The 230,686-nt window shown below is 70.2% G+C and carries 197 protein-coding genes, 4 tRNA genes, 1 pseudogene and 1 riboswitch (1 of these 203 cut by a window edge); of the genes and pseudogenes, 137 read left to right on the top strand and 65 right to left on the bottom strand.

The genetic code is table 11. The features are described from left to right. Together flhA and SANBI_RS15230 are read left to right on the top strand one after the other, a co-directional pair. Positions 1-300: the 3' portion of a flagellar biosynthesis protein FlhA gene (gene flhA / locus SANBI_RS15235; RefSeq protein ID WP_319156505.1), read on the top strand. Its footprint begins 1,761 nt before the window's first position; 300 of the gene's 2,061 nt are visible here — the last part of the coding sequence; its start codon lies beyond the left edge, outside the window; its stop codon occupies positions 298-300. After that, entirely contained in the window at positions 278-1,750 is a 1,473-nt protein-coding gene (locus SANBI_RS15230; RefSeq protein WP_319156503.1) for a hypothetical protein, read from the top strand. Before flhA ends, SANBI_RS15230 begins: the two co-directional genes overlap by 23 nt. An 82-nt stretch (positions 1,751-1,832) precedes the next feature. Here the strand turns inward: SANBI_RS15230 and SANBI_RS15225 are convergent, their stop codons facing one another. From SANBI_RS15225 to csrA, 3 genes are all read right to left on the bottom strand, one after another. Then, complete coding sequence (locus SANBI_RS15225) at positions 1,833-2,474, bottom strand: nucleotidyl transferase AbiEii/AbiGii toxin family protein (RefSeq protein WP_319156501.1); 642 nt, start codon at positions 2,472-2,474, stop codon at positions 1,833-1,835. Positions 2,475-2,478: 4 nt separating this feature from the next. Beyond that, positions 2,479-2,838, bottom strand: a complete 360-nt coding sequence (locus SANBI_RS15220) for a hypothetical protein (protein WP_319156499.1) — start codon at positions 2,836-2,838, stop codon at positions 2,479-2,481. Positions 2,839-2,936: 98 nt separating this feature from the next. Continuing rightward, complete coding sequence (gene csrA / locus SANBI_RS15215) at positions 2,937-3,245, bottom strand: carbon storage regulator CsrA (protein ID WP_319156497.1); 309 nt, start codon at positions 3,243-3,245, stop codon at positions 2,937-2,939. A 183-nt stretch (positions 3,246-3,428) separates the two neighbouring features. Between csrA and SANBI_RS15210 the strand changes: the two genes are divergently transcribed. The 17 genes from SANBI_RS15210 to SANBI_RS15130 all read left to right on the top strand — a co-directional run bounded on the left by SANBI_RS15210 (position 3,429) and on the right by SANBI_RS15130 (position 27,831). After that, positions 3,429-5,984 carry a chemotaxis protein CheA gene (locus SANBI_RS15210; protein WP_319156495.1) on the top strand — a complete coding sequence of 852 codons (2,556 nt, stop codon included), beginning with the start codon at positions 3,429-3,431 and terminating at the stop codon, positions 5,982-5,984. Then, a complete protein-coding gene (locus SANBI_RS15205; protein WP_012868063.1) occupies positions 5,984-6,403 on the top strand; it encodes a chemotaxis protein CheW in 420 nt (139 codons plus the stop codon). Before SANBI_RS15210 ends, SANBI_RS15205 begins: the two co-directional genes overlap by 1 nt. A gap of 235 nt (positions 6,404-6,638) precedes the next feature. Continuing rightward, positions 6,639-8,372, top strand: a complete 1,734-nt coding sequence (locus SANBI_RS15200; RefSeq protein ID WP_319156490.1) for a methyl-accepting chemotaxis protein — start codon at positions 6,639-6,641, stop codon at positions 8,370-8,372. Positions 8,373-8,614: 242 nt separating this feature from the next. Beyond that, positions 8,615-10,237, top strand: coding sequence for a methyl-accepting chemotaxis protein (locus tag SANBI_RS15195; protein WP_319156487.1), 1,623 nt, complete (start codon positions 8,615-8,617; stop codon positions 10,235-10,237). Positions 10,238-10,456: 219 nt separating this feature from the next. Further along, positions 10,457-12,079: a methyl-accepting chemotaxis protein gene (locus tag SANBI_RS15190; RefSeq protein ID WP_319156485.1), complete on the top strand. Its 1,623-nt coding sequence runs from the start codon at positions 10,457-10,459 to the stop codon at positions 12,077-12,079. A gap of 165 nt (positions 12,080-12,244) precedes the next feature. Then, on the top strand, positions 12,245-13,468 hold the full coding sequence (locus tag SANBI_RS15185) for a methyl-accepting chemotaxis protein (protein WP_319156483.1): 1,224 nt from the start codon (positions 12,245-12,247) through the stop codon (positions 13,466-13,468). Between the two features lie 5 nt (positions 13,469-13,473). Continuing rightward, on the top strand, positions 13,474-14,604 hold the full coding sequence (chvE, locus tag SANBI_RS15180; protein WP_319156481.1) for a multiple monosaccharide ABC transporter substrate-binding protein: 1,131 nt from the start codon (positions 13,474-13,476) through the stop codon (positions 14,602-14,604). Beyond that, entirely contained in the window at positions 14,601-16,331 is a 1,731-nt protein-coding gene (locus tag SANBI_RS15175; RefSeq protein ID WP_319156479.1) for a methyl-accepting chemotaxis protein, read from the top strand. The genes chvE and SANBI_RS15175 overlap by 4 nt, the downstream gene beginning before the upstream one ends. A 29-nt stretch (positions 16,332-16,360) precedes the next feature. Next, positions 16,361-17,467, top strand: coding sequence for a protein-glutamate methylesterase/protein-glutamine glutaminase (locus SANBI_RS15170; RefSeq protein ID WP_319156477.1), 1,107 nt, complete (start codon positions 16,361-16,363; stop codon positions 17,465-17,467). Then, the gene (locus SANBI_RS15165) at positions 17,468-18,286 is read left to right on the top strand and encodes a CheR family methyltransferase (protein WP_056128343.1); all 819 of its coding nucleotides are present in this window, start codon (positions 17,468-17,470) and stop codon (positions 18,284-18,286) included. Next, a complete protein-coding gene (locus tag SANBI_RS15160; protein ID WP_056128347.1) occupies positions 18,283-18,666 on the top strand; it encodes a response regulator in 384 nt (127 codons plus the stop codon). The genes SANBI_RS15165 and SANBI_RS15160 overlap by 4 nt, the downstream gene beginning before the upstream one ends. Beyond that, a complete protein-coding gene (locus tag SANBI_RS15155) occupies positions 18,663-19,136 on the top strand; it encodes a chemotaxis protein CheX (RefSeq protein ID WP_319156473.1) in 474 nt (157 codons plus the stop codon). The genes SANBI_RS15160 and SANBI_RS15155 overlap by 4 nt, the downstream gene beginning before the upstream one ends. 38 nt (positions 19,137-19,174) lie before the next feature. After that, positions 19,175-19,534, top strand: coding sequence for a response regulator (locus SANBI_RS15150; protein ID WP_319156471.1), 360 nt, complete (start codon positions 19,175-19,177; stop codon positions 19,532-19,534). After that, complete coding sequence (locus SANBI_RS15145; protein WP_319156469.1) at positions 19,531-20,016, top strand: hypothetical protein; 486 nt, start codon at positions 19,531-19,533, stop codon at positions 20,014-20,016. The genes SANBI_RS15150 and SANBI_RS15145 overlap by 4 nt, the downstream gene beginning before the upstream one ends. Before the next feature lie 304 nt (positions 20,017-20,320). Beyond that, on the top strand, positions 20,321-22,189 hold the full coding sequence (locus SANBI_RS15140; RefSeq protein ID WP_319156467.1) for a glycosyltransferase family protein: 1,869 nt from the start codon (positions 20,321-20,323) through the stop codon (positions 22,187-22,189). Positions 22,190-22,198: 9 nt separating this feature from the next. Further along, on the top strand, positions 22,199-23,437 hold the full coding sequence (gene wecC / locus SANBI_RS15135) for a UDP-N-acetyl-D-mannosamine dehydrogenase (RefSeq protein ID WP_319156466.1): 1,239 nt from the start codon (positions 22,199-22,201) through the stop codon (positions 23,435-23,437). Further along, positions 23,434-27,831 carry a glycosyltransferase family protein gene (locus SANBI_RS15130; RefSeq protein ID WP_319156464.1) on the top strand — a complete coding sequence of 1,466 codons (4,398 nt, stop codon included), beginning with the start codon at positions 23,434-23,436 and terminating at the stop codon, positions 27,829-27,831. The genes wecC and SANBI_RS15130 overlap by 4 nt, the downstream gene beginning before the upstream one ends. Before the next feature lie 250 nt (positions 27,832-28,081). Here SANBI_RS15130 and SANBI_RS15125 read toward each other — a convergent pair whose 3' ends face one another. The 5 genes from SANBI_RS15125 to SANBI_RS15105 form a co-directional block, all read right to left on the bottom strand. Then, positions 28,082-31,267 carry a DUF6270 domain-containing protein gene (locus tag SANBI_RS15125; protein ID WP_319156462.1) on the bottom strand — a complete coding sequence of 1,062 codons (3,186 nt, stop codon included), beginning with the start codon at positions 31,265-31,267 and terminating at the stop codon, positions 28,082-28,084. Then, the gene (locus tag SANBI_RS15120; RefSeq protein ID WP_319156460.1) at positions 31,264-32,223 is read right to left on the bottom strand and encodes an ABC transporter ATP-binding protein; all 960 of its coding nucleotides are present in this window, start codon (positions 32,221-32,223) and stop codon (positions 31,264-31,266) included. Before SANBI_RS15120 ends, SANBI_RS15125 begins: the two co-directional genes overlap by 4 nt. Further along, on the bottom strand, positions 32,207-33,079 hold the full coding sequence (locus SANBI_RS15115) for an ABC transporter permease (protein ID WP_319156458.1): 873 nt from the start codon (positions 33,077-33,079) through the stop codon (positions 32,207-32,209). Before SANBI_RS15115 ends, SANBI_RS15120 begins: the two co-directional genes overlap by 17 nt. Positions 33,080-33,290: 211 nt before the next feature. After that, entirely contained in the window at positions 33,291-35,177 is a 1,887-nt protein-coding gene (locus tag SANBI_RS15110) for a glycosyltransferase family 4 protein (RefSeq protein ID WP_319156456.1), read from the bottom strand. Beyond that, complete coding sequence (locus SANBI_RS15105) at positions 35,174-36,409, bottom strand: glycosyltransferase family 4 protein (RefSeq protein WP_319156454.1); 1,236 nt, start codon at positions 36,407-36,409, stop codon at positions 35,174-35,176. The genes SANBI_RS15110 and SANBI_RS15105 overlap by 4 nt, the downstream gene beginning before the upstream one ends. 152 nt (positions 36,410-36,561) lie before the next feature. Here SANBI_RS15105 and SANBI_RS15100 point away from each other — a divergent pair, with 152 nt between their 5' ends. Beyond that, positions 36,562-37,689 carry an LCP family protein gene (locus SANBI_RS15100; RefSeq protein ID WP_319156452.1) on the top strand — a complete coding sequence of 376 codons (1,128 nt, stop codon included), beginning with the start codon at positions 36,562-36,564 and terminating at the stop codon, positions 37,687-37,689. A gap of 69 nt (positions 37,690-37,758) precedes the next feature. Here SANBI_RS15100 and wecB read toward each other — a convergent pair whose 3' ends face one another. Beyond that, a complete protein-coding gene (gene wecB / locus SANBI_RS15095) occupies positions 37,759-38,904 on the bottom strand; it encodes a non-hydrolyzing UDP-N-acetylglucosamine 2-epimerase (protein ID WP_319156450.1) in 1,146 nt (381 codons plus the stop codon). 187 nt (positions 38,905-39,091) lie between these two features. On the opposite strand from wecB, the gene SANBI_RS15090 reads away from it, so the two are divergent. After that, positions 39,092-39,778: a hypothetical protein gene (locus SANBI_RS15090; RefSeq protein ID WP_319156447.1), complete on the top strand. Its 687-nt coding sequence runs from the start codon at positions 39,092-39,094 to the stop codon at positions 39,776-39,778. Between the two features lie 45 nt (positions 39,779-39,823). On the opposite strand, the gene SANBI_RS15085 is transcribed toward SANBI_RS15090, so the two are convergent. Continuing rightward, a complete protein-coding gene (locus SANBI_RS15085; protein WP_056128398.1) occupies positions 39,824-40,135 on the bottom strand; it encodes a DUF2530 domain-containing protein in 312 nt (103 codons plus the stop codon). An 86-nt stretch (positions 40,136-40,221) separates the two neighbouring features. Here SANBI_RS15085 and SANBI_RS15080 point away from each other — a divergent pair, with 86 nt between their 5' ends. From SANBI_RS15080 to SANBI_RS15065, 4 genes are all read left to right on the top strand, one after another. Then, positions 40,222-41,706 carry an NCS2 family permease gene (locus tag SANBI_RS15080; RefSeq protein ID WP_319156444.1) on the top strand — a complete coding sequence of 495 codons (1,485 nt, stop codon included), beginning with the start codon at positions 40,222-40,224 and terminating at the stop codon, positions 41,704-41,706. 173 nt (positions 41,707-41,879) lie between these two features. After that, complete coding sequence (gene manA / locus SANBI_RS15075) at positions 41,880-43,109, top strand: mannose-6-phosphate isomerase, class I (RefSeq protein WP_319156443.1); 1,230 nt, start codon at positions 41,880-41,882, stop codon at positions 43,107-43,109. Between the two features lie 124 nt (positions 43,110-43,233). After that, positions 43,234-43,671: a MarR family winged helix-turn-helix transcriptional regulator gene (locus SANBI_RS15070; protein ID WP_056128409.1), complete on the top strand. Its 438-nt coding sequence runs from the start codon at positions 43,234-43,236 to the stop codon at positions 43,669-43,671. Beyond that, a complete protein-coding gene (locus tag SANBI_RS15065) occupies positions 43,668-45,029 on the top strand; it encodes an MFS transporter (RefSeq protein WP_056128412.1) in 1,362 nt (453 codons plus the stop codon). Before SANBI_RS15070 ends, SANBI_RS15065 begins: the two co-directional genes overlap by 4 nt. Positions 45,030-45,054: 25 nt before the next feature. Here SANBI_RS15065 and serC read toward each other — a convergent pair whose 3' ends face one another. Further along, on the bottom strand, positions 45,055-46,170 hold the full coding sequence (gene serC, locus SANBI_RS15060) for a phosphoserine transaminase (RefSeq protein ID WP_056130567.1): 1,116 nt from the start codon (positions 46,168-46,170) through the stop codon (positions 45,055-45,057). Between the two features lie 200 nt (positions 46,171-46,370). Between serC and SANBI_RS15055 the strand changes: the two genes are divergently transcribed. The 3 genes from SANBI_RS15055 (at position 46,371) to SANBI_RS15045 (ending at position 49,297) form a co-directional block, all read left to right on the top strand. After that, complete coding sequence (locus tag SANBI_RS15055; protein WP_056128415.1) at positions 46,371-47,075, top strand: metal-dependent transcriptional regulator; 705 nt, start codon at positions 46,371-46,373, stop codon at positions 47,073-47,075. Between the two features lie 124 nt (positions 47,076-47,199). Further along, positions 47,200-47,366: riboswitch (cyclic di-AMP (ydaO/yuaA leader) on the top strand. Then, the gene (locus tag SANBI_RS15050; protein WP_319156439.1) at positions 47,367-48,197 is read left to right on the top strand and encodes a C40 family peptidase; all 831 of its coding nucleotides are present in this window, start codon (positions 47,367-47,369) and stop codon (positions 48,195-48,197) included. A 182-nt stretch (positions 48,198-48,379) separates the two neighbouring features. Continuing rightward, a complete protein-coding gene (locus SANBI_RS15045) occupies positions 48,380-49,297 on the top strand; it encodes a universal stress protein (RefSeq protein ID WP_056128420.1) in 918 nt (305 codons plus the stop codon). A gap of 77 nt (positions 49,298-49,374) precedes the next feature. Here the strand turns inward: SANBI_RS15045 and SANBI_RS15040 are convergent, their stop codons facing one another. The 7 genes from SANBI_RS15040 to SANBI_RS15010 all read right to left on the bottom strand — a co-directional run bounded on the left by SANBI_RS15040 (position 49,375) and on the right by SANBI_RS15010 (position 55,451). After that, positions 49,375-50,208, bottom strand: coding sequence for an ABC transporter permease (locus tag SANBI_RS15040; RefSeq protein ID WP_056128423.1), 834 nt, complete (start codon positions 50,206-50,208; stop codon positions 49,375-49,377). After that, positions 50,205-51,212, bottom strand: a complete 1,008-nt coding sequence (locus SANBI_RS15035) for an ATP-binding cassette domain-containing protein (protein WP_156382648.1) — start codon at positions 51,210-51,212, stop codon at positions 50,205-50,207. The genes SANBI_RS15040 and SANBI_RS15035 overlap by 4 nt, the downstream gene beginning before the upstream one ends. A gap of 68 nt (positions 51,213-51,280) precedes the next feature. Next, positions 51,281-52,495, bottom strand: coding sequence for an ornithine--oxo-acid transaminase (rocD, locus tag SANBI_RS15030; RefSeq protein ID WP_319156434.1), 1,215 nt, complete (start codon positions 52,493-52,495; stop codon positions 51,281-51,283). A 12-nt stretch (positions 52,496-52,507) separates the two neighbouring features. Further along, a complete protein-coding gene (ddaH, locus tag SANBI_RS15025) occupies positions 52,508-53,338 on the bottom strand; it encodes a dimethylargininase (RefSeq protein WP_319156432.1) in 831 nt (276 codons plus the stop codon). A gap of 175 nt (positions 53,339-53,513) precedes the next feature. Further along, positions 53,514-54,047: an SRPBCC family protein gene (locus tag SANBI_RS15020; RefSeq protein WP_319156430.1), complete on the bottom strand. Its 534-nt coding sequence runs from the start codon at positions 54,045-54,047 to the stop codon at positions 53,514-53,516. Then, positions 54,044-54,877 carry a hypothetical protein gene (locus SANBI_RS15015; protein WP_319156428.1) on the bottom strand — a complete coding sequence of 278 codons (834 nt, stop codon included), beginning with the start codon at positions 54,875-54,877 and terminating at the stop codon, positions 54,044-54,046. Before SANBI_RS15015 ends, SANBI_RS15020 begins: the two co-directional genes overlap by 4 nt. A gap of 94 nt (positions 54,878-54,971) precedes the next feature. Continuing rightward, complete coding sequence (locus SANBI_RS15010; protein ID WP_056128448.1) at positions 54,972-55,451, bottom strand: OsmC family protein; 480 nt, start codon at positions 55,449-55,451, stop codon at positions 54,972-54,974. A 296-nt stretch (positions 55,452-55,747) separates the two neighbouring features. Between SANBI_RS15010 and SANBI_RS15005 the strand changes: the two genes are divergently transcribed. Both SANBI_RS15005 and SANBI_RS15000 read left to right on the top strand, forming a co-directional pair. Further along, positions 55,748-57,157: an MFS transporter gene (locus tag SANBI_RS15005; protein ID WP_319156426.1), complete on the top strand. Its 1,410-nt coding sequence runs from the start codon at positions 55,748-55,750 to the stop codon at positions 57,155-57,157. A gap of 226 nt (positions 57,158-57,383) precedes the next feature. Beyond that, positions 57,384-57,740 (top strand): zinc ribbon domain-containing protein YjdM, encoded by a 357-nt coding sequence (locus tag SANBI_RS15000; RefSeq protein WP_319156424.1) that lies wholly within the window; start codon positions 57,384-57,386, stop codon positions 57,738-57,740. Positions 57,741-57,793: 53 nt separating this feature from the next. Here the strand turns inward: SANBI_RS15000 and SANBI_RS14995 are convergent. Further along, positions 57,794-57,869: transfer RNA gene (locus tag SANBI_RS14995), tRNA-Arg, on the bottom strand. Positions 57,870-58,451: 582 nt separating this feature from the next. Here SANBI_RS14995 and SANBI_RS14990 point away from each other — a divergent pair. After that, positions 58,452-62,693, top strand: coding sequence for a hypothetical protein (locus SANBI_RS14990; protein WP_319156422.1), 4,242 nt, complete (start codon positions 58,452-58,454; stop codon positions 62,691-62,693). Next, on the top strand, positions 62,690-62,932 hold the full coding sequence (locus SANBI_RS14985) for a hypothetical protein (protein WP_319156420.1): 243 nt from the start codon (positions 62,690-62,692) through the stop codon (positions 62,930-62,932). The genes SANBI_RS14990 and SANBI_RS14985 overlap by 4 nt, the downstream gene beginning before the upstream one ends. Before the next feature lie 204 nt (positions 62,933-63,136). Here the strand turns inward: SANBI_RS14985 and mscL are convergent, their stop codons facing one another. Beyond that, complete coding sequence (gene mscL / locus SANBI_RS14980; RefSeq protein ID WP_319156419.1) at positions 63,137-63,613, bottom strand: large conductance mechanosensitive channel protein MscL; 477 nt, start codon at positions 63,611-63,613, stop codon at positions 63,137-63,139. Positions 63,614-63,650: 37 nt separating this feature from the next. Continuing rightward, positions 63,651-64,505: an SAF domain-containing protein gene (locus tag SANBI_RS14975; protein WP_319156417.1), complete on the bottom strand. Its 855-nt coding sequence runs from the start codon at positions 64,503-64,505 to the stop codon at positions 63,651-63,653. Between the two features lie 105 nt (positions 64,506-64,610). On the opposite strand from SANBI_RS14975, the gene SANBI_RS14970 reads away from it, so the two are divergent. After that, positions 64,611-64,853: a hypothetical protein gene (locus SANBI_RS14970; RefSeq protein WP_319161381.1), complete on the top strand. Its 243-nt coding sequence runs from the start codon at positions 64,611-64,613 to the stop codon at positions 64,851-64,853. A 62-nt stretch (positions 64,854-64,915) separates the two neighbouring features. On the opposite strand, the pseudogene SANBI_RS14965 reads toward SANBI_RS14970, so the two are convergent. Then, a pseudogene (locus SANBI_RS14965) lies at positions 64,916-65,164 on the bottom strand (FmdB family zinc ribbon protein); the annotation flags it as partial. A gap of 102 nt (positions 65,165-65,266) precedes the next feature. On the opposite strand from SANBI_RS14965, the gene SANBI_RS14960 reads away from it, so the two are divergent. Beyond that, positions 65,267-67,867 carry a penicillin acylase family protein gene (locus SANBI_RS14960; protein WP_319156415.1) on the top strand — a complete coding sequence of 867 codons (2,601 nt, stop codon included), beginning with the start codon at positions 65,267-65,269 and terminating at the stop codon, positions 67,865-67,867. Here the strand turns inward: SANBI_RS14960 and SANBI_RS14955 are convergent. After that, entirely contained in the window at positions 67,851-68,492 is a 642-nt protein-coding gene (locus tag SANBI_RS14955) for a 5-formyltetrahydrofolate cyclo-ligase (RefSeq protein WP_319156413.1), read from the bottom strand. The two genes, SANBI_RS14960 and SANBI_RS14955, sit on opposite strands and share 17 nt — an antisense overlap. 151 nt (positions 68,493-68,643) lie before the next feature. Here SANBI_RS14955 and SANBI_RS14950 point away from each other — a divergent pair, with 151 nt between their 5' ends. The 4 genes from SANBI_RS14950 (at position 68,644) to SANBI_RS14935 (ending at position 72,038) form a co-directional block, all read left to right on the top strand. After that, positions 68,644-69,894 (top strand): molybdopterin molybdotransferase MoeA, encoded by a 1,251-nt coding sequence (locus SANBI_RS14950; protein WP_056130571.1) that lies wholly within the window; start codon positions 68,644-68,646, stop codon positions 69,892-69,894. 2 nt (positions 69,895-69,896) lie between these two features. Next, complete coding sequence (locus tag SANBI_RS14945; protein ID WP_082543748.1) at positions 69,897-70,577, top strand: GNAT family N-acetyltransferase; 681 nt, start codon at positions 69,897-69,899, stop codon at positions 70,575-70,577. Positions 70,578-70,675: 98 nt separating this feature from the next. Then, positions 70,676-71,884 (top strand): hypothetical protein, encoded by a 1,209-nt coding sequence (locus tag SANBI_RS14940; RefSeq protein WP_319156410.1) that lies wholly within the window; start codon positions 70,676-70,678, stop codon positions 71,882-71,884. 81 nt (positions 71,885-71,965) lie between these two features. Beyond that, positions 71,966-72,038: transfer RNA gene (locus tag SANBI_RS14935), tRNA-Ala, on the top strand. A 127-nt stretch (positions 72,039-72,165) separates the two neighbouring features. On the opposite strand, the gene SANBI_RS14930 is transcribed toward SANBI_RS14935, so the two are convergent. The 4 genes from SANBI_RS14930 to SANBI_RS14915 all read right to left on the bottom strand — a co-directional run bounded on the left by SANBI_RS14930 (position 72,166) and on the right by SANBI_RS14915 (position 77,338). Then, a complete protein-coding gene (locus SANBI_RS14930; RefSeq protein ID WP_319156408.1) occupies positions 72,166-73,137 on the bottom strand; it encodes an ABC transporter substrate-binding protein in 972 nt (323 codons plus the stop codon). A gap of 121 nt (positions 73,138-73,258) precedes the next feature. Further along, positions 73,259-75,385, bottom strand: a complete 2,127-nt coding sequence (locus SANBI_RS14925) for an iron ABC transporter permease (protein WP_319156406.1) — start codon at positions 75,383-75,385, stop codon at positions 73,259-73,261. Continuing rightward, on the bottom strand, positions 75,382-76,383 hold the full coding sequence (locus tag SANBI_RS14920) for an iron-siderophore ABC transporter substrate-binding protein (protein ID WP_319156404.1): 1,002 nt from the start codon (positions 76,381-76,383) through the stop codon (positions 75,382-75,384). Before SANBI_RS14920 ends, SANBI_RS14925 begins: the two co-directional genes overlap by 4 nt. A gap of 106 nt (positions 76,384-76,489) precedes the next feature. Continuing rightward, entirely contained in the window at positions 76,490-77,338 is an 849-nt protein-coding gene (locus SANBI_RS14915; RefSeq protein WP_179913547.1) for an ABC transporter ATP-binding protein, read from the bottom strand. Positions 77,339-77,544: 206 nt separating this feature from the next. On the opposite strand from SANBI_RS14915, the gene SANBI_RS14910 reads away from it, so the two are divergent. After that, the gene (locus SANBI_RS14910; protein WP_319156401.1) at positions 77,545-79,788 is read left to right on the top strand and encodes a glucoamylase family protein; all 2,244 of its coding nucleotides are present in this window, start codon (positions 77,545-77,547) and stop codon (positions 79,786-79,788) included. Between the two features lie 134 nt (positions 79,789-79,922). Here SANBI_RS14910 and SANBI_RS14905 read toward each other — a convergent pair whose 3' ends face one another. Then, a complete protein-coding gene (locus SANBI_RS14905) occupies positions 79,923-80,339 on the bottom strand; it encodes an SMI1/KNR4 family protein (RefSeq protein WP_319156399.1) in 417 nt (138 codons plus the stop codon). Positions 80,340-80,428: 89 nt separating this feature from the next. Continuing rightward, positions 80,429-81,493: a LacI family DNA-binding transcriptional regulator gene (locus tag SANBI_RS14900; RefSeq protein ID WP_319156397.1), complete on the bottom strand. Its 1,065-nt coding sequence runs from the start codon at positions 81,491-81,493 to the stop codon at positions 80,429-80,431. A 334-nt stretch (positions 81,494-81,827) separates the two neighbouring features. Here SANBI_RS14900 and SANBI_RS14895 point away from each other — a divergent pair, with 334 nt between their 5' ends. Beyond that, positions 81,828-82,922, top strand: a complete 1,095-nt coding sequence (locus SANBI_RS14895) for a fatty acid desaturase family protein (RefSeq protein ID WP_228087448.1) — start codon at positions 81,828-81,830, stop codon at positions 82,920-82,922. A gap of 161 nt (positions 82,923-83,083) precedes the next feature. On the opposite strand, the gene SANBI_RS14890 is transcribed toward SANBI_RS14895, so the two are convergent. From SANBI_RS14890 to SANBI_RS14880, 3 genes are all read right to left on the bottom strand, one after another. Next, on the bottom strand, positions 83,084-84,481 hold the full coding sequence (locus SANBI_RS14890) for an MFS transporter (protein WP_319156393.1): 1,398 nt from the start codon (positions 84,479-84,481) through the stop codon (positions 83,084-83,086). Beyond that, positions 84,481-84,978 (bottom strand): MarR family winged helix-turn-helix transcriptional regulator, encoded by a 498-nt coding sequence (locus SANBI_RS14885; RefSeq protein WP_319156391.1) that lies wholly within the window; start codon positions 84,976-84,978, stop codon positions 84,481-84,483. The genes SANBI_RS14890 and SANBI_RS14885 overlap by 1 nt, the downstream gene beginning before the upstream one ends. Positions 84,979-85,142: 164 nt before the next feature. After that, positions 85,143-86,843: a dolichyl-phosphate-mannose--protein mannosyltransferase gene (locus SANBI_RS14880; RefSeq protein ID WP_408669712.1), complete on the bottom strand. Its 1,701-nt coding sequence runs from the start codon at positions 86,841-86,843 to the stop codon at positions 85,143-85,145. Between the two features lie 28 nt (positions 86,844-86,871). Between SANBI_RS14880 and rsmI the strand changes: the two genes are divergently transcribed. Further along, positions 86,872-87,705 (top strand): 16S rRNA (cytidine(1402)-2'-O)-methyltransferase, encoded by an 834-nt coding sequence (rsmI, locus tag SANBI_RS14875; RefSeq protein WP_319156387.1) that lies wholly within the window; start codon positions 86,872-86,874, stop codon positions 87,703-87,705. Between the two features lie 12 nt (positions 87,706-87,717). Here the strand turns inward: rsmI and SANBI_RS14870 are convergent, their stop codons facing one another. Beyond that, complete coding sequence (locus SANBI_RS14870; RefSeq protein ID WP_319156385.1) at positions 87,718-88,332, bottom strand: isochorismatase family protein; 615 nt, start codon at positions 88,330-88,332, stop codon at positions 87,718-87,720. A gap of 346 nt (positions 88,333-88,678) precedes the next feature. Here SANBI_RS14870 and SANBI_RS14865 point away from each other — a divergent pair, with 346 nt between their 5' ends. The 9 genes from SANBI_RS14865 to SANBI_RS14825 all read left to right on the top strand — a co-directional run bounded on the left by SANBI_RS14865 (position 88,679) and on the right by SANBI_RS14825 (position 101,609). Continuing rightward, complete coding sequence (locus SANBI_RS14865; protein WP_056128504.1) at positions 88,679-89,872, top strand: aminotransferase class I/II-fold pyridoxal phosphate-dependent enzyme; 1,194 nt, start codon at positions 88,679-88,681, stop codon at positions 89,870-89,872. Next, positions 89,869-91,098: a PQQ-dependent sugar dehydrogenase gene (locus SANBI_RS14860; RefSeq protein ID WP_319156381.1), complete on the top strand. Its 1,230-nt coding sequence runs from the start codon at positions 89,869-89,871 to the stop codon at positions 91,096-91,098. Before SANBI_RS14865 ends, SANBI_RS14860 begins: the two co-directional genes overlap by 4 nt. 139 nt (positions 91,099-91,237) lie before the next feature. Beyond that, positions 91,238-93,586: a DEAD/DEAH box helicase gene (locus SANBI_RS14855; protein WP_319156379.1), complete on the top strand. Its 2,349-nt coding sequence runs from the start codon at positions 91,238-91,240 to the stop codon at positions 93,584-93,586. Positions 93,587-93,596: 10 nt separating this feature from the next. After that, the gene (gene metG, locus SANBI_RS14850) at positions 93,597-95,237 is read left to right on the top strand and encodes a methionine--tRNA ligase (RefSeq protein WP_319156377.1); all 1,641 of its coding nucleotides are present in this window, start codon (positions 93,597-93,599) and stop codon (positions 95,235-95,237) included. Between the two features lie 4 nt (positions 95,238-95,241). Continuing rightward, a complete protein-coding gene (locus tag SANBI_RS14845) occupies positions 95,242-96,153 on the top strand; it encodes a TatD family hydrolase (protein WP_319156375.1) in 912 nt (303 codons plus the stop codon). Between the two features lie 170 nt (positions 96,154-96,323). Further along, the gene (locus SANBI_RS14840) at positions 96,324-97,577 is read left to right on the top strand and encodes an aggregation-promoting factor C-terminal-like domain-containing protein (protein WP_319156373.1); all 1,254 of its coding nucleotides are present in this window, start codon (positions 96,324-96,326) and stop codon (positions 97,575-97,577) included. Positions 97,578-98,080: 503 nt separating this feature from the next. After that, positions 98,081-99,589 carry a transglycosylase family protein gene (locus SANBI_RS14835; protein WP_319156371.1) on the top strand — a complete coding sequence of 503 codons (1,509 nt, stop codon included), beginning with the start codon at positions 98,081-98,083 and terminating at the stop codon, positions 99,587-99,589. A gap of 47 nt (positions 99,590-99,636) precedes the next feature. Next, positions 99,637-100,665 carry a 16S rRNA (adenine(1518)-N(6)/adenine(1519)-N(6))-dimethyltransferase RsmA gene (gene rsmA / locus SANBI_RS14830; RefSeq protein WP_319156369.1) on the top strand — a complete coding sequence of 343 codons (1,029 nt, stop codon included), beginning with the start codon at positions 99,637-99,639 and terminating at the stop codon, positions 100,663-100,665. Continuing rightward, entirely contained in the window at positions 100,662-101,609 is a 948-nt protein-coding gene (locus SANBI_RS14825) for a 4-(cytidine 5'-diphospho)-2-C-methyl-D-erythritol kinase (protein ID WP_319156368.1), read from the top strand. Before rsmA ends, SANBI_RS14825 begins: the two co-directional genes overlap by 4 nt. Here the strand turns inward: SANBI_RS14825 and SANBI_RS14820 are convergent. The 8 genes from SANBI_RS14820 to SANBI_RS14785 form a co-directional block, all read right to left on the bottom strand. Continuing rightward, positions 101,562-102,965 carry an MATE family efflux transporter gene (locus tag SANBI_RS14820; RefSeq protein ID WP_319156366.1) on the bottom strand — a complete coding sequence of 468 codons (1,404 nt, stop codon included), beginning with the start codon at positions 102,963-102,965 and terminating at the stop codon, positions 101,562-101,564. The genes SANBI_RS14825 and SANBI_RS14820 overlap by 48 nt on opposite strands. 250 nt (positions 102,966-103,215) lie before the next feature. Next, a complete protein-coding gene (locus SANBI_RS14815; protein WP_319156364.1) occupies positions 103,216-103,692 on the bottom strand; it encodes an SRPBCC family protein in 477 nt (158 codons plus the stop codon). Positions 103,693-103,807: 115 nt separating this feature from the next. Further along, entirely contained in the window at positions 103,808-105,592 is a 1,785-nt protein-coding gene (locus SANBI_RS14810; protein WP_319156362.1) for an ABC-F family ATP-binding cassette domain-containing protein, read from the bottom strand. A 37-nt stretch (positions 105,593-105,629) separates the two neighbouring features. Continuing rightward, positions 105,630-106,316, bottom strand: coding sequence for a DedA family protein (locus SANBI_RS14805; RefSeq protein WP_319156360.1), 687 nt, complete (start codon positions 106,314-106,316; stop codon positions 105,630-105,632). Positions 106,317-106,341: 25 nt separating this feature from the next. Continuing rightward, the gene (locus SANBI_RS14800) at positions 106,342-106,854 is read right to left on the bottom strand and encodes a MarR family winged helix-turn-helix transcriptional regulator (protein ID WP_056128548.1); all 513 of its coding nucleotides are present in this window, start codon (positions 106,852-106,854) and stop codon (positions 106,342-106,344) included. Between the two features lie 47 nt (positions 106,855-106,901). Further along, positions 106,902-108,110, bottom strand: a complete 1,209-nt coding sequence (locus tag SANBI_RS14795) for an ABC transporter permease (RefSeq protein WP_319156357.1) — start codon at positions 108,108-108,110, stop codon at positions 106,902-106,904. Continuing rightward, complete coding sequence (locus tag SANBI_RS14790; protein WP_319156355.1) at positions 108,107-109,084, bottom strand: ABC transporter ATP-binding protein; 978 nt, start codon at positions 109,082-109,084, stop codon at positions 108,107-108,109. The genes SANBI_RS14795 and SANBI_RS14790 overlap by 4 nt, the downstream gene beginning before the upstream one ends. 325 nt (positions 109,085-109,409) lie before the next feature. Beyond that, a complete protein-coding gene (locus SANBI_RS14785) occupies positions 109,410-110,117 on the bottom strand; it encodes a TetR/AcrR family transcriptional regulator (RefSeq protein ID WP_408669711.1) in 708 nt (235 codons plus the stop codon). Between the two features lie 161 nt (positions 110,118-110,278). Here SANBI_RS14785 and SANBI_RS14780 point away from each other — a divergent pair. The 6 genes from SANBI_RS14780 (at position 110,279) to pth (ending at position 115,455) form a co-directional block, all read left to right on the top strand. Further along, positions 110,279-110,350: transfer RNA gene (locus SANBI_RS14780), tRNA-Gln, on the top strand. A gap of 59 nt (positions 110,351-110,409) precedes the next feature. Continuing rightward, the gene (glmU, locus tag SANBI_RS14775; protein ID WP_056128557.1) at positions 110,410-112,062 is read left to right on the top strand and encodes a bifunctional UDP-N-acetylglucosamine diphosphorylase/glucosamine-1-phosphate N-acetyltransferase GlmU; all 1,653 of its coding nucleotides are present in this window, start codon (positions 110,410-110,412) and stop codon (positions 112,060-112,062) included. Further along, positions 112,062-113,045: a ribose-phosphate diphosphokinase gene (locus SANBI_RS14770; protein ID WP_056128560.1), complete on the top strand. Its 984-nt coding sequence runs from the start codon at positions 112,062-112,064 to the stop codon at positions 113,043-113,045. Before glmU ends, SANBI_RS14770 begins: the two co-directional genes overlap by 1 nt. A gap of 116 nt (positions 113,046-113,161) precedes the next feature. Next, a complete protein-coding gene (locus SANBI_RS14765; protein ID WP_319156351.1) occupies positions 113,162-113,800 on the top strand; it encodes an SIMPL domain-containing protein in 639 nt (212 codons plus the stop codon). 238 nt (positions 113,801-114,038) lie between these two features. Further along, positions 114,039-114,659 carry a 50S ribosomal protein L25/general stress protein Ctc gene (locus SANBI_RS14760; protein WP_319156349.1) on the top strand — a complete coding sequence of 207 codons (621 nt, stop codon included), beginning with the start codon at positions 114,039-114,041 and terminating at the stop codon, positions 114,657-114,659. A 196-nt stretch (positions 114,660-114,855) separates the two neighbouring features. Next, the gene (gene pth, locus SANBI_RS14755; protein WP_319161328.1) at positions 114,856-115,455 is read left to right on the top strand and encodes an aminoacyl-tRNA hydrolase; all 600 of its coding nucleotides are present in this window, start codon (positions 114,856-114,858) and stop codon (positions 115,453-115,455) included. A gap of 172 nt (positions 115,456-115,627) precedes the next feature. Here pth and cycA read toward each other — a convergent pair whose 3' ends face one another. The 3 genes from cycA to murQ are packed head-to-tail and all read right to left on the bottom strand — an operon-like array spanning position 115,628 to position 119,115. Further along, positions 115,628-117,085, bottom strand: coding sequence for a D-serine/D-alanine/glycine transporter (gene cycA, locus SANBI_RS14750; RefSeq protein ID WP_319156347.1), 1,458 nt, complete (start codon positions 117,083-117,085; stop codon positions 115,628-115,630). A gap of 58 nt (positions 117,086-117,143) precedes the next feature. Continuing rightward, a complete protein-coding gene (locus SANBI_RS14745; RefSeq protein WP_319156345.1) occupies positions 117,144-118,178 on the bottom strand; it encodes an N-acetylglucosamine kinase in 1,035 nt (344 codons plus the stop codon). 4 nt (positions 118,179-118,182) lie between these two features. Beyond that, on the bottom strand, positions 118,183-119,115 hold the full coding sequence (gene murQ / locus SANBI_RS14740; protein WP_319156343.1) for an N-acetylmuramic acid 6-phosphate etherase: 933 nt from the start codon (positions 119,113-119,115) through the stop codon (positions 118,183-118,185). 183 nt (positions 119,116-119,298) lie between these two features. On the opposite strand from murQ, the gene SANBI_RS14735 reads away from it, so the two are divergent. The 4 genes from SANBI_RS14735 to SANBI_RS14720 are packed head-to-tail and all read left to right on the top strand — an operon-like array spanning position 119,299 to position 126,371. Then, on the top strand, positions 119,299-121,206 hold the full coding sequence (locus SANBI_RS14735) for a glycoside hydrolase family 3 protein (protein WP_319156341.1): 1,908 nt from the start codon (positions 119,299-119,301) through the stop codon (positions 121,204-121,206). After that, positions 121,203-122,501, top strand: a complete 1,299-nt coding sequence (locus SANBI_RS14730) for an exo-beta-N-acetylmuramidase NamZ family protein (protein ID WP_319156339.1) — start codon at positions 121,203-121,205, stop codon at positions 122,499-122,501. Before SANBI_RS14735 ends, SANBI_RS14730 begins: the two co-directional genes overlap by 4 nt. Positions 122,502-122,520: 19 nt before the next feature. Beyond that, complete coding sequence (locus SANBI_RS14725; protein ID WP_319156337.1) at positions 122,521-123,441, top strand: MurR/RpiR family transcriptional regulator; 921 nt, start codon at positions 122,521-122,523, stop codon at positions 123,439-123,441. Positions 123,442-123,473: 32 nt separating this feature from the next. Beyond that, positions 123,474-126,371: an FAD-binding and (Fe-S)-binding domain-containing protein gene (locus SANBI_RS14720; RefSeq protein ID WP_319156335.1), complete on the top strand. Its 2,898-nt coding sequence runs from the start codon at positions 123,474-123,476 to the stop codon at positions 126,369-126,371. A gap of 136 nt (positions 126,372-126,507) precedes the next feature. On the opposite strand, the gene SANBI_RS14715 is transcribed toward SANBI_RS14720, so the two are convergent. Together SANBI_RS14715 and SANBI_RS14710 are read right to left on the bottom strand one after the other, a co-directional pair. Further along, positions 126,508-128,337 (bottom strand): glycoside hydrolase family 2 protein, encoded by a 1,830-nt coding sequence (locus SANBI_RS14715; RefSeq protein WP_319156333.1) that lies wholly within the window; start codon positions 128,335-128,337, stop codon positions 126,508-126,510. Between the two features lie 165 nt (positions 128,338-128,502). Next, on the bottom strand, positions 128,503-129,513 hold the full coding sequence (locus tag SANBI_RS14710) for a LacI family DNA-binding transcriptional regulator (protein WP_319156331.1): 1,011 nt from the start codon (positions 129,511-129,513) through the stop codon (positions 128,503-128,505). Between the two features lie 359 nt (positions 129,514-129,872). On the opposite strand from SANBI_RS14710, the gene SANBI_RS14705 reads away from it, so the two are divergent. From SANBI_RS14705 to SANBI_RS14690, 4 genes are read left to right on the top strand one after another with little or no spacing between them, the layout of a single operon-like run. Further along, a complete protein-coding gene (locus tag SANBI_RS14705; protein WP_319156329.1) occupies positions 129,873-131,186 on the top strand; it encodes an extracellular solute-binding protein in 1,314 nt (437 codons plus the stop codon). A 3-nt stretch (positions 131,187-131,189) separates the two neighbouring features. Beyond that, complete coding sequence (locus tag SANBI_RS14700; RefSeq protein WP_319156327.1) at positions 131,190-132,152, top strand: carbohydrate ABC transporter permease; 963 nt, start codon at positions 131,190-131,192, stop codon at positions 132,150-132,152. Beyond that, positions 132,149-132,997 (top strand): carbohydrate ABC transporter permease, encoded by an 849-nt coding sequence (locus tag SANBI_RS14695; RefSeq protein ID WP_319156325.1) that lies wholly within the window; start codon positions 132,149-132,151, stop codon positions 132,995-132,997. Before SANBI_RS14700 ends, SANBI_RS14695 begins: the two co-directional genes overlap by 4 nt. Further along, positions 132,994-134,058: a glycoside hydrolase family 43 protein gene (locus tag SANBI_RS14690; protein ID WP_319156323.1), complete on the top strand. Its 1,065-nt coding sequence runs from the start codon at positions 132,994-132,996 to the stop codon at positions 134,056-134,058. The genes SANBI_RS14695 and SANBI_RS14690 overlap by 4 nt, the downstream gene beginning before the upstream one ends. On the opposite strand, the gene SANBI_RS14685 is transcribed toward SANBI_RS14690, so the two are convergent. Then, the gene (locus SANBI_RS14685) at positions 134,032-135,468 is read right to left on the bottom strand and encodes an MFS transporter (protein ID WP_319156322.1); all 1,437 of its coding nucleotides are present in this window, start codon (positions 135,466-135,468) and stop codon (positions 134,032-134,034) included. The genes SANBI_RS14690 and SANBI_RS14685 overlap by 27 nt on opposite strands. Before the next feature lie 95 nt (positions 135,469-135,563). Then, on the bottom strand, positions 135,564-136,280 hold the full coding sequence (locus SANBI_RS14680) for a GntR family transcriptional regulator (protein ID WP_319156320.1): 717 nt from the start codon (positions 136,278-136,280) through the stop codon (positions 135,564-135,566). Positions 136,281-136,569: 289 nt separating this feature from the next. On the opposite strand from SANBI_RS14680, the gene recQ reads away from it, so the two are divergent. The 6 genes from recQ (at position 136,570) to mgtE (ending at position 148,613) form a co-directional block, all read left to right on the top strand. Next, positions 136,570-138,420, top strand: a complete 1,851-nt coding sequence (recQ, locus tag SANBI_RS14675) for a DNA helicase RecQ (RefSeq protein WP_319161325.1) — start codon at positions 136,570-136,572, stop codon at positions 138,418-138,420. Positions 138,421-138,517: 97 nt separating this feature from the next. Then, positions 138,518-139,255 (top strand): sensor domain-containing protein, encoded by a 738-nt coding sequence (locus tag SANBI_RS14670; RefSeq protein WP_319156318.1) that lies wholly within the window; start codon positions 138,518-138,520, stop codon positions 139,253-139,255. A 101-nt stretch (positions 139,256-139,356) separates the two neighbouring features. Continuing rightward, positions 139,357-143,211: a DEAD/DEAH box helicase gene (locus SANBI_RS14665; protein WP_319156316.1), complete on the top strand. Its 3,855-nt coding sequence runs from the start codon at positions 139,357-139,359 to the stop codon at positions 143,209-143,211. Between the two features lie 246 nt (positions 143,212-143,457). Next, positions 143,458-144,816 carry an amino acid permease gene (locus SANBI_RS14660; RefSeq protein WP_218928330.1) on the top strand — a complete coding sequence of 453 codons (1,359 nt, stop codon included), beginning with the start codon at positions 143,458-143,460 and terminating at the stop codon, positions 144,814-144,816. Positions 144,817-144,913: 97 nt separating this feature from the next. Further along, complete coding sequence (locus SANBI_RS14655; RefSeq protein ID WP_319156314.1) at positions 144,914-146,731, top strand: carbohydrate-binding domain-containing protein; 1,818 nt, start codon at positions 144,914-144,916, stop codon at positions 146,729-146,731. A gap of 508 nt (positions 146,732-147,239) precedes the next feature. Then, positions 147,240-148,613, top strand: a complete 1,374-nt coding sequence (gene mgtE / locus SANBI_RS14650; protein ID WP_179912140.1) for a magnesium transporter — start codon at positions 147,240-147,242, stop codon at positions 148,611-148,613. A 142-nt stretch (positions 148,614-148,755) separates the two neighbouring features. Here mgtE and SANBI_RS14645 read toward each other — a convergent pair whose 3' ends face one another. Together SANBI_RS14645 and SANBI_RS14640 are read right to left on the bottom strand one after the other, a co-directional pair. Further along, complete coding sequence (locus SANBI_RS14645; RefSeq protein ID WP_056128613.1) at positions 148,756-149,676, bottom strand: AEC family transporter; 921 nt, start codon at positions 149,674-149,676, stop codon at positions 148,756-148,758. Positions 149,677-149,724: 48 nt separating this feature from the next. Then, positions 149,725-149,961, bottom strand: coding sequence for a hypothetical protein (locus SANBI_RS14640; protein ID WP_056128616.1), 237 nt, complete (start codon positions 149,959-149,961; stop codon positions 149,725-149,727). A gap of 90 nt (positions 149,962-150,051) precedes the next feature. Here SANBI_RS14640 and SANBI_RS14635 point away from each other — a divergent pair, with 90 nt between their 5' ends. Next, complete coding sequence (locus tag SANBI_RS14635) at positions 150,052-151,110, top strand: threonine aldolase family protein (RefSeq protein ID WP_319156310.1); 1,059 nt, start codon at positions 150,052-150,054, stop codon at positions 151,108-151,110. Positions 151,111-151,122: 12 nt separating this feature from the next. Here SANBI_RS14635 and SANBI_RS14630 read toward each other — a convergent pair whose 3' ends face one another. Together SANBI_RS14630 and SANBI_RS14625 are read right to left on the bottom strand one after the other, a co-directional pair. Further along, positions 151,123-153,888 carry a cation-translocating P-type ATPase gene (locus tag SANBI_RS14630; RefSeq protein WP_319156308.1) on the bottom strand — a complete coding sequence of 922 codons (2,766 nt, stop codon included), beginning with the start codon at positions 153,886-153,888 and terminating at the stop codon, positions 151,123-151,125. Positions 153,889-154,115: 227 nt separating this feature from the next. After that, a complete protein-coding gene (locus SANBI_RS14625) occupies positions 154,116-156,740 on the bottom strand; it encodes a phosphoenolpyruvate carboxylase (RefSeq protein ID WP_319161322.1) in 2,625 nt (874 codons plus the stop codon). Between the two features lie 261 nt (positions 156,741-157,001). Here SANBI_RS14625 and SANBI_RS14620 point away from each other — a divergent pair, with 261 nt between their 5' ends. Next, entirely contained in the window at positions 157,002-157,865 is an 864-nt protein-coding gene (locus SANBI_RS14620; RefSeq protein ID WP_319156306.1) for an MYG1 family protein, read from the top strand. Between the two features lie 195 nt (positions 157,866-158,060). Here the strand turns inward: SANBI_RS14620 and SANBI_RS14615 are convergent, their stop codons facing one another. From SANBI_RS14615 to SANBI_RS14595, 5 genes are all read right to left on the bottom strand, one after another. Further along, positions 158,061-159,263 carry a TerC family protein gene (locus tag SANBI_RS14615; RefSeq protein WP_319156304.1) on the bottom strand — a complete coding sequence of 401 codons (1,203 nt, stop codon included), beginning with the start codon at positions 159,261-159,263 and terminating at the stop codon, positions 158,061-158,063. Between the two features lie 197 nt (positions 159,264-159,460). Next, complete coding sequence (locus tag SANBI_RS14610) at positions 159,461-160,651, bottom strand: hypothetical protein (protein WP_319156302.1); 1,191 nt, start codon at positions 160,649-160,651, stop codon at positions 159,461-159,463. Further along, positions 160,638-161,204, bottom strand: a complete 567-nt coding sequence (locus tag SANBI_RS14605; RefSeq protein WP_319156300.1) for an RNA polymerase sigma factor — start codon at positions 161,202-161,204, stop codon at positions 160,638-160,640. The genes SANBI_RS14610 and SANBI_RS14605 overlap by 14 nt, the downstream gene beginning before the upstream one ends. A gap of 62 nt (positions 161,205-161,266) precedes the next feature. After that, a complete protein-coding gene (locus tag SANBI_RS14600; protein ID WP_319156298.1) occupies positions 161,267-162,022 on the bottom strand; it encodes a uracil-DNA glycosylase in 756 nt (251 codons plus the stop codon). Further along, on the bottom strand, positions 162,019-163,209 hold the full coding sequence (locus tag SANBI_RS14595) for an adenosine deaminase (RefSeq protein ID WP_319156296.1): 1,191 nt from the start codon (positions 163,207-163,209) through the stop codon (positions 162,019-162,021). The genes SANBI_RS14600 and SANBI_RS14595 overlap by 4 nt, the downstream gene beginning before the upstream one ends. Before the next feature lie 154 nt (positions 163,210-163,363). Here SANBI_RS14595 and SANBI_RS14590 point away from each other — a divergent pair, with 154 nt between their 5' ends. Next, positions 163,364-163,870, top strand: coding sequence for a flavodoxin domain-containing protein (locus SANBI_RS14590; protein WP_319156294.1), 507 nt, complete (start codon positions 163,364-163,366; stop codon positions 163,868-163,870). 15 nt (positions 163,871-163,885) lie between these two features. Here SANBI_RS14590 and SANBI_RS14585 read toward each other — a convergent pair whose 3' ends face one another. From SANBI_RS14585 to SANBI_RS14570, 4 genes are all read right to left on the bottom strand, one after another. Beyond that, a complete protein-coding gene (locus SANBI_RS14585; RefSeq protein WP_319161320.1) occupies positions 163,886-164,497 on the bottom strand; it encodes a response regulator transcription factor in 612 nt (203 codons plus the stop codon). Between the two features lie 74 nt (positions 164,498-164,571). Further along, positions 164,572-165,879, bottom strand: coding sequence for a sensor histidine kinase (locus SANBI_RS14580; RefSeq protein ID WP_319156291.1), 1,308 nt, complete (start codon positions 165,877-165,879; stop codon positions 164,572-164,574). Then, positions 165,866-166,762, bottom strand: coding sequence for an ABC transporter permease (locus tag SANBI_RS14575; protein ID WP_319156289.1), 897 nt, complete (start codon positions 166,760-166,762; stop codon positions 165,866-165,868). Before SANBI_RS14575 ends, SANBI_RS14580 begins: the two co-directional genes overlap by 14 nt. Beyond that, entirely contained in the window at positions 166,759-167,715 is a 957-nt protein-coding gene (locus SANBI_RS14570) for an ABC transporter ATP-binding protein (RefSeq protein WP_319156287.1), read from the bottom strand. Before SANBI_RS14570 ends, SANBI_RS14575 begins: the two co-directional genes overlap by 4 nt. A gap of 265 nt (positions 167,716-167,980) precedes the next feature. Here SANBI_RS14570 and SANBI_RS14565 point away from each other — a divergent pair. From SANBI_RS14565 to SANBI_RS14340, 46 genes are all read left to right on the top strand, one after another. Next, positions 167,981-168,053, top strand: a tRNA-Trp gene (locus tag SANBI_RS14565). 108 nt (positions 168,054-168,161) lie between these two features. Next, complete coding sequence (gene secE / locus SANBI_RS14560) at positions 168,162-168,440, top strand: preprotein translocase subunit SecE (protein WP_179912129.1); 279 nt, start codon at positions 168,162-168,164, stop codon at positions 168,438-168,440. Between the two features lie 133 nt (positions 168,441-168,573). Next, complete coding sequence (gene nusG / locus SANBI_RS14555; RefSeq protein WP_319156284.1) at positions 168,574-169,410, top strand: transcription termination/antitermination protein NusG; 837 nt, start codon at positions 168,574-168,576, stop codon at positions 169,408-169,410. Between the two features lie 72 nt (positions 169,411-169,482). Then, positions 169,483-169,914: a 50S ribosomal protein L11 gene (gene rplK / locus SANBI_RS14550; protein WP_056128648.1), complete on the top strand. Its 432-nt coding sequence runs from the start codon at positions 169,483-169,485 to the stop codon at positions 169,912-169,914. Between the two features lie 104 nt (positions 169,915-170,018). Then, positions 170,019-170,735, top strand: coding sequence for a 50S ribosomal protein L1 (rplA, locus tag SANBI_RS14545; RefSeq protein ID WP_319156282.1), 717 nt, complete (start codon positions 170,019-170,021; stop codon positions 170,733-170,735). A 471-nt stretch (positions 170,736-171,206) separates the two neighbouring features. Next, positions 171,207-171,737 carry a 50S ribosomal protein L10 gene (gene rplJ / locus SANBI_RS14540; protein WP_012867955.1) on the top strand — a complete coding sequence of 177 codons (531 nt, stop codon included), beginning with the start codon at positions 171,207-171,209 and terminating at the stop codon, positions 171,735-171,737. Between the two features lie 81 nt (positions 171,738-171,818). After that, on the top strand, positions 171,819-172,202 hold the full coding sequence (gene rplL / locus SANBI_RS14535) for a 50S ribosomal protein L7/L12 (protein ID WP_056128654.1): 384 nt from the start codon (positions 171,819-171,821) through the stop codon (positions 172,200-172,202). A gap of 554 nt (positions 172,203-172,756) precedes the next feature. Next, positions 172,757-176,269 (top strand): DNA-directed RNA polymerase subunit beta, encoded by a 3,513-nt coding sequence (rpoB, locus tag SANBI_RS14530; RefSeq protein ID WP_319156279.1) that lies wholly within the window; start codon positions 172,757-172,759, stop codon positions 176,267-176,269. A 137-nt stretch (positions 176,270-176,406) separates the two neighbouring features. Beyond that, a complete protein-coding gene (locus SANBI_RS14525) occupies positions 176,407-180,288 on the top strand; it encodes a DNA-directed RNA polymerase subunit beta' (RefSeq protein ID WP_056128657.1) in 3,882 nt (1,293 codons plus the stop codon). Positions 180,289-180,906: 618 nt separating this feature from the next. After that, a complete protein-coding gene (rpsL, locus tag SANBI_RS14520) occupies positions 180,907-181,281 on the top strand; it encodes a 30S ribosomal protein S12 (RefSeq protein WP_012867951.1) in 375 nt (124 codons plus the stop codon). 1 nt (position 181,282) lies between these two features. After that, positions 181,283-181,753 (top strand): 30S ribosomal protein S7, encoded by a 471-nt coding sequence (gene rpsG, locus SANBI_RS14515; RefSeq protein ID WP_012867950.1) that lies wholly within the window; start codon positions 181,283-181,285, stop codon positions 181,751-181,753. 114 nt (positions 181,754-181,867) lie between these two features. Next, entirely contained in the window at positions 181,868-183,970 is a 2,103-nt protein-coding gene (gene fusA / locus SANBI_RS14510) for an elongation factor G (RefSeq protein ID WP_319156275.1), read from the top strand. Between the two features lie 131 nt (positions 183,971-184,101). Beyond that, complete coding sequence (tuf, locus tag SANBI_RS14505; protein WP_056128674.1) at positions 184,102-185,292, top strand: elongation factor Tu; 1,191 nt, start codon at positions 184,102-184,104, stop codon at positions 185,290-185,292. A gap of 591 nt (positions 185,293-185,883) precedes the next feature. Then, entirely contained in the window at positions 185,884-186,192 is a 309-nt protein-coding gene (rpsJ, locus tag SANBI_RS14500) for a 30S ribosomal protein S10 (RefSeq protein WP_012867945.1), read from the top strand. Between the two features lie 20 nt (positions 186,193-186,212). Then, positions 186,213-186,872 carry a 50S ribosomal protein L3 gene (gene rplC / locus SANBI_RS14495; protein WP_056128676.1) on the top strand — a complete coding sequence of 220 codons (660 nt, stop codon included), beginning with the start codon at positions 186,213-186,215 and terminating at the stop codon, positions 186,870-186,872. Positions 186,873-186,876: 4 nt separating this feature from the next. Beyond that, on the top strand, positions 186,877-187,581 hold the full coding sequence (gene rplD, locus SANBI_RS14490; RefSeq protein ID WP_056130617.1) for a 50S ribosomal protein L4: 705 nt from the start codon (positions 186,877-186,879) through the stop codon (positions 187,579-187,581). Continuing rightward, a complete protein-coding gene (gene rplW, locus SANBI_RS14485; protein ID WP_056128680.1) occupies positions 187,578-187,883 on the top strand; it encodes a 50S ribosomal protein L23 in 306 nt (101 codons plus the stop codon). The genes rplD and rplW overlap by 4 nt, the downstream gene beginning before the upstream one ends. A gap of 32 nt (positions 187,884-187,915) precedes the next feature. Continuing rightward, positions 187,916-188,755 (top strand): 50S ribosomal protein L2, encoded by an 840-nt coding sequence (gene rplB, locus SANBI_RS14480; protein WP_319156264.1) that lies wholly within the window; start codon positions 187,916-187,918, stop codon positions 188,753-188,755. 15 nt (positions 188,756-188,770) lie between these two features. Beyond that, positions 188,771-189,052, top strand: a complete 282-nt coding sequence (rpsS, locus tag SANBI_RS14475) for a 30S ribosomal protein S19 (protein ID WP_012867940.1) — start codon at positions 188,771-188,773, stop codon at positions 189,050-189,052. A 61-nt stretch (positions 189,053-189,113) separates the two neighbouring features. Then, entirely contained in the window at positions 189,114-189,485 is a 372-nt protein-coding gene (rplV, locus tag SANBI_RS14470; protein WP_319156260.1) for a 50S ribosomal protein L22, read from the top strand. Then, a complete protein-coding gene (gene rpsC / locus SANBI_RS14465) occupies positions 189,485-190,315 on the top strand; it encodes a 30S ribosomal protein S3 (protein ID WP_319156258.1) in 831 nt (276 codons plus the stop codon). Before rplV ends, rpsC begins: the two co-directional genes overlap by 1 nt. Positions 190,316-190,317: 2 nt before the next feature. After that, positions 190,318-190,737, top strand: coding sequence for a 50S ribosomal protein L16 (rplP, locus tag SANBI_RS14460; RefSeq protein ID WP_319156256.1), 420 nt, complete (start codon positions 190,318-190,320; stop codon positions 190,735-190,737). Beyond that, positions 190,737-190,976 (top strand): 50S ribosomal protein L29, encoded by a 240-nt coding sequence (gene rpmC, locus SANBI_RS14455; protein ID WP_056128695.1) that lies wholly within the window; start codon positions 190,737-190,739, stop codon positions 190,974-190,976. The genes rplP and rpmC overlap by 1 nt, the downstream gene beginning before the upstream one ends. Positions 190,977-190,983: 7 nt before the next feature. After that, positions 190,984-191,286, top strand: a complete 303-nt coding sequence (rpsQ, locus tag SANBI_RS14450; RefSeq protein WP_056128698.1) for a 30S ribosomal protein S17 — start codon at positions 190,984-190,986, stop codon at positions 191,284-191,286. A gap of 161 nt (positions 191,287-191,447) precedes the next feature. Next, a complete protein-coding gene (gene rplN, locus SANBI_RS14445; RefSeq protein ID WP_319156252.1) occupies positions 191,448-191,816 on the top strand; it encodes a 50S ribosomal protein L14 in 369 nt (122 codons plus the stop codon). Positions 191,817-191,818: 2 nt separating this feature from the next. Further along, the gene (gene rplX / locus SANBI_RS14440) at positions 191,819-192,169 is read left to right on the top strand and encodes a 50S ribosomal protein L24 (RefSeq protein WP_012867933.1); all 351 of its coding nucleotides are present in this window, start codon (positions 191,819-191,821) and stop codon (positions 192,167-192,169) included. Next, positions 192,169-192,738: a 50S ribosomal protein L5 gene (gene rplE / locus SANBI_RS14435; protein ID WP_012867932.1), complete on the top strand. Its 570-nt coding sequence runs from the start codon at positions 192,169-192,171 to the stop codon at positions 192,736-192,738. The genes rplX and rplE overlap by 1 nt, the downstream gene beginning before the upstream one ends. A gap of 1 nt (position 192,739) precedes the next feature. Continuing rightward, positions 192,740-192,925: a type Z 30S ribosomal protein S14 gene (locus SANBI_RS14430; RefSeq protein WP_012867931.1), complete on the top strand. Its 186-nt coding sequence runs from the start codon at positions 192,740-192,742 to the stop codon at positions 192,923-192,925. 75 nt (positions 192,926-193,000) lie between these two features. Continuing rightward, positions 193,001-193,399 carry a 30S ribosomal protein S8 gene (gene rpsH / locus SANBI_RS14425; protein ID WP_012867930.1) on the top strand — a complete coding sequence of 133 codons (399 nt, stop codon included), beginning with the start codon at positions 193,001-193,003 and terminating at the stop codon, positions 193,397-193,399. A gap of 24 nt (positions 193,400-193,423) precedes the next feature. Next, positions 193,424-193,963, top strand: coding sequence for a 50S ribosomal protein L6 (rplF, locus tag SANBI_RS14420; RefSeq protein ID WP_056128700.1), 540 nt, complete (start codon positions 193,424-193,426; stop codon positions 193,961-193,963). Between the two features lie 2 nt (positions 193,964-193,965). Continuing rightward, the gene (gene rplR / locus SANBI_RS14415) at positions 193,966-194,337 is read left to right on the top strand and encodes a 50S ribosomal protein L18 (RefSeq protein ID WP_056128702.1); all 372 of its coding nucleotides are present in this window, start codon (positions 193,966-193,968) and stop codon (positions 194,335-194,337) included. Positions 194,338-194,377: 40 nt separating this feature from the next. Then, on the top strand, positions 194,378-195,049 hold the full coding sequence (gene rpsE / locus SANBI_RS14410; protein WP_056128705.1) for a 30S ribosomal protein S5: 672 nt from the start codon (positions 194,378-194,380) through the stop codon (positions 195,047-195,049). After that, positions 195,049-195,231 carry a 50S ribosomal protein L30 gene (gene rpmD / locus SANBI_RS14405; protein ID WP_012867926.1) on the top strand — a complete coding sequence of 61 codons (183 nt, stop codon included), beginning with the start codon at positions 195,049-195,051 and terminating at the stop codon, positions 195,229-195,231. The genes rpsE and rpmD overlap by 1 nt, the downstream gene beginning before the upstream one ends. 2 nt (positions 195,232-195,233) lie before the next feature. Continuing rightward, on the top strand, positions 195,234-195,863 hold the full coding sequence (gene rplO, locus SANBI_RS14400; protein WP_179912126.1) for a 50S ribosomal protein L15: 630 nt from the start codon (positions 195,234-195,236) through the stop codon (positions 195,861-195,863). Between the two features lie 221 nt (positions 195,864-196,084). Further along, complete coding sequence (gene secY / locus SANBI_RS14395) at positions 196,085-197,374, top strand: preprotein translocase subunit SecY (RefSeq protein ID WP_056128707.1); 1,290 nt, start codon at positions 196,085-196,087, stop codon at positions 197,372-197,374. After that, positions 197,371-197,955 carry an adenylate kinase gene (locus SANBI_RS14390; RefSeq protein ID WP_319156242.1) on the top strand — a complete coding sequence of 195 codons (585 nt, stop codon included), beginning with the start codon at positions 197,371-197,373 and terminating at the stop codon, positions 197,953-197,955. Before secY ends, SANBI_RS14390 begins: the two co-directional genes overlap by 4 nt. Positions 197,956-197,971: 16 nt before the next feature. Further along, positions 197,972-198,811, top strand: a complete 840-nt coding sequence (gene map, locus SANBI_RS14385) for a type I methionyl aminopeptidase (protein ID WP_319156240.1) — start codon at positions 197,972-197,974, stop codon at positions 198,809-198,811. Positions 198,812-198,942: 131 nt separating this feature from the next. Next, on the top strand, positions 198,943-201,897 hold the full coding sequence (locus SANBI_RS14380) for a LuxR C-terminal-related transcriptional regulator (protein ID WP_319156238.1): 2,955 nt from the start codon (positions 198,943-198,945) through the stop codon (positions 201,895-201,897). Positions 201,898-202,092: 195 nt separating this feature from the next. Beyond that, the gene (gene infA / locus SANBI_RS14375) at positions 202,093-202,314 is read left to right on the top strand and encodes a translation initiation factor IF-1 (RefSeq protein ID WP_012867920.1); all 222 of its coding nucleotides are present in this window, start codon (positions 202,093-202,095) and stop codon (positions 202,312-202,314) included. Positions 202,315-202,374: 60 nt separating this feature from the next. After that, on the top strand, positions 202,375-202,488 hold the full coding sequence (gene rpmJ, locus SANBI_RS14370; RefSeq protein ID WP_009740505.1) for a 50S ribosomal protein L36: 114 nt from the start codon (positions 202,375-202,377) through the stop codon (positions 202,486-202,488). 214 nt (positions 202,489-202,702) lie between these two features. After that, positions 202,703-203,077, top strand: coding sequence for a 30S ribosomal protein S13 (gene rpsM, locus SANBI_RS14365; protein ID WP_056128718.1), 375 nt, complete (start codon positions 202,703-202,705; stop codon positions 203,075-203,077). A 94-nt stretch (positions 203,078-203,171) separates the two neighbouring features. Continuing rightward, positions 203,172-203,579, top strand: a complete 408-nt coding sequence (gene rpsK / locus SANBI_RS14360) for a 30S ribosomal protein S11 (RefSeq protein WP_056128719.1) — start codon at positions 203,172-203,174, stop codon at positions 203,577-203,579. Between the two features lie 162 nt (positions 203,580-203,741). Continuing rightward, a complete protein-coding gene (locus tag SANBI_RS14355; RefSeq protein ID WP_056128722.1) occupies positions 203,742-204,746 on the top strand; it encodes a DNA-directed RNA polymerase subunit alpha in 1,005 nt (334 codons plus the stop codon). 58 nt (positions 204,747-204,804) lie between these two features. After that, the gene (gene rplQ / locus SANBI_RS14350) at positions 204,805-205,350 is read left to right on the top strand and encodes a 50S ribosomal protein L17 (protein WP_056128725.1); all 546 of its coding nucleotides are present in this window, start codon (positions 204,805-204,807) and stop codon (positions 205,348-205,350) included. Positions 205,351-205,505: 155 nt separating this feature from the next. Continuing rightward, positions 205,506-207,611 (top strand): DUF6541 family protein, encoded by a 2,106-nt coding sequence (locus SANBI_RS14345; protein ID WP_319156204.1) that lies wholly within the window; start codon positions 205,506-205,508, stop codon positions 207,609-207,611. Next, positions 207,604-208,368, top strand: a complete 765-nt coding sequence (locus SANBI_RS14340; protein ID WP_319156202.1) for an alpha/beta fold hydrolase — start codon at positions 207,604-207,606, stop codon at positions 208,366-208,368. Before SANBI_RS14345 ends, SANBI_RS14340 begins: the two co-directional genes overlap by 8 nt. Positions 208,369-208,551: 183 nt before the next feature. On the opposite strand, the gene SANBI_RS14335 is transcribed toward SANBI_RS14340, so the two are convergent. After that, the gene (locus SANBI_RS14335) at positions 208,552-209,322 is read right to left on the bottom strand and encodes an ROK family protein (RefSeq protein WP_319156200.1); all 771 of its coding nucleotides are present in this window, start codon (positions 209,320-209,322) and stop codon (positions 208,552-208,554) included. A gap of 198 nt (positions 209,323-209,520) precedes the next feature. Between SANBI_RS14335 and truA the strand changes: the two genes are divergently transcribed. Beyond that, positions 209,521-210,384, top strand: a complete 864-nt coding sequence (truA, locus tag SANBI_RS14330) for a tRNA pseudouridine(38-40) synthase TruA (protein WP_319156198.1) — start codon at positions 209,521-209,523, stop codon at positions 210,382-210,384. A 158-nt stretch (positions 210,385-210,542) separates the two neighbouring features. Here truA and SANBI_RS14325 read toward each other — a convergent pair whose 3' ends face one another. Continuing rightward, a complete protein-coding gene (locus SANBI_RS14325; protein ID WP_319156196.1) occupies positions 210,543-210,944 on the bottom strand; it encodes a DUF5709 domain-containing protein in 402 nt (133 codons plus the stop codon). Positions 210,945-211,090: 146 nt separating this feature from the next. Between SANBI_RS14325 and SANBI_RS14320 the strand changes: the two genes are divergently transcribed. From SANBI_RS14320 to SANBI_RS14290, 7 genes are all read left to right on the top strand, one after another. After that, positions 211,091-212,779, top strand: a complete 1,689-nt coding sequence (locus tag SANBI_RS14320; RefSeq protein WP_319156194.1) for an ABC-F family ATP-binding cassette domain-containing protein — start codon at positions 211,091-211,093, stop codon at positions 212,777-212,779. A gap of 31 nt (positions 212,780-212,810) precedes the next feature. After that, positions 212,811-213,740: an oxygen-dependent tRNA uridine(34) hydroxylase TrhO gene (gene trhO / locus SANBI_RS14315; RefSeq protein ID WP_319156192.1), complete on the top strand. Its 930-nt coding sequence runs from the start codon at positions 212,811-212,813 to the stop codon at positions 213,738-213,740. A gap of 405 nt (positions 213,741-214,145) precedes the next feature. Then, complete coding sequence (rplM, locus tag SANBI_RS14310) at positions 214,146-214,589, top strand: 50S ribosomal protein L13 (RefSeq protein WP_012867907.1); 444 nt, start codon at positions 214,146-214,148, stop codon at positions 214,587-214,589. Between the two features lie 45 nt (positions 214,590-214,634). Next, positions 214,635-215,123, top strand: coding sequence for a 30S ribosomal protein S9 (gene rpsI, locus SANBI_RS14305; RefSeq protein WP_012867906.1), 489 nt, complete (start codon positions 214,635-214,637; stop codon positions 215,121-215,123). 119 nt (positions 215,124-215,242) lie between these two features. Then, a complete protein-coding gene (glmM, locus tag SANBI_RS14300; protein WP_319156187.1) occupies positions 215,243-216,589 on the top strand; it encodes a phosphoglucosamine mutase in 1,347 nt (448 codons plus the stop codon). 53 nt (positions 216,590-216,642) lie between these two features. Beyond that, positions 216,643-217,278, top strand: coding sequence for a peptide deformylase (locus SANBI_RS14295; RefSeq protein WP_179912120.1), 636 nt, complete (start codon positions 216,643-216,645; stop codon positions 217,276-217,278). Between the two features lie 206 nt (positions 217,279-217,484). Continuing rightward, entirely contained in the window at positions 217,485-218,240 is a 756-nt protein-coding gene (locus SANBI_RS14290; protein ID WP_319156185.1) for a DedA family protein, read from the top strand. 23 nt (positions 218,241-218,263) lie between these two features. On the opposite strand, the gene coaA is transcribed toward SANBI_RS14290, so the two are convergent. Then, entirely contained in the window at positions 218,264-219,214 is a 951-nt protein-coding gene (gene coaA / locus SANBI_RS14285) for a type I pantothenate kinase (protein WP_319156182.1), read from the bottom strand. Positions 219,215-219,267: 53 nt separating this feature from the next. Between coaA and glmS the strand changes: the two genes are divergently transcribed. Together glmS and SANBI_RS14275 are read left to right on the top strand one after the other, a co-directional pair. After that, positions 219,268-221,133: a glutamine--fructose-6-phosphate transaminase (isomerizing) gene (glmS, locus tag SANBI_RS14280; protein ID WP_319156180.1), complete on the top strand. Its 1,866-nt coding sequence runs from the start codon at positions 219,268-219,270 to the stop codon at positions 221,131-221,133. A 103-nt stretch (positions 221,134-221,236) separates the two neighbouring features. Then, a complete protein-coding gene (locus tag SANBI_RS14275) occupies positions 221,237-221,587 on the top strand; it encodes a holo-ACP synthase (RefSeq protein WP_319156178.1) in 351 nt (116 codons plus the stop codon). 358 nt (positions 221,588-221,945) lie between these two features. Here the strand turns inward: SANBI_RS14275 and SANBI_RS14270 are convergent, their stop codons facing one another. Next, positions 221,946-222,932, bottom strand: a complete 987-nt coding sequence (locus tag SANBI_RS14270) for an LLM class F420-dependent oxidoreductase (RefSeq protein ID WP_319156176.1) — start codon at positions 222,930-222,932, stop codon at positions 221,946-221,948. Between the two features lie 84 nt (positions 222,933-223,016). Here SANBI_RS14270 and SANBI_RS14265 point away from each other — a divergent pair, with 84 nt between their 5' ends. The 8 genes from SANBI_RS14265 (at position 223,017) to tsaD (ending at position 230,596) form a co-directional block, all read left to right on the top strand. Beyond that, positions 223,017-224,678: a bifunctional ADP-dependent NAD(P)H-hydrate dehydratase/NAD(P)H-hydrate epimerase gene (locus tag SANBI_RS14265; RefSeq protein WP_319156174.1), complete on the top strand. Its 1,662-nt coding sequence runs from the start codon at positions 223,017-223,019 to the stop codon at positions 224,676-224,678. 47 nt (positions 224,679-224,725) lie between these two features. Beyond that, positions 224,726-225,337, top strand: coding sequence for a nucleoside/nucleotide kinase family protein (locus tag SANBI_RS14260; RefSeq protein ID WP_319156172.1), 612 nt, complete (start codon positions 224,726-224,728; stop codon positions 225,335-225,337). 46 nt (positions 225,338-225,383) lie between these two features. Then, complete coding sequence (gene alr / locus SANBI_RS14255; protein ID WP_319156170.1) at positions 225,384-226,604, top strand: alanine racemase; 1,221 nt, start codon at positions 225,384-225,386, stop codon at positions 226,602-226,604. 19 nt (positions 226,605-226,623) lie between these two features. After that, positions 226,624-227,214: a tRNA (adenosine(37)-N6)-threonylcarbamoyltransferase complex ATPase subunit type 1 TsaE gene (gene tsaE / locus SANBI_RS14250; RefSeq protein WP_319156168.1), complete on the top strand. Its 591-nt coding sequence runs from the start codon at positions 226,624-226,626 to the stop codon at positions 227,212-227,214. A 4-nt stretch (positions 227,215-227,218) separates the two neighbouring features. Further along, complete coding sequence (tsaB, locus tag SANBI_RS14245) at positions 227,219-227,926, top strand: tRNA (adenosine(37)-N6)-threonylcarbamoyltransferase complex dimerization subunit type 1 TsaB (protein WP_319156166.1); 708 nt, start codon at positions 227,219-227,221, stop codon at positions 227,924-227,926. Next, a complete protein-coding gene (locus SANBI_RS14240) occupies positions 227,926-228,564 on the top strand; it encodes a GNAT family N-acetyltransferase (protein WP_319156164.1) in 639 nt (212 codons plus the stop codon). Before tsaB ends, SANBI_RS14240 begins: the two co-directional genes overlap by 1 nt. After that, complete coding sequence (locus tag SANBI_RS14235) at positions 228,561-229,454, top strand: sulfurtransferase (RefSeq protein WP_319156162.1); 894 nt, start codon at positions 228,561-228,563, stop codon at positions 229,452-229,454. The genes SANBI_RS14240 and SANBI_RS14235 overlap by 4 nt, the downstream gene beginning before the upstream one ends. 98 nt (positions 229,455-229,552) lie before the next feature. After that, the gene (gene tsaD / locus SANBI_RS14230; protein ID WP_319156158.1) at positions 229,553-230,596 is read left to right on the top strand and encodes a tRNA (adenosine(37)-N6)-threonylcarbamoyltransferase complex transferase subunit TsaD; all 1,044 of its coding nucleotides are present in this window, start codon (positions 229,553-229,555) and stop codon (positions 230,594-230,596) included. The last annotated feature ends 90 nt before the right edge of the window (positions 230,597-230,686 follow it).

The raw sequence follows: 230,686 nt of genomic DNA, 5'->3' as shown, positions 1-230,686 counted from the left end.
GTGCTCGAGCAGGCCCTCCTCGAGGGGCTGCGACCGGGGGAGCAGGGCACGCAGATCCTGCTCGACCCGAACCGGCTCGAGGCCATGCTGCGGTCCTTCGCGGCAGGCCGCGCCGCGGCCGAGAGCCAGGGCGTCGACGTCGTGCTCGTCTGCGCGCCGGCCCTGCGGCCCGCGCTGCGCTCGCTCGTGGCCACCCACCACGGCGAGGCCCCCGTGATGTCATACTCCGAGGTCACCGGATCCGGTGTGAAGATCGAGGCTGTGGGGGTTGTCCGCGATGTCGAAGCGATTGCTGCTTGAGGGCACCGACCTCGAGGCGCTCATCGTCCGGGTCCACGGAGAGATCGGTCCGACCGCCAAGGTCGTCAAGGCCGAGCGCGTGCGGACCGGCGGCGTCGCCGGGTTCTTCGCCAAAGAGCGCTTCGAGCTGACCGTCGAGGTCCCCGACGAGGTCGCCTACGTCCCGGGGCCGCTCGTCACCCCCGGCAGCCGCGGGCCCGTCGGCTCCGCAGGCGGTGGGTCTGCGGGTGGCGGGTCTGTGGGCACAGTGCCCGGGTCCGCAGCCCGGTGGAGCGGCGGAGACGACGCAGCACGCCGCGCAGAGGTCGATGCGGGCACGGCCGAGGTGCAGCCCGTCGGGATCGACGCGCTGCTGGCCGCCGCCGACGCCGCCGACAGGCACGGCGCGCCGCGCGGGGACAGCCCTGACGACGAGATCGCCCCCGTCTCGACCGAGCAGGACACCTTCGCCTCGATCCTCGACTCGGTACGCCAGCTCGCCTCCGAGACCCGCCAGGCCGACGAGGCAGCGGCCGCTGCGGCCTCCGCCTCCGCCGGACCTGCCACGGGGCTCGGCGCCGCCGCAGCAGCCTCGGGTGGCACGGCAGCCGCCGGGGCTGCCGCCTTCGGGGCCGCAGCGACGGGTGCTCCGGTCTCGGCCGGGCCGACGACCCCGCTCGCCACCCCACCGCTCGGCCAGACCTCGGCCCGGCGCAGCAACCCCTGGGCTCGCAAGACCACCCCGTCGGCCCCGACCCCGGTCGTGCTCGACAAAGAGGTGCGACCCGCCGAGTTCGTCGTCGTGCGCACCACGGGTGCGAGCATCCCCGAGCTGCTCCAGGTCGGCGTCCCGCGACGGCTGCTCTCCGAGCTGCCGGCAGGGCAGGGGACGTACCCCCTGTCGCAGGTCCTCTCGAGGGTCCCGCGCGCGCCGGCCGTCGTCCGCGAGCCCGCCTCGGTCGTCGTGGTCGCCGGGCAGGGCGAGCAGGTGGTCGAGGCCGCGCGGCTCATCGCCCGACGCATCGGCGTGCCCGACTCCGGCATCGCCCTCGCCGGGAGGCTCGACCCGCAGACCGGCTACGGGCCGTGGGTCATCACCGGCATGTCAGCGCGCAGGCTCCGCGCGGCGACCGTCGAGTCCGAGGCGCCGCTCGTGGTCGCCCTCGGCGTCGGGGCCGACGCCTCCGACTGGACCATCGCGTCGTCGCTCGTCGCGTCCTTCGACCCGGACCAGGTGTGGGCCGTGGTCGAGGCCGACCGCAGCCTCGCCGACGCCCGCCGCTGGATGACGGCCGTGGGCCAGCACCGACCCTTCGACGCGCTCGCGGCCCGCAACGTCTCGTCGACCTCGCAGCCCGCGGCGATCCTCGAGCTCGGCGTGCCGGTCGGTCTGCTCGACGGCTTCGCGGCCTCGGCCCTCGTCTGGGCAGCCCTGCTCGACGAGCACCTCGACGACCCCGCCTGGGACTGAGCGACGGTACTTCCTGACGTCGCTCAGTGAGTCGCCCGGGGTCCGGGCGGCGCGGTCTACCCGGTCCGAGGACCGATCGCGGTCAGCTGAGAGACCAGGCCCAGTCCTCGAACCGTCCCACGAGGAGAGAACGTCGTGCATCGTCCACCCCGTAGCCGGCGTAGCGTGCCGCGGAGTGGCGACCCGCCTCTCGGAATCGGGCGGCCAGGACCTGACGGTCCATCGGCTCGACCTCTCGCCCGTCGCCGAGTGCCAGGATCTCGTCGCGGGTGAACCGACCGGACTCGTGCACGAGGTCGATATCGATGAAGTCCCGGCACTCACCGCGCGAGTACAGGGCGGTCATCTTGTTGGCGACAGCATCTTTGACGTCCAGCACAGGACCGATCTCCAGCTGTGCTGGCGGGAACTCCCGATAGTCGAGCCCGAGCTGGATGCTGCTGCTCTCGCCCTCGGCGGCGTCGCTCACGATCAGATCGAGAAATGTGGGGCCCCGACGGACCACGGCGACCTCTAGTCCGGAGCGGCGGTACGCGTCCTGCACGGCGTCAACCGCACGAGAGAAGTCGTCTGTGCCGGGCAGGTTCGTGAAGAGGTCCACGTCCTCGGAGAGCCGGTCACCCATGCCGTTGGCCGAGACCGCGTAGCCGCCAGCCAGGACGAACCCGAACTGCTGCGTCGCCGCTAGGCCGATACGCGCCAGACGCTCGTGGAAGGGACGCACCGGGCTAGACGCTCAGGGCCCGCAGGCCCAGGGTGCGCAGGCGCGGGAAGTGCGCGGTCCAGGTCTCGCGGCACCTGTGAGGCAGCACGAGGTCTGGCCACAGCCTCTCGAGAGTGGCTCGGTCCAGGAGGCGTCGGTGGTCGTCGGCCGAACCGGCGCGGACGACCGCTGAGTACAACGCGATCAGGTCGCCGGCGTCCGCGAGGTCATAGGTGGGGTCCTGGCTTGTGTCGATGTGCGGCCCCACGCGGACGATGCCGGACGTCGGTCCGTGCAGCTCGGAGAGATCGTCCGGGGTGTCATAGGGGACGTGGTCGGCGAACCTGTATCCGCGGGGCACCGCGCCCTTGTCGTCGGCGATCATGAGACCTCTTCTCCTGGCTGTCAGTCCAGCCTAGCGAAGGTCCGCCGGGGACGGTTCTTCCTGGCGCGAGGCTGTGCAGCAAGGAGGGGGCGCGCCGGTCAGGCGGGGGAGGGGCCCTCGTCCGGGGTCGTCTCGGGGGTGCTGGCGTCGGGTGCCTGCGTCGACTGCCCCGACTGCGTGGCCTGGGTGATCAGGGCGATGAGCGCGGCCTGGGCGTCGTCGTCGGCCGCGACAGCGGCGAGGTTGCTGGCCTGGACGGCCTCGACGACCTCGGCGCGGTTGACGCGCATCGAGCGGGGGGCGTCGATCCCGATCCGCACGCCGTCTCCGCGGGTGTCGATGATCGTGATGACGATGTCGTCGCCGATGAGGAGCTTCTCTCCGACTCGTCGACTCAGCACCAGCATGCGACGACCCTACCCCAGCGTCTTCGGCGCGGCGCGACGGTCCTGCGGGACACGCCAGGGCCGCACGAGCACGGAGTCACCCGGTGCCTCATGTGACAAAACCTCATACCCGGTGGGCTGCGACCGATCTGCAGGGAGTGACGGGTAGGTCTACCCGTCCGTGAGTCGGAGGGAGTGCGATCAGTGGACGACATTGACGACATCGTTCGGGAGTTCCTGATCGAGAGCTACGAGAACCTGGACCAGCTGGACCAGGACCTGGTCGCGCTGGAGAGCGCCCCGGGGTCGCGTGAGCTGCTCTCGAGCGTCTTCCGCACGATCCACACCATCAAGGGGACCAGCGGGTTCCTCGCCTTCGGCGACCTCGAGAGGGTCGCGCACGTCGGGGAGAGCCTCCTCGTCGAGCTGCGTGACGGGCGTCGGCTCATGGACCAGCACACGACAGACGTGCTGCTGCGCATGGTCGACACCATCCGTGACCTGCTCGGTCGGATCGAGTCGACGGGTGGCGAGGCCGGCATCGAGGTCGACGGCGTGATCGCCGTGATCCAGCGCGCCCTCGACGGCGAGGACGAGGCAGCGGCCGAGGTCGCACCCGAGCCCGCCGCAGAGGCAGCACCGGCAGCCCTCGCTCCCGCAGAGCCCGCCGCGGCCGAGCCCACGCTCGCGCAGATCGGTCAGCCGACGGCAGAGGACCTCGCCGCAGCAGCCGCTGCTGAGGCGGCACCTCTCGCCGCAGCCGCTGCAGCCGCCGCCGCTCAGGACGCGACCGACGCCGTGCGCGCCGCGACCGACGCCGACCAGGGCGACCGCGCCGTCGCCGCCGCGATGTCGGCCGCTGCCGTCACAGCCGCTGTCGTCGCCGCGACCCCGGCTGCACCTGCCGCGCAGGCACCTGCCCCGGCACCCGCACCGGCCCCGCAGCCCGCCGCCCCGGCACCGGCCCCCGCGCTCGCGAAGGCCACCCCGGCCCGCGCCGGTGCACCCGAGCCGACAGAGTCTGTCGCCTCGCGCGGCACGAGCGAGTCGTCGATCCGCGTGGACGTCGACCTCCTCGACGACCTCATGCGTCAGGTCGGCGAGCTCGTGCTCGTCCGCAACCAGATCGCCCAGCTCGCCGGCTTCGACTCCGACGCCGAGCTCACGCGCTCCTCGCAGCGCCTGAGCCTCATCGCCTCCGAGCTGCAGGAAGGGGTCATGAAGACCCGCATGCAGCCGATCGACCACATCTGGTCGAAGATGCCGCGCATCGTCCGGGACCTCGCGGCGGCCTGCGCCCGCGAGGTGCGCCTCGAGATGGTCGGTGGGGACACCGAGCTCGACCGTTCCCTCCTCGAGTCCGTCAAGGACCCGCTCACCCACCTGGTGCGCAACGCCGTCGACCACGGCATCGAGTCGCCCGCCACGCGCACCGCCTCGGGCAAGCCCTCGACGGGTGTCCTCACCCTGCGGGCCTACCACGCAGGTGGTCAGGTCATGGTCGAGGTGCGCGACGACGGTGCGGGCATCGACCCGCAGAAGGTCGCCGCCAAGGCGATCGAGCGGGGCCTCAAGACGGCCGAGCAGCTCGACGCGATGGCGACGAGCGACATCCTCAACCTCGTGTTCCTGCCCGGGTTCTCCACTGCTGCAGCCGTGACCAACGTGTCCGGCCGTGGCGTCGGCATGGACGTGGTGCGCTCGAACATCGAGTCGATCGGCGGCGCCGTCGAGGTCGAGAGCGAGGTGGGTCGTGGCACCACCTGGCGCCTGCGCATCCCGCTGACCCTCGCGATCATGCCCGCGCTCACCGTGCGCTCGGGCTCCGAGATCTACGCGATCCCGCAGGTCAACCTGCAGGAGCTCGTGGCCCTCGACACCCAGAAGACGCAGGAGGCCATCGAGCACATCGGCTCGGCCGAGGTGTACAGGCTCCGCGGCGCGCTGCTCCCGCTCGTGCGGCTCAGCGACGTCATGGGCCAGACCCGCGGCGACGGCGACTCTGCCGTCATCGCGGTGCTCCAGGCCGACAACCAGCGCTTCGGCCTCGTGGTCGACCGTGTCCTCAACAACGAGGAGATCGTCGTCAAGCCGCTCGCGGCCCAGCTCAAGACGATCGGCATCTACGCGGGCGCCACCCTCATGGGTGACGGCCAGGTCGCGCTCATCCTCGACGTCCAGGCGATCGCCCGCCGGTCGCTGTCGGGGGAGATCGCCGACCTCGACCACCGTGCCGCGGTCGAGAAGAGCGTCTCGGCCGGCGAGGTCACCGAGCTGCTCGTCGTCGGGATCGGCTCGGGGCGTCGTGTCGCCGTGCCGCTCGCGATGGTCACGCGCCTCGAGCTCGTCGCGCAGGACCGCATCGAGCTGGTGGGTGGCCACGAGGTCATCCAGTACCGCGACGCGATCGTCCCGGTCTCGCGCCTCGCCCGGACCCTCGGGTCCTTCGAGGAGCCGACCGAGGAGATCCCCCTGGTGGTCTTCACCCGCGGCGAGCGGACCGTCGCGATGGTCGTCTCCGAGATCGTCGAGATCGTCTCGGACGCCGGCGCGGAGCGCAGCACGGTCGACGACATCGGCCTGCTCGGCTCGATCGTCCTGTCCGGACGCGTCACCGAGCTGCTCGACGTGCCGACGGCGCTGCTCCAGGCAGACCCCCGCTTCTACGACGGTGACCAGATGCTCGGCACCGACGGCATGGACCACGCCGCGGCCTCAGGCCTCGGCTCTGCGTACGACTCCGAGATGGTGAGCGCCTGATGTCCACCCAGTACGTGACGTTCCGCATCGGCGAGGCGCTCTACGGCGTCGAGGTCATGCGGATCTCCGAGACGCTCGGGCACCACGCCCGCACCCCGGTCCCGCTCGCACCTGTCGGCATCGCCGGCCTGGTGAACCTGCGCGGCCAGGTCGTCATGACGGTCGACCTGCGTCCCCGCCTGGGCCTCGAGGCGCTCGCGGCGGACGCCGAGTCGATGATGGTCGTCGTCGAGGTGGCCGACGACTCGATCAGCCTGCTGGTCGACGAGGTGGGCGAGGTGCTCACCCTCGACGAGGAGCAGTTCGAGTCCCCGCCCGAGACCCTCGGCGCGCAGAGCCGTGAGCTCATCACCGGCGCCTTCAAGCTCGACCAGGGTCTGCTGCTGACGCTCGACGTCGACGCGGCGCTCGCCGCCTGACCCCACGGCGGGGTCGACGGCAGCGACCCCGCCGCAGGGCAGGACGGCACGACCTAACAGCACCTGCAGGACCGCAGCACAGCACGACCGCAGCACCGCAGCACCCAGCAGTACCCAGCACCACCGCAGCACAGCACCAGACGACGGGCCGACGACGACCGCTCTCGGCCCCTCGTGCCGACGAGTCTCTCCTGTGGAGAGCGGCCGGCATCCCCTGTCGACCGGAAGAGGCACCATGAGCGTCACGTCTGCACCCCGTCAGTCCCTGGACCGTCCGCGCACCGACGCACCGTCGGGTGCGGCCCGCGGGCACGGACCCACCACCCCGGCCTACGACGCCCCGGCGTCCGCCGGACGCGGGCCTGTCGCACAGCCGGCACCGACCGGGCAGGGCCGCCGCCGGGTAGGCCTCATGCAGCGCATCGGCGCGATCATCGCCGTCTTCGTGCTGGTCGTCGTGGTCGTCGCCTCGGTCGCCGTGACCACCACACGGGCGATCTCGGACGACGCGAGCACCCTCGCCACGGTCCAGAACGACATCGTCATCCCGCTCAACAAGGTGCACCAGGGACAGCTCAAGGCGCGTCTGATCGTCGCGCAGATCGCGGCGGCCTCGGACGACGACATCGTCGACGAGTGGCTGACCAAGCAGGCTGACAACGACGCGGAGACCGACGCCGCGATCGAGCAGTTCCGGACGGCGATGGCGGGGATCGAGTCCTCGGCCCTCTCCGGGATCGACACCTTCCTCGAGTGGCGCCAGGTGCGCGACGACCAGATCGTCCCGGCGGCGCGCCTCACCGACCCGACGGCCTACGAGACCGCCCTGACCGAGGTGTCGCAGCCGCTCATCGACGAGTACCTCGTGGACCTCGACGCCGGGGCCGAGGAGGCCGTCGTCTTCAGCGCCGATCTCGCCGACCAGGCCCGCGCCACGGGCAGCCGCGGCCTGCTGGTCATCATCGTCGTGAGCGTCCTCGGCATGGCCCTCGGCCTGGCCGCCGGCATGACCATCGCCCGCTCGATCACCCGCTCGACCGTCAAGGTCCAGCACTCCCTCGAGTCGCTCGCCGCGGGCGACCTCACGGACGAGCCGCAGGTGACCTCGCGTGACGAGATCGGTGCGATGGCCAGCGCGCTGGTCACCGCGCAGCGCAGCCTGCGCGACGTCCTCGGCGGCGTCGCCGAGTCGGCCCGCAGCGTCTCTGACGCGGCCCAGGACATGCGTGCCGGAGCCGCCCAGGTGACGACGGGTGCCGAGGAGTCGAGCGCGCAGATCGGTGTGGTGGCCGCGGCCGCCGAGCAGGTCTCGCGCAACGTCCAGACCGTCGCCGCCGGTGCGGAGGAGATGGGTGCCTCGATCCGCGAGATCGCGACGAACGCCAACGAGGCCGCGCAGGTCGCGCACTCGGCGACGACGGTCGCCGCCACGACCAACGAGACCGTCGCCAAGCTCGGCACGTCGAGCCAGGAGATCGGTGCCGTGGTCAAGGTGATCACGAGCATCGCGGAGCAGACGAACCTGCTCGCCCTCAACGCGACCATCGAGGCCGCCCGTGCCGGTGAGGCCGGCAAGGGATTCGCCGTGGTCGCCTCGGAGGTCAAGGACCTGGCGCAGGAGACCGCCAAGGCGACCGAGGACATCGCCCGCAGGGTCGAGGCCATCCAGGTCGACACCCGCTCCGCGGTCGAGGCGATCGCGGAGATCTCCTCGATCATCGCGAGCATCAACGACTACCAGCTGACCATCGCCTCGGCCGTCGAGGAGCAGACCGCGACGACCAACGAGATGTCCCGCTCGGTCACCGAGGCCGCCACGGGCTCGGGGGAGATCGCTGCGAACGCCGCGGGGGTCGCGCAGACCGCCGAGGTGTCGAACATCGCGATCGCCGACCTCGGTGGCCGGGTCGACGACCTCGCCGGGATCGCGTCGGACCTGCACGCGAAGGTCTCGACCTTCCGCTACTGAGCCCGCACCGCGCACAGCGCTCCGCACCCCGCGCACCCCGCACCGCGTAGACCCCCGTCCTCCTCGAGGGCGGGGGTCTGCGCGTCCCCCCCGTGACGGCACAGTCCTCCGGTGTGGCGGAGCGCACCCGGGTGAGGAGCCGACCTGTCTGCTCATGGCGGTCGGGCGGGTGCCGATGGGAGTGCTGCCCGACGTCGAGCGCGCCGCGCGCTCCCGTCCCCCCCCCCTGACCTAGGAGCACCATGTCTTCGAGCACGCCCGGCACCACGTCCAGCCAGGTCGGCGCGCCGCGCCGACGTCGCCTCGGCGACCTCCCCGTGGCCGTGCGGATCGGGATCGGCTTCGGCATCGTCATCCTGCTCACGGCGATGATCACCGTGGTGGGCGCCCAGCGGCTCGTGACCCTCGACGCCCAGACGCAGCAGCTCGACCGCGAGGCCATCGCACCGCAGTCGGACCTCAACAACATCCAGCGCTGGTTCCAGGCGAGCCGCGCCCGCGTGCTCGAGTACGGCATGAGCACCCCTGAGGGCCAGAAGACGGTCCTGGAAGAGATGGAGAAGTTCGACACCGACGCCCTCGCGAGCATGGACGCCTACGAGCCCTACGTCCTCGACGACGGCGCCTTCGCGACCCTGACCGACGCGTACAGCCGGTACCAGGCGGCCGTCGAGGCCATCGCACCGATCACCGAGGACGGGGCGATCGCCTACCACGACGCCTACGTCGAGCAGGTGCGTCCGATCACCGCCGAGGTCACGGGCGCCCTGCAGGAGATCATCGACGCCGTCGGCGAGAGCGCCGCGCAGTCGGTCGAGGAGTCCACAGCCACAGCCCGCACGGCGATCGTCTCGATGATCGTCGCGGGTGTCGTCGCCGCGCTCCTCGCCGTGGTCGTCGCCGTGACCCTCGTGCGCTCGATCGTCGGCAACCTGCGCAAGGTGCAGGAGACCATCGTCGCCCTCGGAGACGGGGACCTCACCAAGGACACCGGTGTCGACTCTGGTGACGAGCTCGGTCAGATGGCCGCCTCCCTCTCCACGGCGCAGGCGAACCTGCGCGAGCTCGTCTCGGGTGTCGTCGCCACGGCCGGGACCGTCGCCGCAGCCGCCGAGGAGATGTCGGCCTCGACCACGCAGGTCGCCGCAGGCTCGGAGGAGACCAGCGTCCAGGCCGGAGTGGTGGCCGCGGCAGCCGAGCAGGTCTCGCGCAACGTGCAGACCGTCGCCGCGGGCGCCGAGCAGATGGGCGCGTCCATCCGCGAGATCTCGCAGAACGCCAACGAGGCCGCCCGTGCGTCGAACGAGGCCGTCGAGCAGTCGGAGCGCACCCGCATCACCGTCGTCGACCTCGGCACGTCGAGCCAGGAGATCGGCGCCGTGGTCAAGGTCATCACGAGCATCGCGGAGCAGACGAACCTGCTCGCGCTCAACGCGACCATCGAGGCCGCGCGTGCCGGCGAGGCCGGCAAGGGCTTCGCCGTCGTCGCCTCGGAGGTCAAGGACCTCGCAGCCGAGTCGGCCCGGGCCGCCGAGGACATCGCGCGCCGCATCGACGTGAACCGCAGCCAGACCGAGTCGGCTGTCGCGGCGATCTCGGGGATCGGCGAGATCATCGCGACGATCAACGACTACCAGCTGACGATCGCCTCGGCCGTCGAGGAGCAGACCGCGACGACCACCGAGATGTCCAGGTCGGTCACCGAGGCTGCCACAGGGTCGGGTGAGATCGCGCAGAACATCGTCGGCGTGGCCTCGGCCGCCGTGGCGTCCTCCGACGTCGTCGCCCAGATGGGCACGGCCGTCCAGGAGCTCGCGATGATGTCCGCTGACCTGCGCGAACGCGTCGCCAGCTTCGTCTACTGACCCGCGCGAGACGGCGCAGCGGCCCGGGGGGACCGCCGCGCCGTCGGCGTCTGCGGGTGGGGCAGGGGAGGGCCGCGCGGCCTCCGGCGGGTCCCGCCTTCTGTGAAGCCTCAACTACCAGCCCGCCCGGACGATAGGACGTCCAGCTGGCCGTCGCGCGTCTGGGACGTCCCGCAGGGGGAGCACGTCTGGTACCACCCGCCTGCCTCAGGAGCGCTCATGCCCACCGTGAAGAACCGCCCGCGCTACGACCTCCGCGCCAAGATCCTCTCCGTCGGAGCCGTCGGCATGCTGGTCGCCGTCCTGGTCGCCGCCGCGGGCTGGAGCGGCCTGAGCTCCTCGCAGTCGAGCAGCAGCCAGATCGTCGCGCTCGACACGCTGCGCCTCCAGGTCGCGCAGATCTCGCGCTACAACTCCGACGTCTCCGGGTGGCAGGTCGCCTACGCCTGGGACGCCAGCACGATCGGCCCGCAGGCGGCCGTCGCGCCGGACTCCGCCAACCGCGCCGGCTTCGTCACCTCGATCGGCGAGCTCCACACCCTGCTCGACGGGCTCGACGTCGAGACCATGACCGACGCCGAGAAGGCGCTCTTCGCCGAGATCACCTCCAGCTGGGACGCCTTCGAGGCCGTCGACGCGCAGGTCGTCGGGCTCTACGAAGACGGCACCGAGGCCTCCAAGGTCGAGGCCGACGGCCTCGTGGTCGGAGCCGGCTACGAGCAGTACTACGCGATCACGAGCCAGACCGCCGAGCTCGGCGAGTCGCTCACGGACCGCGCCGACACGCTCCAGCAGGACATGACCTCGGCCCGCACCCGCAACGGTGCTGTCGTCGTGGCCGCGGTGCTCCTCGGCCTGGCCGCGGTGGTCACGCTGAGCCTCGTGCTCGGCCGTCGCGTCAAGCGCTCGGCCGCCGAGGTCAACGGCGCCCTCGAGGCCCTCGCCGTCGGTGACCTCACCCGCACCCCGCAGGTCGCGAGCACCGACGAGATCGGCGACATGGCGGCCTCCCTCGCCGAGGCGCAGCGCTCGATCGCGCGGCTGCTCGCCGGGGTCGTCGGCTCGAGCGACGTCCTCGCGACGGCAGCCCAGCAGCTCGCGTCGTCGAGCTCGCAGGTCGCCGCCGGCTCGGAGGAGACGAGCGCGCAGGCCGGCGTCGTCGCCGCCGCGGCCGAGCAGGTCTCGCGCAACGTCCAGACCGTCGCCGCTGGCGCCGAGGAGATGGGTGCCTCGATCCGCGAGATCGCCACGAACGCCAACGAGGCCGCCCGGGTCGCCGGGCAGGCCGTCGACTTCTCGACGGCGACAGCCGCGGCGATCGGCGAGCTCGGTGAGAGCTCGAAGGAGATCGGGTCGGTGGTCAAGGTGATCACGAGCATCGCGGAGCAGACGAACCTGCTGGCGCTCAACGCGACGATCGAGGCTGCGCGTGCTGGTGAGGCGGGCAAGGGCTTCGCGGTCGTGGCCTCTGAGGTCAAGGACCTCGCCGCCGAGTCGGGTCGGGCTGCTGAGGACATCGCGCGCAGGATCACCCAGGTGCAGGCGCAGACGACGTCTGCTGTCGCGGCGATCGGTGAGATCTCGGCGATCATCGCGAGCATCAACGACTACCAGCTGACCATCGCCTCGGCTGTCGAGGAGCAGACCGCGACGACCAACGAGATGTCTCGGTCTGTCACCGAGGCGGCCACAGGCGCGGGCGAGATCGCCGCGAACATCACCGGCGTGGCCTCGGCCGCGGCCGAGTCGACGATCACCGTCGGGCAGATGTCCGAGACCGTCGACGAGCTGGCCCGGACCTCGGCCGAGCTGAGGACCCAGGTCGGCTCCTTCACCGTCTGAGCCCAGCCCGGCCGCGGCCTGCACCACCCCGTCGACCCCGTCGCCAGCGGCGCGGAGCCGCGGCCCGGGACGTCTCACACATGGCACCAGCGTGCCGATAGGGAGGATGCCTTCCGGGCGGCGCAGTCCTGCGTCGCCCCGCACTACAGCAGGAGATGACCGAAGATGCAGTGGTTCTGGAACCGTCCCGTCGGCGTGAAGTTCGCAGCACCCCTGGTGCTGATGGGCGCGGTCTTCATGGTGGTGGGCGGTCTCGGGGCACTCGCGCTGCGCAGCGCCGCGTCGAGCCTGCGCGCGGTGTCGGCCGAGGCCGACCCCGTCGCGGCGGCCGAGCTCGCGACAGCCGCCGAGCAGGAGGCCACGCAGACGCTCGCCGTCCTCGCCGTCGCCTTCGTCGTCGGCGCGATCCTCTGCACGGTCCTCACCGTCGCGGTCAACAGCCGTGTCCGCCGCAGCATCGAGATGCTGCGCGGCTCGATCGACGAGCTCGCCGCCGGCGACCTCACCCACCCGGCCGTCCACGTCGACTCCGACGAGGTCGGCTCGATCGTCGACGCCTTCGAGATCGCCCGGGGCGAGCTCCGCGGCACCCTCACCCAGGTCGCCGCAGCCGCAGGCTCGGTGTCGAGCAAGGCCGACGACCTCGCCGCGGCCAACACCCAGGTCGCCGGGGGCGTCAGCCAGACCAGCACCCAGGCAGGGGTGGCCGCGACGGCCGCCGAGCAGGTCTCCCTCAACGTGCAGACCGTCGCCGCGGGCGCGGAGCAGATGGGTGCCTCGATCCGCGAGATCGCGACCAACGCCAACGAGGCCGCGAAGGTCGCGAGCCAGGCCGTGACCTTCTCCAACACGACCGCCGCGACGGTCGGTGCACTCGGTGAGAGCTCGAAGGAGATCGGGTCGGTGGTCAAGGTGATCACGAGCATCGCGGAGCAGACGAACCTGCTGGCGCTCAACGCGACGATCGAGGCTGCGCGTGCTGGTGAGGCCGGCAAGGGCTTCGCCGTGGTGGCCTCTGAGGTCAAGGACCTGGCTGCGGAGTCGGGTCGGGCTGCTGAGGACATCGCGCGCCGGATCACGCAGGTGCAGGCGCAGACGACGTCTGCTGTCGCGGCGATCGGTGAGATCTCGGCGATCATCGCGAGCATCAACGACTACCAGCTGACGATCGCCTCGGCTGTCGAAGAGCAGACCGCGACCACCAACGAGATGTCCCGCTCCGTCACCGACGCCGCAGCCGGGGCCTCCGAGATCTCCGCGACGATCACCGACGTCGCCGAGTCCGCGCACACCTCCACGGGTGTGCTCACAGCTGTCGGCAGCACGGTCTCCGAGCTCGCCGATCTCTCCGGGGACCTCCGGTCCCAGGTGTCCCACTTCACGATCTGAGGCCGATGATGTCCTTCTCCCGCCCACCCTGGTCGCCGCGCCGCGTCGCGCCGGCCCTCGCGCTGCTCGTCGCGGCCCCGCTCGCCCTGACAGGCTGCGCGTCCGAGGCTGCTGGTGCCGACGCGTCCCTCGTGGGCGTGGCGATGCCGACGACCACGTCGTTGCGGTGGATCGAGGATGGGGACAACCTCCAGGCCCAGCTCGAGGCGCTCGGCTACCAGGTCGACCTGCGCTACGCCGAGAACGACGTGGCGACGCAGGTCGACCAGCTCGACTCGATGATCGACGCCGGCGCCGACCTGCTCGTGGTCGGCTCGATCGACGGGACCGCCCTCAAGGCCCAGCTCGCCCGGGCCGCCGACGCGGGCATCCCGGTGATCGCCTACGACCGGCTCATCCGTGAGTCGCCGGACGTCGACTACTACGCGACCTTCGACAACTTCCGGGTCGGCACCCAGCAGGCGACGTCGCTGCTCCAGGGCCTGGGTGTCCTCGACGACGCCGGGGAGCCGACAGGTGCTGCCGGGCCCTTCGCCATCGAGGTCTTCGCGGGGTCGTCGGACGACAACAACGCGACCGTGTTCTACGAGGGTGCCTTCAGCGTCCTCCAGCCGTACCTCGACTCCGGGGTGCTCGAGGTGCCCTCGGGCGAGACCGACTTCGCGAGCATCGCGATCGAGGCCTGGGACGCCAAGGTCGGCGGCGAGCGCATGACCCGCCTGCTCGACTCGGTGTACGCCGGGACCGACCTGCAGATCGACGGGGTGCTCTCGCCCTACGACGGCATCTCGATCGCGATCATCGACGTGCTCAAGGGTGCCGGCTACGGCACCCCGGCCCGTCCGCTCCCCGTGGTCGTCGGCCAGGACGCCGAGGCCCCCTCGATCAAGTCCGTGATCGCCGGCGAGCAGTTCTCCAGCATCTACAAGGACACCCGCCAGCTCGCCGAGGTGACCGTCGCCATGGGTGACGCGCTCCTCAAGGGCGAGTCGCCCGAGGTCAACGACGTCACCTCCTACGACAACGGCGTGACTGTCGTCCCCACCTACCTGCTCGCCCCCGTCGTGGTGACCGCCACGAACTACGAGTCGCTGCTCGTCGGCGGCGGCTACTACACCGAGGAGGAGCTGCGATGACGACGACGTCAGTGCGGCCCGTACGCCCGACAGGTCGCAGCGCTGCGCCCTCAGCCCGCCCTGCCGCACGCAGCCCGTACAGCCCGGTGGCACCGGTCGAGACCGGGGCCACGCCTCCCACCAGGGCGCCGCGCTCCTCGCGGGCCCGGTGGTTCTGGGACCGTCCCGTCGCGGCCAAGATCGGCACGTCCCTCGTCGTCATGGGTGTCGTCTTCGCCTCGGTCGGCGGGGTGGCCGCACTGGCCCTCGACCGCGCCGCGGGCCACCTGGACCAGGTGAACACCCTCACCGGCAAGCTCCAGGGCGACCTCGGCGACCTCCGCGCCGCGCAGGCCACCAGCCAGCTGCTCGTGCGCCGCGCCGCCGCCGCTCCCGACGAGGCTCTGCGCACCCAGATCCTCACCTCCTCGGACTGGAACGACTCGGCCGTCGACAGGCTGATCGCCGAGGTCGAGACCTTCGAGCAGTCCGGCACCCAGCAGTGGCAGGACTTCGTGACCCGCTGGGACGAGTGGACCACCTACCGTGACTCGGTCGTGCTGCCCCTCGCGCAGGCCGGCGACGTCGACGGCGTCGAGCAGGCCCTCGCGGCCGACGTCGCCGCCGACCCTGACCGTGCCGGGCGTGCGCTGCTCCTCGCGCAGGGGCAGATCGACTTCCAGGTGGCCGAGGTGCTCCACGACGCCCAGGCCGACGTGTCCAGGACGATCCTCGTCCTGGGTGTCGCGTTCGTCGTCGGCGCCGGACTCTCGGTGACCCTCGCGGTGCTCGTGGTGCGCCGCATCACCTCCGGGATCCGTTCTGTCCAGGCCGCGCTCGAGTCCCTCGCCACGGGTGACCTCACCCACGAGGTCGAGGTCCTCAGCCGCGACGAGCTCGGTCAGATGTCCGAGTCCTACGACCTCGCGGTCTCCACGCTGCGCACGGCGATGACCGGGGTGGTGGGCACGGCGAACGCCGTCGCCCAGAGCGCCGAAGACCTCGGCGCCGCCAACAGCCAGGTGGCCGGCGGGACCGCGGCCACGAGCGCGCAGGCGGCTGTCGCGACCGAGGCCGCCGAGCTCGTCTCGCGCACCATCCAGTCGGTCGCCGCCGGCGCCGAGCAGATGGGCGCCTCGATCCGTGAGATCGCAGGCTCGGCCGACGAGGCGTCCAAGGTCGCCGCGCAGGCTGTCCAGGTCTCCGAGACGACGGCCGAGAACGTCCGGCTGCTCGGGGAGTCCTCGCAGGCGATCGGCGCCGTGGTCAAGGCCATCACGTCGATCGCGGAGCAGACCAACCTGCTGGCCCTCAACGCGACCATCGAGGCCGCTCGTGCCGGTGAGGCCGGCAAGGGCTTCGCGGTCGTCGCCCACGAGGTCAAAGAGCTCGCCGGGGAGTCCGGCCGTGCGGCCGAGGACGTCGCGCGCCGCATCGCCGAGATCCAGGCGCAGACCGGCACGACGGTCTCCGCGATCTCCGAGATCTCGACGATCATCCGGACCATCAGCGACTACCAGATGACCATCGCCTCGGCGGTCGAGGAGCAGACCGCGACGACCAACGAGATGAGCCGCGGCATCACCGAGGCGGCCACGGGTGCCGGCGAGATCGCCGTGCACATCGGCTCGGTCGCCGCCGTCGCCTCGGAGTCCTCCGACGTCGTCGCCCGCATGGGCACGACCGTCGAGGAGCTCACGAGCGCCTCCGCAGACCTTCGTTCCCAGACCGCGCAGTTCGCGGTCTGACTCTCCCTCCCGACAGACAAGGTGCTCTCATGACGATCCGTGTGCTCGTGGTCGACGACTCGGTGGTGATCCGCCGCCTCGTCGTCCAGGCCCTCGAGAGCGACCCCGGCATCGAGGTGATCTCGACGGCCGCCAACGGGAAGCTCGCGCTCGCCAAGGTCGAGCAGCTGCGGCCCGACGCCGTGACGATGGACATCGAGATGCCCGAGCTCAACGGTGTCGAGGCTGTCCGCGAGCTCCGCAAGCGGGGCCACCAGATGCCCATCATCATGTTCTCGACCCTGACCGAGCGGGGCGCGACAGCGACCCTCGACGCGTTGTCGGCCGGGGCGTCGGACTACGTGGCCAAGCCGTCGAACGTCGGGTCGATCAACGAGTCGCTCAAGGCCGTCGCCGACCAGCTGATCCCGAAGATCCGTGCCCTGGTGCCCGGAGCCCGGCAGGCACCGCAGCGTGCCGCCGGGGTCCCGGCGCGGGCCGCCGTCGGTGCCCCGCCGGCACCACGCACCGCAGCGCCCCGCCAGGGTGCGCGCCGCCACCCCGTGCGGGCCGTCGTGCTCGGCTGCTCGACAGGTGGCCCCGAGGCGCTCTCCCGCGTGGTCGAGCGCCTCACGGTCCCGCTGCCGGTCCCCATGCTCGTGGTGCAGCACATGCCGGCGGTCTTCACCCGTCAGCTGGCCAACCGTCTCGACAGGCTCGGCCCGTCGACCGTGGTCGAGGCCGAGGACGGCCAGGCGCTCGTCCCCGGCGGCATCTACATCGCACCGGGCGACACCCACCTCGAGGTCGACGGCAAGGCCGGCAACCTGCGCGCGCGCATCACGCACGGTCCGCCGGTGAACTTCTGCCGACCGTCGGTCGACGTGCTCTTCCGCTCGGTCCTCGAGCGTATCGGCCCGGACCTGCTCGGCGTGATCCTCACGGGGATGGGCGCTGACGGCAAGGCCGGCTCGGGGGCCATCGCCGAGGCCGGCGGGACCATCGTCGTGCAGGACGAGAAGACCTCTGTCGTGTGGGGCATGCCGGGCGTCACCGCCCAGGCCGGCTACGCACACCGCATCGTCCCGATCCTCGAGATCGGGCAGACCATCTCGGCCCTCGTCCAGGCGAGCGCCGCACCACAGGAGGTGAACTGAGTGAGCCTGACCACGGAGAGCTTCTCCTTCGTCGCTGACCTCGTCCGCGCACGCAGCGCGATCCACCTCGCCCCCGGCAAGGAGTACCTCGTCGAGAGCCGGCTGCTGCCGCTCGCACGCAGGCGCGGCGTGTCGGTCGACGAGTACGTGCGCAGCCAGCGCACCCGCCCCGACCAGCTCGAGTCCGAGATGATCGTCGAGGCGCTGACGACCAACGAGACGAGCTGGTTCCGGGACGCGCTGCCGTTCCAGTCGCTGACCGACCACATCCTCCCGGAGGTGACGTCCAGGCTGCTGCCGGCCGCGCCCCTGCGGATCTGGTCGGCGGCCTGCTCGACGGGCCAGGAGCCGTACTCGATCGCGATGGTCCTGCGGGAGAGGCTCGGCACCCGCCGGGCCGAGATCACCGCGACGGACCTGTCGAACGAGGTCCTCGACAAGGCCAAGTCCGGCCTGTACTCCCAGCTCGAGGTGAACCGCGGCCTGCCCGTGACCTATCTCGTCAAGCACTTCACCAAGTCGGGCGCGCAGTGGCAGATCGCCGACGACGTGAGGTCGATGGTGCGGTTCAGCAAGCACAACCTGCTGAGCGCGCCGCCGGCAGGGGGACCCTTCGACATCGTGTTCCTGCGCAACGTGCTCATCTACTTCGACGTCGAGGTGAAGCGGGACATCCTGCGACGCCTGCGACCGCAGATGCGCCCCGGAGGGTTCCTCGTCCTCGGGGCAGCAGAGACCACAGTCGGCATCGACGACGCCTGGACCCGTGTCCAGGTCGGCCGCAGCTCGATCTACCAGAACTCAGGGAGACCCGCATGAAAGCACTCGTGATCGACGACTCTCGGACCATGCGGCGCATCGTGTCCTCGACCCTCAAGGATCTCGGCTACGAGACCGTCGAGGCCGGGGACGGCCAGCAGGCCCTCGACGCCCTCGAGGTGGGCGACGAGTTCCAGCTCGCGTGCATCGACTGGAACATGCCCGTGATGGACGGGCTCACCTTCGTCACGAAGGTCCGGGAGAACCGCGCCTGGCGCGGCATCACGCTCATGATGGTCACGACCGAGAGCGAGCACGGGCAGATCGTCAGGGCTCTCGCGGCCGGGGCCCACGAGTACCTCATCAAACCGTTCACCCCGGACGCTCTCCGGGACAAGCTGGAGCTGCTCGGGCTGCTCCCCGTAGAGGAGAACGCATGATCGCCCACCTTGTGGCTGTGGCCAGGGAGCAGATCCTGACCATCACCGAAGACGTCTTCGCCGCGATGATCGACGGTGGCGGCGAGGTGCTCGTCTCCGAGCGCCTCGAGCCCGTGCCGGCCCCCGTCGAGCCGCTCAGCGCGTGGGTCGACATGACCGTCGCCGAGCTCGGTCTCGGGGTGCGCACGATCGTGCGCACCGAGCGCCCGGCCGCCGACGAGCTCACCCGCGCCCTGCTGATGATGGACGCCTCCGAGCCCGTCGGCCAGGAAGACCTCGCCGACGCCTTCGGTGAGCTCGCCAACGTCGTGGGCGGTAACGTCAAGTCGCTGCTGTCGGCACCCGCGGTGCTCTCGCTCCCGACGGTCGCACAGTCAGCCCCCGAGCTCCCCGAGCAGCAGTTCTTGCAGGACATCGCCCTCGACTGGCGGGGCCACGTCCTCGTCGTGTCGCTGTGGTCGCTGGTCTGACCCCGCACCACCAGTAGAAGCAGGAGAGGAACCCCCTTATGTACGTCCTTGTCGCCGACGACAGCCGCGTGATGCGGCAGATCGTGATCCGTACTCTGCGCCAGGCAGGGTACGACTGGCAGATCATCGAGGCCACCGACGGTCAGGAGGCCTACGACATGGCCCTCGCCGAGAACCCCGACCTCATCCTCTCGGACTGGAACATGCCCAACGCCACGGGCATCGAGGCGCTCCAGGCGCTCCGCCAGGCCGGCTGCATGATCCCGTTCGGCTTCGTCACCTCCGAGGGGTCGCAGGAGATGCGCGACCAGGCAGCCGCCGCCGGCGCGCTGTTCCTCATCGCGAAGCCCTTCACCGCGGAGTCCTTCCGCGAGGTCATCGACCCGGTGCTCGCGTGAGCGCGACGCCGCTGCCCAGCGCCCTCGAGGTGCGCGAGCTGCTCGAAGGGCTGCTGGGCCGTGAGCTCGAGGTCGCGACCGGCGGGCCGATGGTCGACCCGGGCGGCGAGACCGGGGCCCTGGTCGCCGAGTTCATCTCAGACCAGATGCAGCTGTGCGCCCTCGTGGTGATGGACGTGCCGCTCGCCGCCCGCGCGGGTGCGTCGATCGCCCTCATGCCGTCGCAGGTCTCCGAGAACGCCGTCGGTGACGGCGAACTCACCGACGTGCTGCTCGAGAACGCCGGCGAGATCCTCAACGTCATGGCGTCGCTGTTCAACGCCGAGGGTGCCCCGCACCTGCGGCTCAGCGCCGTGCACCCGCCCAAGGCTGCGCTGCCGAACGACGTCGCAGGCTGGGTGATGGCCTACGTGCCGCGCCTCGACCTCGAGTGCGACGTCTCCGGCTACGGGCCGGGGAACCTCTCGGTGCTGGTGGTCTGACGACAGCGGCCACCTCTGAGCGGACCATGAGAGACCCGAGGCCTTGCCTCGGGTCTCTCGTGCGTCCGGGGCGGTCCCAGCGGACCTCGGGCGACCGTCCGGCACCGGTCGCCGAGCACTGGCAGTCCTCTGCCGTCGACCAACCCTGACCCCGCCCACCGGGCTGTCCGGCCGATGGTGAAGGTCCGGTGAGAAGGTGAAGATTTGGTATGGTCTGAGGACAAGCCGGACGGACCGGCACGGTAGGCGACCGCCGTGGCCCGTGGTGTCCCCTGCTGACCAGGCGAAGGATGAGGAGCCCTCTGTGAACGGCTCGGCCTTCGACCGCCTCAGGCGCGACGTCTGGCACCTCCGCCACGGCGGGCTCTCGCAGCTCAGGGCGTCGAGGAGACGCCGGCTCCGCACCGCCTCGCCGACCACGGCCTCGGGCGAGTACAGGGCGTGGGTGCCCGCGCCACGGGTCACGGACCCGTCGGCTCCCCGGGTCGGGGTGGTGCTCGACGACTTCTCGAGGGTCGCCTTCGAGCCCGAGTGGCACCAGGTCCTGCTCAAGCCCTCGAGCTGGCAGACCACCCTCGACGAGGACGCGCTCGACCTCGTCTTCGTCGAGTCGGCGTGGGCCGGCAACGGCGGCGCGTGGAGCTACCACCTCACCGGGCCGACAGCCCCGCGCCCAGCCCTCGTCGAGATGCTCGCCCGGTGCCGTGAGCGCGGGGTGCCGACGGTCTTCTGGAACAAGGAAGACCCAGCCCACTTCGAGGACTTCCTCGACACGGCACGCCTCTTCGACCACGTGCTCACCACCGACGTCGGCCGCGTCGAGGACTACCGCCGCGAGCTCGGCCACGACAGGGTCGGGGTCCTCGGCTTCGCGGCGCAGACGAGCGTGCACAACCCCGTCCGGAGCCACGGGAAGGGGCCCCGAGGCGACGTCGCCTTCGCCGGGATGTACTTCGCGCACAGGTACCCCGAGCGGCGCGAGCAGATGGACCTCCTGCTCGGGGCCGCGGTCCGCGCCGGGGACACGATGCCCTCAGGCCTCGAGATCTTCTCGCGACAGCTCGGAGGAGACCCCGACTACCAGTTCCCCGAGCCCTTCGCCCAGCACGTGGTCGGCTCGCTGCGCTACGACCAGATGCTCACCGCCTACCGCGACTTCAAGGTGTTCCTCAACGTCAACTCCGTCGTCGGGTCGCCCAGCATGTGCGCCCGGCGGATCTTCGAGATCACCGCCTGCGGGACTCCCGTGGTGTCCACCCCGAGCGCCGCGATCGAGACGTTCTTCCCGCCCGACGAGGTCTTCACCGTCAGCGAGCCCGACGAGGCCGAGAACGTGCTGCGTGCGCTCGTGCGCAGCCCGGAGCTGCGCGACCGCTCGACGCACCGCGCACAGCGACGCATCTGGTCCCAGCACACCTACGCCCACCGCGCCGACGAGGTGCTCGTCGCGGCTGGGCTGCGTGAGCCCGGGACCCGGCGACGACCGACCGTGACAGCCCTGGTCTCGACCCACCGGCCGCACCAGCTCGAGCACGTCGTCCGTTCCGTCGCCGCCCAGCGCGACGTCGAGGTGCAGCTCGCGCTGCTCACCCACGGCTTCGAGGCCGACCGAGACGCTGTCAGCCGGCTCGCCGCCGGCCTGGGGCTCGCCGACGTCGTGCACCTCAGCGCTGATGCGGCGACACCGCTGGGCAGCTGCCTCAACCTGCTCGTCGACGCCGCCGACGGCGACGTGGTCGCCAAGATGGACGACGACGACCTCTACGGCGAGCACTACCTCTCCGACCAGCTGTACGCCATGGGCTACAGCGGCGCCCGGGTGGTGGGCAAGCAGGCGCACTACATGCACCTCGAGGCCTCTGGCGCGACGGTGCTGCGGTTCGCGGAGCGCGAGCACAGGTACACCGACTTCGTCATGGGGCCGACGATCGTCGCCGCGCGTGAGGTCGCGCTGGCGCACAGGTTCGCCCCAGTGGGGCGCGGGGAAGACACGCAGTTCTTGAGCGACGTGGCCGCGGCAGGGGAGCGCATCTACTCCTCCGACAGGTTCGGGTTCGTCCAGGTGAGGAAGGCCGGGCCAGGGGTCCACACCTGGTCGGTCTCCGACGCCGAGGTCCTCGCGGGTGGCGAGGTCAGGTTCTACGGACGTGCCGACCAGCACGTCATGATCTAGGGGAATCGCATGGAGAACATCACGACGGTCGCCGTCATCGGGCTCGGCTACATCGGGTTGCCCACGGCCGCGATCCTCGCGTCGAAGGGGATCGACGTCGTCGGCGTCGACGTCAGGCAGAGCACCGTCGACGCCGTGAACCGCGGCGAGGTGCCCTTCGTCGAGCCCGACCTCGGGACCTACCTGGCCGGGGCAGTGACCCAGGGGAACCTCACCGCCAGCACGAAGACACCCGCGGCAGACGCCTACATCGTCGCGGTGCCGACACCCTTCAAGGAAGGCCACGCCGCTGACCTCTCCTACATCGAGGCCGCAGCGGACGCGATCGCGCCGCAGCTGGTCGGCGGGGAGCTGGTGATCCTCGAGTCGACGTCGCCGCCCGGGGCAACGCAGCACATGGCCGACCGCATCCTCGCGCTGCGACCGGACCTGCGGCACACGGACGACGACGGTGGGCTGTTCTTCGCGCACTGCCCGGAGCGTGTGCTGCCAGGGCGCGTGATGATCGAGCTCGTGACGAACGACCGCATCGTCGGGGGAGTGACACCACGGGCCGCCGAGCGAGCGAAGTCGCTCTACGAGACCTTCTGCCAGGGCGAGATCCTGCTGACCGACGCGAAGACCGCCGAGATGGCCAAGCTCGTCGAGAACTCCTTCCGGGACGTCAACATCGCCTTCGCCAACGAGCTGTCGATCATCGCCGACAAGGTCGGGGTGAACGTGTGGGAGCTCATCGAGCTGGCCAACCACCACCCCCGCGTCAACATCCTGCAGCCGGGACCGGGCGTGGGCGGGCACTGCATCGCGGTCGACCCGTGGTTCATCGTGGACGCTGCGCCGGAGGAGGCGAGGTTGATCCGGACGGCGCGCGAGGTGAACGACTCGAAGCCTGAGGTGGTGGTGGCAAAAGTCGTGGAGGCGGCTAAGGGCTTCTCCAGGCCGCTGATCGCGGCACTCGGTCTAGCATTCAAAGCGGACATCGATGACATCCGAGAGTCACCCGCGCTCGAGATCGTCGAGACGATCGCATCTGAGATCGTGAGTGCAGAGATCCTGGTAGTTGATCCGCACGTCACCCGTATCCCCGAGTCTCTCGCGGAGAAGGGAGTGCGGCTCACGCCACTCAGCATCGCCCTGGAGCGGGCCGACATCGTCCTCCTCTTGGTCGACCATGCAGAGTTCAAGACCCTCTCTCGTGAAGACCTTCGAGGAAGACCGACGATAGACACGAGAGGCATCTTTCGGTGAGTGAAGTGACGAGCGCCGGACCCAGGGACGACCAACCAGGCGGTCGGGGAGACAGGCTGATGCCGCGGTACGTTCCGGTCCGATCCACGGAGAATCTGAGGGAGACACTCCGGGAGATCCTCGCTGACGGTGTCATGATCAACCTCACCGAGGACCTCCACCAGACCCTGCGGGCTGTCGCCGAGGAGGTCGGATGCGTCTCTCTGAGCAGCGACAGAGTTCCGGACAGCTGTGTCAGCTCCGGGTCGGCTGACGGGTATGCAGAGCACGAGTCGAGAGTCGAACCTCGGAGCCCTAGGAGGGGGGATGGCAGGAGGGGGAGCGATGTCTCAGGGGAGACCATGTCGCTGGAGGACCTCATCGTGGCAGCCGGTGCTCTGAGGAGCAGCTCCGCGACTGCGCCCCAGAAAATTCTCGTCGTCGCCAGCGGCAACGCGACCTGGTTGGTCGAAACCATCCAGGCTCTGCCGTCAGAGTTGTACGACGACCTCTACGTGACTCTCCAGCTCGACGATCGACAGGTCGACACCCAGGTCGCACAGCAGATCCGAGGGATCCACCTCACGCCCTGGCATCTCGACAGCACAGACGACCTCATGCTCTTTGTCCCGAGCCACCGAGCCGGCGGTGACGAGATGCCCCCAACCTCGTGGATCGCGCAGAACTCTCTCGCTGAGGCACGAGCCATGAGAGAGATGCGCACCGCACTGCACTCGACGAATCTCAAGTACCGCGAAGCGATGAACCTACACGCAGCCCTGAAAGACTCCCGGAGAGGGCTGGCTGAAGACCTCGCGAGAGCCGAGTCGGTCCTGCGAGAGACTCAGAGCGAGAGAGACCAGCTGCGTCTGGAACTTGTTCAGCAGCATGCGAAGACGGTGGAGGCTCGCAAGCAGGCCATCGGACTCCGGCAGAGTCTCACCTACCGGACAGGCCAGGAGATCAGGCGTGCGGGCCAAGCCCCTCTGCGCCTCTTCGCATTGCCGTACAGGCTCTCGAGGCTCGTCCTGAGCGGTCGATCATTGCCTGTGGATGTCAACGACGGCGCGCATATCGGTGGTGGCGCGGCCGAGACTTCGGCCGAGGTGCGCGAGCCGTCGGCGTCTAACCGAGAAGACAAGACCACCCCGAGGCAGGAGGAAGCTCCGGCCGGGTGGCCTCGGGAAGGTCACCAGTTCTCCGACCTGCCGCACCTACGTGTCGCGGCGATCTTGGACGAGTTCAGCGCCGCAGCTTTCTCTCCAGACTGCCGTCTCACCAATCTGTCACGTGACGACTGGCGAGCAGAGATCGAACAGAGTCAGCCGGAGCTCCTCCTGGTCGAGTCTGCGTGGCGTGGCCACGAGGGCACGTGGCACAACGCTGTCAGCCAGTACGGTGCCGAGCTGCGAGGGATTATCCAGTGGTGCCGGGACCACTCAGTTCCAACCGTGTTCTGGAACAAGGAAGACCCGGTTCATTTCTCGACATTTCTCAATGTGGCCTCCGTGTTCGACGCCGTATTTACGACCGATATCGACTGCATCGCACGGTACAAGGCCCTGCTGGGACACGGACGCGTATACCTCCTGCCCTTTGCGGTCCAACCCCTCTCACACAATCCGATCGAGGCGGCACCGAGGCGTGAAGCGATGTCGTTCGCGGGAGCCTATTATAAGCGTTACCCTGAGCGCACAAGAGATCTGGACGAGATCGTCTCTTCCTTCTCCGGCCTCCTGGAGGTCGAAATCTACGACCGTAATTTCGAGTCGGACGACCCGAACTACGCATTTCCGGACTCCTATCGAGGGCGCATCGTAGGTACATTGGCACCTTCGGAGGTATGGCGGTCATACAGGGGATACCACTACGCCTTGAATATGAACTCGGTGAAGCAGTCGCAGTCCATGTTCGCACGGAGGGTTTTCGAGCTGCTTGCCAGCAACACCATCACGGTCAGCAATTTCTCCCGTGGTGTCGAGCTCTTCTTCGGAGACATCGTGGTGGTCAGTGATTCTGGACGGCAGATCGCCGAACGTGTACGGCGATTCATGGGTGACACGGTCCTCCGTGACAAGACGAAGCTCGAGGGCCTCCGGAATGTGATGACGCAGCACACCTACGCCCACAGGCTTCGGTATGTCCTCCGGCAACTGGGTGGGGCGTTTAGCGGCGTGGACGACAAGCCGTCGGTCGCGCTCATCGGGGTCGCGGACTCTGTCGAAGAGCACGATCGGCTCATTGCAAGCATGGACCGGCAGGTCGGTGTCTCCGTCTCGAAATACGTGGTCAGCCGGCGGATCGATCTCCTCCCGACACACAACGGCGTGGTTCTGGTCGACGGCACCTCCGGTGCGCGGAGGCTCGTCGATTTGGTGGATGTCCCGTTGGTCGGGCTGATCTCGGCCTATGACTACTATGGCCCGACCTATGCGCTTGACCTCTCGATGGGAACCAAATTCGGGTCAGGTCATGCCTTTGGCAAGGTCTCGTACTACGTGTCGAGCCCGGGCGGGTCCCCCGTGATCGTGGATCCCGGACGGGAGTATCGACCCACGGACGACTTGTCACGAAAGAGGTCTTTGGCGAAGCTAGAGTACGTCGGAGACTGGACTCTCTCTGAATTTGTGAGCGACCCAGAACTGTCGAGATTTGAGGGACAGGGCCTAGTGGCTATGGATAGATTTAGCTACCTCGAGTCTTCGATCTCACCATTCCCAGATGACCTCGGTCTGGTCGAGAACCTCGTGATCGACTCTGGTGTGCCGCTGCAGCATGTGCTGGAGGCTGCCGAGAACATCACTGCGCCTGCCGCGGACAGAGGTGACGCCGATCACATCACTGTCTCCCAGCTGGCCTCGTGGTTCGCCGGCGTCGAAAGGCCCTCGGTTACGCACAGCACGCCGGGCGGCGAGTGGGAAGTCGAGTCAACGCTCGAAGACGGCGTGCACGACTATCTGTATGCCCGTGGTTCGATACCGATCTCCAGTCTCTGGCCGAGTGGTGACGCTGAGGTCTATGTTGATGCTGAGCCGGGGTTGAACCTCCAGGTAGTGTTCATATTTCATGATTCAGAGGCCAGCCGACTGGGCGCATTCTTTGCCACCTCCCAGAAGAATGCTACAAGCACAATTCCGGACAAGGCTGTCGCAGTCAAGATCGGCCTTCGGGTCCAAGGGCCAGGAGTCGCACGGATCCGGCGGATCCGGCTCGAGTCGTTCGACACCGATCCGACCGTGTTCATCGCAACTTCACGCCATCTCGTTGTGACCAACCATTATCCCTCTTACACAGATCTCTACCGGAACGGGTTCGTGCACAGCCGCGCACGGGCCTACGCTGCCGCAGGGCACCGGCCAGACGTCTTCCGGGTGCGAAAGGACGCGGCCCTGAGATATGAGGAATTCGAGGGCATCAGGGTCTTCACGGGATCTTTGGAGGCTCTCGAGAGACTTCTAGGTGACGGGCAATACGACTCAGCGCTGGTCCACTTCCTGGACGAGGGGATGTGGGGAGTGCTGAAGGGGTGCAGCGGAGTCGCGATCCGCATATGGATTCATGGTGCTGAGGTGCAGCCCTGGTGGCGGAGATCATACAACTTCACGACTGATGAAGCGCTGGAGGACGCTAAAGCGGAATCGGTCCTTCGCATGGAGTTCTGGCGAGAGGTTTTTGAGAGCGACCTTGACAATGTGCACTTCGTCTTCGTCTCTCGTCACTTCGCTGAGGAGGTCGCCGCCGATGTGGGGGTGATCCTTGAGAAATCGGCTTTCTCTATCATCCACAACCCGATCGACACCTCAATCTTTGCGTTCGAGGAGAAGGCGCCCGAACTGCGAAAGAAGATCCTGAGCATACGACCATTTGCTTCGGCGAAGTATGCGAATGATCTCGCTGTTGCCGCGATCCTTGAGCTCGCCAAGGAACCCTGGTTCAACGAGCTGGAGTTTCTTATTGTCGGCGATGGGCTGTTGTTCGACGCGACGCTCGAGCCGCTGCGAGATTTTGATAACGTGACGACTCGTCGCGGCTTCTTGACCCAGTCAGAGATCTCTGAGCTTCATTCTGACTTTGGCGTATTTCTGGTTCCTACCAGGATGGATGCGCAGGGGGTGTCTCGAGACGAGGCGATGGCGTCGGGCCTGGTCCCCGTCACAAACGGTGTGGCTGCCGTCCCGGAATTTGTGGACGGGGCCAGTGGTTTCCTCGCGGACTCGGAGGATGCTTCCGGTCTGGCTCAAGGTATCAAGGCTCTCTACGAAGACCCCTCGTTGTTCGAGCGCATGTCTGTCGCTGCTGCCGAGCGGGTCCGTGCACAGTCAGACTCGACTCTCGTGATCCAGAAAGAGCTCAGTCTCTTCGTACGGGGGCTCAGCAGCCTCGAGGCTGGTCCCCTGGACTCGAAAGACCTGTAGATCGCAGGCACTCGCAGGAAGGCTGTGCCACGGGTCACCTTCGGTTCCCAGTGGAGCCTTGGGTGTCCCTCGTGGGCTTGATGGAGCGAGCAAGGTGGGGTCCATCAACGCTGGGAGGCATCAGGCCGAGCTTGAGGCACGACGATCGAGCAGCCTCGGTTGGACGGGTCGTGCGAGTGATGGCCGATCCTTCCTCTTACGGCCCGTCGGACGAGAGACTGGCTTGGCGTGACACCGGTTTCGCCTGCCCTCAGACCTTCCTCCGAGTGATGCCGACAGACAGCGGGACGCCTCCGCTGTACATCACGCCCTTGATCAGCACGGGCGAGGTAGGTGCACCTTCGATCTCTATCTCTGTGACGGGGGCTGTGGTTACGGTCTGCTGTACACCTTGATCTTCGACAACCTCGAGGCGCAGACTCAGGTCTTCGCCGTCGAAATCTCCTGCGTTCGTCTCTACTGCGATGACAGCCTCGCTCGACCGTCGAGCCACCACCTCGAGGCTCCGAGGTTGCAGGTGGAATTCCGTGGTTCCCGTGGCGGCCTCTCCTCCTGATTCGAGGAGGCTGGCGGAGAAGGTCGCCACCGACTCGTACCGCTCACGACCGACCTCGCCTTCGTAGTAGGCGTCCTTGTGCGCAACCGACAAGTTGTCTCCCCACCTGATGTAGGTCCATGTCGGGAAGTTTGAAGCGGTCAGCAGGAGAGGGAGGCCCGACCTCTCGAATCGCTCTGCGGTGTTCAGGTCGAAGCGCTCCGGCAAGGACCAGGGGCTGCAAACTGTCAGCCGTGCGAGCCCTGCCTGGGTCGCGACGTAGAATTTGTTGCCGGTCAACGCCCGACTGATCCGCGTGGTGTCCACGTCGACTCCAGTGTCCGTCACATACGCGACACTGCAGTTTTGCAGCCCCACGCCGACCACGTCTGATTTGGAGTGCGCGATCGCGTCTCGTGCGATTCGGCAGACCTCGTGGATGTGTCGGGAGTGCCAGACATCGTCGTCGTCGAGCGCGATCCGGATCGTGAGGGTGTGCTGTATGCCGAGGCGGGGCTCGATCGATTTCAACGCCTCCGAGAAAAGCCGGTCTCGTCTAGGTGCATGCTTGTTCGGATTCTTCTCCACGTCCGCATGAAAACCTCTGTTCAGGCCGTAGCCTTCAAGGGGATGGGAGTATCGTACGAAGACGAAGCGACTCTGAAGGTTCTCCGGCAACTGATCAATAAAATGGCTGAACTGCTCGAAATAGCGCGCCTTGTCTGTGGATACATAGATGACAGAGAAGTAGGCCACGCCTTCGGGGATGTGCAGGTTGGCGATGGAGTGCAGGGACACCATGAAGCGCTCTGCGAATTTTGCGAGAACTGTGTCGTCCATCTCATAATCGCAGAACATTGTCTCAGAGATGACCAGCAGTGGTTCTTTGCTATACGAGCGGCTGGTGCTCGGGAGATTGTCTGGCTCTGACGCCGTTGCAATACCCTCGATCATGTGCTCGTAAAATTCTGTCACGAAGTGAAACGGCGAAGGTCCCCACCGGTGCACCGGATCAGCCCGAATAAGCTGCGCCGGGTAGTCGATGAAGACTAGGCCAGGTGTCTCTGACACATGGTCGTACAACCGCTCGAGGTATGCATTCGCCTCTCGAGCGCGGCGTGCCTCGGCCGGGTCTTCGAGGATTGCCCAGAATGCTCGTGAGACGAAGATCTTCCGAGGATCGACCAGGTCTGTGAGGCGACGCCATCCTTGAGCGAACCGTGAGAAGTGATCTTCGGAGCCCGACTCGACACGCCGAGCATGGTCCGGAGTGATTCCGCAGCGACTCAACTCAGGTGACAGGGTGACGACGCCCCCGTCGAGTTCTGCGACAGCGAGGCGCTCGTCGATGAAGTCAATAAGAAGAACATCGAAGTCATGTGCTCGCAGGTCGTCTCCGAGCGTCTTATCCAGGTCTGCGGTAACCATTCTCCGCTGGAAGGCGCTTGTGTTGGCAGAGAGGTCGCTACCAACCATGGAGGTGATCGGCTCAGAGAAGGCGCTGCCGACCGACGAGCGTGCGACGTAGGACGTGATCTCGAATTTCTCTGTGAGCTCGAAGGCATCTCTCGAGACACAGCTGCCATATATGAACACCCGCTTTCTCTCGGTTGCTCTCCGCTCTGATTCTGGACTGTGTGAATCTAGGGCGTCGGCAGGTTTCCCGTCGAGAGTGAGGATGTATTTACCAAACCCGTCGATAATCTGCGCTGTGACGTGAGAAGCCTCGTGTAGGGTCTTGGCGCTAAGTGGCGCCGTCGAGGTGGAGTTGAGCCTTCCGCCGGTCGAGTCGCTGAAGGAGAAAACAGCCCGCATGGCGCCCTCGGAGGGATGGAGGGCTCCAGTGGTTACGACAGCAGCTGTCTCATGGTGGGTTGTGGTCACGGTGAGGACCAGCTGTTCGGCTAGGTCATCTTTCTGCTGTCTCAGGTCGCGGGGCAGAGATCGGAAGTCTGGTACAGGTAGCACGCCGCTGTCGGAGAGACTGTTGTAGATGGACCTGGTTGAAGACCTTGGGTTCAGCAGGGCCTCCAGGACTGCGACGATAATGTCGTCCGGAGGCGTCGCGTGACCCACGCCGAAGTCACTGATCAAGAGGCTGTGTCCATGCGCGTTCGTGTAGTACCCACGTCCTCGATGTTCCAGAGAGTTCGACTCGATGTACGGAACCGCGTGGGATCGAAGGTGCCAGTCGGTTCCGTTCTGGAGGTAGAACACCCGACGCGGAGCTCGATCCGGGTCGTCCCCCAATGAGGTATCAATTCCCCCGTTCGCGAGGGCTGACGCGACCTCGTCAAGCTGCCCGGCCCGGAAGGCATCCGCTACGGTGTCGTCGAGAACTGCTGCAAGATACCTGGCTACTGTCTCCGGTGCATAGGCGAGAATCGAGGTCTGTGGGTTCCACACGAAAGCAGAGACACTGCTACCGAGGGCTCCAGCGTACTGGAGCGCGGCGAAGCCGCCGCCAGATCCCCCGACTAGCACAAGCTCGCTGCCCGATCGAAATGCGAGGTTCTGAAGAATGCGTGTTATAGCGGGCTGGGTGCCAGTTCCACTTTTCCCGGTATACCACCCGAGATCTATGCCGCCATCGAGGTCAAGTGTTGGGTCAGACAGCGAGATCCATGGGATGGCCATGCGGTTGGTGATTGCGCGCCCTGAGAAGAAGGGGCCCTTCTTCTGGTCCCTGGCGACGACCGCGGCGGAGAAGAACACCGGAACCGTCGCGGCCCTACCCTCTAGCGGTTGGCCTTTGAGGAGAAGGTGCACGGATGGACCCCCGACGATCCCAACCACATGGATTCCGTCGCGGAGGGACTCAGAGGCCTCGAGGGCGTCAGTATCCTCCCAGTGCCAGACTGGGAGTCCGTATGCAGTGTAATCATTGAGTTCCACGGTCACTCCGTCACGGTCGGGAGAAGGGCTTGGGTGATTCGATCGCCTGGCTTCCTCGACGTTCCAGGGGGCCGCTTGTGCCGTGGACTCCCCGGACCTTGTAGAGCGGGGAGTGGGCTGCCAAGCGAGCGTACGCGGTCCACGAGACACTCTTTGAGGATGCGGTCTGCGCCGGCTTGATCTCCGTGCGCGGTTCGCCATGCCCAGAGGCGATACGTCTGCGCTACCTCAGTCGCTTCACCCTCGAGCACGACCCGACCGCGGTGAAGCCAGATTGCTCGCGTGCAAGTCTCCTCGATCGTCTGCGCCGCGTGGCTGACGAGAAATACCGTTCCGGCAGTTGCCCTGAGCTCTGCGATCTTCTTGTCGCTTCTTTCTCTGAAGGAAGCGTCTCCAGTCCCGAGTGCTTCATCGATGAGTAGTATTTCCGGCCGCGCGGCGATCGCGATGGCGAACCTCAGTCGAGCCGCCATGCCAGAAGAGTAGGTGCGCATCGGCAGGTGGATAGAGTTTCCAAGGTCGGCCAGGTCGAAGATGTCTTCTAGGCTGTCGTCAGTGACCTGTGGAGTGAGGCCCATCGCCAGGCACCCGAGCCTGGCGTTCTGGGAGCCTGAGAGCTCTGGGAGTAGAGCGGCGCTGACTCCGAGGAGCACAGGATTGGAGCGGGCGTGGATGGAACCTCTCGTGGGAACTTCGAGTCCCGCGAGCAGGCGTAGCAAGGTGCTCTTTCCGGATCCGTTGGCTCCGACGATCCCTATGCTCTCGCCCCGCTGCGCTGCGAATGATACGTCGGACAGGGCTCGCACGGTTACGGTGGGTGGTCGTCCGGTAACTGCGCCCCAGCCGCGTCGTCTGCCCCTTCCCCTCGACGCAGTGTCGGACGACGGGGCCTTGTAACTCATGTGCAGTCCGCGGACTACAGCAGTGATGCGGTTTTCCAGGATGCTATTGAACTCGTCCATAGCGCTCCTCCCCTCTCCAGAAGTAGATGAGGCCGGCGCCGAACACGGTGAACGCCCATGCTGCGAGGATCGCCCAAGACTCCAGGTCGGGGGTGGTGCCGTAGAGAAGTGTTTGGCGGGTGATCTCCAGTATCTGGTAGAGCGGATTGGCGCTCATAACTGCGAGCACGGTCGGATGGCTGACGAAGTGTTCGAGGGAGTAGAAGACACCCGAGGTGTAGAGAAGAACCCGAGCGCCAAACCCGATGAGGTTGGTGAGGTCGCGCACCTGAGAGACAGCTCGTGCGAGGGTCATCGCTATCCCCATGTTAAGAATGAGTTGGAGTGCGAAGACGATCGGAAAAAGAACCCAGCGCCACGTGATCTCTGCGTGGGGAGGGATGGCGACGATCAGGATCATCATCACGGTAATGACAGGAATGGTGTTGATCGTCTCTCGAATCACGGCCGATATCGGGAGTGCGGCACGCGGAAAGACAAAAGAGCGGAGCAGGTTCTTGTTGGCCACCACTGCTGAAGCCCCGGTCGTCATGCTCCTGATGGTGAACTGAAACATGAATACCCCGATGAGGAGATAACTGGTGAAGTTCTCCACGCCGGTTCCCGAGCCGAGCAGCCCGCCGAAAATGACGAGATAGACGAGGCCGTCCAGAAGCGGTCTGATTGCCAGCCAGGCGTTTCCGAGCAGAAGGCTCCGGGTCGAGCTGGAGACCCGAGCGCGTGAATCCTCCAGGATAAAGTGCCTCCGGAGCCACAGAGATCGAAGGTACTTCGAGATCGGAGGCCTGTGTCCAATTGGTAGGAGATTTCGCTCGTCCCACGCGTCAATGACGATGGGTTCACGGTTCCCGCTCACTCCAGGTCTCCCTGTGCGTCCCGTCGGGTCTCGGCACTGGTCCTTTGGTGCGGCGACCGCACATTCGCCTTTGCGCCTGCTCTGGCATGGCCGTCCGCGCCCTTGCTCGTGACGTTGGCGCGCCGGGAAGGGATTCGAGAGGTCTGGGTACCGGGCCTGTCCCGCGCCTGCTTTGCTTGCTCGCAGGGTGAGAGTGAGACGCCGCCCCCCATCAGTTCGGCCTCTCCAGGCTCACGTCATGCATCGCGTCGCGGTACCTGACCGCGGTGCACGACCACGTCCGCGACATCGCGAACGCTCTGCCGTTCAATCCCCATGTCCGGGCGGTCTCAGTGTTCGTCAGCATGAGCTCAAGCGTGGTCGCAAGGTCTCCCGGATCTCCTGGCCTCACCAGCACCCCGCTCGCCGGCCCCCCGACGATCTCGCGCAGCGCAGGCAGGTCGCTCGCGACTACAGGTCGTCCGTACGCCATGGCCTCGATCGGTTTCAGTGGGGTGACCAGCCGGCACACCCTGACGTCGCGTCGTGGGACGACGAACACGTCGAGGGCCTGGTGGTACATGAGCGCCTGCGAACGTGGCACCCGGCCGGTGAACAGCGTAACCCGGTCGATCCCGAGGCGTCTGGCCTCGGCCTCGAGCGCCCCTCGGGAGACTCCGTCGCCGACGATCAGCGCCCGGGCGTCCACGCCGCGCTGCCGGAGCAGCGCGACAGCCCCGAGCAGGGTGTCGAGGCCTTCGTAGTCGACCAGGCTGCTCACGGTGCCGACCCAGAACCCCTCGGCCGGCAGCCCGAGGAGCTGCCGCGCGTCGACAACGTCGAGCGACCCTTCGAGGAGCTCGGCGTCGACGGCGTTCGGCACGAGGGAGATCGTGTCGCGGTCGACCCCGCGGGCCACGAGCTCGTCGCGGAGTGTCTCGCTCAGCGTGAAGACGTGGTCGGCTGCCATGGCGAGCTCGGTCTCGCGGTCGCGCAGCATCCGGTACTTCTCGCTCTGGGCGGCGTGCTCCTGCTGCGCACCTGCGGGTCGGCTCGCGACCCACGTCTCCTCCAGCAGCCCCCGGACCTCGTAGACCCACGGGACGCCGAGCTCACGGGCTGCAGCCCGGGCGACGAGGCCGTTGGTGTAGTTGGTCGTGGCGTGCAGCACCTGAGCCTCGACCTCCTCGGCGAGGGGCAGCAGCATCTGGACGCTCTGGCGCAGCCTGGCCTCGACCGTCGCGCCCGGGGACGGCAGCACCAGCCGGCGGTAGTCGACCCCGTCGATCGTGTCGGTGTGCCGTGCAGCGATCGTGCCGACGGTGACGGGGTAGCCGAGCCTGGTGGCGGCGGTGACGCGCAGACCGGCGTCCTGCTGGGCGCGGAGCACGGCGTGGCTGCGGTGGGTGTACCCGCTCTGGGTGTGCGGCAGCGAGTTGGTGAGGACGTGCAGGACGGAGATCCCAGCGGGCGTCGTCGTGGACGTCTCTCCACGGCGCGAGGTGCCGGGGGCTGAGGTCTTCGGGACGACGAGGTCGACGCCCGGGCTCATCATCCGCACCTCGGAGGCGAGCCGCGCACGGAGCGGGGAGTCCCGTCGTGCAGCGACGCCCTGTCGAGCGGCGCTCTGGGCCTCACCGGCCTCTCCGGTCCCACCTGGGCTGCGTGACGCCGTGCCGCCCGTCGCCGCGTCGAGCGTGGTGACAGCTCCGCTGAGGTCGCCGCGCTGCCACAGCGCCCGTGCCCGGCTCTGACGGAGACCGTCGAACAGCTCTGCGGGAAGGTCGTCTGCGGCACCGAGCTGGACCGCGAGCTCGACGAGCCAGCGGCGCCGCACCTGACCGGCTCGGAGGAGCCCGCCCCGGGACCGGGGGAGTCCCACAGCCTGGCGCAGGTGGTCGCGGGCGTCGTCGAGCTCTCCGAGCAGCCAGGCTCCAGTGGCGCGAGTGAGCGGCTCGCCCGAGCGGGTCAGCGCGGTCCCTGCCGCACGGGTGACGCGGCGCGGCGCCCTGCGGCTCACCTGGACCGCGAGCAGCAGCGGGTCTTCCCGCAGGTGCCCGGCCACGGTGCTCACCGTCAGCCGCAGGTTGATGACCAGCTCGGCGGTACGGCCCGTCACCGGACCACCTCACGGAGCAGCGCGTCGTAGCTGGCGGCGAGCTCGGCGAACCCGGCGTTGGCGCGAGCCCACTCGCGCCCTGTCGACGGTGTGCTCAGCAGCGTCCTGTCGTCGGCCAGCTCGCCCCACAGCGTGACGAGGGCCTCGACGTCGCCAGGCGGCACGACGGTCCCGGCGCCCGTCCCGGAGACGAGGTGCGCGGCCTCTCCGGTGACGGCGGCCGAGATGTGCCGACCGACGGCGAGGGCCTCGTAGAGCTTGGACGGGACGGTCCACGCGAAGGGAGGCCAGTCGCGCAGGGAGACCAGGACGGTGTCGGCCCACACGTAGTGCTCGGGCACCTTGCCGGCGAGGACCCGTCCGACGAACTCGACCGGTGCGCCGAGGGTCGAGGCGAGAGCCTGCAGCTCGGAGTGCAGGGCACCGCCGCCGACGATGCGCAGCCTCACGTCGATCCCGAGCGCGCGCGCTGCCGCGGCCGCCTCGACGGCAGTCTCGAGCCCTTGGCTCCGCCCGACGGTCCCGACGTAGAGGACGTGCAGCCCACCTTCGTCTCGAGGCCGTTCGAGCGCCGGCACGGCGTCGACAGGGGCACCGTTGCGGACGACCTCGACCCGTCGCATGCCGCGGGACCGCAGCACCTCGGCGAAGGCGTCGGTCGTGGTCACCACGGCGGCAGCCCGGCGCTGGACCCAGGTGACAGCACGGTCGGCGGCACGGGTGGCCACCCGGCGCTTGAGTGAGACGGTCCGTCGGCCGTCGTGCAGCACACCGCTCGCGTGGATGAGGTCGGGCCAGGCGTCGCGCATCTCGACCACGTGCGGGACCCGCCAGACGAGCGCGAGGACCCAGCCTGCGAAGAGGGAGGGCAGACCGGGGGCCGTCGAGACGACGACGTCGGGCCTGTCGGCGCGGTGGCGCAGCCTGACGAGCGCACGCCAGACGGTGTCGAGGGCGGCGACGCCCTGGTCAGCCGACCGCGACCTGAGTCCTGGCCCGTGCTCCCGGAACCTCACGCGGTGGACGGTCTCACCGTGCTGTCCCCTCGACGTCGACCCGACGGCGTGCTCGCCTCGGGGGTCGTCGAGGGTGCCTGTGGGGTAGTGGGGCGGCGGGGCGAACACGACGACCTCGTTCCCGAGATCCCGCAGGCGAGGCACCAGGGCGGACCATCGCCGCTGCGGAGCGTTGTTCTCCGGTGCGTAGTGGTGGCTGACCAGCAAGATGCGCACTCGCCCGCCCCTCCTGTGGTCGTCGTCCTGCGTACCGTGCGCTCACGTGCTCCGCGCGTGGAGATCGTGTGTGTGATGAGTGCGGCCACCATCATAAACCCGGTGTTCCGGGTAACGGAGCCAAACCGCCCGAGGCCGTACCATGAGTGACTGTGAGCACAGGGGACCCCTTCGAGGGAATGACGACCGAACCGGCACGCCGGTCTCGACGCGGCACGGACGACGACGACCCGTACGCGGAGCCCGAGGAACGGCGCTCCGGTGGGCGTCGTGCCGTCATCATCGCCTTCTCGGTGCTCCTCGGTCTCGTCGTGCTCGGCGGCGGTGCTGTCGCCGGCTATCTCGCGTGGGTCAACAACAACATCGAGCGGATCGCCGACCCCTTCGACGACCTCGACCCCGCCGCTCGGCCGACCCCTGCCCCGACCGAGCCGGGTGCCGAGGCGACCCCGCTCAACATCCTCGTGCTCGGCTCGGACAGCCGGATCTCCGCAGGGGACCCGAGCTCGTGGGAGGAAGGCGGCCAGCGCACCGACGCGCTGATGGTCGTGCACCTCCCGGCCGACCGCAAGAGCGCCGTCGTCATGTCGATCCCGCGTGACTCCTGGGTCCCCGTCCCGGGGCACGGGGAGGCGAAGATCAACGCAGCCTTCTCCTTCGGAGGGCCGACCCTGGCCATCCAGACCGTCGAAGACCTCACCGGCATCCGCATCGACAACTTCGTGGTCGCCGACTTCACGTCCTTCGTCGAGCTGACCGACACGCTCGGTGGTGTGCAGATCACCGTCCCCGAGGACGTCTACGAGCACGACACGCTCTTGTTCTCGGCTGGCAAGCAGACCCTGAGCGGGGAGCAGGCACTCGCCTACACGCGCCAGCGCTACGGTCTCCCCGGTGGTGACTTCGACAGGGTCAAGCGCCAGCAGAACTGGATCCGGGCGATGGTCGCCAAGACCAAGAACGACGGGTTGATCTCGAACCCTGTGCGGCTCACGAACCTGCTCACCGTGGTGAGCAGGTCGGTGTCTGTCGACGACAGCCTCGGCATCAACGAGATGCGGGCGATCGCCGAGAGCCTCGACGGCCTCGCGACCAACGACATCACCTTCCTCACGGCCCCGGACGCCGGGACCGGCAGGAGCGCCGACGGGCAGTCGATCGTGCTGCTCGACCGCGCAGCCTTCGACCCGCTCGTGGCCGCGATCGCGCAGGACACCTCGGCCGAGTACATCGAGGCCAACAAGGACGCCCTCGGTGTCCTCGGGGCGACGGTCAAGTAGCCACCGAGCGCAGCTGAGCCCGCCCGGCCGCGAGGTCGAGCGGGCTCAGCCGTGCACGGGAGCGGCCGGTCAGGCGACGAAGTCGTCCAGGCGGCTCCCGACCCCGAGCAGCTGGGCGATCGCGGCGACGGCCCGCCCGCTCGCCGCGCCGTCACCGTAGGGGTTGACGGCCGTCGACATCGACACGAAGTGCTCGTCGTCCGTGACGAGCCTGGCCACCTCGGCGACGATCCGGTCTTCGTCGGTCCCGATGAGCTTCACGGTCCCGGCGGCGACGGCCTCGGGACGCTCGGTGTTCTCCCGCATGACGAGCACGGGCTTGCCGAGGCTCGGGGCCTCCTCCTGCACGCCCCCCGAGTCGGTCAGCACGATCCGGCACGCACCGAGCAGCCGTGTGAACTCCCCGTAGGCCAGAGGCTCCGTCACGACGACGTTCTCCGCACCTGTCAACGGCGGCAGGACCGCGTCGCGCACCACGGGGTTGCGGTGCAGGGGGAGCACCACGAGGTACTCGGGGTGCGCGTCGGCGATGCGGCGCAGCGCACGGCCGACCCCCTCCATCGCCGGACCCCAGCTCTCGCGACGGTGCGTCGTGACGAGCAGGATGGGCCGGCCAGACGCCGCCGCAGACTCGAGGGCAGCGTCGGTGAAGGGGTGCTCGCTCCGCGCCGTCGCCAGCAGGGCGTCGATCACCGTGTTCCCCGTGACGGCGATCGCGGCGGGGTCGACGCTCTCGCGGACGAGGTTCGCCCTGCTCTCCGAGGTCGGCGCCAGGTGCAGGGCGGCGATCTGCGAGGTGATCTTCCGGTTGGCCTCCTCGGGGAACGGCGACGTGATGTCACCCGAGCGCAGCCCCGCCTCGAGGTGGACGACGGGGATGCCCGCGTAGAAGGCGGCGAGAGCCGCAGCGGTCGACGTGGTCGTGTCCCCCTGGACGACCACGGCGTCCGGCCGGTGCTCCTCGAGCACTGGAGCGAGACCCGCGAGGATCTTCGCGGCGGTGACCGCGAGGGGCTGCTTGTGGCCGAAGACGTCGAGGTCGACGTCGGGGACGATCCCGAAGATCTCGTTCACCTGGTCGAGCATCTCGCGGTGCTGACCGGTGACGACGACGATGTTCTCGAACCTCTTGTCAGCCTCGACGGCGGCGATCACAGGAGCGACCTTGATCGCCTCGGGGCGTGTTCCGTAGACGGTCATGATGCGCAGGCTCATGGTCCCCAGGGTCTCATGAAGGGCGCAGAGCAGACAGAACGTCCAACTCCGGGCGTGGCTCGGCGCACCTCGGGCGAGAACCCGCGTGCCCAGGGCGAGAGCCCTGCCCGTGCGGCAAGATGGCGGGGGCGGCGACGACCCTGTGAGCAGGTCAGCGTCCGAGGAGATGAGGAGCAGGTCTGTGCGGGTGGCGTTCGCGAATGTCCGGGGCGGCATGCTCTGCCTCGGAGACCCCGGTGGTCGCCACGTCCGGCTGAGCGTGGACGGGCTCTACGCCTCGCCCGGTGCGGGCGCTGCAGCCGACGACATCGACTCTGACGACGAGCTCGACGACGACGACGACGACCTCGACGACGGCGACCACTTCGACGACGACGACCGCGGCGACCGTGACGACGCCTCAGACGGTGATGCCGGAGCCGACGAGGACGACGCCGACGAGGACGACGCCGACGACGGCGTCCCGCGCGGCCTCGTGCGGTGGGGTGACCTCGCGGCCCTCGAGATCGACGCCCCGACCACCCGGTGGCGCTACCCCGGGGTCCTGTCGACCGTCGTCGCGGCCGTCGTCGGGAACATCGGCATCGAGTGGTACCCCGAGGGAGCGGCCTTCGACGTCGAGATCACCACGGCCTCAGGCGTCGGGATCGTCGCCTGCGACGGTTTTGCCGGGCGAGGCTACTGGGCGCCGCACGCCCGGGCGGTCGAGGCCCTCCTGCGGCTGCTCGTCTCCGAGCGCGCACCACGGGCCTGGCTCGACACCCCGGGTGACCTCCTCGGGGTGGTGGCCTCGGTCGCGCGGAGCGGGCCGACCGACGAGGCGCTCGCGGACGAGCTGCGCGTGCTGCTCGAGGCCGGCCCCCGGCGCGTCTGACGGCAGGGTGGCTCAGCTGACTGCCCCGGTCGCGTCCGGACCAGGTCAGTCCTGGGTGCGGTCCTGGGCTGCGGTGCCGTCGACCACGTCGACAGTCTCGGCCACGGCCCTGTAGCGGCGGCGGTTGTTCTGCTCCCACGCGAGGGCGAGCAGACCGAGGCCCCCGCCCGTGGCGCAGACCACGAGGTTCGACCGCACCGAGAGGTCTGTCGTGAGCCCCACCACGGCGAGCACAGCAGCTGCCACGGCCCAGAGCGCGATGCCCGCCAGGATTGCGCGACGCAGGTCGACCTGACGAGGCTGCGGGCCTGGTCGGCGCCGTTCCGGGTGGAGGAAGAGGTCGAAGAAGGTGCGCACGCCCTCAGCCTAGGTGGTCCGGGTGTGTCGCGGGTGTGATGAGATCGTGGTGAGGCTGCGGCGGACGGTCGGGCACACTAGTCCCCATGGCGAACAGCACAACCCGTGACACAGCCGCGCCCGCAGGCGCGCTCGACCGATTCTTCAAGATCTCCGAGCGGGGCTCCTCGCTCACCTCCGAGATCCGAGGTGGCCTCGTCACCTTCTTCGCGATGAGCTACATCATCGTCCTCAACCCGATCATCCTCGGCAACGTCCAGGACGGCACCGGCCAGCTCCTCGGTGGCGGCACCGACGAGCCGAACATCACGATGATCGCGGCGGCGACAGCACTCATCGCCGGTGTCCTGTCGATCATCATGGGCCTCGTCGCGAACTTCCCGCTCGCGCTCGCGGCGGGCATGGGCCTCAACGCCGTCGTGGCGTACTCGATCGCCTCGCTGCCCGAGATGACCTGGGCCGACGCGATGGGCATCGTGGTGCTCGAGGGCATCATCATCCTGCTGCTCGTCCTCACAGGCTTCCGCGAGGCTGTGTTCCGCGCGGTCCCGCCCGAGCTCAAGGTCGCGATCAGCGTCGGCATCGGCCTGTTCATCGCCTTCGTCGGCATGGTCGACGCCGGCTTCGTGCGCCCGGGGTCCGGCACGCCCGTCGAGCTCGGTGTCGCCGGTTCTGTCGCCGGGTGGCCGCTGCTCGTCTTCGTCTTCGGTGTGCTCACCGCGATCGTGCTCATGGTCCGCAAGGTCAAGGGCGCCATCCTCATCTCGATCATCGCGTCCACGGTCGTCGCCGTGGTCATCGAGGCCGTCGCCAAGGTCGGCGGGATGGTCGGCGCCGACGGCGTCCTGAACTCCCACGGCTGGAAGCTCAACGTCCCGCAGCTCCCGGACAGCGTGGTCGACTGGCCCGACTTCTCGCTCCTCGGCCAGTTCTCGCTCTTCGGCTCCTTCGAGAAGATCGGCGCTGTCGCCGTCATCCTGCTCGTCTTCTCCCTCCTGCTCGCCGACTTCTTCGACACCATGGGCACGATGGTCGCCGTCGGCTCCGAGGCCGGCCTCGTCGACAAGGACGGCAACATCCCCAAGACGCGCCAGATCCTCGTCGTCGACTCGGTCGCCGCGATCGCCGGTGGTGCCGGTGGTGTCTCGTCCAACACCGGGTACGTCGAGTCCGCCGCGGGTGTCGGTGACGGTGCCCGCACGGGTCTTGCCTCCGTCGTCACAGGTGTCGCGTTCTTGCTCGCCACCCTCTTCGCCCCGCTCGTCGAGATGGTGCCGTCCGAGGCGGCCACGCCGGCCCTCGTGGTCGTCGGCTTCCTCATGGTCATGCAGGTGACCGGCATCGACTGGAAGAACATGGAGCTCGCCATCCCGGCGTTCCTCACGATCGTCGTCATGCCCTTCACCTTCTCGATCACGGCGGGCATCGGCGCGGGCTTCATCACCTTCGTCGTCATCCGCATCGCGGTCGGCAAGGTCCGCCAGGTGCACCCGCTCATGTGGATCGCCGCGGTGCTCTTCGTCCTGTACTTCGTCCGCGGACCGCTCGGCGACGCCCTCGGCGTCTTCTGACCGGAGGGTCGGGCCGGCTCCGCCGGACCCACGTACCCGAGCCGCGCACCACGCACAGCCTGCACCTCGTGCACGCGCCTGCACGGCTCTCGTACCTGCTCGACCAGCGCCCCGCCTGGCTCCGCTCTCCTGGGAGCGGACCCAGGCGGGGCGCTGTCGTAGGGTCTAGTGCTGTGACACCCAGCCGCGTCTTCCGCCTCACCAACATGCTCCAGCGGTACGCGTGGGGGTCTCCGACGGCGATCCCGGAGATCCTGGGTGCGGCGCCAGACGGCCAGCCTGTCGCCGAGATGTGGCTCGGTGCGCACCCGCTCGCCCCCTCGCTCGCGACGGCTGTCGCCGGAGCGGCGGCGCGCGACGAGGCTGAGACCGTCGACCTCGCGGCCCTCGTCAGGTCGTCGCCCGACGCGATGCTCGGCCGCTCGGTCGTCGAGGCCTACGGCCCTCGGCTGCCCTTCTTGCTGAAGATCTTGGCTGCCGAGTCCTCGTTGTCCCTCCAGGTGCACCCGCACCCGCACGTCGCCCGGGCGGGCTTCCGCCGGGAGACCGCTGCGGGCATCGCGCTCGACGCGCCGTCGCGCAACTACAAGGACGACCAGCACAAGCCCGAGATGCTCCTCGCGCTCACCTCCTTCGAGGGGTTGTGCGGCTTCCGTCGGCCGGCGCGCACCCTGGCCCTGCTCGAGGGCCTCGACGGAGACTTCGTCGCCAGGATGCGCGAGGCCCTGCGGGCGTCTCCTGACGCCGACGGTGTGCGCGCAGCCTTCGAGGTCGCACTCTCTGCCCGCGACGTGGACTGCACCGACGACCTCGCCCGCACCGTGGCCTCCGTGCGCGCCCGGATCGACGCCGGGCTCTCGACGTCCCGGGCCGACCAGACCGTGCTCGACCTGGACGGCTGGTTCCCCGGCGACCCCGGTGCGCTCGTCTCGATCATGCTCAACAGGGTCTCCCTGGCCCCGGGTGAGGCCGTCTTCCTCGCCGCGGGGGAGGTCCATGCCTACCTGACCGGTGTCGGTGTCGAGGTGATGGCCAGCTCGGACAACGTGCTGCGCGCCGGGCTGACCACCAAGCGCGTGGACGTCGAGGAGCTGATGTCCTGCGCGAGCTACGCCCCGCGCCCGCCTCAGCGGCCGGTCCTGCGCGCCGAGCCTGGCGGCCTGACCGCATACAGGGCGCCCGTCCCGGAGTTCTCCCTGCTGTTCGGGGCGGTGAGCGGGAGTGCGCTCGTCACGCACGACGGGCCGCGCATCGTCCTGTGCCTCGACGGGCGGCTCACGCTCTCGGGGCCGCTCGGCCCTGTCGCGACGCTCGACCGCGGCGAGTCGGTCTTCGTCCCGCACGACGCGGGTCACATGACGCTCGACGGCGACGGGCAGGTCGTCGTCGCCTACGTGCCCTGACGCGCTGCGCCGAGCGGCGCACCCGACCAGGTCTGCCAGGCGGCCGACCAGGCCAGCCGTCCGGAGGCGTCGTCGCGCCCGCAGACCCTTTCATTACCTAGGGTAATGAGTTAGGGTAAGGACAGTGACAACACCTGACGCCTGCGCCCCCGGGACCCTCGGAGGCCAGCTCCGCGTGGCGCTGACCCGGATCTCCCGACGACTCCGGAGCCAGCGCGGTGAGGCCGACCTCCCCGAGGGACAGTTCGCAGTCCTCACCACGATCTACAAGCACGGCCCGATGACGCCCGGCGCGCTCGCCGACCACGAGCACATCCGCCCGCCGTCGATGACGCGCACGGTCAACGCGCTCGCCGAGCTAGGACTCGTGACCAAGGTCGGGCACGAGACCGACAAGAGGCTCGTCCTCGTCGAGCTGACGACGACGGGCCGCGACGAAGTGAGAGAGACCAGGCGACGCCGCGAGGCCTGGTTGACCAAGAACCTGGGTCAGCTGACCCCCGAAGAACGGCAGACGCTCGCAGCGGCGAGCGAGCTGCTCGTGAGGATCGCCAGTCGATGAGCCCTACCTTCGCCTCCCTGAGGTACTACAACTACAGACTCTGGTTCAGCGCCGCCCTCGTGGCGAACGTCGGGACCTGGATGCAGCGCGTGGCTCAGGACTGGCTCGTGCTCACGGTCCTCACCGACAACTCGGGGACCGCCGTCGGCATCGTCACCGCGCTGCAGTTCTTGCCCGTCCTCGCGCTCTCGGCGTGGGCAGGTGTGCTCGCCGACCGCGTCGACCGCCGCAAGCTGCTGATCATCACCCAGACCGCCCTCGGCGTTCTCGCCCTCGCCCTCGGGGCGCTCGTGCTCTCAGGTCACGCCGAGCTCTGGCACGTGTACGTCTTCGCGGCGCTCCTCGGGTGTGTCACGGCGATCGACAACCCTGTGCGCCAGACATTCGTCGCCGAGATGGTGCCCAAGGAGAAGCTCTCCAACGCCGTGGGCCTCAACTCCGCAGGCTTCAACGCTGCCCGCCTCGTCGGTCCTGGTGCGGCCGGTCTGCTCATCGCGGCCTTCGGCCCGGGGTGGATGTTCATCATCAACGGGCTGACCTTCGCCGCGGTGATCGTCGCGATGACCCGCATGCGCGTGAGCGAGCTCAACAGGTTGCCTGTGGCCCCACGGGCCAAGGGGCAGATCCGCGAGGGCGTCAGGTACGTGCGCAACCGCAGCGACATCGTCGTCATCATGTGCGTGGTCTGCGTCGTGTCGACCTTCGGCCTGAACTTCCAGCTGACCTCAGCCGTCATGGCGACGGCAGAGTTCGGCAAGGGAGCGGGGGAGTACGGGATCCTCGGGTCCATCCTCGCGATCGGGTCCCTGGCCGGTGCGCTCCTCGCCGCCCGCCGCGAGCGTCCCCGCGTGAGGCTCGTCATCGGGTCAGCCTTCGCCTTCGGTGTCTCGACAGGTCTGATGGCGATCATGCCGACCTACTGGACCTATGCGCTGATGAGCATCCCCGTAGGGTTCTCGAGCCTGACCATGCTGACAGCCGCGAACTCGACCATCCAGATGTCGACCGAGCCGCAGATGCGCGGCCGGGTCATGGCGCTCTACATGATGGTGTTCCTCGGAGCCACGCCGATCGGCTCGCCAGTGGTCGGGTGGATCGCCGAGACCTACGGTGCACGCTGGGCGATCGGCATCGGCTCGATCACCGCGCTGCTCGTGGCCGCAGGTGCCGCGCTGTGGACCAAGAAGAACTGGGACTACACGGTCACCTACCAGGTGTTCCACCGCCCCCACGTCGAGGTCACCTACGCACCCTCGGCCGACGCCGTCCACAGACCCGCAGACGAGGCCCACGCCCGCCGCGACGTCGCCGACGACCTCGGCGTCCAAGAGGCGAAAGACCGCACGACCGCGACCTGACGGTCGACGTCCCGGCAGGTGGGGCTCAGGCGCTGTGCTCGACCAGGTGGTCGACGCAGGCTGTGAGGGCCTGGACGTCGGAGGGGTCGACGGACGGGAACATCGCGACGCGCAGCTGGTTGCGGCCGAGCTTGCGGTACGGGTCGACGTCGACGACCCCGTGCTCGCGGAGCGTCCGTGCGATCGCTGCGGCGTCGATGCTCTCGTCGAGGTCGATCGTGCCGACGACCGTCGAGCGGTCGGCAGGGTCGGCCACGAAGGGGGTCGCCCACTCGCGGCTCTCCGCCCACGAGTAGAGGTGTGCCGCTGACTCGGCCGTCCGCGCCGCAGCCCAGTCGAGACCCCCCTGGTCTAGCATCCACCGCACCTGCTCACCGAGCAGGAACAGCGTCGCGATCGCCGGGGTGTTCAGCGTCTGGTTGGCCCGTGAGTTCGTCAGTGCCGTCTGCAGGGACAGGAACTCCGGGATCCACCGGCCACGCGTCGCGATCTGACCGATGCGCTCCACGGCTGCGGGGGAGACCACAGCGAGCCAGAGCCCGCCGTCGGAGGCGAAGGACTTCTGCGGGGCGAAGTAGTAGACGTCGGTCTCGGCGATGTCGACGGGCAGGCCTCCCGCGCCGGAGGTCGCATCGATGACCGTGAGCGCGTCGGCCGCCGCCCCGGCGATGCGCCGGACAGGTGCCATCGCACCCGTGGACGTCTCGTTGTGCGCCCAGGCGTAGACGTCGGCGTCGTCGACCGCGACGGGCAGCGCCACGGTGCCCGGTGCCCCGGTCGTCACGGCCGACCTCTCGAGGAACGGTGCTGCTGTCGTGGCGGCGGCGAACTTGCCGCCGAACTCGCCGAACACGCCGTGCGCCGCGCGGTCGCGCACGAGCGAGAAGGTCGCGGCGTCCCAGAAGGCTGTCGACCCGCCGTTGCCGAGGACGACCTCATACCCCTCGGGCACGTCGAAGAGCTCGGCGAGGCCGGACCGCACCCGGCCCACGAGGTCTTTGACAGGGGGCTGCCTGTGGGACGTGCCGAGCAGCGTCCGGCCGGTCGAGGCGAGCGCGTCGAGCTGCGCGTCGCGGACCTTCCCCGGGCCGCTCCCGAAGCGGCCGTCGGCGGGCAGGAGGGCGGCGGGGATGCTGGGCATGGCGGTCACGAGGCCCACCTTAGCCCCCGGTCAGGGGCCCCGCCCCGCGTCTGCGCAGGGCGAGATAGGCTGTCCGGAGAAGACGTGTGGACGATGCGACGGGGCCCTGAGCGGCTCCGGCCGGCACCCCTGTGCCTCTCGGCAGGCTCCTCGGAGCCTGCCGGGGTCGTCCGGCGCCACCTGACGCACTGGAGGAACGCGTGAGCGACCTGATCGACACCACCGAGATGTACCTGCGGACCATCTACGAGCTGGCCGAAGAGGGCATCGTCCCGCTGCGGGCGCGCATCGCGGAGCGTCTGGGGCACTCGGGGCCGACGGTCTCGCAGACCGTCGCCCGCATGGAGCGCGACGGTCTCGTCGTCGTCAGCGGCGACCGTCACCTCGAGCTCACCGAGGTCGGCCAGACCAAGGCGATGCGCGTCATGCGCAAGCACAGGCTGGCCGAGCGGCTGCTCACCGACGTCATCGGTCTCGACTGGGCCTTCGTCCACGAAGAGGCCTGCCGCTGGGAGCACGTGATGAGCGACCGCGTCGAGAAGCGCCTCGTCGACCTCCTCGACCACCCGCACTTCTCGCCGTACGGGAACCCGATCCCGGGCTTGGTCGAGCTGGGCGAGGGCGCCGCCGCGGTCGGGTTCCTCGACGGCGTGGTCTCGCTCAAGGCGGCCGTGACGGCTCACCCCGACGAGTCCTTCGAGGCGACCGTGGCCCGCCTGGGCGAGCCTCTGCAGACCGACATCGAGCTCCTGGAGCGTCTCGCAGGCAGCGGGGTCGTCCCTGGGGGGCAGATCACAGTCGGCCGGACGGAGTCCGGCATCGGCATCTCGGTGACCTCAGAGGGCGCTGACCTGGTGCTCGACCTCCCCGAAGAGGTCTCGCGCCACATCTTCGTCTCAGAGTGAGACCTGGGTCACAATATTTCTCGTGACCTGAGCGTGACATTTGCTGAAAACCTGTTGTACCTTCGTGGAGCGTCATAGGCAGTCATGCCGAAGACGCGCTCGTGCAGATCGCCTAACCCTGCCACTGCATGAGCCGCCGACAACCCGCATGGCAGGGACGGGGGACCCAAATCTGGGCGCTGCTCGCAGCGTCCTTGGGGTGAAGCCCCACGACCGTCTGACGGTCGTGAGGCCGAGTGTTCTCCTACTCGAACCCGACAGCTGACCTCGCAGGCGTACTGGAGAGAACTTGTGACTACTAGCACTGCTCGTGCCCGCCACCGCGCGGCACGGCGTCCCTTGGCGCCGCTGACCTCGATCGCCTCCGTGGCCAGCGAGAACGCAGCAACCGTCGGACGCCGGACAGCCCTCGTGGCTGCGTCCTCTGGCCTCATCGTCTCCCTGATGGGTGCCACCTCTGCCTCGGCAGCCCCCCTCCCCTCTGACGCCTCGGTCGCGACCGTCGACGTCGCGTCGCTCAAGGCAGAGGCTCGCGCCGCGCTCAGCACGGCTCCCGCCGTGACCGTCGCCGCCGACGCCTCCTGGACCGTCGAGCAGACCGACATGGTCGTCACCCCGGCGCCCGAGCCCGAGCCGGAGCCGGAGCCCGTCCGCGCTCCTGCCGCCGCCTCGCGCACCGCCGAGCGCACCTCGATCTCTGCTGACACGCAGACCGAGTCCACGGAGTCGACCGTCGAGGTCGCCGCCGAGGCTCCTGTCGAGGCTGCAGCGCCGGTCCCCGCCTCCGCGAGCGGCTCGGCCATCCTCGACGTGGCTGGTCGCTACGTCGGTGTGCCGTACGTCTCGGGTGGCACCACCCCCGACGGCTTCGACTGCTCGGGCTTCACCTCGTACGTCTTCGCCCAGCTCGGCATCAACCTGCCGCGCACCTCTGGTGCCCAGGCCTCGGCCGGCACCGTCGTGTCGCGCGCCGACGCCCAGCCTGGCGACCTGATCTACTCGCCCGGGCACATCGCGATCTACGCGGGTGGCAACTCGCAGATCGACGCACCGCGCCCCGGCAAGACGATCCAGTTCCGTGAGATCTGGCAGTCCAACCCGACGTTCATCCGCATCGGCTGACACGTCGTCCTGCCTCGGCAGACGTCTCGCCACGAGAGCCCGGACCGCACTGCGGTCCGGGCTCTCGTGCGTCCGTGACGCTCGTAGATCTTGCAGGCCCGCCGAACGTGTTCTCAGCGTCATGAGCGGGTAATGTACGGGACAAGCACCGCCGCTTGTCCGTGATGCAGGAGGAGAACGCCATGTCGCACTCAGATGCCATCCTCGTCGGTGTCGACGGCTCGGTCTCGAGCCTCCACGCGCTCGACTGGGCCATCGCCCACGCGTCGAGGTCAGGTCAGCCGATCACCGCCGTCTGCTCGTACTCCCTCCCGTCCTTCGCGGCGGCCTCCCTCGACGGCGGGTACGCAGCGCTCGACGACAACGCGATCCAGGATGGCGCTCGTTCGGTCCTCGACGACGCCCGTGAGCGTGCAGCCCGCTCCGGCGTCACGCTGACGACCGAGCTCGCCGCCGGTGACGCGGCCGGGGTGCTCGTCGAGCGCTCCAAGGACTTCTCCCTCGCCGTCGTGGGCACCCGCGGACGGGGAGGTTTTGCCGAGCGCCTGCTCGGCACGGTCTCCTCGGCGCTCCCGGCGCACGGGCACTGCCCGACCGTCGTGGTGCCCTACCGCGGCAGCGGCGACCCCGACGCGAGCGTCCCGACCCACCCGATGAAGCGCGTCGTGGTGGGGGTCGACGGCTCACCGTCGGCCTACGGAGCCCTGCACGCCGCGATCCACCAGGCGAACCTCTGGGGCGCCGAGATCGTCGCCGTCGCCGGGGTCCCGGTCGGGTCGGGTGCGGGCATGCTCGCCTGGCTGCCGGCAGCCATCGACCACGAGCAGGTGCTCGCCGACGTCACCGATGCGCTCAACTCGATCGTCGACAAGGCCGAGGCGGCGCACCCCGGCACCGTCGTACGCCGGATCGTGCTCGACGGCAGCGGCGCCGAGCTGCTCACCGAGTTCTCCGAGGCGAGCGACCTCTTGGTCGTCGGCTCGCGTGGACGAGGAGGCTTCGCAGGTCTGCTCCTCGGCTCGACGAGCCAGGCCGTGCTGCACCACTCCACCTGCCCCGTGATGGTCGTCAACAAGCACTGCGAGATCCCCGCCGACTGACCCGCTGGCCGGACGAGAGGTCCGGCCGGGTCGCCCGCGCACGGCGTCTCGACCGGACCTCGCGCTGGGCTGGACGCTCAGTTCTTGGTGCGGTACAGCCGCATCGTGATCGGCGCGAACACCAGGGTGAGCGCCGCAGCGGCGACGAGCACCCAGACGACGTCGCCGAACTGGGCGGTGCCACCCATCAGCCCGCGGATGGCCGTGACGAGGTGGGTCACCGGGTTGACGTCCACGACAGCTCGCAGCGCTGACGGCATGGTCGCCGGGTCGACGAAGATGTTCGACGCGAAGGTCAGCGGCATGAGGATGAGCATCGAGACACCCATGACAGCGTTGGGCGTGCGCATCAGCAGCCCGAAGATGGTGAAGATCCAGCTGAGCGAGAAGGCGAAGACGAGCAGCAGCGCCACGGCCGCCAGGGTCCCGGGCAGCCCGCCGTCCGGCCTGTAGCCCAGGACGAGCCCGAGGCCGATGGTGATGACCGACGCGATCGTGTAGCGGACGGTGTCGCCGAGCAGTGCCCCGACGATCGGGGCCGGACGCCAGATGGGCAGCGACCTGAACCTGTCGAAGACGCCCTTGGTGATGTCCGTGTTGAGCGTGAACCCCGTGTACACGGTGATGATGAGGACGGTCTGGACGAGGATGCCGGGCAGCAAGAACCGCAGGTAGGTCGCGGTGTCGCCCGCGATCGCCCCGCCGAAGAGGTAGGTGAACATCAGCGTGAAGATGATCGGCGTGAGCGTCACGTCGAACAGCTGCTCGGGAACGTGCTTGATCTTCAGCAGGGCCCGCCAGGCGAAGGTCAGGGTGTTCTCGATCGCCGAGGGGCGCGTCGGACGGCTGTCGAGGGACACCGCCGACCGCAGCGTGGTAGCCGACGTCGTCGGGCTGTCGGTGGTGCTCATGAGGTGGCCTCCTCGGAGGGCTGCTCGGCGTCTGCCGGGCTCGTGGGGTCGGTCGGCTGACCTGTGAGGGCGAGGAACACCTCGTCGAGGCTCGGCTGGCCGAGCGAGAACTCGGGCACGTGGATCCCCGCCTCGTGGAGGCGGGGGAGGATCTGGTACGCCTGCGCAGAGCCGTCGGCGCTGCTGTCGATGCGGGCCGAGAGCGCCGACGGGTCGGGGGACAACGAGACGGCGTCAGGGTCGCCGAGGAGTGCGGCGACGATGCGCGCCGCCTCGTCCCGTCGGCTCTGGTCGGCGAGGCGCAGCTGGACCGAGCCTGAGCCGACAGAGCTCTTGAGCTCGGGGGCGGTGCCCTCGGCGATCACCTTCCCGTGGTCGACCACGGCGATGCGGTTCGCGAGCTGGTCGGCCTCTTCGAGGTACTGCGTGGTCAGCAGGACGGTGGCACCGTCGGCGACGAGCACCCGGACGATGTCCCACACGTCGTTGCGGCTGCGCGGGTCGAGCCCGGTGGTGGGTTCGTCGAGGAACAGCACGGACGGGCTCATGACCAGGCTCGCGGCGAGGTCGATCCGGCGTCGCATGCCGCCCGAGTACGTCTTGACCTGCTTGCCGGCCGCCTCCGTGAGGTCGAAGGCCTCGAGCAGGTCGGCCCCCCGGCGTCGAGCGGCGGCTCGCGTGAAGCCGTAGAGGCGCGCGAGCACCATGAGGTTCTCGGCTCCCGTGAGGTCTTCGTCGACCGAGGCGTACTGCCCGGTGAGCCCGACGAGGCTGCGGACGGTGTCGGCCTCGCGGAGGATGTCGTGCCCCAAGATGCTCGCGCTGCCCGCGTCGGGGCGCAGCAGGGTGGCGAGCATGCGGACGGCTGTCGTCTTGCCGGCTCCGTTGGGTCCGAGCACGCCGTAGACGGTGCCGGCGGGGACGGCGAGGTCGATGCCGTCGACAGCACGCGTCGTGCCGAAGTGCTTGACGAGCCCGTGAGCCTCGATCGCGTAGGAGGTCATGGCGACCATCCTGTGCCTCGGCTGTGAGGGGCGGCTACTTCTTTCTTGCGCAGTTGTGCGGGTCCAGGTCAGCGGGTCGCGAGGACGTCCCGCAGCCTGTCGAGACCGAGGTCGAGGTCGTCCAGGCTGATGGTCAGCGGGGGAGCGAGCCGGATCGTGGTGCCGTGCGTGTCCTTGGCGAGCACGCCCGCGTCGCGCAGGGCGAGGCAGAGCTCTCGGCCCGACTCCCAGGTCGGCGGGAGGTCGACCCCGGCCCACAGGCCCGCGCCCCGGACCTCGGCGAGCAGCTCGGACTCGACCATCTCGTCGAGACGCAGCTGGAGGTGGTCGCCGAGCTCCGCGGCACGTTCCTGGACCTCCCCGGTGTCGAGGAGCCTGACCACGGCGCGCCCCACGGCGCAGGCGAGCGGGTTGCCGCCGAAGGTCGAGCCGTGGGTGCCCGGGGTGAAGACGTCGAGGACGTCAGAGCGCCCGACGACAGCGCTCACCGGCAAGATCCCGCCGCCGAGCGCCTTGCCGAGGGTCACGAGGTCAGGCCGGACGTTCCAGAGCTCGCACGCGAGAGTCGTCCCTGTGCGCCCGAGGCCAGACTGGATCTCGTCGGCGACGAGCAAGATCCCGGCGTCGTCGCAGACCGTCCGCAGCGAGGCCCAGAAGCCTGGCGGGGGCACGACCACACCGGCCTCGCCCTGGATCGGTTCCATGAGCACCGCGACGGTGGTCTCGTCGACGGCCGCCGCGACAGCCTCGGCGTCTCCGTAGGGGACGACGCGGAAGCCCGGTGTGAAGGGGCCGTAGCCCTCGCGGGCCTCGTCGTCGGTCGAGAAGGAGACGACCGTCGTCGTGCGACCGTGGAAGTTGTCGCGGGCGACGACGATCGTCGGCTCGGCGATGCCGCGCCTGTGGCCCCACTTGCGGACCGCCTTGACCGCGGTCTCGACGGCCTCTGCGCCGGTGTTCATCGGCAGCATCGCGGCGTGGGTGCCCTCGAGGGCGAGCGAGTCGCCGACGAGGGCGCAGAGCTCGTCCGCGAAGGGGCCGAGCTGGTCGTTGTCAAAGGCGCGCGACGTCAGCGTCACGCGACCGAGCTGTTCGACCGCAGCCGCCACGAGGGTCGGGTGCCTGTGCCCGAAGTTGAGCGCCGAGTAGCCGGAGAGCAGGTCCAGGTACCGGCGACCGTCGGTGTCCGTGACCCAGGAGCCCTCACCGTGCGCGACCGTGACCGGGAGCGGCGCGTAGTTGTGCACCAGGTGGTCTCTGGTCTCGACGTGCGTCCCGTCCATGGTCGGCTCCTCTCAGCCCGCCGCCCGGATCTCGAGCGTGCAGCACTTCGCGCCGCCCCCGCCGAGCAGCAGCTCGGACGTGTCGACGCCGATCGGTTCGTAGCCGCGCTCTCTCAGCTGCGCCTGGAGGCGCGTCGCGGCGGGGTTGAGGATCACGTGGTGGCCGTCGGAGACGGCGTTGAGCCCGAGGACCGTCGCGTCGGACTCGGCAGCGTGGACGGCGTCGGGGAAGAGGTCCGCCAGGACTGCGCGGCTCTCGGCCGAGAAGGCGTCGGGGTAGTACGCGACCTTGCCGGGGGTGGTGCCGCCCTCGGAGCCCTCGAGGACTGTGAGCGCGGTGTCGAGGTGGTAGAACCGCGGGTCGACGAGCTCAAGGGTCACGACCTCACGACCCCAGAGCCTCGCAGCCTCGGCGTGCGCGGCCGTGTCGGTGCGGAAGCCTGTGCCGGCGAGGGAGAGGGGGCCGACCGTGAGGATGTCGCCCTCACCCTCGTTGCGCTCGAGGGCGTCGTGCACCTCGAAGCCGTTCTCGGCGAACCACCGCAGGTAGACGGCGGCCTCGGGAGCACGCTCGGGGTGGGTGAACAGGGCGCTGTAGACGACACCGTCGACGACTGTCGCACCGTTCGCCGCGTAGACCATGTCAGGGAGCCCCGGCACGGGCTCGACGAGGTCGACGGTGTGCCCGAGGTCGAGGTACGCGTCGCGCAGACGCTCCCACTGCTCCACGGCACGCGCCGTGTCCGTCGGGCGGCTCACGTCCATCCACGGGTTGATCTCGTAGCTCACCGTGAAGTACTCCGGGCGGCACATGAGATAACGGCGGGCGTGGGCTGCGGTCATCGGCGGGCTCCTCAGGCTGTCGCTCGTGGCGAGGGGTGACGCTGAGCCGTCCGGAGGGTGCCCCGGCCGGCCGTCGCACGGTCTGTGTGATGGCCGACACTACGCCCGGACCTGCGAGAGCGCGCGGGAGGACGCATCTCCTCTGCCGGACGCCGCCCGAGAGCGACGGGCGCGGTCAGACTGCGTCGAGCTCGCGGGACACCCTGTGCAGGGCGAGGCGGAGCATGAGCCCGAGGGGTACCCCGAGGAGCGGGGAGGTCAGGCGGGCCGGGAGCGGTCCGGCGAGGTAGACCTCTTCCCACCAGGTGACCAGGCTCGTCGCGTGGTCGACGGGCTCGACGTCGATGCCCGCCGTCCCGTGGAGCAGCGGTCCGGCCTTGCGCAGCACGAGCCTGTGGCGCTCGGTTCCGCTCAGCGCGTCGCCGGCGGGACGCTCGAGACCGACGACCTCCATGCGGTCGACGATCCCCGGGTGGCTGTACATGGTGAACCGAGCGCCCGACGGCAGGGGGCCGTCGGGGAGCGGGCGGCCCGATGGTTCCACGGGGAACGAACCCCAGGTCAGCGGGATCCACCGCGAGTGGTGGCGGACGTCGGCCACCAGGTCGAAGACGTCAGCGGGCTGCCCGGGCAGCTCCCGGGAGACGCTGACCCGTCGCAGACCTCGGCCCTCGGCGGCAGCGTCGTGCGCTGCCGGACGCCCCGTCACGACTCGTCCGTGCCGGAGGTGCGGCCGGAGCCGACCTCGCTCGACCTCCCGCGGCCGATCCGTGCCCGTCGGGCGCGGTCGACCAGCGGGATCTTTGAGGCGCGACCGGGCTCGACGGACTCGTAGACCTTGCTGGAGGCCTTCGAGCGGGCTGGGCCCACCTCGCGCGCGAAGTGCGCGGGCGGCTCGCCGAAGGCCTTGGTCGCCTGGTGCGCGACCGTGCGGGCGAGCGCCCGACCACCTGCGACGCCGACGACGGCACCGATGCCGAAGGGGATGACCCGGCCCATCATGAGCGAGGTCTGCTTGGCGATCTGCCGCTTGACGAAGCGCCGCGTGAGCACCTTGTTGACCTGCCGGATCGTGCTCTTCGGCATGGTCGTCATCAGGGCGGTGCCCCACGCTGCCGCCGACTTGCCCGACACCTCTTCGACCGACGTCGCGCCGGACTCGCCGAGGACCGTGGCGAGCAGCAGCGCGCGGCGGCGGTCGAGGTCGTCGGCCTCCACCCCGTGGACCTCTGCCACGCACAGCGCGTAGGCGGCCGAGGCGCTGAAGAAGGTCGCGACGTCACCACCGCTGAGGATCATCGACACTCCCGTGCCCACCCCGGGGAACGCCGCCGCAGCACCCACGGCGCCGCCTGCGCCCTGGAGCACGAGGGAGTACTCCTTGGTCAGCAGCGTGACGATCTGCTGGGGCGACGCCTCGGGGTTGCGTCGGCGCAGGCTGTCGACGTGCGCCCGCACTGTCGAGGACGGCAGGGTGATCGCCTGGTCGAGGGCTGCGTCGATCAGCGGGGTCCGGGCGAAGGACAGCTTCTGGGTCACAGTGGCTCCTTGCGGTTCGTCGTGGGTCGGCCGGCAGGGGTGGGGCGGCCGGGTGGAGCTGGCGCGACCCTGCCCAGGGCCGCGCCACCCGAGATCATTCGGTCGTCGACACCGAGGCGATGGTCAGCTCGACGGTCGCGCCGGCCTTGAGGGTGCGACCGACGGTGCAGGACGCGTCGACCGCGCGGTTGACGACGGTCAGCAGGCGCTCGCGGGCCTCGTCGTCGAGGCCGGACAGGTCGAGCTCGAGACGCTCGGTGAGCACCGGGTAGCGGTCTTCCTCTGGGTCCGAGACACCTGCGACGTGCACGGTGGCCGCGTAGTCGTCGCCGAGGCGACGCGCGAGGGTGACGTCCGAGGCGAAGCCTGTGCAGGCGGCGAGGGCGATCTTGAGGAGCTCGCCGGGGGTGAAGGTTCCCTCGACGTCGAGACCGCCGAGCTGCACCTCGCCTCCGCGGGCGCTGCGGCCGACGTACCGGCGACCGCCGGTCCGCTCGACCCAGAGCGCCGGCTGCGTGCCGGGCTGGGGTGCGGGGGAGACTGTGCCGGGTGCGGGGTTGGTGTCCTGGGTCATCTGGTGATTCTTCCACCGGCTCGGCTGTCGCGCCCGGGGTGTCCGCCCAGGGCGGAGCGTGACGAGGCGATCGGCCGTCGCGCGGCCTGACCCGGGCCGTCTGTCCAGATGCTGGAGGCGCTCTGGCCTCATGGTGAGACGGGACTAGGGTTCCTCGGTACCGTCACCGACGTGTCGAGCACGGCCTCTTGTTCCCCCGGCCCCGCGCTGCAGCCTCCAGAGCCAGCGCGCCGCCGCCCGGACGCCCGTCCGCGAACGACGCCTCGCACGTGAGCGCCCACCGACCGGAGCACCACATGTCCACCACAGCAGCACCCGCCCGACCGCTGAACTCCCGCGGGAGGGTCATCACCGCGAGCCTCGTCGGCACGACGATCGAGTTCTACGACTTCTACGTCTACGCGACCGCGGCAGTCCTCGTCTTCCCGACGTTGTTCTTCCCCACGGGCAACGACACCACGGCGCTCCTCGCCTCCTTCGCCGTCTTCGGCGCGGCGATGGTCGCGCGGCCCGTCGGGGCGATCGTCTTCGGCCACCTCGGCGACAAGAAGGGCCGCAAGACGACCCTGGTCATCTCGCTGCTCACCATGGGGATCGCGACCTTCCTCATCGGCACGCTGCCCACCTTCGACTCGATCGGCGTGGCTGCACCCGTCCTGCTGCTCGTCCTGCGGCTCGCGCAGGGCTTCGCGCTCGGCGGCGAGTGGTCCGGAGCCGCGCTCGTCGCGACCGAGAACGCCCCCGCGAACAAGCGCGCCTGGTACGGGACCTTCCCGCAGCTCGGCGCGCCGATCGGCTTCATCATCGCCAACGGGCTGTTCCTCACCATCAACGCCGTGCTCCCGCACCCTGAGGACTCGCTCCTGCAGTCCGAGGCCTTCCTCTCGTGGGGCTGGCGCATCCCGTTCCTGTTCTCGGCCGTCATGGTGATCATCGGTCTGTGGGTGCGGCTCAAGCTCGTCGAGTCCGAGGCCTTCGTCACGGCCGAGAAGAAGGGCGCGATCACCAAGACGCCCCTCGCCACGGTGTTCAGGTTCCACTGGCGCCAGCTGGTCCTGGGCACGTTCATCATGCTCGCGACCTACGTGCTCTTCTACCTCATGACCAGCTTCACGCTCACCTACGGCACCAAGGCTGCTGACGCCGACCCCGCGGGCCTGGGCATCCCGTACGTGCACTTCGTCATCATGCAGATCATCGGCGTGATCTTCTTCGGGCTGTTCACGCTGATCTCCGGGCCCGTCGCCGACCTCATCGGACGTCGCCGGCTGCTCATCGGGGTGTCGAGCCTCATCGTCGTGTTCGGGCTGACCTTCCACCTGTTCCTGGTGCCCCGCGCCGACGCGGCCTTCACGGGTGGCCTCGTCCAGGCCTTCCTCATCCTCGGTTTCACGCTCATGGGCGTGACCTTCGGGCCGATGGGCGCGCTGCTCCCCGAGCTGTTCCCGACCAACGTCCGGTACACGGGGTCCGCCATCGCGTACAACGTGAGCTCGATCCTGGGTGCGGCTCTCGCGCCGATCGTCGCGGTCGCGCTCTGGGCCCAGGCCGACGGCGACACCTGGCTCGTGGGGCTCTACCTGTCGGGGGCCGCGGTCCTCACCCTCGTCGCGGTGATCCTGTCCAAGGAGACCAAGGACGTCGACTACGGCCTCGCCTCGCACGAGGACGTCGCAGCCGAGCCTGCGACCGCGGGCAAGCGCTAGCGGCACGCCGCAGTCGAGAGGGGTCGGGCCTGGCGGGACCGACCCCTCTGTGCGTGGGCGGGGCCCGGGCGGGAGGCTCCTCGCTCGTCGTGCGCCATCGCCCGCAGTCGACTGCCCTCCGCCATCGTGCTGGGCCTGGGCCTGGGGTCGGGCGATCTAGCAGCCCGCCTGGTCGGGGCCGCCCGGGGGGTACGGGCGCCTCCCGGAGATCGGTAGGGTTGCGGCCGTGACCGACACCCTGCCCCCGTGCCCCGAGTGCTCCTCCGTCTACACCTACGAGATGGGCGCGCTGCTCGTCTGCCCCGAGTGCGCCCACGAGTGGGAGCCTGCTGCGGGAGGCTCGGCCGAGGCGTCTGACGGCCCGCGCGAGATCCGCGACGCCGTCGGCAACGTGCTGCAGGACGGCGACACCGTCACCGTCGTCAAAGACCTCAAGGTCAAGGGCAGCGCGACCGCCATCAAGGTCGGCACGAAGGTGCGCGGCATCAGGCTCGTCGACGGGGTGGGCGACCACGACATCGACTGCAAGGTCGACGGCTTCGGTCCGATGCAGCTCAAGTCGAGCGTGGTGAAGAAGGTCTGACGCCCTGGGGCGCCGCTGGTCTCGCGCTGGTGCACGCCGAGACGGGTGAGAACTGGTGCGCCCGGGCAGATTCGAACTGCCGACACCCGCTTTAGGAGAGCGGTGCTCTATCCCCTGAGCTACGGGCGCGAGAGCGAGACAAGGCTACCTGACAGTCGCCCGTGGCACGCGCCACCTCTCGAGCCCGCCGTGGCGGTGCAGCGCGGCCCGGTCTTCACGGGTGTGCCCGGGGTCACTCTTGCGGTGCTGAGCCACCCATCGGCCGAGCAGATGCCCAGGTCGGAGCGCTGGTCAGGGAGGGCTCGAACGCCCCGGTCGAACCGATCTGGAAGAAGATTCAACTTCCCTGTTGACACTCGATCTGGGCGAGTGCATAGTTGTCCCTGACAGTGCGTGCCGCCTGCCCCCTGCGCGGCACGCACTGTTCCTTTTTCTCCGGACGCACCCAGCCCCTCCCGCCGCGCTCAGCCCGGTCGCGGACGGCCAGGTCACCGCTCCGTCGAGGTGCCAGACAACCCCCTCCAGCAGTGCCCAGGCCCGTCGTGGCCCTCGTCGTCGGCGCGTCAGGCCACGAACGCCGTCCCGGCCAGATACCGTGCTGGGGTGACAGCTCCCGATCGCGACAGGACGGCGGGGACCGACAGGGCCCGCTCCGACCACGACCCGAGCCCGGCTGCGCCTCACGACCCGTCCAGCGAGAGAACCCCTGACATGACCAGCACGGACCAGTCCGCCTCCGGCGCGGTCCACGGCGACGCCGACGCGAACGCCGAGACGCGTGCCATGCGCACGGTCCCCACCCTCGTCAAGCCCGCCACCACGGCCGAGACCGTCGCCGCCGCGATCGACCGCTGGCGCTCGACCCTGGTCTCGCTGGCCGGCGGCTCGACGCTCGCCGACGTCGGTCTGCTCGGCGACGCTGTCCTCGACCTCACCGCCGCGCACCCGTCGGGCATCGCCCAGCTCTTCGCAGGCCGCAGCACCCGCCTGGCGAACATCTTCCGCGAGGGCAGCTCGCTGCCCGTCGCCCGCCGCCGTGCGCGCGCCGTCGCCCAGCGCTCCCAGGAGCAGGCCGAGCGCTACGGCATCGCCCCGACGTATCTCGCGATCGGCCTCGCGACCTGGACCGAGCACGAGGTCGACGAGACCTCCGACGACGTCGCAGCGCTCGCCCGTGTCGCCTTCTCCGGCGGGTCCGACCGTGGGGTCTACGACGACGCCGCGGCCGAGGCCTCCCGCGCTGCCGGCCGCACGGTCCGCGCCCCTGTCCTGCTGCGCCCGATCGAGATCGAGGCCCGCGGGGGAGGGGAGACCGACTACGAGCTCGCCCTCGAGCCCACGGCCGAGATCAACCCCGTGCTGGCCCGGGCACTGCGCTCCCGCGGAGCCCTGCTCGACGCCGCCGCCCTCGCCCGTGGTGCTTTCACGGGCTCGGGCTTCGACCCTGCTGTCGCCCTCGACCGCATCAACGCCCTCGGCTCGGCGGTGCTCGCCGACTTCACCATGACCGACAAGCTGCTCGTCGGGACCTTCGCCCACCCCGGGCAGATGCTCGTCGACGACCTCGACGACCTCAACATCGGGCTCGACCGTCACGAGGTCATCGCCGCCCTCGCCGGGGACCAGGGAGCCATCGACTCTCTCGCGGCCTCGATGCCCGCGCTGCGCACAGGCGACGCCGAGCCCAACATGGAGCGCGGCGTCGGCGACCTCGACCCCTCGGGGCGCAACGTCCTCGACGCGCTCGCCACGGGCAGCCACCTCTTCGTCGACGCTCCTGTCGGCGCCGACGCCACGGGCGCCGTCGCAGCAGTGGTCGCGGAGGCTGCCGCCATCGGCCGTAGCGTCCTGTACGTCCCCGGCCACCGTCGCGCCGCCGACGCGCTCACCGCCCGCCTAGAGGACCTCGGTCTGGGCGACCTGGTCCTCGACGTCACCCCGAGCCCGAGCTGGCGCACCTCGGTGTCGCGCCGCCTGCTCGGCGCCATGACCCTCGAGGCGCCGACTGTCGACGCCGCGCGCATCGCCGACACCCGCCTCGCCCTCGTGGAGACCCGGTCCAGGCTCACCCGGATGATCGACGGTCTGCACCAGCTGCGTGCTCCGTGGGACATCTCCGCCTACGACGCGCTCCAGGCCCTGGCCCGGCTCACCTCCGAACGCCCGACCCCCGCCACGACGGTCAGGCTCGACGCCGCGACGCTCGCGCGCATCGCCTCGGTGCGCCAGGAGGTCGGCGCCGACCTGGTCCGGGCCGCGTCCCTCGACGCGTTCTCGGCCCAGCCGGGCACCTCGCCCTGGTACGGGGCTGACATCGACACCGACGCCACGGCCGAGGACGCCGTCGCCCGGATCACCCGGCTGCTCGACGTCTCGCTCGCCGACCTGCGCCGCCAGATGGACGCCGTGGTCGAGGACACCGGGCTGCAGGCCGCCCGCACGGTCTCCGCCTGGGGCGAGCAGATCGAGATGCTCGCCGGCATGCGCACGACCCTCGAGGTCTTCCAGCCGATGGTCTTCGAGCGGACCGCCGACGACCTGGTCGCCGCGACGGCGAGCCGCCAGTGGCGCAACGAGCACGACGTCGAGATGAGCGGGCTGCACCGCCGCCGTCTCGTCAAGCGTGCGAAGGACATGATCCGTCCCGGCTCACGCGTGGCCGACCTGCACTCTGCGCTGCTCGAGGTCCAGGCGCAGCGCCAGACCTGGGCCGAGCACTGCCCGTCCGGCGGGTGGCCCCGCCTGCCCGAGGGCCTCGCGGCCATCGAGAAGACCTACCGCGACGTGGTCGAGGACCTCACAGCCCTCGACGCGGTCCTCGCGACGACCTCGGCTGGTGCCGGCCTCGCCGGGATGACCCTCGGCGACCTCACCGAGCGCCTGCAACGTCTGCTCGACGACCGTGGCGCGCTCACCTCGCTGCCCGAGCGCACCCGTCTGGTCCGCAGCCTCACGGCTCACGGGCTCGGCACGCTGCTCACCGACCTCACCGCTCGCCGCGTCGAGCGCGGGCTGGTCGAGGCCGAGCTCGACCTCGCCTGGTGGAGCTCGGTCTTCGAGCAGATCCTCGCCGCAGACCCCTATGTCGCCGAGGTCGGCGGCCGGGGCATCGAGGCGCTCGCCGAGACTTTCCGCACGCTCGACCGCGAGCACGTCGACTCCCTCGCGACCCCGATCCGCGCGGCCGCCGTCGCGCAGATCCACGGAGCGCTCCGCGACAACAGGGAGCAGGCCGAAGGGCTCTTCGCGCTCCTCGTCGAAGAGTCGCTGACGAGCCTGCGCACCGTGGCCGACGAGTACGGCGACGTGCTGCGCAAGCTCCGCCCCTGCATGATCGCGACACCGACCCTCGTGCCGCACGTGCTTCCCGCGCACCGCACCGTGGACCTCGTGATCCTCGACGCCGCGCAGCACCTGCCCGTCGAGTCCGTCCTGTCGGCGATCGCCCGCGGCCGCCAGATCGTCGTGGTGGGCGACGCCCGTTGCGCTCCGGGTCAGGCTGTCCGCAGCCTCGCGGAGCTGCTGCCGACGGTCGGCCTCGCCGGTGACGCGTCGCGGCGCGACCCCGAGCTCACGCAGTTCTTGTCTCAGCATGGCTACGCGGGTGTCCTTCACCCGATGCCGCTGCCCTCCCAGGAGCGTCTGGTCTTCTTCGAGACCGTCGACGGCGTCGGCATGCCCGACCCCGTCTCGGGTGCTGTCGAGTCCACGCAGACCGAGGTCGACCGCGTGGTCGAGCTCGCGATCATGCACGCCCTCGACCGTCCCGACGAGTCCCTCGGGATCATCACCGGGTCGCGTGCGCACGCCGACCGGATCCGCGAGGCGATCCTCGGGCAGGTGCGCCAGAACGCGGCCCTCGGCCCGTTCTTCGACCCCTCGCGCCGCGAGCCCGTGGTCGTCTCCGACCTGCAGTCTGTCGCCGGGCTGAGCCGCGAGGCCGTGATCTTCTCGGTCGGCTTCGGTCGGACCCCGCACGGCCGGGTGCTGCACAACTTCGGCGACGTGTCCGGGCCCACCGGAGACTCCCTGCTCCTCAACGCGATCGGCTCGACGCGACGCCGCCTCACCGTGGTCTCGTGCTTCGGGGCAGAGGACCTGGACCCTGAGCGTCTGCGCGGCGCCGGAGCCCAGCTGCTCGGCTCGCTCCTCGACTTCGCGGAGCAGCGGTCGGCCAGCCCCGTCCACGACGTCGGTCGGTTCACCGAGGGCCAGCCCGACCCGGACCGCCTCGTCCTGGACCTCGCGGAGCGACTGTTCCGCGCAGGGCTCACCGTCGAGACGCACCACGGCGCCGCCGACGGCGAGCACATCCCGCTCGTGGTGGGCCACCCTGACCTGCCCGACGAGCTGCTCGTCGCCGTCCTCACCGACGACGCCGACTACACGGCCGAGACGAGCATCCGCGTCCGGGACCGCCAGCGCGCCGAGCGGCTGGAACGTCTGGGCTGGTCTGTGGTCCAGGTGTGGTCCGTCTCGCTGTTCCTCGACCCCGAGGGTCAGGCCATGCGGATCCGCGAGACAGTCCTCGACATCGAGGCGCGCCGCCGCGCGGCCCGCATGCCGGTGACCGGGGCGATCCCGCTGGTCGGTCTCGACGACGCCGGCGACATCGCGGGGCTCGCCGATGCTGACGGTCTTGCCGGAGAGGTCGTCGACCCGTCGGCGCCTGTCCCCGTGGTCACCGCCCCGCTGCTCACCGAGGGTGACGTCCCGCAGCCGCGCGAGGCGGTCCGCCGTGCGAGCCGACCCGACGTCGAGCCCGGGCTGCCCATCGCCGCCTACGGCGACGACGACCTCGACGAGCTGGCCCGGTGGATCATGACCGACGGCCTCCCGCGCGACGCCGACGAGCTCGCAGCGCAGGTGCGCTCCGAGCTGGGGATCGTCCGCAGGAGCAACCGCGTGGACATCGCCGTGTCGAGCGCGGTGCGCCGGACACTGGGCTTGTGACCTCAGAGCTGCCGGCCTCGGCGGTGCAGGGTGAGGGGGCTGATCCTGCTGGCGCTCCCGAGGCACCGCGTCGACGTGGGCACCGCCGGGTGGTCCGGAAGGGGCCCGAGCGTGAGGCTGTCGCAGGGCTGAGCGCGGACGAGGCCCCGTCAGGCTGGGCCGACGAGGTCACCGGCAACGGGTCGGCCAGCGACGCCAACGACGACCGGCTGCGTCGGGACGTCCCGCCGCACTGGTGACCTCAGGTCGCGCCCGCGGTGCTGCAGCACGCCAGAGGTCGAGACCGCGCGAGGTCGCAGCACGCGACGAGGTCGGGCGCGCGAGCAGGCCCGGCACGCGAAGCACGACGCACGCGGAAGACCCCGTACGCGAGAGGCCGCAGCACCGTGGGGTGCTGCGGCCTCTCGCGTTGTGGGGACCGGGTGTCGCTCGGGTGGGGTGCCTCAGGCGACGGGCGGGACCGGCGGCTTCGTGGTCGGTACGTCCGGGGTGGACGGTGCTGACGAGGTGCCGAGCGCCGGGCCACCGTTCTGGGCGAGCAGCAGGTCGCGGATCTGCGTGAGGATGAGGACGTCTTCCGACGGGCCCTCAGGCTCCTCGATGACGCCCTTCTTGCGGAGCTTCTGCAGGTGGTTGAGCGGCAGGACCACGCAGAAGTACAGCGCGAGAGCGATGAAGAACAGGTTGATCAGTGCTGTGAGCACGGAGCCGATGCTGAACTCGGCGTCGTTGATCTCGAAGGTCATGACCGAGTCGAGGTTCGGCTCGCTGAAGATCGCGGCGATCAGCGGTGTGAGCAGGTTGTCGACGATCGCGTTGACCACGGCGCCGAATGCCGCACCGATGATGACACCGACGGCCAGGTCGATGGCATTGCCGCGCATGATGAACTCTTTGAAGCCGTTCGCGACGTTCTTCATGGATCCCCACTTCCAGAGGTGACGATGGACGACAAGATCATTGCACGACCACTGCGGACACGGCCTGGCGTCCCGCGACGTTCGCGAGCAACGAGGCCTCGTCGGGCGTGACCGCGACGAGCACCAGCTCGGCCGCGTCACCGGTGCTCCCTGCCGAACCGAGGATCCCGTCTCCGTCGTCTGCAGCGCTGGCTGGCTGAGGCAGGACGAGCGCCCTCGTGGCGAGGGTCGTCGCCGGGGCGGCGGACGCGCTCTCGGCACCGTCCAGGGTCGGGGCTGCTGCGAGCAGGTCGACGTGCATCCCTGGCGACAGCACCGCGACCAGCGCCGGCTCGGCCAGGCGCACCCCTGCCACGACGGTGCCCGGTGGTCCCGTCGCGGCCTCGTTGACCAGCAACGAGGCCCCGAGGATCGTGCCCTCGTGGACGTCGAGCGCGAGGGTGCGACCCACGACGGCGGAGCCGTCCGAGTGCCATCCCTCCGCGACCACGTCGAGGGGGAGGTCGACCGTCCGCAGGTCCGCAGTGCCGAGCGTCGTGCCGGCGGGCAACGTGGAGGCAGCGACGACCACGGCCTGCCGCGGCTCGGGGGGAGGCGCGAGCCTGTGGACGACCACAGCCGCGGCCAGCCCGACGAGCAGCGCCGCGACGACGAACCTGTGCCGCCACAGCAGAGCCCGCGCTCGACGCCGCACCCGCGGCGGGACCAGCGCCCCGGGACGGGTCGCGAGCGACGAGCTGGCCCCGGCGCGTTCGGCGCGTCGTCCGGAGCGGTCGGTGCGGTCGGTGCGATGGGTGAGGGGGCGAGAGCGCCCGGCGATATGGTCGGGCGGGTCGGGTGCCGTCCTGCCCCGAGGACTGACCCGTTCTGGCGTGCGGGACTGTGTGCGCATGCCTGCACGCTAGGGATCGTCAGACCGTGCCTGTGCGGGATCCGAGCCGCCTGTGGACACGACGACGGCCGCCGCCCCTGGGGACGACGGCCGTGCGCGGAGACTGTGCTGAGTCAGGAGCCGGACGAGCCTGACGACGTCGAGGCCTTCGACGAGCTGGACGACCCCGAGGCGCTGGACGAGCCCGACGAGCTGGACGAGCCGGAGGTGCTCGAGCCCGACGAGCCAGAGGTGCTCGAGGACGAGCCTGAGGTGCTCGAGCTATCGCTCGACGAGCTCGTGCTGCTCGAGGCCGACGCGGGCTTCGACGAGCCCGACGACTTCTTCGAGCTGTTGTCCGTGCGGTAGAAGCCGGAGCCCTTGAAGACCACGCCGACGGGGGAGAACACCTTGCGCAGACGGCCCTCGCACTCGGGGCAGACTGTCAGCGCGTCCTCGGCGAAGGACTGGTGGATGTCGAAGCTGTGGCCGCACGCGGTGCACGTGTACGCGTAGAGGGGCACGGAGATCTCCTCGAGAACCTGTAGGGGGTCGGGCGCACCGGCGCACCCGGGTAGGGATCGGTCTCCCGTGCGGGCCGGGCAGGAGGGACGCGACCCGATGTGCAGGCTGCGACGCGTTGCCCGTTCTAGCACTCGGGTCGACCGAGTGCTAATCATACGTCTCCGCCGCCGCACCGGGAAGTGGGCTCCGGCACACCCGCCAGGTAACGATCTCGCCCGCCGGGGGCGGGTGTCGGGCCGAGCACGTAACCTCGCACCGTGCCCTCTCGTCATGTCGCTCTCCGCCGTTCCCTCGTCGCCCTCGCCCTCCTGCTCGTCGTCGCCCTCGTGGCGACGGTCGTCACGACCGCTGTGCTGGTCCGGCGACCCCTGCCGACCACCTCGGGCGAGCTGAGCGTCGCCGGTCTCTCCGCGCCCGTCACCGTGCACCGCGACGCGCAGGGTGTCCCGGACATCTACGCCTCGACGGCAGCGGACCTCTTCATGGCCCAGGGCTACGTGCAGGCTCAGGACAGGTTCTTCGAGATGGACTACCGACGGCACGTCACCGCGGGTCGGCTCTCGGAGCTGGTGGGCGAGAACGCCGACGCCCTTGAGGCGGACAAGGTGATCCGCACCTTCGGGTGGCGCGAGGTCGCCGAGCAGGAGTGGGAGATCCTCGACTCCGACACCAAGAACTACCTCCAGGCCTACGCCGACGGCGTCAACGCGTATCTCGCCGAGCGCTCGACCTCGCAGATCGCCGTCGAGTACTCGGTGCTCGGTCTGCAGGTCTCTGTCGAGGACCCGGAGCGCTGGGACCCCGTCGACTCCCTCGCCTGGCTCAAGGCGATGGCCTGGGACCTGCGCGGCAACTACGACGACGAGCTGGCCCGGGCGCAGTCCCTCGCCACGGTCCGCGACGTGGGACGTGTCGACGAGCTCTTCCCCGACTACCCGGACACCGTCAACGCGCCGATCCTCTCCGCTGAGGCTGCCGCTGCGAACAGCGCGCCCGCTCCGAGCGGGGCCGGAGCCGGGGCGTCCTCGGACCCCCTCGACCTCACGTCCCCAGCGGTCGCCGGAGCTGTCGACTCTGCGGCGCAGGCGGTCTCGGCAGTCCCGGTCCTCGTCGGACGCGGAGCGGGTATCGGCTCGAACTCGTGGGTGGTCTCGGGCGAGCACACGGCCACGGGCAGCCCGATGCTGGCCAACGACCCGCACCTCGGCCTCGCCGCCCCGAGCATCTGGGCGCAGGTCGGTCTGCACTGCGACGCCGTGGGCGACGCCTGCCCCTTCGACGTCACCGGCTTCTCCTTCGCAGGCTTCCCCGGTGTGATCATCGGCCACAACCCCGGGCTCGCCTGGGGGATCACGAACCTCGGGGCGGACGTCACAGACTTCTTCGTCGAGCGCACGCAGGACGACACGTACCAGGTCGACGGGACCTGGAACGAGATGACCACGCGGACCGAGGTCATCAAGGTCGCCGGGGCGGACGACGTCACCCTCGAGGTGCGGTCGACCGGGCACGGCCCGATCATCTCCGACGTGCTCGACGTCGCCCCCGTCACCGGGACGCCGACCGAGGTCGTCGACGGCGTGCTCCGTGCTGGGGGAGGTGGGTACGAGGTGGCCCTCGGCTGGACGGCGCTGACACCCGGGCGGACCGCCGACGCGATCTTCGCCATGAACACCGCGGCCGACGCCGAGGACATCGCCGCAGCGGCGCGGCTGTTCGAGGTCCCGTCGCAGAACATCGTCTTCGCGACGACCGACGGTCACATCGGCTACCAGGCTCCAGGCACGATCCCGGTCCGCGGCGTGGTCGAGGGCCCCATGCCCTCCGACGGCACGTGGCCGCGGCCCGGCTGGGACAGCGCCTACGACTGGCAGGGGACCGTCGACCCCGCCACGATGCCCTCGGTCCTCGACCCGGCCGAGGGGTTCATCGTCGCGGCGAACCAGGCCGTCGCGCCGGCCGGCGCCGGCCCGTACCTCACCTCGGACTGGGACTACGGCTTCAGGTCGCAGCGCATCCGCACGCTGCTCGAAGAGCAGATCGCGGCCGGCACGCCCTTCACCGTCGACGACATGGAGCGGATCCAGGGCGACACCGACAACCCCTTCGCGCGGCTGCTCGTCCCCGTGCTCCTCGAGCAGCGGCTCACGACGGGCTTCGAGCGCGGCGGGCAGGACCTGCTGCGCGACTGGGACTACAGCCAGGACGCCGACTCACCGGCGGCCGCCTACTTCTCTGCGGTCTGGGCCGAGATGCTCGCGCTGACCTTCGACGACGAGCTCTCCGAGGAGGCCGCGGCCGACGGCAGCGACCGGTGGCTCGAGGTGGTCCGCACCCGGCTCGACGACCCGATGAGCTCGTGGTGGGACGACAGGCGCACGGCCGACGTCGTCGAGACCCGCGACTCGATCCTCCAGCAGGCTCTGGTCAACGCCCGGTCCGAGCTCACGGTCCGTCTCGGCAGCGACCCGTCGGACTGGCGCTGGGGCTCCCTGCACACGCTCGACCTCGAGCACCCCGTGCTCGGCGGGGAGTCTGTCCCGGGCATCGTCCGTGGCTTCGTCAACCCGCCGACCCTCGAGATGAGCGGTGGCGCGTCCATCGTCGACGCCACGTCGTGGGACGCCTCGACAGGCTCCTTCGAGGTGACCGCAGGTCCGTCGATGCGGGCGGTCGTCGACCTGGCCGACCTCGACGCCTCGACCTGGGTCGTGGTGACCGGCACGTCGGGCCACCCGGCCAGCAGCCACTACGAAGACCAGCTGTCGACCTGGGCGGCCGGCGACTCCTACACGTGGCGGTCGAGCCGCGAGGCCGTCGAGGCAGAGTCGAAGGACGAGCTCACGCTGACGCCGTGATCCACTCCCAGCCGTGCGGGGTGGCGTACCCGTGCACGGGGCGGTCGTGCTCCTCGCGGGGGAGCGGGCGCTCCTGGGCGTCGTAGATCTCCTCGGGGAACACCACGGCGACGATCTTCACGTCGGGCCTCACGAAGGTGAGGGCGCGGTCGTACCAGCCGCCGCCCTGGCCCAGCCGCGTGCCGGAGGTGTCCACGGCGAGAGCGGGAGCGATCACCACGTCGACGTCTTCGAGGGCTGACGGACCGACAGGGTCGCCGGAGGGCTCGGGCGGGCGCCCCGGGGCGCGCTGCAAGAGGTCGTGGGACCCGGCGTAGGGGGCCCAGTCGCGCTGGAGACCTGCGCCGAGCACCGGCAGCAAGATGGTCTTGCCGAGCTCGTCGAGGGCGTCGAGCAGCGGAGCCGTCCCGGGCTCGGCCGGACGGGCGGCGTAGAGGCCCACGCGTCGGGCGTCACGCACCTCGGGGATGGTCAGCACGACCTCGGCCAGCGCGTGCGCGGCCTCGTCGCGTCGGCGCTCCGTGCGTGCGTCGCGGACCGAGCGGATCGCTGTGCGCAGGGCGCTCTTGGCGTCCTCCGCCTCGAGCGCCGCGTGGACAGGGTACGGCTGTGCTGGACCACTCATGGTCAAAGTATCTCAAAGAAACGCCCCGTCCGGGGTGTGACCAGGTCAGGACCTGCGCAGAGTCGTATCTGCACTACCCTGGCCGGATGAGCGCGACCACCCCCACCGCCCCGTGCTGCTCGAGCGTCTCCACGACGGCGGTGGCTCAGCGGTGAAGAGCGTCCAGGACCAGCTCGCGGCAGTCCTCGCCGTCGCCCTGCCCGTCCCCGCGCTCGACGTCGTCCTGACCGACGCCGCGGGCTGCATCCTCGCGGCCGACATCGTCGTCACCGAGGACATCCCCTCGCGCCCGCTGGCGACCTGCGACGGCTACGCGGTGCGCTCCCAGGACCTCGCCGGAGCGAGCCACGAGTCACCCGTCGTCCTGCCCGTCACCCACGACGTCTGGTCTGCTGCCGACGAGCCCTTCAGGCTCGCGCCGCGCCAGAGCGTCCTGGTGAGCTCGGGTGTGCCCATGCCCGTGGGCGCCGACGCGCTCGTCCCCGTCTGGGCGACCGACCGCGGGGCCGCCAAGGTGCGCGTCATGACCGAGCTCGCCCCCGGCGCCAACGTCCGCGCCGTCGGCTCCGACGTGCGCGCCGGGACCGTCGCGCTGCGCCACGGCACCCGCCTCGACGCCCGGCAGCTGGCCTTCGCGGCGAGCCTCGGCTACGCCCGGATCCGGGTGCACCCCGCTCCGCGCGTCGTGATCCTCCCCGTCGGCGACGAGCTGGTCCAGCCGGGCTCGACCCGTCCCGGTGTGTTCGACGCGAACGGTCCCTCCCTGCGGACTGCCGTCCAGGACGCTGGAGCCATCGCGATCCAGGTGGCGCCTGTGAGCGATGACCAGACCCGTCTGCGCGAGATGATCGAAGACCAGCTGGTCCGCGCCGACCTGCTCATCACCACCGGCGGGTTGTCGGAGGGGTCGCACGACACGCTCAAGGACGTGCTGGCCCCGCTCGGCACGGTCCGCTTCGACCACGTCGCGATGGTCCCCGGGCGCAACCAGGGCCTCGGGACGCTCCACGCCGGCATCGGTGACAGCACCGACAACCCTGGCGACACGATCCCGGTCTTCTCCCTGCCCGGGCACCCCGTCGCCGCGCAGATCTCCTACGAGGTCTTCGTGCGGCCGGCGCTGCGCGCGATGGCCGGCTACACAGACATCTACAGGCCGTCCGTCGCGGCCCACGCGGCTGTCGGCTGGCGCAGCCCCGCGGGTGTGCGTCAGTTCGTCCCCGCGGTCCTCGTCGGGTCGCCCGACGGCGGGTACCACGTGACGCCCGTCGGCGACCCGACCCGTCTCGAAGACCTCTCGGTCGCCGGGCTCGCGGAGGCCAACGCCCTGGCCGTCGTGCCCGAGGGCGAGTCCGAGGTGCGCTTCGGCGACCGCGTGCACTGCCTGGTCCTCGAGGGCTAGCGGTGGGTGTGGTCTGGGCGCCGCGCTGGCCGGTGATCCTGCGGGACGACTCGCTGCGCGCCCCCGGCGGCACGCTGCTGCTCCGGCGTCTGCGCCGGGCGGACCGTGACGCGTGGATGGACCTGCGGGCGGACAACCAGGACTGGCTCGAGCGGTGGGAGGCCACCACCCCGGCACCGACAGGCCTCGACCGCCAGGGCCGTCACCGCGGGTGGCCGGGACGGACGCAGCCCACGCGCCCGCCGTCCTTCACGGGCTACGTCAGGGCCCTGGACAAGGCTGCCCGCGACGGCTCGACGCTGCCCTTCGCGGTCGAGCTGGACGGCGAGCTCGTCGGCCAGCTGACGGTCTCCTCGATCACCTACGGCTCGCTCTGCTCAGCGAGCATCGGCTACTGGGTCGGCCAGCACGTCGCGGGCCGGGGCGTGATCCCGACGGCTGTCGCGATGGCCGCCGACCACTGCTTCTTCGAGCTCGGGCTGCACAGGGTCGAGATCAACATCAGGCCCGAGAACGCGCCGAGCCTGCGGGTTGTCGAGAAGCTCGGGCTGCGCGACGAAGGTCTGCGCGAGGCGTACCTTCACATCCAGGGTCGGTGGTGCGACCACAGGACCTTCGCGCTCACCGCTCCGGAGGTGCCGGACGGGCTGCTCGCCCGGTGGCGGTCCACGCAGGGCGCCTGACCGTGACGGGGGCCCTGCATCGACCGCGTCAGCGGCCCGGGGCCGACACGCCGGGGTGCGTCCACGGTCGGTGCTGCCACCTCGCCTAACGTCAGCGTGTGGGATCACCAGCCGGTATCGTCGTCGTGGCTGTGGTCGTGCTGTGGTTGGTCTACCTGGTCCCTCAGAGGTTGCGTCACCGCCAGCAGCTGCTCGAGTCGCGGGTGGACGACAGGTTCTCCGGTCGTCTGCGTGTCCTCGCGGTCGCGAGCGGTGACTCGTCACACAGCAAGAGCACCACGGGACGGTCCGCGCAGGCCGTCTCTCAGAAGCATGGTGACTGCACGACGTCGAGCAGTGTGGACGTGTCGTTGCTGACACCGCCGATCGGCACGACGGTGCGGGCTCGGCGTCAGATCACGGATGGAGTGCAGGACATGGAGCGGAACGACTCGTACGGGTCGGCCTCGCGCGACGCGCTGCTCGCGCGCCGCGCCGCTGCTGCGCGCCGCCGCGCGACCCTCACGCTCGGCCTCGTGGTGCTCACCGCCCTCGTCGGCGTGATCGTCGCCGTGACGTCCCTGCCCGTCTGGACCGTCGCTGTCCCCGCCGTCCTCCTCGTCTCGGTGCTCGTCCTCGGACGTCGCGCCGTCCTCGCGAACGCCCGCGCCGACGCTGCTGCCAGGGAGCGTGAGGCGGCCCGCGAGGCCGCCCGCCCCGCAGCGCTGCGCCGTGCCGGACGCCCAGCACCTGCTGTGCGCACCACCGTGACCGGTCGTGCCGTGCACTCCTCGCAGACCCAGACCGAGATGATCTCCCGCGTGCGGGTTGCGGGTGCTGCAGGCGTGGCGGGCCAGGGTGCGGAGAGCTCGACGACAGCGAAGACCACCGCCGCCAAGACCACCGCCGCGAAGAGCGGCGCCGAGGCAGAGCGGACCGTCGCTCCGACGGCTGCCGCCCGAACAGCTGAGACTGCCGAGCCGGAGGCATCCTCGGCCTCCCGTCCGACCGGCGAGGCTGACCGTGCGTCATCGGCCGCCCCTGCTGCCCGCCAGCCCGCTCCAGCCCAGGAGGGCGAGAGCACCGACTGGGAGCCCGTCGCCGTCCCACGCCCGGTCTACACCCTCAAGTCGACAGCTCCCCGCTGGGAGCCCGCGCCCCTCACGGCCGAGCTCCGCAAGCTCACCGAAGAGCGTCGCGCCGAGCTCGCCGGGGCCAGCCCAGCGACGGCCGCCCCGACGACCACAACCGCCGAAGAGCCGTCCGAGGACAGCCTCGGCGTGAACCTCAACTCCGTCCTGGCCCGCCGCCGCGCCGCGGGGGAGTGACCGCTCCTGTGCGGAGCACCTCCACCTGGGTGCTAGGCTAGACAGCGGTTCGGCACACCGGTTCGTCCGGTCGTCAGACCTGGGGCTATGGCGCAGTTGGTAGCGCGCTTCGTTCGCATCGAAGAGGTCAGGAGTTCGAATCTCCTTAGCTCCACAGCAGCACGACAGAAGAACCCGGCTCCTCAGGAGCCGGGTTCTTCTGTGTCCGGGGCAGGACGGGCACCGGAGGCACCCGAGGGGTGGGACGAGGGCGACGGCCCTCGTCCCACCCGTGCCGGTGGCTACTGCTCCGACAGGATCCGGTCCAGGTCGTCCAGCACGGTCATGCCGCCGAGCGGGCCGACACCGGTGATCCAGAAGGACTGGTCGACGAGGTGGGCGTCCGGGAAGGCGTCGGCGTTCGTGGTGATGACCTCGGGCATGGTCGCCGGGTCGCTCGTGTCCGAGGTGGTGACGAGGACGAGGTCGGCCTGCGCCTCGAAGACCCGCTCGTAGGACAGGTCGACGGAGATCGAGTCTTCCCAGTCGCGCTCGGGGGTGGTGAAGCCCGCGCACTCCAGGGCGCTCCCGGCGAAGGAGGTCGGCCCGTAGAGGCTCAGCTGGCCGTCGCGCGGACGGATGAGCTGGGCGGTCTGACCGGCCGTCTCGTGGTCCTCGGCGACCTCGGTGCAGCGCGCGTCGAAGTCGTCGAGCAGGGTCTGCGCCCCGGCCTCGTCGCCGAGTGCGCGGGCGACGAGCGCGACGTTCTCGGTCCACGGGTCGGTCTGGGTCGCCATGAACACCGTGGGCGCGATCTCGTCGAGGCGGTCGTAGAGCGCAGAGTGGCGTGACTCCGTCCCGAGGATGAGGTCGGGCTCGAGGGCGGCGATCTTCTCGATGCTCGGCTCGGTGACGGTCCCGACGGACTCGATGCCCGCGGCCTCCTCGCCGAGGTAGGCGGGGATGCCGGCCTCGTCGCTGAGCACGGCGGCACCGACCGGGATGACACCCAGGGCGACGGCCGTGTCGAGCTGGACGGGTTCGAGGACGACCACCCGGAGCGGCTCGGCGGGGACCTCGGTCGTGCCGCGGGCGTGCTCGATGGTCTGCGTCGTCGGCGCGGCCGAGGTCGCCTCGCCGGAGGCTGTGCTGCTGGCTGCGTCGGCACCGTCGGTGACCGTCGAGCACCCGGCGAGCAGGGTGGCGGCGAGCAGGGGAGCGGCGATCAGGAGGTGTGTGCGGCGGGGAGCGCGCGGGCGGGTCGGGGTGCTCATCGGAGGTCCTTCCAGGAGGGATCAGGTGGGCGGTGCTGGCGGGGTCCGTGGACGGCTCCGGCCAGGGGGATCTGGCAGACCGGGGTGACCCGGTCAGCGCCAGAGAAGATCAGGGGGTCCGTCAGCGCGTCGTGCGCTGGCGCCACAGCAGCCAGACGAAGTACGGCGCGCCGATGAGCGCCGTCGTCAGGCCCGCGGGGATCTGCGCGGGGGCGATGATCGTCCGCCCCACGGTGTCCGCGACCGAGACGAGCAGTGCACCGAGCAGCATCGCGACGGGGATCACCCGTCCGTTGCGCGACCCGACGAGCGCCCGTGCCGCGTGCGGCGCGACGAGCCCGACGAAGCCCACGACCCCCACCGCGCACACGGCGGCGGCCGTGATGAGCACCGTCGCGGAGAGCAGCAGCAGCCGGGTCCGGTCGACCGATACGCCGAGCGTGCGCGGGGTGTCCTCGTCGAGGGAGAGCACGTCCATCTCGCGGCGCCGCGAGAACGCGAGCGGGGTGGCGACGAGCAGGACGACGGCGACGGGGACGATCTGCGCCATGGTGCGGCCGTAGGTCGAGCCCGACAACCAGGTCAGCGCGAGGTTCGTGTTCCACGGCTCGACCACGAGGATCACGAGTGTGGTGAAGGCCGTGGCGCCTGCGCTCATCCCCACACCGATGAGGACCAGCCTGTCCGAGCTCAGCCCGCCGCGGTACGCGAGCAGGTAGACGAGACCGAAGGTGACGAAGGCCCCGGCCGTCGCGGCGAGCGACATGGCCCAGACGGGTGCCCCCGGCACGAGGAGGATCACGGTGACGGCTCCGAGGCCGGCTCCGGCCGTGACGCCCAGCAGGCTGGGCTCGGCGAGCGGGTTGCGGCACACCGCCTGGACGAGCGTCCCGGCGAGTCCGAGGGCGGCTCCGGCGAGCAGGGCGGCCAGGACCCGCGGCATCCGCTGGTCGAGCACGAAGGAGACCTGACGGCCGGCCTGGTCGGCGAACCAGTTCGAGACGTCGCCGAGCAGCAGCATCCTGTCGCCGAGCAGGACCGCGAGCACAGCGGCGGCGACGAGCAGCACCCCGAGGACCGTGACCACCACGACGGTGCGGCGCGCGGTCCGGGGGCGCACGTGCGCGGCAGCGCCCTTGGCGGCCGGCCCAGAGTCGCGGAGCCTGCGGGCGAGGAGCACCAGGGTGAGCGCACCGAAGACCGTGGTGACGATGCCTGTGGGCACAGCCGCGCCGTACTGGCCGGGCAGCACGAGGCGCAGCAGCACGTCGGCGCCGAGGACCACGACGATGCCGAAGAGCGCGGAGAGCGGCAGCAACGTGGTGTGCCGGCTCAGGCCCGGCACGGTGCGCGCGACGAGGCGCGCGAGGACCGGGGCGCAGAGTCCGACGAAGCCGATCGGCCCGGCGACGGTCACGGCTGCAGCCGAGAGCAGCACGGCGACCCCGACGGTGAGGACCCGAGTGCCGCGCACGTCGACGCCGAGCACGCGGGCTGCGTCGTCGCCGAGCGCGAGCAGGTCGAGACGTCGTGCCAGCAGCGCGAGACCGAGCAGACCGACGAGCACCACAGGCGCCGCGAGGGTCACGACCCGGGTGCCTGACTGCACGACAGACCCGCTGCCCCACGCGAAGAGGCCCGTGGTCTGCTGCTGGAAGAGGACGAGCAGCACGCTCGTGACCGCGCTGAGGGCGAGGGTCGTGGCCGCACCGGCGAGGATCAGGCGGGAAGGCCCAGCGCTGCCTCCCTGGGAGAGGGCGAGCACGAGCCCTGCTGCGGCCAGCCCACCGAGGAAGGCCAGCACCCCCGAGAGGTAGAAGGGCAGGGAGATCCCGACGACGGCGACAGTGACGACCGCGAGATACCCGCCGGCGTTGACCGCGAGGGTGTCGGGGGAGGCGAGCGGGTTGCGGGCGACAGACTGCAGCGCCGCGCCGGCTGCGCCCAGGGCAGCGCCCACCAGCAGCCCGGCGACGAGCCTGGGCAGCCTGGACGCCACGAGCACGGCCGAGGCCGTCGACCCCTCGTCGAGACCGAGCAACGACCTGACGACGTCGCCGAGCCCGAGGCCGGCCGTGCCCTGGGTGACGTGGACGGCGGCGAGGACGAGGACCACCAGGCCGGTGGCGAGGAAGACCCCGCCTGTGCGCAGGAGCGGGTGACGTCCGGTGAGCTGCGGCTGCTCGCCGCGACCGTCGGGGACGAGCGGGGTCGCTCGCTGGTCGACCCGCCCCTGCGCGGTGCTCATGCTGTCAGCGCGGCGACGACGGCGTCGACGTAGGCCTCGGCCGAGGCCGGGCCGCCGAACATCCAGATTCCGTCCGGCAGACGCTGCACGTCACCTGCGGCGACGAAGGGCAGCTGCTCCCAGATCGCGTTGCCGGCGAGGCCCTCGTCGAAGGGGTTCGCCTCGCTCGCGCTCGCCGTGTAGAGGAAGGTGAGGTCCTGAGTGTCGCTGAGTGCCGTCAGACCCTCGACGTCGGTCTGCGCGAGGCCGTAGTCGGGGTCGCCCTCGCCGGTCCAGGCGTTCTCGAGGCCGAGCTCGTCGCCGATCGCGCCGAAGAACGAGCCCGAGGTGTACATGCGGACCGAGACGGTCCCGTTGGTGATCCAGCCGTCGGCCATCGTGAAGGCCGCACCGGCGACCCCGGCCTCTTCGAGCGCCGCCTTGCCCTCGGCGACCTTGTCGTCGAAGGACTTGAGGAGCTCCTCGCCTGTCGCGTCGGTGCCCGTCGCGGCGGCGAGGGTCTCGACCGTGCTGCGCATGTAGCCGATCGGGTCGGAGCCGTCCGAGCCACGGAGCACCACGACGGGCGCGATGTCCTCGAGCTGGTCGACCACGGCGTCGGTCGTGTCCGTCGTGACGGCGATGAGGTCGGGCTCGAGGGCGGAGATCGCCTCGAGGCTCGCCTCGCCGCGCGTGCCGACGTCCGGGGTGGACGGGTCGAGGGCGATCGAGGTGTCCCAGGTGTTGTAGCCCTCGACGTCGGCCTGGCCGACGATCGGTGCGCCGAGCGCGAGCAGGTTCTCGGTCAGGCCCCACTCGAGGGAGACGACGGCTGTGGCCGGTGCGTCGAGCGTGTGCTCGCCGCGCTCGTCGGTGTACGTGACCGGGCCCGTCGACGCGGCGGTCGTCGCGTCGCCCGAGGCGTCGGCGTCGGGGGTCTCGGTGGTGCCGCACGCGCTGAGCGTGAGGGCCGCGGCCAGCAGGGCTGCGGGGAGTGCCAGCAGGTGGGTCGGGCGCATGGGTGTCCTTCGGTGCTGGGCCCCACGGGTGCGGGGCGGCTGGTGTCCCGGCGCGGGTGGCCGGGCTCGGAGCAGAGGTCTGGGTGCTCTGGGTGAGCGGGTCCGGCTAGGCGGGCTGTGCGCGTCGGGCGGTGTGGCGTCCGACCGGCTCGGTCCGGACCAGTCCGGTGAGCGGGTCGACGCTCACGTCGATGCGCAGGCCGTAGGTCTCGCTGAGCAGGTCGGCCCTCAGCACGTCGACGGCCGACCCGGAGGCCTGGACGACACCCTGGCGGAGCAGGACGACGTGGTCGGCGACTGCCGCGGCCTGGTTGAGGTCGTGCAGGACGACACCGACAGCCACGCCGTGGTCGTCGGCGAGGTCGCGCACCAGGTCGAGGATCTCCACCTGGTAGCGCAGGTCGAGGTAGGTGGTGGGCTCGTCGAGCAGCAGCACCCCGGTGTCCTGCGCGAGGCAGGTCGCGAGCCAGACGCGCTGGAGCTCGCCGCCCGAGAGCTCGTCGACACCGCGGTCCGCCATGCCGGTCACCCCGGTGACCTCCATGGCGTGGGCGACGGCGCGGGGCCCGTCGGCGTCGGTGCGGCGGTACCGCGCCTGGTAGGGGTGGCGGCCGTAGCCGACGATGTCGCGGACCGTCACACCGTTGGGCGTGGGCCGGCTCTGCGACAGGAGCGTCACCTGGCGTGCGAAGTCCTTGGGCTTGAGCGCGAGGGCGTCAGGAGCGTCGGGCAGGCTCACGGTGCCCGAGGTGGGTCTGTGCAGCCGGGCGAGCGAGCGCAGCAGGGTCGACTTGCCGGAGCCGTTGGGCCCGATGAGAGCTGTCACCTGACCTGCGACGAGGCGCAGCGACGCGCCGTGCACGACGGTCGACCTGTCGTAGGCGAGGAACAGGTCCGTCCCCGCGAGCGACGGGTGCTCGGAGGAGGTCTCGGGACCGGGAGAAGTCTGCTTCACGTAGGTGAGGATAACCTTAGTTGCTGAGAAATCCGAGCTTCCGTCCGTCCGATCGGCGCTACTTCGTGTCCGGTTCGAGCCGATCTCGGCCGCCTTGACGGGTGAGACGCCGGTCACTAGTCTCTTCGTGCCTTTTCGGAATGTATCTCCGAAATTTCGATGACGAAAATGGGCACGTCGTCCCTGACACACGAGGAAGTGCACCCATGGGATCCCCGAACCGCGGCACACCCAGCCGCACGTCACCCACCCCGAACGGCGCCGCGGAGGACGTCCCCGTCTCCGCAGCACCCCGGAGCGGCCTGCGGCGGGCTGTCACAGCCTGCGCCGTGACCGTCGGCGCCTCGCTCGTCGCGACCTCGCTGGTCGCCGCCGCGCCCGCCGCGACCACGTCCCACGCCGGGGCTGCCGCAGCCCGTGTGGTGCCGAGCGCCGTCACCCCCGAGCAGGAGGCCACGCTCGAGCGCTACGCGGCCGACACCTATGACTCGCTCGCCGCGATGACCGACCCGGCGACGGGACTGCCCGCCGACAACATCGGCGCCGCGCTCGACCCCGCGACCCGCAGCGCCTACACCTCGCCGACGAACATCGGCGGCTACCTGTGGTCGACGGTCATGGCGCGCGACCTCGGCATCGTCACGGCCGACGAGGCCTACGACCTCATGAGCACGACGCTCGCGACCGTCGACGGCCTCGACCGCCACGAGCCGAGCGGCATGTTCTACAACTGGTACGACCCGGCCACCGGCGACAGGGTGCGGAACTGGCCCGGTGACGGCGCCGTCGTCGAGCAGTTCCTCAGCTCGGTCGACAACGGCTGGCTCGCCGCTGCGCTGCGCGTCGTCGCCGAGGCCGAGCCCCGCCTGGCCGACGAGGCGACGGCGATCTACGACGACATGAACTTCGGCGTCTACTACAACGCGGACGCCCTCCCCGACCGCGGGCTGGGCCTGCTGCGCGGAGGGTTCTGGGACGAGAAGCAGACCGAGGGGTCGGTCCCGGGGGACTACCTCGGAACCGGCCAGGACGTCTACTACACGGGCCACCACTACGACACGACAGTCTCCGAGACCCGGATCGCGACCTACCTCGGGATCGCGGAGGGCGACGTCCCGCCCGAGACGTACTACGCGACGTGGCGGACCTTCCCCTCGACCTGCGACTGGGCCTGGCAGGAGTCGCGCCCGAGCGGCGTGACCCGCACCTACCTCGGCGTCGACGTCTTCGAGGGTGCGTACAGCTACCGCGGCATGTCGATCGTCCCCGGCTGGGGCGGGTCGATGTTCGAGGCGCTCATGCCCGACATGCTCGTCCCCGAGTCCGAGTGGGGCCCGACCTCGTGGGGTGTCAACCACCCGCTGGTCGTCGAGGCGCAGAAGCAGCACGGCCTGGACGAGGCCGGCTACGGCTACTGGGGCTTCTCGCCCGCGTCCAACCCCTTCGGCGGCTACGCCGAGTACGGCGTCGACCAGCTGGGCATGCGTGACGACGGCTACCTCTCCGACGGTGTCACCAACGTCGACGTCGACAGCTTCGGCTGCGCCGAGGGCACCAACCCCGACCCCGAGTACCAGGACGGTGTCGTCACCCCGCACGCCTCCTTCCTCGGTCTGTCCTACGACCCCGAGGGCGTGCTCGCCAACCTCGACGGTCTCGAGTCCGACTTCGACTCCTACGGACCCGGCGGCTTCTACGACGCGATCGCGGTGCGCTCGGGCACCGTCGCCCAGACGTACCTGTCCCTCGACCAGTCGATGATCATGGCGGCGATCGGCAACTACCTCACCGACGGCTCGCTCCAGGACTACTTCGTCGACGACCAGCTCGAGGCAGCGCTCCGTCCGCTCATGGAGGCCGAGGTCTTCTCCGCCTCGGCCGAGGCCGTGGTCCCGGTCCTGGACAGCCCGGCCGCGGGCACAGTGCTGACCGACCCTCGCACCACGTTCTCCGGCACGGGTGAGCCCGGGGCCGAGCTCACGGTCACCGCGACGCCGACAGGCGACGTGGCCGCGCTCGCGGTCCAGACCCTCTGCACGGCACCCGTCGACGCCGACGGCGCGTGGTCCTGCGACGGTCAGACGACGCTCGCGCCGGGCACGTACGCCCTCGCGATCTCGACGACCAGCACGGCCGGGGTCACCACCCCGGGCGAGGTGGACGTGACGGTCGAGGTCGCCGCGGCACCGACCGAGGAGCCGACACCTCCGGTGCCCACGGACCCGACGCCCACCGACCCGGCGCCGGCTCCCGAGACGACCGCACCGGTGGCGCCAGGCCCCGGTGGCGGCGGCAGCACCGACGGTGACGGGGCTGACAGGTCGGCCCAGGGTGGCGACCTCGCCGAGACCGGCACGGACGGCGCACCGGTCCTGGCCGGGGCTGCGCTCTTGACGGTCCTCCTCGGGGCCGCCACGGTCTTCCTCGCGCGCAGGCGTCGACTGGGCTGAGGGAGGACCTACGCCTGGGTCCTCAGCGGCGCTGCGGCACCGGTGCAGGACGACGCCAGTGCATGACAAGAACGAGAACGAGGCCGTCGCCGGTGTCCGGCGGCGGCCTCGTGCCGCGTGCCTCGTGCACAGGGTCAGTCGTGGACGTTGTCCGCCAGGAACGCGCGGAAGCTCGGTGCGAGCTCCTCGGACTCTCCCGAGTCGGCGTCCGTCCGGAGCACACGGCCGTCGTCGGCGACCCAGATCGGGTTGCCCGCTCCGTCGTCGGCGATGACCAGCCCTGTCACCACGTCGCCGAGCTGGGCGCGTGCTGCGAGCGTCAGGTCGACGCAGGTCTCACGGCCGAGGATCGACGCGTTGTCCCAGGCGTGCACCGAGACGCCGACGTAGCAGCCGCCCCAGCGGCCGACGAGCTCGACGAGGTCGTCGGGGACGACGACACCGAGCGGGGCGAGGCGGGCCTCCACCTCGTGGGCCGGGGTCGGCGTGCCGGCACCGTAGCGCGCGACCGCCCGCTCGAGGCGTGCCACCAGGTCGTCACCGAGAGTCATGCCCAGAGACTAACGTCGACGTGGGCTCGTGGGCTCGTGGGCTCGTGGGCTCGGGCGGACGGGCGGTCCGCATCCTCGAACCCCGGAGGTCAGGTGCGCGCGCGGACCGGGCCGCGGACCACCTCCGGCGGCGGCGCTGTCGACGCCCGCTCGACGAGGGTCGTCGCGAGCTCGGCCCGCACCGTGTGGCCGGTCCCCGACCGCGCACGGTGCAGGAGGTCGACGGCCGCAGCGCCCATCTCGACGAGCGGCTGGTGGACCGTCGTCAGCGCCGGGTCGAGCCACGCGGCGATCGGCAGGTCGTCGAAGCCGACGAGGGAGACGTCGTCGGGGACCCGCAGACCAGCCTCCCGGACGGCCCGGAGAGCGCCGAGGGCCGTGTCGTCGCTGCTCGCGACGATCGCGGTCGGTCTGTCGTCGAGGGACAGCAGGTGCCACGCCTCCTCGTAGCCGGCGTCGACCGTGAAGTCGCCGCGCCGGACGAGGGAGTCGTCGGGGGCGATCCCCGCCTGGATGAGCGCCGTGCGGTACCCGGCGAGCCGCGCGAGCGCGTTCGCCTGCGCGTCGTCCCCGGTGATGGTGCCGATCCTGCGGTGACCGAGCGCCACCAGGTGCGCCGTCGCGTCGAGGCCGCCCTGCCAGTTGGTCGCGCCGACGCTCAGCAGGCCCTCGGGCGGGCGCACCCGCGGGTCGACGACGACCACGGGCACGAGGGCGTCGGCGAAGGCCTGGCGCTCGGCGGCGTCGGGCACCGTCACGACGCTCACGGCCCCGTCGGTCCCGCGCGCCAGGGCGTGCCGCACCCACGCCCCGCAGTCGTCAGGGTCGGGGTCGACGGTGATGACGAGGTCGACGCCGTGGCGGCGGGCGCTCTCGGCGGCCCCTCGGACGACGGCCTCGGACCAGGTGCTCTCCAGGCTGACCACCCGGATGTCGACCAGGCCTGTCGGCTTGCTGACGGGGCGGCGCACGGTGTGCCCGTGCGCCTCGAGCGCGGCCTGGACCTTCGCCCGGGTGGCGGCAGAGACGTCAGGGCGCGAGTTGAGCACCTTCGACACCGTGGGGACCGAGACACCGGCGGCTGCGGCGACCGTCGCGAGCGGCGCCGGCCCCGCGGGGACGGCAGCCGGGCTGTCGTGGTCGTGCGCAGTCATGGGGTTCTCCGTGGGCGGGCGGCCGCCGGTCGCAGGCGGTCCAGACGAGCCTAGGGGATCGTCGCCCGAGCCCGGCTGTGCCTCGCGCGCCCCGAGCTGCTCGACGACGGCCTGCGTGCCGTCGGCCTGCGGCCTGACCCCAGTCCTGGCCCCGGACTCGGCAGCGTCTGCCTGCGACCTGCCAAGACGCGCGGGACCCGGTCCCTGAGAGCCGCCAGGGACCTCGGTCCTAGAAGAGGGGGGATAACCCCCTGTCGACCTAACCTACGGTTCCGTAGCGTTGCCGTCAGAGCGTCGGGGACCCCCGGTGCACCAGGACGACGAACGGACGACGATGACGGCAACCAGTGCGGTGATGAACCCCAGCGAGGCGGTCTCGCCACGCAAGCGTCAGGTCAGCGACTTCTCCGAGCTCACCCGCGCGGTCCAGGAGACCGGCCTCATGCGCCGCCGCTATGCGCACTACTGGGGACGCTTCGCACTGCTGTGCGGGCTGCTCGCCGGAGCCGTGGCGCTCATGATCACCCTCGGTGACTCGTGGTGGCAGCTCGCCGTCGCCGGTGGCCTCGGTCTCCTGCTGACGCAGTTCGCCTTCCTCGGTCACGACGCCGCGCACCGCCAGATCTTCGACTCGGGCAAGTGGAACGACTGGGCGAGCCTGATCGTCGCCAACCTCTTCGGTGGCCTCAGCTACGGCTGGTGGCTCCACAAGCACTCCAAGCACCACCAGAAGCCCAACGTCGAGGGCGTCGACCCCGACATGCTCAACGGTGTGCTCACCTGGGAGACCAACACGCTCGAGAAGCCGAAGACCGGCATCAAGGCGTGGCTCGTCGCCCGCCAGGGCAACTGGTTCTTCCCGCTCCTCCTGCTCGAGGGCGTCAACCTGCACGTCGCCGGTCTGCGCACCATCCTCGGCAAGGGCCCGGTCAAGCGCCGCGGCACCGAGCTCACCCTCGTGAGCATCCGCCTCGTCGGCTACGTCGCCGCGGTCTTCCTGCTCATGCCTGTCGGTCTCGGCTTCGCCTTCCTCGCCGTGCAGCTCGGCTCCTTCGGGTTCTTCATGGGGGCCTCCTTCGCGCCGAACCACAAGGGCATGCCGACGGTCGGCCCCGACGTCAAGATCGACTTCCTGCGCCGCCAGGTGCTCATGAGCCGCAACATCCACGGCGGACGCTGGGTCGCAGTCTTCATGGGCGGTCTCAACTTCCAGGTGGAGCACCACCTGTTCCCGTCGATGCCGAGCCCCGCCCTGCGCGAGGTCCGTCCGATGGTCAAGCAGTTCTGCGCCGACAAGGGCATCAAGTACACCGAGACCTCGCTGATCGAGTCCTACAAGATCGTCATCGAGTACCTCAACCGTGTCGGCCTCTCGGCCCGCGACCCCTTCCAGTGCCCGCTCACCGCGCAGTTCCGCTCCGCGCGCTGACGCCCTGACCCGAGGCCCAGCGCCCCGCCCGGTGGGGCCTCACCCAGCACGAGCCTGCGGGCCCCGACCATGACGGTCGGGGCCCGCAGGCGTTCTCGGTGGTCTTCTCGGGTCCGGACGGCCGGACCCTTGGGGGCGGGCCGGGACATGTCTCGTCCAGGTCAGGCGTCGCCCGCCGAGATGGCGAGGGCCTCGTCCTCGGCGCTCTCCGACGGGATGTCGTGGTCCTGGGCGAAGGTCCGGCGTCCGAGCACCAGCACACCGATCGCGACGAGCACGGCGACTGCCGCCGTCCAGTACGGGGCGGGCAGCCCCAGGTGGTCGCGGATCGGCCCGGCGACGGCCGGGGCGACGGCGCCGCCCATGAACCTCACGCCGCTGTACGTCGACGAGGCGACCGAGCGTGGCAGGTCGGTCGACTCCATGACGGCCTCGGTGAGTGCCGTGTTGAGCACCCCGAGGAACAGACCCGCGACGATGATCGCGGTGACGATCACGGCGAAGCGGTCGGTGAAGGTCGCCAGGACCACGAAGTCGAGGGCGAGCAGCCCGAGCATCGCGTAGAGCACGGCGTGCAGCCCGAACCTTCGGGTGAGGCGGGGCGCTGCGACCACCGAGGTGATCGCCAGGCAGATGCCCCAGCCGAAGAACACCAGCCCGAGCTCGTGCGCACCCACGTGGATGCCGACGGTCTCGGCTGCCGCCTCGATGGGGAAGGGTGAATAGGCGAGCAGCACGAAGAAGCCGAAGTTGTAGAACAGCGCTGCGAGGGCGAGGGTCCGCAGACCGGGCTTCTTGAGAGCCGAGAACGACGCCGTCGCGGAGATCTTCGGACCCGTGCTCGGTGCGGACTTCCCGAAGAACACGACGATCGCGAGGAAGCCGACAGCCATGAGGGCTGCTGTGCCGAAGAACGGTGCGCGCCAGCTGACCTCGCCGAGCGCGCCGCCCACGAGCGGCCCGACAGCGATGCCGATCCCGAGGGCGGCCTCGTAGAGGATGATCGCGCTCGCGGTGCTGCCGCTCGCCGACGCGACGATGGTCGCGAGAGCCGTCGAGATGAAGAGGGCGTTGCCCAGACCCCAGCCGGCGCGGAAACCGATGATCTGACCGATCGAGCCCGAGGCCCCGGCGAGGGCCGCGAAGACCACGATGAGGGCGAGTCCTGCGAGCAGCGTCTTCTTGGCACCGATGCGCGAGGACACCCAGCTGGTGAAGAGCATCGCGAGACCGGTGATGAACAGATAGCTGGTGAAGAGCAGCATCACCTGGCTGGACGAGGCGTCGAGCTCCGCGGCGATGGACGTGAGGATCGGGTCCACCAGGCCGATCCCCATGAAGGAGATCACGCAGGCGAAGGCGATGGCCCACACGACGCGGGGCTGGCGGAGCATGGACCCTGCCGCGCTGGGCGCCGTGCCGGGCGGACCGGCGGGCTGGGAGCCGGGGGCCGCGGTGCTGCGCCCGGACGAGCCGCGCCCTGACGTGCTGTGCCGGGCGGACTTCTGCGGGCTGGTGCTGTGCTGAGAGGTGCTGTGCTGGGTGGTGCTGGACGTCATCAGGTCACGCTTTCGCTGGTGATGGGTCCTGCGTCGGCCACCTCGGTGGTCAGGTGGGCGAGGAGGTCGAGCGCGCGGTCGAGCGTGCGCAGGTCGTCCTCGTCGAGCTGGGCGAGGTGGGGGGCGAGGGCCGTCGTGAGGGACGCGCGGTAGCGGGCGAGGGAGGCTCGCCCGGCGTCGGTGACGGAGACGGCGCTGGACCGTCGGTCGGTGGGGTCGGGTCGTCGTGAGACGAGGTCCTGGGCCTCGAGCCGCTTGACCATCTTGGAGACAGTCGGCTGAGAGGTGCGCTCGATCGCCGCGAGCTCGGTGACGCTGAGGTCGCCGGTGTGCGCGAGGTTGGAGAGCATGCGCCACATCGTCACCGAGACGTCGACGTCGATCGCCTGGGCCGCGGTCCGGGCGAACCTGGAGCAGGCGACGACGAGGTCCCCGCCGAGCGTGCTGGCGTCGCGGGGAGCGTCAGGCTGGGGGGCGGAGGGAGTCGACGTGGTCACCCGGCGAGTTTACATAGCCAGGCTATGTAATGCAACGGGCGACGGGCGCATGCTCTCAAGGCCGGGGCCGGGGCCGGGAGTGCGGACTCCGGAGCTCGGAACCCGGGCCCGGACCCGATGTCCCGAGTCCCGATCCCGGGGGTCCGGGGTCTCGCGCCGTCAGCTCAGATCCAGCTGCGCAACCACATGTGCGCACGCCAGAAGTCGTAGGGGATGTCCATCGCGGTCCACACCGGGTAGAAGAAGATGCTCACCACGAGGATCAGCCCGAGCAGCGCCCCCATGACCCGCAGCGCCCGGCGACGCAGGCGCGGGTCGTCAGCCACCTGCTCCCACACGAGCACGAGGGCGTAGGTGAGCGTGAGGTACATCCACGGGGCGAAGGCGATCGTGTAGAAGGTGAAGATGGTGCGCTCGGGGAAGAACAGCCACGGCACCCACCCGGCCACGATCCCGGACAGGACCGCGACGGCGCGCCAGTCCCTGCGCAGCACGACGGCGTACAGCGCCACGAGGATCGCGGCCGTGGCGAGCCACCACACGAGCGGGTTGCCGACCGAGGTGATCGCCCGCGCGCAGGCCTCGGCCCCGCACCCGCCGTCGAAGTTCTCCGTCTTGCGCCAGTAGAACGACGTCGGGCGCAGCTGCAGCAACCAGCCCCACGGGTTCGCCATGTACGTGTGCGGGTTGTCCAGGCCCGTGTGGAAGGCCAGCATCTTCTCGTGGTACTGCCAGAACGACCGCAGTGCCTCGCCCCAGCCGACCATGACGTCCGGGACCCAGTCGGGGTAGCTGCCGGGGTGGCTGACGAACCACTGGCGGTCGTAGGACCTGGGGTTGGCGAACCAGGCCGACCAGGACAGCAGGTAGGTCACGAGGACCGTGGGCAGCATGGACGCCGCGGCCGGGACGCCGTCGAGCAGGACCGAGCCGATGTGCCACTGCCGCGCCCCGACAGACCGCCGGGCTGTCGCGTCCCAGGCGACCGAGAGCAGGCAGAACACCGCGACGAAGTACAGTCCCGACCACTTGGTGCCGCAGGCGAGGCCGAGCGCGACGGCTGCTGCGAGGCGCCACCAGCGGATGCCGACCACGGGCCCGTCTCGGCCGACCCCGCGCCCGGAGTCGATGAGCGCGGCCGACCTCTCGGCCAGCCGTCGCCTGAACCACTCCCGGTCTTTGACGAGCAGGGCGAAGGCGACGAGGACCCAGAACATGAGGAACACGTCGAGCAGCCCTGTGCGCGAGTGCACGATCGCCACACCGTCGACCGCCATGATGCCGCCGGCCACGATGCCGAAGGCCGTCGAGCCGAACAGCCTGCGCGCGGTCCGCGCGAGCAGGAACACCGCGATCACGCCGACGACAGCTGGCGCCAGGCGCCACGCCCACGGGTTCTCGGACCCGCCCAGGCGCAGCCCGAGCGCGATCATCCACTTGCCGACGGGCGGGTGGACCACGTAGTCGGCGGCGGGGAGGTAGCCGTCCTGGTTCCCGGCCTCGAAGGCGGGGTTCGGCTCGTCCGGCCAGTCGGCCTCGTAGCCGAGGTGGAGGAGCGTGTACGCGCCCTTGACGTAGTACGTCTCGTCGAAGACCAGCGTGCTCGGGTTGCCGAGGTTGACGAAGCGCGCGATCCCCGCGACCACGGCGACCAGAAGCGGCCCGAGCCAGCCCCAGAGGCGGTCCTGGGCTGTCACGCCGAGCGCGAGGAACCTGTCGGAGAAGAGGCGGCGCAGCAGCGCCTGCTCGGTCTGCCCCGCGGGGCGGTCGTGCTTGACGAGGTCGACGCGCGGTGGGGTGGTGACCGTCGACGCGTCCTGTGTGCCGGCGTCGTCCGCCCCGTTCGTCCCTGTCACGCCAGTCATCGTAGGTGGACATGGCAGGCTTGGCCCCATGACAGGCCGCCTCATCCTCGCCGGGACACCCATCGGAGACGTCGAGGACGCCTCACCGCGGCTGCGCCGCCTCCTCGTCGAGGCTGACGTCGTCGCCGCAGAAGACACCCGGAGGCTGCACGCCCTCGCCGGTCGCCTCGAGCTGAAGATGACCGGACGGATCCTCAGCTACCACGAGCACAACGAGTCGGCCCGTGCCGACGAGCTCCTCGACGTCGTCGAGAACGGCGGCACCGTGCTCATCGTCACCGACGCCGGGATGCCGTCCGTCTCCGACCCCGGGTACAGGGTCGTGACCCGCGCGATCGAGCGTGGGCTCCCCGTCACCTCGGCTCCTGGACCCAGCGCCGTGCTGACAGCGCTCGCGGTCTCCGGTCTGCCGACCGACAGGTTCTGCTTCGAGGGCTTCCCGCCCCGCAAGCCCGGCGAGCGCTCGCGGGCCTTCGAGCTGCTGGCCGACGAGCGTCGGACCATGGTGTTCTTCGAGTCCCCGCACCGCGTGGACCAGACCCTCGCCGCGATGGCCGAGGCCTTCGGGGCCGACCGCCCGGCAGCGGTGTGCCGTGAGCTCACCAAGACCTACGAAGAGGTGCTGCGCGGCGGGCTCGGCGAGCTCGCTGAGACAGCCGCCCAGGAGCAGCTGCGCGGCGAGATCTCGATCGTCGTCTCCGGCGCACCCCAGCGCGAGACCGCGACGACCGCCGAGCTCGTCGCGGAGGTGCTGTCGCGCGTCGCCGGGGGAGAACGCCTCAAAGAGGCGGTCGCGGGCGTCGCCGACGCCGCCGGCGTCCACAAGCGCGAGCTCTACGCCGCAGCCCTCGCCGCGAAGTAGGGCGCCCAGCCGTCAGGCGGAGGGGAGGAGCTCGACTCCCGCTGCGGTCATCTCGACGCGGGCCTGGGCGCCCTGGTCGGGGGAGACGGGGACTGTGAGGTCCGTGAAGACCCGGGTCGCGAGACCGAGCTGGAGGGCGTCGAGGGCCGTCGCCTTGACGCAGTGCGACTCGGCGATGCCGACGACGTCGACAGCCTCGATCTGTGCCTCGCGCAGGACGTCCGCGAGCAGACGACCCTGACCGTCGACACCCTCGAAGCCGGAGTAGGCGGCCTGGTACTCGCCCTTCTTGACCGAGACGTCGGGCGCGAGGTCGGCGAGGGCCGGGTGCAGCTCGGCCTCGGCGGTCCCGGCGACACCGTGCGGCGGCCAGGTGTCGACGTAGTCGGGGGTGTCGCTGAAGTGCTCACCCGGGTCGACGTGCCAGTCCTGGGTCGTCACGACCAGCGCGTAGTCGCCGCGGTGCGCTGCGGCGAAGTCTGCGACGGCGTGCGCGACGGCGTCGCCACCCTCGACACCGAGGGCGCCGCCCTCGCAGAAGGTCGGCTGGACGTCGACCACGAGCAGGGCCCGGCGGGGCTCGGGGCTGCTCTGGTCCGGAAGGCTCTGCACAGCGTCGGAGGTCATCCACCCACTCTAGCCAGCGACCTCCAGGTCCAGCCGTCCCTGACCCGACCTGGGCTGAGCCGACCTGACCCGACCTGGGCTGACCTGAGGCGGCCGCAGCCATCCGGAGCCGGCCGCAGCCATCCGCAGCCCTGTCGAGATCGTGACTTCGGAGCGAGATCGTGAGCCAGGATGATCGATCTCGCTCCGAAGTCACGATCTCGCTGCCGCTGCCGCTGCCGCTGCCGCTGCCGCTGCCGCTGCCGCTGCCGCTGCCGCTGCCGCTGCCGCTGCCGCTGCCGGCAGCACCTGTGCGAAGGGTGAGAACGGGCTGCACCACCGGGGGCACCCGCCGTAGGGTTCAGGCATGCCCCGTGAGATCGAGTTCCGCCGCATCCCTGGCCTGCCGCCGTACGTCTTCACGATCATCGACTCCCTCAAGCTGGCCGCGCGCCGCGAGGGACGCGACATCGTCGACCTCGGCTTCGGCAACCCCGACCTGCCCAGCCCGCAGATCGCCGTGGACAAGCTCACCGAGGCCGCGCACAACCAGCGCAACCACAGGTACTCCTCCTCCCGCGGGATCCCGAAGCTCCGCGAGGCCGTCGCCGACCACTACAAGCGACGCTTCGACGTGACGCTCGACCCGGAGACCCAGGTCATCTCGACCATCGGCGCCAAGGAGGGCTTCAGCCACCTCATGTGGGTGCTGCTGCAGCCTGGCGACGCGGCGATCGTCCCGACCCCGAGCTATCCCATCCACATCTGGGGTCCGTACTTCGCCGGGGCGGACGCCCGCCAGGTGCCCATCGGCGACGGCACCGACGCCGCAGGGTTCATCGACCGCGTGATGGAGGCGTGGGAGCTCGGCTGGCCCAAGCCCCGCGTCGTCGTGCTGTCCTTCCCGCACAACCCGACCACCACCGTCGCGCAGCTGAGCGACCTGCAGCGCCTCGTCGACTGGGCCAAGGACCGCGACGTCGTGCTCGTCCATGACCTGGCCTACGCCGACATGACCTTCGACGGCTTCACCCCGCCGTCGATCATGCAGTGCGAGGGGGCGACCGAGGTCGCCGTCGAGCTGTACTCGATGACCAAGTCCTTCTCGATGGCCGGCTGGCGGGTGGCCTTCCTCGTCGGGCGAGAAGACGTGGTCGGCGCGCTCGCCAAGCTCAAGAGCTATCTCGACTACGGCACCTTCCAGCCGATCCAGATCGCCGCGACGGTCACCCTCAACGAGGCCACAGACTTCCCCGCCGAGGTCTCGCAGGTCTACGAGTCGCGCCGCAACGCCCTCGTCGACGGTCTCAACCGCATCGGCTGGGAGATCGAGAAGCCCGGCGGCACCATGTTCGTCTGGGCGCGCATCCCCGAGCCGTACAGGCACATGGGGTCGATCGAGTTCGCGACGCACGTGATCGAGCAGTGCGACGTCGCAGTCTCCCCGGGAGTCGGTTTTGGCGCCGGTGGTGACGACCACGTCCGCTTCGCCCTCATCGAGAACGAGCACAGGATCGGCCAGGCCGTCCGCGGCCTCAAGAAGGGTCTGACGCTGCTGTGACGCCTCGTACCCACCCAGCCCGACGGCCCGCGGCCCTCGTGCTCGCGGCAGCGCTGACACTTGCTGTCGCCGCGTGCTCGGACGACGAGACCCCCTCGACACCCACGGGGACAGCGACGGCAACCGACGGCTCCCAGGACGGCGCCGACCCCGCAGACCCGACCGACGAGGCGACGGACGCTCCTTCGGAAGGGGCGCTCGATCCCCGCGACCCCGTGGTCGAGACCGTCACCGCGACGCTCGGCACCCCGCTCGCGACGGGCCTCGAAGCCCCCTGGGGTCTGGCCCAGCTGCCCGACGGCGACTGGCTCGTGACAGAGCGGGACACCCGCGCCGTGAAGCTGGTCCCGGCGGACGCCTCTGCCCCGACGACCCTCACCGGCCCAGGGGCCGGCGACCTGGTCGAGGGCACGACAGGCACGGGCGAGGGCGGGCTGCTCGGCGTCGCACTGTCGCCGACCTTCGCCGACGACGGCCTCGTGTTCTTCTACCGCACGGCCGAGGAGGGCAACGAGGTCCTCAGCGGCACCCTCGACGGCACCACCCTGGGCGAGCTCACGGCGGTCCTGTCAGGGATCCCGGCCGCAGCCACCCACGACGGCGGACGCATCGCCTTCGGTCCTGACGGCATGCTCTACGTCGCGACGGGCGACTCGGGCTCGACGATCCTCGCGCAGCACCCCGACTCCCTCGGCGGCAAGATCCTGCGGGTCGCCCCCGACGGCACGGTCCCTCGCGACAACCCCGTCCCGGGTTCGCCGGTGTGGAGCCTGGGGCACCGCAACGTGCAGGGCCTCGGGTGGGCGCAGGACGGGCGGATGCTCGCCTCCGAGCTCGGCCAGGAAAGCCTCGACGAGCTCAACCTCGTGGTCTCGGGCGGCAACTACGGGTGGCCCGCGGTCGAGGGGCCCGGCGGCACCTCCCAGGGGTTCGTCGACCCCCTCGTCAGCTGGTCGACCGACGCGGCCTCGCCGAGCGGTCTGGCCGTCACCGACGAGGGCGTCTACGTGGCGGCGCTCCAGGGCGAGGCCCTGCTGCGCGTCCCGCTCGCGCCCGACGGCGTGGGAGACCCGCAGACGCTGCTTGCGGGCGAGCTCGGCCGCCTCCGTGCCGTGGCGGTCGGGGCGGACGGAGACCTCTACGTCCTGACCAGCAACACCGACGGACGGGGCGAGCCCCGCGAGGGCGACGACCGCCTCGTGCCTGTGGTCGTCACCGAGGACTGACGTGGCCGTGCCCGAGCCCGGCCAGGGCGGACCGGTCCCGTCCGGGCCCGAGGGGTTGGTACCGCAGGCCTCTCCCTCCGCCCCGGGCCCGTCGACCAGACCAGGAGCCCAGGCTCGACGGCTCGTCGACGCGCACGTCGTGCTCGCAGCATCAGCGCGGGCCGTCCTCGACCACCTGGACGGCGCGACCACCCGCATCGCCGAGCAGGTCCACAGCGACCGTGCCGCCCGGACCCGCGCAGAGCTCGACGGGCTGACCGTCGACCGCCTCACCGAGATCACGGACAAGAACCTGCGCATCCGTGCCCTGCTCGACGCCGGGTACACGACAGTCGGCTCGCTGCTCGGCGTGAGCGCCGAGCAGCTCGAGATGCTCGACGGCGTCGGCTCCCACACAGCCCGGAGCACCGTCGCGGCCGTCGAGCAGCTCGCCGACGCGACGGCCCAGGGCCAGTCGATGCGCATCACGCTCGACCGCGACGACGCCACCGGCACCCGGCTGCTCGGCGACCTCGAGATGCTCGTGCGGCTGGGACCGCTCGTCGAGCCGCACCGCCGCGACCTCGACGACTACGCGCGGTCCGTCGAGCAGCTGGCCGAGGCCGTGTCCCAGGCGACGAACGCCCTCACCTTCGCCTTCAGGCGCCGTGCGAGCCGCCGACGAGCGCTCGACGCGCTCGCAGCCCTCGAGGGCTGGGCCCCGTGGCTGGCCTCGACGGGTCTGGAGCAGGTCGTCGCCAGGCTCACGTCGGCCTGCGCCGAACCTGGGCCCGGTCCGCTCGCGCTCTGGGACGACTTCGAGCGCCGCTCGGCCGTCTACTACACGGTCCTCGGCGCGATCGTCCCGCTCGTGCGGGACGTGCTCGCCGCGACAGGCATGCTCCCCTCCGAGCTGGCCGACAGGGTCGACGCGATCGCCCTCGACACCACGCTGCTCGACGTGAGCCTGCGCGGCTACCAGGCCTTCGGTGCGAAGTTCGTGCTCAACCAGGGGCGTGTGCTTCTCGGTGACGAGATGGGGCTCGGCAAGACCGTGCAGGCTGTCGCCGTGATGGCCCACCTCGTGGCCGCCGGAGCGACGCACGTCCTCGTGGTCTGCCCGGCGAGCGTCCTCGTCGGGTGGCTCCGCGAGATCGAGCTCAGGTCGTCTCTCCAGGCCTGGCGCGTCCACGGACCAGACCGTGAGGCGACCGCAGCCGCGTGGCTCGCGCAGGGCGGTGTCGCGGTCACCACCTTCGAGGGGCTGCGGCACGTGCCCGAGGCCGCTGCGGAGGTCCTCGACCTGCTCGTCGTCGACGAGGCGCACCTCGTCAAGAACCCCCGTGCCCGCCGCTCGCAGGACGTGGCCGCCTGGGCGGACCGCTGCTGGCGCGTGCTCCTCATGACCGGCACCCCGCTCGAGAACCGTCTCGACGAGTTCTTGGGCCTGGTGCGGATGCTCCAGCCTGCGCTCGTCGACAGCCTCCCGCCGCACCTGCGTCTGGTCGGCGCGGACACGCTGCGGCACACGATGGCGCCGGTCTACCTGCGCCGCAACGCCGTGGACGTCCTCGTGGAGCTGCCGGAGCTGGTCGAGCTCGACGAGTGGGAAGAGCTCACCCCGGACGGCCGCCGGGTCTACGAGGCGGCTGTCGCGCAGGGGCGGTTCATGGACATGCGCCGCGCCGACTTCGCGACCCCAGACTCCTCCGGGTCGAGCAAGCTCGGCCGGCTGCTGGAGATCCTCGAGGACGCGGCGGCGAACGGCGAGAAGGTCGTGGTGTTCTCGTACTTCCGCTCGGTCGTCGACCTCGTCTGCAGGACGCTCGCCGGTCCCGGCGGCCGGGACGGCACCGGCCCCCAGACCGGTGCCGAGGCAGCCGACCTGCACCCGAGTGACCTCGATCGTGCTGACCTCGAACCCGCAGCCGGAGGACTCCCCGCAGTCTTCGGGCCGCTCTGGGGTGGTGTCAGCGCCGACGAGCGCCAGCTCGAGGTCGACAGGTTCGCCGCGGCCCCGCCGGGCGCTGTGCTCGTCGCGCAGGTGGACGCCGGGGGAGTGGGCCTGAACATCCAGGCGGCCAACGTCGTGGTGCTCTGCGAGCCCCAGCTCAAGCCGACCACCGAGGCGCAGGCCGTCGCGCGCGTGCGCAGGATGGGGCAGGTCCGCCCGGTCCGCGTGCACAGGCTCCTCGTCGAGGACACCGTCGACGAGCGGATCCGCGAGATCCTCGCGACCAAGCAGCAGCTCTTCGACGAGTACGTCCGCGAGTCGAGCCTCGCCGCCGGGACCACACGCGCTGTCGACGTGAGCGAGGCCGTGCTCGCCCGCGAGGTGGTCGCGGCCGAGCAGGCTCGGCTCGGCTACGGCCCGGTGTGGGACGACCTGCTCGCAGACGGCCTCCAGGCGGGCACAGAGGTCCCGCTCGGCGACGACGCAGCGGCCGACCAGCCCGTCGACCGTCTCGGCTGGAGGTCGGGCGACCTCCAGGGTCCCGGGACGCCCTAGCATTGTGCTCATGGCCCACGACGAGACCGCAGCGCCCGCCGGGACGCAGTCCTTCTACCTCACCACCCCGATCTACTACGTGAACGACGCCCCGCACATCGGGCACGCGTACACGACGGTCGCGGGCGACGTCCTGACCCGCTGGCACCGCCAGCGCCAGGAGCGCGTCTGGTTCCTCACCGGGACCGACGAGCACGGGCAGAAGGTCATGCGCACGGCCGAGGCCAACGGCGTCACGCCGCAGGAGTGGGCCGACCGCCTCGTCGAGTCGTCCTGGAAGCCCGTCCTGGAGACCCTCGACGCGCGCAACGACGACTTCATCCGGACCACGCAGCCGCGCCACACCGAGCGCGTGCAGAAGTTCATCAGCCAGCTGCACGCCAAGGGCGAGATCTACGCGGGCTCCTACGAGGGCCCGTACTGCGTGGGCTGCGAGGAGTACAAGCTCCCGGGCGAGCTGGTCGACGGCACGGGGGAGTACGAGGGCCTCAAGCTCTGCCCGATCCACAGCCGCCCTGTCGAGATGCTCTCCGAGCAGAACTACTTCTTCAAGATGAGCGCCTACGCAGACCGCCTCCTGGCCCTCTACGAGGAGCACCCCGAGTTCGTCCGGCCGGCCAGCGCACGCAACGAGGTCCTCGCCTTCGTCAAGAGCGGCCTGCAGGACCTCTCGATCTCGCGCAACACCTTCGACTGGGGCATCCCGATCCCGTGGGACACCTCGCACGTGCTCTACGTGTGGTTCGACGCGCTGCTCAACTACGCGACAGCGATCGGCCTGGAGAGCGACGACGAGGCCGAGCGCGAGCGCTTCGCCGCGACGTGGCCCGCGGACGTCCACCTCGTCGGCAAGGACATCCTGCGCTTCCACGCGGTGATCTGGCCCGCGATGCTCATGGCCGCGGGGCTCCCGCTGCCCAAGACGATCTTCGCGCACGGCTGGCTGCTGGTCGGCGGCGAGAAGATGAGCAAGTCCAAGCTCACAGGGATCGCCCCGACGCAGATCACCGACGTGTTCGGCTCGGACGCCTTCCGCTACTACTTCATGCGGGCGATCCCCTTCGGCCAGGACGGGTCCTTCTCGTGGGAGGACCTCTCCGCGCGCTACAACGCCGAGCTCGCCAACGGCTTCGGCAACCTCGCCTCCCGCGTGGCCGCGATGATCTCCAAGAACTTCGGCGGCTCGCTGCCCAGGCCCGGCTCGTCGAGCGACGCCGAGACCGCGCTCCAGGAGGTCGCCGCAGCAGCAGTCGCGCAGGCCGAGGCCGCGATCGACAGGATCTCCCCGAACGAGGCGATCAACGCCGTGTGGACCCTCGTCGACGCCACCAACCTGTATCTCACGGAGCAGGAGCCCTGGAAGGTCGCGAAGCTCCCGGGCGAGACGACCGAGAGCGGAGCGGGCGTCGAGGGTGGCCGTCTGGCGACGATCCTGGTGACCGCGGCCGAGGCGCTGCGGACCCTCGCGGTCCTGCTCAACCCTGTCGTGCCGAAGGCTGCGCAGGGCCTGTGGACCGCGCTCGGTGCCGAAGAGCCCCTCGGGCCCCTCGACGACCAGCCGGTCCAGACCGCTGCTGACTTCGGCACCCTGCCTGCCGGTACGCGCGTGACGAAGGGTGCCTCGTTGTTCCCCCGTCTCGACGAGGTCTGAGGCCTTGGCACGCACCCGTGAGCGGGGCTGGCCCCCGGCCCCGGAGGCGTTGCCGTACCCGGTGGTCGACAACCACACGCACCTCGACTCGATCGGTCACGTCCTCGGGCCCGACGACGAGGTGCCGAGCGTCGACAGGCTGATCGCCGAGGCTGCTGCTGTCGGTGTCACCCGGATGGTCCAGGTCGGCTGCGACGTCCCGGCCGTCCGGTGGACCGAGGCCCTGGTGCGCGATCGCCCCGAGCTGCTCGGGGCGATCGCGATCCACCCGAACGAGGCCCCGCTCCACGCGGGGGTGCGCGAGCGTGGCCCCGACGGTCTCGAGGCGACGGTCCGCGACCACCACGCGATGCCTCTCGACGACGCGATCGCCCTCGTCGCGGACCTCGCCCGCGGCAACGAGCGGATCCGGGCGATCGGCGAGACAGGCCTCGATCTCTTCCGCACCGGGGACGCCGGTCGCGCTGCGCAGCGCGACTCCTTCCGCGCGCACGTCGCCCTCGCCAAAGAGCTCGGGCTCGCCCTGCAGATCCACGACCGCGACGCCCACGCCGAGGTGCTCGAGGTCTTGCTGGCCGACGGCGCCCCGGAGCGCACGGTCTTCCACTGCTACTCCGGCGACGCCGAGATGGCCCGCACCTGCGTCGAGCAGGGCTGGTACCTGTCCTTCGCGGGGCCGGTGACCTTCCGGCCGAACGACGGTCTGCGCGACGCCCTCCGCGAGGTCCCGCTCTCCCAGGTGCTCGTCGAGACCGATGCGCCCTACCTCACACCGCACCCGTTCCGGGGGCGTCCGAACGCCCCGTACCTCGTCCCTGTGACGATGGCGACCGTCGCAGCCGTCAAGGACGTCTCGCTCGAGGACGCGTGCCGCGGCGTGGCTGCGACCTCGGAGGACGTCTACGGGACGTGGTGAGCGTGGTCCTCGACCGCTCCGGCGCAGTCGTGCAGGGCCTGTAGAGGAGGGGCGAACCAGAGATTCCACCCGTGTGCGCCCGCCCGGCGTGGACTACCGTGGGGACGATCCCTCCAGACCGTGCTGCTGCTCTGCGGCCGCACCCGCCCGACCGAAGGACACCCCGCCCCGTGACCTCGACCCACCAGTCGACCTCCCGCACAGCCCGTCGCAGCCGCCGTCCAGCCCGGCTCCTCGCGCAGGCGCTGATCTTGGCGACGGTCGTCGGAGGCACCACGGCGTTCACCACGCTCCACAAGACGGTGACTGTCGAGGTCGACGGGGTCGCGCACGAGGTCGCGGGCTTCTCACGGACCGTGGACGACGTCCTCGCGAGCGACTCGCTCGACGTCGATCCCCAGGACCAGGTCTTCCCCTCCCCGGAGAGCACTGTGAGCGACGGCGACCTCATCGTCGTGCGGACCGTCCGGGACGTGCAGGTCGAGATCGACGGGACGGTCCAGACCATCCAGTCGTCGGCGCGCACCGTCGGCGAGGTCCTCGACGAGCTCGGCGACCGCGCCGAGGGTGCGGACGTCTCGGCCTCCCGCAGCGCGGAGGTCGGGCGCGAGCCCCTCGTCATCACGACCCCCAAGACCGTCACCCTCGCGGTCGACGGTCAGCAGCTCCCGATCTCCTCGACCGAGGGCACGGTCCGAGAGCTCCTCCTCACGGCCGGGGTCGTCCTCGACGGCGACGACACCGTCACGCTCGACCCGCCGCCGGTCGCTGTCGCAGCTGCCGCATCGACGGCCGAGGCCACGGCTGCCGCTCTCGACGCACCGACCGTCGACGGCATGGTCGTGACGATCGGCCGTGCCGCGACGGACACCTCGTCCACGCAGGAGGTGCTGCCGTACGCCACCCAGGAGGTCGAAGACGCGACGCTCCCCGTCGGGAAGACGAAGGTCACCCAGAAGGGTGTCCTCGGGCAGGCTCTCACCACCTACGCCGTGACGATGGTCGACGGGGTCGAGACCGGCCGCGAGGTCGTCGCCCGCAGGGTCACCGTCGAGCCGCAGGACGAGATCGTCGCCGTCGGCACGCTCGAGGTGCCGGACCCGGCACTCGTGGTCGTCGACCCCGGCTCTGCGCGCGCGATCGCGCAGACGATGGTCGCCGACCGTGGGTGGGGCTCCGAGCAGTTCGCGTGCCTCGACTCGCTGTGGCAGAAGGAGAGCGGCTGGAAGGTCACGGCCGACAACCCCTCCAGCAGCGCCTACGGCATCCCGCAGGCTCTGCCGGGCTCGAAGATGTCGAGCGCGGGCGCCGACTGGCAGACCAACGCCGCGACCCAGATCGCCTGGGGCCTGGGCTACATCAGCGACAGGTACGGCACGCCGTGCGCGGCCTGGTCGCACTCCCAGGCCAAGAACTTCTACTGATCTCGCGCTCCGCTCGGAGCGGACAGCCCCCGCCCGCCGCTCCCGGCAGGCGGGGGCTTCGTCGCTCCCGGGGTCGTGGCTGGTCAGAGGCGCCAGGGTGCTCCCGGACGTGGGCACGGCTCCTCGCGCCTCGTCGCGCGACACCCCGTGAGGCTCGTCATCTTTCACCCGCTGAGCACCCGGGTCGTCCCGTTCTGAGCGTTTTCCTGAGCCGGCACCGTGACCCGTACCTCTTGGCGGATGATCACGGATCGGTTACGGTCGATCGTTGCCACGGTGCGTGCCACCCGGCCGACGCCTCACCACCGAGCCCCACAGGGAACGGTGCAGAGGGTCGGTCTGGGCCAGGTCGGCCGTGCGACAGCTGTCCGGACCGCGCCAGGGGGCGCTCGGCGACCGGACAGGATCGATCGCCGGATCAGGACAGTCGGACAGCCCGCGAGGGCGGCGGTGCAACTCCGCAGCCGACTCTTGTGCCCGGACCGCTCCACGTCTGGATCTCCGTGAAAAATCTTCTCCACGTCTTCTCCGGCCGCGCTCACCAGCGCGGACCCGCGAAGCCCGGCGAGTCCACCGATCTCGCCGGCGCCGGTCTCTCCGAGACCACCCCGCTCTCCGAGGGTGCTGCACCCTCGACCGCGCGCCGCTCACGCCGCACGCTCCCGCTCGTCGTCGGAGGCGTCGCCGTCGCGGTCCTCGCGACAGGCACGGCCGTCTACGCCAACGCCCACAAGACCGTGATGCTCGACATCGACGGCCAGGTCCAGGAGGTCTCGACCTTCTCCGGCTCCGTCGAGGGGGTCCTCGCCGAGAACGACGTCACCGTCGGCCCCGACGATCTCGTCGCCCCGGCCGCTGCGTCCTCGCTGACCGACGGCGCCGACGTGGTCGTGCGCTACTCGCGCGAGATCACGCTGCAGACGAACGGCAACGCCACCACCATCAAGACCACGGCCGTCGACGCCGACGAGCTGCTCTCGGCCTACGCCGACCGCGGCGCGGACGTCAGCCTCGTCGCCTCCCGCTCGCAGGGTGACGGACGCACAGACCTCGGTCTGCGCCTCTCGCTCGAAGGACCCGTCCAGGTCCAGGTCGACGGCACCACGACGCAGGTCGAGGACGGCACCGCGGGGGTCGACACGATCCTCGAGGACCAGGGCGTCGAGCTCGGCGAGCTCGACCGTCTGAGCGTCGAGCAGCGTCCGACCCCTGAGGCCCTCGAGGCCCAGGAGCAGGCCGCGGCACGGGCGGCGACAGCCGAGCCCGCCGCGGACGCTGCGGTCGACGCCACGGCGTCCGAGGCTGCACCGGCCGAGGGCACAGCGACAACGGAGCCCGAGGATGCCGCCACCACGGCCCCGGCGAACCCTGATGTCATCACCGACCCCCGGGCCGACGACACGCAGGTGACCATCGTCATCCAGCGGGTCGCCGTCGCGGACGAGGTCGTCGAGACCGCCGTGCCCTTCGAGACCGTCACCGAAGAGGACCCGACGCGCTACAAGGACCTCGACGTCGTGACCAAGGTCGAGGGCGTCGACGGCGTCCAGACGACAGTGAACTCTGTCACCACGGTCGACGGTGTCGAGGAGTCCCGCGAGCTCGTCTCGGACGAGCTGACGACGGCTCCGGTGACCAAGGTCCTCGTCCAGGGCACCAAGGAGCGTCCGAAGGTCGTCGCCCCGAAGCCGACTGTGCGGTCGACCCCCGCCCCGTCGACCAGCGGCAGCACTCCCGAGGCTGCTCCAGCCCCGGCGGCCCCTGTCGTGACAGGTGACGTGTGGGGCCAGCTCGCGCAGTGCGAGTCTGGCGGCAACCCGTCGGTCGTCTCGAGCAACGGGCTGTACCACGGGCTCTACCAGTTCTCGGTCGGGACCTGGCAGTCGCTCGGCGGCACCGGCCTCCCGTCGCAGGCGAGCCCCGAGGAGCAGACGCGTCTCGCGCAGGCCCTCCAGGCCCGCTCCGGCTGGGGCCAGTGGCCGCACTGCTCGTCCAAGCTCGGCCTCCGCTGAACCTCGGATGACGCACCAGGTGGGCAAGACCCTCTAGGCTCTTGCTCATGAACGCTCCGTCGAACGCCCTGCTCGGTCCGGTACAGATCCGCGACCTGGCAGGGCGTCTCGGCGTCCGCCCCACGAAGACCCTCGGTCAGAACTTCGTGCACGACGCCGGCACCGTCCGCAAGATCGTCAGGTCGGCCGGTCTCGAGGCCGGTCAGCACGTCGTCGAGGTCGGTCCGGGGCTGGGGTCGTTGACCTTCGGTCTGCTCGAGGCCGGCATGACCGTCGTCGCCGTCGAGATCGACCCGGTCCTCGCCGAGCAGCTGCCCCTGACCCTCGCCGACAGGGCCCCCGAGTGGTCCGACAGGCTGACCGTGGTGCTCCAGGACGCCCTGACGGTCACAGAGCTCCCGGGACCGGCCCCGACGGCCCTGGTGGCCAACCTGCCCTACAACGTCGCCGTACCGGTCCTCCTGACCTTCCTGGAGCGCTTCGACTCCCTCGACCGGGTGCTCGTCATGGTCCAGGCGGAGGTCGCCGACAGGCTCGCCGCACCTCCGGGCAACCGGACCTACGGCATCCCGTCGGTCAAGGCCGCGTGGTACGCGACGGCGCGGCGCACCTCGACGATCGGCCGCAACGTGTTCTGGCCCGTCCCGAACGTCGACTCCGCCCTCGTCCTCCTCGAGCGCAGGGCCCACCCCCAGACCCGGGCGACCCGCGAGCGTGTCTTCGAGGTGGTCGACGCGGCCTTCGCCCAGCGCCGCAAGATGCTCCGTGGTGCGCTCGCCGAGCTCGCCGGCTCCGCCGCGGCGGCCGCGCAGGCCCTCGAGGCTGCCGGGGTCGACCCGACCACGCGCGGTGAGCAGCTGACCGTCGACGACTTCGCACGGATCGCCGAGGCCCTTGACGACCAGGCTGGGACTGCGCCGGACGAGACCACCGGGACCACGCTGGACGAGACCGCCGGGACCGCGCAGGACGAGCCCGACGTGACCGAGCCGGACGGGACCGTCACGGCTGAGCGAGGCTCGACGTCGCCGGCTGGGACGACGCCCCTCGTCCGACCTGGCACAGCACGACCGTGACGCGCACGACCAGGCTGAGCAGCGTGCGGGTGCACGAGAGGTCTGTCACCGCGCGCGCACCGGGCAAGGTCAACCTGTCGCTCCACGTCGGGCCTCGTGAGGCCGACGGCTACCACCCTCTGGTCACGGTCTTCCAGGCCGTCTCCCTCGTCGAAGAGGTCACCGCGACGACGGCTGCGGACTTCTCGCTCGAGGTCTCGGGCCCGGGTGCCGAGCACGTGCCGCTCGACGGCTCCAACCTCGCCCTGCGGGCCGCCCGCGCCCTCGCCGAGCACACAGGCGTGAAGCTCGGCGCGCGCCTGGCGATCACCAAGGGCATCCCGGTGGCAGGCGGCATGGCGGGCGGGTCGGCGGACGCCGCGGCGACACTCGTGGCCCTCGACGCCCTGTGGGGAACAGCGCTGACGCGTCCCGAGCTGCTGAGCCTGGCTGCCGGGCTCGGCGCCGACGTCCCGTTCTGCCTCCAGGGGCACACCGCCGTCGGGACCGGGCGCGGGGACGTCCTGACCCCGGCCATGGCCCAGGGGGAGTTCCACTGGGCCTTCGCGCTGCGCGCCGAAGGGCTCTCGACGCCCGAGGTGTTCCGGCGCTTCGACGACGACGCGCGGACCGCCGACCTCCCCGAGGACGCCGACACGGCGCTCATGGCCGCGCTGCGGGCCGGGGACGCCGAGCGTCTCGGCGCGGCGCTCTCGAACGACCTCCAGCCCGCCGCGCTGATGCTCGCCCCAGACCTCGCCGAGACGATGGACGTGGCGCGCGCGGCCGGAGCCCTCGGTGTGGTCGTGTCGGGGTCTGGGCCCACCATCGCCGCGCTCGCGCGGTCCTCGGCTCACGCCGAGTCCCTGGCGGACGCCTTCGTCGCCTCGGGGGTGTGCGCCTCCTCGGTCTGCGCCTCAGGGCCTGTGCCCGGAGCCCGCGTCGTCCAGGAGAGCCTGGGCTGACTCTCGCTCCTGGGCGAGGAGTGTCTCCTCCTCGGCCAGCCAGCGACGTCGCCGGTGGTACGAGACCCACACCGGCACGAGCGCGGCGACCCACGCGAGCGGCGCCGCGAGGCAGACTCCCACGAAGCCCACGTGCGAGGCGAGCACGAGGGCCGCGACGACTCGGGTGACGAGCTCCATCACGCCCGCGACGGTCGGCACGAGAGACCGGCCCATGCCCTGCAGGGTGTTGCGGAGCACGAAGAGCAGCCCGAGCGCGACGTAGAGCGACCCGTTGACGACGAGGAAGGTCTGCGCGAGCTCGACGACGTGCTCTTCGCCGGGGCCGACGAACAACCGGATGAGGTGCCGCCCGAAGAGGACGTTGACCAGACCGATCGCCAGGGCGAAGCCGACCGACATGAGGCAGGTCTGGAAGACCCCGGTCCGGATGCGGCCGTAGGCCCGGGCGCCGTAGTTCTGCGCCGTGAAGGTGGCCATCGCGAGGCCGAAGGAGGCGAGCGGCGCCATCGCCAGCCCGTCGACCTTCTGCGCGGCCGTGTAGGCGCCCACAGACTCGGCCCCGAGCCCGTTGAGGGCGTACTGGAGCACGATGGTCCCGATCGCGATGATCGACGACTGGAAGGCCATCGGCAGCCCGATGCGCAGCTGGGTCGCCAGCTCTGCCCGGGTCACCCTCCAGTCCTCCCGGCTGAGGTGGAGCGTCGGCATCTTCTTCTGCACGAGCCACAGGCACAGCAGGACGGAGACCAGCTGAGAGGTGATGGTCGCCAGGGCGGCGCCGTCGACCCCCATGCCGAGCCCGGCGATGAAGGCGATGACGAGCACCACGTTGAGCACGCAGGAGATCGCGAGGAAGACGAGCGGTGTCCGGCTGTCCCCGAGCGCCCGGATGGTGCTCGAGAGGAAGTTGAAGAACATGGTCGCCGCGATGCCCCAGAACGAGACGACGATGAACAGGTAGGCGTCGTCGATGATCTCGGGCGGCGTCCGCATGAGCTCGAGCAGCGGGCGGGCGACGGGCACGGCGACAGCCGTGAGCAGGACGGCGAAGCCACCGGTGAGCAGCGTGCCGGCCGCGACGGCACGGCGGACCGCCGCGGGGTCGCCCGCACCGAAGGCCTGGGCCGTCGGGATCGCGAAGCCGGCGGTCAGGCCCCAGGCGAAGCCGAGCAGCAGGAAGGCGATCCCACCTGTCGAGCCGACGGCGGCGAGGGCGTCGATCCCGAGGATACGGCCGACGACGAAGGCGTCGGCGAAGCCGTACATCTGCTGGAACACGTTGCCGATGAGCAGGGGGAGGGTGAAGAGCAGGATGATCTTGGCAGGGGGACCTGTCGTGAGGTTCTTTGTCATGTGACGGCTTCAGCAGTGGGTGGACGAGGGCCTGACGTCGTCGCGAGGCTGGGACGCGTGCGCAGCAGCGGGGGCAGCTGGCAGTCACGGACGGAGCCGGGCTGGTCAGGGACGGGGCACGTCGGTTGTGCCTCGGTCTACGAGCCTAGGGGGATCTGCGGCTCGATGTCGAATCGATTCGAGAAGAATCTCGGATCGATTCGACCTGGAGCCTGTCGCGGTTCCGTCCCGCCGGACGACCACGCCGGCCTCAGGAGACCGCAGCCACCACCACAGGGTCGGCGCAGCCGCGGGCGAAGCCGGCGATCCTGGCGTCGATGTCGCGCTGGAGCAGGATCGTGCCCACCCGCTCGGCGATCGGCGCGAGCCAGCGGGGGCGGCACGCGAAGCTGTAGCGCCAGACGGCCCGGGCGCTGGTCGGGTCACCGTCGACCGGGGAGAACCGCCAGCCGCCGGCCAGGCGCTCGAAGAACCACGAGCCACGGATCATCTTCATGCCCACGTTCGTCGGCGGCGCGTACGAGACGTACTCGCTCACCATCCGCAGACCGAGCCTGTGGACCGTGAGCGTCCTGACGCCCTTCGCCGGGACCTGCGCGCCGTCGAGGAGCTGCTGGCGGCGGATGAAGGGGTCCCAGCGCAACCGGGTCTCCCCGGTGGTCTGCGACACGGCGAAGGCCGTCGCGGGCGGCACGGGCACGATGATCGAGGACTCGACTGTGGGCACCGGCCCAGCCTGGCACGCCGGCGGGCGCACGGCTCGCTGCCGTGCGCCCGCGGGGGAGAGGTCCCCACCCGATGACGGAGGTCGCTCCCGGGAGCCTTGCTTCGCGAGAGCCGGCTCAGCCAGCCTGCTCGGCGAGCTCCATCCAGCGCATCTCGAGCTCGGTGACCTCGCTCTGGAAGGCGCGGAGCTTCTCGTTGAGCTCCCCGAGCCCTGTGAAGTCGCTCGAGTCGTGGGTGGCCATCGACGCGTGGACCGCGGCGATCTGGTCGGTCAGCTTGGTGAGCTTGCGCTCGACGGCGCCGAGCTCCTTCTTCGCGGCGCGCGCCTCGGCGCTCGACGGTGCGCTCTGGCCGCCGCCCTGCGAGCTGGTCGGCGTGGAGGGCCGGCTGGTCGAGGTACGGCCGGCCATGATCTGCAGGTACTGGTCCACACCCCCGGGCACGTGCTGGAGCCCGCCGTCGAGGATCGCGTACTGCTGGTCGGTCACGCGCTCGAGCAGGTAGCGGTCGTGCGAGACGACGAGCAGCGTGCCGGGCCAGGAGTCGAGGAGGTCTTCCATCGCGGCCAGCATGTCGGTGTCGAGGTCGTTCGACGGCTCGTCGAGGATCAGCACGTTCGGCTCGTCGAGCAGGATCAGCAGCAGCTGGAGACGACGGCGCTGACCACCCGAGAGGTCCTTGACAGGGGTGGCGAGCTGCACGGCCGTGAAGCCGAGCCGCTCGAGCAGCTGGCCCGGGGTCATCTCCTTGCCGCCGGCGACGTAGGACGTGCGGTACCGGGCGATCACGTCGCTCACCCTGTTGTCCGCGATGTCCTCGAGCTCGGCGAGCTGCTGCGTCAGGGTGGCGACCTTGACGGTCTTGCCACGCTTGACGCGACCTGACGACGGCTGGAGGTCCCCGGTGACCAGGGACAGCAGCGTCGACTTGCCCGCCCCGTTCATGCCGAGGATCCCGGTGCGCTCGCCGGGGCCGATCAGCCAGGTGATGTCCTTGAGCACCTGCTTGTCGCCGTAGCTCACGGACACGTCGATGAGGTCGACGACGTCCTTGCCGAGGCGGGAGGTGGCCATCTGCGCGAGCTCGACCGAGTTGCGCACGGGCGGCTCGTTCGCGATGAGCTCGTTGGCGGCCTCGATGCGGAACTTCGGCTTCGAGGTGCGGGCCGGGGCGCCGCGACGCAGCCACGCGAGCTCTTTGCGCATGAGGTTCTGCCGCTTGGCCTCGGTCGCGGCCGACATCCTGTCGCGCTCGACGCGCTGCAAGATGTACGCCGCGTAGCCGCCCTCGAAGGGCTCGACGATCCCGTCGTGCACCTCCCAGGTCGCCGTGCAGACCTCGTCGAGGAACCAGCGGTCGTGGGTCACGACCAGCAGACCGCCCGCTGAGGCAGACCTGCGCGTGCGCAGGTGCCCGGCGAGCCAGGTGATGGCCTCGACGTCGAGGTGGTTGGTGGGCTCGTCGAGGAACAGCAGGTCGTCGTCGCCGACGAGCAGCGCGGCGAGGGCGACGCGGCGGCGCTGGCCTCCGCTGAGCTCGCCCACGAGGCCGTCCCATGGCAGGTCGGTGACCAGCCCGGCGATGACGTCGCGGACCTTCGGGTCCCCGGCCCACTCGTGCTCGGGCGTCGAGCCGACGATCGAGTCGGCGACGGTCTTGGTGGGGTCGAGGGTGTCGCCCTGGTCGAGGACCCCGACACGGGTGCCGTTCCGGACGGTGACGCGTCCACCGGAGGGCTCGAGGCGTCCGGAGAGCATCGCGAGCAGGGACGACTTGCCGTCACCGTTGCGTCCGACGATCCCGACGCGGTCGCCCTCGTTCACGCCGACTGTCACGGAGCCGAAGACGGTCTTGGTGGGGAAGGAGAGGTGGAGGGATTCGCCCCCGAGTAGATGAGCCACCCGGCAAGGGTACGCGGGCGGGCCGGGCCCGCCGGACTCAGACGGCGGTGACCTCAGGGTCCTGCGGGGCGGGCGCCACGGGTGCCCGACGTGCCTTGCGGGTCGACCGCACGTAGTGGATGACCGTCGGGACCAGGGTGAGCGCGACGGCCCCGAGGATCACCAGGTCGATGTACTTCTCGGCGAACTCGGCGACCCACGGGATGCCTCCGAGCAGGAAGCCGAGCATGGTCAGCCCGATGCCCCAGACGACGGCCCCGACGAGGTTGTACAGCGAGTAGCGGCGGTAGCTCATGTGCGCGACGCCCGCAGCGACGGGGGCGAAGGTCCGCACCACGGGGATGAAGCGGGCCAGGATGACGGCGAGGGCGCCGAAGCGCTCGAAGAACGCGTTGGTCCGGGCGACGTTCTCGGTGCTGAACAGCCCGGAGTCCTTGCGCTCGAACACCCGTGGGCCGAGCCTGTGGCCGATGAGGTACCCCACCTCCCCGCCGAGGAAGGCCGCGAAGCCGATGGCCAGGCACACCCACCAGATGTTGATCGGGATGACCCCGGTGTGGGTCAGCAGCCCTGCGAAGAACAGCAGGGTGTCCCCGGGGAGCAGGAACCCGACGAGCAGACCGGTCTCGGCGAAGATGATGAGGCAGACCCCGACGAGGGCCCAGGGCCCCATGCTCGGGATGATCGTGGCGGGGTCGAGCCAGGGGATGAGGGCGGCGTGCATGGTGGTCCTGGTCTCTCGCGGTGGTTCAGCCGAGGGTGTCGAACTGGGCGACGAGCCGTCGCAGCAGATCGGTGATGGCGGGTTCGTCCGCCGGATCGAGGACCGTGAGGACCTCGTGCTCGACGGCCAGCAGGTCGCTGAACGCCGCGTCGACCCGGGCGAGCCCGTCCGCCGTGAGGCGGACGAGCACCCCGCGCCTGTCGTCGGGTGAGGGCTCCCGCTCGACCAGCCCACGCGAGGCGAGCCTGTCGATGCGGTTGGTCATGGTGCCGCTGGTGACCATCGTCTGCGTGACCAGGGCCCCGGGGGAGAGGACGTGCGGCTCACCGGTCCGGCGCAGGGCGGCCAGCACGTCGAACTCCCACGGCTCGAGCTCGTTGCGGGCGAAGGCCCCGCGGCGAGCCAGGTCGAGGTGCCTGTCGAGCCGCGAGACGCGCGACAGGACCGCGAGCGGGGACACGTCGAGGTCGGGTCGCACGCGGCCCCAGGCCGCGATGATGCGGTCCACCTCGTCCTCGCGGACCTCGTCTGAGCTCATCCTCTGACATTACTTGACGTCAAGAGTCTTGACGGCTGTCTCGTGCGTCACGCTGCACGCAGCGCGTCCTTGAGCTTGATGCGTGCGCCCGAGCGCAGCACGGCGTTGGAGTAGATGCGACCGGCGAGCCAGACGAGCAGCGGGACCAGTGCGATGTTGACCGCCATGACCACGGCGACCTGCCACATCTCGACACCGCCGACGGCGACCCGGGTGGGCATGATGAGCGGCGACGTGAACGGCAGGTACGAGAGCCACACGACGACGGGGCTGTCGGGGGCGAAGGGCGCGACGGAGACGCTCACGATGTACGGGATCATCATGAGCATGAGGATCGGCGTGGTGACGGTGCCGACGTCCTCCTGGCGTGAGACCAGCGCTGCGGCCGCCGCGAAGAGCAGCGCGTACATGGTGAAGCCGATGAGGAACCACGCGATCGTCCACAGCACGGTGGCGCCGAGGTTCAGGTCCATGCCGTCGAGCAGGCCGAAGCCCGCAGCGCTCCCGGCGGCCGCCGCGACCAGCACGACCACCTGACCCAGACCGATGACGCCGATGCCGAGCACCTTGCCGGCCATGAGCTGCCAGGGGCGGACCGTGGCGAGCAGCAGCTCGACGACGCGGCTGGACTTCTCCTCGACGACGCCCTGCGCGATCATCGCCCCGCAGAGCTGGAGGCTGATGAACATGAGGATGCCCACGAGGTAGGCCGAGATGATCTGGGACGGGTCGATCTCGCGCGGGGGCTCGATCGCCTCGACGTCGACGCTCGCCTGCGCGACCGCGCGGCTCACGTCGGAGGGGTCGCCCCCGAGGGAGGTGACCTGCTCGGCCAGCACGGTCTGCTGGGCGATCACCGTGAGGACCGAGCTGAGGTCGGTGTCGAGGGTCGACTTCGTGATGACCTTCACGGTGCCGCCCTCGGCCGAGAGCACGACGGCGTCGAGGTCGCCGTCGAGCACCTGGGTGCGGCCCTGCTCCTCGGTCACGGTGGTGACCTCGGCAGTGGTGCCGAATCCTGAGGCCGTCTCGGTGACCGACTCCGCCAGCGCGGCGGTCTCCTGGGTGACGCCGACGGCGAGGGTGCTCTCGCCGCCGCGCAGCGTCTGGGCGAGGAAGGCCCCGCCGACGATCAGCACGACGAGGACGACGGTGGTCCACAGGAAGGCCTTCGAGCCGGCGCGCTGCTTGATCTCACGGCTCGCGACGAGCCTGACGGCCGACCAGGGGCTCAGGGGTGCGGTCGTGGTGCTCATGCTGCTCGTCCCTTGCTCAGGAAGGACCGCTTGGTCTTCGTGGGGGTGTCGGTGCTGGGGGTGTCCTCCGAGGGGGCCTCGGCGCTCACGACGTCGCGGAAGAGGTCGGTGAGGCTCGCGCGCTGCGGCGCGAACTCGCGGACCGTGCCCGTCGCGAGAGCCGCCTGCAGGACCGCCTGCTCGGCGTCGGGCTCGCGGCCCACCTCGACGACGGTCCGCGAGCCTGTCGTGCTGACCACCCGCGCCCCCGGCAGGGCGTCCGCCCAGCCTGGTGCAGCACCGGGTGCGTCGACGAGCCAGCGGGGTGCGGCGTGCGAGCGGAGCTCGTCGACGGTCCCGCACGCGACCATGCGGCCTGCCCGGATGATGCCGACCCTGTCGCAGAGGTGCTCGACGAGCTCGAGCTGGTGAGAGGAGAAGACGACGGGCGCGCCCTGGTCGGCCTTCTCGCGCAGGACACCGCTCATCACGTCGACCGCGACGGGGTCCAGACCCGAGAACGGTTCGTCGAGGACGAGGATCTCGGGGTCGTGCACGAGGGCGGCGGCCAGCTGGACACGCTGCTGGTTGCCGAGGGAGAGCGTCTGGACGTCGGAGTCGCGCCGTGCGGCGACACCGAGCTTCTCGGTCCAGTGCTCCATCGCCGCGCGGGCGTCCGAGGCGCTCATGCCGTGCAGGCGCGCCAGGTAGACGAGCTGGTCGGCGACCTTCATCTTGGGGTAGAGGCCACGCTCCTCGGGCATGTAGCCCACGGTCCGGCGCGCAGCCACGTCGAGCGGAGCACCGTCCCAGCGCACCTCGCCCGAGTCTGCGGCGAGCACCCCGAGGGCGATCCGCATCGTCGTCGACTTCCCGGCGCCGTTCGAGCCGACGAAGCCGAAGATCTCTCCCGAGGCGACCGAGAAGGACATGGAGTCGAGCGCACGCAGCGGGCCGTAGGACTTGGAGAGGTTGTCGATCTCCAGCATGGGCATGGTCGTTCCCTCACAGGTGTGTCGGGTTGCACAGACGTCTCCCAGGTTAGGGGAGCGGAGGGTGCCCGGCACCACTGCAATTCCGCCCACTCGGGTGCTTCACGGCTTTTGACCCCTTGTCGGGGGCAGAAGTAGCCGATCGGCTGATCGAGGGCTGGACGTCTGTCGTCCGAAGGGACGAGGGGTGTGCGTCCTCGGGCGCCGGGCTCTAGCCCGGGGATCCGGCACCTGCGCCCTGCAGCCCTGGTGTCCGCGCCCTGCGCAGCCTGCAGCCTGCAGCTCGGGAGTCGGGAGTCGGGAGCGTGGGGGTGATGAGCGCCTCGGCTCAGGCGCTCGTCGGACCCGTGGTGGTCGGGGCCGTGCGCACCGCTGCAGGCAGGCTCACGGTCGACGAGGTGTGCGGCGCGCCCCCGATCCCCGGGGTCTGCGCGATGCTCGACGTGTCGGTCATCGACGGCCGGCGCTCGAGCCCGCTGAGCCCGTTCCAGGCGAGGTTCACCAGGTGCGCGGCGACCTCGTGCTTGCTCGGGTTCCGGGCGTCGAGCCAGTGCTGGCCCGTGAGCGCGACCATCCCGACGAGCATCTGGGCGTAGATCGGCGCGACGGCGGGGTCGAGGTCGCGCCGCCGGAACTGCTCGGCGAGCAGGTGCTCGACCTGGGTCGCGACGTCGCCGATGAGGCTCGAGAACGTGCCCGTCGCCTGTGCGACGGGGGAGTCGCGGACCAGCACGCGGAACCCGTCCTCGGAGGACTCGATGTACGTGAGCAGGGCCAGTGCTGTGCGCTCGAGGACGACCTTGGGGTGACCGCCCGCTGTCAGGGCGCCTGTGAGGGCGGTCGTGAGCCCCTGGATCTCGCGGTCGACCACGACGGCGTAGATACCTTCCTTGCCCCCGAAGTGCTCGTAGACCACGGGCTTGGACACCTGTGCCCTCGCGGCGATCTCCTCGACGCTCGTGCCCTCGAAGCCCTTCTGCGCGAACAGGGCTCGGCTGACGTCGATGAGCTGTTCTCGGCGTTCTTTCGCGGTCATGCGCGGGCGGGGGGCACGTTTGTTGTCGGAGGCCACGCCACCATCATGCCGGACCGGCCCCTGCGGCCGGCGTTTGGTGCGCACGAAAATCCTGGCAGAATGAGGTCCGAGCGCCCGGGCAGCGCCTGCGTGCACGTGCGTCCCGGGTGGCCTGAGCTCCTTCCGCCTTGGTGTAATCGGCAGCACAAGGGTTTTTGGTGCCTTTAGTCCAGGTTCGAGTCCTGGGGGCGGAGCGGACGTCACGATCGGTGGCGTCGTCTGCAGACCCACCCGAGCACCTGGGAGTCCCTTCGTGACCACCGCTCAACCCGCGGCCGTCGTCGTCCTCGCAGCAGGCGAGGGGACGCGCATGAGATCTGCCACCCCCAAGGTCCTGCACACCCTCGCCGGCCGGAGCATGCTCGGGCACGCGCTCGCAGCCGCCCGGGGCCTCGACCCGCGGCGGGTCGCCGTCGTCGTCAGGCACGAGCGCGAGGCCGTCGCAGGCCACGCCCTCGAGATCGACCCCTCCGTCCTCGTCGTCGACCAGGACGACGTCCCCGGCACCGGCCGGGCCGTCCAGTGCGCGATGGGTGTCCTCGACGCCGCCGCGCACGCCGCGGCCGCGCACGACGGTGTCCCTGAGGGCAGCGAGGGCCGCGGCGTCGGCGACGGTGTCACCGGGGCCGTCGTGGTCATCGCGGGCGACGTCCCGATGCTCGACGCCGGGACGCTCGGCGAGCTGCTCGCCGCGCACCACGCCGACGGCAACGCCGTCACCGTCCTGACGACCGAGGTCGAGGACGCGACAGGCTACGGCCGCATCGTCCGCGACGCGTCGACGGGCGAGGTCCTCTCGATCGTCGAGCACCGCGACGCCACGCCCGAGCAGCGTGAGATCCGCGAGATCAACTCCTCGATCTACGTCTTCGACGCCGCGGTCCTGCGCCACGGTCTCGGCAACCTCGACCGCGACAACTCGCAGGGCGAGGTCTACCTCACCGACGTGCTCGCGATCGCCCGCTCGCAGGGCGGCTCGGTCCGGGCCCTGCGCACCGACGACCCCTTCCTCGTCGAGGGTGTCAACGACCGCGTCCAGCTCGCGGTCCTGGGCGCCGAGATGAACCGCCGCATCCTCGCCGACTGGATGGCCTCAGGCGTCACGGTCGTCGACCCGGCGACGACCTGGGTCGACGTCGACGTCGAGCTCGAGCGCGACGTGACCATCCTCCCCGGCACCCAGCTCTACGGGGCGACGGTGGTCCGCGAGGGCGCGACGGTCGGCCCCGACACCACGCTCACGAGCACCGAGGTGGGCCAGCACGCGACGGTGTCCCGCACGCAGGCTGAGCTCGCCGTCATCGGCGACAACGCGAGCGTCGGCCCCTTCAGCTATCTGCGTCCGGGGACCGTCCTGGGCTCCGGCGGCAAGATCGGCGGCTTCGTCGAGACGAAGAACGCGACGATCGGCGACGGCTCCAAGGTCCCGCACCTGTCCTACGTGGGTGACGCGACCATCGGCGAGCACACGAACATCGGTGCGGCGACCATCTTCGTCAACTACGACGGGGTCACCAAGCACCGCTCGACCGTCGGGTCCTTCTCGAGGGTCGGTGCCGACAACCTGCTCGTGGCGCCCGTGCACATCGGCGACGGCACGTACACCGCGGCTGGCACCGTCGTCCGCAGCGACGTCCCCTCGGGTGCGCTCGCCGTGTCCGCAGGCCCGCAGCGCAACATCGAGGGCTGGGTCGAGCGCCGCCGCCCGGGCAGCGACGCGGCCCGCGCCGCCGAGCGGCTCCGCCGTGCCGACGACACAGCCTCGCAGGGCCTCGGCGCGCAGGCGCGCGCCGAGCTCGCCGACCACCAGGCGACGCTGCCCGTCCCGAGCCCCCCGACAGCCTCCACGAACCAGGCCGCGCCGCAGCCTGGAGCCGACGTCTCCACTGAAGGACACCGCAACTGATGACTGGCATCGTCTCCCCCGACGGCGAGAAGCGACTCGTCTTCGTCTCTGGTCGCGCTCACCCCGAGCTCGCCAAGGACGTCGCCCGTGAGCTCGGGACCGGTCTGGTCCCGACCACGGCCTACGACTTCGCGAACGGTGAGATCTACGTCCGCTTCGGCGAGAGCGTGCGCGGCGCGGACGTCTTCGTCCTGCAGTCGCACACGGCCCCGATCAACCAGTGGATCATGGAGCAGCTCATCATGGTCGACGCCCTCAAGCGGGCGTCCGCCAAGACGATCACCGTGGTGCAGCCCTTCTACGGCTACGCCCGCCAGGACAAGAAGCACCGTGGGCGCGAGCCGATCTCGGCCCGCCTCATGGCGGACCTGTTCAAGACGGCCGGTGCGGACCGCATCATGAGCGTCGACCTCCACAGCTCCCAGCTGCAGGGCTTCTTCAACGGACCCGTCGACCACCTCTGGGCGATGCCGCTGCTGACGGACTACGTGCGCACCCGCGTCGACCTCGCGAACGTCGCTGTCGTCTCGCCCGACGCCGGGCGCATCCGCGTGGCCGAGCAGTGGGCCGCCAAGCTGGGCGACGCCCCGCTGGCCTTCGTGCACAAGACGCGTGACATCACCAAGCCGAACCAGTCGGTCGCGAACCGTGTGGTCGGCGACGTCGAGGGCCGCACCTGCGTCCTCGTCGACGACCTCATCGACACCGGTGGCACGATCGCCTCGGCGGTCAAGGTGATCCTCGCCGCCGGCGCGAAGGACGTCATCATCGCGGCGACCCACGGCGTGCTCTCCGACCCTGCGGCGCAGCGTCTGAGCGAGTGCGGCGCCCGCGAGGTCGTCATCACGGACACCCTGCCGATCAGCGCAGACCGCACCTTCGACAAGCTCACCGTCCTGTCGATCGCCCCGCTGCTGGCCCGCGCCATCCGCGAGGTCTTCGACGACGGCTCGGTCACGTCCCTCTTCGAGGGCAACGCCTGAGACTCGCCCTCGCTGCACGACCGACGCCCGGCCTCCCTCCCACGAGGGACGCCGGGCGTCGCGCGTCCTGCGGGGCTGCTCTCGCGGTCGGCGGGCGTGAGGGGGAGGATGGGCGGATGGGAAAGACGCGCAGGTCTGAGGGGATCACCGTGACCGGGACGGGCAGCGCTGCGGCTGTGCCTGACGTGGTCGACGTCGAGCTCGGGGCGGAGGCGACTGCGCCCGACGTGCAGCAGGCGCTCGACACCGCGGCCGCGGGGCTCGACTCGGCGCGGTCGGCCCTCGCCGACCACGGGGTGGCCGCCGCAGACCTGCAGACGGCGCAGACCTCCACCTGGACCGAGAACCGCGAGGGTGGCGAGCAGGTGACGACCGCCCGGCTCACGCTGCGGGCCCGGGTGCGTGACGTCGACACGGCGGGGGAGTGCGTGCGCGCAGCCCTGGCGGCAGCCGGGCCGGTCGCGCGGCTCGAGTCGATGCACGTGGTCGTGGGTGATACCGAGGTGCTCGTCCGGGCGGCGCGCGAGGCGGCCTTCCGCGACGCCCACGCCGTCGCGGAGCAGCTGGCGGCCCTCGCCGGGCGGTCGCTGGGCCGGGTGGTCGACGTCCTCGACGGAGCCCCCGCGGGCGGCGGTCCGCGGCCGATGGCGATGCGCGCCGACGCGATGGCCGCGAAGATCGGAGTCGACCCGGGGACCCAGGAGGTCTCGGCGAGCGTCACGGTCCGCTGGGAGTTCGACTCGGGAGCCTCCTAGCCGGTACAGTGGCCAGGTTGCCTCGGCGAGGGACGTCTGACGGGCCGGAATGCTCCGGAACGTCACGACCTCCGTGATCGACTGGGCGGTCCGCTCCCGCGCGTCCGTCTGTGGTCTGCGCCGTAGAGCACCGCCCGTTTCCTGGTGAGGCAGCTTCTCTCGCACCTCGTGCCGCTCCAGGTCACAGCCGAAGGTATCCCACTGATCGTCGGCCCATCATCTGTCCCAGGAGTTCCACGTGTCTGACAACAACAAGCTCGTCGCCGAGACCCGCACCGAGTTCGGCAAGGGCGCTGCACGCCGCACCCGCCGCAACAACCAGATCCCCGCCGTCCTCTACGGCCACGGCACGGCCCCCGTCCACGTCGCCCTCCCCGGCCACCAGACGATGCTCGCGCTGAAGCAGTCGAACGCTCTCTTCGAGATCGAGCTCGACGGCACCACGCAGTTCGCCCTCGCGAAGGACGTCCAGCGCGACCCGGTCAAGAACGTCATCGAGCACGTCGACCTCCTCATCGTCAAGAAGGGCGAGAAGGTCGAGGTCGAGGTCAACGTGCACGTCATCGGCGAGCCGGTCCCCGGCACCATCCACATCGTGCAGTCGCAGACTGTCGTCCTCGAGGCCCTCGCCACGAACCTCCCCGAGTGGATCGAGGCTGACGTCACCGGCCGCGAGGCCGGCACGGTCATCACCGCGGGCGACCTCGTCCTCCCCGAGGGCTCGGCCCTCATCACCGAGGCCGACGCCGACGTCGTGCTCATCTCGGTCCCGCAGGACAACTCCGCTGACGACGAGGCCGCTGCTGAGGTCTCCGCCCAGCAGGCCGCCGCGTCGGCATCGGCCGCCGAGAGCGAGTGAACGACCTGACCCTTCAGGCTCCGGCCTGATCTGTCGACGGAGCGCCCGGTACCCTTCTGGTGCCGGGCGCTCTGGCGTCTGCGTGCGCACCTCGCGGTGACGCGCACCGTGGCCTCACGAGAGGCCCGACGAGCACGGCACGGCAGCTGCACGACAGCGCCGGGCGACGAGCAGCGAGCAGAGAGACGTGGACACGATGACAGACGGGCTGTGGCTTGTCGTGGGGCTCGGCAACCCTGGGGCGCAGTACGCGAGGAACCGCCACAACGTCGGGCAGATGGTGCTCGACGAGCTGGCCTCGCGGCACGGTGGCTCGTTCTCCGCGCACAGGTCCCGCGCGAGCGTCGCCGAGGTGCGCCTCGGCGTCCTGCCCGGCGGCGTCCCCGGACCGCGCGTGGTCCTCGCGAAGCCCTCGACGTACATGAACACCTCGGGCGGTCCTGTCGCCGGTCTCGCCCAGTACTTCCAGGTCGAGCCTGACCACGTGCTGGTGGTCCACGACGAGCTCGACATCCCCTTCGGTGACGTCCGCTGCAAGATCGGCGGCGGCGAGGGCGGGCACAATGGTCTGCGCGACATCAGCAAGGCCCTCGGGACCAAGGACTACCTCCGGGTCCGCACGGGCATCGGCCGGCCTCCGGGCCGGATGGACACCGCGGACTTCGTGCTCAAGGACTTCGGGACGGTCGAGCGCAAGGAGCTGCCGTTCTTGATCGACACGAGCGCCGACGCCGTCGAGATGGTCGTCACCGAAGGGCTCGAGAAGGCCCAGATGGCCTTCCACACGAAGAAGTAGCCCCGGCGGACGACATGCACAAGACGACGATGCCCGGACCCCGGGGTCCGGGCATCGTCGTCTTGCGAGTGCGAGTGCGAGTGCGAGTGCGAGTGCGAGTGCGAGTGCGAGTGCGAGTGCGAGTGCGAGTGCGAGTGTGCGAGGGCGGCGACGACGGACCCGCGCGGCCCAGTCAGACGGACGTCGTCCCGTCGGCCCTCGCGACCGGCACCCGTCCGCCGTGCCCACGGCGCCGCATGACGGCCCACGCGACACCGAGGACCGCGAACCACACGGGCGTGACGAGCAGCGCGTCTCGGGTGTCCTTCTCGAGCAGCAGCACGACGATCATCGCGGCGAAGAAGGCCAGGACCACCCAGCACATGACGACCCCGCCGGGCATCGTGAAGGCCGAGGACTCGTGGAGCTCCGGGCGGTCGCGGCGGTAGCGCAGATAGCTGACGATGATCATCGTCCACACGAACATGAACAGGACCGACGAGACCGTCGTGACGAGCGTGAAGGCGTCGACGACGCTCTTTCCCGTGTAGAGCAGCGCGACCCCGGGCACGAGGCACGCGCACGAGAAGATCAGCCCGCGCGAGGGCACGTGGTTCTTCGAGAGCCGCCCGAAGCTGCGGGGTGCCTCGTCCTCCTGCGCGAGGCCGTACATCATCCGCGAGGTCGAGAAGATCCCGCTGTTCGCCGACGACGCGGCCGAGGTGAGCACCACGAAGTTCACGACGGCCGCTGCGGCGGGCAGCCCGGCGAGGGCGAACATGGCGACGAAGGGGCTCTCGTCGGGCGAGATGCTGCGCCACGGCGTGACAGCCATGATGACGAGCAGCGCACCGAGGTAGAACAGCACGATCCGGATGGGGATCGAGTTGATCGCCCGCGGCAGGTTCTTCTCGGGGTCCTTGGTCTCCGCGGCGGCGGTGCCGACGAGCTCGATGCCGACGAAGGCGAACAGGGCGATCTGGAAGCCGGCGAGGAACCCGCTGACCCCGTGCGGGAAGAACCCGCCGTCGGAGTAGAGGTTCGTCAGGGTGGCCTCGGAGCCGTCGGGGGACTGGAAGGCGATCGCGACGAGCACGATCCCGGTGACCACCAGGGCGACGATCGCGACGATCTTGATGATGGCGAACCAGAACTCGAGCTCGCCGAAGAGCCGCACGGCCACGAGGTTGAGCCCGAGCAGCAGCAGGATGGTCGCGAGGGCCGGGATCCAGCGTGCCAGGTCGGGTGCCCAGAAGGCCATGTACCCGGAGATGGCGACGATGTCGGCGATACCGGTGACGATCCAGCAGAACCAGTACGTCCACCCCGTGAAGAACCCCGCCCACGGACCGAGGATGTCCGAGGTGATGTCGCGGAAGGACTTGTAGCCCAGGTTGGACAGCAGCAGCTCGCCGAGGGCCCGCATGACGAAGAACAGCATGAAGCCGATGACCGCGTAGACGAGCAGCACCGACGGACCGGCGAGCGAGATGGTCTTGCCCGAGCCCATGAACAGGCCCGTGCCGATGGCCCCGCCGATGGCGATGAGCTGCAGGTGCCGGTTGGAGAGCGCGCGCTCGAGCTGCGGCTCTCCGGCAGGGCTTGTCGGGGTGCTGTGCTGGCGTGACGTGGGGTCTGCCTCGCGGGTCATGCGGTCTCCGCTCGTCGGCGCCAGCGGGTGCGCTGACGCGCCTTGGGGTCGTGGCAGCCTAGGTCTGCGGGCTCGCCTCACCCGCTCCTGTCCAGGATGTGACCCTTGTGCGGAGCGTGGCGAGCGTCTCGGGAGCCAGGTCCGGGCCGCCTGCAGCCCGGACGGCCAGCCGCAGCGCGCCGACCACGGGCGCGAGCGCGTCGTGGACAGCACCGGGAGCGAGGTCGAGGTCGTGGGCGAGCCTGCGGCCGACCTCGGACCTGATGGGGCCGGGGGCTGTGAGCAGCCCTCCGGCGAGCACCAGCTCGGGCGGGCGGCGCGGTGTGTGCAGGCGTCCCGGGCCGAGGGTGTCGGTCAGCGCTGCGTGGGCTGTGCGGACGAGGGCGTCGATACCTTCGTCGACCACCTGCTGGGCCACGAGGTCGCCTGCGGTTGCTGCCGCGAGGACGAGCGGTGCGAGCCCACCGTGCTCTGAGACGGCGAGCGGGTAGACCGCTGCGACGAGGCCCTGACGAGGGTCGTCGAGCGGGTCGACCCCGTGGTGCGCGAGGACGAGAGAGGTGAGCGCTGTCGCGGGACCGCGGCCGTCGAGGTCGGCGGCTGCGGCCTCGAGGGCGCGACGTCCGAACCACACGGCCGACCCGACGTCGCCGAGCAACCAGCCTGTCCCGTCGCAGCGGCCGACTGTCACGAGGTCCTCGACCGAGCAGGCGACCGCCCCGGTCCCGGCGAGCAGGAGCAGGCCGGTGGTCCCCGTCGCCGCCGAGGCGAAGGCGATGTCGAGGTCGGTGCGGACCTCGACGGGGCCACTCGCGCCGACACTCTGGAGGGCGGTCGTGCAGAGCGCCGTCACCGTGCCGACGGCCGCGGGTCCTGCCCCCGAGACGCCGAGGTGGCTGGCGCGCACCTGGGAGGGGTCGTGGTCGGCGAGCGCTCGGCCGAGGGTCTGGCGGAGCGTCGTGCCGAGGTCTGCGGGGGAGGAGCGGATGTTGCCGCCCGGCCCGGTCTCGTAGGCCACGAGCCTGCCCGCGGTGGTCGCGAGCGCGACCTTGGTCGACGTGCCGCCGACGTCGGCCCCGATGACGAGGTCCACCTGCCTACCGCCCTTCGATCACGGTCCGCAGACGCCCGTCGGCGTCCGCCAGCCACTGCTCGGCCGTCGGCCTGTCGACGCCGTGGACGAGCATCGCCGCGGCGACCTTGACGTGCCCGCCCGAGGCGGCGAGGGCGGAGTCTGCGGTCTGCGGGTCGACCGCAGCGATCTGCTCGACCAGCCTGCGGGCCCGGACCCGCAGCTTGGCGTTGGTCGCGGCGACGTCGACCATGAGGTTGCCATAGGTCTTGCCGAGCCGCACCATGCTCACCGTCGAGATCATGTTGAGGACCTGCTTCTGCGCGGACCCCGCCTTGAGGCGGGTCGAGCCCGAGACGATCTCCGGGCCGACGACGACCTCGATCGCGAGCTCGGCGACGGTGCTCAGCTCGGCCCCGGCGTTGCACGAGACCCCGACGGTGAGCGCACCGACGGAGCGGGCGGCCTCGATGGCCGCGAGCACGTAGGGGGTCCGGCCCGAGGCCGTCAGCCCGACCACGGCGTCGACCGCCGTGACGAGGTGCTCGTCGACGAGTGCGGCCCCGGCTGCGGTGTCGTCCTCCGCGCCCTCGACGGCGTCCCGGAGGGCTGCAGGTCCGCCGGCGATGATCCCCTGGACGGTCTCCGGGGCGGTCGAGAAGGTCGGCGGGCACTCCGAGGCGTCCAGGACGCCGAGCCGGCCGGGTGTCCCGGCGCCGACGTAGAGGATGCGCCCGCCGGCGCGCACCCTGTCGACGATCTGCTCGACGGCCTCGGTGATCTGGGGGAGCGCCGCGCGGACGGCGACGGGGACCTCGGCCTCGGCCTCGTTCATCGCGGCGGCGAGCGCCGCGACGTCCAGGGTGTCGAGGTCGCTGTAGCGGGGGTCGACCGACTCGGTGGTGAGCGTGCTCAGGTCGATCTCCGCGCTCGCGCCGGTCGCGCCCGTCGTGTCCACAGCTGCTCCTCGTCGGTCTATGTATGTGATTGCCGAGCCTATAGCAATCTTGGTAAATATGTTACCGTCGGGATGTCGTGAAGGGTGGGGTTCACCCACGCGCAGACCGCCCTGTCGGACGCGCCGAACCTGCCTCCCCTCGACCCATGGACATCTCACCTCGCACCGACGGAGACTGCGCTCGTGACTCAGCACACCGGAACGGCTCAGACTGGACCGTCGTCGACCCGGGGGGCTGCGTCCGCACCGTCCGAGCCTGGGCCGGCCGGGCCCGGTGACGTCCTCGGCAGCGATGACGCCGTCGATGCCTCGGACGCCGTCGCGAGCGATGACGCCGTCGCCACAGTGGACTCCGTCGACGGCTGGGACGACGCGCGGCTCGTGGGCCAGCTGTTCAGCCTCGCGGTCGGGACCCACTCCGCGCGGGGCATCACCGTCGACGAGCCCGACAGTCCTGACGACTCGGTCACCACTGCCGACGGCGGCCACCCCGCCGCGACCGACGGTGTGCGGCGGACCCCCGTCGACGCCCTCGCCGACCTCGTCGCAGCTCGCCACATCGGCGGCGTCTGCTATTTCCCCGAGACGGCCGAGGGCGACTCGCCCGACGCGATCCGTCACCTCGTCCGTCGCCTGCAGCAGGTCGCGAGCGCGCCTCTCCTGGTGAGCGCCGACCAGGAGAACGGCACGGTCAGCCGCCTGCGCCAGGGCAGCACCCGGCTGCCCTCCGCGCAGGCGCTGGCCGCCGCCGACGACGTCGCGCTCACGGAGGAGGTCGCCCGGACGAGCGGGACCGAGCTGCGCGCGACAGGGATCCGGCACGCCTTCGCCCCGGTCGCCGACCTCGCCGTCGAGCCGCGCAACCCCGTCATCGGGGTGCGCTCGCCGGGTGCCGACCCCCAGGCCGCAGCGCGCCAGGTGTCCGCGACGGTGCGGGGGCTGGCCGCAGCCGGTGTCGCCTCGACCCTCAAGCACTTCCCGGGGCACGGCAGCACCACCGTCGACTCCCATCTCGGTCTGCCGGTCCTCGAGCTCACCCGGGACGCGTGGGAGCGTCAGGAGCGGGCCGTCTTCGCCGCCGGGATCGCCGCGGGAGCCGACGCCGTGATGATCGGGCACCTGGTGTTCCCCGCGGTCGACGCCGGGACCCCGGCCACCTATTCACGCGCCGTGGTCACCGGAGAGCTGCGTGAGGCGCTCGGCTTCGACGGGGTGATCGTCACCGACGCCCTCGACATGGCCGGCGCGCAGCTGGCCGACGGACCCGGTGCAGGCGCTGTCGCCGCGCTCGCCGCAGGGGTCGACCAGCTGCTCATGCCCGGTGACCCCGAGGCGGCGATCGACGCCGTCCTGGCGGCGCTCGCGGACGACGTGCTCTCCCGCGACGCGCTGCGCGACTCCGCCCGGCGCATCCTCAGGCTCAAGGAGCGGTTGGGGCTGACCGGCGACGGGATCGACGTCGAGGCACCGCTCGCGACCCCGCAGCACGCGATCACGGCGGAGCGGGCCGCCCGCGCCTCCCTCGTGTGGCGAGACCCGTCGACCACCTGGGTGCTGGGGGCTGGGACCCCGGGGTCGCGAGTCCTCGTCGTCGGTCTGCGGACCGACCCGCAGCTGCGGGGTGTCGACGTGAGCGCCGTCCTCGCCGACAGGCTCGGCGCTGCCGGGGCGCAGGTCTGGACCGAGTCTCTCGACGACGACCCTGACACGATCGTGGCTGCCGCGACCCGGGGCTTCGGCGGGGCGACGCCGGATGTCCTCGTCGTCGCGACGCGCGACGCCTGGCGCGACCCCGAGCAGTCCCGCCACCTCGCCCGGCTACTCGCGCTCGCGACCGAGACCGGGGCGCAGGTCTGCGTCGTGGCGACCCGCAGCCCGTCCGACTCTGCCCTCGTCCCGGACGGCGTCCCGCTGCTGCTCACCTTCGGTGACGTCGCGCCGAGCGCACGTGCTGCCGGTGGCGCTCTCGCCGGGGCCGCAGCCGTGACGGGGGTGCTGCCTGTCGACCTGGTCGGTGCCGACGGGCAGGTGGTCCCCCGGCACACGAGCCCAGCGACCCCGCCCCACCCGTCTGAGGAGCCCCGCTCATGACCTCCCGCCCGCACCCCGTCGTCAGGACGGGCGTCGTCAGGACGGGCGTCGTCAGGACCGGCGCCGACAGGCTGGTCGCCGACCCCACGCTCGTCGGCGGGACGCGCTGGGGCCTGGTCACCAACGACACCGCGGTGACGGCCGACCTCCGGCTCACCTCGACAGCGCTCCAGGACGCAGGCGCCCCGCTCGTCGCGCTCTTCGGCCCCGAGCACGGGCTGCGCGGTGCCGCGCAGGCGGGGGCGAGCGACGACCTCGGGCTCGACGAGGCCACGGGTCTCCCCGTCTACGACACCTACCTGGTCGCAGACGCCGCACTCGACGCGCTGCTGCTGGCCTCGGGGATCGACACGCTGCTCGTCGACCTCCCCGACATCGGGGTCCGCTACTACACCTTCGTGTGGACGCTCGTCGACTGCCTCCGGTCGGCGGCCCGCGTGGGCATCGACGTGGTCGTGCTCGACAGGCCCAACCCGCTCGGTGGTCTCGCGGTCGAGGGGCCCGACCTCGACCCGGCCTTCGCCAGCTTTGTCGGACGGGTGCCCGTCCCGCAGCGCCACGGGCTCACCGCCGGTGAGCTCGCGCTCGCGGTCCGCGCTGACGACGCCGCAGCCGGGCTGCCGACAGGCCCCGTGCGCGTCGTCGAGCTCGAGGGCTGGACCCGCGACATGCTCTGCGCGGCGACAGGACTGCCGTGGGTGATGCCCTCGCCCAACATGCCGACCCCCGAGACGGCCCTCGTCTACGCGGGGACCGGGATCGTCGAGGGGACCACGCTCTCGGAGGGTCGCGGCACCACCCGGCCCTTCGAGATCGTCGGGGCGCCGTGGGTCGACGCCCGGCTGGCACCAGCCCTCACGGCGCTCGGGCTGCCCGGTGTGCTGTTCCGTCCCACGACCTTCACGCCCACCTTCCACGCCTTCGCGGGGGAGCTCGTGCGCGGGGTCCAGGTCCACGTGAGCGACCCCGTCGCCTTCGAGCCCGTCAGGACCGGGGTGCTGCTCGTCGAGACCGTCGCGAGGCTGTACCCCGAGGACTTCGGCTGGCGGCTGCCGGAGCCGGCAGAGCCCGCTGTCCAGGACGGTTCGTCCCAGGACGGTTCTGCGGGTCCGGGACGTGAAGGGCCGTCGGGCACCGGGGCCGCGGGCCCGTCGGAGGTGCTGCCCGGTCGCCGTCCCTTCGTCGACCTGCTGTGGGGCTCGGACGCCCTGCGCACGACGGTCGACGCCGGGGTCCCCGTATCGACGTTGCTGGCCCCGCGGAGCCACCGGCCCGACGCTGTGCTGCTCTACTGATCGAAGGTAAGTTTCCTTCATGACGACAGAGCACGCCGCGCCCGGGACCACGGACCCCGCCGTCCCGCTGACTGTGCGCATCCGAGGTCTGCTGCCCGACCTCCAGCCCGCGATCCGACGCGTCGCCGAGCAGATCCTCGCCCGCCCCGCCGAGGTCGCCGCGATGACCATCTCCGACCTCGCCGACGCCTGCGACACCTCCGAGACGACCGTCGTGAGGTTCTGCCGAGAGCTCGGCGTGCGGGGCTACCCGCAGCTGCGCCTCGCCCTCGCCTCCGAGATGGGCGGGCGCTCGCGGACCGACGCCGCCTTCGAGCTCTCCGGAGACATCGCCCCCGGCGACGACCTCGCCTCGGTCGTCGAGAAGATCTCGTACGCCGACGCCCGCTCGGTCGAGGACACCGCCAAGGCCCTGTCGATCCCCGAGCTCGAGGCCGTCGTGCACGCGCTCATCGCCGCCGACCGCTGCGACATCTACGGGGTCGGGGCGTCGAGCATCGTGGCGGCGGACCTCCAGCAGAAGCTGCACAGGATCGGGCAGGTCGCGTTCTCCTTCCCCGACCCCCACCAGGCGCTCGTCTCCGCCGCGCTCCTCGACGAGCGGGGCATCGCGATCGCCATCTCGCACTCGGGCCTGACGGCCGACACCATCGACTCCCTCGCCCTGGCCCGTGCCAACGGGGCGGTGACGGTGGCGATCACCAACGCCCCCAGGTCGCCGCTGGCCCGCGAGGCCGACCACGTGCTCACCACGGCGGCGCGCGAGACCACGTTCCGCTCGGGCGCGACAGGCAGCCGGCTCGCCCAGCTCACCGTCGTCGACTGCCTGTTCGTCGGCGTCGCCCAGCAGACCTACGAGCGCAGCCTCGACGCGCTCCAGCTCACCTACGACGCGGTCCGCGACCGCCGACAGCCCACCCGCAGGCCGCAACGGACCTGACGACGTCCTAGACCCGCACCACCGGAGGACCCATGACCGCCCAGGCGCCAGCCCGCACCACCCCCGACGACGCCTCCGAGGTGGTCGCCGCGGAGCTGCGAGGCGCGCTGCGGGCGCAGTTCACCGCCGACCAGCTGCACCTGCGGCCGATCGACCTCGCCGCCCGGGCCCACGACGCCTCGCACGTGCTGCTGGTCCCCGACGCCGTCGTCACCGCGCAGTCGGTCGACGACGTGGTCGCGGCCCTCCGGCTGGCGTCGACGGTCGGGCGGCCGGTGACCTTCCGCTCGGGCGGCACGAGCCTCTCAGGGCAGGCGAGCGGGACAGGGCTCCAGGTCGACACCCGGGCCGGGTTCCGCGACGTCGAGGTGCTCGACGGGGGCCGCCTGGTCCGCTGCGGACCAGGCGCGACGATCCGGTCGGTCAACGCGCGTCTCGCCCCGTACCGCCGCCGCCTCGGTCCTGACCCGGCGAGCGAGGTCGCCTGCACCGTCGGCGGGGTGGTCGCCAACAACTCCTCGGGGATGGCCTGCGGCACCGAGGCCAGCACCTACGCGACCCTCGACTCCCTCGTCGTCGTGCTGCCCTCGGGCACCGTGCTCGACACCGCCCACCCGGACGCCGACGCCCGCCTGCAGAGCGCCGAGCCCGCCCTGCACGCAGGTCTCCTGCACCTGCGCGACCGGGTCCGGCGTGACGCGGCCTCGGTCGAGCGCATCAGGCACCTGTTCTCCATGAAGAACACCATGGGGTACTCGGTCAACGCCTTCCTCGACCACGACATCCCCGTCGCGATCCTCGAGCACCTGCTCGTGGGGTCCGAGGGCACCCTCGGCTTCGTCGCGCAGGCGACCTTCCGCACGGTCCCGGTCCTCCCGCTCGCTGCCACGGGGCTGCTCGTCTTCGCCACCCTCACCGACGCGACCGACGCCCTCGGAGCGCTCACCCGCGCCGGTGCGCGCACGCTCGAGCTCATGGACGCCGCGTCGCTGCGCGTCGTCCAGCCGTCCCTCGCCCCGACAGACCCGTTGCGCTCCCTCGTCCTCGACGGCCACACGGCGCTCCTGCTCGAGCTCCAGGCCGACGACGGCGAGGTGCTCGCGGCCGCGACAGCCCACGTCGACGAGGTCGCAGCGCAGCTCCCGCTCGTCCTGCCGGTCTCGCTCACCGTCGACCCGGCCGAGCGTGCCGCGCTGTGGACGCTGCGCAAGGGGCTCTACACGGCCGTCGCGGGCGCCCGTCCTGTCGGCACCACGGCCCTCCTCGAAGACGTGGTCGTCCCGGTACCCGCGCTGAGCGCGACCATGACCGAGCTCGATGCCCTCTTCGACCGGCACGGCTACGACGACGCCGTCGTCTTCGGCCACGCGAAGGACGGCAACCTGCACTTCATGATCAGCCCGCGGCTCGACGACCCCGCAGAGCTGAGAGCCTTCGAGGCCTTCACCGAGGACCTCGTCGAGCTCGTGCTCCGCCAGGGCGGCTCCCTCAAGGCCGAGCACGGGACCGGGCGGGTCATGGCACCCTTCGTCGAGCGCCAGTACGGCCCCGAGCTGTTCGCGGTGATGACCGGGGTGAAGGAGCTCTTCGACCCGGAGCGCCTGCTCAACCCCGGGGTGGTGCTCCCGGACGGCCCCCGCGCGCACCTCGAGCACCTCAAGCTCGTCCCGCAGGTCGACCCGAGGGTCGACGCCTGTGTCGAGTGCGGGTACTGCGAGCCCGTCTGCCCCTCCAAGGACATCACCGTCACACCCCGACAGCGCATCGTCCTGCTCCGGACGATGGCTGCAGCCGGACCCGACCAGCGCGCCGCGATCGAGGAGGACTTCGGCTACGATGCCGTCGACCTCTGCGCCGCCGACTCCTTGTGCGTCACGGCCTGCCCTGTCGGCATCGACACCGGGAAGGTGATGAAGTCCTTCCGCGCCGAGCGCGCGGGCCGCAGCGGCAGCGCTGCCCAGCGCGCCGGAGACCTCGCCGCCCGGCACTGGGGCGCTGTGGGCGCAGCCGCCCGCGCCGGGCTCGCCGTGGCAGCACCCCTGCCCGGAGGCGTGCTCGGCGCCGTCACGGCGGCTGCCCGCTCGGTGCTCCCGCACGAGCTCGTCCCGAGCGCCTCGGGCGACCTCCCAGGCCCGGGGAGCCGCCGCAGGGGAGGGCAGCGTGGAGCAGGAGCCCCGGAGGTCGTGCTCTTCCCCAGCTGCGTCGGAGGCATCTTCGCCGCCGAGCGCGGCGCCGACGGGCTGCTCGAGAGTGCCGAAGGAGCCTTCGTGTCGCTCTGCGACCGCGCGGGCGCGGCGGTCGTCGTCCCCGACGCGATCGACAGCCTGTGCTGCGGCACGGTCTGGCAGTCGAAGGGCCTCACCGACGGGCACCGCACGATGGCACACGCCACCGTCGCGGCGCTGTGGGAGGCCACCGACGGTGGCAGGCTCCCCGTCGTCACCGACGCGAGCTCGTGCACCCACGGCCTGCGCGACCTCGGCAGCCAGCTCGACGGCGCCTGGGCAGAGCGCTTCGACAGGCTGCGCATCGTCGACGCGGTGACCTTCGTGCGCGAGTCTCTGCTCGCCAGGCTGACCGTGACCCAGCGGCTGCGCACGACGGCCGTGCACCCGACCTGCTCGACCGTGCACCTGGGGATCGTCGACGACCTCGTCGCACTTGCTGGGGTCGTCGCGAGCGAGGTGCTCGTCCCGCCCTCGTGGGGGTGCTGCGGATTCGCAGGGGACCGCGGCATGCTGCACCCCGAGCTCACGGCGAGCGCGACGGCGCGCGAGGCTGCCGAGGTCGCAGCCTACGAGGTCACCCGGGACGGCCGTCTCGACGCCTACGCCTCGGCGAACCGGACGTGCGAGATGGGCATGTCGCGCGCGACGGGCCGCCCCTACGTCCACGTGCTGCAGCTGCTGGAGCGCGCGACCCGGCCGTGACGAGGTTGCGCGTGACCTGATGCCGTGTCGTGGCGAGCGGCTGCTGGCGTGAAGCGGGGCCCCAGCATGCTGTCGTGACGCAGTGCGTGCCCTGGACGTCCTGTCCGCGGCACGCACCGGTGGCGGCGAAGGAGCGTCAGCCGCTGATGATCTGTCGGATGCGCTCGGCGGGGATCTTCGGCTGGCGGTGCTCGTCGACCAGACCGTTCGCCTCCTGCATGGTGTCGGCCAGCTGGGTGTAGCAGAACCCGGCCAGGTGGGCTCCGCGGACGGCTCCCACGACGGCTGAGAGGTGCGCGTCGAGATCGTCGGCCGTGCCGACGCGGCTGTAGCCCCAGGTGCTGTCCTCTGCACCAGCGGCGAAGGTGATCCCGCCGAACTCCGTGAGCATCACCGGCTGACCGCGGTCGGCCTCGCCGGTGAGGCGCATGCGCCGCCCAGCAGGACCGACACCCTCGAGGAGCGTGGTGAGGGCCGCAGGGTCGCGGTACCGCTCGGAGAGCGCCTCGGGCGAGGCGTCGTAGTCGTGGACCGACCACACGTCAGAGTCTGTGAGCTCCCACCCGTCGTTGGACACGACGGGACGTGTGCCGTCGAGCGCATGGGTGAGGTGCCACAGTGCCTGCGTGTAGTGCTTCATCTGCTCGTCGTGCGCGACGTGCTGGACACCCCAGCTCTCGTTGATCGGCACCCACGTGACGATGCACGGGTGCGAGGCGTCCCGGTGGATCGCCTCGCTCCACTCCGTGAGCATCCGGCGGACCGCTGTGCCCGAGAACGTGTAGGCGCTCGGCGCCTCCTCCCAGACCAGCAGCCCGAGGCGGTCCGCCCAGAACAGGAAGCGCGGGTCTTCGATCTTCTGGTGCACCCGGTTGGCGTTGAAACCGAGGTCCTTGATGAGCTGGACCTCGGCGCGCAGCGCGTCGGCGCTCGGCGCAGCGAGGTGCGACTGCGGCCAGAAACCCTGGTTGAGCACAGACCTCACGTAGTACGGACGGTCGTTGAGCAGGAAGTGCCCACCACCTGTCGACGCCGACCGCAGACCCAGGTACGAGCTCACGCCGTCAGCCGTGGCTGGCGCCTGTCCTGCGGCCGGGACCACCTGCACACGCGCGTCGAGCAGCGTCGGCTGCTCAGGGCTCCACAGGAGGGTCTCGTAGTCCTGTCCGTTGCGCTGGCGTGGGATCGACATCTGCACGGTGCTGCGCGGCTCCGAGGTCTGGACCGTGACCGAGGCGAGCACCGATGTCTCGTGGTCGATCTCGACACGGAGGTCGACGGGGGCTGCCGGGCGGCGGTTGAGCTCGACGTCGAGGGTCACGCTCCCGGCCTGCAGGTCGGTCGTCCACGTGAGGTGCGTGACGTGCAGCTCGGGGACGGCCTCGAGCCACACGGGCTGCCAGATCCCGGACGTGCGGTCGTACCAGATGCTGTGGGCGTCGCGCTGCCAGTCCTGCTTCCCGCGGTGCTGCTCCACGTCGGCTGGGTCGTCGAAGGCGCGGACCACGAGGTTCTGCACGTCCCGGGCGGGGTCGATCGCGCGGGTGACGTCGAGCGTGAACGGGGTCGAGCCGCCGACGTGCCCGCCCAGGTAGGTGCCGTTGAGCCAGACGTCGGCGCGATGGTCCACGGCTCCTAGGTGCAGCAGGACTGTCGGCCTGTCGGCGGACCGTCCGGTGCTGTCGAGGTCGTCGGCGGAGAGGTCGCGGCGGTACCAGAGGACGGGGTGGAAACCGGTGTCTGCGACGCCCGAGGCCGGGGACTCCGGAGGGAAGGGCACCACGACGGTCCGGTCGAATGACTGTGCGTCGGACCAGCCTGCGGCCAGACCCTCGTCGGCGTCGTCGGTCGCGAGCTGCCAGGTCCCGCAGAGGTCGACCCAGTCGGCGCGGACGAGCTGAGGTCGGGGGTAGGTGCCGTCCTGGACGGAGGCGCGGACGAGTGACGGGGCAGCAGATGCGCTCATGACGACAGTATGCGCATTCTTTACAGCGCTGTAAAGGGGGGAGGAGAGGGCTGTCGCCGGTGTCTCAGCGGACCGGGACGACGCCTGCGGGGCGTGGTCGGCTGCCCGCCTGCTGGCTGAGCCGGGCGTCGGTCCGAGGGTCGAGCGGTGTGACGCGCAGTCGTCTCAGGCCGACGGGGCGCTCTCGCGGACGCTGATCGAGTGCGGTGCGACCACGTGCCGTCCGGGCCCGCGGTACCCGCCGACGCGTTCTTCGAGGAGGTCCATCGCGCTGCGCGCCAGGTGGTCGAGGTCGGGGTGGACCGTCGTCAGCGTCGGGTTCGAGAACCGCGTGAGGGTGACGTCGTCCCACCCCGTCACGGCGACGTCGTCGGGGACGCGCACACCGCGCCTGCGGAGCGCGCTGAGGGTGCCGAGGGCAGCGAGGTCGTCGCGGCAGAAGGCGGCGTCGAAGCGCAGCCCGCTGTCGAGCGCTGCGCCGACGGCGTGCTCGGCGGCCTCGGGGCTGATCGCATCGGTCGCGAGGAGCAGCGCGGGGTCGACCTGTGCGCCCGCATCGCGCAGCGCCGCCTCGAAACCGGAGAGCCGTTGGCGCGACGTCGCAGAGAGCCCGTGGGCCTCGTGCCCGACGAAGGCCACCCGGCGCCGGCCGAGGTGCAGCAGGTGCTCGGTGATCTCGCGGGCTGCTGCGGTGTTGTCGATCATCACGGTGTCCACGCCCTCGGGGGCGTCGCCCTCGCCGAGGAGCACCACGGGGGTCGCGGTCGTGTAGCGGGCGAGGTCGTCGAGCGCGATGTGCGACGGCTGGAAGATGATCCCGTCGACCAGCCCGCTCTCGCCGCCGAGGAGGACTGCGCGCTCAGCCTCGACGGACTCGCCGGTCTGCTCGAGCAGCAGCCTGTAGCCCCGGCTCGTCGCCAGTCGGGAGATCGAGCTCGCCAGCTCGGCGAAGTACGGCAGGCTCACGTCGCTCACGGCGAGCGCGAGGGTCCCGGTCCTGCCTGTCGCGAGGCGGCGGGCTGTCGCGTTGGGGCGGTAGCCGAGCGCCTCGATCGAGGCGAGCACCTGGCTGCGCGTGGTGGGGGAGACGTGCGGGTAGTCGTTGACGACGTTGGACACAGTCTTCATCGAGACGCCTGCGTGCTCTGCGACGTCCTGGAGCCGGACCCTGGCCATCGTCCTCCTCGTCGGACCTCGGTCCCGAGGGTCGCGCGACCGTCGGGCACGGCGGCCGGTCCTGGCGCGCCGCTGGTCAATCTACAGCTGGGCGGCGAGACCTGTGCGCGCAGACGTCGAGGTCGCGGCAGGTCGACGGGCGACCGGCGTCCGGGGGACGAGGCGGACGGGGGCGTGTGCCACCCGCGGGTCGGAGGACGGCTGACCGGTCGCACGTCCGCCGAGGTTGGGCTCGTCCACAGGGGTCAACCGTCTCGTTGACGCGCGCATTACAGCGCTGTAATGTCCGGATCGACCGCTTGGTCAGCAGGTGTGCCGCGCCCGCCGCGGCAGCCCGGAACTCGAAGGAGAGCACCGAGATGAACCTTGTCTTCGCCAGAACCGTCGCCGCTGGGGCCGCGGCGACCCTCGCACTGACCCTCGCCGCCTGCGGCTCGGACGGGGGTGCGCAGGACGCACCGATCGTCAGCCAGGTCAGCGGCGACTCGTACGACGGACCCCCGGTCGAGCTGTCCTTCTGGAACGGCTTCACAGGGGCCGACGGCGCCTACTTCGACGCGATGGTCGACTCCTTCAACGCTGCCAACCCGAACGTCACCGTCAAGGTCACGACGTCAGAGTGGGGCGACTTCTACCAGAAGCTCCCCGTCGCCGTGGAGTCCGGGAACGGTCCCGACGTCGCCGTGATGCACATGGACCAGGTGTCCACGCAGGCCGCGCAGGGGGCCCTCATCGGTCTCGACGCCGTCGCGTCGGACCTCGGCCTCGCGGAGGACGACTTCGCCGAGGCGGTCTGGGCCGGTGGTGTCTACGACGGCGCCCGGTACGGCATCCCGCTCGACGTCCACATGCACGGGCTCTACTACAACAAGGACGTGCTGCGGGCGGCGGGTCTCGACCCGGAGGCCCCGGCGACCACGGGGGAGGAGCTCCTCGAGCACCTCGAGGTCCTCAAGGCGCAGGGCGTGCAGGGCATGTGGATCGACTCGACAGGGTGGATGCGCACGTGGTTCACGGCGCTCCAGGCGCAGTGGGGCGGCCAGGCCGTCAGCGAGGACGGACGCACCGTGACGTGGGACGACGAGTCCGGGGTCAAGGCGCTCACCTGGCTCACCGACCTCGTGCGCAAGGGGTACAGCCCGGAGAACGTCGGGCAGGACGGCTACTGGAAGGCCTTCGCCGACGGCCAGAACGCCTACGTGATCGGTGGCATCTGGGAGCAGTCCAACCCGACCTTCGAGGCGATCGACTGGGGGGTCGCGCCGCTCCCGGTGATCGGTGACACCGCCGCCACGTGGGGCAGCTCGCACCAGCTCACGGCGACCAAGCAGGTCGCAGACGACGCCGACAAGCTCGCGGCCGCGGCGTACTTCATCAACTCGATGAGCAAGGACTCGATCGTGTGGGCCCAGGCCAACCAGGTCCCCGCACGTGCCTCGGTCCGCGAGTCCGCCGAGTTCGCTGCGATCCCGGGGATGGACGTCTTCGGGCCGATGATCGACACGACGGTCCTGCCGCAGAACTTCCCGGGTCTGCCGGACGCCCTCGGCAAGCTCGAAGAGGGGATCAACGCGGCGCTCCTGCTGACGACCGAGCCGAAGGCCGCCCTCGAGGCCTCGGCGGCCGAGGCGCAGCTCATCGTCGACCGCAACCAGAAGAAGTTCGGGTACTAGAGCATGACCGCCCCCACGACCCGGGTCGAGCGGACCCGGGGCGCGGCGGGGTCCGAGAAGGGCGCGCCGCGCGGTCGTCGAGGCCGCGCGGCCGTCCCCTGGCTCTTCCTCGCGCCCTATCTCTGCTTCTTCGGGCTGTTCGTCTTCGCCCCTGCCGTCTACGGCATCTACGTGAGCCTCTTCGACTGGGACTTCAGCTTCCCGTCGTACAGGCCCTTCGTCGGGCTCGGCAACTACGTCGACCTCTTCACGCCAGGCACGCTCGACTACGCCTCGTTCTGGCGGAGCATGCGCGCGACGGGCCTGTTCACGCTCTTCACGGTCCCGCTCATGCTCACCGTGCCGCTCGGTGTCGCGCTGCTGGTCGACAAGCCGTTCCGCGGCAGGACGGTGCTGCGTGCAGCATTCTTCGCGCCCTACGTCCTCGGGGTCGCCGTGGTCGGGGTGCTGTGGAAGTTCGTCCTCGACACCCAGCACGGGATCCTCAACAGGATCCTCGGCGGTCTCGGTCTGCCTGACGACATCCCGTGGCTGCAGCAGGAGCCGTGGGTGTGGGTGTCGCTCGTGGGCGCGACCCTCTGGTGGACGCTCGGCTTCAACGCGATCATCTACCTCGCGGGCCTGCAGAGCATCCCCCGGGACCAGTACGAGGCTGCCGCCCTCGACGGCGCCGGCCGGTGGCGGACCTTCCGCAGCATCACCCTGCCGGGTCTGCGGCCCGTCGTGGTCTTCGTCGTGATGATCACGGTCCTGGCCTCGGCGAACGTCTTCGGGCAGCCCTACGTCATGACCGACGGTGACCCGAACGGCGCGTCCCGCTCGGCCATCATGTACATGTCGGACGTCGGGCTCGGAGAGTCCCGGATGGGTTCCGCGACAGCGATGTCCTACGTCCTGGCACTCCTGCTCGTGGTCGTCAGCATCCTGAACTTCAGGTTCCTCGTCGGCAAGGAGGACCAGTCATGACGGTCACCGACACCGTGGTCAGGCGCCAGACCAGGACCGTGGTCCGCACCATGGTGCTCGTCGCCCTCGCCCTCCTCGTGCTCGTCCCGATCTTGTGGATGATCTCCACGTCGTTCAAGACCCAGCTCGACGCGGCGACCAGCACGTCGCTGGTCCCCGACCCGGCGACCCTCGACAGCTACAGGCCGCTGACGGCCTGGGGTGGGAAGTCGCCGGTGGTCCGGTGGTTCTTCAACTCCGTCGTCACAGCGACAGTCACGACGGCCCTCGTGGTCACGACGGCTGCGCTCGCGGCCTACGCGCTCGCCAGGTTCACCTTCCGGGGACGAGGGATCGTCTTCTCGCTCGTCATCGCGACCCTGTTCCTGCCGGGATTCGTGTTCCTCATCCCGACGTACCTGATCTCGGACAGCCTCGGGATCCTCGACTCGCTCCTCGCCCTGATGCTGCCTCCGGTCGGTGGGGCCTTCGGTGTGTTCTTCCTCCGGCAGTTCTTCCTCGGGCTCCCGCGAGAGCTCGAGGAGGCGGCCCGGATCGACGGGGCGTCGGACGTGCGGATCTTCGCGTCGGTCATGCTGCCGCTCGCGCAGCCGGCCCTGTCGACCATCGCGGTGATCACCTTCCTCGCGAGCTGGAACGACTTCCTCTGGCCGGTCTACGCGCTCTCGACGACGTCTACCCTGACGCTGCCGGCCGGTCTGCCGCTCCTGCAGAGCGCGTACATCGCCAACCAGCCGCTCATCATGGCCGGTGCGGTCATCGCGAGCGTCCCGGCGCTGCTCGTCTTCGTGTTCTTCCAGCGCAAGATCATCGAGTCCGTCGCGACGGCGGGGCTCAAGGGATGAGGCGGCTGCGCAGCAGTGCTCCGGTCGTGGTGGTCGTCGCAGCCGTGCTCCTCCTGGCGGGGTGCGGCTCGGGTGGACCAGAAGATCCGCTGACAGATGACACCACCGGACCGCCCACCTTCGCCAACCCTGTCGCAGACCTCGGCAACGATCCCTATGTGGTCGAGGACGGCGACCGCTACCTCATGCTCGAGGCGCGGTCGAACGGCGAGCTCTGGCTCACGGCCTCGGAGCCCGACAACCTCACGGACCTCTGGTCCGGGACGCGCCAGAAGATCTGGGAGCCGGCGGCGCTCGGGCCTGCGTGCCGGGACGTCTGGGCTCCCGAGATCCACCACGGCGACGGCAGATGGTTCGTCTACCTCGCGGCGACGAGCTGCGACGGGGACAACGCGAACCATCGCATGTACGTGCTCGAGAGCGAGGGAGACGACCCCTTCGGACCCTACGTCGACCACGGTCAGATCACCGACGAGACCGACCGCTGGGCGATCGACGGCACGGTGCTGGACCACGATGGGCAGCAGTTCTTCGTCTGGTCGGGGTGGGAGGGTGAGGTCGACGGGCAGCAGAACCTCTACATCGCCCAGATGGACGGCCCGACGTCGATCATCGGCCCCCGTGTGCTCCTCTCGGAGCCGACCGAAGAGTGGGAGCGGCAGGGGATGCCGGTCCAGGAGGGCCCGCAGGTGCTCGAGCGTGACGGTGCTCTGCACCTCGTGTACTCGACGAGCGCGAGCTGGACCGACGACTACGCCTACGGCCTGCTCACCCTCACTGGCGACGACGTGCTCGACCCGGCGTCGTGGACCAAGTCCTCCGAGCCGGCGTTCTCGAAGACCGCAGACGTCCTGGGGCCCGGGCACGGATCCTTCGTCCTCTCACCGGACGGCCAGGAAGACTGGATGGTCTACCACGCCACCAGGACGGACGGGTGGGACAGGATGATCTTCGCCCAGCGCTTCACCTGGGGGGAGGACGGCACCCCCGACTTCGGGGTGCCGGTCCCGGCTGACGTCGAGCAGGCGGTCCCGTCAGGGCAGGTCGCTGCCGGCCGTTGACCCCCGCTGCGGTGCGGCCTCTGACGACCGCCGTGCCGCAGCGTCGGACGGCTGACGCACGTGAGCGGCTGACGACGACCGTTCCGTAGCGGCTGAGTGCGTCCGCGCCGCAGCGTCGGCTGGCAGGTGCGCCCGCCAGCTGGCCACGACCACGAGCAGGCAGCCGAGCGCGACGACGGCCCCGCCCCCGAGCATGATCGGATAGCTCAGGCTGCCCGAGAGCGCCCCGAAGACCGTCGGCACGAAGAACCCGAGATAGCTGATCGAGTAGAAGACGGCGATGATCCCGGCGAGGTCGTCCGGCCCGGCGATCCGTTGGGCCTCCTGCAACCCCGAGAGCATCAGCAGACCGTAGGCGCAGCCCAGCACGCCGGCGGCGAGCACCGTGACCCGCAGGTCGAGGGTGGCCGCCGCCCACGACGCCGTCGCCATCCCGACGACGGTCACGGCCAGCGCGACAGCGACGGCTCTGGACGACCGCGGTGTGTCGACGGCCCGCGCGAGCTGCTGGACGACGAACCCGCAGGAGAGCGCCACGAAGCACAGCAACCCTGAGAAGCCGATCTCGTTCCCCGGCACCTCGTGGGCGACGAGAGCCGGCAAGATCGCGTACGCGCAGGCAGCGACGGCGAAGACCCACGGCGCCATGGGCAGCACGACCCTCAGGAACCGTCGGTGCCGGGCTGCGGGGATGCGCAGGTCGTCACGGAGCCGTCCTGGTGTGGTCTGACGGACCGTGGTCTCGGGTGCGGAGAGCGCCGGGACGATGAGCACCACGGTCACCACGATGTTCACGACGTAGGGCAGCAGCGTCGGCAGCGGGCCGTACTGGGCGAGGACGGCGGCAACCACGGCGCCGAGGCCGAAGCCTGCGGTCAGGGCGAGGGCAGCACGTCGTGCCCCGGCGCCCGGCTCGCCCGGGTCGGCGACGGGCGGCTGCGAGAGCTCTTTGACCCAGCTGGTCCCGACGGCCATGACGAGCCCGAGCGCGAGCCCCGAGAAGACCCGACCCGCGAACAGCAGGGCGTGCAGGTGCGCGCCCCACGCGATCAGCGCGCTGCCCAGCACCCCGAGCAGCGGCGCGGGCAGCAGCAGCGGACGGCGCCCGTAGCGGTCCGACATCGGCCCACCGACGAGCAGGGCCGGGACGATCCCGAGCACGTAGGCGCCGAGGAGGACGTTGACCGACTGCGCGGAGAGTCCTTCGAGGCGGTAGAGGACGAGGAGCGGTGTGAACTCGTTCCCGCCCCACGCGACGGCGAAGAGCACCCCGCACGCAGCGAGCCAGGCTCGCGGGTGGGTGCCGCGAGCGCTCGCTGCTGCCGGCTGGGTGTCGGGCTGGGCGTCGGGCACTGAGGGCGCCGTCTGAGGGGCACCGGGACCGTGGGCGACGTGGGCCTCGTGGCTCACGTGGGTTGTCGAAGACCCGTGCGCGCAGGAGGCCTCGGGGAGCGAGGGCGTGGTACCCGTGGTTCCTGTGGTGTCTGTCGTGCTGCCTGCGCCCCTCATCGGCCGAAGATCCCGCGGTGGATCTCGCCGAGGTGGGCGGCGAGCGCCGCCTCGAAACCTGCGGCGTCACCCACCTCCACGAGGTCGACGAGCTCGGTGTGCTGCGCGAGGATCGCCTCGACGCGGTCCTGCCCAGCGCGCACAGTGCGCGCGGTGATGCGGTGCTGCCTGTCGCGCAGCGAGGAGTAGAAGGCCGTGAGGATGCTGTTGCCCCCGGCGTCGGCGATCGTCTGGTGGAAGGTCACGTCGAGGAGGGCGAAGGTGTCGAGGTCTGCGCTCTCGGCCGCCGCGCGCTGCGCACCGACGAGCCCACGCAGACTGTTGACCAGGGCCGTGGTGGCGCCGTCGTCGGCCGCGATCGTGCGGACCGCGGCGGACTCGACCAGGTGCCTGGCCTCGACGACCTCGGCCAGCTCGTCGGGCTCGATCGGCCGGACGAGCGCGCCCCTCTTGGGGAACAGCTGCATCCACCCTTCGGCCTGCAGCCGCAGGAACGCCTCCCGGACAGGGGTCCGGCTCATGCCGAGCTCGTCGGCGACCTCACCCTCGCTGAGCATCGTGCCGCCGGGGACCGCGCCGGAGACGACCCGGGCGCGGAGCGCCGCGTAGGCCCGATCAGAGGCAGAGGCAGAGGTTGAGGCAGAAGCAGCGGGTCGGGGAGCGGGCTGCTGAGAGTCGGGCGCGCTCGCGGGCGCGGGGGATGCGGGGGGCATGAGACCTTCTCGGGCTGGCTGCGACGCCGCACGGAGGACTGCGGCGCGTCATAGATACAAGTTGCATCCTACGCTTCGTGCTCGACACCCCGTGCCTCGCGCGTCCCCGGCCCGAGCGGCCCTTGTGGACAGTGCCCGGGGACGTGCGGACCGGACCTAGAGTGGTCCGGTGACCACGCCTGAGCAGACCGGACCCGACGCTCGCACCGACGCCCCGGGCACCGACGCCCCGGGCAGCGACGCCCCAGGCGCCGGGACCGCGACGGCGGTCGCACCGACACCGTCCGCCGTGCTCCCTGCGTCGTCGGCCCCGGCGGACCCGCGCGCCCTCGACGTGCTGCACACGGTCTTCGGGTACCCGGCCTTCCGCGGCGACCAGGCGGAGATCGTCTCGACCGTCGTCGGGGGAGGCGACGCCCTAGTCCTCATGCCGACAGGTGGCGGCAAGTCGCTGTGCTACCAGGTGCCCTCGCTCGTCCGCGAGGGTGTCGGCGTGGTCGTGTCACCGCTCATCGCGCTCATGCAGGACCAGGTCGACGCACTGTCGGCACTGGGGGTCAAGGCCGGGTTCCTCAACTCCACGCAGAGCTGGGAGCAGCGCAGAGAGGTCGAGGCGGCCTTCGTCGACGGCACGCTCGACCTGCTCTACCTCGCTCCCGAGCGGTTGCGGGTCCCCGAGACCCTCGCGCTGCTCGACCGCGGAGACGTCGCGCTCTTCGCGATCGACGAGGCGCACTGCGTGTCGCAGTGGGGCCACGACTTCCGTCCCGACTACCTCGGGCTGTCGATCCTGCACGAGCGGTGGCCGACGGTCCCGCGCATCGCCCTCACCGCGACAGCGACCGAGACGACCCACCGCGAGATCGCGAGCCGGCTCCAGCTCGAGGACGCACGGCACTTCGTCGCGAGCTTCGACCGTCCCAACATCCAGTACAGGATCGCGTCGAAGAACAACCCGCGCGCCCAGCTGCTCGAGCTGCTGCGCACCGAGCACCCCGGTGACGCCGGCATCGTCTACTGCCTGTCGAGGAACTCGGTCGAGCAGACCGCCGAGCACCTCGTCACCCAGGGGATCCCGGCCCTGCCGTACCACGCAGGGCTGCCCGCCCACGTGCGTGCCGCGAACCAGTCGGAGTTCCTGCGCGAGGACGGGATCGTCATGGTCGCGACCATCGCCTTCGGCATGGGGATCGACAAGCCCGACGTGCGGTTCGTCGCCCACCTGGACCTGCCCAAGTCTGTCGAGGGCTACTACCAGGAGACCGGGCGAGCGGGCCGTGACGGCCAGCCGTCGACGGCATGGCTGGCCTACGGCCTCCAGGACGTGGTCCAGCAGCGCCGCATGATCGACCAGTCCGAGGGCGACGCCACGCACAAGCGCGCACTGTCGGCGCACCTCGACGCGATGCTCGCCCTGTGCGAGACCGTCGAGTGCCGACGCGTCCAGCTGCTCTCGTACTTCGGTGAGCAGAGCACGGCCTGCGGCAACTGCGACACCTGCCTCGTGCCCCCGGAGACGTGGGACGGGACCGTCGCCGCGCAGAAGCTGCTCTCCACGGTCGTCCGCCTCGAGCGCGACCGCGGGCAGCGCTACGGCGCGGGCCACCTCGTGGACATCTTGCTCGGCAAGGAGACGCCGCGTGTCACCCAGCTCGGTCACACCGGCCTGTCGACCTTCGGCATCGGCAGCGACCTCTCCGACGGGGAGTGGCGCGGGGTCGTCCGCCAGCTGCTCGCCCGTGGCCTGCTCGGGGTCGACGGCGAGGGCTACGGCACGCTCCAGCTGACGGCCGACTCGGCCGAGGTGCTCTCGGGGGCGCGTGAGGTGAGGTTCCGGCGGGAGGCGCCGAAGGCCGCGCGGACCCGGACGCGATCGGCCGGCAAGGGGCAGGCGAAGGCTGCCGTCGACCTCGACGACACCGCAGCAGCCGTCTTCGAGCGGCTCCGCGCGTGGCGCGCCGCGACGGCCAAGGAGGCCGGCGTGCCGGCCTACGTCGTGTTCCACGACGCGACGCTCCGCGACATCGCTGTGCTCCGTCCGACGACGACCGACGAGCTCGGCACCGTGAGCGGGGTCGGTGCCGCCAAGCTCGAGAGGTTCGGCGACGGGGTGCTCGAGGCGGTCACGCCCGTCGGCTGATCCGTCCGACCAGAGGTCTCTCCCTGCACCAGGGGCCCGGCCACTCGTGCGCTGACCTGCGGTAGCGCGAGCGGCGACCAGCGGGGATCATCGACGGATGAGAGCTCACGTCGCCGTGGTCCTGTCCGTCCTCCTCGTCGCAGGGTGCTCTGGCGGTGACGGCTCGGCCGAAGAGTCGCCATCGGCCACGGCGTCGACGACAGCGGCGGAGTCGACGGCCACCAGCGAGCCGGCCCCGTCGTCGGAGGAGACCACGGCGACCGAGGAGCCTGCGGCGACCGAGCCCCCGGCACCAGTCCGTCTCGATCTCACCGACGACGTGATGCTCGGCCCCGACGAGCTCGAGCCCGTCGGCGAGAGCCGCGGGTCGACAGACCAGGCCGAGACCTGGTTCTTGTCGTCAGCCTGCTCGGTCCCCGCAGCACCGGAGGCTGTCGCCGTGCAGACAGTGTCCCAGGGTCTCTACGAGAGCACGGATCCGGTCGGTCTCCAGACCGTCGCCGTCTTCCCGGACGCCGAGACCGCCTCGGCCGTCGCGGACCGGGTTCGTGCCGCGATGGACGCGTGCGTGGAGACGCCTCCCGGTGACAGCGGGTCGTACAGCGTGGAAGACGTCGCGGTCGGGGCCCAGGGCCGTGGGCTGGCCAACAACTACGCCGAGCTCGGCGACCAGGGGGCTGGCAGCTACGCGGCGGTGACCCGCCGGGGCAACGCCGTGACCATCGTGGCGATGCTCAGCGGCGAGGAGTCGGTGGGCAGCGCTCGCGACGCAGTCACCTCGGGTCTGACGACGGCCTTCGACAAGCTCTGCTCGTACGACTCCGCCGGGTGCTGAGCAGTCCTCAGCGGCCCAGTCTGGTGCGGAGGCGGTCAGCGGCGTGCTGCCGCGATGCTGGGAGTGCTCCGGCTGTCACCGGTCGGTGAGAGACTTCGGGGGTGTTCTCAGCAGCCGACGTGTCCCAGCTCGTGGGCTCGGAGACCTTCGCCCGCGGCGAGGAGTACGTCAGTGCGGGGCAGGTCGTCTCGGTCGCACGGAACGGTGACGGCACGACGATCGTCGGCCAGGTCCGCGGATCGGCCCGCAAGCAGTACGTGACTGTCGTCGAGATGTCGAGCGCCGGAGAGCAGGCGACCCCGCGCTACGGCAGGTGCTCCTGCCCCGTCCGCCTCAACTGCAAGCACACGGCTGCCACGCTCCTCGCGTACCTCGACCGGCTCACCGCGCAGGCGATCATGGCCGACGCCGCGGCCGGGGTCGCAGCAGAGGCGGCGGGGGAGCGCGCGGACGGCGGCGCGGACGCTGGAGACCACTCTGGGACCGACGGTGCCGACGGTGCCGGCGGGGCCGCTGGCACAACGGCTCACGCCGGGCAGGCCGCATCCCCTGCCACGGGCCGCACGACCCCTCGTCGTAGCGCCGAGTGGGAGCGGACCTTCGCGACTCTCCTCACCGAACCCGACGACACCCCGCCCGTCTCCGGACGCCCTGGCCGCAAGCCCAAGCCGTGGGACGTGCGCAGCTCCCACGACGTCGGCCTCCAGGTCGAGCTCCTCACCGAGCCGACAGGTCGGTCGTCGAGGCGCGCGCTCGCCTCGGTCGACTCGCCGCGCCTGGGGATGCGTCCGGTGACCCGGAGCGCGACGGGGCGCTGGGTGCGGACAGGCATCTCGTGGAGCGAGCTGAGGTTCCTCAACTACCGTCACGGGGCCTACCCGGACGGCCACGTCGACATCTTGCGCTCCCTCTTCGGTCTCGCGATCAGCGTCTCCGACTCTGCCTACTTCTCGGCGCCGACGTGGGTCTACGCGGACGAGCTGCCGAGCGCCGCGCTGTGGGCGCTGCTCACCGAGGCCCGACGCTCGGGCCTGCCGATGGTGCACTCGGACAAGGCGCAGAGCCCTGTCGTGCTCGCAGGTCCCGCCCGCACCCGGCTCACTGTCTCGCGCGGGACGGCAGGACTGGTCCTCGGCGCCGCGATCGAGGCCGACACCACGTCGCTCGACCCCGCCAGCAGGGCTGACGGTCCGGCAGGTTCGGGTGCGTCGGTGGAGCTGGCGGGCGCGGGTGCGCTCGGCCAGACCGACGCTTCCGGGCAGGACGCTCTCGACCTCGCAGACGCGACCCCGCAGACCGCCAGCACAGCGCCGTCGGCCGCCGAGGCGGCCGTCATGCCCCACGGCCTGACCCCGCTCGACCGTGCGACGACGTCGTTGCTCGGCGAGCCCCCGACGGGGCTCGTGACGTGGCGGGGCCGCCGGGCTCCCACCAAGGAGACCCGGGTTGTGCTCGCCCCGCTCGCCTCGCCCGTCGACCCCCCGGTCCTCGCGCTGCTCGAGCGCCCCGAGCCGCTCACGGTCCCCGAGACCGACCAGCGGCGCTTCTTGCTCCGCGTCCTGCCCGCCCTCGAAGACCGCTTCGACGCTGTCGACCTCGACCCGTCGATCACGCTCCCGGAGCGCCCGCGGCCCACGCTGCACCTCGACGTGCTGCACCTGCCCGAGCACGGTCTGCGTCTGACCTGGCAGTGGCGCTACGCGGTCGAGGACGACGACGGCACCACCCACACCCTGCGGTTCGACCTCGGGCCGAGCACCCGGCAGACCGACGCTGGCGTCCGCGACCCGCGGGCCGAGACGCAGCTGCTCGACAGGCTCGCCGGGCGTGCCCCACGCCTGCCCGGCGTGGCGGCCGAGCCACGGCGCGCTGCCGACGACACCGCACGGCTGGCCGACGTGGCCGCGGCCGCCGTCGCCCGCGTGGGACGGACCGAGCTCGCCGACGTCGCCACGGCTCTCTTCGTCACCGACGAGCTCCCGCTCCTGCTCGACCTCGCGCAGGAGGAGACCGACCTCGTCGTCGAGGTCCGGGGTGAGGCGGTGGACTACAGGCGGGCCGACGACGTCGAGATCTCCGTGTCGACCTCGACGCTGCCCGAGACCCGCGACTGGTTCGACCTCGCCGTGATCGTCACCGCGGGCCAGCAGTTCATCCCCTTCGCGGACGTCTTCACAGCCCTGGCCAAGGGCAAGTCCTACCTGCTGCTCGTCGACGGTCTGCACTTCTCCCTCGACGACGAGCGCTTCCACGCGCTGCGCGAGCTCATCGAGGAAGCCCGCGCCATGCAGGACACGATGGGCGGCACGCTGCGCGTCAACAGGTTCCAGGCGGGGCTCTTCGACGAGCTCGAGAGGCTCGGGGTCGTCGGCGGCCAGGCACAGGCGTGGCGCGAGGCCGTCGGCGCGCTCGCCGGGGGAGCGCGGCCTGGGCCCGTCCCCGCGCCGGCAGGTCTCGACGCGACCATGCGCGAGTACCAGCAGGAGGGGTTCGAGTGGCTCGCCTTCCTGCACGAGCACGGGCTCGGCGGGGTCCTCGCCGACGACATGGGGCTGGGCAAGACGCTCCAGGCGCTCGCCCTCGTCCAGCACGTCCGCGAGACCGCGACGGCGTCGGAGACCGTAGCGACCTCGCCGGGACCAGCAGCTGCCGACCGCTCGGAGGTCGTCGGTGCCGAGGACGCCACGGGGACAGGGAGCGTAGCCCAGACGCGGAGCACGGCCCCGTTCCTCGTGGTCGCCCCGACGAGCGTGGTGGGGAACTGGGCTGCCGAGGTCCGCAGGTTCACCCCAGGTCTGAAGGCCGTGACAGTCACCGAGACCCTCGCGCGTCGGCGCACCCCGTTGTCCGAGGTCGTCGCCGGGGCTGATGTGGTGGTCACCTCGTACGCGCTGTTCCGTCTCGGTTTCGAGGAGTACCGCACGCAGGCCTGGGCCGGGCTGATCCTCGACGAGGCGCAGTTCGTCAAGAACCACCAGTCGGTGGCCTACCAGTGCGCGCGGCGGCTCGACGCGCCCTTCAAGCTCGCGCTGACCGGGACGCCTCTCGAGAACAACCTGATGGAGCTGTGGTCGATCGTGTCGGTCGTCAGCCCGGGGCTGTTCCCCACACCCGGCAAGTTCCAGGACTACTACGCCAAGCCCATCGAGAAGGAGGGCTACGTCTCGCGCCTGGACCAGCTGCGCCGACGCATCGCGCCCTTCATGCTGCGCCGCACCAAGGAGGACGTGGCCAAGGACCTCCCCGAGAAGCAGGAGCAGGTGGTCGACGTCGTGCTCAACTCCCGCCACCGTGCGCTCTACGACGCGTACCTGCAGCGCGAGCGCACCAAGGTGCTCGGACTCGTCGACGAGTTCGGTGAGCACCGCTTCGAGGTGTTCAGGTCCCTCACGGTGCTGCGCCAGGCGAGCCTCGACGTGAGCCTGGTCGACAGCGAGCACGAGAAGGTGCCCTCCTCCAAGCTCGAGGTGCTCTACGAGATGCTCGACGACATCCTCGCCGAGGGCCACAGCGTGCTGATCTTCAGCCAGTTCACGCAGTTCCTCGGCCGGGTGCGGGACCACCTCGACCGCAAGGACGTCGACTACTCCTACCTCGACGGCCGCACCCGCCGACGGACCGAGACCATCGAGCGCTTCACCTCGGGGGAGACCTCCGTGTTCCTCATCTCGCTCAAGGCCGGTGGTTTCGGGCTCAACCTCACCGCTGCGGACTACTGCATCCTGCTCGACCCGTGGTGGAACCCAGCGGCCGAGGCCCAGGCCGTCGACAGGGCTCACCGCATCGGTCAGACGCGCAACGTCAACGTGTACCGCATGGTCTCGACCGACACGATCGAGGAGAAGGTCATGGCGCTCAAGGCCTCGAAGTCGAAGCTCTTCGCGAGCGTGCTCGACGGCGGAGCCGCAGGTGGGGCGGGCCTGACCGCGACGGACGTCCGCGAGCTCTTGGGCTGATCTGTCACCTCTGCCCGGTACGGACGTAGAATCGGCCGGCGCCACCCGATCGGACGGCCGCCCCCCCTGCGCAGACAAGGCCTTCTCGACGTGCCGAACGACCTTCCCGATGCTCCGTCCACCCCCTTCGCACCCGAGCCTGGCCCGTCGCAGGCTGCGGGTGCTGCGCGTCCGGCAGACGCTCCCGACCACGCGGTCGTCCCGAACCCCGTCGACCAATCCTCCGGGCGAGCAGCAGCCCCGACCCTGCGGCGCGGGCTCAAGGCCCGGCACATCCGGTTCATCGCGCTGGGCTCGGCCATCGGCACAGGTCTGTTCTACGGTTCCGCGAGCGCTGTCCAGCAGGCTGGTCCGAGCGTGCTGCTGGCATACCTCCTCGGAGGTATGGCGGTCTTCGTCGTCATGCGCGCCCTCGGTGAGATGACGGTCCGCAACCCCGTCTCCGGGTCCTTCGGCGAGTACGCACACACCTATCTCGGGCGCTTCGCCGGCTACGTCACCGGGTGGACCTTCGCCTTCGAGATGGCGATCGTCGCGATCGCCGACGTGACGGCCTTCGGCATCTACATGGGCTTCTGGTTTCCCGACGTCCCGCGGTGGACGTGGGTCGCGGCGATCATCTGCGTCATCGCCGCGATCAACCTGCTCAAGGTCTCGGTCTTCGGTGAGGTCGAGTTCTGGTTGTCCCTCGTCAAGGTGGTGGCGATCGTCGCGATGATCGTCGGCGGTGCCCTGATCGTCGTCTTCGGCTTCTCCCTCGCCGACGACGCCCAGGTCGGGGCCTCGAACCTCGTCGACCACGGCGGGTTCTTCCCGAACGGCCTCGGCGGCTTCCTCGCCTGCTTCACAGTCGTGATGTTCGCCTTCGGCGGCATCGAGACCATCGGCATCTCGGCCGGCGAGGCCGACCGTCCGGCGCAGGTGGTGCCGCGGGCGATCAACACCGTGCCCGTGCGCATCCTGGTGTTCTACGTCTTCACGCTCGCGATCCTCATGATGCTCTCCCCGTGGGACACGATCGGCGACGACGGCAGCCCCTTCGTGCAGATCTTCGACGGACTCGGCATCCCCGCGGCCGCGCACATCCTCAACGCCGTGGTCATCACCGCCGCGCTGTCTGCGATCAACAGCGACGTGTACAGCGCCGGCAGGATGCTCTTCGGGCTGTCCAGGACGGGCAACGCGCCAGCGTCCTTCGGCAAGGTCTCCAAGAACGGCGTCCCGTGGATGACCGTGGTGCTCATGGCCGCGACTCTCACCGTCGGGGTGGTCCTCAACGCCCTCGTGCCCGACGACGTGTTCCTCGTCATCGCCTCCCTCGCCACCTTCGCGACGGTCTGGGTGTGGCTGATGATCCTCGCGTCCCACGTCTCGATGCGCCGCAAGATCGCCCGTGGCGAGCTGGGACCGTCGGAGTTCCCCGTGCCGTTCTGGCCCGTCGCCCCGGTCCTCGCGATCGTCTTCATGGTCGGGGTCGTCGTCATGCTCGGCGTGACCGAGGCGACGCGGGTCTCGCTCGTCGTGGGTGTCGGGTGGATCGCGCTGCTGGGCGTCGCGTACGCGGTCGCCCGACGTCGGACGGCCCGCGCACGCGTCTCCGCCTGACGCTCCACAGCCGCCGCACAGCCACGGCCCACGAGTGCCATAGACCCGCTCCGTAGAACAGGTGTCGACACCGACCGACAGACACCTGGAGCCCACCGTGCGACGTCCTGCCCGCCTCACCGCCCTCGCCCCTCTGCTCGCCCTCGCCCTGCTCGCCGGGTGCTCACCCACGAGCACAGCCGGGACGTCGACAGAGTCGCCAGGCTCGACGAGCACCACCACCAGCGCCGAGACGGAGACCGTCGCGACGACTGTCGACGACGCGACGGGTGACGTCGCCGCCGACCACGACGAGGCGTCGGACTACGAGTGGGACACCAGCGCCGAGATCGCCGTCTCGCTCGACGGTGACACCGCGAGCTCTGACAGCGCCGCCGTCGTGGTCGACGGCAGCACCGTGACCATCACGGCCTCGGGCACCTACAGGCTCTCGGGCGAGCTCACCGACGGGCAGGTCGTCGTGGACTCCGCGGACGACGGCGTGGTCCGGCTGGTCTTCGACGGCGTCGACATCGCCAGCTCGACGTCCGCGCCTGTCGTGATCACGGACGCGGGCAAGGCGATGATCGTCCTTGCCGAGGGCTCGACCAACAGCGTCTCCGACGCGGAGACCTACGTGTACCCCGACAGCGCGACCGACGAGCCCGACGGCGCGATCTTCTCGACGGCCGACCTGACGATCACCGGGACCGGTGCGTTGACAGTCGACGCGAAGGCCGGCGACGGCATCGTCAGCAAGGACGGGCTCGTGATCTCCGGCGGCGACCTCACCGTCACCGCGGCCGACGACGCTGTCCGGGGCAAGAACTACGTCGTGGTCAAGGACAGCGAGCTCTCGAGCCCGACGATCACCGCCACGGCGGGCGGCGACGGGCTGAAGTCCACGAACGTCGACGACACGACGCTCGGCTACGTGTCGGTCAGCGGCGGCACCCTCGACCTCACGACCGACGGTGACGGCATCCAGGCCGAGACCCACACGATCGTCTCGGGCGGGACACTCAGCATCGTCGCTGCCGGAGGCAGCACCGGGACCGTCGTCACCGATGTGTCGTCCAAGGGGATCAAGGGCACGGCGAGCGTCCGCGTCTCGGGCGGGACCGTGGACGTCGACTCCGCCGACGACGCCCTGCACTCCGACGGGCTCGTCGACGTCTCGGGCGGTGCGCTCACCCTCGCGAGCGGTGACGACGGTGTCCACGCCGACGGTGCGCTGACAGTCTCGGCGGGGAGCGTCGTGGTCCGGGCCTCCTACGAGGGTCTCGAGGCCGCGAGCATCACGCTGAGCGGCGGAGACCTCGACGTCACGGCCACCGACGACGGCATCAACGTCTCCGGCGGGGCGGACTCGTCAGGCACCGGCGGCCCCGGAGGGATGGGCGGCGGAGGTGGGATGGGCGGTGAGGAGACCTTCACGGCCGATGCCGAGACCTTCTTGCTCATCTCGGGCGGCACCCTGACGGTCGACGCGGGCGGTGACGGCCTGGACTCGAACGGGTCGATCAGCATCACCGGGGGCACCACGACGGTCGACGGTCCCACGGACGGCGGCAACGGGGCGATCGACGCGAACAGCGGTGTCGAGGTGAGCGGGGGAGTCCTCGTCGCCGCGGGCAGCGCCGGCATGGCGGTGTCCCCGGCGGCGTCGTCACCGCAGGCGTCGACCATGGTGGTCTTCGACGCAGCCCAGCCCGCCGGGACGACAGTGAGCCTCGTCGCCGAGGACGGAACCGTCGTCGCCTCCTACACCCCGGCGAAGAGCTTCCAGACCGTCGTCTTCTCGACACCCGACCTGGTCCCCGGTGCCACCTACACGATCACCTCCGGAGGGACCGTCTCGGGCGACGAGGTCGACGGGCTGGTGCTGGGCGGGACGCTCTCGGGCAGCACCGACGCGGGGAGCGTCACCGTCTGAGGCTCGCGGCGCCGGGACCGGGGCCGGGGGTGAGGACCGTCACCCCCGGCCCCGACGGACCTGGCATAGGGTGGAGGCATCCCCGCAGCGCGCACAGCCGCGCCGACAGGTGCCTGCCAGCACGTGCACGCACCACCGCACCCGGGGACCGACCTGAGGAGGTGACGACCATGGAGCCAGCGAGTTGCAGTCCGAGCGACCTATCCATGGCGTCGGTGCTCCCAGGCACTCTGCGGCCCTGACAGCTTCTGACCTCCCCGCCGAGAGGCGTGGGCAGCCCAGCACTGGCGCCTGACACGTGAGCACCACGCGAGAGATCCCTGAGACCACCGAGTCTCCGGAGTCTTCGTAGCGGAGCCCGTCGTCCACACCACCCGCGCCGCCGAGCGACCTTCCTCTGCCGCGCGTGAGCTGCCCTGACGTCCACGCCCTCCCCGGGCGCTGACGGCACAGCGGCTGACGTGCCCAGACGACCCGCCGGTGGCCCCACCAGAAGTGGAGTGCCCCAGTGCGCCAGAACACCACCCCCACCCCCCGCACCACGACCGACCTGCGCGACGTCCTCGTCGCCTCGACCGACGCCGCCGTCCAGACCTGGCTGCGTGACGTCGCCGGGTCGTGGGACCGGACCGAGCAGGTCGACGACCTCACCGACGCCGAGGTCCGCCGCCTCGTGGCCCTCCTCACCCCGGAGACGTCCCGCGAGCTCTTCGACTCGATCGACACCAGCTCAGTCGTCACAGTCCTGAGCGTCTTGTCCCCGGCCGTCGGCGCCGGGCTCCTCGACTCCCTCGACCACGACAGGTCGGCCGAGATCCTGCGCAGGCTCCCTGCCGACGAGCGCCGCGACGTCCTCGACCGCACCGGAGCCGTCCGCTCGGCGACGCTGCGCGGCCTGCTGGCCTGGCCCGACGACAGCGCAGGCTCGCGCATGGACCCCACGGTCGTCTCGGTCACCCAGACGATGACCGTCGCCGAGGCCGTCGAGACCATCCGTGACCAGGCCCGGACCGCGACCCTGGACAACGACGAGGTGCTCGTCACCGCCCTTCCGGACCACAGGCTCGTCGGGGTCGTGTCCTACCTCGACCTCGTGCTCGCCGAGCCGGGAGTGGTCATCGGCGACCTCATGGACACCGACGTCGTGTCCGTCGGTGCGCTCGCCGACCAGGAGGTCGCGGCGCGGCTGCTCACCGAGCACGACCTCTCGGGCATCCCCGTCGTCCACGAGGGCGAGCTCGTCGGGGTGATCTCCGTCGAGGACGTCGTCGACATCCTCGACCAGGAGATGACCGAGGACGCCGAGCGCCAGGGAGGCTCGTCCCCCCTCGAGGTCCCCTACCTGCGGGCCTCGCCGCTGCGCCTGTTCCGCAAGCGCATCACCTGGCTGCTCATGCTCTTCCTCGCCGCCATGTACACCGGGACGGTCATGGAGCACTTCGAGAGCGAGCTCGAGGGCGTCGTCGCACTGATGTTCTTCGTGCCGCTGCTCATCGGCACCGGGGGCAACACCGGCACGCAGATCACCACGACGCTGATCCGCGCGATGGCCATGGGGCAGGTCCGCATGCGCGACATGTTCCGGGTGGTCCGCAAGGAGATGGCGACGGGGGTGCTCATCGCGGCGACGGTCGCCTCGGTCGCGTGGGTCCGCGCACTCGTGCAGGGGGTGGGGACCGACGTCGCGCTGACGGTCTCGCTCTCCGTGGTCGCGATCGTCCTGTGGACCTCGCTCGTCGCGTCGGTCCTGCCGCTGGTCATCAAGAAGGTCGGGATCGACCCCGCGGTGGTGTCCGGGCCGCTCATCACCACGGTGATCGACGGCACGGGGCTCATCATCTACTTCTCGATCGCCCGCGTGGTCATCGACCAGCTGGGCTGAGCCGGTCGGCTGAGCCGGCTGGCTGAGCTGTCTGCTCAGAGCAGCTGGCTGAGCCGTCTGGCCCGAGCCAGCTGGGCTGATCCGTCTGGTCAGCGCAGGCCCCTGGTCAGCGCGGACCGCGCGGTCGGTCCGGGGCGCCCGCTCAGCGCAGGACCGCCGCGACCCCGAGCAGGACCGGCAGGGAGCCGATGGTCGTCACGAAGATCGCGTCGCGCGCGAGGGTCTCGCCGCGCCTGTACCGCTGGGCGTAGTTGAACACGTTCTGCGCTGTGGGGAGCGCGGCGAGCGCCACGACCACGAAGAGCTCCTGGTGGTCGAGGTCGAAGAGCAGCACCCCGGCGGTCCAGGCGACGGCAGGCATGAGGAGGAGCTTGATCGCCGAGGCGAGCACGGCGTCCCGGCGGTCCGACCCCTGCTCGAGGACCTTCTGGCCGTGCAGCGAGATCCCGTAGGACAGCAGCATGAGCGGTACGGCAGCGCCCCCGATGATCCGGAAGGGCTCCATGAAGGCCTCGGGCGGCGTCACGTCGAGCAGGGCGACGAGCAGCCCGAGGGCCGAGCCGATGATGATCGGGTTGCGCAGCGGACCTGTCGCGAGCCGTCCGACGCTCACCCGCCCCTGCTGTGCGGCGTCGAGCACGGCGAGGCCGAGGGGTGCGAAGAGGAGCAGCTGGACCAGGATCACCGGGGCCACGTACGCGGGGTCTCCGAGCACGTAGACCGCGACGGGGATCCCGATGTTGTTGCCGTTGACGTACCCGGCCGAGAGGGCGCCGATGACGGTCTCTGCCACGCCGCGGTGCCAGAGCAGCCGGGCCACCAGCCCGTAGACGGCGAAGCTCGTCGCGGCTGCCAGCAGCGAGACCACCAGGAGGGGCGAGAAGAGCTGCCCCACCTCGGCGTCGGCCAAGATCGTGAACAGCAGGCTCGGCGCCAGCACGAAGAAGACGAGCCGCGCGAGGATGGGCCGGGCGTCCGGGCCGAGCAGCCCGATCCGTCCCACGACGTACCCCACGGCGATGATCGCGGCGATGATGGCAAAACCTGTGAGGACTCCGAGCACCCGTCTATCCTGCCTGCTCCGGGTGCCTCCCGTGCGACGGTCCGGCTGTCAGTAGATCTCGAGGACGAGCACCTCGTACTCGAAGCCGTCGAGCACGTCGGCGGCGTGCTGGGCGGCCGCCACCGTGGCGACGCCGGCGTCAGGCGCCTCCCCGGGGACCTCGAAGACTGTCGCGGTCTCGGTGACGCCAGGTGTGCCGACGGCACCGAGGGCGTCGGCCATGCCGAGGATCGACTCCAGGTCGAGCTCGTCGTGGACCGTGATGCGGGCGAGGTACGTGGCCATGGGCCCATTCAACCGCAGCCCTCCGACACCCTCCGCAGCTGTCCACAGGGTCCCCGCGACGCGTCGGACCTGCGACGTAAGGTTGTCGACGTGCAGCCAACCTTCGCCTCTGACAACTACGCCGGTGCCCACCCCGAGGTCCTCGCGGCCCTCGCCGACGTCGGGGCGGGTCACGCCCGGGCCTACGGTGCCGACCCGTGGACCACGCGCCTGGGAGAGGTCGTCCAGCGTCACTTCGGCCAGCAGGCGCTCGCCTACCCCGTCTTCAACGGCACAGGTGCCAACGTCGTGAGCCTCATGTCGATGCTCCCGCGGTGGGGCGCTGTCATCACCTCGCGCTACGCGCACATCGAGAACGACGAGAACGCGGCGCCCGAGCGCGTCGGCGGGCTCAAGCTGCTGACCGTCGACACCCCTGACGGCAAGCTCACGCCGGAGCGGATCGACGAGCAGGCGTGGGGCTGGGGGGACCAGCACCGCGCCCAGCCGCTCGCGGTGTCGTTGACCCAGTCGACCGAGCTGGGCACCGTCTACACCCCCGACGAGATCCGCGCGATCACCACGCACTGCCACGAGCGCGGGATGCGGGTGCACATGGACGGTGCACGCATCGCCAACGCGGCGGCGGCCCTCGGCTCCAGCCTGCGTGAGATCACCACAGACGTCGGCGTCGACGTGCTCTCCTTCGGCGGCACCAAGAACGGCCTCGTGCTCGGCGAGGCCGTCGTGGTGCTCGACCCTGACGCTGTCGACGGGGTCGACTACATCCGCAAGATGACCATGCAGCTGTCCTCGAAGATGCGTTTCGTCTCTGCCCAGCTGCTCGCGATCCTCGACGGTGACCTCTGGCTCCGGTCTGCGGCCCGCGCCAACGCGATGGCACGCCGGCTGCGGTCCAGGCTCGACCTCATGATCGAGGAGGGGCAGGCGCCGGAGCTGTCCTTCTCGCAGCCGACCGAGTCGAACGGGCTCTTCGCCGTCCTCCCGCGGGCCGCGGCAGACAGGGTCCGCGAGCAGTTCGCCTTCTACGACTGGGACGCCGCGCGCGGCGAGGTCCGCTGGATGTGCGCCTTCGACACCACGGAGGAGGATGTCGACACCTTCGCCGAGGCGATCGGCCGCGAGCTCAGGGCCGAGCACGACGCCTGAGCCTCCCAGCCCTCACACCCCGCGCTCCCGCAGCCGTGCTGCGTCGGCCCGGCGCTCGCCGCGCCGGGTCACGGCCTTGAGGGCCTCGACGAGCAGGAACACGACGACCGCGAAGCCTAAGGTCATGCCCCACTCGCGCAGCCCGATCGGTGCGGAGTCGAACCACGAGTTCATGAACGGCACGTAGGTGAACACCAGCTGCAGGGCGACGAGGGCGCCGGTGGCGATCCACACCACGGGGTTGCCGCGCAGCACGCGGGGCGTGAGGCTCGACTGCCCGATGAACCTGCAGCTGAACAGGTAGGCCAGCTGACCGAGGGCGAGCATCGTCACCGCCGTGGTCTGGGCGACGGCAGTCGACGCCCCGGACTCCCGCTGGATGAAGAACACCGCGAGGGTCGCCGCACCGATGAGCACCGACACCACGACGACGTACCGCAGCGACGAGGCCGAGATCACGGACCCGCCGGGGCCACGCGGGGGCCTGGACATGATGCCGTCCTCGGCGGGCTCGTAGGCGAGTGCGAGCGACAGCGTGACGGCGGTGACGAGGTTGACCCACAAGATCTGCACGGGGGCGAGCGGCAGCGTGAGGCCGAACAGGACCGCGACGAGGATCACGAGGGACTGCGCGCCGTTCGTGGGCAGCAGGAACACGACAGACTTGCGGATGTTGTCGTAGATCCGTCGACCCTCCTCGACGGCACGCTCGATGGTCGCGAAGTTGTCATCGGCCAGGACGATCTCGGCAGCCTCCTTGGTCGCCTCGGTCCCCTTGATGCCCATCGCGATGCCGATGTCCGCCCGGGTGAGCGCCGGGGCGTCGTTGACGCCGTCGCCGGTCATCGCGACCACCTCGCCGTGGGACTGGAGCGCCCTGACGATCCTGATCTTGTGCTCGGGGCTGGTGCGGGCGAACACGTCGACCTCCCGCACCCGGGTGCGCAGCTCTTCCTGGGTCATGGCCTCGAGCTCAGCGCCGGTCAGGGCGCGGGCGGCGTCAGGTCCCTGCACGATCCCCAGCTCGCGGGCGATCGCGACGGCGGTCCCGATGTGGTCGCCGGTGATCATCTTCACGCGGATCCCGGCACGGTGGCAGTCGGCGATCGCCTGGATGGCCTCGGGTCGCGGCGGGTCGACGATCCCGACGAGACCGAGGAGCACGAGGTCAGACTCTGCGTTGTCCGCGCTCAGCGTCGTCGCACCGGCGACCGCGACCCGCTCGGCGGCGGCGAGGACACGAAGCCCCTGGCCACCGAGCTCGTCGATCGTCGCCTCCCAGCGTGCCCTGTCGATCGGCACCGGGGTCCCGTCGCTGCCGCGCTCGTGGGTGCTGCGGTCGAGGAGGCGGTCGGGGGCACCGACCACGTGGACGAGGGTGCGGCCGTCGGGGACCCTGTCGAGGGTCGCCATGTACTTGGTCGACGACTCGAAGGGCAGGACGGCGAGACGTTCGACCGCTGACGGGTCGACGCCGGCCTTGCGTCCCAGAGTCGTCACAGCCCCCTCGGTCGGCTGACCGACGACCTGCCAGTGCCCGTCGACCTCGACGACCCTCGCGTCGTTGCAGGCGACGGCGGCCTCGACGAAGGCGCGCAGGTCCGCGTGCTCGGCGAGGCTCGCGTCGCCGCCGTCGGCTGTCGTGACACGGCCTTCAGGGGCGTAGCCGAGGCCCTCGACGGTGTAGCTGCCCTCCGCCGTGACGACGGTGCGGGCCGTCATCTCGTTCTTGGTGAGCGTGCCGGTCTTGTCCGAGCAGATCGTCGTGACAGAGCCGAGCGCCTCGACGGCCGTGAGCTTGCGGGTGATCGCGTTGCGGCGAGCCATCTGCTGCACACCGAGGGCGAGCGTCACGGTCACCAGCGCCGGGAGCCCTTCGGGGACCGCGGCGACGGCGAAGCCGATCGCGGCCGAGACCAGCTCGGGCAGCTCGAAGTCGTGGATCACGCGTCCGATGACGAGCATCACCCCGGCCATCGCGAGGATCCCGAGGGACAGCACCTTGCCGAAGGACGCGAGCTGCTTCGACAGCGGCGTCTCGAGGTGGTCGACCTCGCCGATGAGCGACTGGATGCGTCCGATCTCGGTCTGGGCGCCCGTCGCGGTGACGACCCCGACGCCCTGACCGACAGCGACGATCGTCCCGGAGTAGAGCATCGTCGACCTGTCGCCGATCCCGGCGTCTGGTCCCACGGCCTCGAGCTGCTTGGCTGCCGGGACGGACTCGCCCGTCAGCGCAGCCTCCTCGACCTGGAGGTTCGTCGCCTCCAGGAGGCGCAGGTCCGCAGGGACCCTGTCACCGGACCTCACGCGCACCACGTCACCGGGGACGAGGTCTTCGGCGTCGACGACCTTCCACTCCCCGTCCCGCAGGGCCTGGGCGTCGAGGGACAGCATGGTGCGGATCCCGTCGAGGGCCTTCTCGGCCTGCCCCTCCTGCAGGAACCCGACAGCCGCGTTGATGACGGCGACGGCGAGGATCACCGCGAAGTCGACCCAGTCGCCGAGGATCGCCTTGAGGACCGCAGAGGCGAGCAGGATGTAGATGAGGATGTCGTCGAAGTGCCCGAGCAGCCTACGGATCGCACTGGTCCTCTTCGGCGCGGGCAGCCGGTTCGGGCCCGCGGTCTCGAGCCGGCGTGCGGCGTCTTCTGCCGAGAGGCCACCCGCGGTCGCGTCGAGGTCTGCGAGCACGGCGTCGGGGGACGAGGCGAAGGGCAGACGCTCGTCGGCTGTCTGCCGGGGGCTCGGGGGGTGTGCTGGGGACGTGGTCGACATGTCATCACCTGACTGGATCGAGAACTGTTCCTCGATGATCGTCCCACGCCCTCTGCGGCCCGGCCTGGGACAGAAAGCCGGGGGAGAGCCCTGCAGCCCCGCTCCAGCCCTCTCCAGCCGCCGTGATCCCGCGAGCCGACGGGCCTGTGCGCTTACAGCCCCGTGCGCCCACACCCCCGTGCGCCCACACCCCCGTGCGCCCACAGCGTCGTACGGGACGGTCTGGGTCACCCGGTGTTCTGGAGCCCGGCGGCGATCCCGTTGACGGAGAGCAGCAGCAGCCGTTGCAGCTGCGGCACCTGCTCCTGCGGTGCGCCGCGGCGCAGGGCACGCAGTGCGCGGAGCTGGATCAGCGAGAGCGCGTCGACGTAGGGGCTGCGCAGCTGGACCGCGCGCCCGAGGACGTGCAGGTTGCCGAGCATCGTCGTCTTGCCGGTGATCTTGAGGACCCACTCGCGGGTGAGGGCCATCTCGTCGAGGACGAGCGTCGCGAGGTCGTCGCGGTCGCCGAGGGCGAGATAGCGCTCGGCGATCCGCACGTCGGTCTTGGCGAGCGACATCTCGACGTTGTCGATCATCGTCGAGAAGAGCGGCCACTGGGCGTAGGCCCGCTTGAGCTCGTCGACGTCGCCGACTGCCGCGAGAGCCGTGCCCAGCCCGAACCACCCGGTGAGGTTGATGCGGGCCTGTGTCCACGCGAACACCCAGGGGATGGCCCGGAGGTCGTCGAGGGAGTTGACCGACAGCCCACGCTTGGCGGGCCGCGAGCCGAGGGGCAGCAGACCGATCTCCTCCTGGGGGGTCACCTGGGCGAACCACTGCGGGAAGCCCTCGGCGTGCACGAGCTCGAAGAACCGCTTGCGCGACTCCACGTCGAGCGTCGCAGCGACGTCGGTGAACCGCTCGGCAGCCTGGGCGTTGTGCTCGCCGACCGAGGGCATCGACTGCAGCAGGGTCGCCGCGGCGACCTGCTCGATGTGCCGGGTGGCGATCGTCGGGTCGCCGTAGCGGGCCGCGATCACCTCACCCTGCTCGGTGAGCTTGAAGCGCCCGTCGACCGAGCCCGGGGGCTGGGCGAGGACGGCGCGGTTGGCGGGGCCGCCGCCGCGCCCGAGCGCACCACCACGGCCGTGGAAGAGCGTGAGCGTGATGTCGGCGTCCTGCGCCCACGCGGCGATCTTGTCCTGCGCCTCGTAGAGGGCGAGGGTCGCCGAGACCGGCCCGACGTCCTTGGAGGAGTCGGAGTAGCCGAGCATGACCTCGAGGCGGCGGTCTGTCGCCTCGAGGCGCTCGACCACGAGGGGGTTCTTCACGTACTCGGCGAGGACACCGGGTGCGGCCTGGAGGTCGGCGAAGGTCTCGAAGAGCGGCACGACGTCGAGGACGGGCGCGAGCTCGGGGCCGCCGAGCGCGTGCGCCGCGAGGGTGTAGACGTTCGCGAGGTCTTCGGCGCTCGTCGTGAAGGACACCACGTAGCGGCGGGCCGCGTCGACCCCGTGGCGCTTCTGGATCGCGGCGATCGCCCGGAAGGTGTCGAGGACCTCGACCGAGCGCTCGCTGAGCCCCGCGCTGTCGGCACCGTGCTCGGCGATCTCGGCGAGGGTCTCCCGGTGCACCTGGGAGTGCTGGCGCACCTCGAGCTCGGCGAGGTGGAAGCCGAAGGTCTGCACCTGCCAGATGAACTTCTGCAGGTCCGAGTACGCGACCCGGCGGGCGCCTGCCGCGACGAGGGAGTCCTGGATCGTGCGGAGGTCGGTGAGCAGGTCGGCCGCGGACGGGTAGGCCAGGTCGGCGTCCCGTCGGCGGGTGGCACGCACACGCTCGGCGACGACGAGCAGCGTGCGGCGGTGCGGCTCGTTGGGGGAGCGGCTCGAGATGTCCGCGGTGATCTCGGGGGCGAGCTGGCGCTGGGAGAGCCACAGCTGGTCGAGGGCCTCGGAGGCCGGTGTCGTCGTCGCGTCGAGGGTCATGGTGCGGCCCACGCGCTCGGCGACGTTCTCGAGCGCGATGAGCACGTGCTCGCTCGCGATCGCTGCCGCGGTGCGGGTGATCGACGCCGTGACGTTCGGGTTGCCGTCGCGGTCTCCGCCGATCCACGTGCCCAGGCGGACGAAGGGCGGGGCGACGGGGGTCGAGACCCCGGGCTCGTCGCGGTTCACCCAGGTGTCGAGCCGGCGGTAGACCTCGGGGAGCACGCTGAACAGCGTCTCGTCGAAGACCCCCATCGCTGTGCGGACCTCGTCGAGGGGCGACGGCTTGGTGGTGCGCAGCGGCGACGTGCGCCACAGGCCGTCGATCTCGGCGAGCAGCTGGTCGGTGTTCTCCAGGCGCGAGACCCCGGCGAGCGAGGACTCGTCGCGGGCCGCGAGCAGCGTGGTGATCCGGCGGATCGACGCGGCGATGGCGCGTCGGCGCGCCTCGGTCGGGTGGGCCGTGAAGACGGGGCGGAACTCGAGGCCGGCGAGGCGACGGCGCGTCTCGTCCGGGCCGAGCTCGCTCTCGAGGCGGCGCAGCGCATCGGGCAGGTAGTCCTGGGCGTGCGCCTCGGCGGGCGAGAGCTCGGCCTCGTGCTCGTGCACCACCCGCACCCGGTGGTGCTCCTCGGCGAGGTTCACCAGGTGGAAGTAGCAGCTGAAGGCACGGGAGACCTCTTCGGCCCGCTCGGGGCTGAAGGTGTCGATGAGGGCTTCTGCCTCGTCGATCGCTCCAGACTCCGGGGCCTTCTGGGCCGTGATGACGAGCCCACGGAGCCGCTCGACGTCGTCGAGCAGGTCAGGGCCGCCGGCCTCGCGGAGGATGGTGCCGAGCAGGTCTCCGAGGAGGCGGACGTCGGCGCGGAGCTTCTCCGGCATCTCGTCCCGCGCGTCGTCACGGTCGTCGGGGATGGCCTCGCGGAGGTCGTTCGACGAGGCGTTCTGGTGGTCAGTCACCGGTCAAGGCTAACCGGGGTCAGCCGCTCCGCCAGTGCGTTCTCGTCTGGTGGGCGCTACGGGCGACCCGCAGTGTGGTCACGGGCCGGTCACGCGAGGGCCACAAGGCCCGCCGTCGGCGGGCTAGAGCGCGGCGGGCCGCCGCAGCGGGCCGCGTCAGCCCCTCCCCGTAGGCTGTCCGGTGTGATCATCGCAACCCACAACGGCAAGTTCCACGCAGACGACGTCTTCGGCGTCGCCCTCCTCACGCAGCTCTTCCCGGACGCCGAGGTGGTCCGCACCCGTGACCCCGAGGTCCTCGCGACCGCCGACGTCGTGCTCGACGTCGGCGGCGTCTACGACGTCGAGACCCGGCGCTTCGACCACCACCAGCTGAGCTCGGGTGCCCGCGACAACGGGATCCTCTACTCCGCCTTCGGTCTGCTGTGGCAGCACTACGGCAAGGAGTACTGCGGCGACGACGCCGTATGGCAGAAGATCGACTCCCGCCTGGTGCAGGCCATCGACGCCGTCGACAACGGGCAGGACCTCTACACGGTGAGCGACTTCGGTGCCGCCCCGCTCGACGTGTCCGAGGTGCTCGGCCTGTTCAACCCGCTCGGCGACGACGAGGACTTCGACTCCCAGTTCCAGGTCGCCGTCGCGCTCGCGACCACGCTGCTGCAGCGCTACAGGCTCAGGTACGAGACGTCGATCGCCGCGGAGCGGACCTTCCTCGAGGCCTACGCCGCCAGCCCGAAGAAGACCTACGTCGTCCTCGAGAAGTTCGTCCCGCACGGCGGCATCGCGACCAAGCAGTCCAAGCTGCTCTTCACGGTCTTCCCCGGTGCGACCGGGCACTGGACGATCCAGACCGTCCGCCCCGAGTCGTCGCAGTTCGGGTCCCGCAAGGAGCTCCCCGAGTCCTGGCGCGGTCTGGGCGGCGCCGAGCTCGCCGAGGTGACCGGCGTGCCCGACGCGGTGTTCTGCCACAAGGCCGGGTTCATCGCCGCGGCCGAGACCCGCGAGGGTGCTCTCGAGATGCTCCGCCAGGCGCTGGCTGCCTGACATCTGAAGAGCGAGCCGCACGACGCGGTCTGCTGGCCCCGGGAGGCCGCATCGTGCGGCACGCCCTGGACGCGGCGCCTGCAGGCGTGCGCCCGCCCCACGGGGCAGCGCCACAGCACGACGAAGCCCCTCACGCACTGCGGTGCGTGAGGGGCTTCGTCGTGCTGGCCCGGCAGACCGCCGGGGGACCGGACCTCAGGTGCGGTCAGGCTCCGAGCGGAACGATCCGTGCGCCTCGTGCGCCTGGGCGATGAGCGCCTTGAGCTCCTCGTCCTCGGTGTACATGTCGGCGTACTTGGGGTCGATCTTCTGCAGGCGGCTCTCGGTCTCCTGGAGCTCGACGTACAGACGGTGACGCTCTGCGGGGTCTGTCGTGTAGGACAGGTCCACGTAGTGCGACGCGTCGCGACGAGCGCCGTTGACGAGGTTCTGCACCTTGCCCTTGTCGGACATGAGCGAGGCGATGACGGTGATCGCCAGGACACCGACGATGACGCTGAGGGACAGCGGGGTGCTGACCTCGAAGACGTCGACGTGCTCGCCGCCGTTGATGAACGGCAGGTTGTTCTCGTGCAGGGCGTGCAGCACGAGCTTGATGCCGATGAACCCGAGGATCGCGGCCAGGCCGTACGACAGGTAGATGAGGCGGTCGAGCAGCCCGTCCACCAGGAAGTACAGCTGACGCAGACCCATGAGCGAGAAGGCCGTGGCCGTGAACACGATGAAGGTGTTCTGCGTCAGACCGAAGATCGCCGGGATCGAGTCGAGGGCGAAGAGGATGTCCGTACCGCCGATGGCGACCATGACGAGCAGCATCGGCGTGAGGGCACGCTTGCCGTTGTGCATGGTGAAGAGCTTGTCGCCGTCGTACTCGTCGGTCGTGTGGAACAGCTTCTTGGCCGTCCGGATGATGAAGTTGTTCGCCTCGTCACCCTCGCTCTCGCCCTCGGGCTTGAGCAGCTTGATGGCCGTGAAGAGCAGGAACAGACCGAAGAGGTAGAACAGCGCCGAGAAGCGGTTGATGAGCGCGACACCGACGAAGATGAAGGCTGTGCGGGCGATGAGCGAGAAGACGATGCCGAAGAGCAGCACCTTCTGCTGGTCGGCGCGCGGCACCTTGAAGCTCGCCATGATGATGAGGAAGACGAACAGGTTGTCGACCGAGAGAGCCTTCTCCGTGATGTAGCCGGCGAAGTACTCGGACCCCATCTGCGATCCCCCGAAGACGAGGACGCCGACGCCGAAGACGAGCGCGAGCCCGACGTAGATCGACGACCAGATCGCTGCCTCTCGCAGCGTCGGGATGTGTGCCTTGCGGACGTGGAAGATGAAGTCGAACGCCAGGAGCCCGACGATCAGAACGATCGTCAGACCCCAGACGAGCCCAGAGACCTCCATGTGGGTCCTTTCGAGTGTGCGTGCCGAGGTGGTGCCGTTCACCACCTACCGACCCGTGTGCATGATGGCTCAACGTCACGCGCACCCGGGAGGTTCCCGGGTGCCGCAGGGAGTTCTCCGCGTCTCACCCCTCGGGCGGGTGGGCCCCTCCGCCGAGACCCGCCGACCGTGGCCGCGACGCCCACCCGCTGGCCTGGTCAGCGTCCGATGAAGGGTGCCCGCTGGTTGAGGTTCTCGACGATCCGCGGGTCCGTCGCGGTGGCCGTCTCCAGGTTCTCGGCCAGCTCGACGAAGGATGCGGTGTCTCCTGAGCCCCAGAGCATCGCGGTCTGCCCGGACGGGAGGTCCCAGATGAGCGTGATGGACGGGTCCTCGTCAGACCCGTTGTTCACGGACATCCCCAGAGCGCCGTCGATGTCGACCAGGTGGACCGCGCTCGTCAGCGCGTCTGTGGGGTAGGCGGTGGAGATCGACGCCTCCCACCCCTTCTTCGGGCGAAGGGTGAGGAAGGTTGCCTCGCCTGTCGTCTCGTCCTCGACGCGACGGGTGTAGGACAGGTCGACGAAGGTAGCCGGACCGTGGGGTGCCGTGGCGACGTCGACCAGCTCCAGCCCGTCGACCGAGGTCGGCAGTGCGTCTGTCGACCCGTGCATCTCGAAGGTCTCGGCGAGCTCGAGCACGAGAGGCAGCGCTACGCCCGAGGCGGTGATCTGCATCTGAGTCCCGTCATCCTCCTCCCAGCTGATCGCATAGCGTCCGTCCCCGACATCGACGAGCTTGCCCGCCTCCGACCCGACGGCGATGTCACTCGTCGGGCCCCAGGAGCCCTGTGCGTCGACGACGTCGCTCCAGAGGGTCAGCGCGCCGGTGACCATCAGGTCATCCCCGACCACCCGGAGGTAGGTGGCGACCGGGGTCGCCTGATCGGCGTACGAGTTCGTCGAGTACGTCGGGCAGCCGGAGGTCCGGACGGCGTCGACCCTGTACAGCGGGAGGTCCTCGGTCGTCAGGAAGGACGTGGCACGCGCTGCCTCCTGCGGCGTGGCGTTTCGCACAGTGCACCCACCGGACGGGACCACGAAGCCAGTGACCCCGCTCGCGACGGCGACCTCCGTAGGCGCCTCGTCTGTCGAAAGGCGGCTGTAGCTGATCGCGGCCACAGCGACCACCGCGACGGTGGCTCCGGTGGCTGCGAGGCGCGCCGGCCAGGACGCCCGGAGGCGGCGTGCAGCGGTGTGCTCCCGCTCGGGACTGCGGGCGGTGCGCGGCTCAGCGAGGACGCGTTCCATGAGCGCCTGCGCCTGCGGGCTGTCAGCTGGGGCTGCGCCTTGCTCCGGGTCGGCGTCGTGCGCCTCGACGAGCAGGAAGAGCGGGTCAGAGTGCTTCACGGGTCATCTCCTTGCTGAGTCGGCTGGTGTCGTTGCTGGAGATCTCTGGTCTCGAACCCGCGCGTGCCTCGATGTCGAGGAAGGTGCGGAGCGCACGCCGGGCACGGACCAGGCGTACCGAGAACGCGCTCCGAGAGCACCCGAGCACCCGGGCAGCCTCGGCTCCGGTGAGCCCGTCGTGGGTGACGAGAGCGATGGCCTCCTGGTGCGCAGCGCTCAGGCGCTGCCAGGCCGCGACGAGGTCGAGGCTGTCGGCGACCCCGTCCGAGTGGTCCGGGGCTGGGCCCGACGGGTGAGAGGCGATCCGTACCGAGAGAGCGGCCCGACGGGCATGCCCACGCTGCGCGCTGAGGAGGGTGTTGCGGGCCACGCCGAAGAGCCACGGGCGCGGCTCGTCCGGGACGTCGTCGATCCGTCGCCAGGCCGTCGTGAAGACGTCAGCGACGACGTCCTCGACGGAGGCGTCCGGCAGCCTCCTCCGGACGAACCCGAGGACAGCGCCGTAGTGAGCGCTGTAGAGCGCCGTGAAGGCGCGATGGTCCGGTCGATCCATGAAGGTCCCCTGCGGTCGTGGTGGGTGTCTCACCCTGGATATCGCCGGCACCCGCAGGTCTGCTACATCCGGGTCTCCGTCGTGACCGGCTCCAGCCCGGCCAGGCGTCGCGCCTCGAGCAGCACGTCGTCGACCATCTGCGGCGTCAGTCGCCCCGTGCTCGTGTTGTGAGGGCTCACGTGGAAGCAGCCGAGCACCGTGAGCTCGCGCCCGTCGGGGTGCCCGATCCTCACCTTCGCGCCGTGGCCGAAGCGCGGTCGGGGTCGCGGCACCGACCAGCCCTGGTCACGCAGCGTGGCGAGCAGCGCGACCCACCCGAACCCGCCGAGCACCACGGCGACCCGGACCGTGGGTGCCAGCAGCTCGAGCTCGCGCCCCAGGTAGGGGGAGCACCGGCGACGCTCGTCGGGCGTGGGCTTGTTGTCCGGGGGGACACAGTGCACGGGGGCGACGATCCGTGCCCCCGTCAGCACGAGCCCGTCGTCGCGCGACACCGCTGTCGGCTGCGAGGCGAAGCCTGTCCTGTGCATCGCGGCGACCAGCACCTGGCCGCTGCGGTCGCCCGTGAACATCCGGCCTGTCCGGTTGCTGCCGTGCGCCGCAGGGGCGAGACCGACGACGACGACGCCCGCCTGCCCGTCTCCGAAGCTCGGCACGCCGCGGCCCCAGTACGTCTGGTCGCGGAAGGCTGCGCGACGCTCCGTCGAGACCTTCTCGCGGAACTCCACGAGGCGTGGGCAGGCCGTGCATCCCTCGACGAGCCTGTCGACCTCGAGCAGGGTGCGAGCCCCAGGGGCCAGGTCGGGTCCTTCTCTCACGCCTCGCCGACCTTGCCGACCTCGCCTGCTCCGGGCGCCGGTGCGGCGAGCCACTCGTCGACCTGCGTCAGCAGCCGACGCTGCGTCGACCCGGCGGCGAGGCTCGCACGGATCGAGGACCGGGCCAGACCCGCGAGGTCTTCGTCGGAGAAGCCGTGCACGTCGCGCGCACTCTCGTACTGCCCCACGAGCCTGGACCTGAACAGCAGCGGGTCGTCGGCCCCGAGGGCGACCCGCGCCCCCGCGTCCACGAGGTCCCGCAGCGGCACCTGCGCGTCGTCCGCGTAGACACCGAGCGAGACGTTCGACGCCGGGCACACCTCGAGCGACACGTCCTGCTCGACGATCCGCTCGAGCACACGACGGTCCTCGCCCGCGCGCACGCCGTGCCCCAGCCGGTCCGGCTGCAGGGTGTCGAGCACCTCGGACACGTGCCCGGGCCCGAGCAGCTCGCCGCCGTGGGGGACAGAGGCCAGCCCGGCCTTGCGGGCGATGCGGAAGGCCGGGGCGAAGGCGCTCGTGTCACCGCGCCGCTCGTCGTTGCTCAGGCCGAAGCCGATGACCTCGCCCGGGCCGTCTCCGGCGTGCAGGGCGGCGAGCCTCGCGAGGATGCGGGCGTCGAGAGGGTGGCGCATGCGTGAGGACGCGACGATGACGCCGACCTCGACGCCGCTCGTCGCGCTCGCAGACCGGGCCTCGTCGAGGACGATCTCGAGGGCCGGGGTGATGCCACCGACGAAGGGGGCGTACGACGTCGGGTCTACCTGGATCTCGAGCCTGCCCGACCCCTCGGCGGCGTCGTCCTCGGCGGCCTCGCGGATGATCCGGCGCATGTCGGACTCGGTGCGCACGCACGCCCGGGCTGCGTCGTACAGACGCTGGAACCTGAACCAGCCGCGCTCGTTGGCCGGCACCCGGAGCGGGTCGAGGTCGAGCAGCGCGCTCGGCAGGCGCATCCCGTGGGCGGCGGCGAGGTCCGCGAGGGTCGACTGCCGCATCGACCCTGTGAAGTGCAGGTGCAGGTGTGCCTTGGGCAGTGTGGCGAGGTCTCTGCGGCCAGGTGGTGTGCTCGGGGGAGGTGTGCGGACGGTCTCAGCAGCATGAGTGGTACTGGCGCTGCTCTGGGTGCTCTCGGTGCCCTGTGCCGGGTGAGCGAGTGGTCCGGGCTGCTGCGTCTCGTCAGGCATCTGTGGATTCTGCCAGGTCGGCGCCGTCCCGGGGGACTTCGGGCCCACGGAGGCCCTGTCCGCCCGGTCGATGATGTGCAGGTCGGGCGAGGTGCGCCCGGCGTGCCGAGAACCGGGTCCCCTGGTCTCGCGCACCACAGCGAGGGAGAGCCAGATGCGAGTCTTGGTCAGCGCAGCGTCGAAGCACGGGTCGACCCGGGAGATCGCGTCGGTGATCGCCCAGGCCTTCGAGCGGGCCGGGCTCGAGTGCGACGTCGTCGAACCCGCAGACGTGAGGGACGTGAGCGTCTACGACGCCGTCGTCGTCGGCTCCGCGGTGTACATCGGCCAGTGGCTCCCCGAGGCGCGCGACCTCGTCGACCGCCTCGCCGACCAGCTGCGCTCGGTGCCTGTCTGGTTGTTCTCCTCCGGGCTCGCCGACCAGCCGAGCAAGCGTGGCAACTCCGCACCCGCCACGACAGCCCGGATGGAGACGCTCGGCGCTCGCGGACACAGGCACTTCCCGGGCAAGCTCGACGTCCTCGTGCTCAGCCTGGCCGAGCGCGCGGCCATCCTCGCAGCGCGCGGCAAGTACGGCGACAGCCGTGACATGGATGCCGTCAGGGCGTGGGCCGAGGGCGTCGCCGCCGAGCTCGTGGCCGAGCCCGCCGAGGCGGTCTGACCGCGTCGCACCGCGTCATGCGGTGCCGAGCAGCCCGCGCTCGATCGCGACGGTCACGGCGTGGGTCCTGTCGTTGACGCCGAGCTTGCCGAAGGCTCGGATCAGGTGGGTCTTCACAGTGGTCTCCGAGATGAACAGCTCCTGCCCGACCGCGGCGTTGCTCAGGCCGCGGGCGACCGCCCGGAGCACCTCGACCTCGCGCGGGGTGAGCCGCTCCGCCCGTGAGCCGACCTGGCTGACGAGGCGGGTCGCGACCGAGGGGGTGAGCACCGTCTGGCCCCGCGCCGCGTCGCGGATCCCGGCGACCAGCTCAGCACGCGGCGTGTCCTTGAGCAGATAGCCCGTGGCACCTGCCTCGACGGCCCGCAGGATCTCGCCGTCGGTCTCGTAGGTCGTGAGCACGACGACGCGGGTCCGGCCGGGCAGCGCGACGATCTCGCGGGTGGCGCCGACCCCGTCGAGCACAGGCATGCGCAGGTCTGTCACGACCACGTCGGGGACCAGCTCGCGCGCGAGGTCGACAGCCTGACGACCGTCCTCGGCCTCGCCGACGACCTCGATGTCCGGCTCGACGCCGAGCATCCCCACGATCCCGGCCCGCACGACAGGGTGGTCGTCGGCGACCACGACCCTGACGACTCCTGCCGCGAGCCCGGTGCTGGGCGGAGCGGGTGCGCCGGACGGGAGCCCTGACGCGGTGCTCACGCGAGGATCCTCGGGACGCGCGCGACGAGCCGGGTCCCGCGGCCCGCTGCGACCTGCGGAATCCCACGTCCGGCTGCGACGTGCTCCGGCACGGTGGACGCGTCGCCGATCTCCGGTCCGCAGTCTTCGACCTGCACCTGTCCTCCTAGGGCTCTCACGCGCTCACGCATGCCGCGCAGCCCGAATCCTTCCACGGCGGGGTCGTCGCGGCCGGTCCCGTCGTCCGTCACGGTGACCACGGCGTCCGTGGGGCCGATCTCGAGGCTGACCTGCACCCGGGCAGCACCCGAGTGCCTGCGGACGTTGGACAGCGCCTCCTGGACCGTCCGCAGCAGCGCGACCTCGACCGGCGAGGAGAGCACGTCGCTCCCCGTGCACACCGTGCTGACCTCGATCCCGGTCTCCTCGGTGAGCCGTGCTCCGAGCCGTGCCAGGGCCTCCGGCAGCGTCGACGCGTCGAGGGGCGCTGGGGAGGACGCCGAGACGAGGGCCCGTGCCTCGGCGAGGTTGTCCCGCGCCGTGCGCTCGATCAGGTCGAGGTGGCGCAGCACCTGGCCGGTCTCCCCGTGCTGCGCCTCGGCGGCGGCGGTCTGGGCGAGCATGACCACGCTCGTGAAGCCCTGGGCGAGCGTGTCGTGGATCTCGCGCGCGACGCGCTCGCGCTCGGCGACCACGCCCGCGGCGTGCTGGGTGCGGCCCAGCTCGGCCTGGGCCTCCTGCAGCGACCGGAGCAGCTCGGCCCGCTGGGCCCCTTGCCGCAAGATCCAGTGCAGCCACAGGCCCATGAGCATGCTGAAGGCGAGGCCGAGCGCCATCTGGAACACGGTCGCCCACGAGGCCGCGTCGACGTCTCGGAGCCTGAACAGCAGCGCGAGGGTGCTCACGAGGGCGAGGAGCGCGCTCAGCCACGCCCCGACGCGGATGCTCGGTGTGAGCAGCCAGACCTGCGAGTACGCCACGAACAGCAGCATGGTGCCCAGCGGGTCGAGGGACGTCACGACGCAGGTGACCACGAAGAGCACCAGGAGGTAGGCCCACACCGCGGCGTCGGGGCCGTGGTGCAGGCTCCGGACCGCAGCCCGCTGGCCGAAGGTCGCGTAGGCCAGGACGAGCACGCCGAGGGCGACGAGCGAGGGACCGCTGCGGCCCAGGACCCTGTCGTCGCTCACCAGGATCCCCGCGACGGTGAACCCCACGAGCAGGTAGAAGGCGAGGTGCCAGAACCTCAAGACCCGTGCCCAGCTGCGTGCGTCGGCGTCGATCGCGTCGTCGGCTGTGAGGCCCGTCGGCTCAGCCGTCGTCACGACGGCGCCAGCGGAAGGTGCGCACGCACACGACGAGCCCGAGGATCAACCATGCCACCAGGATGACGGCTGTCGGCCCGTGCTGCCAGGACCCGGACACCTCGGCCGCCTGGGCGCTGTCGGGGAGGAACACCGAGCGCATGCCCTGCGCCATCCACTTGAGCGGGAAGACCTCCGCGAACCTCTGCATCCACGTGGGCAGGTCGGAGAACACGAAGAACACCCCGGAGGTGAACTGCAGGACCAGCACGACGGGCAGGACGACTGCTGTCACCGACCTGCCAGAGCGCGGGACCGAGGAGAACGCGATGCCGCACACCGTGCCGACGGCCGTCCCGAGCACGAACACCCAGGCGAAGGTGACCCAGGCGTCGAGGGAGCCGGGCACCTCGATACCGAACAGCACCGCCCCGGCAGCGACGAGCAGGATGGTCTGCGCGAGCGAGACGACCAGGACCTGACCGATCTTCCCGAGGAAGAACGCGACGGGTGGCAGGGGAGTGGTCCGCAGGCGCTTGAGAGAGCCGTCGTCGCGCTCGACCGCGAGCGACGTGGCGAGCGCCTGGAAGCTCGTGAGCATCATCCCCGTCGCGATCATCCCGGGGAGGAAGTACTGGGCGAAGCTCACGGCGTCCTCGCCCGAGCCCCCTGCCGTCGCGCCGTCCTGACCGAAGACGCTCGCGAAGATCGCGAGCATGAGGATCGGGTACGCGAAGATGAACACGACGGCGTCGCGCTCTCGGAAGAACGACACCAGCTCGAGCCGGGTGCGGCTCACGCCGAGCGCGACGATCCCGGGGAGCCGCCGGGTCGACGTCCGCGTCGTGCCTGGGTGGTGCGTCCCTGGGCCGTGCGTCCCTGTGCCGTGCGTCGCTGCGGTCATCGTGCCGTCTCCGTCGTCGTCAGGTCATGGGTGTCTGGGTGTCGTCCGGGCGCAGCCGCCGAGGGCCCGCTGGCGGTGCGGCCCGCGGAGACGAGGTCGAGGTAGACGTCTTCGAGGGTCGGCGTCTCGATCCTCAGCCCGGGGACCTCTCCGTCGTCGAGGGCCAGGCTGGCGGCCAGCTCAGCCACGAGGGCTGTCGGCCGGGCAGTCCGTTCGCTCCGGGCGGCACCGTCCTGGGTCCAGTGCACGACAGGCCGACGGGCCTCGGGCCCGCCGAGGGAGGTGGGTGTGCCCTCGGCGGCGACGCGGCCCGCGGTCACCACGACCACGCGGTCGGCGAGTGCCGCGGCCTCGTCGAGATAGTGGGTGGTCAGCACGACTGTCGTGCCGTCACCCCGCAGAGAGCGCACCAGCTCCCAGAACGAACGACGTGCCTCGGGGTCGAAGCCTGTCGTGGGCTCGTCGAGGAACAACAGCTCGGGGGACCCCACGATCCCCAGGGCGATGTCGAGCCTGCGGCGCTGGCCGCCCGAGAGCGAACGGGCCCGCGCCCCGGCCTTGGCGGCGAGCCCGACGGCCTCGACCACCGCGTCAGGGTCGCGGGGCGCCGAGTAGTAGCCGGCGAAGTGCCGGACCATCTCCCGGACCGTGAGCTCGGCCTGGTCCCGGGAGTCCTGGAGCACCACGCCGATGCGGTCCCGCCACTGCCGACCGGCGTGCGCGGGGTCTGTGCCGAGCACGCGCACGGTCCCCGCATCAGGCCGCCGGAAGCCCTCGAGGATCTCGACGGTGGTCGTCTTCCCGGCGCCGTTGGGGCCCAGGATCGCGACGGTCTCGCCGTGCTCGACGCGCAGGTCGAGACCGTCGACGGCAGCGTGGGAGCCGTAGCGCTTGTGGAGTCCCACGACCTCGATCGCCGGTGAGGTCGTGCGTGAGTGCATGCTGGTGGTCATGCCTCGAGCCTGGTCTGGTGACGGTCTGCGCACCAGAGTCGGAGCGGTCGACCTGGGGGTCCTCCGTCCGGAGGACGGCGCGCTCGCACGGCCCGTCGGATGGCCCTCGGACGGCCTGTCGGAGGGCCATCCGCCGACCTGGTTAGACCCCAGCGCCTGCGTCGCGTACAGTATTCATTCGGTGGATGACGTCCATCCTGATCGGGCGTGCCTCCGACCCTCACGGGTCGGTCCGGTGCGGCAGGCAGGGTGAGCAGTCCGTCGAAGGGTAGTGGCGCAATTGGTAGCGCAGCGGTCTCCAAAACCGCAGGTTGCAGGTTCGAGTCCTGTCTGCCCTGCTTGGTGTCCTCGTCGGTCGTCGACCGGGCCTGGGCACATCCTCGTCTGATTCGAGGAGATGGGTCATGGGCACGTGAACAGGCAAGCCACGACGTAGGGATGAACCAGTGAGCGATTCCGCAGCCGGAGCAGCCAGCGCTGAGAGCGCCGGTGTCGGTGGCGAGAAGAAGAGCCCGAAGGGTGCGCCCGCCAAGGCGAACATCTTCGCTCGCATCGCTCTCTTCGTCCGCCAGGTGGTCGCCGAGCTCAAGAAGGTCGTCACCCCCACGCGGTCTGAGCTCTGGAACTACACGCTCGTCGTGATCGTCTTCGTGCTCGTCTGCATGGCCTTCGTGCTCGCGCTCGACTACGTCATCAACAAGGGCGTCTTCTGGATCTTCGGCTAGGCCGAGCGACCGTCGCGCGACAGCGGGCGGTCCAGAACATGACGCGCGGTGCTCTCGAGTGACCGCGCGTCGCACGTCCATCAGGTAGTAGTCCGGGCCCATCTCGGATCGTCAGTAGAAAGCAGGTTGACACGTGTCTCAGGAGTCGTTCGAACCGACGGAGGAGATCGTCGACGCCGTCGCGGGCGACGCTGAGAGCGCCGACGCGGACGTCGCGGTCACCGAGCTCGACGACCAGCCGACCGAGGAGTCCGTCGAGGACGACGCGACCTCGACCGAGGAGCTGACCGAGGCAGCCGACGACGAGATCGCCGAGGAGTCCTCGGTCGACGAGTCCGCGTCCGACGCCGAGGCGGCTGTCGACGACGAGGACGAAGACCCCGTCGAGGCCTTCAAGCGCGAGCTGCGCGGCAAGCCCGGCGACTGGTACGTCATCCACTCCTACGCCGGCTACGAGAACCGCGTGAAGGCGAACCTCGAGAACCGCATCCAGAGCCTCAACATGGAGGACTACATCTTCCAGATCGAGGTGCCGATGGAAGAGGTCACCGAGATCAAGAACGCGCAGAAGAAGATCGTCCGCCGCGTCCGGATCCCCGGTTACGTCCTCGTCCGCATGGACCTCACCGACGAGTCGTGGGGCGCCGTGCGCCACACGCCCGGTGTCACCGGCTTCGTCGGTCACACCCACCAGCCCGTCCCGCTGACCCAGAACGAGGTCTTCGGGATGCTCGCGCCCCTCATCGCCCCCAAGGCAGAGGCCGGCGCCAAGGGCAGCGGTTCCGCCCCGGCGATCGAGGTCGACTTCACCGTCGGCGAGTCGGTCACCGTCACGGACGGACCTTTCGACACGCTGCCTGCCACGATCTCCGAGATCAACGCCGAGGGCCAGAAGCTCAAGGTGCTGGTCTCGATCTTCGGCCGGGAGACCCCGGTCGAGCTGTCGTTCAGCCAGGTCGCCAAGATCTGAGCCGTCCGGCGAGGGACGTGTGCCACCCAGGCTCCCGTCAACAACTGAGTCAGAAGACACGAAGGACCCGATATGCCTCCCAAGAAGAAGGTATCTGGGCTGATCAAGCTCCAGATCCAGGCCGGTGCTGCCACACCGGCACCCCCGATCGGCCCCGCGCTCGGACAGCACGGCGTCAACATCATGGAGTTCTGCAAGGCCTACAACGCGGCCACCGAGTCGCAGCGCGGCAACGTGGTGCCCGTGGAGATCACGGTCTACGAAGACCGTTCCTTCACCTTCATCACGAAGACGCCGCCGGCAGCAGAGCTGATCAAGAAGGCCGCTGGCGTGGACAAGGGCTCGCCCACCCCGCACACGGTCAAGGTCGCGACCCTCACGTCCGCACAGGTCCGTGACATCGCCACCACCAAGCTCGAAGACCTCAACGCCAACGACATCGACGCAGCGTCGAAGATCATCGCCGGCACCGCCCGCTCCATGGGCATCAAGGTCGAAGGCTGAGAAGCCTTCTCCCTCATCTTTCATCGACCGCCGGCTCAGCCGGCGGCCAGTGGCAGGGTCCGCGCGGACCCGTAGACCACGACTGCAGCTAGGAGAACCAGCAGATGGCAACGCGCAGCAAGGCATATCGCACTGCGGCCGAGAAGATCGACCGCGACAACCTCTACACCCCCCTCGAGGCCGTCCGCCTCGCGAAGGACACCTCGGTGACCAAGTGGGACGCGACCGTCGAGGTCGCCTTCCGTCTCGGCGTCGACCCTCGCAAGGCCGACCAGATGGTCCGTGGCACCGTCATCCTCCCGCACGGCACCGGCAAGACCGCTCGTGTCCTGGTCTTCGCCACGGGTGAGCGCGCCGAGCAGGCTCGCGCAGCCGGCGCCGACGTCGTCGGTGGCGACGAGCTCATCGACCAGGTCGCAGCCGGTTTCACCGACTTCGACTCTGCTGTCGCCACCCCTGACCTCATGGGCAAGGTCGGCCGCCTCGGAAAGGTCCTCGGACCCCGTGGCCTCATGCCGAACCCCAAGACGGGCACCGTGACCATGGACGTCGCGAAGGCTGTCTCGGAGATCAAGGGCGGAAAGATCGAGTTCCGAGTCGACAAGCACTCGAACCTCCACTTCATCATCGGCAAGGTGTCGTTCTCCGAGGAAGCCCTCGTGGAGAACTACGCGGCTGCGATCGAAGAGGTCCTCCGTCTGAAGCCGTCCGCTTCCAAGGGCCGCTACATCTCGAAGGCGACGCTCACGACGACGATGGGCCCCGGCATCCCCGTGGACCAGTCGAAGACGACAAAGCTGCTCGGAGAAGACGAGGCCTGAGCCTCTTCTCCTGCGCACGACGACGAGGCCGGATCCCCGCTCGGGGGTCCGGCCTCGTCGGCGTTCCCGGCCACGCGGAGACGCCGCCTCGCGGTCCCTCTGCCCGCCGCCCGGTCGCCCGGTCGCCCAGCCGTCCGGCCGTCACGACGCCACGCCGCCACGCTGTCAGGCCGCCACGCGGTCGGGCCGCCCAGCCGCACAGCGGGGGACTGGCGCCCGAGGATGGTCGAGAGCACTCCAGAGAGCATGTAGTATTCATTCGTACCCAAGACCGCAGGTCGTCGGTCGTGCCCGTTCGCGGACATGCCGATCGAAGTTCCGTCGCAGACGGAGGCCAGCGCAGGTGAGTGTGATCGAGTCGGACCTGGTCCAGAACTTGTGAGCCCCGCGCCTGCGCGGGGCTCTTTTTGTGTCCGGGGCGGGAGCCGGATTCCCGGCGAGACGTGCGGCACCACCATCGGAAGGATTGCCATGGCGAGGCCGGACAAGGCAGCCGCAGTCGCAGAGCTCACGGACCTGTTCCGCGAGTCCAACGCTGCAGTGCTGACCGAGTACCGCGGGCTCACCGTCGCGCAGCTCAAGCAGCTGCGTCGGTCGCTCAGCGGCAACGCAACCTACGCCGTGGTGAAGAACACGCTGACCGCCATCGCGGCCAAGGAAGCCGGTGTCGAGGGACTCGACGCCGACCTCGCTGGTCCGTCGGCAATCGCCTTCGTCTCCGGTGACCCGGTCGAGGCTGCCAAGGGTCTGCGTGACTTCGCCAAGGCGAACCCCCAGCTGGTCATCAAGGCAGGAGTCCTCGACGGACGCCCGCTGACCGCTGAGGACATCAACAAGCTCGCGGACCTCGAGTCCCGCGAGGTGCTCCTGGCCAAGGCCGCGGGCGCATTCAAGGCTTCGCTCTTCCAGGCGGCCTACCTGTTCACGGCCCCCGCTTCACAGGCTGTGCGCACCATCGACGCCCTGCGCGAGAAGCAGGCTTCGCAGGAAAGCGCTGCCTGAGTCTTCCCCTCCGGGACGACGCAGGCCACGCACACACATCACCCTCTGCTTCACGCAGGACAACTAGGAAGGACGCCGACCATGGCGAAGCTCACCACCGAAGAGCTCATCGGAGCTTTCAAGGAACTCACCCTCATCGAGCTCTCTGAGTTCGTGAAGGCATTCGAGGAGACCTTCGAGGTCACCGCAGCTGCTCCGGCCGCTGTCGCCGTTGCTGGCCCGGCTGCTGCTGCCGCCGAGGCCGAGGAGGAGAAGGACGAGTTCGACGTCATCCTCGAGGCTGCTGGCGACAAGAAGATCCAGGTCATCAAGGAGGTGCGTGCCCTCACGAGCCTCGGTCTCAAGGAGGCCAAGGACCTCGTCGACGGTGCTCCGAAGCCGGTCCTCGAGGCCGCCAACAAGGAGACCGCCGAGAAGGCAAAGGCTGCCCTCGAGGGCGCCGGCGCGACGGTCACCCTCAAGTGATCTGAGCCTCCGGGCTCGGGCCGCGTAGACGCCTGGCGTCTGCGCGGACCACATCGTGCGAGAAGGCCCGCACCCCCTCGAGGGGTGCGGGCCTTCTCGTCTGCCCGACGTCAGGACCGGCTCTGTCGGTCCGCACCTCTCGCAGGGGGACTCCGGGCTCCGGGCTGCCGCGCGAGAGCGACGGTCCGGGCGACTGCGGGGTCGACTCTTGTCGTCCACGCTCGCGCGCAGCCGGGACCGGTCCGCCGGTCATCCAGCCGGCCATCCTGCGCGCGCCCCGACCGGGTTGCATGTACTTGGCCCGGTCGGCTATGCTATCGCTTTGCGCTGGCGTGTGCCTGCGAAGCCACTCATGGAACCGACTGGAACGGTCCGCGACCCTCGGAGAGAGCTCCGAGCCCGTCTCGGCATCTGACCTGAGGATCCGTGAGCCCCCGGGGCTGCCGTGAAACCACGGCTGTGACAGGGACCCAGGTGTCGATGACACCACAAGGGTGGACGACCAGGCTCACAAGCGCAACAGCGTGCACTCGATCCGCAGGGAAGGACCCCTCTTGGCTGCCTCGCGCACCCCTTCTGCTCCGTCCGCCGACGCAATCGCGAACCGCACCGCATCTCGGCGCGTCTCCTTCGCCAAGATTTTTGAGCCGCTCGAGGTCCCTGACCTCCTCGGCCTCCAGACCGACAGCTTCGACTGGCTCCTGGGCAACGAGAAGTGGCGCGCGCGTGTTGCGGCAGCCATGAAGCTCGGGACCCAGGACGTGCCGGAGACCTCAGGCCTGGAAGAGATCTTCGAGGAGATCTCACCGATCGAGGACTTCGGCTCCTCGATGTCTCTCTCGTTCTCCAACCACCGCTTCGAGCCCCCGAAGCACACGGCCGAGGAGTGCAAGGAGAAGGACTTCACCTACGCGGCGCCGCTGTTCGTCACGGCGGAGTTCTTCAACTACAACACCGGCGAGATCAAGAGCCAGACGGTCTTCATGGGTGACTTCCCCCTGATGACCGAGCGCGGCACCTTCATCATCAACGGCACCGAGCGCGTCGTCGTCTCGCAGCTCGTCCGTTCGCCCGGCGTGTACTTCGAGCGTGCCGCCGACAAGACCAGCGACAAGGACATCTTCTCCGCGAAGATCATCCCGCAGCGTGGTGCGTGGCTCGAGTTCGAGATCGACAAGCGCGACGCCGTCGGCGTCCGCGTCGACCGGAAGCGCAAGCAGTCCGTCACCGTCCTGCTCAAGGCCCTCGGCATGACCGAGTCGGAGATCCGCGAGGAGTTCGCGGCCTTCCCCTCGATCCTCGACACCCTCGAGAAGGACAACGTCACGACCGAGGAAGAGGCGCTCGTCGACCTCTACCGCAAGATCCGTCCGGGCGAGCCGCCCACGGTCGAGGCCGGTCGCTCGCTCCTCGAGAACTTCTACTTCAACTCCAAGCGCTACGACCTCGCGAAGGTCGGCCGCTACAAGGTGAACAAGAAGCTCGGCATCGACGCGCCCCTGGCCGACTCGGTCCTGACCGTCACCGACATCGTCAAGACGATCAAGTACCTCGCGGCCCTGCACGCCGACGTCACGACCCTCGACGGCGTCAAGAACGGCGAGGCCGTCGAGGTCCGCGTCGAGACCGACGACATCGACCACTTCGGCAACCGTCGTATCCGCGCCGTCGGCGAGCTCATCCAGAACCAGGTCCGTACCGGCCTGTCCCGGATGGAGCGTGTCGTGCGCGAGCGCATGACGACGCAGGACGTCGAGGCGATCGCCCCGCAGACCCTGATCAACATCCGCCCCGTCGTGGCGTCGATCAAGGAGTTCTTCGGGACCTCCCAGCTCTCGCAGTTCATGGACCAGAACAACCCCCTCGCCGGGCTGACGCACAAGCGTCGTCTGTCCGCGCTGGGCCCGGGTGGTCTGTCCCGCGACCGCGCCGGCATGGAGGTCCGTGACGTCCACCCGTCGCACTACGGCCGCATGTGCCCGATCGAGACCCCTGAGGGCCCGAACATCGGCCTCATCGGCTCGCTCGCGTCCTTCGGTCGGATCAACCCCTTCGGCTTCATCGAGACGCCGTACCGCAAGGTCGAGAACGGCAAGGTCTCCGACGACGTCGTGTACCTCACGGCCGACGACGAGGACCGCTACGTCATCGCCCAGGCGAACACGGAGCTCAACGAGGACGGCTCGTTCCGTCAGGAGCGCGTCCTGGTCCGCCTCAAGGGTGGAGAGACCGACGACGTCCTCGGCTCGAACGTGGACTACATGGACGTCTCCCCGCGCCAGATGGTGTCGGTCGCGACGGCCCTGATCCCGTTCCTCGAGCACGACGACGCCAACCGCGCCCTCATGGGTGCCAACATGCAGCGCCAGGCTGTCCCGCTGGTCCGCTCGGAGGCCCCCTTCGTGGGTACCGGCATGGAGCGTCGTGCTGCGATCGACGCCGGTGACGTCATCGTCGCCACCAAGCCCGGTGTGGTCACCGAGGTCTCCGCAGACCTCATCGTCGTCGCCAACGACGACGCGACCACCACGAGCTACCGCGCCGCGAAGTTCCGCCGCTCGAACCAGGGGACCTCCTACAACCAGCGCGTGCTGGTCGACGAGGGTGCCCGCGTCGAGGTCGGCTCTGTGCTCGCCGACGGACCCGCGACGGACGAGGGCGAGCTCGCGCTCGGCCGCAACCTGCTCGTGGCGTTCATGTCGTGGGAGGGCCACAACTACGAGGACGCGATCATCCTCAGCCAGCGTCTGGTCCAGGACGACATCCTCTCCTCGATCCACATCGAGGAGCACGAGGTCGACGCCCGCGACACGAAGCTCGGCCCTGAGGAGATCACCCGGGACATCCCGAACGTCTCCGAGGACGTCCTGGCCGACCTCGACGAGCGCGGCATCATCCGCATCGGCGCCGAAGTCAGCTCGGGCGACGTGCTCGTCGGCAAGGTCACGCCCAAGGGCGAGACCGAGCTCACCCCGGAGGAGCGCCTGCTGCGCGCCATCTTCGGCGAGAAGGCCCGCGAGGTCCGCGACACGTCTCTCAAGGTGCCTCACGGTGAGTCCGGCACGGTCATCGAGGTCCGCACGTTCAACCGTGAGGACGGCGACGAGCTGCCCGCCGGGGTCAACGAGCTGGTCCGCGTCTACATCGCCCAGCGACGCAAGATCACCGCGGGTGACAAGCTCGCTGGCCGTCACGGGAACAAGGGCGTCATCTCGACGATCCTCCCGATCGAGGACATGCCGTTCCTCGAGGACGGCACGGCCGTCGACATCGTCCTCAACCCGATGGGTGTCCCGGGACGTATGAACGTCGGTCAGGTGCTCGAGGTCCACCTCGGGTGGATCGCCGCACAGGGCTGGGACATCGCACTCGCGACAGAAGGTGACCTCTCCTGGAAGGAGAACGTCCCCGCGGTCGCAGCGACGTCCGAGCCTCGTAACCCCGTGGCGACGCCGGTCTTCGACGGTCTCCAGGAGAACGCCCTCTCGGGTCTGCTCCAGAGCACCCTCCCGAACCGCGACGGCGCACGCATGGTGCAGCCCGACGGCAAGGCACGCCTCTTCGACGGCCGCTCCGGCGAGCCGTTCCCCGAGGCCGTGGCTGTCGGCTACATGTACATCTTGAAGCTCCACCACCTGGTGGACGACAAGATCCACGCGCGCTCGACGGGTCCGTACTCGATGATCACCCAGCAGCCGCTCGGTGGTAAGGCACAGTTCGGTGGCCAGCGCTTCGGTGAGATGGAGGTCTGGGCCCTCGAGGCGTACGGAGCTGCGTACACCCTGCAGGAGCTCCTGACCATCAAGTCGGACGACGTCCCGGGCCGTGTCAAGGTCTACGAGGCGATCGTCAAGGGCGAGAACATCCCCGACTCGGGCATCCCGGAGTCCTTCAAGGTCCTCCTCAAGGAGATGCAGTCGCTGTGCCTGAACGTCGAGGTGCTCTCGAGCGACGGCACCTCGATCGAGATGCGCGAGTCCGACGACGACGTGTACCGCGCCGCTGAAGAGCTCGGTATCGACCTGTCGCGTCGCCCCAACGCAGCAGCGAGCATCGACGAGATCTGATCTCGGTGACGGGCGGGGGTGCGTAGTCCCTGCTGGGACCTCCACCCCCGCCCCATCCGACACCCTGTAGCACCTCCACCGCGCCGGTGACGGGACACATCCCGACCAGGCCGGCAGACGAAGGAAGTAGGACCACCTTGCTCGACGTCAATGTCTTCGACGAGCTGCGTATCGGACTGGCCACGGCAGACGACATCCGCACCTGGTCGCATGGCGAGGTCAAGAAGCCTGAGACCATCAACTACCGCACCCTCAAGCCCGAGAAGGACGGACTCTTCTGCGAGAAGATCTTCGGCCCGACCCGGGACTGGGAGTGCTACTGCGGCAAGTACAAGCGCGTGCGCTTCAAGGGCATCATCTGTGAGCGCTGCGGCGTCGAGGTGACGCGCTCGAAGGTGCGTCGTGAGCGCATGGGCCACATCGAGCTCGCCGCGCCCGTCACCCACATCTGGTTCTTCAAGGGTGTGCCGTCCCGCCTCGGCTACCTGCTCGACCTCGCGCCGAAGGACCTCGAGAAGGTCATCTACTTCGCCGCGTACATGGTGACGTCGGTCGACGTCGACGGCCGCCAGGAAGACCTCCCGAACCTCCAGAACGAGATCGACCTGGAGAAGAAGGAGATCACCGACCGCCGCGACAACGACATCGAGACGCGCGCACGCCGTCTCGAGGCCGACCTCGCCGAGCTCGAGGCCGAGGGCGCCCGCGCCGACGCTCGCCGCAAGGTGCGCGACTCGGCCGAGCGCGAGATGGCTCAGCTGCGCAAGCGCGCTGACGCCGAGCTCGAGCGCCTCGAGCAGGTCTGGGACAAGTTCAAGAACCTCAAGGTCGCCGACCTCGAGGGCGACGAGATGCTCTACCGCGCCCTCCAGGACCGGTACGGCAACTACTTCGAGGGTTCGATGGGGGCCGCCGCGATCCAGAAGCGGCTCCAGGACTTCGACCTCGACGCCGAGGCGACCTCGCTGCGCGAGATCATCCGCTCCGGCAAGGGCCAGAAGAAGACCCGCGCCCTCAAGCGCCTCAAGGTCGTCAACGCGTTCCTCACCACGACCAACTCGCCCACGGGCATGGTCCTGGACGCCGTCCCGGTCATCCCGCCGGACCTCCGCCCGATGGTTCAGCTCGACGGTGGACGTTTCGCGACGTCCGACCTCAACGACCTGTACCGCCGCGTGATCAACCGCAACAACCGCCTGAAGCGCCTCCTCGACCTCGGTGCACCCGAGATCATCGTCAACAACGAGAAGCGCATGCTCCAGGAGGCTGTCGACTCGCTGTTCGACAACGGCCGTCGTGGACGTCCGGTCACCGGACCGGGCAACCGCCCGCTCAAGTCGATCTCCGACATGCTCAAGGGCAAGCAGGGTCGATTCCGCCAGAACCTCCTCGGCAAGCGCGTGGACTACTCGGGCCGTTCGGTCATCGTGGTTGGTCCTCAGCTCAAGCTGCACCAGTGCGGCCTGCCGAAGCAGATGGCGCTCGAGCTCTTCAAGCCCTTCGTCATGAAGCGTCTCGTCGACCTCAACCACGCGCAGAACATCAAGAGCGCCAAGCGCATGGTCGAGCGCGCGAAGTCCGCGGTGTGGGACGTCCTCGAAGAGGTCATCACCGAGCACCCCGTGCTGCTCAACCGTGCACCCACGCTGCACCGTCTGGGTATCCAGGCCTTCGAGCCTCAGCTCGTCGAGGGCAAGGCCATCCACCTGCACCCGCTCGTCTGCGCGGCGTTCAACGCCGACTTCGACGGTGACCAGATGGCTGTCCACCTGCCGCTGTCCGCCGAGGCCCAGGCCGAGGCGCGCATCCTCATGCTCTCGAGCAACAACATCCTCAAGCCGTCTGACGGTCGCCCGGTCACCATGCCCTCGCAGGACATGATCATCGGTCTGTACCACCTGACGAGCGACAAGGTCGACCCGATCGGCGAGGGCCGCGCGTTCAGCTCCGTGTCCGAGGCCGTCATGGCCTTCGACCAGGGCAGCCTGGACCTCAACGCCGTCGTCACGATCCGCATGGAGGGTCTCGTCCCGCCGGTCTCCGGCTTCGAGGCTCCCGAGGGCTGGGTCGAGGGCGAGCCGCTCCTCTTCACCACCACCCTGGGTCGCGCGCTCTTCAACGAGCTGCTCCCTGTCACGTACCCGTACGTGAACTCGGTCGTGGACAAGAAGCGCCTGTCGCAGATCGTCAACGAGCTGGCCGAGACCTACCCCAAGGTCGAGGTCGCCGAGTCGCTCGACGCTCTCAAGGCTGCCGGCTTCCGCTGGGCGACCCGCTCGGGCATCACCATCTCGATCTCCGACGTCGCGACGCCGAAGGCCGAGAAGGCCGCCATCCTCGAGGCGCACGAGGCTCGTGCCCTCAAGGTGCAGCAGCAGTTCGACAAGGGTCTGATCACCGACGACGAGCGCCGCCAGGAGCTCATCGAGATCTGGACCCAGGCCACCGACAAGGTCGCGAAGGCGATGCAGGAGAACTTCCCTGCTCGCAACACCGTCTACAGGATGGTCGGCTCGGGTGCTCGTGGTAACTGGATGCAGGTCCGTCAGATCGCCGGTATGCGTGGTCTCGTGGCGAACCCGAAGGGTGAGATCATCCCTCGCCCGATCAAGTCCAACTACCGTGAGGGCCTCTCGGTCCTCGAGTACTTCATCGCCACGCACGGTGCTCGTAAGGGTCTGGCCGACACGGCTCTGCGCACAGCAGACTCGGGCTACCTGACCCGTCGTCTCGTCGACGTCTCGCAGGACGTCATCGTCCGCGAGGACGACTGCGGGACCGAGCGCGGTCTCACGCTCCCCGTGGGCGAAGACCTCGGTGACGGTCGTCTCGTGCGCCACGCCAAGGTCGAGCAGAGCATCTACTCGCGCACCCTGGCCGCCTCGGTCGAGGTCGACGGCAAGGTGCTCGGCAAGTCAGGCGACGACGTCGGAGACGTCCTCATCGACGCGCTGCTCGCTGCGGGCGTCACGACCCTCAAGGTGCGCTCCGTGCTCACCTGTGAGTCGCACGTCGGTACCTGCGCCCGCTGCTACGGCCGTTCGCTCGCGACCGGCAAGCTCGTGGACATCGGCGAGGCCGTCGGCATCATCGCGGCCCAGTCGATCGGTGAGCCCGGTACGCAGCTGACCATGCGTACCTTCCACACCGGTGGTGTGGCGTCGGCCGACGACATCACGCAGGGTCTGCCCCGTGTCACCGAGCTCTTCGAGGCCCGCACCCCCAAGGGTGAGGCCCCGATCGCGGAGTACTCCGGCAAGATCACGATCGACGACTCCGAGCGGACCCGTCGGATCGTCCTCACCCCCGAGGACGGCTCCGAGGAGATCGCGTACCCGGTCACGAAGCGTTCGCGCCTGCTGGTCGAGGACGGACAGGACGTCGTCGTCGGCACCCAGCTCGTCCAGGGTGCTGTCGACCCGAAGAAGGTCCTGCGCATCCTCGGACCGCGTGCCACCCAGAAGCACCTGGTGGACGAGGTCCAGGAGGTCTACGGCTCGCAGGGTGTCGACATCCACGACAAGCACATCGAGGTCATCGTCCGGCAGATGCTGCGTCGCGTGACCGTGCTCGACTCGGGTGACTCGATCCTGCTGCCCGGCGAGCTCGCCGAGCGTGGCCGCTTCGAGAACGCCAACCGCCAGGCTGTCGCCGAGGGTGGTCAGCCGGCCTCGGGTCGTCCTGAGCTCATGGGCATCACGAAGGCGTCGCTCGCGACCGACTCGTGGCTGTCTGCGGCGTCCTTCCAGGAGACCACCCGCGTGCTCACGGAGGCCGCCATGAGCGGTCGCCGCGACCCGCTGCTGGGCCTCAAGGAGAACGTCATCCTCGGAAAGCTCATCCCCGCCGGTACGGGCCTGCCCCGCTACCACGAGGTCACCGTCGAGCCGACCGAAGAGGCGAAGGCCGAGCTGTACCCGAGCTTCGGGTACGACGAGATCGACTTCCCCGCGCTCGGCATGGGCTCGGGCGAGGCCATCCCGCTCGAGGACATCGACTTCGGTCCGGACTTCCGCTGACCGAGATCTGATCTCGACCGCCTGACACAGCAGGGCGGCTCCTCTGGGAGCCGCCCTGCTGTGCTGTCGGGGAGCGGTGCTGCTCGGCCGTCAGAGGGGGAGAGGGGCGCGCTCAGGAGGGCTCCGCGCACGGCTTCCGGAGAGTCCTCGGCGGGGGAGAGGCGCGCGGAGGAGCGCCATCCCCAGCGCTTCGCGAGCTCCTGGACCAGGGCTCTGGGAGAGCGCCCCCAGCCGCTCCACGGCTGCTCGTGGGACCCTGGCCAGCGACATTGACCTCCTGGGTTCCGCCGGGTAGTGTTGAGCACCGTGCCCGTGCTCTCGGGCCATCGTGCGTCCCAGACGTCCTCCGCTGATCGCCGAGCAGCCTGCTGCTCTGGCTCGACGGGTGGAGGCCAGGGATCGCCGGTCGACACGACCGGACCACGACGGCCAGACGATGCGGCGGGCTTTTCCGGATCGGCGCCTGGCGTCGCTCTGGACCATCGAGCCGGTGGTACGTGGCGTAGTGCAGCTGAAGCTGCGGTGCCCTCGTGCACCCAGCGCGGACACAGACCAGCAACGCATGCCACAGCCAGCACCGAGATCATCTCGGTGGGCTCGAGTAGACACGGAGACGCAGTGCCCACGATTCAGCAGCTCGTCCGCAAGGGGCGGACATCAAAGGTCTCGAAGTCCAAGACCCCCGCCCTCAAGGGCTCGCCCCAGCGACGCGGTGTGTGCACCCGCGTCTACACCACGACCCCGAAGAAGCCGAACTCCGCGCTCCGCAAGGTTGCCCGCGTGAAGCTCTCCTCCGGCGTCGAGGTCACCGCCTACATCCCCGGTGTCGGCCACAACCTCCAGGAGCACTCGATCGTGCTCGTCCGCGGCGGTCGTGTGAAGGACCTCCCCGGTGTTCGCTACAAGGTCATCCGCGGCGCACTCGACACCCAGGGTGTCAAGAACCGCAAGCAGGCTCGCAGCCGTTATGGCGCGAAGAAGGAGAAGAGCTGAGATGCCTCGTAAGGGTCCGGCCCCGAAGCGGCCACTCGTCATCGACCCGGTCTACGGATCGCCGGTCGTCACGCAGCTGATCAACAAGGTTCTCCTCGACGGCAAGAAGTCGACCGCTGAGGCGATCGTCTACGGTGCCCTCGAAGGTGTGCGCGAGAAGACCGCGGGTGACCCCGTCGTCGTTCTCAAGCGTGCGCTCGAGAACGTCCGCCCCGCCCTCGAGGTGCGCTCGCGCCGTGTCGGTGGAGCGACCTACCAGGTCCCCGTCGAGGTCCGCCCCGCGCGTGCCACGACGCTCGCCCTGCGCTGGCTCACCGACTACTCCCGCGCCCGTCGCGAGAAGACGATGACCGAGCGCCTCATGAACGAGATCCTCGACGCGAGCAACGGCCTCGGTGCCGCTGTCAAGCGCCGTGAGGACATCCACAAGATGGCCGAGTCCAACAAGGCCTTCGCGCACTACCGCTGGTAATGGCGCACCGGTGCCCCGAGGGACTCCCTCGGGGCACCGGGCCATCCGCTGCCCTCCCTCGCGGGGCCGGCAGTCTCTTGTCTCGCTCCGTCCCCCATCAGTAAGAGGTAAACCGTGGCACAGGACGTGCTCACCGACCTGAACAAGGTCCGCAACATCGGCATCATGGCCCACATCGATGCTGGCAAGACGACGACCACCGAGCGGATCCTGTTCTACACCGGGGTCAACTACAAGATCGGTGAGACCCACGACGGCGCATCGACGACTGACTGGATGGAGCAGGAGAAGGAGCGCGGCATCACCATCACGTCCGCGGCCGTGACCTGCTTCTGGAACAAGAACCAGATCAACATCATCGACACGCCCGGACACGTCGACTTCACGGTCGAGGTCGAGCGCTCGCTCCGCGTCCTCGACGGCGCTGTCGCCGTCTTCGACGGCAAGGAGGGCGTCGAGCCCCAGTCCGAGACCGTCTGGCGCCAGGCCGACAAGTACAACGTCCCCCGCATCTGCTTCGTCAACAAGATGGACAAGCTCGGCGCGGACTTCTACTTCACCGTCGACACCATCATCAACCGCCTCAAGGCGAAGCCGCTGGTCATCCAGCTGCCCATCGGGTCCGAGAGCGAGTTCACCGGCGTGGTGGACCTGCTCGAGATGAAGGCCCTCATGTGGCGCGGTGAGACCAAGATGGGCGAGGCGTACACGACCGAGGAGATCCCGGCCGACCTCCTCGAGAAGGCACAGCAGTACCGTGCCCAGCTCATCGAGGACGTCGCCGAGTCGAGCGAAGAGCTCCTCGAGAAGTACCTCGGCGGCGAAGAGGTCACGATCCCCGAGATCAAGACCGCGATCCGTGCGCTCACCGTCGCCGGCGAGGCCTTCCCGGTCCTCTGCGGCTCGGCGTTCAAGAACAAGGGCGTCCAGCCCATGCTCGACGCCGTCATCGACTACCTCCCGTCGCCCCTCGACGTGCCGGCGATCGACGCCCACGACGTGCGTGACTTCGAGAAGGTCATCGAGCGCCACCCGGACGCCACGGAGCCCTTCGCGGCTCTCGCCTTCAAGGTCGCGGCTCACCCGTTCTTCGGCAAGCTGACGTACATCCGCGTCTACTCGGGCAAGGTCGACCCCGGCGCACAGCTCCTCAACTCCTCCAAGGGGAAGAAGGAGCGCCTGGGCAAGATCTTCCAGATGTACTCCAACAAGGAGAACCCTGTGCCCTCGGCGAGCGCGGGTCACATCTACGCGGTCATCGGCCTCAAGGACACCACGACGGGTGACACGCTCACCGACGTCGCGAACCCTGTCGTCCTCGAGTCCATGACCTTCCCCGAGCCCGTCATCGACGTGGCCATCGAGCCGAAGACGAAGGCCGACCAGGAGAAGCTCTCGGTCGCCATCCAGAAGCTCGCCGAAGAGGACCCGACGTTCCGCGTCAAGCTGGACGACGAGACCGGCCAGACCGTCATCGGCGGCATGGGCGAGCTCCACCTCGACATCCTCGTCGACCGTATGCGTCGCGAATTCAACGTCGAGGCCAACGTCGGCAAGCCGCAGGTGGCCTACCGCGAGACGATCCGCCGCACGGCGGAGAAGATCGACTACACGCACAAGAAGCAGACCGGTGGATCGGGTCAGTTCGCCAAGGTGCAGGTCACCTTCGAGCCCCTCGAGACCGCCGAGGGCGAGCTGTACCAGTTCGTCAACGCTGTCACGGGTGGTCGTATCCCTCGCGAGTACATCCCCAGCATCGACGCCGGTATCCAGGCGGCGATGAGCCAGGGTGTCCTCGCAGGCTTCCCGCTCGTGGGTGTCAAGGCCACCGTCATCGACGGCGCGTACCACGACGTCGACTCCTCGGAGATGGCGTTCAAGATTGCCGGCTCGATGGTCCTCAAGGAGGGCGTCAAGCGGGCTGACCCGGTTATCCTTGAGCCGGTCATGGCAGTTGAGGTCCGTACTCCTGAGGAGTACATGGGTGACGTCATCGGCGACATCAACTCGCGTCGCGGGATGATCCAGTCGATGGAGGACGCGACAGGCGTCAAGGTCATCCGGGCCCAGGTGCCGTTGTCAGAGATGTTCGGGTACATCGGTGACCTTCGGTCGAAGACCCAGGGTCGTGCCGTGTACTCGATGCAGTTCGACAGCTACTCCGAGGTTCCTCGGAACGTTGCCGAAGAGATCATCAAGAAGACCCGGGGCGAGTGAGTCCCCACAGGTCGAACCGCAGTATCACCACCATCAACCTGTAGCGACCCGCACGCCCCGCAGATACACCGCTGAAACGAGCTAGTATCTGCATCGTTCGGCACGACTACCCAAGTCCCAGGAGGACCCCAGTGGCGAAGGCCAAGTTCGAGCGGACCAAACCGCACGTCAACATCGGAACCATCGGTCACGTTGACCACGGCAAGACGACGCTGACGGCGGCGATCTCCAAGGTGCTGCACGACAAGTTCCCGGACGTGAACCCTGAGTTCAAGTTCGACGAGATCGACAAGGCACCGGAAGAGAAGCAGCGCGGTATCACGATCAACATCGCGCACATCGAGTACGAGACGGGCAAGCGCCACTACGCGCACGTCGACGCTCCCGGTCACGCTGACTACATCAAGAACATGATCACCGGTGCTGCTCAGATGGACGGCGCGATCCTCGTGGTCGCGGCGACCGACGGCCCGATGGCTCAGACCCGTGAGCACGTTCTGCTCGCCCGCCAGGTCGGTGTCCCCTACCTGCTGGTCGCGCTGAACAAGGCTGACATGGTCGAGGACGAAGAGATCCTCGAGCTCGTCGAGATGGAGGTGCGTGAGCTCCTCTCCGCTCAGGGCTTCGACGGCGACAACGCCCCGGTCATGCGCGTTTCGGGCCTCAAGGCTCTCGAGGGCGACGCTGAGTGGGTCAAGTCCGTCGAGGACCTGATGGAAGCTGTCGACGAGAACGTCCCGGACCCCGTCCGCGACCTCGACAAGCCCTTCCTCATGCCGATCGAGGACGTCTTCACGATCACCGGTCGTGGAACCGTCGTCACCGGCAAGGTCGACCGTGGAGCGCTCGCGCTCAACTCTGAGGTCGAGATCGTCGGAATCCGCCCCGCGCAGAAGACGACCGTCACCGGCATCGAGACGTTCCACAAGTCCATGGACGAGGCACAGGCCGGCGACAACACCGGTCTCCTCCTCCGCGGCATCAAGCGCGAGGACGTCGAGCGTGGCCAGGTCGTGGTCAAGCCCGGCTCCATCACGCCGCACACCGAGTTCGAGGCTCGCGTCTACATCCTTGCGAAGGACGAGGGCGGGCGTCACAACCCGTTCTACTCGAACTACCGTCCGCAGTTCTACTTCCGCACCACGGACGTCACCGGCGTCATCACGCTGCCCGAGGGCACCGAGATGGTCATGCCTGGTGACAACACCGAGATGACGGTCGAGCTCATCCAGCCGATCGCCATGGAAGAGGGCCTCGGCTTCGCTATCCGTGAGGGTGGCCGCACCGTTGGATCGGGCCAGGTCACCAAGATCCTCAAGTGATCTAGTGCCTAGCTGACCAGCTAGCTCGTCCGGAGACCCGGCAGCCCTCGTGGCTGCCGGGTCTCCGTGCGTCTGGGGGCGGGGGAGGTGCCTGGTGGTACCTCGTACCCGACCGGCTGCCGACAGGCGGGCACCTCCGTTCCCCGCCGGTGCCTTCTGTGCCTGCCGGGGCCGTCGACGCCGCGGAGCTGCCGGCCGTGCCGGCAGAGGGGCGGCGCAGGTCACAACCCGGCGCGGGTTGGCTTTTCCACCTCGCCGTGGCAGACTAGTCAAGTTGCCTGTTACGGGCGCGCTCATTCTCAAGTCGAACAGTGTGTTGAACCGCGGGTCCTCCCAGAGGAGGGCCGTTGCCGTGTGTTGAGCTCTCTGTTCTTCGACAGATCGAGGCGCCACGGGACCCCGGTTCCACACAGGTGAGAAGACGTTGTGATCAGCTGGGCATCGTCGGGCACGCAGTGCTCACGAGCAGCAGCGGTTCACATTTCCAACGGCCCCGTACCACACAGTGGTGCAGCGCAAGAGGTTGTCGCCCAGAGCGACACGCCCGAGCGCGGGGGTCGGACAGTTCGAGAGAAAGAGTCAGACGACGCCATGGCGGGACAGAAGATCCGCATCCGGCTCAAGTCCTACGACCACGAGGTCATCGACAGCTCGGCGCGCAAGATCGTCGACACGGTGACACGCGCTGGTGCGACGGTCGTGGGCCCGGTGCCGTTGCCGACGGAGAAGAACGTGTTCTGCGTTATCCGTTCGCCTCACAAGTACAAGGACAGCCGCGAGCACTTTGAGATGCGCACGCACAAGCGGCTCATCGACATCATCGATCCCACGCCGAAGGCGGTCGACTCGCTCATGCGTCTCGACCTGCCGGCGGACGTGAACATCGAGATCAAGCTCTGAGGCTGGGGGAGGACATCACTATGGCTACCCAGCAGAACGAACGGCCCGTCACGGCCGTGCTCGGAACCAAGCTCGGGATGACCCAGGTCTGGGACGAGGCAGGACGCCTCGTTCCCGTGACCGTGGTCCAGGTCGGCACCAACGTGGTGACCCAGGTCCGTACAGCTGAGGTCGACGGCTACGCAGCCGTCCAGCTCGCCTACGGCCAGATCGACCCGCGCAAGGTCTCGCAGCCGCTGAAGGGTCACTTCGAGAAGGCCGGGGTCACCCCGCGCCGTCACGTGACCGAGATCCGTACGTCCGACGCCGGCGAGTTCACGCTCGGCCAGGAGCTCACCGCCGAGGCCTTCGCCTCCGGCAGTGTCGTGGACGTCATCGGGACCACCAAGGGTAAGGGCTTCGCAGGAGTCATGAAGCGCCACGGATTCCACGGAGTCGGCGCGTCCCACGGTGCCCACAAGAACCACCGCAAGCCCGGCTCGATCGGTGGGGCCTCGACCCCGTCGCGCGTGTTCAAGGGTGTGCGCATGGCTGGTCGGATGGGTGTTGACCGTCAGACCACGCAGAACCTGACCGTTCACGCGGTCGACGCCGAGAAGGGCCTGCTCCTCGTCAAGGGTGCAGTTCCCGGACCTAAGGGCGGCGTCGTCCTCGTGCGTAGTGCCGCGAAGGGTGCGTGAAGACATGTCTGAAACGCTCACCGTCGACGTCATCGACGCCACAGGCAAGAAGGCCGGCACGACCGACCTGCCCGCCGAGGTGTTCGACGTCCAGACGAACATCCCGCTGATCCACCAGGTCGTCGTCGCGCAGCTCGCTGCAGCCCGTCAGGGTACGCACGACACCAAGAGCCGCGGCGAGGTCCGCGGTGGTGGACGCAAGCCGTACAAGCAGAAGGGGACCGGCCGTGCCCGTCAGGGCTCGACCCGTGCTCCTCAGTTCGCCGGTGGTGGAGTCGTCCACGGCCCCACGCCTCGCGACTACTCGCAGCGCACCCCCAAGAAGATGAAGGCTGCTGCTCTCCGCGGCGCCCTGTCCGACCGGGCTCGCGCAGGCCGCATCCACGTCGTCACCGGTTTTGGTGTCGACGGCGTGCCGTCGACCAAGCAGGCTCTCACCTCGCTCTCCAACCTCGCTCCTCGTCGCAACGTCCTCGTTGTGCTCGAGCGCGGTGACGAGCTCACGGTGAAGTCGCTCCGCAACGCTGAGCAGGTGCACCTCCTGGTCGCTGACCAGCTCAACACCTACGACGTGCTCGTCTCTGACGACGTGGTCTTCACGCAGGGCGCGCTCGACGCGTTCCTCGCCGGGCCCACGACAGGTTCTTCGGTCAAGGCCGTCGCGACCGAGTCCGAGTCGGCACAGCTCGCGAAGGAGGACGCCAAGTGAGCACCACCGTCCAGAAGGACCCCCGCGACATCCTGATCGCGCCGGTCCTCTCGGAGAAGAGCTACGGCCTGCTCGACGAGGGGAAGTACACCTTCCTCGTCGACCCGCGGTCGAACAAGACGGAGATCAAGATCGCCATCGAGAAGATCTTCGATGTCAAGGTCGCCTCCGTCAACACGATCAACCGCAAGGGCAAGACCCGGCGGACCCGTTTCGGTATCGGCAAGCGCAAGGACACCAAGCGTGCAATCGTCTCCCTCCGTGAGGGTTCGATTGACATGTTCGGTGGCCCGGTCGGCTGAGCCGGCCGAGAGCAGATTGAGGACAGATCCCCATGGGAATCCGTAAGTACAAGCCGACGACGCCCGGACGCCGCGGCGCCAGTGTCGCCGACTTCGTCGAGATCACGCGCTCGGAGCCGGAGAAGTCGCTGATCCGCCCGCTCCACAAGACCGGTGGCCGTAACAGCTCCGGCCGTATCACCACCCGTCACAAGGGTGGTGGCCACAAGCGTGCGTACCGCGTCATCGACTTCCGTCGCCACGACAAGGACGGCGTGCCCGCCAAGGTCGCTCACATCGAGTACGACCCGAACCGGACCGCCCGCATCGCGCTGCTGCACTACGCGGACGGCGAGAAGCGCTACATCATCGCTCCGAACAAGCTGCGTCAGGGTGACGCGATCGAGAACGGTGCCGGTGCTGACATCAAGCCCGGCAACAACCTGCCTCTTCGCAACATCCCGACCGGTACGGTCATCCACGCCATCGAGCTCAAGCCCGGCGGCGGCGCGAAGATCGCACGTTCGGCCGGTGTGTCGGTGCAGCTCGTCGCCAAGGACGGCAACTTCGCGCAGCTGCGCATGCCGTCCGGCGAGATCCGCAACGTCGACCTGCGCTGCCGCGCCACGGTCGGCGAGGTGGGCAACGCCGAGCAGTCGAACATCAACTGGGGCAAGGCCGGCCGCATGCGCTGGAAGGGCAAGCGCCCGACAGTCCGTGGTGTCGCCATGAACCCCGTCGACCACCCGCACGGTGGTGGTGAAGGGAAGACCTCTGGTGGTCGTCACCCTGTCAGCCCCTGGGGCCAGGCAGAGGGTCGCACCCGTCGTCCCAACAAGGCGAGCGACAAGCTCATCGTCCGTCGCCGTCGTACCGGCAACAAGAAGCGTTGATAAGGAGCCTGACAGATGCCTCGTAGCCTCAAGAAGGGCCCCTTCGTTGACGGCCACCTTCAGAAGAAGGTGGACGTCCAGAACGAGAAGGGGACCAAGAACGTCATCAAGACCTGGTCCCGTCGGTCGGTCATCACGCCCGACTTCCTCGGTCACACGTTTGCCGTGCACGACGGACGCAAGCACACCCCGGTGTTCGTCACCGAGTCGATGGTGGGTCACAAGCTCGGCGAGTTCGCTCCGACGCGCACCTTCCGCGGCCACGTGAAGGACGACAAGAAGGGCCGTCGCCGCTGACCCCCGGGTCAGCAGCGACAGGGACCTCTTGGTCATGACCAGACAAGAAGGCAGGACAGCAATGGAAGCCAAGGCGCAGGTGCGGTTCATCCGCGTCACGCCCCAGAAGGCCCGGCGCGTCGTGGATCTCATCCGTGGCAAGCAGGCCTCTGAGGCCGTCGCGGTGCTGAAGTTCGCACCGCAGGCCGCCTCCGAGCCGATTCGCAAGGTCGTGGAGAGCGCGATCGCGAACGCACGGGTCAAGGCAGACCGTGCGAGCGTGGCGTTCGACGAGCAGCAGCTCGTCGTCACGGCCGCGTTCGTCGACGAGGGGCCGACCCTCAAGCGGTTCCGCCCCCGCGCTCAGGGGCGAGCCAGCCAGATCCTCAAGCGGACCAGCCACATCACCGTGGTTGTCGCCCCGCGCGAAGACACGAAGGGAAGGGCCCGATAGTGGGACAGAAGGTTCACCCGCACGGGTACCGTCTCGGCATCACGACCGACCACCGCTCGCGGTGGTTCGCCGACAGCACCAAGCCCGGTCAGCGCTACCGCGACTACGTCCGTGAGGACGTCCAGATCCGCAAGCTCATGAGCACCGGCCTCGAGCGCGCTGGAATCTCGAAGGTTGAGATCGAGCGCACCCGCGACCGCGTCCGCGTCGACATCCACACAGCCCGTCCGGGCATCGTGATCGGTCGTCGTGGCGCCGAGGCAGACCGCATCCGCGGCGAGCTCGAGAAGCTCACTGGCAAGCAGGTCCAGCTCAACATCCTCGAGGTCAAGAACGCTGAGATCGATTCTCAGCTCGTGGCCCAGGGGATCGCCGAGCAGCTCGCGAGCCGTGTCTCGTTCCGCCGTGCGATGCGCAAGGGCATGCAGTCCGCCCAGCGCGCCGGTGCCAAGGGCATCCGTGTCCAGTGCTCCGGTCGTCTCGGTGGCGCAGAGATGAGCCGCAGCGAGTTCTACCGCGAAGGCCGTGTGCCGCTGCACACCCTCCGCGCGAACATCGACTACGGCTTCTTCGAGGCCCGCACCACCTTCGGCCGTATCGGCGTCAAGGTGTGGATCTACAAGGGCGACATGACGGAGAAGGAGTTCGCGGCTTCGCAGGCGAACCAGGCGCCTCGCGCGCCCCGTGGTGGCCCGCGCGGCGAGCGTCCCGCTCGCGGCGGCCGTCGTAACGAGCGTCCGGCCGCTGCCGAGGCGCCCGCACAGGCCGACCAGGCTGCTGCTGCTCCGGCAGAGGCTGCCCCGGCCGCTCCGACCGGAACGGAGGCCTGAGCATGCTGATCCCGCGCAGGCTGAAGCACCGCAAGCAGCACCACCCGGGGCGCTCCGGCGCCGCGACCGGTGGTACCACGATCGCGTTCGGCGAGTACGGAATCCAGGCTCTCGAGCCGGCCTACGTCACGAACCGTCAGATCGAGGCTGCTCGTATCGCCATGACCCGCCACATCAAGCGTGGTGGCAAGGTCTGGATCAACATCTACCCTGACCGTCCGCTGACCAAGAAGCCTGCGGAGACCCGAATGGGTTCAGGTAAGGGTTCCCCCGAGTGGTGGATCGCGAACGTCAAGCCCGGCCGGATCGTCTTCGAACTCGCCGGTGTCCCGGAAGATCTGGCCCGGGAGGCTATGCGTCGCGCTATCCACAAGCTCCCGATGAAGTGCCGTTTCGTGGTGCGCGAGGGTGGTGGCAACTGATGGCTTTCGGAACCAAGGATCTGGCTCCTAGCGAGCTGGACGGCTTCGACGACGAGAAGCTTGTCGCCGAGCTGGAGAAGTCCAAGAAGGAGCTCTTCAACCTCCGCTTCCAGTCGGCCACCGGCCAGCTGGAGAGCCACGGTCGGCTCAAGGCTGTTCGTCGCGACATCGCGCGGATCTACACGATCCTGCGTGAGCGCGAGCTCGGCATCCGTACCGCACCGAGCGTGAGTGAGTGAGGCTGACATGAGCGAGAAGACAACTGCTGAGGCAGCTGCAGAGCAGGACGTCGCCGCCAGCCGGCCGAACCGCAAGACGCGGCGCGGCTACGTGGTGAGCGACAAGATGGACAAGACCGTCGTCATCGAGGTCGAAGACCGGGTCAAGCACCCGCTCTACGGTAAGGTGATCCGACGTACCTCGAAGGTCAAGGCGCACGACGAGCAGAATGCTGCTGGTACTGGCGACCTCGTCCTCATCATGGAGACCCGCCCGCTGTCCGCCACCAAGCGGTGGCGACTGGTGGAGATCCTCGAGAAGGCCAAGTAACACCAGCACTTGGAAGTAGAGATCTGACGCCTGAGGGGCGGACCCGTGGTCACCACGGGTCCGCCCCACAGGGGTGAGACGAGCTACTACAGTGCTTGTCAGCTATCCGTTCGGCAAGGCTCGTTGCGACGAGAACCAGCTCGACGACAGGAGTTCATCACATGATCCAGCAGGAGTCGCGACTTCGAGTCGCCGACAACACGGGTGCCAAGGAGATTCTCTGCATCCGTGTTCTCGGTGGGTCGGGCCGTCGCTACGCCGGTATCGGCGACACCATCGTCGCAACCGTCAAGGATGCGATCCCCGGCGGCAACGTCAAGAAGGGCGATGTGGTCAAGGCCGTCATCGTCCGGACCACCAAGGAGCGCCGTCGTCCCGACGGTTCCTACATCAAGTTCGACGAGAACGCCGCTGTCATCCTCAAGGCTGACGGCGAGCCCCGTGGAACCCGCATCTTCGGCCCTGTCGGCCGCGAGCTGCGCGACAAGAAGTTCATGAAGATCATCTCGCTGGCGATGGAGGTGCTCTGAACATGGCGAAGATCAAGAAGGGCGACACGGTGATCGTGATCGCCGGTCGTGACAAGGGCAAGACTGGTCGCGTCCTCGAGGTCCTCACGGACTCGGACCGCGTCATCGTCGAGGGTGTCCAGCGCGTCACCAAGCACGTCAAGGTCGGCCAGACCCAGCGTGGGACCCGCACGGGCGGGATCGAGTCTGTCGAGGCTCCGATCCACGTCAGCAACGTGCAGTTCTACGACGCCGAGGCCAAGCGCGGCAAGCGCATCGGTGCACGCACCGAGCAGGTCGAGCGAGACGGTCGTACTCGTACGGTCCGTGTCCGCGTGACCCGCGGTCACGGCGACACCGCGAAGGACATCTGATGAGCACTGAGACGTACGCGAAGGCACAGCCTCGCCTCAAGGCCCGCTACGCCGCGGAGATCCTCCCGGCGCTCCACGAGGAGTTCTCGCACGAGAACGTCAACCAGGTCGCCGGTCTCACGAAGATCGTCGTCAACATGGGTGTCGGAGACGCTGCGAAGGACGCCAAGCTGATCGAGGGCGCCATCCGCGACCTCACAGCCATCACCGGTCAGAAGCCGCAGGTCACGAAGGCCCGCAAGTCGATCGCCCAGTTCAAGCTTCGCGAGGGGATGCCCATCGGCGCCCACGTGACGCTGCGCGGCGACCGCATGTGGGAGTTCGCCGACCGTCTGCTGTCGATCGCGCTCCCGCGTATCCGTGACTTCCGTGGGCTCTCGCCCAAGCAGTTCGACGGTCACGGCAACTACACGTTCGGTCTGAACGAGCAGTCCATGTTCCACGAGATCGACCCCGACAAGGTCGACCGCGTTCGCGGTATGGACATCACCATCGTGACGACCGCGACCACCGACGCTGAGGGCCGTTCGCTCCTGAAGCGTCTCGGCTTCCCCTTCAAGGAGCTCTGACATGGCGAAGAAGGCCCTGGTCAACAAGGCAGCCGCAAAGCCCAAGTTCGCGGTTCGTGCCTACACCCGGTGCCAGAAGTGCGGTCGCCCGCACTCTGTGTACCGCAAGTTCGGACTCTGCCGTATCTGTGTGCGCGAGATGGCACACCGCGGCGAGCTTCCCGGCGTCACCAAGAGCAGCTGGTAACAACTACGTCGTAGGTCCGGACGGTGCCCGTAGAGGCACGGACCGGATACCCCGGCGAGGAAGGGCTACAGCCCAATGACGATGACCGACCCGATCGCAGACATGCTCACGCGTCTGCGTAACGCGAACTCGGCTTACCACGAGACGGTTCAGATGCCGTTCTCGAAGCTGAAGTCGCACATTGCTGAGATTTTGCAGGCCGAGGGATACATCTCTGGCTGGACCGTCGAGGACGCGCCCGTGGGCAAGTACCTCACCATCCAGCTGAAGTTCGGCCCGAGCCGCGAGCGTTCGCTCGCCGGCATCCGCCGTATCTCGAAGCCTGGTCTTCGTGTGTACGCGAAGTCCACGAACCTGCCGAAGGTCCTCGGCGGTCTGGGTGTGGCGATCCTGTCCACGTCCTCAGGCCTCCTGACCGACAAGCAGGCCGCACAGAAGGGCGTGGGTGGGGAAGTCCTCGCCTACGTCTGGTAATCGGAAGACGGAGAGGAGATAGCCATGTCCCGTATCGGCAAAGTCCCCGTCCCGGTTCCTTCCGGAGTGGACGTCAGCATCAGCGGAGCGCTGGTGACGGTCAAGGGTCCCAAGGGAACCCTCGAGCACGTCATCCCCGCCCCCATCGAGGTCTCGCTCGCGGAGGACGGTGCCCTCGCGGTCACCCGTCCCAACGACGAGCGCACCTCACGCGCCCTGCACGGGCTCACCCGTACGCTCCTGGCCAACATCATCACCGGTGTGACCCAGGGCTACGAGAAGAAGCTCGAGATCGTCGGCACCGGTTACCGCGTGACGGCAAAGGGTTCCGACCTCGAGTTCGCACTCGGCTTCAGCCACCCGGTGGTCATCTCGGCCCCCGAGGGCATCAGCTTCGCCGTCGAGGCCCCGACCAAGTTCTCGGTCAGCGGCATCGACAAGCAGCAGGTGGGCGAGGTCGCTGCGAACATCCGCAAGATCCGCAAGCCTGAGCCTTACAAGGGCAAGGGTGTGCGTTACGCGGGCGAGATCGTCCGTCGCAAGGCCGGAAAGGCTGGTAAGTAACCATGGCTCTCAAGATCATGGGCAAGGGCAAGGCCGTCGCGCGTCAGCGCCGCCACTTCCGCCTGCGCAAGAAGATCTCGGGCACGGCTGCTCAGCCGCGTCTCGTGGTTACCCGCTCTGCTCGTCACATGACCGCTCAGGTCGTGGACGACACAGTCGGCAAGACCGTCGCCTCGGCGTCGACCCTCGAGGCCGACCTTCGTGCCTTCGACGGCGACAAGACCGCCAAGGCTCGCAAGATCGGCGAGCTCGTCGCCGAGCGTGCCAAGGCCGCTGGTGTCGAGGCAGTCGTCTTCGACCGCGGGGGCAACAAGTACCACGGCCGAGTGGCAGCAGTCGCCGACGGGGCCCGCGAAGGCGGTCTGGCCCTGTGATGACGCGAACCACTTCCGCATCGAAGCAAAGGACTCTCTGATGGCTGCAGGGCAGCGCAGCACCACCGGCGCCCCCACGGGCGGCGCCACCACCGAGAACAACAACAGCGACCGTAGGAACGACCGTCGCGGCGGAGGCCGCGGCGGAGACGGTCGTCGCGGTGACGCCGCTGAGAAGAGCGCTTTTGTCGAGCGCGTCGTCACCATCAACCGTGTCGCCAAGGTCGTCAAGGGTGGTCGTCGCTTCAGCTTCACCGCTCTCGTCGTGGTGGGTGACGGCGACGGAACCGTCGGCGTCGGCTACGGCAAGGCCAAGGAAGTTCCCGCGGCCATCGCCAAGGGTGTCGAAGAGGCCAAGAAGAACTTCTTCAAGGTCCCTCGCATCCAGGGCACGGTTCCTCACCCCGTCACGGGCGAGGCAGCCGCTGGTGTCGTCTTCCTCCGTCCGGCCGCACCGGGAACCGGTGTGATCGCCGGTGGACCGGTCCGCGCCGTGCTGGAGTGCGCCGGCATCCACGACGTGCTCTCGAAGTCCCTCGGGTCCTCGAACGCCATCAACATCGTCCACGCGACGGTGGCGGCGCTCCGCGGCCTCGAGCTCCCCGAGCAGGTTGCTGCTCGTCGTGGCCTTCCGCTCGAGCACGTCGCCCCGGCGGCCATGCTCCGTGCGCAGGCAGCGGGCAAGGCTCCGGCAGCAGAGGCAGGTGCATGATGGCCCGTCTCAAGGTGACCCAGGTCAAGTCCGCCATCGGCGGCAAGCAGAATCAGCGCGACACCCTGCGCACTCTGGGCCTCAAGCGGATCGGTGACACCGCCGTGAAGGAAGACCGCCCGGAGATCCGCGGGATGGTCGTCACGGTGGCGCACCTCGTCACCGTCGAGGAGGTCGAGTGATCATGGCTGAGAAGTCAGACAAGAAGGACGCGGCCGTCGAGACCGACGCACCCGTGAAGAAGACCGCTGCCAAGAAGGCTCCTGCTGCGAAGTCTGCAGCCGAGGCGCCCGCCAAGGCAGCCCCGAAGGCGAAGACGACCAAGGCCGCCAAGGCCGAGGCTGTCGAGCCGGTGGCCGCAGCCGGTGCAGGTGGGACCCTCAAGGTCCACCACCTGCGTCCTGCTCCGGGTGCCAAGACCGCCAAGACCCGCGTGGGTCGTGGTGAGGCGTCCAAGGGTAAGACCGCTGGACGCGGGACCAAGGGCCAGAAGGCCCGCTACCAGGTTCCTGAGCGCTTCGAGGGTGGACAGATGCCGCTGCACATGCGGCTTCCGAAGCTCCGTGGCTTCAAGAACCCGTTCCGCACCGAGTACCAGGTCGTGAACCTGGAGAAGCTGTCGGCGCTCTACCCTGAGGGTGGATCTGTCACGGTGGACGACCTTGTCGCGAAGGGCGCCGTCCGCAAGGGCGAGCTCGTCAAGGTCCTCGGCACGGGCGAGCTGACCGTGAAGCTCGACGTGACGGTCGACCGTCTCTCGGGCTCCGCCAAGGACAAGATCCTTGCAGCTGGCGGTTCCGTCTCACAGGCATGACACACACAGCAGGGCCGGCAGCGCACACGCGCTCCCGGCCCTGCTGTCGTCTGCGGGTCCAGATGTCCGGGTCCGACCAGGCCATCCACTAGACTCGTCCAGTCACACCCGCGCCGCTGGAGTCAGCGGCGCGCGATCGACAGGCGCCGAGCACTCGGTGCCGACTCCACACGCCGCACAGACGGTGACGACTTCCCGCCTCGGCGGACCAGGAGGACTTGGTGCTCAGCGCATTCGCAAGGGCGTTCCGCACGCCCGACCTGCGGCGCAAGCTGCTGTTCACGATCTCGATCATGGCGCTGTTCCGTGTCGGCTCCTTCGTGCCGTCCCCGGGCATCGACTACGGGAACGTGCAGGCCTGCCTCGCCGACGGTGGCAGCGGAGAGCTCCTCGGTCTGGTGAACCTCTTCAGCGGCGGCGCGCTGCTGCAGCTGTCGATCTTCGCGCTCGGCATCATGCCGTACATCACCGCGAGCATCATCGTGCAGCTGCTCCGCGTCGTGATCCCTCACTTCGAGGCGCTCCACAAGGAGGGCCAGTCGGGTACCGCGAAGCTCACGCAGTACACCCGCTACCTCACCATCGGCCTCGCCGTCCTGCAGGCCACGACCTACGTGACCATGGCGCGCAACGGTCAGCTGCTGCCGGGCTGCGACGTCATCCCGAACGACAGCTTCATGACCTCGCTGCTCATCGTCATCACGATGACCGGTGGTGCCGGCCTGATCATGTGGCTCGGTGAGCTCATCAGCGAGCGTGGTGTCGGCAACGGCATGTCGCTGCTGATCTTCACGTCGATCGCCGCGAGCTTCCCGCCCGCGCTCTTCTCGATCGCCGGCGGTGCCGGTGGCGTGCAGAAGTTCATCATCGTCATCCTGGTGACCCTCGTGGTCGTCGCGCTGGTCGTCTTCGTCGAGCAGTCCCAGCGACGCATCCCGGTCCAGTACGCCAAGCGCATGGTCGGTCGCAAGATGTACGGCGGCTCGACCACGTACATCCCGATCAAGATCAACATGGCCGGCGTGATCCCCGTGATCTTCGCGTCCTCGCTGCTCGCGGTTCCGGCACTCATCGCCCAGTTCGCGGCGCCCGAGGCAGGCTGGGTGCAGTGGGTCCAGCGCAACATCGCGCTGCCCGAGGCACCTCTGCACATCGTGCTCTACGTGCTCCTCATCCTCTTCTTCTGCTTCTTCTACACGGCCATCACGTTCAACCCGGACGAGGTAGCCGACAACATGAAGAAGTACGGCGGCTTCGTGCCCGGCATCCGTGCCGGCCGCCCGACCGCCGAGTACCTCGACTACGTCATCACGAGGATCACCTCGGCCGGAGCGATCTACCTCGCTCTGATCGCGCTGATCCCGACCATCACGTTCCTGCTGCTCGACGTCAGCACCAACATCCCGTTCGGTGGTACGTCGATCCTCATCATCGTCGGTGTCGGTCTCGAGACCGTGAAGCAGATCGACTCGCAGCTGCAGCAGCGTCACTACGAAGGGTTCCTCCGTTGAGCGCACGCATCGTCCTCCTCGGCCCTCCCGGAGCGGGGAAGGGCACCCAGGCCGCACGCCTGGCCGAGTCGCTCCAGATCGAGGCGATCTCGACAGGCGACATCTTCCGCTCGAACATCAAGGGTGAGACCGAGCTCGGTCTGCTCGCCCAGCAGTACACGGCGAAGGGCGAGCTCGTCCCCGACGAGGTCACCAACGCCATGGTGCGCGACAAGCTCGCCTCCAAGGTCGCGGCGGGGGAGCAGGGGTTCATCCTCGACGGCTACCCGCGCAACGTGGCCCAGGTCGCTGAGCTCGACACGATCCTCACGGACCTCGGGCTGACGCTCGACGGGGCCGTCGAGATCACCGCCGACCCCGAGATCGTCGTCGAGCGGCTCCTGGGCCGTGCCGAGATCGAGGGTCGCGCGGACGACACCGAACCCGTCATCCGGCACCGTCTCTCGGTCTACGCCGAGCAGACCGCGCCGATCGCCCGGCTGTACGCCGAGCGTGGCGCCCTGGCCCAGGTCGACGGCATCGGTTCCGTCGACGAGGTCACCACCCGCCTGCTCGGTGCGCTCGACCACCTGCACTCCTGAGAGACAGAAGACCACGATGTTCGGCCGCGAGAAGATCGAGTACAAGACGCCTGAGCAGGTGGCGTGCATGCGCAAGGCCGGGCTCGTGGTCGCTGCGGCCCTGAAGGCTGTCGAAGATGCTGCGGCTGCTGGCCTGACCACAGCAGATCTCGACGCCGTCGCCGCGGCCGTGATCGCCGACGCCGGAGCCACGGCGTCCTTCCTCGGGTACGAGGGCTTCCCTGCGACGGTCTGCGTCTCGGTCAACGACGCCGTGATCCACGGCATCCCCGGCGGCCGGGTCCTGGCTGACGGAGACCTGGTCTCGGTGGACTGCGGAGCGATCGTCGACGGCTGGCACGCCGACGCCGCGGTGTCCTTCGTCGTCGGGGGAGAGGACGCCGCCGACCCGCGCGACCTGGCCCTCATCCGCGCCACGGACGACGCGATGTGGGCCGGCGTCGCGGCTCTCGCGTCAGGGGAGCGTCTGAGCGCTGTCGCGAACGCTGTCGACGACTCGGTCTCCGAGGCCGCCGACCGTGACGGTGCCCGCTACGGCATCGTCGAGGACTACGTCGGGCACGGCATCGGCACAGCGATGCACCAGCCTCCGGACGTGCTGAACTACCGCACCCGAGAGCGCGGAGCGAAGATCCGCCCCGGGATGTGCCTCGCGGTCGAACCCATGGTCACCCGTGGCGACCAGCTGACCCACGTGTGCGAGGACGACTGGACCGTCGTCTCGAGCGACGGGTCGAGGGCTGCCCACTGGGAGCACACCGTCGCGATACTCGAGGACGGGGTGTGGGTGCTCACGGCGGAAGACGGCGGCGCCGCCCGCCTCGCGGCCCTGGGCGTGGAGATCGCCCCGGTCTGACGCGGTTCGGGCGGGCGAACTCCGCCCGATCGTCTTCCCACCGTCGAGGCGGTGGAGGTAGCCTCGCGATTCCTGGGCGAGCCAGGGCCTCCCGTCCTTCGAGCAGAAGGACCGACGAGCAGGGCGACCAGATGTCGTGGGATTCCGAGCACCGGGGGGCTGCGGGCGGCACACGCCCGCCCAGGCTCCCTCGCTCGCCCTCGGTCCTCGTCGGCAAGCCCGCGCTGACGTCGTTGCTCGACCGCCACGAACCGCTCACGGTGATCTGCGCGCCCAAGGGCTACGGCAAGACGGCGCTCGTCAGCTCGTGGGCCCGCGCACGGACCCCCGGCCACGACCTCGTCTGGGTGTCGTGCAGGCTGCCGTCGGTCATGGCGGACGGGATGCCCGCCCCGTTCTGGGCGCGGCTCGCAGCCGAGCTGTGGCGCGCCGGGCTGAGCGCCGTCGAGCCAGGCCTCGTGCCCGGGCGGAGCGACGTGGTCGCAGCGCTCACTGGACGCACCGAGCCGCTCTGCGTGGTCGTCGACGACTTCGACGACAACCCCGACCCGCACGTCGCGGGGGAGATCCTCGAGCTCGTCCAGCGGTTCGACCTGCTCTACGTGGTGGTGCTGGCGAGGAGCCCGCGCACCACCGAGCCACTTCTCGCCTCGACCGTCGACTCGGTGGTCCTCGGACCCCAGGACCTCCTGCTCGGGGTCGACGACACCACCCGCCTGGTCGCGGCCCTCGGTCACGACCTCTCGGGCGAGTCGGTCCGGTCTCTCGTCCGGGCGACCGGGGGATGGGCAGCGCTGCTGCGCGCCGTGCTCGTCGGCTCTGGTCAGCGGGCTCGACCTGGAGGACGGTCCCGGTCAGACCTCGCGACGCAGGACGACCGACCTGCCGTCGAGGCCACGGACCGACCGACCCTGGCATCGGCGACACCGGCAGCGCCACGCCACAGGCTCGACCTCTCGGCGGGGTTCCCCTATCTCAGATCGGTCTGGGACGAGCTCGCCGACCCTGCGCTCAAGCGGTTCGTGCAGCGCACGGCCTTCATCGGGGCCTTCACGGTCGACGACGCGACCTGGACCACGGGCCTGCGTGACTGTGCCGAGATCGTCTGCGGTCTCGTCGACGTCGGTCTGCTCGTCCAGGAGACCGCAGGCACGCAGGTGCGGCTCAGGTACGTCGAGGCTGTCGCCCTGGCGGCGACGGAGATCTTCCGGGCCGAGGAACCGCGCCGGTACAGGGTCGCCCAGCGCCGCATGGCCCGGCTGCGGACGACCCAGGGGCGGGTCGGCGAGGCTGTCGAGCACCTTCTCGAGGCGCGGACCTGGGAGGCCTGTGCCGAGCTCGTCGACAGTCACTGGGCGACCCTGGTCGCGGAGCACCCGGAGGTTGTCGCCGACGTGGTCGAACGGGTGCCGGCGACCGTGCTGGCCCGCCACCCTCGCCTCGGGATCGCGCACGCGCACCTGCTGCCCGTGCTCCGCCCGCGGCGCGGCGACCCTGGTGGCGCGGCGCACGACGCCGCGCGCGGGCTGCGGGCAGCCGGGCCTGGGACCACCGAGGGCGACGGGACCGACGCGGCGGCCCAGGCGCTCGGCTCGATGGAGGAGGGACTGGCGCAGATCGTCACGCTGCGCCTCACCGGTGACTACGGCGCCGCGACACACCTCGCCGAGCAGGCACAGGTGGGCGTCGGGCCGATCCTCGACGGTGCGGACTCGGCCGCCCAGGGGGAGCTCGCCCCCCTGCTCTACGAGTGGGCGGTGACACGGTTCCTCGCCGGGGACGTCGAGGACGCCCTCTCGGCCTTCCGGCAGGGGGCCGGTCTCGCGCGCAGCGCGGGTAGACCGCTCGTGCTGCGTGAGGCTGCGGTCGGCGCCGCCCTGTGCTGTGCGCTGCTCGGCTACCTGGCGCAGGCCGAGGAGTGGTTGCTCGAGGTCCCCGCCGTCGTCTCGGAGCTCGGCCGGGCCAGCACGGCGGGCCGCACGGCGGAGGGGAGGGGCGTCCAGACGGTCCGGGCGATCGTCGCGCTCGAGCGCCTCGAGCCGTCCGGCGGGACGGCTGTGCTGCCGCCCGGCGATCCTGGTGGTGCGTCCGGGCTCGGAGTCGTCGTCATCGCTGTGAGGTCGCAGATAGCCCTGCGGGACGGCACCCACTACGAGGCTCTGGCGGAGGTCGAGGCGGCGCGGCAGGCTCTCGAGGGCAGCAGCGCATCACGCAGCCTGCAGGAGTCTCTGCTGGCAGGGGCTGCGGTCGAGCTGTACCTCGGGCTCGGGTACGTCTCGCGGGCTCGAGCAGCTGTCGCGGGCATGGACCGGAGGTACGAGGCCGTCGCGCTCGCCTGCGCCCGGACGGACCTCGTCGCGGGGGACCTGGACGAGGCCGTCGACAGGTGCACGGCGTGGTTGGCCACGCACCTCAACGGCCCGCGGATGCGTCTCGACCTGCTGCTGGTGCTGGCTGCGGCCGAGCTCGGTCGCGGGCACAGGCACGAGGCGGCCGTCGCGCTCGAAGAGGCTGTCGCCCTCTTCCGGGCGACCGGGCTGCTGCGCAGCTTCCTCAAGGTCCCGCGCGAGGTGCTCGAGGACCTGGCTCCGCAGGTGCCCGCGGTCCGCGCGGTCCTCGACGCACCGGGCTTCGCCGAGAGCGACAGCGTGTTCCCCGGGGAGTCGCCGCGCGCCAGGCTCAGCAGCCGCGAGATGCAGGTGCTGCGCAGCCTGGCCGAGAGCCCGTCGCTCGCGGGCGTCGCCCGCTCGCTGTTCTTGTCCGCCAACACCGTCAAGACGCACCTGCGGAGCATCTACCAGAAGCTCGGCACCCACTCGAGCGTCGAGACCGTCGAGAAGGCGCGCGACCTCGGGCTGCTCGACGACCCCGCCGGGGAGCCCGGCGCCGGGGGAGCGCGAGGCCCAGGGGACACCGGTCGGCGAGGTGGACGCGGCGGCCCAGTCGGGTCGGGCGGCCGGAGGAGGAGGGTCGGCGGCCGGGCAGCCGCACCCACCCCGCGTGCAGGCGACGAGCGTCCGGACGACGATGCCGAGGACGACGCCGCGGTCGACGCCGACTACGAGGACGACGACGACATGGCATGACGTGCGGCACAGTTTTCCTGTTTCGGGTCCCGTGCCGTAAGATGTTTCGTTGGGTGTGTAGTGCTCGCGCACTTCCACCACCACTCCACGGTCTCGACAGCTGGCAACAGCTGCAGACCACGTCTCCCGGACCCGTTCCGGGCGTGGCCGACGCGGCCGTGGGCAGGATGTTCGTCACGAGAGTTAGCGGAGGATATGGCGAAGAAGGACGGTGTCATCGAGATCGAGGGCAGCGTGGTCGAGGCGCTGCCGAACGCGATGTTTCGCGTGGAGCTTGCCAACGGTCACAAGGTGCTCGCTCACATCTCGGGCAAGATGCGACAGCACTACATCCGGATCCTCCCCGAGGACCGCGTAGTGGTCGAGCTGAGCCCGTACGACTTGTCCCGTGGCCGGATCGTCTACCGCTACAAGTAACCACCACTCGATCAACTGCTGTCTTGCGCGCATGCGCCACACGGCGGCGGAGGAACCACGATGAAGGTCAAGCCCAGCGTCAAGAAGATCTGCGACAAGTGCAAGGTGATCCGCCGGCACGGTCGCGTCATGGTCATCTGCGAGAACCTGCGTCACAAGCAGCGCCAGGGCTGAGAGGCCTCGGTGCTCTAGGGCACATGCTTCACAGATCGACCAGTGCCTGCCCGGCGGGCTGAACAACCGGGCACGCACGACCCAGCGCACCACCAACGGCTGGCACGGAGAGATCCGTGACCAGACGTCACCCTCGGCTCGGAGGCCGGGGCTCGCAAATCCGCGAGAGATGGTGCGGCAGACCTCCGAATGCAGTACAGGAGCCGGAAGGCACATGGCACGTCTTATCGGTGTCGACCTCCCCCGCGACAAGCGGCTCGAGGTTGCACTCACCTACATCTTCGGCGTCGGCCGTACCCGCGCCCAGCAGACGCTGGCAGCGACGGGCATCAGCCCCGACGTCCGCGTGAAGGACCTCGGCGACGCCGAGCTCGTCTCGCTCCGTGACTACCTCGAGGGCAACTACAAGCTCGAGGGTGACCTTCGCCGTGAGGTTGCTGCTGACATCCGCCGCAAGGTCGAGATCGGCTGCTACGAGGGTCTGCGCCACCGCCGCGGCCTGCCCGTGCGCGGACAGCGCACGAAGACCAACGCGCGTACCCGCAAGGGCCCCAAGCGCACCGTGGCCGGCAAGAAGAAGGCCCGCTAGCAGCCAGTAGTTCGCCGGGAGCCGGCGGTTCTACACCGGCCGCCGACAACCTCTCCCGCGATCCGAAGACCTCGAGCAAGGAAAGAAACAGCACATGCCTCCCAAGACTCGCGGCGCCCAGAGCGCACGCAAGCCTCGCCGTAAAGACAAGAAGAACGTCGCCATCGGCCAGGCGCACATCAAGAGCACCTTCAACAACACCATCGTGTCCATCACGGACCCGTCCGGTGCGGTCATCTCCTGGGCCTCCTCCGGCCAGGTCGGCTTCAAGGGTTCGCGCAAGTCGACCCCGTTCGCCGCGCAGCTCGCCGCCGAGGCCGCTGCACGCCGTGCGCAGGAGCACGGCATGAAGAAGGTCGACGTCTTCGTCAAGGGCCCCGGCTCCGGGCGCGAGACCGCGATCCGCTCCCTCCAGGCCGCTGGCCTCGAGGTCGGCTCGATCCAGGACGTCACCCCCCAGGCGCACAACGGCTGCCGCCCGCCCAAGCGCCGCCGCGTCTGACCTGACCGGTCGTCACCGCCGAGACGGTGCTCTGCCCACGTGCCCTGCACGTGGGCAGAGCACCGTCCCCCGGCAGCAAGCTGCAGGTCCCGGCGAGGAGATCTTCGTCCCGGGTTCGTGATGCGTCATATAGCGGACGCATGCTGAAAGGAACACACCCACGTGCTTATCGCACAGCGCCCCACACTGACCGAAGAGGTCATCTCGGAGAGCCGCTCCCGCTTCTCCATCGAGCCGCTCGAGCCTGGCTTCGGCTACACGCTCGGCAACTCGCTCCGTCGCACGCTGCTCTCGTCGATCCCCGGCGCTGCAGTCACCTCGATCCGGATCGACGGTGTGCTCCACGAGTTCACCACCGTGCCCGGTGTCAAGGAAGACGTCACCGAGATCATCCTCAACGTCAAGAACCTCGTCGTCTCCTCGGAGAACGACGAGCCCGTCGTGATGTACCTGCGCAAGCAGGGCTCCGGTGTGGTCACCGCTGCGGACATCGTCCCGCCGGCGGGCGTCGAGGTGCACAACCCCGATCTGCACATCGCGACCCTCAACGACAAGGGAAAGCTCGAGATCGAGCTCACCGTCGAGCGTGGACGTGGCTACGTCTCTGCCCAGCAGAACAAGTCCTTCGACGCCGAGATCGGCCGCGTGCCGGTCGACTCGATCTACTCGCCGGTCCTCAAGGTCACGTACAAGGTCGAGGCGACCCGTGTCGAGCAGCGCACCGACTTCGACAAGCTCATCGTCGACGTCGAGACCAAGCAGGCCATCAGCCCCCGCGACGCGCTCGCGTCGGCTGGTAAGACGCTGGTCGAGCTGTTCGGCCTGGCCCGTGAGCTCAACGTCGAGGCCGAGGGCATCGAGATCGGCCCGTCGCCGACCGACGCCGCGCTGGCCGCTGACCTGGCGCTCCCGATCGAGGACCTCCAGCTGACGATCCGTTCGTACAACTGCCTCAAGCGCGAGGGCATCCACGCCGTGGGTGAGCTCGTGGCACGCAGCGAGGCAGACCTGCTCGACATCCGTAACTTCGGTGCGAAGTCCATCAACGAGGTCAAGGACAAGCTCGCCGAGCTCGGCCTGTCCCTCAAGGACTCCCCGCTGGACTTCGACCCCTCGACCGCCGACTACTACGACGGCGACGACACGGAAGACGAGCAGTACACCTGACGTCTGAGTCGTCCGCGCGAGCGGCCGGCACACCCCCACCTTTCTAGGAGCACACACCATGCCTACCCCCACCAAGGGTGCGCGTCTCGGCGGAAGCCCGTCCCACGAGCGCCTCATCCTCAAGAACCTCGCGACGAGCCTGTTCGAGCACGGCCGCATCACCACCACGGTGACCAAGGCCAAGCGCCTGCAGCCCTTCGCCGAGCGCCTCATCTCGAAGGCGAAGCGCGGAGACCTGCACAACATCCGCCAGGTCGCCAAGACCATCAACTCCAAGACGGTCAACCGTCCCGGCGAAGAGGGCGACGCCGCGACCACGCTGCACCGCCTCATCACCGAGATCGCCCCGGCCATGTCCGAGCGCAACGGTGGCTACACCCGCGTGACGAAGGTCGGCAACCGTAAGGGCGACAACGCCCCCATGGCCGTCATCGAGCTCATCCTCGAGCCCGTGAGCGCCAAGCAGTCTGTCGTCCGCGAGGCCGAGAAGGCCGCGAAGAAGACCGCTCCGAAGGCTGCCAAGGCCGACGAGGCACCTGCGTCCGAGGCTCCGGCCGCTGACGCTGAGGCACCGGCAGAGGAGTCGTCCGAGAAGGACGCCTGACGCCACCCTCGTCCCCAGGGGCGAGTGCCTGAGCTTCATCCGCGAGGCCCGGTCCGTGATCTGTCACGGACCGGGCCTCGTGCGCTAACGTCGGCCCCGGTGCGCGTGCACGAGCACGTCCACGGGCCGAGAGACGACGACGAGGGGAGCGGTCCGTGTCCTGGATCGAGCTCGTGCCCGCCTTCGTGGCGTGCGCGGCGGTGCTGGTCGCGCCAGGAGCGCTCGTCGCGCGAGCCGCCGGCGTACCGGCCTGGCTGGCCCTCGGTGCCGGCCCCGGGCTGTCGGTCGCCTTCTACGCAGTGCTCGCCGTCGTCCTCGCGAGGTCCGGGGTCGCCTGGTCGCCCGTGACGGTCGGTCTTCTCGCGCTGGGGTGCCTGGTCGTCGTCGCTGCGGTCGCCGTCCTGGCCAGGCGCGCCACCAGCTCAGGGTGGGCGCGCGTCACCGGTCTGCTGCCCGGCGCAGACGGGCTCGGTGCTGGGCCTGCCTGGTCCGGGACGCCGTCAGAGGGTTCGTCTCGCGGCGCAGTCCGACGCTGGGCACCGTCGACGTGGTCGTGGCGGGTGTGGGTCTGTGCCGCGGTCGTGGTGTCCGCTGTCGTGACTGTCGTCCCGACCATGATCGGCATGGGGGCGCCGGACGCCCCGCTCCAGCAGTGGGACGCGGTCTACCACCTCAACGGGCTCGCCCTGATCCAGGAGACCGGGGACGCGAGCCAGCTCAACGGGCTCTACGGCGCGGGCGCGAGCGTCTACTACCCGACGGCCTGGCACGCGGCGGTGTCGCTCGTCGTGAGCCTCGGCGGTCCGCTGACCGCGTCGTCGATCACGGCTGCGGCGAACGCCTCGACCCTCGTCATGAGCGTCGTGTGGGTCCTGGGTGCCGCGGCCTTCGCCCGCGCCGTGCTCCCGCACCGACCTGCGGTCACCGTGCTCGCAGCACTGGCAGTCTCGGCCTTCTCGATGTTCCCGACGGTCCAGCTGGCCACCCTCGCGCAGTGGCCCAACGGGCTCGCGACCATGCTGATCCCTGGGGCGGCCGCCGCCGTGGTCACAGCCACGAGGTCGTGGCGGTCCCACGCGGTCCGGACCTCGCCCCCCGCAGCCCGGGTGACCTCGTGCGTCCTGACGGCGCTGGCCCTGGGCAGCGCCGCTGGTGTCGCGCTTGCACAGCCGAGCGGCTTCGTCGGGCTGGCAGTGGTCCTCGCGCCCTTCGTGGTGACGGTCCTCGCCGTCGTCGTGCGCGACGCGTGGCGCGGCGGGCACAGGACTGCGGTCCTCGTGCCGGCCGGCCTCGTGGTGGTCTTCGCGACGGCTGCTGCTCTCGTGCTCAGCCGGTCGTCGGTCCTCGACATGGTCTTCGGCTTCGCACGGGCCCCGCAACGGAGCATCCCCGTGTCGGTCGCCCGGATCCTCACCGACACGGTCTTGACCCCTGTCCCCGGCAACATCGTGGTGTCGGTGCTCGTGGTCGTCGGAGCTGTGGTGCTCCTGCGCCGGCGGCGGCACCGCTGGCTCGTGGTCTCCGCAGGTCTTGTCGTGGCGCTCGCCGCCCTGGCCGCTGGCCCGGAGAACCCGCTGCGGCTGGTCACCGGGATCTGGTACACCCAGGCGGCTCGGATCGAGGCCTTCTACCCGGTACCTGCGGCGGTCCTCGCGGCGGTCGGCGCGCTGGCCGTGGTCGACGGGGCGCGTGCGAGCGGACGGGTCCGGGCCAAGGCTCCCGGCTCGCCATGGCTCCGGTCTCCGTTCGCGCTGACCGGCGCGCTCCTGGTGGTCGCCTTCCTGACGTCGGCGGCCTTCCAGGCCCCGCAGCGGGCCGTGAGGTTCGCCCAGGCCTACGACCCGGCGAGCATCCAGTGGGGAACCATGCTCAGCGTCGACGAGCTCGAGCTGATGCGCGACCTCCCCGAGATCGTCGGCGACGACGCCGTCGTGCTGGGGGACCCGTTCAGCGGCGCGCCCTACGCGTGGTCTGTGGGGCGCACCCACGTCGTGCTCCCGCAGCTGAACATCTCCGGGCTCGACCCGGACCGGCAGTACCTGGTCGACCACTTCGACGACGTGACGACAGACCCGAGGGTGTGCGAGGCGGTGCGTGAGCTCGGGGTCACCCACTTCTACGTCGACCGGACGAAGCCTCGCGACGGTGCCAAGCGCAGCCCGCTCGGACCAGCCCTGTCTGAGGTCGACGTGTCGACAGGGTTCGTCCCCGTCGCCACAGCAGGGGACGCCGCTCTCTACGAGCTGACGGCCTGTGGTTGACGTGCCGACGGCGCCTGGGGTGCAGGCCGGGCTCCCTGTCGTGCTGGTCCACGGCATCCGCACCTCGTCGACCATGTGGCGGGCGCAGGTCGCCTCCCTCGAGGCCGCAGGGCGTCGCGTCCGGGCGGTCGACCTCCCGGGCCACGGCACACGCCTCGGGGAGCCCTTCACGCTCGACGCCTGCGACGCCGTGATCGCCGAGGCCGTCGACGACCTGGGCGGCGAGGTGCTCCTCGTCGGGCTGTCGCTCGGCGGGTTCTTGTCGGTCGAGTTCGCGGACAAGCACCCCGACGCCGTGCGCGGGCTGGTCGCCGCCGGCTGCTGCACGGACCCTCGGGTGCCGCTGCGGGCCGCGTGGGCGCGGCTCTCCCGCTGGATCGAGCGGACACCGGACTCTGGGGCTCGGTTGAACGCCTTCGTCGTCCGTGCCGCGCTGTCCCCGCAGGCCCAGGACGACATCGCGGCCGGCGGCTTCGCGCTCCGCGTGATGTCCGAGGCGCTCGACGCCGTCGGTGGCCTCGACCCGCTCGGCTCGCTGCCGAGGTCGCGGTGCCCGGTGTGGCTCGTCAACGGCGCCCTCGACCACTTCCGCACCCAGCAGGCAGCGTTCCGCAGGGCCGCGGAGCGCTCTGGCCAGCCTGTCCGGACGGTGGTGGTCCCGAGGGCCCGGCACCTGGTCAGCCTCGACGCACCCGTCGCCTTCACGCGCGTCGTGCTCGAGGCCCTCGAGGCTGTCGACCCGTCTGCACGGCCCTAGGTCGGCCAGAGCTGCTCAGGGATGGCCGGGAGCAGTGTCCCGGAGGCGCCGGCTCCCGGTCGCAGCGAGCCGAGGATGCTGCCGCCGCGCTCCTGCCGGAGTCCTCCCGGAGGAGCTGACGCCGTGCGCCTGCAGACGCCGTCCCGCCTGCAGCCCCCGTCCCGCCCGCGCCTGTCGCACCAGCTATCCGAAGAGGTCCCAGGCCCTGGCGCCCCCCACGAGGGCTGCCGAGTTCGGCACGATGACGACCTCGTCACCCAGCCTGTCGAGCACTGCCTGGGTGATCCGGCGCGAGTTGCCTCCGCCGATGTAGAGCCGGTCCCACAGGAACACCGGCCGCAGACCGTCGACGACACGGGCGACGCGCCTCGACCACAGTCCGTCCCCGAGCCTGTGCCGCTCGATCTCGCCGATGTAGGCGTCATAGGTGGTGCCGCGCCGCACGGGAGCGTGGGAGAGCTCGAGGTGGGGTGCGACCCGGCCACCGTCGAAGTGCGCGCTGCCGAGCCCGGTCCCGAGGGTCAGGACGAGCTCGAGGCCTGTCCCCGCGACCACGCCGGCACCATGGATCTCCGCGTCGTTGAGCACGAGGACCGGGACACCCAGACGCCTCTCGAGGGCGGCCCTCGCGTCGAAGCCGGACCACCGCTCGCGCAGCTCGGGGTCGATCCTCGAGCGAGGACCCGTGCGGGTGATGTAGTGCGGCGTGTGGATCACGACACCGTGCCGGATCATCCCCGGCATCCCCAGGCTCACCCTGTCGGCGGGCGGCAGGCCACGGGCGAGGCCGGCGACGGTGTCCACGAGCAGCTCCGGCGAGAGCGGGTACGGCGTCGGGACCCGGACCGCAGGCGCGTGCGCCGTCCCTGCGGCGTCGAGCACCGCAGCCTTGATGCCGCCGCCCCCGCAGTCGACGGAGAGCGTGAGCGGGGCCGGAGAGCCGGAAGCAGACATGAGGTGCAGGATACGTCCGTCGCTGTGCCCGTGGTGGGTCTGAGGCCCTGCAAGGTGGTGTGACGTCCCTCCGTCCAGTGTCGCCCTGGTCCCGCTGCCGCTGCCGCTGTCCCGCTGCCGCTGTCCCGCTGCCGCTGTCCAGGTGCCGCTGGGTGCAGGGCCCACGGGAGTACGCCCGGCAGCTGGCCGTGCGTCATCATGGGGGACGTGATGCGCATCAGACTCGACATCTCCTACAGGGGGACAGACTTTGCCGGCTGGGCCGTCCAGCCCGGGCTGCGGACGGTCCAGGGGACCCTCGAAGACGGTCTCGCCCAGGTCCTGCGCACCCGGGTCCGTCTGACGGTGGCGGGACGCACCGACGCTGGCGTGCACTCCCGGGGGCAGGTCACGCACATCGACGTCCCGGACGAGACCTGGATCAAGCTCGAGGGTCGGGGCGACAGGACGAGCGAGCAGGCGCTGCTCTCCCGCATCAGCGGTGTGCTGCCGGCCGACGTCGTGGTCCGGGCGGTGACAGTCGCGCCGCCAGGCTTCGACGCGAGGTTCAGCGCGCTGTGGCGGCGCTACAGCTATCGGATCGTCGACCGCGCCGAGCTGCGCGACCCCTTGCGCGCCGACTGGACCCTGTGGTCCCGGCGGCCGCTCGACGTCGACGCGATGCGCGCGGCCACCGAGCCGCTCGTGGGGGTGCGGGACTTCGCGGCCTTCTGCCGCCCCAGGCCTGGCGCGACGACCATCAGGCACCTGCAGGAGCTCCGGTGGGAGCGCCGGGTGGGCGGGCCCGACGACGGGCTCGTCGTCGCGAGCGTCCAGTCGGACGCGTTCTGCCACAACATGGTCCGCGCGCTCGTGGGGGCCTCGATGGCTGTGGGCTACGGCCAGCGCCCCGTGGAGTGGCCCGGGGAGATCTTGCGCGGGGGAGTGCGCGACCCCCTCGCCGGGGTGGTCCCGCCGCACGGGCTCACCCTCGAAGAGGTCTTCTACCCTTCCGACGACGAGGTCGCCGCCCAGGCGGAGCGCTCACGAGCCCGGAGGATCGAAGAGCACATCTGGCAGTAGGCCGCACGGTCCCGGCACGAGGCGGCGGCGCCGCGCAGCGCGGTACCCCCCGCACGACGTCGGAGACACCGCAGGCCCGTCCGGAGCCGGACGGGCCTGCGGTGGTGACGACCGCGACGACGTCGCCGCGCTCGTCGGGTGGTCGGTGATCCCTGCGCTCAGGGCTCTTCGACGATGTGCACGGCTGCCTCTTCGGCGCTCGCCGCACCGCCGGCGACACCGGCGTCGTCGGCGAAGGTGTCGTTGACCCGCCCGTCGAGGGCGTCGGGGTCGGCGACGAGACGACCTGCGCGGTCGGGCTGGATCGCGCCGGAGTCCGGCGCGTCGAAGACGTCGGGCTCTTCCTCGGCGAGTCGCTGGTCGAGCGTCTCGCCCTGGATCTCCTCGAGAGCCGTCTCGCCGAAGTGGTTGCTCCGCGGCCTCTCGGGCGGGGAGTAGCCCTCGTCGAGCAGATCGTCGACCCCACGCTGGGTGAGGGTGTCCTCCTTGGGCAGCTGGTCGGTGTCGCCCTCGCTGTTCAGCGCGGCGTCGGTGCTGGTTGCCGGTGTGTCTTCGCTCATCCCTCCACGGTGTCACCGCGCAGCACGGTCCGCACGTCGAGGGCGAGCTCCCCGACCCTCGTGCAGGTGGCGAGCCTGGACGTTGCCGCAGGCGCCGACGGGTAATGAGCTCGCTCCCAGCCCTGCCGAGACGGCACACTAGCCCCGTGGGACACATCGACATCAACGACGTCAGCTTTTTCCTCCCCGACGGGCGTCCGTTGCTGTCGGGGGTCGACCTGCGTGTCGGCGACGGCGCGAAGGTGGCCCTGGTGGGCCCCAACGGCGCCGGTAAGACCACGCTCATGCGGATCGTCTCGGGCGACCTCGAGGCTCACGGCGGCCGGGTGAACCGCAGCGGCGGCCTCGGCGTCATGCGCCAGCTCGTCGGCCGGATCGACGACGACAGGACCATCCGCGACGTCCTGGTCGACCTCGCGAACCCTGCCGTCAGAGCAGCGGGTGTCGAGCTCGCGGACTCCGAGATCGCGATGATGACCACAGACGACGAGCCGACCCAGATGCGCTACGCCCAGGCGATCGCCGACTGGGCCGACGCGGGCGGCTACGACGCCGAGAACGACTGGGACCACGTGACCGACGAGGTCCTCTCGATCCCCTTCGACTCGGCGCAGCACCGCGCGATGCGGACCCTGTCCGGAGGTGAGCAGAAGCGGCTCGTCCTCACCTCCCTGCTCCGCGGCCCCGACGATGTGCTCCTGCTCGACGAGCCTGACAACTTCCTCGACGTCCCGACCAAGCGCTGGCTCGAGCAGCAGCTCGCCGCGAGCCGCAAGACCGTCTTGTTCATCAGCCACGACCGTGAGCTGCTCTCGCGCACGGCGACCCAGGTGGCCTCGCTCGAGCCGGGCGCGTCGGGGTCGTCGGTCTGGGTGCACGGCCAGGGCTTCGACACCTACGCGGCTGCGCGTGAAGACCGGATGAGCCGTCTCGAAGAGCTGCGCCGCCGCTGGGACGAAGAGCACACGAAGCTCAAAGACCTGGTCAACGGCCTCAAGACACGGGCTGCCTTCAACGACGGTCTGGCGAGCCGCTACCAGGCGGCCCAGACCCGGCTGCGCAAGTTCGAGGAGGCCGGACCGCCCGAGGTCGTCGCGCGGGAGCAGAACGTCCGCGTGCGCCTGACCGGCGGGCGGACCGCCAAGCGGGCCGTCGTGGCCGAGAAGCTCGAGCTCACGGGCCTGATGAAGCCCTTCGACACCGAGATCTGGTTCGGCGACAGGGTCGCCGTGCTGGGCTCGAACGGCTCCGGCAAGTCGCACTTCATGCGTCTCCTGGCGGCGGGCGGCTCCGACCCCGCGGACCACACCCCCGTGGTCGAGGGCATGCCCGCCTCGCAGGAGCCTGTCAAGCACACGGGCGTCGTCACGCTCGGCTCGCGGGTGCGCCCAGGCTGGTTCGCCCAGAACCACGTCCACCCCGAGTGGGACGGGCGCACGCTCCTCGACATCCTGCACCGCGGTGAGGGCAGCCGGGACGGCATGAGCCGTGAGCCCGCGAGCAAGGCGCTCGACAGGTACGAGCTCGCCGGGCAGGCGGAGCAGAAGTTCGAGACCTTGTCCGGCGGTCAGCAGGCCCGCTTCCAGATCCTGCTGCTCGAGCTCGGCGGAGCGACCCTGCTGCTGCTCGACGAGCCGACAGACAACCTGGACCTGCACTCGGCCGAGGCTCTCGAGGCCGGGCTCGCCCAGTTCGAGGGGACCGTCGTCGCCGTGACCCACGACCGCTGGTTCGCCCGCGGCTTCGAGAGGTTCCTCGTCTTCGGGGGCGACGGCACGGTCCGGGCCACCCAGGAGCCCGTCTGGGACGTGGAGCGGGTCCGCCGGGAGCGGTGAGCCCGACGGCTGAGCCGCCTATCCTGGGGGCATGGCTGTCCACAAGATCGTCCTCTTCTACGCCTTCACCCCGGTCCCCGACCCGCTCGCCCTGCGCCTGTGGCAGTCGGCGCTCGCCGAGCGCTGGAACCTCACGGGGCGGGTGATCGTGTCGGAGCACGGCATCAACGCGACCCTCGGCGGCACCGTCGAGGACCTCAAGCGGTACGTGAAGACGACCCGCCAGTACCCGGGCTTCGCCTCCATGGACGTCAAGTGGTCCGACGGCACAGGCGCAGACTTCCCGCGGCTGAGCGTCAAGGTGCGTCCCGAGCTCGTGAGCTTCGGCGCCCCGGACGAGCTCGAGGTCGACGCCGACGGGGTCGTGGGCGGTGGCACCCACCTCAGCCCGAAGGAGGTTGACGCGCTCGTCGCCGAGCGCGGGGACGAGGTCGTGTTCTTCGACGGACGCAACGCCTTCGAGGCCCAGATCGGCAGGTTCCGGGGTGCTGTGGTCCCCGACGTGCGGACCACCCGCGACTTCGTGGCCGAGCTCGACTCGGGCCGGTACGACGACCTCAAGGGTCGGCCCGTCGTCACCTACTGCACGGGCGGCGTGCGCTGCGAGGTGCTCTCGGCGCTCATGACGGCCCGCGGCTTCGAGGAGGTCTACCAGATCGACGGCGGGATCGTCCGCTACGGCGAGGAGCTCGGGACGTCGAGCCTGTGGGAGGGGTCCCTGTACGTCTTCGACGAGCGGATGCACGTCGACTTCGACCCGGAGACGGTCCCGCTCGGCACCTGCGTGCTCTGCTCGGCGGTGACGGCCTCGTACGAGAACTGCGCGTCCACGGCGTGCACGACCCTGCGGGTGGTGTGCGCGGGATGCTCGGAGCAGGCGCGGTCCCAGACCTGCCCGACCTGCGCGGCGGCGGAGGCCGGGCAGGCGTCGCACCAGGTGGGGGACCCCGTCTCGGCCTGACCCACGGCGTCGGTGCGATCGCGCTGCCGCTCGTGCACCCTGTGCCTGTCCCCGTCTGGGCCGGCTCGTGTACCCGGACGGCGCACCCATGACGTGGCCGGCGCGGCTCTCGGGTAGTATCTGCTGCGGCTGGATCACAGTGCTCCGTGCTTCTACCACCGTCCTCCTCGGCTCTGACGCCGGGGGCCCGGCCCCGAGGGGCCGTGGACGACCTCCTCCCGAGGTCTGTTGTGACGCAGTCGGTTTTGACCGGCGACCCGTGGAGCAGATAGTGTGACTAGTCGTTGTGCTTCCATACGTGACCGGTGCGCCCACTCGCTAGGTCTGAGACGGAGCGCTCGCCGACCTCGCCGGCCGCAGAACTCTGCGTCTGGCAAGACACGATACGAAACGAAGGCTACGACCGTGCGTACGTACACCCCGAAGCCCGGCGACGTCCAGAGTGACTGGTACGTCATCGACGCGACCGATGTCGTCCTGGGCCGCCTCGCTACCCACGTGGCGACTCTGCTCCGTGGCAAGCACAAGGCCACCTTCGCTCCGCACGTCGACGGCGGTGACTTCGTCATCGTCATCAACGCGGACAAGGTCGCCCTGACCGGCAACAAGCGCGAGCAGAAGCTGGCCTACACCCACTCCGGCTACCCGGGTGGTCTGCGTGCTGTCGCGTACTCCGACCTGCTCGAGAAGCACCCGGAGCGCGCAGTGGAGAAGGCCGTCCGCGGCATGCTCCCCAAGACCACCCTCGGTCGCAACCAGCTGGGCAAGCTCAAGGTCTACCGTGGCACTGAGCACCCCCACGCTGCGCAGCAGCCGAAGCCGTTCGAGATCACCCAGGTCGCTCAGTAGGCCCCGCCTGCTCAGCTGACATACCAAGGACGCGAGGACATCACCGTGGCGGAGACCACCGTCGACATCGACGCGCTGGACGAAGAAGCACCCAGCACCTACACCTCTGAGACCACCGCCCCCGCGGGCCGTGGCCAGAGCATCACCGCGCCGGCCCAGGCTCTGGGTCGTCGCAAGGAGGCGGTCGCACGTGTGCGTCTCGTCCCCGGCACCGGACAGTGGAAGATCAACGGGCGCACGCTCGAGGGCTACTTCCCGAACAAGGTCCACCAGCAGCTCGTGAACTCCCCGCTGAAGCTGGTCGACGTCGAGGGTCGCTTCGACGTCATCGCCCGCATCGTCGGTGGCGGCACGTCCGGCCAGGCCGGCGCGCTGCGCCTCGGCATCGCCCGTGCCCTCAACGAGATCGACGAGGAGCACAACCGCGCGACGCTGAAGAAGGCTGGCTTCCTCACTCGCGACGCACGCGTCGTCGAGCGCAAGAAGGCTGGTCTCAAGAAGGCCCGCAAGGCTCCTCAGTACTCCAAGCGCTGATCCTTCGCGCTCCGCGACGGCCCCGATGGTGATCCCATCGGGGCCGTTCGCCGTTCGACCGGCGGGCTGCGGAGTCCCGCTGCCGTGATCTCTCTCTTCTCACAGGGGTGTACCAGCAGATGGCTCGTATCTTCGGAACAGACGGTGTGCGCGGCCTCGCGAACCGTGACGTCACCGCCGAGATCGCTCTCGACCTCGCGGTCGCAGCAGCACACGTGCTCGGGCAGCGTGGCGTGTTCTCGGGTCACCGCCCGAAGGCCGTCGTCGGTCGCGACCCCCGTGCCTCGGGCGAGTTCCTCTCGGCCGCCGTCTGCGCCGGCCTCGCGAGCGCCGGTGTCGACGTCATCGACGTCGGTGTCGTCCCCACCCCTGCCGTGGCGTACCTGACCCACAGCATGGACGTGGACCTCGGTGTCATGCTCTCGGCCTCGCACAACCCGATGGAGGACAACGGCATCAAGTTCTTCGACAGGTCGGGGTACAAGCTCGCCGACGAGGTCGAAGACCAGATCGAGGCGCGGCTGCGCGCTGACTGGGACCGTCCGACAGGCGCCGACGTCGGTCGCATGACGCAGGACTACACAGCCGTGTGGCGCTACGTCGACTTCCTCGTCTCGACCGTGCCCTACCGACTCGACGGGCTCAAGGTCGTCGTCGACTCGGCCAACGGTGCCGCGAGCGAGGTGGGCCCTGAGGCCCTGCGCCGCGCTGGCGCGGAGGTCGTGGTCATCGGGTCCTACCCCGACGGCATCAACATCAACTCCGGCTACGGCGCCACCCACCCCCGCCGCATGGCCGCGGCGACAGTCGGCCACTGGGCCCACGCGGGTGTGTCCTTCGACGGCGACGCCGACCGCTGCATCGCTGCCGACGAAGACGGCAACATCGTCGACGGCGACCAGATCATGGGGATCCTCGCCCAGGCTCACGCCGAGCGGGGCACGCTGACCAACGGCACCCTCGTGACGACGGTCATGTCGAACCTGGGGCTCAAGCTCGCGATGCAGAAGTCCGGGATCCGGACCGTCGAGACGGCCGTGGGAGACAGGTACGTCCTCGAGGAGATGCGCCGCAGCGGCTACTCGGTCGGTGGCGAGCAGTCCGGTCACGTCCTCCTCACGGACTACGCGACCACGGGTGACGGCACGCTCACAGCGCTGCACCTGCTGAGCCGTCTGGCGGAGACGAAGAAGACGATGTCGGAGCTCGCCTCGGCCATCGGTCGTCTCCCGCAGTCTCTGGTCAACGTCAAGGGTGTCGACAAGAGCCGTGCGAGCAGCGACAGCGACGTCCTCGCCGCCGTCGCCGAGGCCGAGATCCTGCTGGGCGAGACCGGCCGGGTGCTGCTGCGACCCTCGGGGACCGAGTCGCTCGTCCGGGTCATGGTCGAGGCCGCGACCCAGGAGCAGGCCGACACCGTCGCAGAGTCTCTCGCCGACGTCGTCCGCGTGCGCCTCGCCCTCTGACCCTCACCCGAACGCTCGTCCTCCGAGCCGCCGTCGCCCCAGGAGCCCGTGACATGACACTCCAGCCCTCGTTCCGTGACGCTGTCGAGCGCTACCTCGACACCTTCGACCGTGGGGTCCTGCCGATCGTCCAGGCGGGGCACCCTGTGCTGCGCCAGCCGGCGGCGGCCTACGACGGTCAGCTCGGCGACCTGCTGCCCGCCCTCCTCGACGCCATGCGCCTGACGATGGTCGACGCCCCGGGGGTGGGTCTCGCGGCTCCGCAGATCGGCATCGGGCTCCAGATCGCCGTGGTGCACGACGCCGGGGCGCCTGACGCCCAGGACCCGCGCGAGCGCACGCCGCTCGAGCACAGGGTGCTCGTGAACCCGTCCTACGAGGGCGTCGGCGACGAGCGACGCTCGTTCTTCGAGGGCTGCCTCAGCGTCGAGGGCTACCAGGCCGTCGTGACGCGGTTCCGCACCGTCCGTCTGACAGGTCAGGACGAGACGGGGCGCCAGCTCGACGAAGAGCTCACGGGCTGGCCGGCGCGGATCGTCCAGCACGAGACGGACCACCTCCGAGGCCAGCTGTACCTCGACCACGCCGAGATCCGCTCCCTCACCTCGAACGACAACCTCGCCACGCTCTGGGGTGGGCACGAGGGCCCGGCCGAGGCCGCTCAGGCACTCCGCTTCCCGACTGCCTGACTCACCCCGCGCGAACGCGGCTGCCACGGCCCGCGCGGCACGCCGTCTGCACCTTCTGGCCCACCTCGGCTCGTCCCTGAGGTGGGCCTCGTGCGTCCTGCGGTCATCCGTGCGGCCGATGCCCACCCCTGAGACCGCGTGCTGAACTGTCAGGGACACATCGGGGAGATACCCGATGGTGCCTGCCACGTCGGATTTCTACGCTGGTGGGACACCGGGACGTCCGGGCCAAGGAGGGGACGACGCACGTGCTGGAGATCATCGAGAACGTGCTGCAGTCCGTCGAGACCTGGGCCGTGGGCCTCGCCGCGTCACCCTGGGTCTTCGCGGTCCTCGTCCTCTTCGTGGTGGTCGACGCGTTCTTCCCGCCGGTGCCGAGCGAGACCCTCGTCATCGCGGTCGCCGCGTACGCGGTGTCGACAGGAGGACCACCCCTCTGGGCGATCGTCGCGGCCGCAGCCGTGGGGGCGGTGCTGGGGGACTCGATCGCCTACCTGCTGGGTCGTCATCTGCACATCCGTGGGTGGCGGGTCATGCGTGCACGTCGTCTCCAGGCAGCCTTCGACTGGGCCGAGGGTGCACTGGCTGCCCGCCCGGCGAGGTTCATCGTCTCGGCGCGGTACGTGCCTGTCGGGCGCGTCGCCGTGAACATGACGGCGGGGGCCATCAAGATGCCGGCACCTCGGTTCTTGGCTCTCGCGACGGTCGGCGGGGTCACCTGGGCGGGCTACTCGACCCTCATCGGCATCGGGTCGGGCATGTGGCTCGGCGACAGACCCTTGGTCGCCATGGTCGTCGGGGTGGTCGGCGGGATCGCGCTCGGCTACGTGGTCGACCTCGTCGTCGGACGCCTGCTCGGGCGCAGCAGCGCTGACGTCGCGAGAGCGGCAGCCGACGAGGCGGGCGACCCAGCCGTCCCAGCGGTGCGGGAGCCTGTCGCCGCGGGAGCCACCGCAGCCTGAGCCATCCCGGTCGCCAGCGGTCCTCAGATCTTGCGGAGCCGCACCCGCTCGACCGAGTGGTCGCGGCCCTTGTGCAGCACGAGCGTCGCCCGGCTCCGGGTCGGGGCGACGTTCTGCAGCAGGTTCGGCTCGTTGATCGTGTCCCAGATGTGCTCGGCGCGGGCGACAGCCTCGTCGTCCGAGAGCCCCGCATACCTGTGGAAGTACGACTCCGGTCGTGAGAACGCCGTCGAGCGCAAGGACAAGAACCTGTCGACATACCACTGACGCACGTCAGACGTCCGGGCGTCGACGTAGATCGAGAAGTCGAAGAAGTCGCTCACCGACAGGTCTGACCCCGACTGCGTGGCGCGTCCGGGCTGCAGGACGTTGAGGCCCTCGACGATCAGCACGTCAGGTCTGTGCACCACGGTCTCGGCACCGGGGACGATGTCGTAGGTGAGGTGGTCGTACACGGGGGCACGGACCTCCGGGCGCCCGGCCTTGACCTTCGACAAGAACCTGATGAGCGACCGACGGTCGTAGGACTCGGGGAACCCCTTGCGCTCCATGAGGCCACGGCGCTCGAGCTCGGCATTGGGGTAGAGGAAGCCGTCGGTCGTCACCAGCTCCACACGGGGGGTGTCCGGCCAGCGGGCCATCATCTCGCGCAGCACACGGGCCGTGGTGGACTTCCCGACGGCCACCGAGCCGGCGACGCCGATCACGTAGGGCGTCCGGCCCGAGTCCTCCCGCAAGAAGGTCGACGTCGCCTGGTGCAGGCTGCCGGCGGTCGCGACGTAGAGGTTGAGCAGGCGCGAGAGCGGCCTGTAGACAGTGTCGACCTCGGCAAGGTCGACAGGGTCGCCGAGACCACGCAGCCTGGCGACGTCGGCGTCGGTCAGCGGGAGGGGGGTCGACTCGGAGAGCCGGTACCACGCCGCCCTGTCGAGATCGACGTAGGGCGTCGCGGGGACGATGTTCTGGGCTACCACCCGACGATTCTGCCTGATGGAGCAGCGGGGTGCGTCGTCTAGACTCTGGGACCATGTGCGGAATCGTTGGTTACGTCGGATCACAGGTCCCCTCCTCGCGCCCCCTCGAGGTCGCGCTCAACGGCCTGAAGCGGCTCGAGTACCGCGGCTACGACTCCGCAGGTGTGGCGCTCGTCGCCCCCGGGGTCGACCGCGTCGTCTCGGCCAAGAAGGCCGGGAAGCTGCTGAACCTCACGGCAGAGCTCGAGGCCCACCCCCTGGCCGACGCCACGGCGTCGATCGGGCACACCCGCTGGGCCACCCACGGCGCACCCAACGACCTCAACGCGCACCCGCACCTCGCCGACGGTGGACGCCTCGCCGTGATCCACAACGGGATCGTCGAGAACTTCGCAGCGCTGCGCGTCGAGCTCGCAGCCGACGGCGTGACCTTCCTGTCCGAGACGGACACCGAGGTCGCAGCCCACCTCCTCGCCAAGGAGCTCGCCGAGGCCGGAGACCTCACCGAGGCGATGCGCCGCACGGCCGTCAGGCTCGAGGGCACCTTCACGCTCCTCGCCGTCCACGCCGACCGCCCCGACACCGTCGTGGGTGCCCGTCACGACTCACCGCTCGTCGTCGGGCTCGGAGAGGGCGAGAACTTCCTCGGCTCCGACGTCGCAGCGTTCATCGCCTTCACCCGTGAGGCTCTCGAGCTCGGGCAGGACCAGATCGCGACGATCACCCCCGACGCCGTCTCCGTCATCGACTTCGAGGGCGCTGTCGTCGAGCCGCGCCGCTTCACGGTCGACTGGGACGCCGAGGCCGCCGAGAAGGGCGGCTTCGCCTCCTTCATGGACAAGGAGATCCACGACCAGCCCCAGGCCGTCGGGGACACCCTCCTCGGGCGCACCGACCTCGAGGGCCGACTCGTCCTCGACGACCTGCGCATCGACGAGTCCGTGCTCCGCACCGTCGACAAGATCGTCGTGATCGCCTGCGGGACAGCCGCCTACGCCGGGCACGTGGCCAAGTACGCCATCGAGCACTGGTGCCGCATTCCCGTCGAGGTCGAGCTCGCGCACGAGTTCCGCTACCGCGACCCCGTCGTCAACGAGAAGACCCTCGTCGTGGCCATCACCCAGTCGGGCGAGACCATGGACACGCTCATGGCCGTGCGCCACGCCCGCGAGCAGGGTGCCAAGGTCATCTCGATCGTCAACACGCACGGCTCGACCATCCCGCGCGAGTCCGACGCCGTGCTCTACACGCACGCCGGACCCGAGATCGCCGTCGCCTCGACCAAGGCGTTCCTCTCGCAGATCACCGCTGCCTACCTGCTCGGTCTGTACCTCGCCCAGCTGCGCGGCAACATGTTCCCCGACGAGATCGCGAAGATCTACGACGAGCTCCGCGAGATGCCCGGCAAGATCCAGGAGGTCATCGACCGCGGGGCCCGCGTGCGGGAGATCGCCCGCTGGATGGCCGACACGTCGTCCGTGCTGTTCCTGGGGCGTCACGTCGGGTTCCCCGTCGCGATGGAGGGTGCGCTCAAGCTCAAGGAGCTCGCCTACATCCACGCCGAGGGCTTCGCGGCCGGTGAGCTCAAGCACGGTCCGATCGCCCTCATCGAGCCCGGTCAGGCGGTCTTCGTCATCGTGCCGTCGCCTCGTGGCCGCCACTCGCTGCACTCCAAGGTGATCTCCAACATCCAGGAGATCCGCGCCCGCGGGGCTCGCACCCTGGTGCTCGCCGAAGACGGCGACGAGGCCGTGCTGCCCTACGCCGACGAGGTGTTCTGGGTCCCGCAGGCCCCGACGCTCCTCGCGCCGCTGCTCACAGTCGTCCCGCTGCAGATCTTCGCCTGCGAGCTCGCGACAGCCCGCGGGCTCGACGTCGACCAGCCGCGCAACCTCGCGAAGTCCGTCACGGTCGAATGACCCCGACGTCCTCGCACGGACCGGCCGTCGTCACCTCGGTGGCGGCGGCCGTCCGCGTGCCCGGGGTCCTGCAGGGGCGCGCGCCGCGACTCCGGGCGGCCTGATGATCGTCGGGGTGGGGGTCGACGTCGTCGACATCGAACGGTTCATGGCGACCCTCGAACGGGCACCGCGACTGCGGGAGAAGCTCTTCACACCTCCCGAGCGCGACCTCGCGCCCTCGTCGCTCGCCGCCAGGTTCGCCGCCAAGGAGGCCCTCGCCAAGGCGCTCGGGGCCCCGGGAAACCTGCTGTGGCACGACTGCACGATCCCGCGGGTCCGGGGCGGGGCGCCTGTCGTCGAGGTGCGCGGGACCGTTGCTGCGCGGGCTGCGGAGCTGGGGGTGGCGTACTTCCACCTGTCGTTGTCGCACGACGGGGGGATCGCTACTGCCATGGTGGTGGCTGAGAGCTGATGTCTTGGGGGTCCGCGAGGCTCCGCGAGCGTGCGCGCGATCTCCGCGGCGTGCCTGGGCACGCCGTGCCAGGCCCACCACGATCGCGCGCACGCTCGCTGCGCCTCGCTCCTCTCCGGGAGCATCTGCTCGGGTTGCTGCGCTGCCGAGGACGGCTCGCTGCGCATCGCCTGACGGGGACGGCTCGCTGCGCATCGCGTGACGGGGGCGGGCTCGCTGCGCATCGCGTGACGGGGGTGGGCTCGGTGCGCATCGCGGGTGAGGGCTCGGCGAGTGTCGGCGGAGACGGCTGGAGAAGGCTCGCTGCGGCGGGTCGTTCGGTGTGCCTGCAGCGAGCCTTCTCAGGGGGGCCTGGGGGTCAGCTGAGCTCGGGGACCACCTGGGACTCGAAGAGCTCGATGCCGGAGCGGTCGTAGGCGGCCTCTGCAAAATAGGTGATGGCGTAGGTCATGCCGAGCTTCTCGAGGCGGGTGAGCTCTTCGACGATCTGCTCGGGGGTGCCGACGAGGGGGCCCTGGCGCAGGGACTCGACGGTCTCGGCGGCCTTGCTGGGGACGGTCTTGGCGTAGTGCTCTCCGAGCCAGGCGAGCCGGTCGTCGACGTCCTGGGCGGTCTCTCCGATGATGACGTTGTAGTTGGCCGAGCGGGTGATCTCCGCGAAGTCGCGGCCCACGGTGTCGCAGTGGCCGCGGAGGATCTCCGACTTGGCCGTGAAGGTCTCGGCCGTGCCGTCGAAGTTGGTGTAGTCGGCGTGCTGCGCGGCGATGCGCAGCGTCTTCTTCTCGCCCCCGCCGGCGATCCACAGCGGGATGCCGCCCTCCTGGAGGGGCAGGGGGTAGTTGCGGGCTCCGTCGACCTGGTAGTGCTTCCCGTCGAGGGTCGCTGTGCCCTCGGTCCACATCTGCCGCATGATCTGCACGCCCTCGTCGAGCATGTCGAGGCGCTCGCCGGCCCTGGGGAAGCCGTAGCCGTAGGCACGCCACTCGTGCTCGTACCAGCCGGCACCGATCCCCATCTGGGCACGGCCGCCGCTGATGACGTCGACCGTCGTCGCGACCTTCGCGAGGTAGGCGGGGTTGCGGTAGGCCATGCAGGTGCACATCTGACCGAGCTTGACCCGCGACGTCGACGCGGCGAAGGCGGCCATGAGCGACCAGGCCTCGTGGGTGGCCTCCTCGGTCGGCTCGGGCACGGTGTGGAAGTGGTCGTAGACCCACACGGAGTCGAAGGCGGAGCCTGTGTCGGCGTGCTGGGCGAGGCCGTCCATGACAGACCACTGGTCGGCCGGCGCGATGCCCGTGAGGTCCTGGCGCCAGCCCTGGGGGATGAAGAGTCCGAATCGCATGTGACCCACCTTACGTTCGGGTGTCCGGCGGTGCACCGGCGTCGGCCCAGGTGCGAGGCCTGCCGACTGCGGCATGATGGCCAGATGATCCAGGCACACGACGCCCGGGCCGTGCGCGCGGCCGAAGACCCTCTGCTCGCGCGAGGAGAGCCGCTCATGCAGCGAGCGTCGTGGGCGCTCTCCGGGGTGGTGCTCCGCGAGCTGCGAGCCGCCCGAGGTACCGTCCGGGGGGCTCACGCCTGCCTGCTCGTGGGCTCGGGGAACAACGGGGGAGACACGCTCTTCGCAGGGGCGCGGCTCGCCGGTCGTGGTGTGCGCGTGAGCGCCGTGCTCCTCGACGACAGGGTCCACCGTGACGGACTGGCTGCCCTGCGCGCCGCCGGCGGGACAGTGACGCACGCCGCGGGGCGGACCTTCGACGACGTCGCGCGGCACGTCGTCGAGGCCGACGTCGTGCTCGACGGGATCCTCGGCATCGGCGCCTCGGGCGGGCTGCGCGGGCTCGCGGGCGACGTGGTGCGGGCTGTCGTCCGGCATCTCGAGACTGGCCCGCGGAGGCCGCTCGTCGTCGCGGTCGACGTCCCGAGCGGCATCGGGGTCGACGACGGGTCGTTGCCTCGACCGGACCCCGCACGGAGCGGGAGCCGCGGGACGCATCAGCCGAGCGCCCCTGCCGTGCTGCGCGCCGACCGCACGGTGACCTTCGGCGCGGCCAAGCCCGGTCTGCTGCTGCCCCCGGCGGCGGCCCTCGCCGGAGTGGTCGAGGTGGTCGACATCGGGCTGGGGCTCGACGACGACCGCACCTGGCACCCTGGAGCCGTCCGCAGGCTGGCACCCCAGGACCTCGTGGACCAGGGGGCGCTCGCCCCGCCGACAGGGACCGCGCACAAGTACAGCCGGGGTGTGCTGGGTGTCGTGGCCGGGACCGAAGACTTCCCGGGGGCTGCTGTGCTCACGGTCTCGGGTGCGGTCCGCACGGGGGTCGGCATGGTCCGCTACCTGGGAGACCCGTCGGTCACGGCCGCTGTCCTCGCCGCGCGCCCCGAGGTGGTCCCCGCCGCGGGACGGGTCCAGGCCTGGGCCGTGGGACCGGGCCTCCCCGCAGCACCCTCGGCGCCTGCAGCACCCTCGGGGAAGTCCGGGCACTCGGGCTCCGGTGACGCCGCCAGGTCGCAGCGCACCCGGGTGCGGCACGCCCTCGCCCAGGCGACAGGCGAGCTGTCCTCCGACGTCGTCGGAGACGCCGTCCCCGTGGTCGTCGACGCCGGCGCGCTGCCGCTGCTGCCCGACCGCTGCCCGCCCTGGGTCGTCCTGACCCCGCACGCCGGCGAGCTCGCGACGCTGCTCAGGTCGCGGGGCGACGACGTCGAGAGGTCGGACGTCGAGGCCGAGCCGCTGCGCTGGGCCCGCCGGGCCCGCGACCTCACCGGTGCGACGGTCTTGCTCAAGGGAGAGGTGACCGTCGTCGTCGGACCCTCGGGCGCCTACGCCCAGACGGACGGACCGTCGTGGCTCGCGACAGCGGGTGCCGGGGACGTGCTCACAGGGATCCTCGGGTCTCTGCTCGCCGCCCGCTCGGAGGACGCCGTGCGTGACCCGGGCCTGCCTGCCCTCCTCGCAGCCAGCGCGGCTCTGCTGCACGGCCGGGCGGCCCACAGGGCCAACCCCGGTGGTCCGGTCTCGGCGCTCGACGTGGCCGAGGCTGTCCCCGGGACAGTCGCAGCCCTGCTGCGCGGCGACCTGTGACGCGAGATGCTCAGACCGAGGACACGACCGGGGACAGGCCCGACACCGTGACCGCGCTGGTCGACGAGGTGCTCGCCGCCCTCGTCCGCCCGCGGCTGCTCCTCGGCATCGCAGGCCAGCCCGGTGCCGGCAAGTCCACGCTCGCCTCCGAGCTCGTCGACGCCCTGGTCGAGGCTGGGACCACGGCGGTCCTCGTGCCGATGGACGGCTTCCACCTCGCCCAGCGCGAGCTGGAGCGGCTCGGCCGCGCTGACCGCAAGGGAGCGCCGGACACCTTCGACGTGGACGGGTACGTCGCGCTCCTGGCGCGGCTGCGGGCCCCGGGTGGTCGTACGGTCTACGCCCCGGAGTTCCGTCGTGAGATCGAAGAACCTGTCGCCGGGGCCGTCGCGGTCGACCCGGACGTCAGGGTCGTGGTGACCGAGGGCAACTACCTGCTGCACGACGACCACGGGTGGGACCAGGTGCGCGGGCTGCTCGACACGGTCTGGTACCTGGACCTCCCGCAGTCGACCCGGGTCGAGAGGCTCGTCGCGCGGCTCGAGCGCCACGGCCGCAGCCCCGACGACGCCCGCGCGTGGGCGAGCGGGCCCGACGAGCGCAACGCCCGGCTCGTCGCTCCGGGGAGGTCCCGCGCCGACAGGATCGTGCGTCGCTGACCCCCGCTCGCCGCTGCTCCCGGGTCGTGCGTGAGATCGTGGGGGCATGACCAGCTACTACCCCGCGCGCGCTGTCGTGGACCTCGGGGCCATCCGGGACAACGTCGGCTCGCTCCTCCGCCACGCCTCGCCGTCAGCCGGGACCGGTGCCCAGGTCCTCGCTGTCGTCAAGGCCGACGGCTACGGTCACGGGCTCGTCCCGGCGGCGCGGGCTGCGCTCGCCGGCGGGGCGACCTGGCTCGGGACCGCCCAGCTCGCCGAGGCCCTCGCGCTGCGCGCAGCAGGCATCTCCTCGCGGATCCTCACCTGGTTGTACGCACCCGGGGCACCCCTCGCAGACCTCCTCCGCGCAGACGTCGACGTCGCGGTCTCCGCGTCCTGGGCCCTCGACGCCGTGCTCGCAGCGGCGCAGGAGACGGGCCGGACGGCCCGCATCCACCTCAAGGTCGACACCGGGCTCGGGCGCAACGGGATCATGCCCGAGGAGCTCGACACCGTCCTCGCCTCCGCTGTCGCCGCGCAGTCCGACGGGCTCGTCGAGGTCGTCGGCATCTGGTCGCACCTCGCGCTCGCAGACGACCCGGCCCACCCCACGGTGCTCGCGCAGGCGGCAGTCTTCGACGACGCCGTCCGTCGCGCCGAGCAGGCAGGGGCCCACCTCGAGGTGCGGCACCTGGCGAACTCGGCGGCGACCCTCACGAACCCTCGTCTGCACTACGACCTGGTCCGCCCGGGCCTCGCCGTCTACGGGCTCACCCCGGTCCCGGACCTGGGGAGCGCCTCCGACTACGGCCTCGTCCCGGCGATGACCCTCGAGGCACGTCTCGCGACGGTCAAGGAGGTGCCCGCGGGGAGCGGTGTGTCCTACGGCCACCAGTACACGACGACGGAGCGGACGACCCTCGGCGTCGTCCCGCTGGGCTACGGCGACGGCGTGCCGCGGCACGCCTCGGGCGACCTGCCGCGCCGGCCTGGGGGACCTGTCCGTGTCGGCTCGGGCGCGAGCGCCCGGACGCTCGCCGTGGCAGGCCGGGTGTGCATGGACCAGGTGGTCGTCGACCTCGGGCCCGGCGCGACCGAGCAGCCCGGCGACACCGTCGTGCTCTTCGGACCGGGCACCGACGGAGGACCCACGGCGCAAGACTGGGCCGACGCCGCCGAGACCATCAGCTACGAGATCGTCACCCGGCTCGGGGCCCGGGTCCCGCGGGAGTACGTCGGCGACGTCGACCTGCCCGAGGCCCGGCAGGGTGGTCCTGCGGTCTGACGCCGGAGATACTGGTGGGGTGACTCGCACCTCTCATCTCACGATCGACCTGCCCGACGCCGACGCGACCCGTGCGCTCGGCCGCGCGCTCGCAGCCCTGCTGCGGGCCGGCGACCTCGTCATGCTCACCGGTGACCTCGGAGCGGGGAAGACCACGCTCACGCAGGGCATCGGGGCAGGCCTCGACGTCCGCGGGCAGGTGGCCTCGCCGACCTTCGTCATCGCGCGCGTCCACCCGCCGCTCGGGGACGGACCCGCCCTCGTCCACGTCGACGCCTACAGGCTCGGGTCCCTCGACGAGGTCGACGCCCTCGACCTCGACGCGAGCCTCGACGAGTCGGTGACTGTCGTGGAGTGGGGCCGCGGCCTCGTCGAGTCGATCGCCCGGGACCGGCTCGAGCTCACGCTCAGCCGCCCGCGCGGGGCCGCCGGCGCGACGCAGGACGAGCTCGCCGCGATCCTCGACGACGCCGAGTCCGGCACGCGCCGCCTCACCGTCGAGGGCTTCGGCGAGCGGTGGGCCGGTCTCGAGCTCCCGGGTGCGATCGACGCAGACGCTGCGAGCCAGGACCCCTTGGCTCCCACCGACCGCCATGAGTCAGTAGGCTGAGGTCGTGGCAGTTCTAGCGCTCGACACGTCAGCGGCGGTGGCCGTCGCTCTCCTCGACAACCTCGGCACGCAGCTCGCTGCACGCCGGGTGGTCGAGCAGCGCCGCCACGCCGAGCTCCTCGCCCCGATGATCCAAGAGGTCCTCGCGGAGGCCGGGATCACCCCCGGTGACCTCAAGGCGATCGTCGTCGGTACGGGCCCGGCGCCCTTCACAGGGCTGCGGGTCGGGCTGGTCACCGCACGCACCATGGCACGGGCTCTCGAGATCCCGGTCTTCGGCATCTCGAGCCTCGACGCGATCGCCTCCGAGACGGCTGAGGTCTTCGACCTGCCGCACGACGCCCACGTCCTCGTGGCCGCCGACGCACGGCGCCGCGAGGTCTACTACGCCCGCTACACGGTCGACGAGGTCGGGGTGCTCGGTGCCCGCGCCGTGCACACCACGGCAGGACCCGAGGTCGGCACGGCTGCCGACGTCGTCGCCGCAGGCCTCGCCGAAGGTGCCGTCGTCGTCGGGCAGGGCACCGAGCTGTACGCCGAGGCCTTCGAGGGCACGAGCACCCGCGACGGTGCGCCGTGCCTGCCCGACCCCGCGTACCTGGCCCGCCTCGCCCTGGCCCGGGTGTCGCAGGGCGAAGAGCTCTCGAGCGAGCCCCTCTACCTCCGGCGCCCGGACGCGCAGGAGCCCGCCGCCCCGAAGCGGGCGACCTGATGCCAGGCTCCGACGGGTCGTCGACCCTCGGCGGCGGGCGGACCGTCGCCCGGGTCCGCCCCCTGCGGGCGAGCGACCTGCCACGGGTGGTCGAGCTCGAGGTCGAGCTCTTCGGCCGCGGTGCGTGGAGCCACGGCATGCTTGCCGAAGAGCTCGGTGGCCTCGGTCGCTGGTACGTCGCCGCCGAGGAGGTCCGCCTAGACCGGGCGGGTCCCGGTGACCTGGTCGGCTACGCGGGACTGTGGTTCGACGGCGAGATCACCCAGGTGATGACCCTCGGGGTCGCGACCCGTGCCCAGCACTGCGGGATCGGCTCGCAGCTGCTCACGGCCCTCGTCGAGAGGTCTCGCGAGATCGGCGCGACAGGCGTCCTGCTCGAGGTGGCCGTGAACAACGCCGCCGCGATCACCATGTACGAGAAGTTCGGCTTCGTCAGGCTCGGCCTGCGCAAGCGCTACTACCAGCCCGAAGACGTCGACGCGTGGACGATGCGACTCGACCTCGCCGCAGCGGCGGACTCGGGCGGTGCTCCTGAGACCACGTCCGCACCGAGCCCGTCGTCTGCACCGAGCCCCTCGGTGGTCTCCGACCCCGCAGGCGCAGCGGCCGCGGCCGCGGCCCGGGCGGGCACAGCATGAGCGACCACACCGTCGACCTCGACGAGCGGCGAGGCCGCGTGATCGTCGGCCCCGCAGGCCTGCAGGGGCTGCTCGACTCGGGCAAGCCGCTGACGATCCTCGACGTGCGGTGGGCTCTCGGCCGCAGCGACGGCCGCGCGCAGTACGAGTCGGCTCACGTCCCCGGCGCGGTCTTCGTCGACCTGGAGACCGAGCTCGCAGGCCCAGCATCGCCAGCAGCCGGTCGGCACCCGCTGCCCGGGCTCGATTCCCTCGAAGACTCCGCTCGCAGCTGGGGTGTCCGGCGCGGCGTCCCGGTCGTCGTCTACGACGACGTGTCCGGCATGTCGGCCGCGCGGGCCTGGTGGCTGCTCCGCTGGGCCGGTGTCGACGACGTGCGCATCCTCGACGGTGGTCTGAGCGCCTGGCGCGCTCGCGGTGGCGCTGTCGAGAGCGGCGACGTCGTCGTCCCCGAGAGCTCGATCGTCCTGACCCCGGGCCACATGCCCGTGGTCGACGCCGACGAGGCGCAGCGGGTCGCGGCGACAGGTGTCCTCCTCGACGCGCGTGCCGGCGAGAGGTTCCGCGGAGAGGTCGAGCCCGTCGACCCCCGTGCCGGCCACATCCCTGGTGCGGTCAGCCTGCCGACGGCCGGCACCCTCGACGCCTCGGGCCGCACGCTCACGCCGGAGGCCCTGCTCGACAGGTTCGTCGCCGCGGGCGTGCTGAGCGGCGCACCGCACCTGGCGTCGGGGGAGGACCAGCAGCTCGCGGTCTACTGCGGCTCGGGTGTCACGGCCTCGCACCAGGTCGCCGTCCTCGCGAGCCTCGGCATCGACGCGGCGCTGTACCCGGGCTCGTGGTCGCAGTGGTCGAGCGACCCGGAGCGCCCGGCGGCCGTCGGCGCCTGAGCCGGCGAGTTCTCCAGCCCCAGCCGCCTCCCGACGAGGTCAGCGTCACGGCCGGTCCGGTGCCAGGCACAGCCCTCCCGTGTCCTAGGCTGGGGAGCATGTCTGCGCCCCTCATCCTCGGCATCGAGAGCTCGTGCGACGAGACCGGTGTCGCGCTCGTCCGCGGGAACGACCTGCTGGTCGACGCTGTCGCCAGCTCGGTCGACGAGCACGCCCGCTTCGGCGGCATCATCCCGGAGGTCGCCTCCCGTGCGCACCTCGAAGCCATGGTCCCTACGCTCGAGCGCGCGCTCGCCGAGGCCGACGTCAGGCTGTCCGACGTCGACGCGATCGCCGTCACCGCCGGACCTGGTCTTGTCGGCCCGCTGACAGTCGGCGCCTCGGCCGCCAAGGCCCTCGCGGTCGCGCTCGGCAAGCCCTTGTACGGCGTCAACCACGTCGTCGGGCACGCAGCCGTCGACCAGCTGGTGCACGGGGAGTTCCCCGAGCGGTTCATGGCGCTGGTCGTCTCGGGTGGGCACTCCTCGCTGCTGCTGGTCGACGACATCGCGACCGACGTGACAGAGCTCGGTTCGACCCTCGACGACGCCGCGGGCGAGGCCTTCGACAAGGTCGGCCGTCTGCTCGGGCTGCCCTACCCGGGTGGGCCGCACGTCGACAGGCTCGCCCGCGAGGGTGACCCGACGGCCATCAGGTTCCCGCGCGGTCTGACCGCCGCGAAGGACCAGGCCAAGCACATGTACGACTTCTCGTTCTCCGGTCTCAAGACGGCCGTGGCCCGGTGGGTCGAGGCGCACACCGACAGCGGGGCACCGCTGCCGACCGCCGACGTCGCCGCGTCCTTCGCGGCAGCCGTGGCCGACGTGCTCACCGCCAAGACGATCGCGGCGTGCGAGCGCAACGGCGTCGACACCCTCGTGATCGGCGGGGGATTCTCGGCCAACTCGCAGCTGCGCGACCTCGCCGCCGAGCGGTGCGCGCAGGCTGGCATCACGCTGCGCATCCCGCCGATCCGCTACTGCACGGACAACGGCGCGATGATCGCCGCGCTCGGCTCCGCGGTGGTACGCGCAGGGGTAGCCCCGTCGGCCCTCGACATCCCCGTCGACTCGTCGATGCCCCTCACCACGGTGAGCGTCTGAGGCGAACCGTCTGGGGCCGAGCCCTGGGCACCAGGCTCCTCAGGGCGGCGTCCCGGGGCTCCTCGGTGCCGAGTGCCCGGACCGCGCGGG

Source organism: Sanguibacter biliveldensis (genome assembly GCF_033798665.1).
In the GTDB taxonomy this organism is placed as follows: Bacteria; Actinomycetota; Actinomycetes; order Actinomycetales; family Cellulomonadaceae; genus Sanguibacter; species Sanguibacter inulinus.
Note: the sequence above shows the minus strand (reverse complement) of the source record. Positions and strands in the feature narration are given on the sequence as shown.

Bases quoted from the DNA above. Each gene is read 5' to 3' on its own strand.
- SANBI_RS15230 (WP_319156503.1), top strand. From the start codon at position 278: ATGTCGAAGCGATTGCTGCTTGAGGGCACCGACCTCGAGGCGCTCATC.
- SANBI_RS15220 (WP_319156499.1), bottom strand. From the start codon at position 2,838: ATGATCGCCGACGACAAGGGCGCGGTGCCCCGCGGATACAGGTTCGCC.
- csrA (WP_319156497.1), bottom strand. From the start codon at position 3,245: ATGCTGGTGCTGAGTCGACGAGTCGGAGAGAAGCTCCTCATCGGCGAC.
- SANBI_RS15205 (WP_012868063.1), top strand. From the start codon at position 5,984: ATGTCCACCCAGTACGTGACGTTCCGCATCGGCGAGGCGCTCTACGGC.
- SANBI_RS15200 (WP_319156490.1), top strand. From the start codon at position 6,639: ATGAGCGTCACGTCTGCACCCCGTCAGTCCCTGGACCGTCCGCGCACC.
- SANBI_RS15195 (WP_319156487.1), top strand. From the start codon at position 8,615: ATGTCTTCGAGCACGCCCGGCACCACGTCCAGCCAGGTCGGCGCGCCG.
- SANBI_RS15190 (WP_319156485.1), top strand. From the start codon at position 10,457: ATGCCCACCGTGAAGAACCGCCCGCGCTACGACCTCCGCGCCAAGATC.
- SANBI_RS15185 (WP_319156483.1), top strand. From the start codon at position 12,245: ATGCAGTGGTTCTGGAACCGTCCCGTCGGCGTGAAGTTCGCAGCACCC.
- chvE (WP_319156481.1), top strand. From the start codon at position 13,474: ATGATGTCCTTCTCCCGCCCACCCTGGTCGCCGCGCCGCGTCGCGCCG.
- SANBI_RS15175 (WP_319156479.1), top strand. From the start codon at position 14,601: ATGACGACGACGTCAGTGCGGCCCGTACGCCCGACAGGTCGCAGCGCT.
- SANBI_RS15170 (WP_319156477.1), top strand. From the start codon at position 16,361: ATGACGATCCGTGTGCTCGTGGTCGACGACTCGGTGGTGATCCGCCGC.
- SANBI_RS15160 (WP_056128347.1), top strand. From the start codon at position 18,283: ATGAAAGCACTCGTGATCGACGACTCTCGGACCATGCGGCGCATCGTG.
- SANBI_RS15155 (WP_319156473.1), top strand. From the start codon at position 18,663: ATGATCGCCCACCTTGTGGCTGTGGCCAGGGAGCAGATCCTGACCATC.
- SANBI_RS15150 (WP_319156471.1), top strand. From the start codon at position 19,175: ATGTACGTCCTTGTCGCCGACGACAGCCGCGTGATGCGGCAGATCGTG.
- wecC (WP_319156466.1), top strand. From the start codon at position 22,199: ATGGAGAACATCACGACGGTCGCCGTCATCGGGCTCGGCTACATCGGG.
- SANBI_RS15120 (WP_319156460.1), bottom strand. From the start codon at position 32,223: ATGGACGAGTTCAATAGCATCCTGGAAAACCGCATCACTGCTGTAGTC.
- wecB (WP_319156450.1), bottom strand. From the start codon at position 38,904: ATGAGCCTGCGCATCATGACCGTCTACGGAACACGCCCCGAGGCGATC.
- SANBI_RS15080 (WP_319156444.1), top strand. From the start codon at position 40,222: ATGGCGAACAGCACAACCCGTGACACAGCCGCGCCCGCAGGCGCGCTC.
- SANBI_RS15065 (WP_056128412.1), top strand. From the start codon at position 43,668: ATGAGCCCTACCTTCGCCTCCCTGAGGTACTACAACTACAGACTCTGG.
- serC (WP_056130567.1), bottom strand. From the start codon at position 46,170: ATGCCCAGCATCCCCGCCGCCCTCCTGCCCGCCGACGGCCGCTTCGGG.
- SANBI_RS15045 (WP_056128420.1), top strand. From the start codon at position 48,380: ATGTCGCACTCAGATGCCATCCTCGTCGGTGTCGACGGCTCGGTCTCG.
- SANBI_RS15040 (WP_056128423.1), bottom strand. From the start codon at position 50,208: ATGAGCACCACCGACAGCCCGACGACGTCGGCTACCACGCTGCGGTCG.
- SANBI_RS15035 (WP_156382648.1), bottom strand. From the start codon at position 51,212: ATGACCTCCTACGCGATCGAGGCTCACGGGCTCGTCAAGCACTTCGGC.
- rocD (WP_319156434.1), bottom strand. From the start codon at position 52,495: ATGGACGGGACGCACGTCGAGACCAGAGACCACCTGGTGCACAACTAC.
- ddaH (WP_319156432.1), bottom strand. From the start codon at position 53,338: ATGACCGCAGCCCACGCCCGCCGTTATCTCATGTGCCGCCCGGAGTAC.
- SANBI_RS15010 (WP_056128448.1), bottom strand. From the start codon at position 55,451: ATGACCCAGGACACCAACCCCGCACCCGGCACAGTCTCCCCCGCACCC.
- SANBI_RS15005 (WP_319156426.1), top strand. From the start codon at position 55,748: ATGTCCACCACAGCAGCACCCGCCCGACCGCTGAACTCCCGCGGGAGG.
- SANBI_RS14990 (WP_319156422.1), top strand. From the start codon at position 58,452: ATGACCAGCACGGACCAGTCCGCCTCCGGCGCGGTCCACGGCGACGCC.
- mscL (WP_319156419.1), bottom strand. From the start codon at position 63,613: ATGAAGAACGTCGCGAACGGCTTCAAAGAGTTCATCATGCGCGGCAAT.
- SANBI_RS14975 (WP_319156417.1), bottom strand. From the start codon at position 64,505: ATGCGCACACAGTCCCGCACGCCAGAACGGGTCAGTCCTCGGGGCAGG.
- SANBI_RS14955 (WP_319156413.1), bottom strand. From the start codon at position 68,492: ATGAGTGGTCCAGCACAGCCGTACCCTGTCCACGCGGCGCTCGAGGCG.
- SANBI_RS14930 (WP_319156408.1), bottom strand. From the start codon at position 73,137: ATGAGCACCCCGACCCGCCCGCGCGCTCCCCGCCGCACACACCTCCTG.
- SANBI_RS14925 (WP_319156406.1), bottom strand. From the start codon at position 75,385: ATGAGCACCGCGCAGGGGCGGGTCGACCAGCGAGCGACCCCGCTCGTC.
- SANBI_RS14920 (WP_319156404.1), bottom strand. From the start codon at position 76,383: ATGCGCCCGACCCACCTGCTGGCACTCCCCGCAGCCCTGCTGGCCGCG.
- SANBI_RS14910 (WP_319156401.1), top strand. From the start codon at position 77,545: ATGGGATCCCCGAACCGCGGCACACCCAGCCGCACGTCACCCACCCCG.
- SANBI_RS14905 (WP_319156399.1), bottom strand. From the start codon at position 80,339: ATGACTCTCGGTGACGACCTGGTGGCACGCCTCGAGCGGGCGGTCGCG.
- SANBI_RS14900 (WP_319156397.1), bottom strand. From the start codon at position 81,493: ATGACTGCGCACGACCACGACAGCCCGGCTGCCGTCCCCGCGGGGCCG.
- SANBI_RS14895 (WP_228087448.1), top strand. From the start codon at position 81,828: ATGACGGCAACCAGTGCGGTGATGAACCCCAGCGAGGCGGTCTCGCCA.
- SANBI_RS14890 (WP_319156393.1), bottom strand. From the start codon at position 84,481: ATGACGTCCAGCACCACCCAGCACAGCACCTCTCAGCACAGCACCAGC.
- SANBI_RS14880 (WP_408669712.1), bottom strand. From the start codon at position 86,843: ATGACTGGCGTGACAGGGACGAACGGGGCGGACGACGCCGGCACACAG.
- rsmI (WP_319156387.1), top strand. From the start codon at position 86,872: ATGACAGGCCGCCTCATCCTCGCCGGGACACCCATCGGAGACGTCGAG.
- SANBI_RS14870 (WP_319156385.1), bottom strand. From the start codon at position 88,332: ATGACCTCCGACGCTGTGCAGAGCCTTCCGGACCAGAGCAGCCCCGAG.
- SANBI_RS14865 (WP_056128504.1), top strand. From the start codon at position 88,679: ATGCCCCGTGAGATCGAGTTCCGCCGCATCCCTGGCCTGCCGCCGTAC.
- metG (WP_319156377.1), top strand. From the start codon at position 93,597: ATGGCCCACGACGAGACCGCAGCGCCCGCCGGGACGCAGTCCTTCTAC.
- rsmA (WP_319156369.1), top strand. From the start codon at position 99,637: ATGAACGCTCCGTCGAACGCCCTGCTCGGTCCGGTACAGATCCGCGAC.
- SANBI_RS14820 (WP_319156366.1), bottom strand. From the start codon at position 102,965: ATGACAAAGAACCTCACGACAGGTCCCCCTGCCAAGATCATCCTGCTC.
- SANBI_RS14805 (WP_319156360.1), bottom strand. From the start codon at position 106,316: ATGCACGCCGCCCTCATCCCCTGGCTCGACCCCGCCACGATCATCCCG.
- SANBI_RS14800 (WP_056128548.1), bottom strand. From the start codon at position 106,854: ATGAGCTCAGACGAGGTCCGCGAGGACGAGGTGGACCGCATCATCGCG.
- SANBI_RS14795 (WP_319156357.1), bottom strand. From the start codon at position 108,110: ATGAGCACCACGACCGCACCCCTGAGCCCCTGGTCGGCCGTCAGGCTC.
- SANBI_RS14790 (WP_319156355.1), bottom strand. From the start codon at position 109,084: ATGCCCATGCTGGAGATCGACAACCTCTCCAAGTCCTACGGCCCGCTG.
- SANBI_RS14785 (WP_408669711.1), bottom strand. From the start codon at position 110,117: ATGACCGCGAAAGAACGCCGAGAACAGCTCATCGACGTCAGCCGAGCC.
- SANBI_RS14770 (WP_056128560.1), top strand. From the start codon at position 112,062: ATGACTGGCATCGTCTCCCCCGACGGCGAGAAGCGACTCGTCTTCGTC.
- SANBI_RS14765 (WP_319156351.1), top strand. From the start codon at position 113,162: ATGGGAAAGACGCGCAGGTCTGAGGGGATCACCGTGACCGGGACGGGC.
- pth (WP_319161328.1), top strand. From the start codon at position 114,856: ATGACAGACGGGCTGTGGCTTGTCGTGGGGCTCGGCAACCCTGGGGCG.
- cycA (WP_319156347.1), bottom strand. From the start codon at position 117,085: ATGACCCGCGAGGCAGACCCCACGTCACGCCAGCACAGCACCCCGACA.
- SANBI_RS14730 (WP_319156339.1), top strand. From the start codon at position 121,203: ATGACCTCCCGCCCGCACCCCGTCGTCAGGACGGGCGTCGTCAGGACG.
- SANBI_RS14725 (WP_319156337.1), top strand. From the start codon at position 122,521: ATGACGACAGAGCACGCCGCGCCCGGGACCACGGACCCCGCCGTCCCG.
- SANBI_RS14720 (WP_319156335.1), top strand. From the start codon at position 123,474: ATGACCGCCCAGGCGCCAGCCCGCACCACCCCCGACGACGCCTCCGAG.
- SANBI_RS14715 (WP_319156333.1), bottom strand. From the start codon at position 128,337: ATGAGCGCATCTGCTGCCCCGTCACTCGTCCGCGCCTCCGTCCAGGAC.
- SANBI_RS14710 (WP_319156331.1), bottom strand. From the start codon at position 129,513: ATGGCCAGGGTCCGGCTCCAGGACGTCGCAGAGCACGCAGGCGTCTCG.
- SANBI_RS14705 (WP_319156329.1), top strand. From the start codon at position 129,873: ATGAACCTTGTCTTCGCCAGAACCGTCGCCGCTGGGGCCGCGGCGACC.
- SANBI_RS14700 (WP_319156327.1), top strand. From the start codon at position 131,190: ATGACCGCCCCCACGACCCGGGTCGAGCGGACCCGGGGCGCGGCGGGG.
- SANBI_RS14695 (WP_319156325.1), top strand. From the start codon at position 132,149: ATGACGGTCACCGACACCGTGGTCAGGCGCCAGACCAGGACCGTGGTC.
- SANBI_RS14690 (WP_319156323.1), top strand. From the start codon at position 132,994: ATGAGGCGGCTGCGCAGCAGTGCTCCGGTCGTGGTGGTCGTCGCAGCC.
- SANBI_RS14680 (WP_319156320.1), bottom strand. From the start codon at position 136,280: ATGCCCCCCGCATCCCCCGCGCCCGCGAGCGCGCCCGACTCTCAGCAG.
- SANBI_RS14670 (WP_319156318.1), top strand. From the start codon at position 138,518: ATGAGAGCTCACGTCGCCGTGGTCCTGTCCGTCCTCCTCGTCGCAGGG.
- SANBI_RS14640 (WP_056128616.1), bottom strand. From the start codon at position 149,961: ATGGCCACGTACCTCGCCCGCATCACGGTCCACGACGAGCTCGACCTG.
- SANBI_RS14630 (WP_319156308.1), bottom strand. From the start codon at position 153,888: ATGTCGACCACGTCCCCAGCACACCCCCCGAGCCCCCGGCAGACAGCC.
- SANBI_RS14625 (WP_319161322.1), bottom strand. From the start codon at position 156,740: ATGCCGGAGAAGCTCCGCGCCGACGTCCGCCTCCTCGGAGACCTGCTC.
- SANBI_RS14615 (WP_319156304.1), bottom strand. From the start codon at position 159,263: ATGGAGGTCTCTGGGCTCGTCTGGGGTCTGACGATCGTTCTGATCGTC.
- SANBI_RS14605 (WP_319156300.1), bottom strand. From the start codon at position 161,204: ATGGATCGACCGGACCATCGCGCCTTCACGGCGCTCTACAGCGCTCAC.
- SANBI_RS14595 (WP_319156296.1), bottom strand. From the start codon at position 163,209: ATGCCTGACGAGACGCAGCAGCCCGGACCACTCGCTCACCCGGCACAG.
- SANBI_RS14590 (WP_319156294.1), top strand. From the start codon at position 163,364: ATGCGAGTCTTGGTCAGCGCAGCGTCGAAGCACGGGTCGACCCGGGAG.
- SANBI_RS14575 (WP_319156289.1), bottom strand. From the start codon at position 166,762: ATGACCGCAGCGACGCACGGCACAGGGACGCACGGCCCAGGGACGCAC.
- SANBI_RS14570 (WP_319156287.1), bottom strand. From the start codon at position 167,715: ATGACCACCAGCATGCACTCACGCACGACCTCACCGGCGATCGAGGTC.
- rplK (WP_056128648.1), top strand. From the start codon at position 169,483: ATGCCTCCCAAGAAGAAGGTATCTGGGCTGATCAAGCTCCAGATCCAG.
- rplA (WP_319156282.1), top strand. From the start codon at position 170,019: ATGGCAACGCGCAGCAAGGCATATCGCACTGCGGCCGAGAAGATCGAC.
- rplJ (WP_012867955.1), top strand. From the start codon at position 171,207: ATGGCGAGGCCGGACAAGGCAGCCGCAGTCGCAGAGCTCACGGACCTG.
- rplL (WP_056128654.1), top strand. From the start codon at position 171,819: ATGGCGAAGCTCACCACCGAAGAGCTCATCGGAGCTTTCAAGGAACTC.
- rpsG (WP_012867950.1), top strand. From the start codon at position 181,283: ATGCCTCGTAAGGGTCCGGCCCCGAAGCGGCCACTCGTCATCGACCCG.
- rpsJ (WP_012867945.1), top strand. From the start codon at position 185,884: ATGGCGGGACAGAAGATCCGCATCCGGCTCAAGTCCTACGACCACGAG.
- rplC (WP_056128676.1), top strand. From the start codon at position 186,213: ATGGCTACCCAGCAGAACGAACGGCCCGTCACGGCCGTGCTCGGAACC.
- rplD (WP_056130617.1), top strand. From the start codon at position 186,877: ATGTCTGAAACGCTCACCGTCGACGTCATCGACGCCACAGGCAAGAAG.
- rplB (WP_319156264.1), top strand. From the start codon at position 187,916: ATGGGAATCCGTAAGTACAAGCCGACGACGCCCGGACGCCGCGGCGCC.
- rpsS (WP_012867940.1), top strand. From the start codon at position 188,771: ATGCCTCGTAGCCTCAAGAAGGGCCCCTTCGTTGACGGCCACCTTCAG.
- rplV (WP_319156260.1), top strand. From the start codon at position 189,114: ATGGAAGCCAAGGCGCAGGTGCGGTTCATCCGCGTCACGCCCCAGAAG.
- rplP (WP_319156256.1), top strand. From the start codon at position 190,318: ATGCTGATCCCGCGCAGGCTGAAGCACCGCAAGCAGCACCACCCGGGG.
- rpmC (WP_056128695.1), top strand. From the start codon at position 190,737: ATGGCTTTCGGAACCAAGGATCTGGCTCCTAGCGAGCTGGACGGCTTC.
- rpsQ (WP_056128698.1), top strand. From the start codon at position 190,984: ATGAGCGAGAAGACAACTGCTGAGGCAGCTGCAGAGCAGGACGTCGCC.
- rplN (WP_319156252.1), top strand. From the start codon at position 191,448: ATGATCCAGCAGGAGTCGCGACTTCGAGTCGCCGACAACACGGGTGCC.
- rplX (WP_012867933.1), top strand. From the start codon at position 191,819: ATGGCGAAGATCAAGAAGGGCGACACGGTGATCGTGATCGCCGGTCGT.
- rplE (WP_012867932.1), top strand. From the start codon at position 192,169: ATGAGCACTGAGACGTACGCGAAGGCACAGCCTCGCCTCAAGGCCCGC.
- SANBI_RS14430 (WP_012867931.1), top strand. From the start codon at position 192,740: ATGGCGAAGAAGGCCCTGGTCAACAAGGCAGCCGCAAAGCCCAAGTTC.
- rpsH (WP_012867930.1), top strand. From the start codon at position 193,001: ATGACGATGACCGACCCGATCGCAGACATGCTCACGCGTCTGCGTAAC.
- rplF (WP_056128700.1), top strand. From the start codon at position 193,424: ATGTCCCGTATCGGCAAAGTCCCCGTCCCGGTTCCTTCCGGAGTGGAC.
- rplR (WP_056128702.1), top strand. From the start codon at position 193,966: ATGGCTCTCAAGATCATGGGCAAGGGCAAGGCCGTCGCGCGTCAGCGC.
- rpsE (WP_056128705.1), top strand. From the start codon at position 194,378: ATGGCTGCAGGGCAGCGCAGCACCACCGGCGCCCCCACGGGCGGCGCC.
- rpmD (WP_012867926.1), top strand. From the start codon at position 195,049: ATGGCCCGTCTCAAGGTGACCCAGGTCAAGTCCGCCATCGGCGGCAAG.
- rplO (WP_179912126.1), top strand. From the start codon at position 195,234: ATGGCTGAGAAGTCAGACAAGAAGGACGCGGCCGTCGAGACCGACGCA.
- map (WP_319156240.1), top strand. From the start codon at position 197,972: ATGTTCGGCCGCGAGAAGATCGAGTACAAGACGCCTGAGCAGGTGGCG.
- SANBI_RS14380 (WP_319156238.1), top strand. From the start codon at position 198,943: ATGTCGTGGGATTCCGAGCACCGGGGGGCTGCGGGCGGCACACGCCCG.
- infA (WP_012867920.1), top strand. From the start codon at position 202,093: ATGGCGAAGAAGGACGGTGTCATCGAGATCGAGGGCAGCGTGGTCGAG.
- rpmJ (WP_009740505.1), top strand. From the start codon at position 202,375: ATGAAGGTCAAGCCCAGCGTCAAGAAGATCTGCGACAAGTGCAAGGTG.
- rpsM (WP_056128718.1), top strand. From the start codon at position 202,703: ATGGCACGTCTTATCGGTGTCGACCTCCCCCGCGACAAGCGGCTCGAG.
- rpsK (WP_056128719.1), top strand. From the start codon at position 203,172: ATGCCTCCCAAGACTCGCGGCGCCCAGAGCGCACGCAAGCCTCGCCGT.
- rplQ (WP_056128725.1), top strand. From the start codon at position 204,805: ATGCCTACCCCCACCAAGGGTGCGCGTCTCGGCGGAAGCCCGTCCCAC.
- SANBI_RS14335 (WP_319156200.1), bottom strand. From the start codon at position 209,322: ATGTCTGCTTCCGGCTCTCCGGCCCCGCTCACGCTCTCCGTCGACTGC.
- truA (WP_319156198.1), top strand. From the start codon at position 209,521: ATGGGGGACGTGATGCGCATCAGACTCGACATCTCCTACAGGGGGACA.
- SANBI_RS14325 (WP_319156196.1), bottom strand. From the start codon at position 210,944: ATGAGCGAAGACACACCGGCAACCAGCACCGACGCCGCGCTGAACAGC.
- trhO (WP_319156192.1), top strand. From the start codon at position 212,811: ATGGCTGTCCACAAGATCGTCCTCTTCTACGCCTTCACCCCGGTCCCC.
- glmM (WP_319156187.1), top strand. From the start codon at position 215,243: ATGGCTCGTATCTTCGGAACAGACGGTGTGCGCGGCCTCGCGAACCGT.
- SANBI_RS14295 (WP_179912120.1), top strand. From the start codon at position 216,643: ATGACACTCCAGCCCTCGTTCCGTGACGCTGTCGAGCGCTACCTCGAC.
- glmS (WP_319156180.1), top strand. From the start codon at position 219,268: ATGTGCGGAATCGTTGGTTACGTCGGATCACAGGTCCCCTCCTCGCGC.
- SANBI_RS14275 (WP_319156178.1), top strand. From the start codon at position 221,237: ATGATCGTCGGGGTGGGGGTCGACGTCGTCGACATCGAACGGTTCATG.
- SANBI_RS14270 (WP_319156176.1), bottom strand. From the start codon at position 222,932: ATGCGATTCGGACTCTTCATCCCCCAGGGCTGGCGCCAGGACCTCACG.
- SANBI_RS14265 (WP_319156174.1), top strand. From the start codon at position 223,017: ATGATCCAGGCACACGACGCCCGGGCCGTGCGCGCGGCCGAAGACCCT.
- alr (WP_319156170.1), top strand. From the start codon at position 225,384: ATGACCAGCTACTACCCCGCGCGCGCTGTCGTGGACCTCGGGGCCATC.
- SANBI_RS14240 (WP_319156164.1), top strand. From the start codon at position 227,926: ATGCCAGGCTCCGACGGGTCGTCGACCCTCGGCGGCGGGCGGACCGTC.
- SANBI_RS14235 (WP_319156162.1), top strand. From the start codon at position 228,561: ATGAGCGACCACACCGTCGACCTCGACGAGCGGCGAGGCCGCGTGATC.
- tsaD (WP_319156158.1), top strand. From the start codon at position 229,553: ATGTCTGCGCCCCTCATCCTCGGCATCGAGAGCTCGTGCGACGAGACC.